This is a genomic window from Ruegeria sp. BHSB172, assembly GCF_059613165.1.
This window is the reverse complement of sequence record NZ_JBXWRZ010000001.1, coordinates 1-212,979: the sequence shown is the minus strand read 5'-3', so window position 1 is coordinate 212,979 and position 212,979 is coordinate 1. Positions and strand designations below refer to the sequence as shown.

Genomic DNA, 212,979 nt, shown 5'->3' with positions numbered 1-212,979 from the left:
ATCGCTTCTATCGCGATCAAAAGGCCAAACCCGTCATTCTGGTGATCGTATCCATGGGCGTCATGTTCATCATGAACGGCTTGGTGCGGTTCATCATCGGCCCCGATGACCAGCGGTTTTCCGATGGCGCGCGATTCCTTATCTCCGCGCGGGATTTCAAGGCTCTGACCGGATTGAACGAGGGGCTTGCTATCAAAACCTCGCAAGGCCTTACCGTAATCGTGGCCGTTGTGGCCGTGGCACTGCTGTTCTGGTTCCTGAACAAGACCCGCACGGGCAAGTCGATGCGCGCCTATTCCGACAACGAGGATCTGGCCCTGCTGTCCGGCATCAACCCCGAACGCGTGGTGATGATCACCTGGATCATCGTCGCCGCGCTGGCAACCACGGCGGGCGTGTTGTACGGGCTGGACAAAAGCTTCAAGCCGTTCGTCTATTTCCAACTGCTGCTGCCGATCTTTGCCTCGGCCATCGTCGGCGGGCTGGGAAATCCGATCGGCGCCATCGCCGGTGGATTCATCATCGCCTTTTCCGAGGTGACCATCACCTATGCCTGGAAAAAGGTCCTGACCTATCTTCTGCCCGAAAACCTTGAGCCGTCGGGTTTGGTGCAGCTCTTGTCAACTGATTACAAATTCGCGGTCAGCTTCGTCATTCTGCTGATCGTGCTGCTGTTCAAGCCCACGGGCCTGTTCAAGGGGAAAGCGGTATGAGCGAAACGGTCAAGAACACCCTGCTGTTTGCACTGGTCGGCGGGCTGATCCTGCTGACCGGCTTCATGCAAAGCTGGAATACGGCGATCCTGATCGTGAACATGGGCCTGATTTCTGCGATCATGGCGATTGGGGTGAACCTGCAATGGGGCTTTGCCGGCCTGTTCAACGTCGGCGTCATGGGCTTTGTCGCTTTGGGCGGGCTGGCGGTGGTTCTGGTCTCGACCCCGCCGACGCCAGGAGCCTGGTCCGCCGGCGGGTACGGGATCGTGCTTGCGCTTCTGCTGGGGGCGGCCACCGTGGTTGCGGCGGTCATGGCGGCCAGAAAACTGCCCAAGGGACGCACTCAAACGCTTGCGATCATTGCGATCCTCGTCGTCGGGTTCTTCGTGTATCGCGCCGTGTTCGACCCCAGCGTCGCAGCCGTCGAGGCGATCGACCCCGCAGTGGCCGGCAATATCGGCGGTTTGAACCTTCCGGTGCTTCTGGCCTGGCCCGCCGGTGGCCTTCTGGCCGCCGGAGCCGCATGGCTGATCGGCAAGACGGCCCTTGGGCTGCGGTCGGATTACCTGGCCATTGCCACGCTGGGCATCGCTGAAATCATCATTGCCATTATGAAGAACGAGGACTGGCTGGCGCGCGGCGTCAAGAACGTTTATGGCATCCCGCGCCCCACCCCGTTCGTGGGCTATGAGATCGACCTGCAAAGCGATCCGTCCTTTGTCGAACGTGCCGCGGGTCTGGGCCTGGACCCGGTCACCGCATCGACGCTGTGGGTCAAGACCGGCTATGCCTTCCTGTTCCTCGTCGTGCTGCTGGTCCTGCTGTGGATGGCTCAGATGGCGCTCAAAAGCCCGTGGGGCCGCATGATGCGGGCCATCCGCGACAACGAGGTGGCGGCCGAGGCCATGGGCAAGGATGTCACCCGCCGCCATCTGCAGATTTTCGTGCTGGGCTCGGCCATCTGCGGCATTGCCGGGGCGATGATGACCACGTTGGACGGGCAGTTGACCCCCAGCGCCTATCAGCCGCTGCGGTTCACGTTCCTCGTCTGGGTGATGGTGATCGTCGGTGGATCGGGCAACAATTTCGGCTCGGTCCTTGGGGCGTTTCTGATCTGGTTCCTGTGGGTGCAGGTCGAACCGATCGGTTTGTGGTTGATGGATCTGATAACCGCCGGTATGCCGGACGGCAGCGCGCTCAAGACGCATCTTCTGGACAGTGCGGCCCATATGCGCCTGTTCACGATGGGCCTGATCCTGCTTATTGTTCTCAGATTCAGTCCAAGGGGCCTGATCCCCGAGAAATAGGCGCCAGCGCCTGCAAATTGCACAAGCCGCGCCGGCCTTCTGGCGCGGCTTGTTGATTCCGGGCTTGGAAATGAATAGGAAAATCAGGCGCGTCCGATCGTTCAGCCGCCGCCCGCACCACCAGCGGATACCAACCCAGACCTCTAGAGTATTGGAACACCATGACTTCCACGACCGTCAAATCAACCGTGCTGTTGGCCGGGCTGGCCGTTCTGGCCGGATGCATTCCATCGCCCCGCGACCTCGAAACAACCCCAGTCAAGGTTCAGACACCCAAGGGCGTCGTCACCTGTCAGCTGTACAGGCAGGACCGGGTCGACTGGGATCGTGCGATTGACTTTCCGGCAACCAAGATGAGCGTCCCCGAGGCGGATGCCTATTGCCAGCAGGAAGGCCAGCGCCGTCTGGGGCGCTGACATCACCACCTGGATTCAACGGTTTCGGAACAGGCCGCCCAGAATGCCGCGCACGATGCGGCGGCCTGTGGTTCCCTTCAGCTCCTTGATAACGGCCTCACCCAAGGCACTGGCGAAACTGTCCTGTTTTCGACCCCTTCGCGCGGATGATCGCCCGACACGGCTGCCGCTGTACCGCCGGGCCGAGGCATACTCGCGCTCGGCCGGGCTCTGAGGTTCCACCTCTTCTTCGTCTTCGGCGGCCTCGGCCTCCTTCGCGGCCTGCGCGGCGCGCGCTTTCAGGATCTCGAACGCTGATTTTCGATCCAGCAACGTGTCGTATTTTCCGGCCATGGGCGAGTCCGCCATGACCGCCTGGCGCTCGGCCGGGGTGATCGGCCCCAGCTGCGAACCGGGCGGGCGGATCAGGGTCCGCTGCACCATGCCGGGTACGCCCTTCTTCTCGAGCATCGAGGTCAGCGCCTCGCCCACACCCACTTCGCGGATCGCGGTTTCCGTATCGAACTCCGGGTTCTCGCGGTAGGTTTCCGCGGCCAGCCGCAGGTTCTTGCGATCGCGCGCGGTGAAGGCGCGCAGAGCATGCTGAACCCGGTTGCCCAACTGGCCCAGAATGTCCTCGGGGATGTCGGCGGGGTTCTGGGTGATGAAATACACCCCCACGCCCTTGGACCGGATCAGGCGCGCAACCTGCTCGACCTTGTCGATCAACACTTTGGGCGCGTCGTCGAACAGCAGATGCGCCTCGTCAAAGAAGAAGACCAGCTTGGGTTTCTCGGGGTCGCCGACCTCGGGCAGTTCTTCGAACAGTTCGCTCAGCAGCCACAGCAGAAAGGTCGCATACAGGCGTGGCGACCCCATCAGCTTGTCCGAGGCCAGGATGTTGACCATGCCCTGCCCGGTCGCATCGGTCCGCATCAAATCGGCCAGTTCCAGCGCCGGCTCGCCGAACAGGTTCGTGCCGCCCTGGTTCTCCAGCACCAACAACCGGCGCTGGATGGCGCCGATCGAGGCGGTAGACACGTTGCCGTACTGCAAAGACAGCTGCGCGCGGTTTTCCCCGATCCAGACCAGCAGAGCCTGCAGGTCTTTCAGGTCAAGCAGGGGCATCCCCTCTTCGTCGGCGACGCGAAAGGCGATGTTCAGGATGCCCTCCTGCGCCTCGCTCAGTTCCATCAGGCGCGACAGCAGAAGCGGCCCCATCTCGGAAACGGTGGTGCGCACCGGATGGCCCTGTTCGCCGAACAGGTCCCAGAACGTCACAGGACAGCGCTCATAGGCATAGTCCGAGAACCCGATCCGCGCCGCGCGATCCATGAAGGCCTGATGCAGCTTGTGATCGGGGCTTCCAGCCTTGGCTAGGCCAGACAGATCGCCCTTGACGTCGGACAAGAACACCGGGACCCCGGCCTTGGAAAAGCCTTCCGCCAGGATCTGAAGGGTCACGGTCTTGCCCGTCCCCGTCGCACCCGCGATCAAGCCGTGCCGGTTGGCATATTTCAGGCGCAGGCCTTGCGTCTGCGTATAGTCCTTGCCGCCACCGCCGATGAAAATTTCGTCCGTCATACGTTTCCAAACCCCTGAAACCTACCGATCTGAGGCCACCATACTAACTTAACCTTTGACTGCCATAGTTGATTTGGCATCCCGGATGGGATGCAAACTTCCTCCCTGTCGACTGGCTGTGCCTTCGGGCACAGCCTTTTTTTGTCCGGTGGAGTTTTCTGTCTGATACCACATTAAAAATCTACGATAGCAGTTGACCGCTGAGGCTGCCTCTCGTAACGTTCCCGCATAACTAAGTCGGCCAGTCCGACGGGGAGATACATCGATCGAAGGGAGCCGGACGAACGGCTCCCTTTTCCTTTGATGACCATACCTGTACCAATCGGCGGAAATCCGTTTGGCGTGCGCCGCTGGGCGAGTTTTCCGCCTGACACCGCCCGTGTTGGATGCTAGACGAAGGCAAACGCTGTTTGAGCACCATGAGGCAGACATGATCAAGAAACTTCTTCCACTGACCCTGTTGGCGGGTGTCGCCCTGACCGGTTCGGCGCTGGCACAGGAAGCATCGAGCGGGTCGGAAACCCCGGCCCCCACCGGCTCGGACCTGGATTTGGGCGAAACCGGTCCGCGGGTGGGCGAACAGTACATCAGGGAAAAGTCCGGCGATTGGGAGGTGTCCTGCATCAAGACGCAGGAAGGCAATGACCCCTGTGCCATGGTCCAGATCCTGAACGGCCCTCAGGGCGAACCGATTGCCGAGATCACCATCGGCAAGCTGCCCGAAGGCGGTGCCGCAGTCGCCTGGGCGAATGTCATCGTTCCTCTGGAAACCCTTCTGCAGGCGCAATTGGCGATTTCGGTCGATGGCGCGCCGCGCAAACTGTATAATTATCACCACTGCGTTCCGGTCGGCTGCGTGGCGCAGCTGGGGCTGACGCAAGGCGACATCGACGCGATGAAGGCCGGGTCGAAGGCCGTTTTGTCACTGGTTCCGGCCCGCGCGCCGGATCAGATCATCAACATGGACATGTCGCTGTCGGGTTTCACCTCGGGCTTCGACGGCCTGCCGATCAACCAGAACTGATCCGGACACGCTTGGATCGGCAAAGCCGCCTTTGGGGCGGCTTTTTCATATCCGTTTGAGGGCCAGCACCGCGTTCAGCCCGCCGAAGGCAAAGGCGTTGCTCAGAACGACATCGACATTGGCCTCGCGCGCCTCGTTCGGCACCACGTCCAGGGCACATTCGGGGTCGGGTTCTTCATAGCCGATCGTAGGCGCGATGATGCCATCTCGCAGCGCCATGATGCAGGCCAGAAGCTCCACCGCCCCGGTGCCGCCGATCAGGTGCCCGTGCATGGATTTGGTCGACGAGATCATAAGCTCATCTGCATGCGGGCCGAACACATCTGCCACTGCGGCGCATTCGGTCTTGTCATTGGCGGCGGTTCCGGTGCCGTGGGCGTTGATGTAACCGACATCGCTGGCGTTCAGCCCGGCATCCTTCAAGGCACCCGCCATGGCGCGCGCGGCGCCCTGCTTGCTAGGCATCACGATGTCCGAGGCATCCGACGTCATGGCAAAACCCGCGACCTCGCACAGGATTTCGGCGCCACGGGCGCGAGCGTGTTCGTATTCCTCGAACACGAAAACTCCGGCACCTTCGCCCTGAACCATGCCGTTGCGGTTGGCGCTGAACGGGCGGCAGGCGTCCTTGGACATCACCCGCAGCCCTTCCCAGGCCTTGACGCCGCCAAAACACAACATGGATTCCGAGCCGCCGGTAATCATCACCGGCGCCGCGCCGCTGCGCACCATCTGGAAGGCCAGTGCCATCGCGTGGTTCGACGACGCACAGGCTGTGGAAACGGTAAAGCTGGGGCCCTTCAGGTTATGTTCCATCGAAACATGGCTTGCGGCCGCGTTGTTCATCAGCTTGGGCACCACGAAGGGATGCACCCGGTTTTTGCCGTCCTCGTAGACCGAGCGATAGTTGTCATCCCAGGTCGAGACGCCGCCTCCGGCCGTTCCCAGCACAACGCCCGACCGCGCCGCCAGGTCGCCATGAAACGTGAGGCCCGCCTGATCGATCGCCTCCTTCGCGGCGGTCAAGGTGAACTGGGTAAAACGATCGTACAGCGACATCTGTTGCCGGTTGAAACGGCCCTCGGCCTCGAACCCGCGCACCTGCCCGCCGATCTTGATCGCCAGGCGTTCGACATCGCGAAATTCAAGCTCGGAAATCCCGCAGCGACCTTCGCGCATGGCCTCGAACGTGTCGGGCACCGAATGGCCCAACGCGTTGATCGTGCCCGCGCCGGTGATGACAACCCGTTTCATGGCCTCGTGTCAGACCTTTTCCGCCACGAGCTTTTCGATGCCAGCAATGATCGCCGCCACGTTCGAGATGTCGAAATCGCTGGCCTCGGGTTCATTGGCGTTGAACGGGATGGAAATGTCGAACTCTTCCTCGATCGCGAAGATGCTTTCAACCAGGCCCAGACTGTCGATCCCCAGATCCTCGAGCGTACTTTCGGGCGTCACGTCCGATGGCTCCAGCACGGCCTGCTCGGCAATGATTGCGATGACGCGGTCGCTGATGCTCATGTCATTCCCCTGATTGTCGCGTTGGCGTTGATTTAGTCGCTCGGCGGCTGTTTGAAAACCGCCTTTTTCAACGCCTCAACGTCACGCGCGATGCGCGGCAGGCGGCGCTGTGCCTTGTAGATCTCGGTATGGGTGGACATTTTCACGCCCGGATAGCCCATGATCACACGCCCGGCCGGCACGTTCGACAGGATCTTGGTTCCGCCGCCCGCGATCACCCCGTCTCCGATGAAGATATTGTCGACGACGCCTGTCTGCCCGCCCAGAACCACGTTGTTGCCGATCTCGACCGAGCCGGACACGCCGGTCTGGCCGCACAGCAGGCAGTCGCGCCCGACCCGGGTGTTGTGGCCCACATGCACGAGGTTGTCGAGTTTCGACCCGCTTCCGATCACGGTGTTGCGGATTGTGCCGTTGTCGACGGTGCAGTTGGCGCCGACCTCGACATCGTCGCCGATCTCGACCGCGCCCAACGAATGGATACGCAGCCAGCTTTGGGCCTTGGCGTCGCCGGCATCTCCCATCGTCTTACGCACGTTTTCAACGCCCGAGACCTCGGGCGTGACGAAACTGAACCCGTCGCCGCCGATCCGGGCGCCGGGTTGGGCGATGAAGCGGTCTCCGATCACCGCGCGCGCGCCGATGCTGACCATCTCGCGCAGCAGGCAGTTTTCGCCCAGAACCGCATCCATACCCACATGGCATTGCGCACCGATCACGGAGCCCGCGCCGATCCGCGCGCGCGGGCCGATGACGCACAGCGGGCCGATCGAGACGTCCTCGCCGAGCTCGGCGGTCGGGTCCACGACGGCCGAGGGATGCACGCCGGGCTCGACACCCTGCCCCCGGTCCAGCATCGTGGTGATGCCCGCCATCGCCATGCGCGGGCGGGTCACGAAGATTGCGCCCTCAAGGCCCATGGCCTTCCAGTCGGCGCCTTCCCAGACCACGGCACAACGCGCCGCACCCTTTGCCAGAGCCTCGGCATATTTCGGTGCCATCGCCATGGCCAGATCGGTAGGACCGGCGTCGGCCGGTTCGGCCGCCCGCAGGATCGTCAGGCTGGTGTTTCCTTCGGCCGGCGCCCCCAGGGCGTTGGCGATTTGCTGCAAGGTAAACTGCATCGCGGGCTTCCTCGTGACAGGATCTGCCCCGTGATTACCCCTGAACGTCGGGCAGGACCACCCCCGCTTTTTGCAGCGCGTCCCAGATCTTGGCATCCCGGCCATAGACGTCGCGACGATACTGCACATCGCCCTTCGGCGCGATATAAGCAGTGCGGTAGATCAGATGCACCGGAACGGGCTGGTCCAGATCCACCTTTGTTTCCTTGCCGGTATTCAGGATCCGGTGGAAAAACGCCTTGGGGTCCTCTTCCTGCCGCGCCAGCAGCGTATAGGCGAACTCGAACGGTTGAGCCAGACGGATGCATCCGTGGGAAAAGGCCCGGACCTCGCGCGCGAACAGGCTTTTTTGCGGCGTGTCATGCAGGTAGATGTTGTATTTGTTCGGGAACATGAACTTGACCAATCCAAGGGCGTTGCTTTGCCCCGGCGGCTGGCGCATGGCAAAGGGAAAGCTTCTGGCCGAGAACTGGTTGAAATCTACGGCCCCGCGGTCCACCTGTCGCCCCCGCCGGTCGGTGATTTCCAGATGGCGTACGGCATTGGGGTTGGCCCGCAGTTTCGGCAGATACTCCTTGGTGATGATCGACCGTGGCACGTGCCAGCTGGGATTAATCACCATGTGTTCCATCTGATCCGAAAACTCGGGACTGCGGCGATCATGGGTGTTTTTGCCGATTACGGCGCGGGTTTCAAAGGTGACGCGCCCTTCGTCAACGATCTTGGCCGAGAAATCCGCCTGGTTGACCAGAATATGCCGCTCACCGCGATCAGCCGGCAGCCAACGCTCGCGCTCGAGCGCGACGATGACCGATTTCAGGCGGTCGGCGGGGGACCTGTTGATCTCGGCCACCGTGCCCTGCCCGGCGACTCCGTCGGGTTCCAGCCCATGCGCGCGCTGAAAGGCCTGCACTGCCGAAACCATCGCGTCATCGTAGACGGGGCTGGCCGTCGGCTTCATGAAGCCCATCGAAACCAGCCTGTTACGCAGTTTCAAAACCCCGGCCCCGCTTGCGCCGCGTTCGTATTTCCCGTTGGGTACGGTCGGCCCCCAACCTCCATGGCGGATCAACTTCTGCAGAGCCAGCTTCTGCTTCATAAGAGCGCGATATTGGTTGGATCGCGGGGCAAGTTGCGATACGTAAGCTCCTTCGTCATCAGCCAGCATGGCCGACAGGTGCTCGGATGCCGGTCGCACGGCCACGGGACGCACCAAGCCGTCGTCGATCTCGGACGGGCGCAGAACGCCCGATTGCACGTCGCGTGCGTACCGGACAAATGCGAGGCTGAGCGCCGCTTCGACCGCACCAAGTTCGCGAGGCGTCCGCGCGTTTTCCATCCGCGCCAGCAGGCCTTCGACGTCATAGGTTCCGGTTGGCAGGCCGTGTAGATGCGCCGAGGACAGGGCCTTGATAAGCGCCGTACGCCGCGCGACATACTCGGGCCCGTCACCGACCCAGATCGAAGAAAACCCATTAGACCGATAAAACGCGGCGATTTCGTCCTGGCGAAGCGTGCTTTCCGCAACTGCCATCCGAAATGCGGTCTGTACCGCGTCCTGTGCCGTGGCCGGGGTGTGCCCAACCGCAAGCACGAGACCGGCAACCATCAGCAACCGACGTGTTTTCTCATGGATGAAATTCATTCCGTACCTCAATTCAATCAACAACTTGCGCAGCCATTTCCCGAGCCGTCCAAGTATTGGTCAGCGGGTGGCGGATTGTCCATTCACAAAGCCCGGATCGGGCGGATCGGCTTCGGCGTGATGCGCGCTTGCATCTTTGAGGCATCGAAACACGCAAGCGGGTGAATTTTGCATCACGTGCGCAAAAATTTGCCGAAAATTACCCGTGGCGTACATGCGACCCAAAGACTTCTTGGCCACCGAATCCCGGTGTGGCATACATTTCGGCATCTGGGATGGAATTAAATTAAGAAAGCGCGCGTAACATCGTGTGCAGGCAGGAACAGTACGGGACGAACACGAAATGACCAAGAGCAGTGCATCGGGAATCACCCGGCGTGCCCTTCTGGGCGCATTTGCGGCAACGGCCGTAACCGCAGCACCGACCTACGCGAATGCAGCAGGATTTCTCCGCGGTGGCGGTGACATCCGTCGCATCCGCATGTATTCCGGGCGCACCGGCGAACGCATCGACATGATCTATTGGGTCGATGGGAAATACATCAAAGACGCCGTAAAAGAGATCAATCATTTTATGCGCGATTGGCGCACAGATCAGTCTACCAACATCGACCTGCGCACCATCGACATCATGGCCGCCGCACACAACCTGTTGGACGTAAATGAGCCTTACATGCTTCTTTCGGGCTATCGGTCGCCGCAGACAAATGCGATGCTGCGCCGCCGCTCGCGTGGTGTCGCGCGCAATTCACTGCATATGAAAGGCCAAGCTGCGGATCTGCGACTGGCATCGCGCTCTGTGTCGCAGATGGCCAAAGCGGCCATGTCCTGCCGTGCCGGCGGTGTTGGTCAGTACTACCGCTCGAATTTCGTGCACATGGATTGTGGTGACGTCCGCACTTGGCGCGGCTGAAGCCACAGCCCAGTGTTCCACCTGCCACCCCGGAGCCCCCGCGCCCGGGGCTTTTTGTTTTGCCCCCCCCGCCCAATCGCCATAGGAGACGACAGGGGCACCCGTTCTGTTTCCGGATTTGCTATCATGGTTCTCGGAAGTGGCGCACCTGAGAGGATTCGAACCTCTGGCCTCTGCCTTCGGAGGGCAGCGCTCTATCCAGCTGAGCTACAGGTGCGTTGGCCGTTAGCTAACCTCGTTCCGATCCGGGTGCAACCGGATTTTGCACGGACCGGAATGCAATTTCCGGCCGGATCAGGCGAAAAGATCATGCGCCAGTTCCAGCGCCTCGACCAGAGTGTCGACCTCGTCCTTTGTGTTATATAGGCCAAAGCTGGCGCGGCAGGTTGCGGTGACGCCCAGGTGATCCATCAACGGTCCGGCGCAATGGTGGCCGGCGCGGACGGCGACGCCTTTCTTGTCCAGAATTGTCGACACGTCATGCGCATGACCTGCGCCATCCAGCGTAAAGCTGAAGATCGCCGCCTTGTCCGGCACGGTTCCCTGCACCTGCAGCCAGTTGAGCCCACCCAGCCGCTGCATGGCATAGTCACGCAGGCCCGCCTCGTGCGCGGCTATGTTTTCCATGCCCAGATCCATCATGTAGTCCAGCGCGACACCCAAACCGATGGTCTGCACGATACCCGGCGTTCCGGCTTCGAACTTCATCGGCGGATCATTGTAGATCACTGCCTCCTTCGAGACCTCCTTGATCATGTCGCCGCCGCCAATGAAGGGGCGCATTTCCGCCATCCGCTCGGACTTGATGAAAATGGCACCGGATCCAGAAGGCCCATACAGTTTGTGCCCGGTGATGGCGTAGAAATCGCAGCCGATGTCCTGCACGTTCACCGGCATGTGCACCGCGCCCTGGCTGCCGTCGACCAGCACGGGCACGCCTTTGGCATGGGCGCCTTCGGTGATCGCCTTGACGTCGACCACCGTGCCCAAAACGTTCGAGCAATGCGTAACTGCCACCAGTTTGGTCCTGGGCCCGATGGCGTCGATCACGGCCTGCGGGTCCAGCGCGCCGTTGGCATCCACATCCACCCATTTCAGAACGACACCCTGGCGTTCGCGCAGGAAGTGCCAGGGTACGATGTTGGCATGATGCTCCATGACGCTCAGAACGATCTCGTCGCCGGCCTGCATCCGCGGCATGGCCCAGCCATAGGCAACCAGATTGATGCCCTCGGTCGTCCCCGAGTTCAGCACGATCTCGTTCTCGTCGGCCACCCCAAGAAACCGCGCGACGGTGCCGCGCACGGCTTCGTATTTCTCGGTGGCCAGGTTCGACAGATAGTGCAATCCGCGATGCACGTTCGAATACTCGTGCGCATAGGCGTTGGTGACCGCATCGATCACCACCTGGGGTTTCTGCGCCGACGCCCCATTGTCGAGATAGGTCAGGGGTTTCCCGTTCACCTGCCGCGAAAGAATCGGGAAATCAGCGCGGATTTTCTGGACATCATACATGGACAAGATTCCCTAGACCGGCCCGCTGGGGGTCATCATCAGAACGAACGGAATAGCCAGCAGCCCCGAGATCAGAATCACCACGAAGGATTTGCCCAACGAATGAAACTGATGCGCCTGATTCACGAAATGCAGGCTGATGTACAGGCTGTACAGGCTCATGGCGAGGACCAGCATCAGAAACATCGCGGGCATCACCAGAACCACCACGAAGATGATCAGCTGACCCAAAATCTGTAGAAATTGCAGCCAGATCATCAGAACCATGATCCCATCCAGACTGGCGGTTCCGCCCAACATCCGCCCGACAAATAAGAAGGCGAAAATGCTCAGCGCCAATGCCCCGGCCGAAGTCGCCAACGACTGCACGACCGGTTCAAAAGTCATGCTTAGCGACGGATCCAGCGCCGGGAAGACCAGCGTCGATGCTGACTGCGCCAAGGCGTTCAGAACCACGACCAGCGCCAGTGCGATCCACAGCACTTCGCGTGGAGGAATGGACGCCAGCAGCCGACGCGCGGCCTCGGCCGGATTGGCGAGGGTCAGAATGGCGAGGTTGCCCAGAAAGGCGCTGTTCATGTTGCAGTCCTCGATGCCTGTGCCAGACCCGAAAACCAGAACCACACGAAAACCGCAACCCAAAGCAGGCCGGCCCCCGTCAGTACCGGACCGGGGCCGATGAAGCCGGCAATCAAGCCATTCAGCAGAACCAGTGGCGACGACGCCAGAAGCGCCCAGAACAACGCAACCCGCGCCCTGTAAGATGTGATCGGCGCGCCCAGCAGCCGGGCGATTCCGCCGGATGCCCACGCAAGAGCGTAGAACATTAGCGGCAGCATAAATACCGAGCCCAGCAAGGCCCCGCCCATCAGCATGTTCAGATCCAGCCCCTCAAGATGGGCCCGACGCGCCAACCCCGGCAACTGGGCGACAAAGCCGATCACGCAGAAGGCCATGACGAAGACCAACGCACGGTCTTCGCGCGGACCCATCTCCAGAAGACGGCGCACCACGCGGCCGGGGCCGCGATAGGTGGCAACGATATCGGTGGTCACCGGCATCAGCTGTGCCGCGCCAACCAGCCTTCCAGCCGCGAGACGATGTCCTCGGCCAGCGCTTCGTCTTCGATCTCTTCCACGGCTTCGGCCAAAAAGGCCAGCGTCAACATATTCGTTGCGTCCTTGGCCGGAACCCCGCGCGAGCGCAGGTAGAACAGTGCGGTCTCGTCGATCGCGCCCGAGGTCGACCCGTGCGAACAGGCCACGTCGTCGGCATAGATCTCAAGCTCGGGCTTGGCGAGAAACTGACTGTCATCATCCAGCAGCAAAGACTGGCTGATCTGGTAGCCGTCGGTCTTCTGGGCGCCTTCCTTGACGAGGATCTTGCCTTGGAACACGCCGGTCGCGCCGTTGCGCAGAACCTTTTTGAACACCTGGCGGCTTTCGCAGTGCACCGCGTCATGGGTGATGAACACCGTGTCGTCATGGTGGAAGTCGCCATCGCCCACACAGGCGCCGGCCACATGAGCCACCGCATCGTCGCCAGTCAGCTCAACCACCTGTTCATTGCGCGTCAGCACGCCATTCACGGTCAGGGTGAAAGATTTATAGACGGACTCCTTGCCCAGCCGGGTGAACATATGCGTAGCGGCGCGGCGCTGATGATCCCTGCCCTGCGCCCGCACATGGTGTAGTGTGCCGCCGTCGGCAATGTCGATCTCGATGCACTTGTTGAACCGCGAGGCAGCAGGACCATTCTCAAGGATTGTCACCTCGGCGCCGCTTTCCACGCGGATCACGTGGTGCAGGATCGCATCCGAGCTTTCGGATTCGTGGCGATAGATCAGGCTGATAGGCTTGGACGGCTTGCCGGTCACGTGGATCGCCACGCCGTCCTGCGCAAAGGCGGTGTTCAGAGCCGCCAGCGGGCGCTGAACCGGGGTCTGGCCCCGCTCTTCGAGCACGCCATACAGCTGCTTGGCCCAATGGATGTCCTTGCAGCATATATCCTCAAGCCGGTCGATGCTCACGCCTTCCAGCGTCAGGTCATCGCTGTCCTCGGGGCTGAACACACCATCGACGAAGACGATCTTCAGGCGGTCGAACCCGTCAAAGACCATCGGCTCGTCGGTGTGGAACACCTCGGCCGCCGGGGCCTCGGGCGAGTTCAGCGTATCGGGACGCGTATATTTCCAATACTCGTCGCGCCGCCCGGGAAGACCCATGGCACGCAGTCGGGCCAAGGCCGCCTCGCGTGCCTCGCGGGTGCAGCCGGCTTCGGGCATGCGCAGCGTGGCCAGCCGCGCCTCGGTCGCGGTTTGTTTCACGTCGGGCAAAGCCATCAGTTCACCTCGGCAAGAATGTCGGCGTAACCGTTGTTTTCAACTTCCAGCGCCAGCTCGGGCCCGCCGGTCTTAACGATCCGGCCATCGGCCATGATGTGCACCACGTCGGGTTTGATGTGGTCCAGCAGGCGCTGATAGTGCGTGATCACCAGGAACCCGCGGCCTTCGTCGCGCAGCGCGTTCACGCCCTCGGCCACCAGCTTCATCGCATCCACGTCAAGGCCCGAGTCGGTCTCGTCCAAGATGCACATCTTGGGCTCCAGCATCGCCATCTGCAGGATTTCGTTGCGCTTCTTCTCACCACCCGAGAAACCAACGTTCACGGGGCGCTTCAGCATGTCGGCGTCGATTTTCAGCGACTTGGCCTTTTCGCGCACCAACTTGAGGAAATCCGCAGCAGAGAGTTCTTCCTCGCCGCGCGCCTTGCGCTGGGCGTTCACGGCGGTGCGCAGGAAGGTCATGTTGCCCACGCCCGGGATCTCGACCGGGTACTGGAACGCCAGAAACAGACCCGCCGCGGCGCGCTCTTCCGGCTCCATCTCCAGCAGGTCTGCGCCATCCAGCGTGGCCGCACCCTCGGTCACCTCGTACCCGTCACGGCCCGACAGCACATAGCTAAGCGTCGACTTGCCTGAGCCATTCGGCCCCATAATTGCATGTACCTTACCGGCCTCGACCGTCAGATCCACGCCCTTGAGGATCTGTTTTTCCTCTTCCTCAAGCTTGACGTGCAGGTTCTTGATTTCCAGCATTTTTTGTCCTTTTGCGTATCGTAGGGACGCACCGGCCCCAATCTGTTCCTATCCCGGCACTCTGCGCAGCAACCGCGCCGCGATCCATCCCAGGACCGCCCCGCCGCCGATCGCCCAGACCGGGTTGATGAAATCGGTGTAGTTGACGTTGACACAGGTCGCGCCCAGCAAGCCGCCCAGAACCGGCAGCGCATAAGACGCTGCGGTCAGGACATCACACCTGCGGTTGCGCAGCGAGCGGGCCATCAGCCGACCGAGCCTTCCAGCGAGATCGCGACAAGCTGCTGGGCCTCCATGGCAAACTCCATCGGCAGCGCCTGCAGCACGTCCTTGCAGAACCCGTTGACCACCAGCGCCACGGCCTCTTCCTCATCCATGCCGCGCTGACGGCAATAGAACAGCTGATCCTCATCGACCTTCGAGGTGGTGGCCTCGTGCTCGACCCGGCTGCTGTTGTTCTTGACCTCGATATACGGAACGGTGTGCGCCCCGCATTTATCGCCGATCAGCAGGCTGTCGCACTGCGTATAGTTCCGGCTGTTCTTGGCCTTGGGGTGCATCGACACCAGCCCGCGATAGGTGTTCTGGGCCTTGCCCGCGCTGATGCCCTTGGACACGATGCGCGACTTGGTGTTCTTGCCCAGATGGATCATCTTGGTGCCGGTATCGGCCTGCTGATAATTGTTGGTAATGGCGATCGAGTAGAATTCACCCTGGCTGTCATCGCCGCGCAGGATGCAGGACGGGTATTTCCAGGTCACGGCACTGCCGGTCTCGACCTGGGTCCACATCACCTTGGACCGGTCGCCCCGACAATCGGCGCGCTTGGTCACGAAGTTGTAGATGCCACCTTTGCCGTTCTCATCGCCCGGGAACCAGTTCTGGACCGTCGAATATTTCACCTCGGCGTCTTCTTCTACGATGATCTCGACCACCGCGGCGTGCAGCTGCGCGGTATCACGCTGCGGCGCGGTGCAGCCTTCCAGATAGGACACGTACGAGCCCTTGTCGGCGATGATCAGCGTCCGCTCGAACTGGCCGGTGTTTTCGGCGTTGATGCGGAAATAGGTGCTCAGCTCCATCGGGCAGCGCACGCCGGGCGGCACATAGACGAACGACCCATCCGAGAACACGGCCGAGTTCAGCGTGGCGTAGAAATTGTCCGACACCGGAACCACCGAGCCCAGGTATTTTTTGACCAGTTCGGGGTGTTCTTTGATCGCCTCAGAGATCGAGCAGAAAATGACGCCGGCCTTCTTTAGCTCGGCCTGGAACGTCGTGCCAACCGAAACCGAGTCGAACACCGCATCCACGGCGACCTTGCGGCCCTCGGCCGGGGCATCTTCGGCTCCTTCGACGCCTGCCAGAATCATCTGCTCTTTCAGAGGGATACCTAGCTTTTCGTAAGTAGCCAGCAGCTTGGGATCGACCTCGTCCAGCGACTTGGGCTTGGTCTCCATCGACTTGGGCCGCGCATAGTAATACTGGTCCTGGAAGTCGATTTCAGGATAATGGACCATGGCCCATTTGGGCTCTTCCATCTGGGTCCAGCGCTCGAAGGCCTTCAGACGCCATTCGGTCATCCACTCGGGCTCTTCGTTCTTTTCCGAGATCAGTTTGACGATATCGGGGTTCACGCCCTTGGGCGCATACTCCATCTCGATATCCGTATCCCACCCATATTTATAGGTTCCGACCTCGCGCACCGCGTCAACGGTTTCCTGATCGACACCTTCTTTTACTTGGGTCTGGTCCAAAGCGGCCATGTTCCACCCTCCGTCAGATCACGCGGCCCGCGCGCGATGCTTTTTCTCTTTTTCCAGCCACGTTTCGGCGAAACGTAGCACGTCTTCTTCACTCGTCTCGGGGCCCAGCGAAACGCGCACCGCGCTGGCCGCCGTGGCCTCGTCATACCCCATAGCGGTCAGCACCGCGCTAGCCCTCACCTTGCCGCTGGAGCAGGCCGACCCGGCGCTGATCGCAAAGCCCGACAGATCCATCTGCATCACCTGCGTTTCGCCCTTCCAGCCGGGCGTCGCAAAGCACAGGGTGTTGGGCAACCGATCCTGATCTTTCCCGACAAAAATAGTAGATTTAGAACCAGCCTCAAGAGCCTTTTCTAGAATATTTCTAAGTTCTGCAACCTTTTCCCAAACTCCGTTTGCCAGATCCCGCGCCGCCGCTTCAGCCGCAGCGCCGAACCCCGCGATTCCAAGGACATTTTCCGTCCCGGACCGGCGCCCCATTTCCTGGCCACCGCCCTTGATCCGGGCCTCCAAATCGGTGCCGCGTTTCATGACCACGGCACCAACGCCCTTTGGTCCGCCCAGTTTGTGCGCCGAGACCAACGCCATCTGCACATCCAGCCAGTTGAAGGCGATGGGCAGTTTCCCAAACGCCTGCGTTGCATCGGTGACGGCCAGACCCTTGGGCAAGGCCTGAATGATACCGGTTTCGGAATTCGCGAGTTGCAAGGTGGAACGGGCCGGGTCGGCCACGTTGACGGCGCCTTTACTCGACACCGGCAAATCTTCGACGATCCAGGCCCTTACGGCATCATGTTCGATCGCCGCGCCATGCAGGTCGCGGCCTTCCAAGGCCAGCGCCGCCCCCTCGGTCGACCCAGATGTGAACACGATATCGGCCCCATCAGCCCCAATCGCCGCCGCCACCTGCGCACGCGCCTTTTCGATGATCGCCTTGGCCGCACGCCCCTCGGCATGGACCGAGGACGGGTTCCCGCAGACATCCATCGCCGCGATCATCGCGTCGCGCGACTCGGGGCGCAGCGGGGTCGTGGCATTGTGATCCAGGTAAACACGTTTCATGGAGTCACCTTTTCCGGCAGGCGTTCAGGTTGCATCGCCTGTCTCATCCGATCAAACATCCACAACAGAAAACAGGCTAGGCACGGCCGGACAAGGCGCCAGTTCGTTCTCGATGACATCCGACAGCCGGGTCTGGTGCAGAAAAACGTAGACATGGGCGCTCAGGCTTTCCCACAGGCGGTTGGTCAACGACTGCGCCCGGCTGCCGGAAGACGCCCCAGACGCCCCAGCGCCCTTGTGCATGGCGTCCACGGTCTCATCGACGGCCGACAGAATCTCGACTACTCGAATTTCAGATGCTGGCCGCGCCAGACGATAGCCGCCGCCCGGCCCGCGCACCGATGCGACCAGATCGGCGCGGCGCAATTTGACGAACAACTGTTCCAGATAAGGAAGCGAGATGTCCTGACGCTCGGAAATCTCACCCAGCGTCACCAGGGTGTCGGCGGGCTGAAGCGCGATGTCGGCCAGCGCAACCATCGCATAACGACCTTTGGTGGACAGCTTCATTTCCTCGATCCTTCCGGCGTGAACCGCGTGAAAACATTGACGTCGCCGCAGTCAATGCGTATCTCCGTCGGACAGCGTGTTCACGCTGCGATACTCAATTAGAACCGTTCTAAGGTGCCTGACGATAACCGTCAAGTATATCGCGGCGCCCGCGAGAAAAAGACAGGACAACCGCACACATGCCCGAGGTGATTTTTCCCGGACCTGAAGGCCGCCTGGAAGGCCGCTACCACCCGCAGAAGGAAAAAGACGCACCGATCGCCATCGTGCTGCACCCGCATCCCCAGTTCGGCGGGACCATGAACAACAAGGTCGTCTACAACCTGCATTACGCGTTTTACAACATGGGCTTCACGGTCCTGCGCTTCAATTTCCGGGGCGTCGGCCGCAGCCAGGGCGAGTATGATCAGGGCGTGGGCGAGCTCAGCGATGCCGCGGCGGCGCTGGACTATCTGCAGTCGATGAACAACAATTCGAAACACTGCTGGGTCGCAGGCTTTTCGTTTGGGGCCTGGATCGGCATGCAACTGCTGATGCGCCGGCCCGAGATCACCGGCTTCATCAGCGTCTCACCGCCGGCCAACATGTATGATTTTTCTTTCCTCGCGCCCTGTCCCTCGTCGGGCCTGATTATCAACGGCACCGCTGATCGTGTGGCGCCGCCTGCGGACACCACCGCGCTGGTCAACAAGCTGCACGAGCAGAAAGGCATCACCATCACCCATACCGAGGTGGAAGGCGCCGACCATTTCTTCCAGGGCGAACACATGGATACGTTGATCACCAACGTCACCGACTATGTGAAACGTCGCCTGACCGAGAACACGCGCTGATGTCGGATACCATCACCACCTTGGCCGCCAAACTGGCCGAGGACACCATGAAGGTCATGGACGAGACAGGCCACGACCGTTTCTATGTCGAGGTCGGCGAAGTGCTGGGCGCGGCCTCGCAATCACTGGAAGAGGCCTTCCTGACCGAGATCCGCGTGCGCCTGGCCGAGCGCAAGGCCCGTCAGTTCGTCATCCGCAAGCTGTCGGAACATCGCGCCAAATTGAAGGCCATCGAAAAGAAATAAGCCGCAAAAAAAGGAGCCCTCGGGCTCCTTTTTCATGGTCGCATCGCGATCAAATCTCAGTTTTGCTTGACCTCTCAGCCAAATAGGCTGCGTCGGTTTCGACGGACCCCCCGTCAGCAAGCCACCCAGTCGCCGCAATGAGTGCCGAAGCACAAAGGACGAACTTGACAAAAGTCGTCATCTGAAAAACTCGTAACAAAAACACCAATAACTATCACTACGATACATCAACTCACCGTTTGTCATAGTCTGGATTACCTGACCTCTGCGTCAACCCACGTCCCGGCCCTTGCCAGATCCGTTCCGGTTGTGGTCAACCTTCGCAAACTTCGAAACAAGGTGCCGCCTCATGCCCAAAGCCTATCTGATCCTTCTGCTGGCCGTCGTCGCTGAAACCATCGGAACCACGGCCCTACAGGCCAGCCAGCAATTCACGCGGTTTTGGCCCTCGGTTCTGGTCGTGGTCGGCTATGGTGTCGCCTTCTACCTGATGGCTCTGACCTTAAAGGTGATGCCCGTTGGCATCGTTTATGCCATCTGGTCCGGGCTGGGCATCACGTTAATCGCCCTGATCGGGTTCCTCGTTTTCGGACAGCGGCTGGATTGGCCTGCGGTGCTGGGGCTGGCGATGATTCTGGGCGGAATCCTCGTCATTCATCTGTTTTCGCACACGGCAGTGCATTGATCTCGCGTTAGGGCTGGTAACTTGCGGCGTCCCGCGTTATTCGCGCGGCAACTTCCCGTTCAAAGGCTGACTTCATGGACCTGCGCAACATCGCAATCATCGCCCACGTGGACCACGGCAAAACGACCCTGGTGGACGAACTTCTCAAACAATCCGGCGCGTTCCGAGAGAACCAGGCCGTGGCCGAACGCGCCATGGACAGCAATGATCTTGAACGCGAACGCGGCATCACCATTCTAGCCAAGGCCACCAGCGTCGAATGGAAGGGCACGCGCATCAACATCGTCGACACCCCCGGCCACGCCGATTTCGGCGGGGAGGTCGAACGCATTCTCAGCATGGTCGATGGCGTCGTGCTGCTGGTCGATGCCGCCGAAGGACCAATGCCCCAAACCAAGTTCGTGACCTCGAAGGCGCTGGCGCTGGGGCTGCGCCCGATCGTGGTGCTGAACAAGGTCGACAAGCCCGATGCCGAGCCCGACCGCGCGCTGGACGAGTGCTTTGACCTGTTCGCCAACCTCGGCGCCGACGATGACCAACTGGATTTCCCGGCCATGTACGCCTCGGGGCGGTCGGGCTGGGCCGACATGGAACTGGACGGACCGCGCAAGGATCTGTCGGCGCTGTTCGACCTGATCGTCGATCACGTTCCCGCCCCCAAGCAGATCGCGCGCAAGGATGAACCCTTCCGCATGCTGGCAACGACCTTGGGCAGCGACCCGTTCATCGGCCGCATCCTGACGGGCCGTGTCGAAAGCGGCACGCTCAAGGCGGGCGATGCGCTCAAAGCGCTCAGCCGCGACGGCACCCTGATCGAGAATTTCCGCGCCACCAAGATCCTGGCCTTCCGCGGTCTCAGCCAGCAACCGATCGACGTGGCCGAAGCGGGCGACATCGTGACCATCGCGGGCATGAGCAAGGCCACCGTGGCGGATTCGCTGGTGGCGCCCCAGGTTGACGAGGCCCTGCCCGCCCAGCCGATCGATCCGCCCACCATCACCGTCACCTTCGGCATCAACGACTCGCCGCTGGCGGGGCGTGACGGCAAGAAGGTCCAGTCGCGTGTCATCCGCGACCGCCTGATGAAAGAGGCCGAATCCAACGTGGCCATCCGCGTTACCGACACTCCGGGCGGCGAAGCCTTCGAGGTCGCGGGCCGTGGCGAATTGCAGATGGGCGTTCTTATCGAGAACATGCGCCGTGAAGGCTTCGAACTCAGCATATCGCGCCCACAGGTTCTGTTCCGCGAGGAAAATGGCCAGCGGCTGGAGCCGATCGAGGAAGTCACCATCGACGTGGATGACGAATATTCGGGCGCCGTGATCGAAAAGATCACCGGCGCGCGCAAGGGCGAACTGGTCGAGATGCGCCCCGCCGGTGCCGGCAAGACCCGCATCATCGCGCATGTCCCGTCGCGTGGGCTGATCGGCTATCACGGCGAGTTTCTGACCGACACCCGCGGCACCGGTGTTTTGAACCGCGTGTTCCACGGCTGGGCGCCGCACAAGGGCCCGATCCCCGGCCGCCGGGCCGGCGTTCTGATCTCGATGGAGAATGGCCAAGCCGTCGCCTATGCGCTGTGGAACCTCGAGGAGCGCGGCCGCATGTTCATCGGCCCGCAGGCTGATGTGTATCAAGGTATGATCATCGGTGAGCATTCGCGGGACAACGACCTCGAAGTGAACCCGCTCAAGGGCAAGAAGCTGACGAACGTGCGCGCCAGTGGCTCGGATGACGCGGTGCGCCTGACCCCGCATGTCCAGTTCTCGCTGGAGGAGGCCATCGCTTATATCGATGACGATGAACTGGTCGAAGTGACCCCGAACGCGATCCGCCTTCGCAAACGATTCCTCGACCCGCACGAGCGGAAGCGGATGGCCAAATCCGCCTGATCCGAACGGCAAACCGACCTGACTCGGAAGCAATGACGTCAGCTTGACGTCATTGTTTCCGCTCTGATTTCGTTGGGAAAAACGAAAAAGACACGCTTTCTCCAACGGCCATTTGTTTCAACTGTACTTTTTCGGGAACACGGTCTGAATACTCTCCCGTCACCCTGGCCTGAACCTTGCGATTGTGGCGCATCGGGGGTGTAATCGTGGCGTGAATGTGGCGCCGATTCTGTATGCTCTGCCAAGCCGTGGCATCGCAGTTGGCGTGTTTTTTGAGTAACCAGTGCCGAGGAGCTTGGTCATGGTAGTATTTTCCCGCGTTTTCATTGTTTTTTCACTTTTTTTCACGTCCGGGATTTCGGCCGGAACTGAGGCAAGCGCGGCGTGTACCGTGAAAACAGCTCGTCAATCAGGGGCGTCCGCTCAAGTACTGTGTGAATGCGATCAAGTCACAAGAAGTATGCTGAGATACATCCAGCGCCGCGCGGACTTTGAACAAATTCTGACGAGGCTAGGAGCCGAATGTCCGCAACTTGCCGTGCTTTTAACCGATATACCGACAGCCTCGATCGGCTTTCAACAACAGAAAAGTGGCGACGGACCGTCCGAACCTGAAACTGGCAGCTCTGGCGCGCAGGGGGCAAGCACGACCGTTGGCAATGGTGGCATCACCGGCGGTGACGATGGGGGCAATACCGACGGCGGCGATGGGGGCAATACCGACGGCCGCGATGGGGGTAATACCGGCGGCGGCGATGGGGGCAATACCGACGGCGACGGTGGGGGCAATACCGGCGGCGGCGATGGGGGCAATACCGACGGCGACGGTGGGGGCAATACCGACGGCGACGGTGGGAGCAATACCGGCGGCGGCGATGGGGGCAATACCGACGGCGGCGATGGGGGCAATACCGGCGGTGACGATGGAGGTTGCACCTGTTCAGGGCCCCCGGACGCCGACGACGACAAGCCTGATCGCGACGGAAAAGGCAAGAAAAGCGGAAAAGGTACAAAGGGCGACAAGGGTGGAAATGGAAAAAATAGTGGAAACAAGTCCGGCGGTGGTCGCAAGGGAAGCACGGGCAACAATGGTGGTGGCAATGGGCCCGAGGGAAGCAGCCCAGGCCAAGGCCATAATGCTAATAACGACGAGAGCTGACGGGGCTTGAACTCGGAAGCAGGGCTTCAATTTGAGGCCCTGCATTCAACCATTTCGTCAATCGATTCGCGCCAGACGCAAATTCAGCTGCGCCGAAAAACCCCGACCCAACGATGGGGTTGATTGGGATCTTGCATGCGCAGGAATAGGTACCTGGTCGATGCCCACGGCTTGATCTGGTTGGTTTGATTGTCCAGAATCATATCGCCGCGCGGCGACCGATAGACCAAAACCGCATGGCCCCGGCGTCTCGTGTCCAGTACGGTCGCGATAAGAAGCCGCTTGGGATCAACGCCAGCTTCGATCAGGTTTCTCTTTTTCAGCAGAACGAAGTCTTCGCAGTCCCCACCCAACTTTGTCGGCAGCGCCCATTTTTCCTGCAGCCGGTATTGTGACTGGTCAGAAACCTCCCTGGTCGAGGCGTTCACGTGGCGATTGATCTGCTTCACGACCAATAACTCTCGGTGACCATCAATCGTTCGGCTGGATCCTTCCGAGCATGCCCAACTGTATCGTTGGCAGAGTTGAGACGCGCCCGATGGCGGCTGAGCAGGGGTCGCCCCGGTAATGAAAGCGCTGTCAGCCAAGGCTGCGGAACTGAACGCCGCCATGGCAACAGCCGCCAAAATACCCAATGCGCGACACCGACCAGCCGCCACTACAGGTCCGGATCGCAATTTCAGTGCAGAAGATTGGGTCGCCTTCTTCATCTCAACCTCCGGATCCTGACAGCACACTGGTCACCGGATGAAAATCTAGGTGTCTGCAATCAACTAAGTGTCATGCAAATACCCAAACACGGCAACCTTCCGCCAAATTCGGGTCGAAAAACGGCGAAAATCCGTCTGTCAATCAGGCAATTTGGGATCAAGATGATGGCAGAAATGGGCATCAAGAGGCCGGCAGGCCGTTTATCGCTAGGCGCGAAACGCCGGCATTTGCGGGTGGCGCAAAATCCTACTCAGCCCCACAAACCAAGTCAGTTAGCGTCGCAAGACACAAGGTTTGCGTTGTCTGGACGTTTGAAAAGGGCGGCCCGTGCCTCGGGCCACCGGGTCATTCGGTCGTTTCGACCACGATCAACTCGCGTTCACTTGCCCCGCGCGCATGATCCAGCGCCTGCTGGTATTCCGGCGAGTTGTAGCAGGCCACCGCGTCTTCAACAGACGGGAACTTGGCCACGACATTGCGCGGCCGTTCCTTGCCCTCAAGCTGAACGTACCGCCCTGCCCGGGCGATGAAATGCCCGCCATGCTTGGCAATCGCAGGGCCTGCCAGTTCGGCATATTTTCCATATGCTTCGGCATCGGTCACCGTGACATGAGCAATCCAGAGTGCTGGCATTCTAACCTCCCAATACCAGTTCCGCCGCCTTGATGGCCGCGGCTGCATTCGACGGATCGCGTCCGCCGCCCTGAGCCATGTCGGGGCGTCCACCGCCGCCCTTGCCGCCCAGTTCCTGCACGGCCGCCCGAACCAGATCGACCGCCGAGATCTTCTGCGTCAGGTCGTTGGTCACGCCGGCCGCAACCGCGGCTTTTCCACCGCTGTCGGCAATCAACAGAACCGCGCCCGAGCCGAGTCGACTTTTATGTTCGTCGATCAAGGCCGGCAGGTCCTTGCCCGAGACCCCGCTTAGGGCCTGGGCCAGGAACTTTATGCCGTTGACGTCCTTGGCCACGGCACCGTTTGCCTGCCCCGCGCCTCCGGCCATGGCCAGTTCGCGGCGCAGCTGTGCAACCTCGTTCTGCAGGGCCTTGCGTTCGTCCAGCAGGGCCTTGACCCGACTCACCACATCCTCGGGCTGCGCCTTGAGTTCGGACGCGACCTGCACAAGACGGCGATCCTGGGTCGAGAGGTATTCGAGGGCGGCATCCCCCGTCAAAGCCTCGATCCGACGCACGCCGGCGCTGCTGGCGCTGTCGCCCAGGATGACAAAGGTGCCGATGTCACCCGTGTGGCGCACATGGGTGCCGCCGCACAGTTCGATCGACCAGGTCTCGCCGTCATGACCTTTGCCCGTGGGCGCCTTGCCCATCGAAACCACGCGCACCTCGTCGCCGTATTTCTCGCCGAACAGCGCCTGCGCGCCCAGCTTACGGGCATCGTCCGGCGTCATGATCCGGGTTTCGACCGGCGAGTTCTGACGGATGAAGGCGTTGACCTCACGCTCGACCGTTTCGATTTCCTCTGGCGTCATCGCCTTCGTGTGGCTGAAATCGAAACGCAGACGGTCTGCGGCGTTCAGAGAACCGCGCTGCGCCACATGCGCCCCCAGCGTTTCGCGCAGGGCCTCGTGCAGCAGGTGCGTGGCCGAGTGGTTGGCCCGGATCGCGCTGCGACGGGCATGGTCGACCTCAAGTTCCACCGCCTCGCCCTTGGCAAATGGGCCACGCTCGATTGTAACCTTGTGCGCGATCACCTTGCCGTCGGCGAACTTCTTGGTGTCTTCGACCAGAGCAACCTCGTCGCGGTCCTCCAGGCGCCGAATGACGCCGGTATCGCCGACCTGACCACCGGCTTCGCCATAGAACGGCGTCTGGTTCGTGACGATCCAACCGCTTTCACCCGGCTCCAGCTTCTCCACCAGCGCCCCGTCGCGGATAACGGCCAAGACCTGGCCCTCGGCTTTCTCGGTCTCGTAGCCCAGGAAATCGGTCGCACCGGCGGCGTCCAGAACGTCGAACCACACGGCCTGATCGGCGGCTTCCCCCGATCCCGCCCAGGCGGCCCGAGCCTTGGCCTTCTGTTCGGCCATCGCAGCATCGAACCCTTCGGTGTCCACGGTCCGGCCCTTCTCACGCAGGGCGTCCTGCGTCAAATCCAGCGGAAAGCCATAGGTGTCATACAGTTTGAACGCAGCCTCGCCGGGCAAGGGCGCACCGTCGGGCAGGCCCGCCACTTCGTCATCCAGCAGCTTGAGGCCGCGGTCCAGCGTCTGCTTGAACCGGGTTTCCTCCAACAGCAGCGTTTCCTCGATCAGCGCCTGCGCCCGGCCCAGCTCTGAATATTGCGCGCCCATCAGTTGCACCAGCGTGGGCACCAACCGGTGCATGACCGGATCCTTGGCGCCTAGCAGATGCGCGTGACGCATGGCCCGGCGCATGATCCGGCGCAGCACATAGCCGCGCCCGTCATTCGACGGCATCACACCATCCGCAATCAGGAACGAGGTCGACCGCAGGTGGTCGGCGATCACCCGGTGATGCACGTTCTGATCGCCGTAGGGGTCGACATTGGTCACATCCGCCGACGCCTCGATCAGAGTTTTGAACAGATCCGTATCATAGTTGTCGTGGCTGCCCTGCAGCAGCGCACCGATCCGTTCCAAACCCATGCCGGTATCGATCGACTGCATGTCCAGTTCACGCATCGAGCCGTCCTCGAACTGCTCGTTCTGCATGAAGACGATGTTCCAGATCTCGATGAATCGATCGCCGTCCTCTTCGGCCGATCCCGGAGGACCACCCCAGATGTGATCGCCGTGATCATAGAAGATCTCGGTGCAGGGGCCGCAGGGGCCGGTGGGGCCCATCTGCCAGAAGTTGTCGCTGGTGGCGATGCGGATGATCCTGTCCTCGGGAACGCCGACCTTCTTCCAGATTTCGAACGCTTCGTCGTCGGTATGATAGACCGTCGTCAGCAGCCGGTTCTTGTCGATCCCGAACTCCTTGGTGATCAACTCCCAGGCGAAGGGAATCGCCGCTTCCTTGAAGTAATCCCCAAACGAGAAGTTGCCCAGCATCTCGAAGAAAGTATGGTGGCGGGCCGTGTAACCGACATTGTCCAGATCGTTGTGCTTGCCGCCGGCACGCACGCATTTCTGCGCGGTGGTAGCGCGTTTGTAGTCGCGGGTCTCGAGGCCGGTGAACAGGTTCTTGAACTGCACCATGCCCGAGTTGACGAACATCAGGGTCGGGTCGTTGCGCGGCACCAGCGGGCTCGACGCAACCACTTCGTGCCCTTGTTTGGCAAAGTAGTTCAGAAAGGTTGAGCGGATATCGTTCAGCGTGGGCATTGGGCTCTCTCAGCGCGCAGTCATGATCTGTCGCGACGGTTTAGCCCCCCGCCCGCCGATAGTCCACAGGATTGCTGCACCGCAAACGAAACAGGGCGGCCCAAAGGACCACCCTGCCTGTCTTTGACCCGGTCGATCACGCTTCGAGGATGTCGTCCTCGTCCGCCCCGGGCGGCATGTCGAACTCCAGCCCGTGCGCGGCACGGATCTTGTCTTCGATCTCCAGCGCAATCCGGCTGTTCTCGCGCAAGTACTGCTTGGCGTTTTCCCGCCCCTGCCCGATCCGTTCGTCGCCATAGCTGAACCACGAGCCCGATTTCTCGACCACGCCGGCCTTGACGCCCAGGTCCAGCAATTCGCCCATCTTGCTGATGCCTTCGCCATACATGATGTCGAATTCCACCTGCTTGAACGGCGGCGCCACCTTGTTCTTGACCACTTTCACGCGGGTCTGGTTGCCGACCACCTCGTCGCGGTCCTTGATCGCGCCGATGCGGCGGATATCCAGGCGGACCGAGCTGTAGAATTTGAGGGCGTTGCCCCCGGTCGTCGTTTCCGGGCTGCCGAACATGACGCCGATCTTCATGCGGATCTGGTTGATGAAGATCACCATGCAGTTGCTGCGGGCGATCGAGCCGGTCAGCTTGCGCATTGCCTGGCTCATCAACCGGGCCTGCACGCCCACATTGCTGTCGCCCATGTCGCCTTCCAACTCGGATTTCGGCGTCAGCGCCGCCACCGAGTCCACCACGACCATGTTGACCGCCCCGGAACGCACCAGCGTATCGGTGATTTCCAGCGCCTGTTCACCCGTATCGGGCTGCGAGATCAGAAGCTCGTCCAGATCCACCCCCAGCTTGCGGGCGTATTGCGGGTCCAGCGCATGTTCCGCATCGACGAACGCACACACACCACCGCGTTTCTGCTGTTCTGCGATGCAATGCAGGGTCAGGGTCGTCTTGCCCGAGCTTTCCGGGCCGTAAATTTCGACGATCCGACCCATCGGCAAGCCGCCGATGCCCAGGGCGATGTCCAACCCCAGAGAGCCGGTCGAACTGGCCTCGATCTCCTGTCGGGCGCCGTCGCCCAGTTTCATGATCGACCCCTTGCCGAACTGCCGCTCGATCTGGGCCAGCGCGCTGTCGAGCGCCTTTTGCTTGTCCGCGTTTTTCTTGTCGCTCATCGTCAGAAGATCCGCCATTGTCCTGTCGCCTTCCCTTTTGTCACACCCGAAACCGGGCGGCAATCGCTGCTTTGTTCGCCTCTTGTTCCTTATGAGATCAAAAAGTGAACATTTCAACCAAAACTTTCAGGATTTACTTTCAACAAAAGATGTTAACGAGACGTTTACTTGAGGCTTGGGTCGCGTCATGATCGCGCAAAGCGCTGATAAATAGCGCTTTTTTCTGCAATTCGCGCTGCGAATCCGGCCGCATCATTGACCTTGCAGACAAGCCCGGCCAAACATTGTCCCATAAACAGGTTTAGCGTCGGGCAGTAGTTTCATGCTGATATTCTTCAAAGAACGACTGGCTTTGCTGTCCGTCCCCAAGACCGGCAGCACCGCGTATTTCAAATCGCTGCGTGATCGGGCCGATATTGTTGTGTCCGGCCCTCCCGATCTTAAACACGCGCCGGTGCGCCGGTTCGACCGGTTCTTTCAGAACATTTTCTTGAAGATGTACGATACCGAACTCGAAGTCATGGCCGTTGTCCGCGAGCCCCTGGATTGGCTGGGCAGTTGGTACAGGTACCGATCGCGGCCTGAATTGCAGGGTCACGAAAAGGCGACACATGACCTCAGCTTCGACGCCTTCGTTCAAGGCTACTTGCGCACACCGCGCCCAGCCTTTGCCGACGTGGGCAGCCAATCCGAATTTTTCAGAACGCGCAGCAATGGCCGCGGTGCGACCCATATTTTTCGCTATGACAACCAGCAAGCAATCCTCGAATTCCTGCAGGACCGTTTGAAAACCGAAATCAACCTGACCCAGGAAAACGTGTCGCCAAAACGCCAGATGGACATCGCGCCGGAGACCGAGCGACGGTTTCGCAAGATCCACGCGGCCGAGTTCGACCTGTACGCTCGGGCCAGATGACTCAGCTCAGATGCTGCTGCACCGATTCGGCCAGTTGCGTCAGCGAAAACGGCTTGGGCAGGAAACTTGCGTCGGGCATTTCCGGACCGGACTCGCCAAAGGCGCCCTCGGTGTATCCCGACATGAACACCACCCGCACGTCCGGCCTGTCGATGCGCGCCTTGGAGACCCAGGTCGGGCCGTCCATACCCGGCATGACCACATCGGTCACAAAGACATCGACATGCAGATCCGGGTCTTCGAGGAGTTTCAGCGCTTCCTCGGCGGAACCGGCTTCGAGCACAGTATAGCCCTTCAGACGCAAGGCGCGGGTCGCAAAGGCCCTGACCGGCGCCTCGTCTTCGACCAGCAGAACCACGCCCTCGCCGGTATGGTTGGCGCCCTGTTCCTCGGCCTTGTGTTCCGGCGGCTTTTCGGTTTCGGCCGTACTGCACACCGGCAGCAGTACGTTGAATTCAGAGCCGCGGCCTTCGACGCTGTCCACGAAGATGAACCCGCCGGTCTGCTTGACGATCCCGTAAACCGTTGACAACCCCAGCCCGGTGCCTTCGCCGGTGCGCTTCGTGGTGAAGAACGGCTCGAACACCTTGTCCAGCTTGTCCCCCGGTATACCGATTCCGCTGTCGATGACCTTGACCGAAACATATTCGCCGGGCGCGACGGTTGCCCGGTCACGTCTGAATTCTTCGGTCAACACGACGACTTCGGTCTCGATGCGGATATCGCCCCCCTCTGGCATGGCGTCACGCGCGTTGACTACGAGGTTCATCAACACCTGTTCCAACTGACGCTTGTCCGCCCGCACGGGCTTCAACACCGGGTCGTGGCTGAGGACCAGCCGGATCTTCTCGCCCACCAGTCGGTTCAGAAGGTGGATCAGGTCGGAAATGGTGTCGCGCAGGTCCAGGACTTCGGGCCGCAACGTCTGTTTGCGGGAAAACGCCAGCAACTGCCCCACAAGGGCGGCCGCGCGGTTGGCGTTCTGGTTGATTTGCACCAAGTCCGCATAGTCAGGATCACTCGCCTCGTGCCGCAGCAGCAGCAGATCGCAGTGACCTGAAATCGCGGTCAGCAGGTTGTTGAAGTCATGCGCGACGCCGCCGGCCAACTGCCCGACGGCCTGCATCTTCTGGCCCTGAACGAACTGTGCTTCCAGCGTCTTCAATTCCGTCGCATCATGCAGTACGGCCAGCAGACCGACCTCACCATCATTAACGACCCGGGACAGGGTGACCTGAACATAGATGTCCTTGTCCTTCCGACTCAGCCGCAGAAACTCGGAACATGGGGGGGCCTCGCGCTGAGCCACATCCGTCAACAATGCGGATACCGGGCGGTTCAATCCCTGCATGATCTCACCGATGTTGGTCTGGCCGACAGGAAAGTCACCCAACAGTTTCGCAGCAAGGTGATTGGCCTCGATGACATCTCCGGTCAGCGACAACCGCAACAGCGGCACAGGCAAGTCGTCCACCGCCGGCGCCCATTGGGTCGGTTTGGTGTCGTCGATCTCGATCAACGCCAGGTCTCGGCCCGAGTTCGTCCTCTTCAGTTCGGTGACACAGATGCGGCGCACTGCATCGTTTCCTTCGATGCGAACCATGCTAGCGCCCTTCGAAGTCCTGGCTGAAAGGATCTGTTGCAGCGCATCGGGGGCCCGGCTCAGCAGTTCTTGCGCAGGCGGATTTGCCGCAAGCACACTGTCCTTGTGCCCCAAAGTGACCACCGGAACCGACACATGCGACCACAGCTGGCGTCCCGATGCCTTGATTCGCCACAAGAACAGGCCGTCGCCGAGATCGACGGTCAGGACCGGAATGCTGGCGCCCCTGCTCACGATGTCTTCGGCCGCCCGGCCATGGGCCACGGCCCGAGAATGCATGCGCAGCAAAATGGGCGACGGGTTGGCGAAGACGGACCGCAGACACCGATCCAGCCGGACGCCAGGACCGGCGTTGAACCGGCTTCGGGCCGCTGAATTGGCGATGACAATGGTCCCGTCGGAATCGGAGATAAAGCCAGGCGCGGGTTCCTTTTCCAGAAAGGCAGCCAGTATCGCCCTGACCTTGCTGTTCGCGCGTTCCTCAAGCAAGCCACGAAGCGACACGAAGAAAAATACCGCCAGAAAAGACCCGCCGACCGCCAGAATGCCGGGCGTCCATTCATCAGGGACTGCCGACAGCATCGGCAGCATGCACACGCCCATGGCCGCCCCCAGCAAAGACAGCATCCGCGACCAACTGGGCAATGATCTGTCGTTCAGCCTGGGTACCGCCCCATCCGTCTGCGTCATAAAATAGCCTGTTTCAATTCGCCCCGCATGCAGTCGGGCACACGGATGGTAAATATGACGTTAACGCAAGCCTCGGCGCTAACTTCTACCTTGAGTTGTTTCCAGCCCGTGGCTATCTCGTCAAGTGAGCAGTGAAGAACCCATCGGTTCCGTGTGCAACTTGCCACAATTTTCGGAACCCGCACGTCCAGTCTGGGTGTTCCGCCAGAAACCGGTCGACGCGCCGGTCATTCTCGACATCCAGCAGCGAACAGGTGGCATAGGCCAGCACACCCTGTCCGGTGACCAACGGCGCCACCTGGTCAAGAATGCTGTCCTGAATGCCGGACAGCTCGGTCAGCCGGTCCGGTGTCAAGGCCCATTTGCCGGCGGGCGCGCGGCGCCAGGATCCGCTGCCCGAACAGGGCGCATCCACCAGCACCAGGTCGAAAGGGCCGTGTCGGGCGACCTCATGCGGCGCCAGCAGCGTCACGCTTACCCCGGCCCTGCCCGCCCGCACCGGCAAATCCCGCATCCGGGCCGGGTTTGCGTCATGGGCAAAGACCTTTACATCCGTGTGGGCAGCCATCGCCAGGGCCTTGCCGCCGCCGCCTGCACAGAAATCCAGAACCCGCATGCCGGGCTTTGGGTCCAACTCGGCAACCACCGCCTGGCTGGCCGCGTCCTGAAGTTCGACTAGCCCGCGCGCATAGGCCTGGCCGTTCGATACACGACGCGCACCCGAGACGACTTCGAGCGCGGTTGCGCAGGCTGGATGCGGGACCACCTCGACACCATCGGACAGCAGCGTCGAGACGGCGGTTTCCACATCTGCCCGGGCAAGATTCACCCTCAGATGGACCGGCGCCCGCCGCTGCAAGGCGACGGCGGTGGGGCGCGCCAGATCACCGAGGGACCGCTCGAAGATCGGCCACAGCCATTCGGGGATATCATGTTCCTCGGCCACGGTGGCAAAGGCGCGTCCGACCTCGTTGTCCTGCACCGGCGCCGGTGCGTGCCGATCCCCAGAGAAAAAATCGTCCGGCTCTTCGCCCGCGGCGCGCAGCGCACCCAGCATCAACCCACGCCCGGTCATCGCTCCGCCGCGCGCCGCGTAGGACCGCATGCACCGGACTGCATCGAACACGTGGTCGCGGATGGCCGCGCGATCCTTGGACCCGGCGAAGCGCCTGCGCCGCGCCCAGCCGGTCAAAGCCTTTTCGACGGGCGCACCCGATAGGATGTCGTCAAGGATTTCGATGGCGGCCTGAACCCGCGCGGCTGGTGTCATCTGCTGATCCGTTCGGGCAACCCGTTGGCGCCTTTACATGATGCGGTAGTTGGGGCTTTCGCGGGTGATCTGCACGTCATGCACATGGCTTTCCTTCAGGCCCGCGCCGGTGATCTTGACGAACTGACAGTTGCGCCGCATCTCTTCGATCGTGGCACATCCGGTATAGCCCATGGCCGCACGCAGGCCGCCGACCAACTGGTGCACGACGGCGCTGGCCGAGCCTTTGTAGGGCACCTGCCCCTCGATCCCTTCGGGCACCAGCTTGTCATTCGCGGCGTCTTTTTGGAAATAGCGATCAGCCGAGCCGCGCGCCATCGCGCCCAGGCTGCCCATGCCGCGATAGGACTTGAACGAACGGCCCTGATACAGGATCACCTCGCCCGGGCTTTCGTCGGTGCCCGCGATCATCGAGCCAACCATGGCGCAGGACGCCCCCGCCGCGATGGCCTTGGCGAAATCGCCCGAGAACTTGATACCACCATCGGCGATGACCGGAACGTCTCCGGCGGCCGCTGCGCAATCCATGATCGCGGTCAGTTGCGGCACGCCGACACCGGCGACCATGCGCGTGGTGCAGATCGAGCCTGGCCCGATCCCGACCTTTACCGCATCGGCACCGGCGTCGATCAGCGCCTTGGTCGCGTCTGCGGTGGCGACGTTGCCTGCGATGATCTGCACTTCGTTCGACAGGGCCTTGATCCGCTTCACCGCGTCCAGCACCCCTTGGGAATGGCCGTGCGCAGTATCGACCACGATGATGTCGACACCCGCATCCACCAACCGCTCGGACCGTTCGAAACCGGCATCGCCAACCGATGTGGCCGCCGCGACGCGCAGCCGGCCCAGATCGTCTTTGCAGGCCGTTGGATTCAGCACCGCTTGCTCGGTATCCTTCAGCGTCAGCAGTCCGGTCAGCTTGCCGTTGGCGTCCACAACCAGCAGCTTTTCGATCCGGCGGGCCTTCATCAGGCTGATGGCTTCTTCCCGGTCGGCCGGTTCTTGCAGCATGGCCAGGTTGTCCGAGGTCATCATCGCTCGGATTGGCTGGTCGTCCGAGGTGGCAAAGCGCATGTCGCGATTGGTTACGATGCCGACGACGCGGCCTTCGTCATCCACCACCGGGAACCCGGTGAAGTTGTAGCGCTCGACCAAGGCCTTGGCATCGGCCAGCGTCTGATTGGCGCGCAGGGTGACGGGATTGTAGACAATGCCGGATTCGAAACGCTTGACCCGGCGCACCTCACGGGCCTGTTCTTCGACCGTCAAGTTTTTGTGGATCACCCCGATGCCGCCGGCCTGTGCCATCGCGATGGCCATGCGCGCCTCGGTCACAGTGTCCATGGCCGAGCTGAGCAGCGGTATGTTCATGGTGATCGCGCGCGTCACGCGCGTGGACGTGTCTGCCGTTGCCGGCAGCACCGACGAGGCCGCCGGAACCAAAAGAACGTCATCAAAGGTGAGTGCCTCACGAATCTGCATCTGCTAACCCCATGCAAAACCCCGTTTGGCGGTGACCCTATTGCATGGTTTCGACAAAAGGAAAAGCCCCTGCCCCAACTTGTTCGCCCACAAACCGCCGCGATGGCGCGGAAAACGACGCAAGCCGTGCAAAACCTGCCGCGGATTGGCCTTTCCCTTTGCCTCGAAACCCATATCTTGCCGCCATACGCGCGAATATCGAAAAGGCAGGCCATCCATGACCACCGATCCCCTTGTCGTCTTTACCCCTTCGGGCAAACGCGGACATTTTCCCGTTGGCACTCCGATCCTGACGGCGGCCCGGCAGCTAGGGGTCGATCTGGATTCGGTCTGCGGCGGGCGCGGGATCTGCTCGAAATGCCAGATCACGCCCAGCTATGGCGAGTTTCCAAAACATGGCGTCACGGTCCGCGAAGACGCGCTGAGCGAATGGAACGCGGTCGAGCAGCGCTATGACGACAAGCGCGGTCTGAAACCGGGCCGGCGTTTGGGCTGTCAGGCCACCGTTCAGGGTGACGTGGTGATCGACGTTCCACCCGAAAGCCAGGTTCACCGCCAGGTGGTGCGCAAGGCCGCCGCCGCGCGGGCCATTACCATGGACCCGGCCACGCGCCTTTATTTCGTGGTGGTCGAGGAACCGGACATGCACTCGCCCACCGGCGATCTGGAACGGCTGGAGCGTGCCCTGCGCGAGCAGTGGCAGATCGACGCCGTCACCGCCGACCTATCGCTTCTGTCCAAACTTCAGCCGACCCTGCGCAAGGGCAAGTGGGAGGTCACGGTCGCCCTGCATAAAGGCCACAAGGACAGCGTGGCGCGCATTGTCGAAATCTGGCCCGGCCTGCACGAAAACGGGCTGTACGGGCTGGCCATCGACCTCGGCTCGACCACCATCGCCGCGCATCTGACCGATCTGGAAACCGGCGAGGTCAAGGCCTCCTCCGGCCTGATGAACCCGCAAATCCGGTTCGGCGAGGACCTCATGAGCCGCGTCTCTTATGCCATGATGAACCTTGGCGGTGATCAGGAAATGACTCGGGCCGTGCGCGAGGCGATCAACGAGCTGGTCACCTCGATCGCCGACGAGGCCGGGATCGACCCGGCCCTGATCGTGGAAACGGTATTCGTCTGCAACCCGGTCATGCACCACCTGCTGCTGGGTCTGGACCCAGTCGAGCTGGGCCAGGCGCCCTTCGCGCTGGCCACATCCGAAAGTGTCTCGCTGCCCGCGCGCGAGATGGATCTGACCACGATGAACCCGCGCGCGCAGGTCTACATCCTGCCCTGCATCGCGGGCCATGTGGGGGCCGACTGCGCCGCCGTAGCGCTGAGCGAAGAGCCGGGCAAGTCGCAGGACCTGGTGTTGATCGTGGACGTCGGCACCAATGCCGAGATCCTGCTGGGCAACACGACCCGCGTGCTGGCATGTTCCTCGCCCACCGGACCGGCGTTCGAGGGCGCGCAGATCAGTTCGGGCCAGCGCGCCGCGCCCGGCGCGATCGAGCGCATTCAGATCGACCCGGTGACCAAGGAACCCCGGTTCCGCGTGATCGGCTCGGACAAGTGGTCGGACGAAGACGGGTTCGAGACGGACATCGCCACCACCGGCATCACCGGCATCTGCGGGTCGGGCATCATCGAGGCGGTGGCCGAAATGCGCTTGGCCGGCCTGCTGGACGAGAGCGGCCTGATCGGCTCGGCCGAACAGACCGGCTCCAGCCGCTGCATCCCCGAGGGCCGCACTCATTCCTACCTGATCCATGATGCCAGCGCCGAAGGTGGCCCACGCATCACCGTGACCCAGGGCGACATTCGGGCGATCCAGTTGGCGAAATCCGCGCTCTATGCCGGGGCGCGGCTGCTGATGGACGAGATGGGCGTGGACAAGGTGGATCGCGTGGTGCTGGCCGGGGCGTTCGGCGCCCATATCTCGACCAAACATGCGATGGTTCTAGGCATGATCCCCGACGCGCCGCTGGACAAGGTCTCGAGCGCGGGCAACGCCGCCGGTACCGGCGCGCGCATCGCGCTGTGCAACATCGCCGCCCGTGCCGAGATCGAGCGCGTGGTGCGCGAGATCACCAAGGTCGAAACCGCGATCGAGCCGAAATTCCAAGAGCATTTCGTCGCCGCCAACGCGATCCCGCACAAGACCGACCCGTTCCCAGAACTGGCGAGGGTCGTCAGCCTGCCCGCCCCGTCCTTCAACACCGGGGGCGATGCGGAAAAAACTGGCCGCCGTCGCCGCAGAAAGGCATAGTCGAGCGAAACGCGGAGGGCGTCCTTGCAACTGGCGAATGAAGAACAAGCTGAATACTGGGGAAACTCGGCGTCAGGCACCAAGTGGTTGACCTTCGAGGACAAACTGGACCATATGCTGGCCCCGGTTCTGGACCTGGTTCTGGAGCGCGCCGAACTGACGTCCGGCCTGCGGGTGCTGGACATAGGCTGTGGCACCGGTGCCAGCACGGTCGCTGCGGCGCGCGCAGTCGGACCCGAGGGGCACGTTCTGGGTGCCGATATCTCGGGCCCGTTTCTTGACCGAGCCGCACTGCGTGCCGACGCGGCCGGCCTGCCCAACACCGCGTTTCAACTGGCCGATGCCCAAGTCGCACCGTTCGAGCCGGAATCCCGCGACGTGGCTATTTCGCGTTTTGGGGTGATGTTCTTCGACGATCCAGTCGCCGCTTTTGCCAATATCGCAAGGGCACTGGTTCCGGGCGGACGGATGATCTTTGCCGCCTGGGGGCCGCTGTCCGACAACCCGTGGTTTCGGGTGCCGCATGTGGCCGCCACGGCGCATCTGGGCCACCCACCCAAATACGGACGCCACGCGCCCGGCCCGCTGGCCTTTCAGGACATCGACCGCGTCACCCGCCTGATGACCCAGGCCGGGCTGCGCGATGTTTCCGGCGAACCTGTGACCCTGCGCCTGCCCGGCCTGAACAGCGTCGAGGAAACGGCCAGCCTGTGTACCCGCGTGGGGCCTGCCGCGCGAGTCATCGCGCATTTCGACGGGTCCGAGGACGACGCCCGCATCATCCAGCGCGCAGTTAAAAGCGAATTTGAACGCTTCGTCGTCGATGGTAATCCCGGGCTGCCCGCGGTCATCAACCTGTTTCAGGCCCGCCGCGCCGCCTAAGGCGGCCCCTGGCCGTTGCACCCATTGCGGCCAATGCCGCATCCTGGGCGACCTTTTCCGACCAAGGTCCGTGGCAAAGGGCGATCGGCCGGGCAATAGTGGGGGCAGCATGAAACTACCAAAGCCCGATCTCAGTTCAGGAAATTGGTCCCTGTCCCGCGCCTATCTTGCGGCCAGCGTCGTGGTTATGGGGACCGGCGCTGTCGTAATCGGCGGCTGGGTCACGGGCCGGATCGAAGATGCGGTCGTACAGAACTCTGCCAATTCCGCAGCCCTCTACATGGAAAGCATCCTGTCGCCGCTCAGCCAGGAACTAGCCCACGGCGACAGCCTTTCGGACCCGGCAGCGCGGGCCGTGTCCGAACTGTTCGATCAGCAATCGATGCAAGAGCGGATCGTCTCGTACAAGATATGGAAAAAGGACGGGCTGATCGCCCATGCGTCAGACCCCGACATCATCGGACGCACGTTTCCCCCCACCGACGATCTGAAACGCGCCTGGTCGGGGCAGATCTCGGGTTCGTTCGAGAAACTAGACCGCGCCGAGAACCAGGCCGAGGCCGCGATGGGCATTCCGCTGCTGGAAGTCTACAGCCCCATACGCGAGATCTGGTCCGGCGAGATCATCGCCGTCGGCGAGTTCTATCAGCGCGCGGATCAGTTGCAGACCGACCTGATGCAGGCCAGACGCACCAGTTGGCTGGTGGTGGCCACGACCTTCGGGCTGAGCACGCTGATCCTATACCTGATCGTGGCGGTCGGCGACCGGACGATCCGCACCCAGTCCGACCTGTTGAAGACCCGTCTGGCCGACAGCCTGAAAATGTCGCAACAAAACGCCGACCTGCGCGCGCGGGTGATCGAGGCATCGGACCGGTCAACCGCCCAAACCGACCGCTTTCTGCGCAAACTCGGCGCCGAGCTGCATGACGGCCCGGCCCAGTATCTGGCGTTGGCAGCGCTGCGGTTGGATTCGGCCTTTCCCCAAGACGGGTCCGGCAACAAGGTCGCCCACGAGGTTCACCAATCGATTCAACGCGCGCTGACCGAGATCCGCGCCCTGTCCCGCGGGCTGGCGGCCCCCGACATAGAGACGCTGGACCTTGAGGACGTGATCGTGCGCGCCGCCAGCGACCGGTCGGTTCCCGACGCGCCCGCCCCCGAGTTGTCGATCAGCGGCGACGTGATGCCCGCGTTGTCCTACGCCGAAAAGCTGTGCGTTTTCCGGTTCGTGCAGGAGGCCCTGTCGAATGCCGCCCGTCACGCACAAGGGGCGAAATGCACCGTTACCTGCGCTTCAAGCCCCGACGAGCTGTCGGTGGCGGTCGCTGATGATGGTCCGGGGTTCGATCCGTCAGACGCCATCAAGCTGGGCACCGAGGGCGGTCAGGGCCTGATGGGGCTGCGCGACCGGGTGGAAAGCATCGGAGGGCGTTTCGAGCTCAAAACCGCCCCCGGTGCGGGAACAACGATCAAAATGACTCTGTTTCACAGGCAAGCGAGGCCGAGATGACCACGACAATCGTATTGGCGGACGATCACCCGATTTTTCGGGACGGATTGCGCCGGACATTGGAAGATTCGGGTGAATTCAAGGTGCTGGCGGCCGGCGAGAGCGCCAATGAGGCCGTGCAACTGACCCGAGACCACAAACCCGACCTCGTCATCCTGGACCTGTCCATGCCGGGCGGCGGAATCGCCGCCACGCGGCAGATCGCGGCCATGGAGGATCCACCGCGCATTGCCATTCTGACCGTCTCCGAGGACAGCAACGACGTCGCCGACGCGCTGGAGGCCGGGGCGACGGGTTACATCCTAAAGGGCGTCACGGCCAGCGCCTTGACCGGATCGCTGCGCAGCATCGCCGCCGGCGAAGGGGTCGTGTCCCCCGGGCTGGCCGCGCGGGTCCTGTTCTCGATCGGAAAGAGCAAGACCAAGGCGGCCGAACCTGACGGGCTGAGCGACCTGACGCATCGCGAAGAGGAAATCTTGCGTCGCGTGGCCCAAGGGCTGAGCAATCGCGAAATCGCCGAAGAGCTGACGCTCCAGGAAAAGACCGTAAAGCATTATATGACAAGCATTCTGTCCAAGCTGCATGCCCGAAACCGGGTCGAGGCGGCGCTGATCGCCCACGACGCCTGGAAAACCTGACGCCCAACTGAAAACGGCCCCCGGAAATTCCGGAGGCCGTACTTGGTTTGCTCGACGGCTTGCTCAGTTCGTGATCGCGTTCAACCGCTGCATATCGGCCGAGGTTGCCGGGCGTTCGACCACTGTCCGGTTGTATGGATCCTTCAACTCGTACCGGCCGGCCTCGATTTCCTCTTTCCAGCCATTGGTATAGCGCACCTCGATATTGCTGCCCTGGCGTTCAACCTTGGCTGGCCGGCCACCGGCACTGTTGCCACCAGACGGCACGCTGTTGATGGTCACGCTGTCGGCCAGCGAACGCAGTCGGGTCAAGTCAGAGCCGGTCGCCGGTCGCTCCTCAACCGTACGGTTCTGCGCGTTCTTGCGTTCATAGCGCCCGTTCTCGATTTCTTCCTTGGTGCCGTCTGAATAGCGAATCTCGACGCCGCTGGCGCTGGTTTCAATCTTGGTCACGCGCACCGGGCCATTGCCCGATCCCGACGCGGCAGCGGATCCGCCGCGCTTGCTTTTGCCGCTGCGGGACTTGTCGTCGTCGTCATCATCGTCGTCGTCCCGGTCATCATCGCGGTCATCATCCCGATCGTCGTCTCGGTCATCGTCGCGGTCATCATCCCGATCGTCGTCTCGGTCATCGTCGCGGTCATCATCCCGATCGTCGTCCCGGTCATCGTCGCGGTCGTCGTCACCATCCTTGCCTTTGCCGCTTTTTGCAAAAGCATAGGAGGGATCCACATGGAAACCGGAGTCAAAGTCAAAACTCAGCGAATAGGGGCTGGCGGCGAAGGCTGACGCCAGGGCTGCGGTGCTCAACAACCTTGCGATTTTCGCTTTCACGCTCATCTCGATATCCTTTCCTGTCAAAACGCCCTTCCTGACGCTATTGGGAAAAGGCTAACAGGCTGGGGACACGGCAACATCGGCCCATGGTCGGGCGAATTTTCGGCCCTTGGGACCCTGCCCCACAGGTCTTTCATCCGATCAGGATGCACACGTACCGGCTTGACGCCGAGACAACGCGATTTCGATGTCAATCAATCGCGCGATTGGGGGATGGCCTTGAGATAGCTGGCAATGGCCAGACGATCTGCGTCGCTCAGCTTCGCGGTATTCAGCACCACCTCGGCCATCTCGCCCCCGGCGCTGTCATAGTCCGGCGTGAACCCGGACCTCAGATACTCGGCAATATCCGCTTCGGACCAGTCCAGCTGATCGGGGTCCAGCCCCGGGATGCGCCCCTTTCCGCTGGGATTCGGGGCGCCCTGCAGCCATTTCGACAGGATCAACCCGCCCAGGGCATTGCGCGGGGTATGACATTCTCCGCAATGGCCCAGAGCCTCGACAAGGTAGCGGCCGCGCTGCTGCTGGCCGGACAGATCTCCGTCCATGATCCAGCCAGACCGCAGAAACAGCAGCTTCCACCCTCCCAAGGCCAGCCGCAGATTGAACGGAAAACCTACCTCGTGGGGTGCATTGGGCGTGGCGTCGGCTGGAAGGCTCATCAGGAAGGCATGCAACGAGACGACATCCTGCGGCGCCATCCTGACGTAGGACGCATAGGGGAAGGCTGGGTAATAATGCTGTCGGTCCGGGCTGCTGCCATGCCATAGCGCGCTTGCCAGATCGACGGGCGTCCAATCGCCGATCCCGTGAACCGGATCACTGGATATGTTGGGCGCGACGAAGGTACCGAACGGCGTCGAAAACCTGCGCCCACCGGACAAAACCAGGCGGGTATCGCCCTCGGCCCCGGGTGCCGAATGGCAGGCCGCGCAGCCGGCGGCATGAAACGCCTGTTCACCCTGCGCAATGTCGGGAGCCAGACCGCTCAACCTCGCCGGATCAGCCAAACGCGGGCGGGTCACGAAAAGTCCCGCGCCCACGATCACGGCCGCGCAGGCGGCGGCCGTGAATCCCCATTTTCGCATTCCACCGTTACTCCTTGGGGGCGCGATAGGCCTTGTGGCACGCCGAACACGCCCCGCCCAGAGGCCCCATCGCGGCCTTCAGGGCATCAAGATCCTGCCCGGCGGCCGACTGCATGGCAACAGCGGCTTCGGCCAGGGCCTGCCCCTTGGCGCTGACATCAGGGAAATTCTGCCAGATCGCCGGCAAAGCACGCGAAGACGGATCGCCCGCATTGTCGGTTCCGGCCGGCCACATCGCCGACTGATCGACTTGGGTCAGCGTGGCCAGATTGTTCGCCGCCGCCGCCGCGACCTTGGCATCGTATTCCGCCTCACCCTTGGCCATGGCGCCCAACTGACCGATGTTGAACGCATAAAGCGACATCAGAGACTGCCGCGCCTTAACTGCGGGGTTCTTCGCCTCTTGCGCCATGCTGGTACCTACGATCGCAACCGACAGAAGACCGGCCGCCGCAAAAGAAAGATATTTGGTCATAATTCTGCTCCCTTGTTGAACACACAAAGACTAGCTTGAATAATTTTTCTTGTAATTGTTTGATATTTTGCTGAGCCTGTTCATTTATGAACAAGACAAACTGGGATGACATCCGCTTCGTGCTGGCCGTCCGTCGCCATGGTTCATTGAACGCTGCCGCGACGGCCCTGAACGTTACGCATGCCACGGTCCTGCGCCGGGTCGCTGCGTTCGAGCAGCGCCACGGTTGCCATCTGTTCGGCAAAGCCACGTCCGGCTATGTACCCCGCCCCGAGGCACAGCAGATCTTCGCCGCAATGGAGGATGTCGAAAACGCGGTTCTGGCGCTGGATCGTACGATTGCAGGGGCCGACCGGTCCCCGGTCGGAAAAGTGCGGATCGCTTCGACGGACAGCCTGTGCCAGATCGTGCTGCCATGTATCTTGCGCCGAATCTCGGAACGGTTTCCGGGGCTTGAATTCACTTTGCTCAGCAACAATACGCATCACGACCTGACCCGCCTGACGGCGGATATCGTGGTGCGCCCGTCCCCGGGATTGGATGGCGGCCTGACCGGCCAGATGGCCGGCACACTGCGCTTTGCCGTCTATTACGATGGCACGCCCGGCCAGAAATGGCTGGCCCTGCAAGGCGCGCTGGGCAAGTCGATGCCCGCGCAGTGGATGGCGGACAACATCGCGCCCGCGGCCATCATCAGCGGTGCCGACAGCTTCCTGGTCCTGCGGCAGATGGCTGCCGAAGGAGCGGGCAGGACGTTCCTGCCGACCTTCGTCGGAGACGCCGACCCCAGACTAAAGCGCGACCCCGAAACACCCCCCGGAATGGCCGTGCCCCTTTGGGTCGCCATGCTGGAAGAGATTGCCCACACTCCCCGGTTCGCGCTGGTGCGTGACCAACTGCTGGCACGGCTTAGACCGCTGTTTGCAGCAGAGCACGCCTGACGCTAAAACGAGCGCAACACATTGCAATGTGAGAGAAATCTGGAGCGGGTAGCGGGAATCGAACCCGCGCGTTCAGCTTGGGAAGCTGACAGGCTACCATTACATCATACCCGCCGCAGGAGCTGAAATAGCACCGGATGCGCACCGGGATCAAGCGGCGATCTGCTGGAAAGACGCGTTATTGCCACAGAAAAAGGCCGGGCTGAACACCCGGCCCCGGAACAGCGTCAAACCCACATCAGGCCCGGCGGCGGCGGCCGCCTCCCCGACGGCCACGCGCGCCCTCGCTTTCGGCGCCTGCGGCATCGGCCGGCTTGTTGAACTTGATCCATTCGCCGCCATGCGGGTCGTTGTTGGTCAGCAGGTTGGCGGCGCGGATGGCCTCCATTTCCTTGCCGGCGCGCGGCTTGGTCGAGCCCAGACCGAACATCTGAACGAAGGTTTCGTCGTCCATGCCCTCGGGCAGGATGATGCCCGCCGCCGCAACCTCGGCCCTTTTCTCAGCAATCTTCTTCTGCGCCACCGGCAGCGCCACCGGGTTCATGATGGCCGAGGTCATGCCCGCGCCCATCGCCATCGGCAGGAAGGCGTTGTTGATGCCGTGACGGTTCGGCAGACCGAACGAGATGTTGGACGCACCGCAGGTGGTGTTCACGCCCAGCTCTTCGCGCAGGCGGCGCACCAGGGCAAAGACCTGAAGCCCCGCAGTTGCCATCGCACCGATCGGCATCACCAGCGGGTCCACAACGATGTCGTGGGCCGGAATGCCATAGTCGGCGGCGCGCTGGACGATCTTCTTGGCAACCTCAAAGCGCACGTCGGGATCTTCGGAAATGCCCGTATCGTCGTTCGAGATCGCAACGACCGGCACGTTGTATTTCTTGACCAGCGGCAGCACCAGTTCCAGGCGATCCTCCTCGCCGGTGACCGAGTTCAGCAACGGGCGGCCTTCGGCAGCCTCGAGCCCGGCCTCCAACGCGCCCGGAACCGAACTGTCGATGCACAGCGGCACATCGACCAGACCCTGCACCAGTTCGACGATCTGTTTCATCAGCGGCGGTTCGGTCTCGTTCGGGTTGGGGTTCGAGTTGTAAACCACGCCCGCGTTGATATCGAGCACGGTCGCCCCGGCCGCCACCTGCGCCAGCGCGTCCTGCTCAACGGTCGAGAAATCGCCCGCTTCCAGCTCGGCTGCCAGCTTCTTGCGGCCGGTGGGGTTGATCCGCTCGCCGATCACGCAGAACGGCTGATCGAAGCCGATGATCGCGGTTTTGGTCTTTGATTCTACGACTGTACGGGTCATGTCCGGTCCTTAAGCGTTTGCAGGCTTCGTCGAGGCGCCGCCGTTTTCGATGGCCCAGTTGGCATTGGTCTTGATGCCGCCAAGCGGGAAGAAGTGTACGTTGGTGATGTTGAAGTCGGGGTTGGCCGCCTTGTGCTGGGCCAATTCGGTAATCACGTCGGTCGGCTCGTAGGGCAGCAGCAGCTTGGACACGTCCGTGGCGCGCTTCTGCAGCACCTTCAGCGACGGGCCCACGCCGCAGGCGATCGCGAATTTGATCAGCGTCTGCAGCTTGGCCGGACCGGCGATGCCGATGTGGATCGGCAGGTCGATCCCGGCCGCCTTCAGGCCTTCGGCCCATGCGATGATCGGCTTGGCGTCAAAGGCAAACTGGGTGGCCAGCGCCATTTCGGCGTCGGTGGTTTCGCTGAATTTCTGCTTCCAGCGCAACGCCTCGTCCACGTTTTTGGTCGAGCCGTCCGGGTCGATATCCTTGTTGCCCTCGGGGTGACCTGCGACGTGCAGACGCTTGAAGCCCGCCTTGTCGAACAGTCCCGTCTCAAGCAACTGCATCGAGCTGTCGAACTCGCCATGCGGCTTGTCCACGCCCCCGGCCAGCAGCAGCGCCTGATCGACGCCGGCCTCGCCCTGATACATGGCGATCCAGTTCTCCAGCGTCGCCCCGTCCTTGATGATGCGGGCCGGGAAATGCGGCATGACCGGGTAGCCCTCGGCCGAGATCCGCTTGGCGGTCTTGACCATGTCCTCGATCGGCGTGCCCTCGATATGGGCGATGTAGACGCGCGTGCCTTCGGGCAGCAGATCGCGAAAATCTTCGACCTTCTCGGCGGTGCGCGGCATCACCTCGATCGAATACCCTTTCAGAAAGGCTTCGACGGCAGGGTTCACCGGGGCCTTTTCGGCCGCATCACGTTTCTTGAAGTTCAGCAAAGCCATCGCGGCCTCCCATAAAGATCTGGGGCTCATGCCCAACCGTCATTTCCGATCAGGGCCTTGAGGCGATCCTGATCGTATTCCGTTTCCAGGCGCAGCGCCTGGGCCTCGGCGATCTCGGCCGGGTCGCCCTCAACCTCGAACGGCTCGGCCTTGCGCCACTCGGCCAGGTAGGCGTCGCTGTCCTTGGCGTTCACCTTCATGGCGGCGCGGTCGATGGCCTGTTCGAACCGTTCCGACAATTGCCGCTTGGCCCCGCGCCGGCCCTTGCCGACGATGACCTGAGCGGGAATGTCGCGCCAGTATACGATGGTGACGTCAGGCATTGATCGTGATTCCTCCTAACCAGATGGTCCGGTTCTAAACGGCAATGTGGGGCCGGGTCGGTCGGATTTCGACACCCGGCGCTGTTCCAGCGACCTTTTCGCCCCCTTGGGATACAGCGCCTCGGGTCGTCTCTCCAGTGCCGAGGGGCATCAAAATCCTCATGACCTTAATGAGCATCTTGCACGTCGGACGCCCGCAACCTAATGTCGGGGTAACTCGTAAATCGGAGGGCGTGACGATGGCGCCCAAGCGTCCCAAAGGTGCGGGCGCGTTCCCGAAAGTGGTCGAAAGCCCCGCGCCGGCAAGACCCGATCCAGATGCGCTGTATGCGGCGCTGGATCTGGGAACAAATAGCTGCCGCATGTTGATCGCCCAGCCCAAGGGCAGCGGGTTCCATGTGGTGGACAGCTTCTCGAAGTCCGTGCAACTGGGCTCGGGGCTTGAACGGACCGGACGTCTGTCGCGGTCCTCTATGGCGCGCACCATTCAAGCCTTGCGCATCTGCCAGCAGAAGCTGAAGCGAAACAAGGTCAAGCGCATGCGGCTGGTGGCGACCGAAGCCTGCCGTCGCGCCCGGAACGCGCGCGACTTCATCCGGCAGGTGAAACGCGAAACCGGCCTGACCTTGGAGATCATCCAACCCGAGGAAGAGGCGCGCCTGGCCGTGATTTCATGCGCGCCGCTGGTCAGCACCAAGACCGAGCAGCTGCTGGTGGTCGATATCGGCGGCGGCTCGACCGAGCTGGTCTGGATCGACCTGTCCTCGGTGCCGCGGCGCGACCGGCCATCGGCGATCATGCGGTTGCACAACGGGTTCCACACCGCCGACAGCCCCTTTCCTGCGGCCAAGGTGGTGGACTGGATCAGCGTGCCGCTGGGCGTGGCCACCCTGCGCGACCAATTCCACGATGTCGAGGACGACGCCGCCCGGTTCGCGCTGATGAGCTGGTTCTTCGAAGAAAACCTGGCCGATTTCGCCCCCTACAAGGATGAACAGGCCCGCGAGGGGTTCCAGATCGTCGGCACCAGCGGCACAGTCACGACGGTCGCGGCCTCGCATCTGGGGTTGAAGCGTTATGACCGCACCAAGGTGGACGGGCTGCGCATGACCAGTGATCAGATTGACAAGGTGATACGCGGCTATCTAGAACTCGGCCCTCAGGGTCGGCGCCGCGATCCGCGCATCGGCGAGGACCGGCAGGCCCTGATCATGTCCGGCTCGGCCATTTTGCAGGCGCTGCTGCGCTGCTGGCCCACCGACCGCCTTTCGGTTGCGGATCGGGGGCTGCGCGAGGGTCTGCTCTATGCCCAGATGAGCGCGGACGGGGTATTGGAAGACGGACCGTTCTGATGGCGAAGACACCAACCGGCAAAAACACCTCGGGGCGCGGGCAGCGTGACCTGAAGGTCAAGGTCAAGACCGCACGCGGGCGCAAGCTCAGCTCGACCCGTTGGTTGCAGCGGCAGCTGAACGACCCCTATGTGAAACGGGCGCAGGCCGAGGGGTATCGCGGGCGCGCGGCCTACAAGATCATGGAGTTGGACGACAAATACCGGTTCCTGGTGCCGGGCGCGCGGGTCGTCGATCTGGGCTGTGCGCCGGGGGGCTGGTGCCAGGTCGCGGTCAAACGCGTGAACGCGCTGGGCGAGAAATCGGGCAAGCGGATCGGCACCGTTCTGGGCATCGACCTGCAAGAGGTCGAACCCATCGCCGGTGCCGAGATCCATCAGTTGGACTTCATGGAAGACGACGCCGACGAGAAGGTCAAAGCCTGGCTGGGCGGCAAGGCCGACGTGGTCATGTCGGACATGGCCGCCGCGTCGTCGGGGCACAAGCAAACCGACCACCTGCGCATTATCGCCCTGTGTGAAACCGCCGCCTATTTCGCCTTCGACGTTCTGGAACAGGGCGGCACCTTTGTCGCCAAGGTTCTGGCAGGCGGGGCCGAGGGCGACCTGCAGAAACTGCTGAAACAGAAGTTCGAGAAGGTCGCGAACGTCAAGCCGCCGGCGTCTCGGTCGGACAGTTCCGAGAAATTCGTGGTTGCCACCGGGTTCCGGGGCTGAGCTTAAATGTCTTCCGCGGTTTTTGCGCCCGCGAACTGCTGTTCCCGCAGGGATGCGGTAGCCAACCCCAGCAGCATCAACGCGTCGCCATGCCCGAGATAGACGACGGGACGGCTGCGCAGGGATTCGATCCGTTGAACCAGCGCCGGGTCGCGTGGCATCGCGGCTTTCTCGGACCTCGTGGGCGGGAATGTCGAATGCAGCATGGTACACCCATCACCAAACGGGCCTTTTGCCCTCGGCGAAGGGATAGGTCGGAAATCTGCCGTCAAGATGGCAGGATCGGGGAAGTTCGGTGCCGGGTCAGCGGCCCAGTTGATCGGCCAGCGCCCCAAGCGCCGCGCTGTCGGGCAGAACCTTCAGCCCCTCGCGCAGAACGGCGCGCGCGGCCTCGACGCCGCGATTGATCTGCGCCAGTTGGACCAGCATCGGCCAGGCCTCTTCGCGCTGGGGATCCAGGGTCACCACCTGACGAAAGGCCTGTTCGGCCGCCGACGCGTTGCGCAGCGTCAGCGCCATGCCACCCAAAACCAGATGCGTTTCGGGGAAGTCCAGCCGGTTCGACAAAGTGCGCTGCCAATCAGCCATGGCTTCGCGCGCGTTGGTGCGCTGCAACGGGGTCAGCGCCTGCCCGGGTACGGTCAGGAATTCCTTGGCGGCCGACAGCCGGACGGACCGGACCGAGTCGGACAGCAACGGGGACAGCCGGTCGATCCGGTCTGGCAGGTCGGCGGACCGTTGCAGCGGAACCGCATTGGCCCGCACCAGCGGGTCGGCATCCGCCAGCAGACCGGCAGTGGTCGCCGCCAGATCCGCAGACCCATGCTGTTGCAGCAGATAGGCCGCGGTGGCCCGCACGATGCCCGGCTGATCCACGTCCAGTGCGATCGCCATCAGAGCTTTGGGGTCGGCGCCCTGACCGGAAAAGGCCGGCGCGAAGACCGTGCCGAAATGCGGCCGGCGGTGGGCCGGGTCCGGGTACCACGCGTCGATCGTGGCAGCAGCCCATGGCTGATCCCGATCGCTGTGGCAATCGGTACAGGCGTCCGCGCCGAGGCCCAGATCGGGGCGCGGCACACGGAAACTGTGGTCGCGCCTGCCATCGACACCCATGTAGACCCGCTCGATCATGTGGCAGCTTTTGCATTGCGCCCCCTCGCCCCCAGGCGTGTGGCGATGGTGCGCGGGATCGTCGTACAGCGCCTTGCGCAGGGTCGGAAAATCGGGATTGCCCGCCGGGGAATGGCACTGCGTGCAGACGGCGTTGCCCTCGGCCTTCAAGGTTGCGCCGTGCGCCTCGTGGCAATTCAGACAGCCAACGCCCTTCGCGTACATCTTTGATTGCAGAAACGAGCCGTAGACATAGACCTCGTCCATGATCTGGCCATCGGGCTGGTAAAGACCGGGACGCAGAAGGGCCAGATTGTAGGCATCGTGGAACGGTATGCCCGGCAGCGGATTTCCATCCGCGAACGCCTCGCGGCGGGAATGGCAGGAGGCGCATTGCTGAATCTCGGCCTCGGTGTCCCCCCTGCCCCAGCGCATAGAAAACCCGAACGCGTCCAGCCCAGCAGGCATGGTCTGGCCACGGGCCCACTCCAGATGGGCCGAGCCCGGACCGTGGCAGGCCTCGCACCCCACGCCGATCTCGGACTGAGTCGAGGCATAGCTCTGCGTCTGCACGTCAAAGTTCTTCTTGAACTCGGTCGCGTGACATTCAGCGCAGCGGGCGTTCCAGGTCTTGTAGGAGCCCGTCCAGTGCAACCCGTCGTCCGGGGGCAGATCCTGATCCGGGTAGAGGTGGTACCAGCGTTTTTCCACCGTGTCCCAGACCACGTCGAAGCTCTGCAATCGGCCGGGTTCGGTTTCGAACAGATATTGCTGCAACGGCTCGATGCCCACGACGGAGTGGACCCTGTATGTCCGCGTTTGGCCGTCCTGCTCGGTCACGTCTGCGATGTAGACGCCATCTTCCTGTCGGAACTCGACCGCCATGCCGTTGTCCGCGAATGTCGTGCCGTCGAAATCGGCCACCACGTTTTCAGGAGTGGGCGCGGTCCAGGCCTTGGCGTGATGGGACCCGATCCACGCTTGCACTTGTTCGTCATGGCAATCGCGGCAGGCTTCCGAGCCGACATAGTCCTGCGCCACCGTTGGCCCGGCAAGCAGGATGCAGGCCAAGGAGATTGCGGATGCCCATGCGGCGTGCGGCCAAATCGTCATACGTTTCCGACCTCGTCCTGATTGTCGATATCCATCAGCGCACCGTTGAATTCGGCGCCAAAGATCATGATGGCCGCGCTCAGATACAGAAAGATCAATGCGGCCATGGCGCCGGCCAGCCCCGCATAGGTGGCGCTGTAGCTTGCGAACTGACCGACATAGAGCGAGAACGCCAGCCCGCCGGCCAGCCACAAACCCAGCGTCAACAGCACGCCAGGAAGGATCTGGCGCAGCGAATGCCGGCCGACCGGCAGAACCAGATGGGCCAGCAGCACCGTCAGTGCCGGGACCGCCACGGCGAAGGTCCACCGCAGGCGTTCGACCGACAACCAGTCAGCGACATTCACTGACGTCTTCTCGGACATCAGGCGGGAATAGATCGGCAACAGCAGTTCAACCGCCGCAACGATCAAAATCGCGGCGCCACCCAGAATGACCAGCCCCAGACAGAACAGGCGCGTTTTCCAGAACGGCCAGCTGTCGGTGTCGTGATAGGCCTGATTGATGGCCGCCCGAACGGCTACTACTCCGTTCGACGCGAAATAGACGGCAAGCACTGCACCCAAGGTGATCGTTCCCGACCCTGCCCCGTTCAAAACCGCGCGAAGTTCGGCCACGATCGGCTCGGCCACGTCCTTGGGCCAGACGCCGAAAATCAGGCCGATCATCTCGTCGGTGACATAGTCCTGCGACAGCAGGCCGGCCAGAGACACAGTGAACAGGGCAAAGGGAAACAGCGCCAGCATCAGAGACATGGCGACATGGCTGCTCATGACGAACCCGTTCTTGTCGTCGAAGCGCCGGACGGCCAGCCAAAGCGCCCGAACGAAACGGCCCAAAACGGGAATCAGGACTTGTGTCATGTGGAAACCCTAGCCTGCAACTCACGACGAAAGAACCGGCCAATGCGTCAATTGCACGAGAATTTTCCGAATAACTGTTTGGCCCGATTGCACAAAGCCTGCCGTCCGTGCAGGATCGCCATTGGACAATACCGTTGCAACCAGCTCGCGCTGGAACAGCCGAGGCCCGAATGACGAAATCCGCTCCGCCGACCCGCACACCGCTGAGGTTGAGTGTCGTTCGCGACGTCACCATCGTGCTGACCCTAGTGGTGCTGGGGCTTTACGCAGGTGCAAGTTTTCTGGTTCCGCTGACCATGGCGCTGTTGATCAACGTGCTGATCATAGCGCTCAGCGACCGTGTGATCGCTCTGACCCGCGCGCCGGTGTGGCTGGCAAATCTGGCTGCCGTCACGGTGGTTCTGGCCGGCCTGTTCATGATCACCTACATCCTGGGCAGTCAGGCCACGCAGTTCGCACGGACCGCGGGCGACTACGAAAACCAGCTCGACGGCGTTATCAACCGCGTGACCGGCCTGGTCGGGAACGATGTGACCGCCTTTGTGCGCGACAATCTGATCAGCATGGACATGGCCTCGGTCGCGCGGGTTCTGCTGGGCAGCGCCACCTCGATGCTGAACCAGTTTTTCCTGATCAGCCTGTATGTCGCCTTCCTGATGGCCGAGCGGCTGGCCTTCCGCAAAAAGCTGAAGATCGCGGCCGGAAATCCCGTCACCGGGGGCGACCTTTCCACGGTTCTGGATGCGATAACCTTCAGTCTGCAGCGCTATGTCGGGGTCAAGACCTTCATCAGCCTTGTCACGGCCGGGATCAGCTATACCATCTTTCGGGCTCTGGGGCTGGAATACGCGGAAACTTGGGCCGTTCTGACCTTTGCGCTGAACTTCATCCCGTCGATCGGCTCGATCATCGCGGTTGTCTTTCCGGCGATGATCGCCCTTGTTCAGTTCGAAACGCTCGGCCCCTTCCTGGTGATCGTGTTCGGGTGCGGCACGATCCAATTCCTGATCGGCAACTTCCTGGATCCGGCCCTGCTGGGCCGTTCGCTGAACATGTCAACCTTTCTGGTGATTCTGGCGCTGACCTTCTGGACCACGGTCTGGGGTCTGATCGGCGCGTTTCTCAGCGTTCCGTTGACTGTGTGCATTCTGATCATCTTCAGCCACATACCGGCCCTGCGCCCCGTCGCCGTTTTGATGTCGTTGGACGGGCGCCTGGCCGAGGACGTCAAGTCGCCGCGTGCCTGACTTCGGTTGAACACCCTGAAATCAGGGGTGGATCGGCCATGAATGCGCTGCTAGCCTCCAAATATTGCAATGGCTTGGCCGAATGATCCACCGGGTCTGGCGCGAAGTGTTTGGATGACCGTTTGTGATGATTGGACCGCCATGACACCGCTTGACCAAATCAACGATCTGAAAGCCCGGATGGCCCGATCGATCATCGGACAGACAGAGGTCATCGACCGCCTTCTGATCGGCCTGCTGGCCAACGGGAACCTGCTGATCGAAGGTTTGCCCGGCCTCGCTAAAACTCGTGCAGTAAAGGCGATGGCCCGCAATCTTGATGCCGAATTCAGCCGCATCCAGTTCACGCCCGACCTGCTGCCGTCCGACGTCACAGGGACCGAGGTCTATACCCAGACCGAAGCAGGCGGCACCTTCCGGTTCGAGCCCGGCCCGATCTTCGCCAATATCGTCCTGGCGGACGAGATCAACCGCGCGCCGGCCAAGGTTCAGGCCGCGCTGCTTGAGGCGATGGAGGAACGGCAGGTCACCGTGTCCGGCACCACCCACAAGATGGAGCCGCTGTTCATCGTGATGGCCACCCAGAACCCGATCGAACAGGAAGGAACCTATCCGCTGCCCGAGGCGCAGATGGACCGGTTCCTGATGCATGTAAAGATCACCTACCCCCCGGTCGAGGACGAGGTGCTGGTGATCCGTCTGGTCCGCGGCGAGGACACCGCCGCCAATTCCGGGACCACTGCCGAGAAACCGTCACCAATCCCGCAGGATGCCGTTTTTGCCGCCCGGCAGCAGATCGGGCAAATGCATGTCTCGGATGCGATGGATCGGTACATGGCCGATCTTGTTCAGGCGACCCGGACGCCGTCCGCGCTCAGCGATGACCTCGCCGCGTGGATCGAGATCGGCGCCAGTCCGCGGGCATCGCTGGCGCTGGACAAGTGCGGCCGGGCCCATGCCTGGATGAACGGGCGCGATTATGTCGACCCGGCCGACATCCGTGCCATTGCCCATGACGTGTTCCGCCACCGTATCACGCTGAGTTTCGAAGCGCAGGGCGACGCCAAGACCGCCGATGACGTGATCGACGAGATCCTGAAGCTCGTCGCCCTGCCCTGATCGTAACAAAGGAGAGCCGCGTGTCCCCGACCGCAGCGACATCCCGCGACCCACGCATCCACGTCGATGCCCGCCACCTGCTGAGCCTCGGCGGGCGCACCGGCGCGCTCAGCCTTCTGCCCCGGCAGCCGGCCCGTTCGGTGCTGAACGGCCGCCATGCCTCACGCCTGCGCGGGCGCGGCCTGAATTTCGAGGAACTGCGCACCTATCTGCCCGGAGACGACATCCGCACGATCGACTGGAAAGTGACGGCCCGAACGGGCGAGCCACATGTGCGCGTCTACACCGAAGAGCGTGACCGCCCGGCGCTGCTGCTAGTGGATCAGCGGGTTTCGATGTTCTTCGGCACAAAAGTCTACATGAAATCGGTAGTGGCGGCCGAGGCCGCGGCCATCGCCGCCCATCGGGTTTTGGCACAGGGCGACCGCGTCGGCGGTATCGTGTTCGGCGATACCGACGTGGCCGAGCATCGACCACAGCGCCGCCCGGCGGCTTTGCGGCGGTTTCTGTCCTCGCTCGGCGCACTCAATTGCAGCCTGAATGCCAGGCTGCGCCCACAGACCACGGTCTCGCTGAACCAGGTGCTGCAACAGGCTGCGCGCATCGCACATACCAATGCCTTGGTCTGTGTGTTCTCGGACTTTGACGGCCTGACCGACGGGTCCGAACGGCTACTGCGCCGCCTGGCCCATTCCAATGACCTGATCCTGTTCGACATTTCCGACCCGATCTCGCGCCACATGCCGCCCGAGCTGCGGCTGACGGTCTCGGACGGCGACCAGCAGATCGAACTGGACGCGTCTGACCGCCAAATGTCGGACCGCGTGACCCAAGCGATGGAGCAGAGGTTGGCGCAGCTACAATCCTGGTCGCGCCGATACGGGTTTCCGATCGTCCCGCTGACCACGGCCGAGCCCGCATTGGCCCAGATACTCCGGCTGTTCGGCCACCAAGGGGGACGGTCATGACCCCGGACACCGAAGGCAAATCGCTGGTCGAACTGCTGGACATGCTGAAACCGGCGCCCGAGCCGGCTCCGATTTCCATGGTACCGCAGACCTGGGGCTGGGTTGTTCTGGCGGTGGCGCTGTTGCTCGTGGTTGGTCTGATCCTCGTGACGATCTGGCGGCACCGGCGGGCAAATGCCTATCGGCGGCTTGCGCTGAAGGAATTGGACCGGTGTCAGAATGACCCGGCCAAAGCCGCCGAGATCGTTCGCCGTGCCGCCCTTGCCGCCTTTCCCCGGTCTCAGGTGGCCGGTTTGACCGGTGAAAACTGGTCGAATTTTTTGGGCCAAACCGCTGACCTGTCAGGGTTTTCCGCCTCTGCCCTCGGCAACCTGGCAGCCGCCCCCTACCGCAAGGGGATCTCAGACCCGAATGCCGCTGAACTGGCGCGGTACTGGATCAAGTCGCATCGGTCCAAGGGGGCGGCGTGATGTTCAGTTTCGCCGCGCCTTGGGTTTTTCTTCTGCTGCCACTGCCGGCAGTGGTCTATTTCCTTGCTCCGCCGCACCGGCAACGGGTCGATGCCATTCGCATCCCGTTCTTTCGCCACGTCGCCCAGGCTGCCGGGGCCGAGCCGCAGTCTGGCTCGGTAACACTGAGACGCACGCGGATGCAATCCGGGCTGGTGATCCTGATATGGGTGCTGCTGGTTCTGGCAATGGCCCGGCCCGAAAGGTTGGGCGACCCGATCGTCGTCGAAAAATCCGCCCGCGACGTGGTGCTGGCTGTGGACATCTCGGGTTCGATGGACCAGCGCGATTTCAAGGCAGAAGGCGGCACGCCCAAGCAGCGGCTGGAGGCCGTAAAGGACGTTCTGCGTGCCTTCATCGCCGGGCGCAACGGCGACCGGATGGCGCTGATCATCTTCGGCACCCGCGCTTTCGTTCAGGCTCCGTTCACCGAGGATTTGCAAAGCCTCAACGGTTTTCTGGACCAGACCGCTGTCGGCATGGCGGGTCCGAACACGGCGCTGGGCGATGCGATCGGGCTGGGCATCCGCACCTTCGAGTCGAGCGAGGTGGACCAACGCCTGATGATCGTATTGTCGGACGGTGCCGACACCTCAAGCCGCATGACGCCGGTCAATGCCTCGTCGATTGCGGCGGACAAGGGTGTCGTGATCTATACGATCGGCGTCGGCGACCCGGCTGCCACGGGCGAAGACCGGGTCGATCTGGACGCGCTGAAGGACATCGCCAACAAAACCCAAGGCCAGTATTTCTTTGCCGATGATGAGGCCGCCCTGACAGAGGTCTACCAGCAGATCGACGCCCAGAACCCCCGCGTGGTGGAAACCCAACGCTACCGCCCAAGGGTCAGCCTTGCACACTATCCGCTGGCGGCGGCGCTCCTCCTCATCCTCTCCAGCACCCTGGGCTTTCGCCTTTCACAGGGTCGGAGGCGCGCGGCATGATCGACGCTCTGGCCCAGTTTCATTTCCTGCGCCCCTACTGGTTGCTGCTGTTGCTGCCGATTGCTGCCTTCTGGTGGCTGACCCGGCCACGCAGATCCGGCAGCTCGGAACTGCCTGCGGGCATCGCGCCCCACCTGGCGAAGGCACTAAGTCTGGGGGCCGAGGATCAACGTCGGGTCGGTCCGCTGGACTTCGCAATGCTCGCCGCCAGTCTTCTGACCCTTGCCGTAGCAGGGCCGACATGGTCACGGGCGCCGAACCCTCTGATTGCGGACACCGCGCCGCTGGTGATCGCGCTCAAAGTCACCGACAGCATGGAGTCGGCCGACCTCGCGCCGTCAAGGCTGGACCGTGCCAAGTTGAAGATTACCGATCTGATCAACACCCGCGCAGGTGCGCCCACCGCCCTGATCGCCTATGCCGGATCCGCACACCGGGTCGCGCCGCTGACCGAAGACGCCAACATCCTGCGCCCCTTGCTCGAAGGGTTAACCCCGGCGGTCATGCCGGTCGCGGGCGATGCCGCCGGTGACGCGCTGACGCTGGCGCAGGACATTCTGGGCGATCAGATGGGCACAAGTGCGGTTCTCTTTGTACTAGACGATGTCGATCCGCAGCAGGTTTCCGCATTGGGACAATCTGATATCCCATTGTTTTTCCTGACGATGCTTCCGAATGGTCGCCAGATTCCGCAACTGGACGGCCTGCCCAATGCCTCGATTGTTCCGTTCTCGGGCGATGACCGCGACATCATCCGACTGAACCGCGGTATCACCAGCAGTTTTTCCGCGGCCCTGGGCGAGGACGATCGCGTTGACTGGCAGGACCGCGCTTGGATTTTGGCCTGGCCCGTCGCCCTGATCGCACTGCTGTGGTTCAGACGTGGCTGGGTCATTCGCTGGGGATTTGTGGCATTGCTGTTTCTGCCGCCGACCGGCGCGCGCGCAGACGCTTGGCGGGACTGGTTCCTGACCCCGGACCAGCAAGGCCAGATCGCCATGAACCGGAAGGACTACGCCGCGGCCAGCACGCTGTTTCAGGATCCGTATCACCGAGGCTACGCCCAGTTGAAAGCCGGGCAATATGCGGAAGCGTCTGAGACCTTTACCCAGCTTTCCACGCCCGAAGCGGCGTTTGCCGAAGGCATGGCCCGCATCCGAAATCGACAGTATCGTCCGGCCATCGCGGCCTTTGAAACCGCGCTGGAGCGCCGCCCGGATTGGCCAGAGGCCGCGTACAACCTGGCCGTCGCCAAAGCCATTCTGGCCGAGGTCGAATCCACCCGTGAGCAATCCGACACCGGCGAAGCGTCGGGCATCGGGGCTGACGACATAGTGTTCGACAACGAAGCCGGTCTGGGCGCGGACACCACGCAACCGGCCGAGACCGGGGACGCCGCGACCCTGTCGGCCGATCAGTGGATCAGTGCCATCGACACCGACATGCAGGACTTCCTGCGCAGCCGGTTTATTCTAGAAAATCAGGAGCGTTCCCAATGAAGTACCTCGCGTTCTTGATGCTTCTTCTGTGCCCCGCCCAGGCTTTGGCGCAAGCAACAGACATCCAGCCCCGCGTCACGATCGAAGTGCCTCCGGATCCGACAATCGTCGGCCAACCCGCCATCGTTCGCCTGAAGGTGCTGGTGCCGACCTACATGCCAAATCCACCGGTCTTTCCATCGCTTGAACAGGAAAATCTTCTGGTGCGCTTGCCCGATCGCGCTTCGGGGCCGGTCAGCGAGAGCGTTGAGGGCGAGACATGGTCTGGGGTTCAGCGCAGCTATCGGCTGTATCCGTTGGTCTCCGGTACGTATGAATTTGCAGCGGCCGCGGTTCAGGTGACCTATGCCGATCCCGAAACCAACGATCCCGTTCAGGTCTCGGTTCCCCTGCCCGCCGTTCGCCTGACAGTCGAGGTTCCTGACGCAGCCCGAGGACTGGATCCCCTGATAATCGCTGACGGGTTCGAACTGTCTCAGGAGATTGAGGGCGATACCAGCCTTCAAACCGGAGACGCACTGACCCGCACCATCACGGCCAAAATCACCGGAACGACCCCGATCATGATCCCGCCTTTGTTACCCGAGATCGAGGACCCGTTGTTGCGAGCCTATCCCAATGAACCCCGATTGTCGGAAACCGAAGACCGGGGCGTCCTGTCCGGCCAACGTACCGACCGCGTGACGTATGTGGCCCAGGACGGCGGACAGACCCAATTGCCTGCTGTCGAGATCGATTGGTTCAACCTCAAGACCAACAAGATCGAAACTGCGCGCGCCGATCCCTTCGACCTCGTTCTTGCGCCGCCGCCGTGGCAACCTCCGGACCGGGAAACGGTGATACGTCTGGTCGGCTATTTCACCATTGGGGCCGCAATATTATGGCTTGTTTTCCGCAAACTATATTCGGTTTTCAATGTACATTTGGAAGCCGCCAGACAAAGCAGGCTGGCCTCGGCCGCGCATGCATTTTCGGAACTCAAAAAAGCTGTGCGCCAACAAGACATCGCCCGCGTTTATCAGACGTTGGAAGACTGGAAACGGCGGCTGGCCGACCCACCAGACACTGCTGAATTCGAGGCTTCTCTGGCCGAAATCGGAGCGTCCAGATATGGAAGAGATAATCTCCAACCGGAAAACTGGCGCAAGGTCCGCGATTGTCTTGACCGTATCGCCCGCCCGCGGCGTCACTCTCAATCCGGCTTGCCTCAGCTCAATCCCTGACGCGGTTGCCACCCACTTACCCTACTCAACCCAATCGGAGCCACACCCCAAGGGCGCCATCTTCTAACATAAGTATTTTTGGATTGGTCTTTGTGATAGTTTTCAATTGCCTAGAGGGGCTTGTCTTGATTCCCCTTTTTGCCGAACCGCCTGAACTGGAAAGGGCGTGTTGAATGATTGACGGATCGGGGGGCGTATTTTCCCCCTTTTGACTTTCCTGCAAGGCCGTTTTTGCCTGACCACATAAGGAGAAAAAGATGTCATCACAGGGAAATTTAACGCATTTATGGCGCAAAGGGTTACGGCGACTGGCCGTGGCCACGGTGTCCCTCGCGCTGGCCGCACCGGCTTGGGCACAGGATCAGAAACCGAACATTCTGGTCATCTGGGGCGACGACATCGGTCAGTCGAACATCTCGGCCTATACCATGGGTATGATGGGGTATCGCACGCCGAATATTGACCGGGTTGCGAATGAAGGCATGATCTTCACTGATTATTATGGCGAGCAATCCTGTACCGCAGGCCGGTCGTCCTACATCATGGGTCAGTCAGTGTTCCGCACAGGGCTGTCGAAGGTCGGCCTGCCGGGTGCGGATCTTGGTATGCAGGTCGAAGATCCGACCATTGCTGGTCTGTTGAAGGACCACGGCTATGCCACCGGTCAATTCGGCAAGAACCACTTGGGCGACAAAGATGAACATCTTCCGACAAACCACGGATTTGACGAATTTTTCGGCAACCTGTACCACCTGAACGCGGAAGAGGAACCCGAGAACGAGGACTATCCGGGCGATGCGGTTCTACCCGATGGCCGGACCTTCCGCGAAGCCTTTGGCCCGCGTGGCGTCATAAAGTCCAAGGCCGACGGAACCATCGAAGATACCGGACCGCTGACCAAGAAGCGGATGGAAACCGTGGATGACGAAACCGTGGCTGCGGCGATCGACTTCATCAAGCGTGCCCACGAACAGGGCCAGCCCTTCTATGTCTGGTGGAACGGAACGCGCATGCACTTCCGCACTCACGTCAAAGACGAGATGCGCCAGCAGGCCAATGACATGACCGGTCGTGTGATGGACGAATACTCGGCCGGCATGATCGAACATGACATTCATGTGGGCCAGCTGCTCGACCTGCTTGACGAGTTGGGCATCGCAGACAACACGATCGTCCACTACTCGACGGACAACGGACCGCACTACAACACCTGGCCTGATGCCGCGTCCACGCCCTTCTGGGGTGAAAAAAACACCAACTGGGAAGGCGGCTGGCGCGTACCCTCGATGGTGCGTTGGCCCGGCAAGATCGAACCCGGCTCGGTCACCAACGAGATCGTGCATCACATGGACTGGCTGCCCACCTACCTGGCGGCGGCCGGAGATCCCGAGATCAAGGAAAAACTGAAGCAGGGCTACAGTTCGCCGGCCATGGGTCGCGACTATAAGGTACATCTGGACGGCTACAACATCCTGCCGCTGTTGACCGGTGAAACCACCGAAAGCCCGCGCAAGGAAATCTTCTATTTCTCGGATGACGGCGACCTGACCGCCCTGCGCTACGGCGACTGGAAGTTGATCTTTCTGGAGCAGAAGGCCTGGGCCACCCTGCGCGCCTGGATGGAACCCTGGACCGAACTGCGGGTGCCGATCATCGTGAACCTGCGGCGCGATCCCTATGAGCGCGGATACCGGACCTCGAACACCTATTACGACTGGATGATCGACCGCGTGTATCTGCTGGTGCCGGCTCAGCAATATGTGGCGAATTTCCTGGCGACCTTCCGGGAGTTCCCGCCGCGGCAGGAAGCAGCTAGCTTCAGCTTGGACCAAGTGATCGAGACGATGCTGACGCCGACCAACAACTGATAAAGGTCGGTTCTACTCTCGAGGGTCGCCGGCCTGAGCGGCGACCCCCATTATTTTGCAATAAAAGGATATTTCGTGTTTCGACAGCTTGTTTCAGTCGCCCTTCTTGCGCTGCCGGCAGGACTTGCGGCCGGCCCCTTGCTCAGTTGGACCGATAGCCCCAGCAAAGAGCGGATCATCGCCTTCGTCGATACGGTGACTACGCCGGGCACCAAGTAATACGTCATCCCCGGCGACCGTGTGGCCGTATTCGACAATGACGGTACGCTGTGGGCGGAACAACCCGTCTATTTCCAGTTCATCTATGTCATGGATAAACTGGCTGAGAAGGCGCACGACGACCCGTCGATCCTGAGCACGCCGACGTTGGAAGCCGCCGCCAGGGGCGACGCCGAGACCGCATTGAAGGGCGGAGAGGAAGCCCTGATCGAAGTCGTCAGCGCCACGCATTCGGGTCTGAGCGTCGAGGCGTTCCAGCCAGCCGTCGCCGAATGTTTCCAGACCGGGCGCCATCCCCAAACGGGGCTGGCTTATGACCAGATCACCTATCAGCCCATGGTCGAGCTGCTCGGATACCTGCGCGACGAAGGGTTCACGACCTATATCGTCTGGGTTGGCGGGGTGCATTTCATGCGCGTCTTTACTCGGGATGCCTATGGGATACCCCCCAATCAGGTTCTGGGAACTTATGCCGAAAGCATTTATGAACTGGTGGATGGCGCGCCCACGATCATGAAGGCGCCCGCGCTGGCCTTCATCGACGACAACGAGGGCAAGCCCATCAACACCGAGCGCACGATTGGCAAACGCCCCATCATGGCTGTCGGAAACTCGGATGGTGATTTCGCAATGCTCGAATGGACCACCGCCGGCGACGGGCCGCGGATGGGGGTTCTGATCCACCACACCGACGCCGAACGGGAATGGGCATATGACCGCGACAGCCACATCGGGCGCCTTGTCGACGGTCTGGACAAAGGCCCGGAAATGGGCTGAGTTATCGTGGACATGGCCAAGGACTGGTCCCGGGTTTTCACCGGATCGAACTGAAGCGCGGAAGGGTTGCCCCCAATGTGGACATTCATCGCCTCGCTATCGGTCTTTGCCGTCTATTGCGTCGCGGTGTTTTTCTCGGTGCGGGCGGCGCAGACGGCGCGCACGCCGCAAGGGGCCGTCGGGTGGGCGGTGTTTCTGCTTTCGGCGCCCTTTCTGGCGGTTCCGCTGTACCTGTTTCTCGGCCATCACCGGTTTCGCGGTTATCACATCGCACGCAAGGAAAGCGAACGCGTGGTCGAAGGCATTCGCGCCTTTTCCGACGCCGCCAAACCCGACCCCACCGGCCTTTCGATCAACCCCAGGCCGTTCGAGGCCCTAGCCCACCTGCCCGTCTGCCGTGGCAACAGCATGGACCTGCTGGTAGATGGCCAGGCGACCTTTGAGGCGATCTTCGCCGCGATCGATCGGGCGCAAAAATACGTTCTGATCCAGTTCTATATCGTGCGCGACGATGCGCTTGGGATCGAACTTCAGGAAAAGCTGATCGACGCGGCCAGCCGTGGCGTGCATGTACGCTTCATGACCGACGCGGTCGGCAGCTATGGCCTGCCATCGGCCTATCTGGAAGAGCTGCGCCGGGCCGGTGTGGACGTAGCCGACCCACGGGACCAGCGCGGACCGAATTTCAGGTTCCAGCTGAATTACCGCAACCACCGCAAGACCGTGATCGTCGATGGCGAGATCGGATTCATCGGCGGCCACAATGTCGGCATCGAATACCTTGGCCAGGATCCCGAATTCGGCCGCTGGCGCGACACCCACATCCGGATGACTGGCCATATCGTGCGCCAGTTGCAGTTGATCTTCACCGAGGACTGGCACTGGGCCCGCGGCGAAGACCTGATCGATCTGCTGGACTGGGCCGGCAGCGAATCCGACCGGAACATGAACGCGCTGCTGGTGGCGACCGGTCCCGGCGACGACACGGAAACCGGGGCGATGATGTTCTTCGCCGCGATTGCCGCGGCGACCGACCGCGTCTGGATTGCCTCGCCCTATTTCGTGCCCGACATCGACATCATGTCCGCGCTGAAGAATGCCGCCCTGCGGGGCGTGGACGTGCGCATCCTGGTGCCCGACGCGATCGACCATCGTCTGCCCTGGCTGGCGGCCTTCGCCTATTTCGACGAGATTCGCGACTGCGGCGTGCGCGTCCTGCGCTATACCGACGGGTTCATGCATCAAAAGGCGTTCGTGGTCGATGACACGCTGGCGGCCGTCGGTACCACAAATCTCGACAACCGCTCGTTCCGGCTGAACTTCGAGGCGATGGCCCTGTTCTTCGACAAACGCGCGGCCGAGGCCGTGGCCGACATGCTCCGCACCGATTTCGAGAACAGCTATGAGTTGACGCGCCGGCTGATCCAGCAGCCGCCGCATATCCGCCATGGGGCGCCGCTGGCCCGCCTGTTCGCCCCCATCCTCTAGGGGTTCACGTGTTCTTCGAACATCCGGGTCATCAACGCGACCAGAAAGGCCGTGGACAGGCCAAAGGCCAGCAGCCCGGTCACGGATGCAAAAGCGCCGAAGATGCGTAACCCTTCCCCCAGAACGATGTCGCCGTAGCCCAGCGTGGTGAAGGTCACCAACGAAAAATACAGCGCCGAGTTCCAGTCGGGCAACACGTCACCCAGAACCCAGACCACCGCCCAGATCCAGACCTGAACCGTGTGCGCCGCGACGATCACACCGAGGGAAAAGGCGATGGGTCCGGCGGTACGCAGGATGCGGCTGCGGCTCTGCCAGTTCTGGTCCAGCCGGCGCAGCACCAAAACGCACCAGGTCAGCAACCCGATCTCGATCAGGAAACACAGCCCCAGATAGAAGCTGCCCCAAAGGATCTGTTGCAGCAATGTCATGTCTCACTCCGGCAATTGTCCAACCCCGAACTCGAAGAATGACGGCATCAAGCGCCCGGCACAAGGGACGTCCACGTGCGGCGAAATGAACGCGTGGAGTTCGGGCACTGGACACCGGCGCCGCGTGCCGCACATTCTGGGGTGGAGTATGACAGGCCCTGACATGTTGCTGGAATTTCACGATATCCACAAAACCTATCCCGGCGGGCGCCCGGTTCTGAACGGTGTTTCGCTGTCTCTGGATCAGGGGCAGACCCTCGCCCTGACCGGCGAAAGCGGCAGCGGCAAGAGCACGCTGCTGAACCTCGCGGCCACCCTAGACCGGTTCGACAGCGGAGAGATTCTTCTGGATGGCACCGCTCTGTCGCGGCTCGGCGACGCCGACCGCGCGGCGCTGCGCCGGACGCATGTGGCGCTGGTGTTCCAGCAGTTCAACCTGATCCCGTCGCTGACCGTCTCGCAGAACCTGTCGTTCCATGCGCGGCTGGCAGCCCGGCACGACCCCGAGTGGGAGGCGCATCTGATCCGGCGGTTGGGGCTGTCCGATCTGACCGAGCGTTATCCTGAAGGCCTCTCGGGCGGACAGCAGCAACGGGTGGCCATCGGGCGCGCCCTGGCGGTTCGGCCTCGGCTGCTGCTGGCTGATGAGCCCACCGGCAACCTGGACGAAACCGCCAGCGCCGCGGTGCTGGATCTGATGCTGGCGCTGGTTGCGGAAACCGGCGCCGCGTTGCTGCTCGTCACGCATTCCCCGGCCATCGCGGCTCGCTTGGACAGGCAGGCCCATCTGACCAACGGCCGTATCGCATGATCGGCACCGCCCTACAGGCGCTGTGGTCGCATTGGCGCTGGCACCGGGTGCAATTGGCCACCCTGCTGACCGGTATCGCCCTGGCGACCGGGTTGTGGTCGGCCGTTCAGGCCATCAATGCCGAGGCGCGCGCCAGCTATGACCGGGCCAATACGCAACTGGGGCTGGGGCAACTGGACGAGTTGATCCATCCCTCGGGGCGCATCCCGTTGGAAACCTACGTCGGGCTGCGCCGTTCGGGCTGGCAGGTCGCCGCGGTTCTGGACGACCGGATCGACGCAGGCGGACGATCCGTGCGCCTGATGGGGGTCGACATGGTCACCTACCCGGCCCTGCCGGCGCTGACTGATCCGCAGGGGAACCCACCCGCCCCCGAAACCGTATTGACCGCACCCGGTCGGTTGTTTGCCACACCCGATCTGGCTGCGCAGCTTTCTGAGCGGCCGGATCTGCCTCCGATCCTGACCAGCACGGCGCTGCCGCCGGATCTGGTCCTGACGGATATCGGCACCGCCGAAACCCTTCTGGGTCGGTCGGGCATTCTGACGCGCCTGGTGGTGCTGCCCGACCAGCCCCGTGCGCGACCGCCGCTGGATCAGGTTGCGCCCGACCTGCGCCGCCGGGGCCCGGACAGCCGAGTCGACACGGCGCGCCTGACCGACAGTTTTCACCTGAACCTCTCGGCCTTCGGGCTGTTGTCCTTTGCGGTGGGGCTGTTCATCGTTCATGGCACGGTCGGGCTGGCCTTCGCGCAGCGGCGCGGTATGGTTCGGACCCTGCGCGCGCTTGGAGTGCCGCTGGCTACACTGTCGCGGCTGATGTTGGCCGAACTGGTCGTAATTGCCCTGATCGGCGGAACGCTGGGTCTGGTTCTGGGGCATCTGCTGGCTGGCGCGTTGTTGCCCGACGTGGCCGCCACCCTGCGCGGTCTGTACGGCGCACCGGTCCAGGGGCAGTTGCACCTGCGGCCGGAATGGGCCGCCGCCGGGCTGGCGATGGCCGTGGGCGGCACGATTCTGGCCAGCGGACAGGCGTTGTGGCGGCTGGCCAAGCTGCCTCTGCTGGCCGCGCCCGGCGTACAGGCGTGGCGCGGCGGAACCGGCCACCGCGCCAGCGCCTTGACCGGGCTGATTGTCTGTGTGGCAGGAATTGCCGCGTATTCCCTGTTCGACGGGCTGGTGGCGGGCTTTGTCCTGTTGGGCGGCATCCTGACCGGCAGCGCGCTGCTGCTGCCGATACTTGTGTCGACCGCCCTGCGCGTCTTTGGCCGGCGCGCAAGAAAGCCGGTGGCGCAATGGGTCTGGGCGGACATGCAGACGCAGTTGCCGGGGCTGTCTCTGGCGTTGATGGCGTTGCTGCTGGCGCTGGCGGCGAATATCGGCGTGGGCACGATGGTATCCAGCTTTCGGCTGACCTTCCTTGGCTGGCTCGATCAGCGGTTGGTGTCGGAACTGTACGTGACGGCCGAGGACACGGATCAAGGCCGGCAGATCCAGGCCTGGCTTGAGCCGCGCGCCGAGGCGGTTCTGCCGATCCGCAACGTCGAGCTGTCCCATGAAACTGGGCCGTTGTTCCTGTATGGCATCGTCGATCACCCGACCTATCGCGAACACTGGCCGCTGGTCGCCGGCGACCCCGATGTCTGGGACACGCTGTTTCAAGGCGGGGGTATTCTGATCAACGAACAACTGGCCCGCCGCGCCGATCTGTGGCCCGGCAACCGCTTGCCCCTTGCGCCCGGTAAGACATTGACGATTACGGGGGTCTATTCCGACTATGGCAATCCGACTGGGCAGGCCATCGTGGCCATGGACCTGTTCGATCAGATCGCGCCCGAGGCCGAGAACCGCCGGTTCGGCGTACGGATCGACCCGACTCAGGCTGCCCCTCTGGCCGATGCCTTGCGCGCGCGGTTCGACCTGGGCCCGGGTGCCGTGGTGCCGCAAGCAACCGTCAAGGCGCAGTCGCGTGCGATCTTCGAAAAGACGTTCGTCGTGACCTCGGCGTTGAACGTGCTGACGCTGGGCGTCGCCGGATTCGCCATATTCACCAGCCTGCTGACACTGTGGACACAGCGTTTGCCGCAGATCGCTCCGGTCTGGGCGCTTGGGCTGACCCGGCCTCGGCTGGCTGCATTGGAACTGTTGCGCAGCGTGCTGCTGGCCGCCCTGACCGCCTGCCTTGCCTTGCCCTTGGGGCTGGTGCTTGCCTGGATCCTGCTGTCGGTCATCAACGTTCAGGCGTTTGGCTGGCGTCTGCCCATGTTCCTGTTTCCCTGGGCCTGGGTGCAGCTTTTCGTACTGACGGCCATCGCCGCCCTGCTGGCCGCCGCCCTGCCCGCGTGGCGATTGCGCCGCGTTCCACCCGCCGACCTGCTGAGGGTTTTTGCCAATGAACGTTAAGGCGCTTGTCTTTCTGCTGCTGGCCCCTTTTGCGGCATCTGCCCAAGGCTTTGCCGGTCTGGGCAGCAGCGCCGAAGGCTTTGAAATCCCGCAGCCGGGCTATCGCTTCGACTTCCCGGCCGATCACGGCCCGCACCCGACCTTCCGCATCGAATGGTGGTACCTGACCGCCAACCTGACCGGCGCGGACGGGCAGGAGTATGGCATCCAGTGGACCCTGTTCCGCTCGGCGCTGTGGCCATTCGAGGAGAGCGGCTGGCAGAGTCCACAGCTGTGGATGGGTCATGCCGGCCTGACGACACCGGACACCCACTTCTTTGCCGAACGCCTGGCGCGTGGCGGCATCGGGCAGGCCGGGGTCACAGCCAACCCGTTCGAGGCCTGGATCGACGAATGGCACATGCGCGGCGACACCATCGACGCGCTGACACTGCGCGCCAACGGGGCCGATTTCGGCTATGACCTGACCCTAGCGGCGGAAGGCCCCCTGGTGTTCCATGGCGACGGTGGGTATTCGGTCAAATCCGGTGAGGGGCAAGCCAGCTATTACTATTCGCAACCCAGATACGCGGTTTCAGGGATACTGCACCTGCCCGACCGCGATGTGCAAGTCACCGGCGAAGGCTGGCTGGATCGCGAGTGGTCCTCGCAACCGCTGGCTGCTGATCAGTCCGGGTGGGACTGGTTCTCGCTGACATTCGACACGGGCGACAAGATGATGGCCTTTCGGCTGCGCGGCGGTCGGGGCGATTTCACGGCCGCGACCTGGATCGATGCCGAAGGCTCCAGCCAGTCCCTGCCCGATGGTCAGATCCGATTCACGCCCGTGCAGACCAGTTTGGTGGACGGGCGCGACATCCCGACCGAATGGGCGATAGCGCTGCCGGCCAAGGGGGTCGATATTCGCGTCAATGCCCTGAACTCCGGCGCCTGGATGGGCACCCGATTTGCCTATTGGGAGGGGCCGGTCAACGTGTCAGGCAGCCACGTCGGGCGCGGCTACCTTGAAATGACGGGGTATGGATCGCCGCCCTAGCGTACGACGTAGACCGAAACATCCGAATGCCGCACGACCCGCGCGGCGTTCGGCCCCAGCAGGTAGTCCTTGAAATCCGGCTTGTGCGCACCGATCACGATCAGATCGCTGCCGGCGCTTTCGGCGGTTTTCAGAATCTCTTGATAGGCCGTGCCGGTGGCCACCACATGCCGGATCGAGGCATTGCGCTCGGCGCCCAGCACATCCTCGCACAGGGCGACCAACTGGTCATGGGCCTCTTGCGTGGCTTTTTCGTGGAAATCCGGCTTGAAGAATCCTGACACCCAGCTTTCACCGAAATCCGGTAATACGGTCACCACGTCCAGTTGCGCTCCGTCCAGATCGGCAAGTTTGACCGCTTCTTTCAGGACCGGGGCGTCGATCTTGCCGTTGCTGATGTCTACGGCGCACAGAACCGATTTGCTCATGCGGGTACCTCTTGTCTGGCGGCACGGCCGCGTTGCAGGAAGGCGATCAACCCCAGCAGCAACATGGCCGGGATGTAGATCAGCTGTTTCGGCGGCTGGCTGACCGGCAGATCGGCGGATGCGATGCGCACCGGCTCGTCGCCGTAATAGTCGAAATTGGCCAGACTGTCGGCGATGGGCGCGCCGAACATCGGTTCGTCCATCTTAACCAGTCCGTCCTCTTCGATCAGCAGAAAGCCCATGGCCTCGACCCGCGCCGCGCCATCGGCTTCGGACCCGACGGTGACGACGACCGTGGTCTCGGTCATGTTGCCGGTGTCGAAATCCGGCCCGCTGACCACCACCCGCACCTCCGTGCCGGGCTCCGCCTCGCCCACGGCCTGCACGAACCCGGCCGGCTCGACCTCGAGATGCGAGGGCGAGATTCGATCCATGAAGAAATCCGGGCGGAACAGCGCGAAGGCGATCGCGATCAGGGCGACGCTTTCATAAATGCGATTGTGGGTCAGGAAATATCCCATCGTGCCAGCTGTGAACACGAGGATGGCAATCGTGGCGAATACGGCCACTATGATCCCTTCGACCCAGGTGACGTCGATCAGCAGCAGGTCGGTGTTGAAGATGAACACGAAAGGCAGCGCAACGGTGCGCAGGCTGTAAAAGAAGGCGATGAACCCGGTCCTGATGGCGTCGCCCCCCGAAACGGCTGCCGCGGCAAAGCTGGCCAAGCCCACGGGCGGCGTTACGTCGGCCATGATACCGAAGTAGAACACGAACAGATGCACGGCGATCAACGGCACGATTAGGCCGCTTTGCGCGCCCAGTTCCACCACAACGCCCGCCATCAGCGAGCTGACGACGATATAGTTCGCGGTGGTCGGCAGCCCCATGCCCAAGATCAGGCTCAGCAGCCCGACCATGACCAACATCAGGATCAGGTTGCCGCCGGACAGGAACTCGACCAAATCGGCCATCACCTGCCCCACGCCAGTCAGGGTCACGGTGCCGACGATCACGCCCGCGGTGGCCGTGGCCAGCGCGATGCCGATCATGTTGCGCGCACCGTCGATCAGGCCTTGCCACAGATCGGCGACCCCATCGACAAAGGCATTCGCCAGATCGCTTTGCCCGCGGAAAATCGCCTTGAGCGGTTTCTGTGTCAGCAGGATCACGAACAGCAGCGCCGTCGCCCAGAAGGCCGACAGACCCGGCGATTTCTGTTCGATCATCAGGAAATACACCAGAACGACGATCGGCAGGAGGTAATGCAGGCCGGCCTTGTAGATCTCGGAGATCACCGGCAGCTTCACTTCGGTCGCGTTCGGGTCATCGGGCTCAAGGTCAGGCACCTGCGCGGCCAGATAGACCAAGGCCACATAGATCGCGCATACGATCAGGCTGAGGATCAGCCCCGCGCTGGACGGCGCCCAAGCGGTGACCGCTTCGACCGGGTATTGCGAGCCATAACACAGCCCCGCAAACACCAGGAAGAACATCAGCATCCCCACGACCGTGCGCGCCAGATGTACGTCGCGGTCGCCCAGGGTGGGCATGTTTCGCTTCACGGCCTCGAGATGCACGATATAGACCAGCGCGATGTAAGAAATCGCCGCCGGCAGGAAGGCGTGAGTGATCACCTCGACATACGAGATGCCCACGTATTCCACCATCAGAAAGGCGGCCGCCCCCATGACGGGCGGCATAATCTGGCCGTTGACCGAACTGGCAACCTCGACCGAGCCGGCCTGTTCGCTGGAAAAGCCCACGCGTTTCATCAGCGGGATGGTAAAAGTGCCAGTGGTGACGACGTTGGCGATGGACGAGCCTGAAATCAGGCCGGTTGCAGCCGAGCCGACGACGGCGGCTTTGGCCGGCCCTCCGCGCAGGTGGCCCAACGCGCCAAACGCCATCTTGATGAAGTAGTTCCCCGCCCCGGCTTTGTCCAGCAGCGCGCCGAACAGAACGAACAGGAACACGAATTTGGTCGAAACACCCAAGGCGATGCCGAACACGCCTTCGGACGTGATCCACATGTGGCTCATGGCTTTTTTCAGGCTGGCACCTTTCCAGCGGATCACTTCGGGAACCCATTCGGACGAGCCGAAGAACACATAGGCCAAGAATATCGTCGCGATGATCGCCATTGCCGGGCCGAGCGCACGTCGCGCGGCCTCGAACAGCAGCAGCAGACCACCCAGGGCGACCCATTTGTCCACGTCGTCAGCCAAGCCGCCGGCATTCACGATCTTGTCGTAGAAGAAATATCCATAAAGCGCCACGCCAGCGCCCAGAACGCCCATAATCCAGTCCTGGATCGGAATGTAGTTGCGCGGGCTGGATTTCAGCGCCGGATAGGCCGCAAAGGCCAGAAACAACGCGAAAGCCAGGTGGAACTGACGCGCGTTATTGACGATGCTGCCGGGCAGGATGACGTTCGACAGTGGCGAGGCCAGAATGACCTGGAAAATCGACCAGATCGCCGCGACTATGGCCAAGAACAGCCCGACGTTGCCCGCTGGATCACGCGCACCCGCATCCGAGGATGCGACCAGTTCCTGCAGTTCTTCTTCGGATAGCGGACGATTGCCCTGAGGGTCAGCGCTCATTAAAAATCTCCCGTCCCGCGGCCGGTTCTTGGCCTGCTTTGTTTTTTGTCCGGCCTCCCGCCGGCGGAAACGAGGCGCCGTTGGGCGCCTCGCGGTCTTGGGTCAAAGCCGGATTACTGGATCCAGCCCTTTTCGCGATAGTATTTCTCGGCACCCGGGTGCAGCGGAGCGGACAGGCCGTCCTTGATCATTTCCTCAGGCTTGAGGTTGGCGAAGGCCGGGTGCAGCTTTTTGAAGTCTTCGAAGTTCTCGAAGACCGAGCTGACGACGGCATAGACCGCATCTTCCGACACATCGGCCGAGGTCACGAAGGTCGCGCCCACGCCAAAGGTCTGCACGTCCTCGTCGGTGCCGCGATACATGCCGCCGGGGATGGAGGCCTTGCGGTAGAACGAGTTGTCCTCGACCAGCTTGTCGACCGCCGGGCCGGTCACGTTGACCAGAACGGAGTCACATGCGGTGGTCGCTTCCTGGATCGAACCCGAGGGGTGGCCGACGGTATAGACCATCGCGTCGATCTGGTTGTCGCACAGGGCGGCCGACTGTTCGGCGGCTTTCAGCTCGGTGGCCAGTTCGAAATCATCCGTCGTCCAGCCCACCGCTTCCATCAGCACTTCCATGGTGCCGCGCTGACCGGAACCGGGGTTGCCGATGTTGACGCGCTTACCCTTCAGGTCTTCGAAGTTCTTGATGCCGGAATCGGCGCGGGCCACTACTGTGAACGGTTCAGGGTGCACCGAGAACACGGCGCGCAGGCCCTCGAACGGGCCGGCTTCTTCGAATTTCGAAGTGCCGTTATAGGCATGGTACTGCCAGTCCGACTGGGCCACACCGAACTCCAGCTCGCCTTCGCGGATCGTGTTGATGTTGTAGACCGACCCACCCGTCGATTCGACCGAGCAGCGCACGCCATGTTCCTTGCGGCCCTTGTTCACCAGACGGCAGATCGCGCCACCTGTCGGGTAGTACACGCCGGTCACGCCGCCGGTGCCGATGGTGATGAATTCTTCGGCATAGGCCGCGGGGGCCATCAGCGCGGCAGTGACGACCGCACCCAGGCTCAGCTTGCTTTTCTTGATCATTTGAGGACTCCCAAGATTTTTTGCTTTCTGACGGAAGACGGGTCAAGAACCCGGTCCGGGGATCGAGCGGATAGGGCAATCCGACGCGTCATGCAACGGATGCAACCATCTGTATTCCCAATTTCTCCCAACAGGTTCGAGGTTTGTGTCACCTTGACGCTTTGTCAAGCCTTCTGACCTTGGGGCACCCTACCCGCCGCAGATGTGACGATGGGCCGGAATAATTCCCCCCTGCCACACGACTCGGCACGCCGGCCTTTCGCGGCAAGTGGGCGCAGCAACCGCCTGTTGACCCTGCCGACCCGGCGCACCGCTATGTCACGGCCGTTCGTACCATGCCCGTCGCCACAACTGTCGTTGCAAGGAACGGCGGGCCGAACGCCGCTCTGGGCAACGCATTTTCGTGTTTTCGTGAAAATTCAGCGTGGTGCCCAAGGTGAGACTCGAACTCACACGGTATTGCTACCGGGGGATTTTGAATCCCCTGCGTCTACCATTCCGCCACTTGGGCCACGCGCATTGAATTACCGCCCAAGCGTGCGAAGGTCCAGAGGCAAAAATCACCAAAGACAGGGCAGCGCGATAGCGCAAGAGGTTGACGCTGGGGCGTGCACATGATTTGCCTCGTCAGACTTGAACAGTGGAATTTGGTGCAAATGCTGCGATCGCTGTATGACTGGACCATCCGTCTGGCCGATCACCCGCATGCCCTGTGGGCGCTGGCCGTCGTGGCATTCATCGAAAGCTCGTTCTTTCCGATCCCGCCCGATGTTCTGATGATCCCGATGATTCTTGCGCGCCCGTCGCGCGCCTGGCTGATCGCCACCGTGGCCCTGGTTGCCTCGGTGCTGGGTGGGATGCTCGGCTACGCCATCGGGGCCTTCTTCTACGAAAGCGTGGGCCAGCCTATCCTCGAGACCATGGGCAAGGCCCACGCCATGGAAGAATTCAACCAGCGGTTCAACGATTTCGGTTTCTGGGCGGTTCTGACCGCCGGCGTCACGCCCTTCCCCTACAAGGTCATCACGATCATGTCCGGCTGGACGGGCATGCCGCTGGGCACCTTCATCGCGACATCCATTCTGGCGCGTGCGCTGCGGTTCTTCATGGTTGCCGGGCTGCTTTGGGGCTTTGGGGAACCGATCCGCGATTTCATCGAAAAACGTCTGGGTTTAATGTTCACCCTTTTCATCTTTCTGCTGATCGGCGGATTTTTGGTGGTGAAATACGTATGACGCGCAAAAGCACACTCATTCTTCTGGCCGCCACCGGATCCATGGGATTGCTGCTGGGGGCCTGGGCCTTTCAATACATCGGCGGAATGGCACCTTGCAAAATGTGCTTCTGGCAACGCTATCCACATGGCGCGGCGATCGCGATCGGCGCCTTGGCCTTCGCCCTGCCGGGCGTACGCCTCCTGCCGCTTCTCGGCGCGGCGGCCGCCGCTACCACCTCAGGCATCGGCATCTATCACGCCGGGGTCGAGCGCGGGCTATGGGAAGGCCCGTCCAGCTGCACCTCGGGCAGCATCAGCGGCCTGTCGACGGAAGAATTGATGGAACAGATCATGGCCGCCCCACTGGTGCGCTGCGACGAAATCCCGTGGGAGATGTTCGGCCTGTCCATGGCCGGATGGAATGCACTGCTGTCCGCAGGTTTGGTTCTAGTCTGGCTGGCCGCCTGGCGCGCCCGCTGACCCTACTGGGCGTCCAGTTCCGCATCCCAATACAGAAAGTCGATCCAGCTTTCGTGCAGGTGGTTGGGCGGAAACTTCCGCCCGATGTTCTGCAGCATCTCGGCATCGGGCTGGCGCGGCGGCTTGCGCAGGCTCATCCCGGCTTGGCGCAACGATTTCGACCCCTTGCGCAGATTGCACGGGCTGCAGGCGGCGACCACGTTCTGCCAACTGGTGACGCCTCCGGCCGCGCGCGGCACCACATGGTCAAAAGTCAACTCGCCCCGGCTGCCGCAATACTGACAGCGGAACTCATCCCTCAGAAACAAATTAAAGCGCGTGAAGGCCACGCGCTTTCTGGGTTTCACGTAGTCTTTCAGGACAACCACCGACGGTATTCGGATCACCGTGCTGGGGCTGCGGACCACCTCGTCATATTCGGCGATGATATCGACCCGATCCAGCCAGGCGGCTTTTATCGCCTCTTGCCAGGGCCACAGCGACAGCGGATAGTAGGACAACGGGCGGTAATCGGCGTTCAAAACCAAGGCCGGATGGTGCTTCAGCGCACCCGGCTCCCTGACAAATTCGGTCCTGAAATCTCCGTCCATCGCAGAATCGCTCCTCGCTCTCGGCTGCCTGTATGGGACACCAGAGCGGGGAGCACCCGCCCCGGTCTTGAGTCAACTATATATCGTGGCAAAGCTCTGGCAAGCCCTGAGTTTCCACAATATCTCGAGAGCATGATAGGCAGCGGCCGTAACAAGCGCGTGACAGTTATCCACAGCTTGCGCTGGCGATGAACCGCGGGTATGCGAGACCCATGTCCTGGTTCATCCGTTTCAACAAGCCGTTCGACGTGCTGCCGCAATTCACCGACCGGCAAAACGCCGACTCGCCGCGCCGCACCCTGTCAGATTTCATCGACTTGCCGGGTGTCTATCCGGCCGGGCGGCTGGACCGCGACAGCGAGGGGCTGATGCTGCTGACCGACAACGGGCGGCTGCAATCCCATATCTCGGACCCCAAGCACAAGATTCCCAAAACCTATTGGGTCCAGGTCGAGGGCATCCCGGATGCGGCGGCCATTCGGGCCCTGCGCGACGGGGTGGAGTTGAATGACGGCATGACCCGCCCAGCCAAGGCGCGGCTGATCGACGAACCCCAAGGCCTGTGGCCGCGCACCCCACCGATCCGCGACCGCAAGACGGTGCCGGATTGCTGGCTGGAACTGACCCTGCGCGAAGGGCGCAACCGTCAGGTGCGCCGCATGACGGCCGCCGTGGGCCACCCCACCCTGCGCCTGATCCGCGCCAAGATCGGGGACTGGACCCTGGACGACCTCGCCCCCGGCAGCTGGGACAGTCTGCCGATGCCCGTTCTGGAAACCGCCCCCCAACGCAAGCGGGACAGGCGTCCGCGGCGGTGACTTTTTCGGCGATGTCCGATATCATGTCGCCATGAAAGTAGCAGCCGGAATCCCGTCGCCTTCGGGCATTCTCGAGGCCGCGCTGTATGTCGATGATCTGGATGCCGCCGAACGGTTCTATGGCGAGGTTCTGGGCTTGGAACGCATTCAGCGCGTGGAGGGCCGGCACGTGTTCTTCCGGGTCGGCGCCTCGGTGTTGCTTTTGTTCAACCCTGACCAGACAGAACAGCCTCCGACCAACCCGGACCTGCCGGTGCCGCAGCATGGCGCTCGCGGTTCGGGGCATGTGTGCCTGATCCTGACGCGCGATCAGATCGCGTCGATGCGCAAGCATTTGTTGGACTGGAACGTCCCTGTCGAGGCCGAATTCGACTGGCCCAACGGGGCCCGGTCGCTCTATGTGCGCGACCCGGCCGGAAATTCGGTGGAATTTGCCGAGGGTCACCTGTGGGGGTGACTCTACCCAGTCACAGGCTCAGCTTGTCGCGCATGAAGGCCAGCGCGACGCCCAGCCCGTCGGGTGCGATTCCATGGCCGGTGCCCTTCATGATGTGGGCATAGACCTCCTTGAAGCCCGCGCGCTGCAGGGCCTCGGCGGCCTCGGGCAGCGATTGCGGCGGCACCATGTCATCGGCATCGCCATGCACCAGCAGCACGGGCATCCGGCTGACCACCTCGTCGGCCAGCAGGTCAGGCTCCAACAGGCGGCCGGAAAACGCGATCACGCCAGCCACCGGGTCTTCGCGGCGCGGGGCCACGTGCAGGCTCATCATCGTGCCTTGGGAAAAGCCGAACAGCACCACCTGCTCGGGCAGCACGTCCTCGTCCACCATCAGGGCGTCGAGAAAGGCGTTGAAATCCTCGACCGCCATTTCCATGCCGCGCCGGGCCTCCTCCTCGGACGAACCGTCGATCCACGGGATCGGAAACCACTGGAAGCCGCTGGGCATGCCGGGGATCTGCTCGGGTGCGTCGGGGGCCACGAACAGCGTGTCGGGCAGGTGTTCGCCCAGAACATCCGCAAGCCCCAGCAGATCGGCCCCGTTGGCGCCATAGCCATGCACGAACACCACGACCGAGCGCGTGTCGCCCGAAACCGGCTCTTTGCGGAGCGCGTTCAAAACCCTTGTCATCTGATCCCTTCCCTATCCTTGGCCACGCGGTAATAGGCCCACAGAACCCGGGCTGCAACCGACCGCCACGGCGACCACGCCTCGGCCATCTGCCGCAGCGCCTTGTCGGTCGGCCGATCTGGCAGGCTGTACAGCATCCGCGCGGCCTCCTGCAGGGCCAGATCGCCCGACGCGATCACATCCGCCCGCCCCAGCGAGAACATGGCATAAATCTCGGCCGTCCAGACCCCGATGCCCGGCACTTGGGTCAGCTTCGCAATGACCACGTCATCGGGTACCTCGCGCAGGGCTTTGTAGTCGATCCGCGCCTCGGCCAGCGCACGGGCATAGCGGATCTTCTGACGGCTCAGCCCGACTGCGCGCAGGTCATCATCGGTGGCCCACTTGATCTTGCGCGGCCCGGTCAGGCCGGCCTGCTGCATCCGCCCCCAAATCGCGTTGGCCGAGGCCACGCTGACCTGCTGGCTGACGATGGCGCTGAGCAGTTGCGCGAAACCGTCGGGCCGGCGGCGCAGGGGCAACGGGCGGGTCAGTTCGATCGCGTGCGCCATGCGCGGACAGGTGTCAGACAGCCACTCGGCCCCTTCCGCAACGCATTCTGGTGTCTCGATAATTCGACCAACGGTCATGGCGGCTCCGGGTGGCGGTTCAGGGCGCAGGTTAGGCTGCTTTGTCGCATATGCAACCCGCTTGTATGTCCGCCGGTTCGCCGATACCCATTTGCGCATGTCGATGACCAGCACAGCCCCCGACGATACCCGCGCCAAGCGCAACGTTGCCGTTCTGGTGGCGGCGCAGGCGATTCTGGGCGCACAGATGCCGATGATCTTCATCGTTGGCGGATTGGCGGGCCAGTCGCTTGCCAGCAACGCCTGCCTGGCCACGCTGCCGATTTCGCTGATCGTTTTGGGCTCGATGCTGGCGGCAACGCCGGTCTCGGCCATCATGCAGCGCTGGGGCCGCCGCGCCGGATTTCTGGTCGGTGCCACCGCCGGAGCGGTGGGCGGCGGCGTAGGAGCCTATGGCCTGTACCTGGGGTCGTTCCCTGTCTTTCTTGTCGGCAGCCTGCTGACCGGCATCTACATGAGCGCACATGGCTTCTATCGCTTTGCCGCCGCTGATACTGCTTCAGACGCATTCCGGCCCAAGGCGATCTCTTATGTCATGGCCGGCGGTCTGGCTGCCGCCATCATCGGGCCGCAGATCGTCAAGCTGACCTCGCAGGCCTATGTCGTTCCGTTCCTGGGCACCTATTTCGCAGTGATCGCAGTGAACGTCATAGGGTCGGTCCTATTCCTGTTTCTGGACATTCCGACCCCAGACCGTCCGTCACAGGATGCACCCAAAGGCCGGTCGCGGCTCGAGCTGCTGAAAACCCCACGTATTGCCGTGGCCATCATCTGTGCCATGGTCTCGTACGCGCTGATGAACCTTGTGATGACCTCAACGCCGCTGGCCGTCGTCGGCTGTGGCTTCTCCGAAGGTGATGCGGCGGATGTGGTCACCAGCCACGTTCTGGCGATGTATGTTCCCAGTTTCTTCACCGGCCACCTGATCGCCCGGTTCGGGGCCGAGAAAATGGTCGCGATCGGTTTGGCGATTTTGGGCGGCGCGGGCGTTGTGGCCCTACAAGGCGTTGAGATCGGGAACTTCTTTCTGGCCCTCGTTCTGCTTGGCATTGGCTGGAACTTCGGTTTCATCGGCGCCACCAGCATGTTGGCGGCCCAGCACGATGTGCATGAACGCGGCCGAGTGCAGGGACTGAATGACCTGCTGGTGTTTGGAGGCGTGACGATTGCGTCGCTGGCCTCGGGCGGATTGATGAACTGTTCGGGCGGCTCCCCGGTCGAGGGATGGACGGCCGTCAACCTGGCGATGGTACCATTGCTGACCTTGGCGGGCGGCGCGCTGCTGTGGCTGGTGCTCAAACCCGATGCCGCGGATACGGCCTGATCACCACCGACCTGTGGTCGCGGTCCAGATCAGGGATGCCCGCCGACGAAACTCGCTTTGTTTCAAAGCGCCCGTGCTGACCGCTGTCGGGTCAGCGACCACGCGGCGCAACACCCATTCGGCCTGCCAACCGGCCACAAGCGCCGGGCGCGCCTGATCCGAAACATCGACGCGCCGTGCTCGGGCCGCGGCCATCCGGTCCAGCGCCCGCTCGGCCAATTGACGCACCCCGTCCGGCGTTCCGTCCAACAGGGGAATGCGCCCGCGGGCTTCAAGCTCGGGGATGGCGCGGAACCAGTTCGCCACACCGACCGCATAGCCAAAATCGCGCAGGACCGTTTCGTCGGCGGCACCTAGGGCTTGCGCCGCGGCGACCATCAGCGACCCTGCGCTGTGGGTCAGGTAGGCCTCGAAGTGTTCCTCATCCTCGAACGGATCGCGGTAGATATCCCAACGCCTTACGGCCACGAATTCATCCAGCATCGCCGCCAGATGCGGGGAAAGGACGCGCGACAGGGGCGTGACCACCTCGTGCCGCCGCACAGAGGGCCCTTCGGCGATCTCCTGCAGCGCGTCGCGCCACCATTGCAGGCGCATCTCGGCAATCATCGGCTCTTGGGTGACCCACGGCGCGCGGGCGACCTCGATATTCATCGCATAGATCGGAAACAGCACGGCCCGCGCCTGGACCGGCGCCGCCATCGCGGCCATGAACCGATCGGGGTCGGCCCGGTGGACCAGCGCCGCGCAGGCCTTGACGTCGTCGTCGAAGGGCACGCTCACTCGGCCACCACCGATTGCGGGCTGCAATCGCGCACCAGCTTCCACTGGATCGCCTCCAGCAGCGCCTCGAACGAGGCGTCGACGATGTTCGCGCTGACCCCCACCGTGGACCAGCGCCGCCCCTGCCCGTCTTCGCTGTCGATGATGACGCGGGTCACCGCCTCGGTCCCGCCCTGGGTGATGCGCACCTTGAAGTCCACCAGGTGCATATCGTCCAGGATGGGCGAGTACTGCCCCAGATCCTTGGCCAAAGCTTTGGCCAGCGCGTTCACCGGGCCACGGTCGCTGCCGTTTTCGTCCATCGACTCGCTGACCGAAAGCTTCTTCTCACCATCCACCTTCACCACGACGACCGCTTCGGACAGGCTGACCATCTGGTTGTACTTGTTCTTGCGCCGCTCGACCGTGACCTTGTAGCGCTTGACCTCGAAGAACTGCGGCAGCTGGCCCAGTTCATCGCGGGCCAGCAGCTCGAAACTAGCCTGCGCGGTGTCATAGGAATACCCTTCGGCTTCGCGTGCCTTGATCCGTTCCAGGATGCGCCCCAGCGCCGGGTCGCCCGGCTCGACCTGCAATCCGGCTTCGGTCAGGCGTTTGCGCAGGTTAGACTGGCCCGCCTGGTTCGACATCGGAATGATCCGCGCATTGCCCACGGTCGCCGGATCGACATGTTCATAGGTCGAAGGGTCCTTGAGAATCGCGCTGGCATGCAGCCCTGCCTTGTGCGCAAAGGCCGAGGCGCCAACATAGGCCGCCTGTTTGCTGGGCACCCGGTTCAGGATGTCGTCCAGCATGCGGCTGATGCGGGTCAGACCGGTCAGCGCGTCGCGACTGACGCCGATCTCGAAGGCCGAGGCATAGGGCTCCTTCAACAGCAGCGTCGGGATCAGGGCGGTCAGGTTGGCGTTGCCGCAGCGCTCGCCCAGCCCGTTCAACGTTCCCTGGATCTGGCGCGCGCCGGCATCCACAGCGGCCAAGGAACAGGCCACGGCATTTTCGGTGTCGTTGTGGGTGTGAATGCCCAGCCGGTCGCCGGGGAAGCCCGCGGCGACCAGGGCGGACACGATCCGCCCCACTTCAGCCGGCAGCGCGCCGCCATTGGTGTCGCACAACACCACCCAGCGGGCACCGGCCTCCAGCGCCGCTTGGCAGACCTGTATGGCATAAGCGGGGTTGTCCTTGTAGCCGTCAAAGAAATGCTCGGCATCAAACAGCGCCTCGCGCCCCTGCGCCACGATATGCGCGACCGAGGCGCGGACGTTCTCGACATTTTCCTCCAGCGAGATCCCCAGCGCGTCGGTCACGTGATAGTCATGCGACTTGCCCACCAGACAGACCGCCCGCGTGCCCGCGTTCATGACGGCGGCCAACACGTCGTCATTCTCGGCCGAGCGCCCGGCCCGTTTGGTCATGCCAAAGGCGGTCAGGCAGGCGCGCGTCTTGGGCGCGGCGTCGAAAAATGCGCTGTCGGTGGGGTTCGCACCGGGCCAGCCGCCTTCGATATAGTCCACCCCCAAAGCATCCAGCGCCTGCGCGATCTGGACCTTTTCGGCGGTCGAGAATTGAACGCCCTGCGTCTGCTGCCCGTCGCGCAGCGTGGTGTCATAGAGGTACAGGCGCTCCTTGGTCATTCCACGCCCTCCAGCCTGCTGGCATCAAAGCCCGCGCCTGGCACCAGTTCGACCCCGTCCTTGCTCATCCGCACTTCCAGACCAGCCGACAGATAGGCGGCCTTCAACCGATCCACTTCCGAGAAATCCTTGGTCTGCATCGCCTCGGCCCGAACACGGGCCAGCCGGTCGGCATGGGCCGTGAGATCGACCTGTGGCACCTGAGCCCAAGACGGAATATCGTCACCCAACAAACCGAGGAACTGCAAAGAATATCGCAGCGACACAACGTCGTCGGCGATAGATAACTGGTGAAGTTCAGCGATGGCACCGGCTGTGTTCAGGTCGTCGGCTAAAAAGTTGACGATTTGAGGATGTGGTTCGCCAGAACCAACACTCTGCGCCGCCTGAGCGTAGAACTTGCGCAAAGTTCGCTCGGCCTCGCGCGCCTTCTTCTCGGTCCAGTCCATCGGCTTGCGATAGTGGGTCTGCAGGAAGACGAACCGGATCACCTCACCCGGCACGCCCTGATCCAGCAGGTCATGCACGGTGAAGAAATTGCCCAGCGATTTGGACATCTTCTTTCCCTCGACCTGCAGCATCTCGTTGTGCAGCCAGTACCGCGCGAATTCGCCATGGGGGTGGGCGCATTTGCTCTGGGCGATCTCGTTTTCGTGGTGCGGAAACATCAGGTCATTTCCGCCGCCATGGATGTCAAAACTTTCGCCCAGCAACTCATAGCTCATGGCCGAGCATTCGATATGCCAGCCCGGACGCCCCCGGCCCCAGGGCGACTCCCAACCGGGCAGTTCATCGTCCGAGGGCTTCCACAGCACGAAATCCATCGGGTTCTTCTTGTAGGGCGCCACCTCGACCCGAGCGCCTGCGATCATGTCATCGACCGACCGGCCCGACAGCTTGCCATACTCGTCGCGCCAGCTGTCCACCGCGAACAGAACATGCCCCTCGGCCTCATAGGCGTGACCCTTGGCGATCAGGTCCTCGATCATCGCGATCATCTGGTCGATATACCGCGTGGCCCGCGGCATCTGGTCGGGCTCCAGCGCCCCCAGCGCGCCCATGTCGTGCAGGTACCAGCCGATCGTCTCGTCCGACCGCTCCTGCACCAACTGCTCAAGCGTTCCTTCGGCCCCGGCCTGCTTGCGCGCCAGGGCCGTCGCGTTGATCTTGTCATCGACGTCGGTGAAGTTGCGTACATAGGTCACATGCTCGTGCCCGTAAACGTGACGCAGCAGGCGGTATAGCACGTCAAACACTACCACGGGCCGCGCGTTGCCCAGATGCGCCCGGTCATACACGGTGGGTCCGCAGACATACATCCGCACGTTGTCGGGATCGATCGGAACGAAATCTTCCTTCGTCCGGGTCCGCGTGTTGTGCAGTTTGATCGTCGTCATGCGTCTGGCTCCTGGATACAGCAATAGCGTCCGCGTTGACGCGGGCTTAGCAACTTGTCTCAGGGAAGAAAACGAAAGAAACCGGCCCGCGTGAAAGTTCAGCAGGGAATGCAGCAGATAATGATGCAGGCCTTCCGGTTCATGGCCCATCGCATAGCACGCCCGGTCCCGCGCGCCAAGACTTCTGTTGCCGGCGGGGGAAGCTGATTGACAAATCACCTCGGCTCTGACCCATTCGGCGGACTTGCCGCAACGGAGGCGCGCCATGAAACTTTCGCACCGCATCACGCATCTGACCGGAGGCGGTTCGGACGGGTGGGACGTGTTCTATCGCGCGCGCCGCATGATCGCCGAAGGCGAGGCCGTGACCGAGCTGACCATCGGCGAACATGACATCCGCACCCACCCCTCGATCCTGGCCGAGATGGACCGGTCGGCGCGCGCGGGCCATACCGGATACGCAATGGTGCCGGGCACGGATCTGCTGCGCGATACCGTGGCCGCGCGGGTGCAGACCCGCACGGGCGTTCCGACCACGCGCCACAACGTGCTGATCACCCCGGGCGGACAGGCCGCGCTGTTCGCCGCGCATATGGCAGCGTGCGACCCGGGCGATGTGGGCCTCTATCTGGACCCGTTCTACGCCACCTACCCCGGTACGATCCGCGGGGCTGGCGCGATCGCGCGCGCGGTTCAGACCCGGGCCGAGGACGCCTTTCAGCCCGACGCAACCCTGATCGCGGAACAGGCCGAGGGTGCCGCATCATTGCTGATCAACACGCCGAACAACCCGACCGGGGTCGTCTATTCCCGCGAGACCCTGACCGAGATCGCCGATCTGTGCCGCGAACGCGACATCTGGCTGATCTCGGACGAGGTCTATGACACGCAAGTCTGGGAAGGCGCGCACCTGTCGCCCCGCGCCCTGCCCGGTATGGCCGACCGCACACTGGTCGTGGGCTCGATGTCGAAGTCCCACGCCATGACCGGGTCGCGCTGCGGTTGGATCGTTGGCCCCGAAGAGGCCATCGAACATCTGATCAACCTTGCCACGCACACCACATACGGGGTTCCGGGTTTCATCCAGGACGCCGCCAGCTATGCGCTGACCGCGGGGGACGAACTTGAAGAAGAGGTTGCGGCCCCTTTCCGCCGCCGCCGCGCCCTGGCGATGCAGGTTCTGGCCCGACAGAACACGGTGGGCCTGATCCCCGCACAAGGCGCAATGTACCTGATGCTGGACATCCGCGCGACAGGGCAAAGCGGCGAAGCCTTCGCCAATGCACTGCTGGACACCCACGCCATCGCGGTCATGCCCGGAGAAAGCTTCGGCCAAGCCGCCGCAGGGCATGTGCGCGTGGCCATGACCATCGATGATGACCGGTTCGCCGCTGCCCTTCAGACCCTATGCGAATTCGCAGCCCGGCTTGCGGGTCAGACAGCGGCCGAGTGACCGAGACGGGTTTCGTTCAGAACCGGAACGTCGTGCGCAGGTTAAAGGTGTTGGTATCCAGATCGCCCCGCGACCGTGTGACATCGTTAAAATTCTGCCGCAACGCTTCGCCACTGATGATCAGCCGTTCGCCCAGAGGATAGGCTACGCCGATTCCGTAGACCGCTGCTGTGTCGCTGTCGCCCGAAGTATTCGCCCGCGCGGCACCTACCACGACGTAGCCCAAAGCGGGCCCGAACTCATATCCGCCGCGCAGTTTCACGCGGGACACGCTGTCCAAACTGCCCTCCGAGGCGCCCAGGTCGAGATTCAGCCGGTCATATTCCAGTTCACCCCCGACGACGAAGCTGCCAAGATCCAGATCGTATCCGATATTTGCGCCGATGCTGCCCGAATTGCTTCCACTGCCGCCGGGTCCGTCCGCGTCGGTATAACCGAAGGTGAACCCGGCGTAAGCGCCCGTCCAATCCTCGGCCAACGCCACCTGCGCCGCTGGAACCAGCAGGGCCGACAGCAAGGCGCGGATCAGTTTCATGCAAGCCTCCGGTTTTCGTTCAGCACCCGTTGCAATTGAAACAGATGCGGTGATGTGCACCTCTACTAAACATGTGCTTTGGTGCAGTCAGATCAATTCAAGTCACGCAAATCTTAACAATAAGTAATGGAAGCATAACATATTTCGCCATCTGCGTGAGGATTTCCTGCCGCGTTCATCAACGTTCCGAGTTTTTGAGGCCAAAAGCGACATCGGTCGCAAACGGGACAGATTACTTGCTCGGACCCTGACACCATTCGTCGCAGGAGTTGAGGGCCACATGCCAAACGATATCTGGAAGATTTGCCTGATTAGCCGCACCATTGGTGCCGATCGGGGGCGTGCGGCACGAGGACGGCCGTGACGGGTTGAAGCTTCCCCCCTTTGACCTGACTTTCAATTTGGAGTCCTCACCATGAACGACCAGTCCCGCTCAACGTCCCGCAGTGGCGGCCGCGCCGCCCGTCGCGCCGCCCGTGCCGCAGCCCTGCCCGAACATCTTCGCCCCGTTCGTCCGGGGCTTGAGGGCGGCACGTACAAACCGCTCAGCCAGCAGGACATGGAGCGTATTCACGCCGCCGCGCTGGACGCGCTGGAAACTATCGGTTTGGCCGACGCGCCGCCCAGCGGCATCGATTACCTTGTCAATGCCGGCTGTACGCTTGGCGATGACGGGCGTATCCGCTTTCCCCGCGCGCTGGTCGAGGACACGATCGCCCGTGCCAACCGCTCGGTGACGCTCTACAGCCGCGACGGCAAGACCGATCTCGAACTTTCGGGCAACCGCGTGCACTACGGCACCGCCGGGGCGGCGGTCAGCATGGTCGATGCCCAGGGCCGCAACTATCGCGATTCGACCGTGCAGGACCTGCACGACGCGGCCCGGATCTGCGAGCAGTTGGACAATATTCATTTCGTGCAGCGCCCCATGGTCTGCCGCGACATCGCCGACAACCGCGAAATGGACCTGAACACGATCTATGCCTGCTGTTCCGGCACCTACAAACATATCGGCACCTCGTTCACCGACCCAAGCTATGTGGCGCCGGCGATGGAGATGCTGCACATGATCGCCGGCGGCGAGGACAAATGGCGCGAGCGGCCCTTCGTGTCGAATTCGAACTGTTTCGTCGTGCCGCCGATGAAATTCGCCACCGAAAGCTGCCAAGTGATGGAGGAATGCATCAAGGCAGGTATGCCGGTGCTGCTGCTGTCAGCGGGCATGGCAGGCGCGACGGCGCCTTCGACCATCGCGGGCGCGATCGTCCAGGCCACCGCCGAATGCCTGGCCGGGTTGGTTTATGTCAATGCCGTAAGCCCCGGTGCTCCGGCGGTTTTTGGCACCTGGCCCTTTGGGCTGGACCTGCGCACCGGCGCGATGTCGGTCGGTTCGGGCGAGCAGGCGCTGCTGAGCGCGGGCTGCGCCCAGATGCACAAGTTCTACGACCTGCCGGGCGGCGCCGCGGCCGGTGCTTCGGATGCGAAACTGCCCGACATGCAGGCCGGGTGGGAGCAGATGTGCTCGAACGTCATGGCCGGGCTTTCGGGATTGAACATGGTCTACGAAGCCGCGGGAATGCACGCCTCGTTGCTGGGCTTCTGCTTCGAGAGCCTGATTCTGGGCGATGACTTGATCGGGCAGGCCCTGCGTTGCGTCCGCGGGATCGAGGTGAATGAAGACACCCTGGCCGTCGACCAGATTGCCGAGGTCTGTCTGGGCGGGCCGGGCCATTATTTGGGCACCGATGCCACGCTCAGCCGGATGCAGGCCGATTATGTATATCCCATCTTGGGGGATCGGACCTCGCCCAAGGAATGGGCCGAGCTGGGCAAGCCCGACCTGATTGCCAAGGCCACCGCCCGGAAGGAAGAGATTCTAGGCCAGCCGTCACCAGCCCGGTTCGATCCGGTGCTGGACGCTGAGATCCGAAGCAAGTTCAACATTCACTTACCCGCATAACCTATTGTAAAGCGGCCCGGGTTTCCCCGGGGCCGCGCTCCGCCGACAGGTGTCAGCCGTTGCTTGGGGGAAGCAACCCTGCCTCCTGCGCGACGGCGATTTCGGCCTGATCCAGCGCGCCGTCACCATTTGCATCCATCGCCGAGAACGTGTCTGCATCCATGTCCGGCAGAACGGCCTGCACTTCTTCGATGGTCAGAACGCCGTCGCCGTTGGCATCGGCGCTGCATTGGGCCAGAACAACTGCCGGAACGCCCAGGGCCACGGTGGCCAGAAGAGCGAGATTGCGAGGTTTCATCGTCAAATCTCCAAATAAGGGGTGTGTGGTAGTTTGTCCGGACACCGGCACCAACCACCCCTGCTCGGCCCATGTCACCCCCGCCGAGTCGCACAGCCCGATTCGTGCCGATCCCCGCCCCTTTTGCGCACCTGGCGGCGCGATCTTTTGCCGTGCAAAATTCCGCCGGGACGTTGCGCCATGACTCCCCTCATGCGGGCGGCCCGAACCGGCAGAACGCCGCCCAAAAAGAAAGGGGGCCGAAGCCCCCTGTCAGTTTTGCCGTCCAGGCTCATTCTCATTGACCGCCCGGTGTTTTTTGCCTGCGGCCTGGACTGCACATGGGACGAGCGCACCCGCCCCGTGAAAGAGTGGGAAGGAGCAAATATTCCGCCCCACCCTGTTCGTGGCCGACACGGGCATGTCGGCCGGGCGGAGAAAGGCCAGATGGTAAGTCTTGCGACCTGTCTCCGTATTCGTCGGGACCGGCACCGTATTGGCAGCGTCCAACCCCTGCGCCCCGGGTTGCCGGGGCGTTTAGCTCAGCTACACCCGCTGGTTGCGCCGCAGGTGTTGCATTTCATGCAGGTCCCGTTGCGCACCAGCGTGTAGTTCCCGCATTCCCCGCAGGGATCGCCCTCGTAGCCCTGCATCTTGGCCTTGGTTCGGGCATCCATCCCGGTGGCTGTCTCGGCAACGACGGTGGTCTCGCTTTTGGTCTCGAAGGTGACGGACGCCTCGGACATGCCGGTCGCGGCCGCCTGCCCTCCGTTGAACACCACCAGATCCTGCGGAAGACGCTTGCGCAGATAGCCGGTCGAGCTGATCTGTTTCAGCACCTCCAGCGATTTCGACGCCGCGCTGTCGCTGACCTCCGAGACGTTCGACACGCCCTCTTCCTCGCCGCGGCCCAGATCGTCGAAGGTTGCGCCTTGCGGCTTCACATGCGCCAGGTCGGTACGATCCAGATACGACACCGCAAGCTCGCGGAAGATGTAGTCGAGGATCGACGTGGCGTTCTTGATCGAGTCGTTGCCCTGCACCATCCCGGCCGGTTCGAACTTGGTGAAGGTGAAGGCGTCGACGAACTCTTCCAGCGGCACGCCATATTGCAGGCCGACAGAGACAGCGATGGCGAAGTTGTTCATCATCGCACGGAAGCCGGCGCCTTCCTTGTGCATGTCGATGAAGATCTCGCCCAGCTTGCCGTCCTCGAACTCGCCGGTACGCAGGTAGACCTTGTGCCCGCCCACGATCGCCTTCTGGGTATAGCCCTTGCGGCGATGCGGCAGCTTTTCGCGGTGGCTGCGGATGACCTCCTTGACCACGACCTTCTCGATGACCTTTTCGGCCAGAGTCACGGCCTTTTCCCGCGCCGATCCGCTTTCGAGGATTTCCGCCGCCTCATCGTCATCCTCGACCAGCGCCGCCGCCAGCGGCTGGCTGAGCTTGGACCCGTCGCGATACAGCGCGTTTGCCTTGACGCCCAGGCTCCAGGACAGCTCGTAGGCCTTCTGGCAATCCTCGATGGTGGCATCATTGGGCATGTTGATCGTCTTGCTAATCGCGCCCGAAATGAAGCTTTGCGCCGCCGCCATCATCTTGATGTGGCTGTCGACACCCAGGAACCGCTTGCCCTTCTTGCCGCACGGGTTGGCGCAGTCGAAGATCGCGTAATGCTCAGGCTTCAGATGCGGGGCCCCTTCCAGGGTCATGGTGCCGCAGACATGGTCGTTGGCCGCGTCGATATCCGCCTTGCTGAAGCCCAGATGGCGCAGCATGTCAAAGGTCGGATCGTTCAGCTTGCTGGCCGGGATGCCCAGAACACCGGTGCAGAAATCTTCGCCCAGCGTCCACTGGTTGAAGACGAACCGGATGTCGAACGCACTTTCCAGCGCGGCGTCGATCTTGGCCAGCTCGTTCGGGCCGAACCCGTGACCGGTCAGCGAGGTGTGGTTGATCCCCGGCGCGTTGCCCAAGGTGCCGTGACCCACCGCGTAGGACACAATCTCTTCGATCTGGGCCGAAGAATAGCCCAGCTTCTCGAGCGCCGCGGGGACCGAGCGGTTGATGATCTTGAAGTAGCCGCCCCCGGCCAGTTTCTTGAACTTGACCAATGCAAAGTCAGGCTCGATCCCGGTGGTGTCGCAGTCCATCACCAGACCGATCGTGCCGGTCGGTGCGATCACGGTGGCCTGCGCGTTGCGGTAGCCGTTCTTCTCACCCAGGCTCAGCGCCTCGTCCCAGGCGCTCATGGCCAGATCGATCAGGCGCTTGTCCGGACAATTGGCGTGATCCAGCGGCACCGGCTTGACCGATAGCTTCTCGTAGCCCTCGGTCACACCCTGCGCAGCGCGACGGTGGTTGCGGATGACCCGCAGCATATGCTCGGCGTTGCGCTTGTAGCCGGCGAACGGCCCCAGCTCGCCGGCGATCTCGGCCGAGGTGGCATAGGCCACACCTGTCATGATCGCAGTCAGTGCGCCACAGATCGCCCGACCCTCGTCCGAGTCGTAGCCATAGCCCATATTCATCAGCAGGCCGCCGATGTTGGCATAGCCCAGACCCAGCGTACGGAAGTCATAAGACAACTGCGCGATCTCTTTCGACGGGAACTGCGCCATCGTCACCGAGATCTCGAGCGTCAGCGTCCAGAGACGGGCCGCGTGCATATAGTCGGCCGCCTGAAACTCGCCATCGTTCAGGAAGGTCAGCAGGTTCATCGACGCCAGGTTGCAGGCCGTGTCATCAAGGAACATGTATTCCGAGCACGGGTTCGAGCCGCGGATCTCGCCGTCTTCGGGGCAGGTGTGCCATTCGTTGACCGTGTCGTGGAATTGAATGCCCGGATCGGCGCAGGCCCAGGCCGCATGGCCGACCTTTTCCCACAGGTCGCGCGCCTTGACCACCTTGGCCACCTTGCCGTCGGTGCGGTTGATCAGTTCCCAGTCGGCATCCTTTTCAACCGCCTTGAGGAAGGCGTTGGTCACGCGGATCGAGTTGTTGGAGTTCTGACCCGAGACCGAATTGTAGGCTTCCGAATCCCAGTCGGTGTCGTAGGTCGGAAACTCGATGCTGTCGTGGCCCTGCTTGGCGTAATCCAGCACGCGCTTGATGTAAGTCTCAGGGATCGCGACCTTTTTCGCCTCGCGGATCGCCGATTTCAGCGCGTCGTTCTTCTTGGGATCATAAGCGTCGTCCTGTGCGCCGTCCCACGTGCGGATGGCCTCGAAAATGCCGTTCAACATCTTCTCGTGCATCTTCGATCCGGCAACGATCGAGGCCACCTTCTGCTCTTCGATCACCTTCCATTCGATGAATTGCTCGATGTCAGGGTGATCTGCATCGACGATCACCATCTTTGCTGCTCGACGGGTTGTCCCGCCTGATTTGATCGCGCCAGCGGCGCGGTCGCCGATCTTGAGAAAGCCCATCAGGCCCGAGGACTTGCCGCCACCCGACAGCGCTTCGCCTTCTGCACGCAGATGGCTGAAGTTGGTCCCGGTACCCGAGCCGTATTTGAACAGGCGCGCCTCGCGCACCCAAAGATCCATGATCCCGCCTTCGTTCACCAGGTCGTCGTCGACGGACTGGATGAAGCACGCATGCGGCTGCGGGTGTTCATAGGCCGATTTCGACTTGGTCAGCTTGCCGGTTTTGTAGTCGACATAGTAGTGACCCTGCGCCGGGCCATCGATCCCGTAGGCCCAGTGCAGACCGGTGTTGAACCATTGCGGGCTGTTTGGTGCGGCGCGCTGGGTCGCCAGCATATAGCGCATCTCGTCGAAATAGGCGCGCGCGTCCTCCTCGGTCGAGAAATAGCCGCCCTTCCAGCCCCAATAGGCCCAGGCACCGGCCAGACGGTCGAACACCTGTTTGGAAGAAGTTTCACCACCAAACTCGGCGTCCTCTGCCGGAACCGAGCGCCAGAGGAATTCGGGCACGTCTTTTTCGCGGACCTTCTTGAGCTTGTTGGGAACGCCGGCCTTGCGGAAATATTTCTGTGCGATCACGTCGCTGGCGACCTGACTCCAGGTCGAGGGCACCTCGATGCCTTCCAGCCGGAACACGATGGTGCCGTCGGGGTTGCGGATTTCCGAGGTGACGGACACGAAGTCCAGATCGGCATAAGCGTCCTGCCCAGGTTTCGTAAACTTTCTTTCAATCTTCATGTCCGCAGCCCCAGATCATCAAACAGTGCTATTCATGTCCTCGGCACCCAATTCACATTCGGCGGGGTGCCGCCCGCCGTGCCTGCAAGAAACCTCTGGACGTACTGGCCCGGCGCCGCCAAAGCGGCGTGAACCCGACTGAGCGGTACACGTCAGTTTGAGTTTGCTTCCGACCCTCGCCCGTTGCCCTCTGACTGGCTTTTTATACCAGATTTAGTGGCTATTGCTCCGGCCCATACAATCTGGCGTATCTACCCATAGTTGGTCAACGGCATTTTTTGCTCGAAACGCAGAACTTTTCAGTTGACCCCACCGCGTCCAGAAGGCGCCCGCGCACCGAAACCGATTCATCCACAGGGCGATCGATTTTTATCTGGCCCGATGCCCATTCGGTTTTTCCGCCTTTTTTCAGACCGGTTGCAGCATAATGGTCAAGCAAGCGCTTCTGCCCCATACTGAATCGGGAATCACGGATCCGGGCCCGATCGGGTTCACGAATCTCGCGCCCATGAGTTGACAGGAATCGTTGTGAAAAAAGCACTCATCGCTTTCGCCCTCGCACCGCCCTTTCTGTGGGGGTGTGCGTCGTCGCCCCCGGAACCGACCTCGCGCAGCGCCCAGTTCAGCGACTATCCTGGGCAATTGCTCGAAACATTCGAGATCAGCTGTGACGGCCCCGGCGAGCAATTCCGCAAAACAAAGTCGACACAGTTCGAATGCCTTTCGGCCCTACCACCCGACACCACCGCCTTTTTGATTCTGAATTATGACGGGTCGACCAAGGACTTGCCCAGGGGAATCCGGCGGATGTCCACCCAACGCAACCCGGCAGGCTATCGCGTAGATGCCGAATTGTTCTTCCTTGTCCCTCAGAAAGACGGCGCACCGGTCAAGGTCCCCATAGAAAGCGCGACCCTGGATCAGGAACTCACGACTCTGTACCGGTATTTCGGTGGAATGCCGCTGTGAGTGAAAAGTGGTCGGGGCGGCGAGATTCGAACTCACGACCCCCTGTACCCAAAACAGGTGCGCTACCAGACTGCGCCACGCCCCGGACCGTGCGTCTTCCTAACCGCGACTTATTGATTTGAAAACCCCTAACAGGGCCAGATCGCAGGGCCGTCCGCAAAAATTTCGTGACGCAGTTGTGTGCCAGGGCCAATCCCGTATCGAGCCGCCAGCCCTGCATTGATTTCAAGAACCGCAAAGACCGCATCACCCCCGTCGATCGGGGTCAGATCACCCGGTATGGCACCGCGATGCACACGGTTTACGACGCCCTTGCGGTCGACAAAGATCATGTCGAGCGGGATCAGGGTGTTCTTCATCCAGAACGCCACAGGCTGCGGGGGGTCGAAAACGAACAGCATCCCGGACTGACGCGGCAGCGACTCTCGGAACATCAACCCACGCGCGCGGTCCTGCGGCGTGACGGCCAGTTCGACATCGAACCGCACCTGCGCCACCGCATTGCGCAGAAAGACATGATCGGGGCGACAGCTGGCCATGGCAGCCTGCGCCCAGAAAAAGGTCAAAGCTGCCAGAACCAGAGCTCGTATCATTCCCTCATCAATTCTTCAGTGCGGATTCCCAGGCCAGGACCTGCACTGCCATCCGGCCGCGCTTGCCGTCAATGACCCGCATGGCCAGCGCCTCGCCGGGTTGCAGATCCGCAAACCCCGACCGGCGCAATACCTCGATGTGCAGGAAGACGTCCTCGTCCCGGCCAAACACATTGGCAAAGCCGAACCCCTTGGCCTTGTCGAACCATTTCACGCGCGCGGCTTCCATCGGCATCTGGGCGATCTGCGCGGGATCCATCTCGGCAAAATCGGCCAGCATCGTCGAGTCGCCCCGCTCGGGCGGGTCGATGCCAAGCACCTCGACCGCCTGAACGCCACGGTCGGTACGGTGGGTCATGATCTCGATCCCGGCCCCGTCCGCGATCGAACTCTGACCGAAATTCCGCAACACGTTCACATGCAGCAAGATATCGGGACCACCCTCGTCGGACACGACGAAGCCGTACCCCTTGGCGGGGTCGAACCATTTTACGTGACCGCGAACGCGGTACATTGTGTTCTGGTCGTCTGACACGGTGCTTCCATCACGAATTATTGCTGCTTGTCCGAGGCTCGTAGATCCCGCAAATCGTTAACTAGTTCAAGGTTAAAAACCGCTGTCTTTTCCGAGTGTTGTATTTCACGTCGCACGAATATCACGGATTCAACCTCTGGATTGTCCAATTCTGACCGGGACTCTCACGCCGCCACTGAAACCTGTCATGCAGCCGGAACGCTCCATCAGCCCAGAATTCGATTTCCACCGGGGTCAGCCGATACCCGCCCCAGAACTCGGGGCGCGGCGGATTGGACCCCAGCCTTGCTGTGACCTTGGCAACTTCGGCCATCAAGGCCGCGCGGCTGCTCAGCGGTTCCGACTGCCGCGAGGCCCAAGCGCCCAAACGGCTTTTCAGTGACCGTGACGCATAATATTCGTCGGCCTTCGCCCCATCTTCCTTGGTGATTGTACCACGAACCCGGATCTGACGCCGCAGTGATTTCCAGTGCATCACAAAGGCGGCTTTGCCTGCCGAGTCCAGCTCTTGGGCCTTGGCGCTGTGATAGTTGGTATAGAAAACGAAGGAGTCGGCCTCGATATCTTTCAGCAACACCATCCGCGCGTTCGGCATACCATCTGGGTCCACGGTCGCCAGGGCAATCGCGTTCGGATCGTTCGGTTCCGTCTTTTCGGCCTCGGCCAACCAACGGGCCGCGATCACGAACGGATCTTCACCGGCAAAGATGCCGTTTCGCTCACTCATGTCCATCCCCTGGAACAAATTGAACATGAGCCTAGGGCGAGAACCCGCCGCGGGCAAGGACAGATAGCCTTGATGCAGCGCAATCAATGGCCTAAACCAACGCAACGCAACGCGACGACAGGCGGAGAACCGAACATGTCAAATCAGTTGATGGCCGGCAAGCGCGGCCTCATCATGGGACTGGCCAATGACAAATCAATCGCATGGGGAATCGCCCGCGCCTTGTCCGAAGCCGGAGCCGAACTGGCTTTCTCTTACCAGGGGGATGCACTGAAAAAACGGGTCTACCCGTTGGCGGCCCAATTGGGTAGCGAGATTGTCCTGCCCTGTGACGTCAGCAACGAAGAATCGATTGACGAGCTGTTCGCGGCGCTGAAAGACAAATGGGGCAAGCTGGATTTCGTCGTCCACGCCATTGGTTTCTCGGACAAGAACGAACTTCGCGGCCGCTACGTCGACACGTCGCGCGCAAATTTCAAGCTGACGATGGACGTGTCGGTCTACTCCTTTACGGCGGTGATGCAACGCGCCGAAAAGCTGATGACGGACGGCGGCAGCGCCATCACTCTGACTTATTATGGTGCTGAGCAGGTCATGCCGCATTACAATGTCATGGGTGTGGCCAAGGCCGCGCTCGAGGCGTCGGTGAAATACCTGGCCGAGGACCTGGGCAAGGACAACATCCGCATCAACGCGATCTCGGCCGGGCCGATCAAGACCCTGGCCGCCAGCGGCATCGGCGACTTCCGCTACATCATGAAGTGGAACGAGTACAATTCGCCCCTGCGTCGCAACGTGACCATCGACGACGTGGGCAAATCGGCGCTGTATCTGCTGTCGGATCTCAGCAGCGGCGTGACCGGTGAAAACCTGCACGTGGATTCAGGTTATCACATCGTCGGCATGAAAGCCGTCGACGCGCCGGACGTGGAAAAGGGATAAGACCATGAGCGCAAAGGACCGCCTGCCCCACGAGAAAGGCTTTCACATCAGCTGGGACCAGATCCACCGCGACTCGCGCGCGCTGGCCTGGCGGCTGGACGGTCAGGGCCCCAATGACGGTGCCTGGCGCGCCGTCGTCGCGATCACGCGCGGCGGCATGGCACCGGCGATGATCGTCAGCCGCGAGCTGGACATCCGCACCGTCGATACGATCAGCGTCAAATCCTATCACCATCAGGAACGCGGCGAGGCCGAGGTGCTCAAGGCCCCCGATGCCGATTTGATGGGGGATGGTGAAGGCGTGCTGATCATCGACGACCTGGTCGACAGCGGCAAGACGCTGGAACTGGTGCGCAAGATGTACCCCAAGGCCCATTTCGCCACGGTTTATGCCAAGCCCAAGGGCCGCCCGATGGTTGACACGTATATCACCGAGGTCAGCCAGGACACCTGGATCTTCTTCCCCTGGGATATGGCCCTGCAATATGTCGAGCCCTACCGCGGCACCGACTGATCCCACTTTTCCACCACAAATCAGCAAGACCGGACACCCGATGACATTGACCCGCACCGCCGCCACCTTCGCCCCTCCGGTGATGGAGGCGCGGCGCTGGCTCGAGGGGGTCACGTTCTCGGAAGATCGCCCACTGATCAATGTCAGCCAGGCGGCGCCGGTCGATCCACCGCCGCTGGCTCTGCGGCAGGCGATGGCCGATTTTGCGGTCAATCAAGACGCGGCGCATCTCTACGGCCCGGTTCTAGGTAACCTCGATCTGCGCGCAGAACTCGCGCGTGAGATTGGTGACCACTACGGCGCCGAGGTTCAGCCGGAACAGACAGCCATCACCTCGGGCTGCAATCAGGCCTTCGCCTCAGTCATCTCGGCGATCACCGACCAAGGGGATGAGGTCATCCTGCCAACACCATGGTATTTCAACCACAAAATGTGGCTGGACATGGCCGGTGTTCGGGCGGTTGATCTGCCGACCGGGGCGGACCTGCTGCCCGATCCCGAACAGGCGCGCGCGCTGATCACCGACCGCACGCGCGCCATCGCGCTGGTGACGCCCAACAATCCGGGTGGGGTCGAATACCCGGCAGATTTGGTCAGTGCTTTCTATGACCTGGCGCAACAGCATGGCTTGCGCCTGCTGGTCGATGAAACCTATCGTGATTTCGACAGCCGCAGCGGCCCGCCGCACGCTTTGTTCCAGCAGCCCGACTGGGATCGGACGCTGGTGCATCTCTATTCCTTCTCGAAAGCCTACCGCCTGACCGGGCACCGCGTGGGCGCGATCGCCACCGGTGCGCCGCTGCTGGCCGAGGTCGAAAAATTCCTCGATACCGTCGCCATCTGCCCCGGCCAGATGGGTCAGTTCGCGGCGCTGTGGGGGATGCAGAACCTGTCTCAATGGCTGGCCGGGGAACGCGCCGAGATTCTGGATCGCCGCGCTGCAATCACCGAGAACATGCCCCGCCTGACCGACAAAGGCTGGCGACTGTTGGGTCTGGGCGCCTATTTCGCCTATCTCGAACATCCGTTCGAGATGCCGTCGGACGAACTGGCGCGCAGATTGGTCTCCGAGGCCGGTATTCTGCTGCTGCCGGGTACGATGTTCATGCCCGATCACGACCCCGCCGGGAAACGCCAGGTGCGCATTGCTTTTGCCAATCTGGACCGTGCTGGAATCGGGCAATTGTTCGACCGCTTGCAGGCTCTGTCCTTCTGAGCTTGCCCCCCGGCACCCCGCGTCGTATTCAGGGCCGCAACACAGACGGCAGAACCCTGCCGCAAGATCCAAGAGGGCACTATGGCCGCAGGCATGAAGAACCTTTCCAAAACCTTTGTTTGGATCCTGATGGGTCTGTTGATGTTGGGGCTTGCCGGGTTCGGCGCCGTCAACCTCAGTGGCACCGTGCGCACGGTCGCGCAGGTCGGGGACGAGGTCATCACCGTCGACGCCTATGCCCGCGAGCTTCAGCGCGAAATCCGCGCGGTCGAGGCGCAGACGGGCCAGCCGTTGCAGATGTCTCAGGCCCGCGACCTGGGACTGGACCAGCGCGCCCTGTCGCGGCTGGTCGCGCTGGCCGCGCTGGACAACGAGGTGGCGCAGCTGGGCATCTCGGTCGGCGATGAAAACCTGCAAAAGGAGATCCTGCGCATTCAGGCCTTCCAAGGCGCCGACGGATCGTTCGACCGCGAGGCCTATAGGTTCCAGTTGGAACAGATCGGCATGACCGAAGCGGAATTTGAGGAAGACCTGCGCAAGGAAACCGCCCGCACCCTGGTGCAAGGCGCCATCATGAACGGCATCGAAATGCCCGCAGTTCTGACCGACACGCTGGCCGATTATGTGCTGGCGCGCCGCAGCTTTACCGTGGCCACCCTGTCGGAAGACGCGCTGGACGCACCGGCGCCCGAGCCGACCGACGCGGACATCCAGGCCTTCTATGACGCCAACACAGACCGCTTTACCCTGCCCCGCACGAAAAAGATCACCTATGCCGTTCTGTCGCCCGCGATGCTGCAGGACACGGTCGAGGTGGACGAGGACGCCCTGCGCCGCCTCTACGAGCAGCGCAAGGACCAGTATCAGCAGCCTGAGCGGCGTCTGGTCGAACGGCTGGTCTACCCGTCAGAAGCCGAGGCGACCGAAGCCAAGGCGCAGCTTGAAGTTGACGGGGTGGATTTCGAACAGTTGGTGCGCGCGCGCGAACTGGAGCTCAGCGATGTCGATCTGGGCGATGTCACCCGCGACGATCTGGGCGAAGCGGCGGATGCCGTCTTTGCCGCCGAGGTCGGCGATGTGATCGGCCCGCTGCCGTCGGCCTTCGGCCCGGCGCTGTTCCGCGTGAACGGCACGCTGGCCGAACACAATGTCAGCTTTGACGAGGCCGAACCCGAACTGCGCGAGGAACTGGCCGCCGAACGCGCCCGCCGCGTGATCGAGTCGCAGGCCGAAGAGTTCAACGACATGCTGGCCGGCGGCGCGACGCTCGAGGAACTGGTCGCCGAGACCGAGATGGAACTGGGCCAGATCGACTGGACGACCCAGAGCGACGAGGCCCTTGCCGCCTATGACGCGTTCCGCAGCGCGGCCCAAGCCGTCGGCGAGGGCGACTTCCCCGAGATCGGCTTTCTCGAGGATGGCTCGGTCTTTGCCCTGCGTCTGGACGAGGAATTGCCGCCGCGCCCCGAGCCGCTGGCACTTGCGCGCGAGCGTGTGATCGAGGCATGGAAACAGGAAGAAATCGGCAAGGCTCTGCTGGAAAAGGCCAATACGGTCGTGACTGGTCTGGCCGTTGACGGGGATTTCACCGCCACGGGCCTGCCGTTCCGGGTGGAAAACGCCCTGACCCGCACCGCTTTCCTGGATGACGTTCCCGCCGATTTCATGAACCAGGTGTTCGAGATGGAGCCCGGCGAATTGCGGGTCATTCCCGGTCAGGGCGCGGTTTTCATCGTGCGTCTCGACGAGGTTCTTCCCCCGGCGGAAACCGACGAGCAACGCCAGATGAAAGACGCGGTTGCGGCGCAGCTGAACCAGGCGCTGGCGCAGAACATCTTTGACGCCTATGTGCGCGACGCGCAGACCCGCGCCCGGCCTACGTTGGACCAACGCGCGCTGAACGCCGTTCAGGCCAATTTCTGACCGGATCGACAAATGGCTCTGACACCCGATTTCGACAGCTTCGCCCGCGCCTATGACGTGGGTGAAAACCAAGTGGTCTATACCCGCCTGGCTGCAGATCTGGATACGCCGGTGTCGCTGATGCTCAAGCTGACCGGCGCGCAGAAAAACGCCTTTGTGCTGGAATCCGTGACCGGTGGCGAGGTGCGCGGGCGTTATTCGATCATCGGTATGAAGCCCGACCTGATCTGGCGCTGCCGGGGCGAGACATCCGAACTGAACCGCTCGGCCAGGTTCGACGAGGATGATTTTGCCGCTCAGGGCGGCAACCCTATGGACAATCTGCGCGCGCTGCTGGCCGAGAGTCGCATCGCGCTGCCCGACGACTTGCCGCAGGCGGCGGCGGGGCTGTTCGGCTATCTGGGCTATGACATGGTGCGGCTGGTGGAATACCTGCCCGACGTCAACCCCGACCCGCTGGGCCTGCCTGACGCTATCCTGCTGCGGCCCTCGGTCGTGGCGGTTCTGGACGGTGTCAAGGGCGAGGTCACCATCGTCTCGCCCGCCTGGGTCACCGAGGGGCAATCGGCCAAGGCGGCCTATGCTCAGGCGGCGGAGCGGGTGATGGACGCGGTGCGCGATCTGGAACGCGCCATGCCCGCCGAGACCCGCGATCTGGGCGAGGCGCACGAGGTCGCGCCGCCGGTGTCGAATTTCACCAAGTCGGGCTATATGGAGGCGGTCGAAAAGGCCAAGGAATACATCCGTGCCGGCGACATCTTTCAGGTGGTGCCCGCTCAGCGCTGGACGCAGGATTTTCCGCTGCCGCCTTTTGCCCTGTACCGGTCGCTGCGGCGCACGAATCCGTCGCCATTCATGTTCTATTTCAATTTCGGCGGGTTTCAGGTGGTGGGCGCCAGCCCGGAAATCCTGGTACGGGTCTTCGGCAACCAGGTGACGATCCGCCCGATCGCCGGCACCCGGCCACGCGGCGCCACCCCCGAGGAGGACAAGGCCAACGAGGCGGAGCTGCTGGCCGACCAGAAGGAACTGGCCGAGCATCTTATGCTACTGGATCTGGGCCGCAACGATGCGGGGCGTGTGTCCAAAATTGGAACCGTGCGCCCGACCGAGGAATTCATCATCGAGCGCTACAGCCACGTGATGCACATCGTGTCGAACGTGGTCGGTGAACTGGCCGAGGACAAGGACGCGCTTGACGCCTTCTTTGCCGGGATGCCCGCGGGTACGGTTTCAGGCGCGCCCAAGGTGCGTGCAATGGAGATCATCGACGAGTTGGAGCCCGAAAAGCGCGGCATCTATGGCGGCGGGGTCGGCTATTTCAGCGCCGGCGGTGACATGGACATGTGCATCGCGCTGCGCACGGCCATCGTGAAGGACAAGAAACTGTACATCCAGGCCGGCGGCGGCGTCGTCTATGACAGTGACCCCGAGGCCGAGTACATGGAGACGGTTCACAAATCCAACGCGATCAGGCGGGCTGCAGCGGATGCGGCTCGGTTCACCGGCTCGGGTAACGGCTGAACGGAAAGCGGGTGGCCCCACGACCACCCATTTTTTCATTCCGAAAGCGCCAGCCTACTGGATCTGGCTTTTCATGACCGCCGAGATCGGTGCCAGCGCGACCCTGCTGCTGCGATCTTCGAGCCCCCACAACAGCAGGGCCGAGATCGTCTCGGGCCGCAGACGTCCCAGCATCACCACCGCTCCTTCCTGACCGGCGCGGAACGCGGCCTGGTCCAAGAACCTGCGCATCACGTCGGAGTCCTGCCGCGCCCCATCGATGTCGCGAAACACCACGCTAGAAGGAACCCCGTTGCGCGCGGCCAGTTTGAACGCCGTGTTCAACCCGTTGTCCTGCAACACCAGCCCGCGCCCGGTCCCGTCCGCAATCGCGGCCACTTGATCGGCCAGTTTGCGGTTGCCCTGGATGCCGGTCTGAACGCCTTCGAGGATCCCGACCGTTTCGGGCAACGCGTCCAGCCAGACCGACAGCGAAACCTCGGCATCCTGCGCGCTGGCCGCGGTGGGCAGGTCGGCGATGGCCAGAACCTCGAACCCCGCTTCACGATACCGCTTCATCTTGTCAGCGGCCTCGGGGTCGGACGGGCTGACCGCGAATGTCAGCGGGTAGGGAAAATCCTGCAAGGCCTCTGCGCCGAATGCTCCTGCGTCGTCGATCAGGATGATCGACATCAACGGCTTGCCTTCCGGGTTTTCGAACGGCGCGGCATAGGCGTCGATGGGATCGGCGGGTGCCTTTTCAGCGACTTGAACCACGTCTTCCGCCGGGTCGTCGCGTTCGGTCAGGGGGATCACCCGCCGCCCGATGGTCGGAGAAGCCGAGGCAATCTGTTGTCCGCCGATCTGAGGCAAGGTGGCGATCCGCGCGCGCTTGCGCGGCTGGGTGTTCTCTTCGCCCTCGACGGCGATCGGGTTCGGAGCGGCAGCCTCGGGTTCAGTGACCGCGGCCTGCTGTTCCGGCAGGTCTGCGTCCGGCTCGGCGGCATCAGCCTCGGCCTCCGGGGATGCCGCGGCCTGGTCAGAGTCCGCACGCGGCGACGGCTGCGGCTCGGCAAGCGCGGTGGCTTCGGGCGGCTGAGGCGCGGCTGGCGGTGTCGGATCTACCGAAACCGGCTCGGCGCCTTGATCCTGCGTCACCGGAGCGGTCAACGGTGCAGGAGGTGCGGCCGGTGCAACGCGCGCAATCTCTACCGTCGCCGCAGCACCGGTGGTCGGCTTTTCGACCTGTCCGATCTGCCGTTTGACATCGGGGCGGGCATCGGGCTCGGCCGCGATGCCGATTGGGGCCTCCGCCTGACCTGTCGCGTCGTCCAGAGCATTCAACCCCCGCGGCGCCAATTCGACCAGATCGGCATCAGGTCCGGGCTCGGACAGATCCGTTGCCACGGCCTGCGGTGCGACGCCCTTGGCCTCGGGGGCGGTGGTCAGTAGTTCGGGCTTGCTGCCCAAGGGTGTGTTCAGAGAAAACACGGCCCCCAAAACCACGACGACAACCGCGCCGGTCACGACCCCGCCGAAAAATCCGCCCATCTCTCTTGCCTCTCGCCCTGCAATCTGCCTCGGTGAAACCGGCGCCATCTGTGCGGCGCTTGCCCGCGACCCGTCATCGGCAGCTTGTCCCCTTGACGCTGCCCTGCAAGCCTGAGCATGTATGTGCCAACACTATACCTTGGCACGCGGCTGGATCGCCAGTCCGAATTGCCCAAACACAAGACACGTGCAAAATGCTGCTGCTGATCGACAACTATGACTCGTTTACCTACAACCTCGTTCACTATCTGGGCGAGCTTGGCGCCGAAATGGTGGTGCGCCGCAACGACGCGCTGAACGTGCAGGAGGCCATGGCGATGAACCCCGCCGGCATCCTGCTCAGCCCCGGCCCCTGCGACCCGGACCAAGCCGGCATCTGCCTTGCGCTGACCCAGGCCGCGGCCGAGACCGGAACGCCGCTGATGGGCGTCTGCTTGGGCCACCAGACCATCGGGCAGGCCTTTGGCGGCAAGGTCGTGTGCTGCCACGAGATCGTGCACGGCAAGATGGGCACGATGCACCACACCGGCAAAGGGGTGTTCGCGGGCCTGCCTTCGCCTTTCGAGGCGACGCGCTATCACTCGCTGGTGGTTGACCGGGACAGTCTGCCCGATTGCCTTGAAATCACGGCCGAGCTTGAGGATGGAACGATCATGGGCCTGCAGCACAGGACGCTGCCCATCCACGGTGTGCAATTCCACCCGGAATCGATCGCATCCGAGCATGGTCATGCCCTGCTCAAGAATTTCCTGAACGAGATGAAAGTCCCCGCATGAGCGACGCACTGAAACCGCTGATCGGGGCCGCAGCCGATCGCGCCCTGACCCGCGACGAGGCCGAACAAGCCTTTGAGATCCTGTTCGAGGGCGAAGCGACACCCAGCCAGATCGGCGGTCTGCTGATGGCCATGCGTACCCGCGGCGAAACGGTCGAGGAATACGCCGCGGCGGCGGCGGTGATGCGCACAAAATGCAATGCGGTCAAGGCCCCGGAAGGCGCCATGGATATCGTCGGCACTGGCGGCGACGGCAAGGGCACACTGAACATTTCCACCGCCACCGCCTTCGTCGTGGCAGGGGCCGGTGTGACCGTGGCCAAGCACGGCAACCGCAATCTGAGTTCAAAATCGGGTGCGGCGGATGCACTGGGGCAAATGGGCATCAACGTGATGGTTGGCCCGCAAGTGGTTGAAAAGGCTTTGCAACAGGTCGGAATTGGGTTCATGATGGCACCCATGCATCACCCAGCCATCGCCCATGTCATGCCCACACGCCAGGAACTGGGCACCCGCACCATCTTCAACATCCTCGGGCCGCTGACCAACCCGGCCGGGGTGAAACGCCAACTGACCGGCGCCTTCAGTCGCGACCTGATCCGCCCGATGGCCGAAACGCTTGGCCTGCTGGGATCGGATCGCGCCTGGCTGGTGCATGGCTCGGACGGCACCGACGAACTGACGATCACCGGCATCAGCTGGGTCGCCGCGCTGGAAGACGGGCGCGTCAAAGAGGTCGAACTGCACCCTGAAGATGCCGGGCTGCCCGTGCATCCGTTCGAAGAGATCGTTGGCGGCACGCCTGAAGACAATGCCGCGGCCTTCCGCGCCCTGCTCGAGGGCGCACCGTCGGCCTATCGCGACGCCGTGTTGCTGAACGCGGCCGCCGCGCTGGTCGTGGCGGACGCTGCGGATGACCTGCGGGACGGCGTCGCCATGGCCGCCGAAAGCATCGACAGCGGCAAGGCCAAGGAAAAAATCGCCGCTCTGGCACGACTGACACAGGAAGCTGCATGACCGAAACCGTTCTCGACAGGATCAAGGCCTACAAGCTAGAGGAAATCGCCGCCGACAAGGCGCGCAAGCCGCTGGAGGCCGTCGAACAAGACGCCCGCGAGGCGCCTGAAATCCGCGGTTTCGCCGAGGCGCTGCAACGGGCCAGCCGCCAAGGATACGGGCTCATCGCAGAAATCAAGAAGGCAAGCCCCTCCAAGGGCCTGATCCGCGCGGACTTCGACCCGCCCGCATTGGCGCAAGCCTATGAAGAAGGCGGCGCGGCCTGCCTGTCGGTGCTGACCGACACACCCAGCTTTCAGGGCGCGAAGGAATACCTGACCGCCGCGCGCGCCGCCTGCAGCCTGCCAGCTCTGCGCAAGGATTTCATGTACGACCCCTATCAGGTGGTCGAGGCCCGGGCATTGGGGGCGGACTGCATCCTGATCATCATGGCCTCGGTCGAAGACGCGCAGGCGGCCGAACTGGAACAGACGGCCTTTGACTGGGGCATGGATGTTTTGATCGAGGTGCATGACGAGGCCGAACTGGAACGCGCGACCACGTTGAAAAGCCCGCTGATCGGCATAAACAATCGCAATCTCAAGACCTTCGAGACCTCGCTTGATACGACGCGCCGGCTGTCCAAACTGGTTCCGGCCGACCGTACGATCGTGTGCGAAAGCGGTCTGAACACCCCCGAGGACCTGGCCGATATCGCCCGCTATGGGGCGCGGTGTTTCCTGATCGGCGAAAGCCTGATGCGCCAGCAGGACGTGGCCGCCGCAACCCGCGGCCTGTTGGCGAGCCCGCTGGTGCCGGGGGTGATGTGATGCCGCTGACCCATTTCGACAGCGACGGCCAGGCGCATATGGTCGATGTCTCGGGCAAGCGCGTGACCAATCGCATCGCGGTGGCAGGCGGGTACGTCAAGATGGCCCGTGAAACCTTTGATATCATTTCGGAAGGTCGCGCCAAAAAGGGCGATGTGCTGGGGGTGGCCCGGCTGGCCGGGATCATGGGCGCCAAGAAAACCGCAGACCTGATCCCGTTGTGCCATCCGCTGCCGATCACCAAGGTCTCGGTTGACCTGTCCTTGGACCCAAAGCTGCCCGGTGTTCGGATCGAGGCCACCGTCAAGACGACCGGCCAGACCGGTGTCGAAATGGAGGCGCTGACCGCGGTATCGACCGCGGCGTTGACCGTCTATGACATGGCCAAGGCCGTGGACAAGGCAATGGAGATCGGCGGAATCCGCGTAACCTTGAAAGATGGCGGAAAATCGGGACGTTACGAAGCGTCATGATCACGGTGGACGAGGCGCGCGCTCTGGTTCTGGACCTGGCGCCGGACATGGAGACCGAACAGGTTCCGCTGGCCGAGGCGGCGGGGCGCGTCCTGGCCGCCGATGTCACTGCGAATCGTGACCAACCTCCCTTTGCGGCGTCCTCGATGGATGGCTACGCGGTCAAGGCGACCGAGGTCGAACTGCACGCGATGTTCAAAATCATCGGCGAAGCGACCGCAGGCCAGCGTTTTGACGGAACCGTCGGCCCCGGACAGGCGGTTCGGATCTTCACTGGCGCCCCGGTACCGGATGGCGCCGATTTCATCGTCATTCAGGAAGATACGAAGCGACGTGGCGACCTTCTGACAATCACGAATGATCCGGGACCCAAAAGCAATATCCGCCCGGCGGGCGTGGATTTCCGGGTTGGGTCCGCGCTCAGCGCACCCCGGAGGCTGAACGCCAAGGATCTGGCCCTGCTGGCCGCGATGAACGCTCCTGCGGTCCCGGTGGCCCGCAAGCCCCAGATCGCACTGATCGCCACGGGGAACGAACTGGTGATGCCCGGCGAAACCCCGGGACCGGACCAGATCATCGCGTCGAACTCCTTTGGCCTCAAGGCTTTGCTGGAAGACGCGGGCGCGCATGTGCGGATGCTGCCGATCGCGCGCGACACGATCAAGTCACTCGAGACCGCGCTGAATCTGGCGCAAGGTGCGGACGTCATCGTGACGATCGGCGGCGCCTCGGTCGGCGACTATGATCTGGTCGGCGAAGCCTCGGACAAGTTGGGCCTGCGGCAATCGTTCTACAAGGTCCGCATGCGCCCCGGGAAACCGCTGATGGCCGGGCGGCTGGGAGACGCCGCGATGGTGGGGTTGCCGGGAAACCCGGTCAGCGCCATGGTCTGCGGATATGTCTTCCTAGTGCCGATGGTGCGCCGGATGCTGGGCCTGACCCCGGCCGAACCTGAGATGAAGCAGGCGCGACTGGCTAAGCCCCTGCGCGCCAACGGCCCGCGCGAGCACTACATGCGTGCCTGGCTGGGCGATGAGGGGCTGAGCGCCTTCGACGATCAGGACAGTTCTCTGCTCAGCGTTCTGGCGCGATCCAACGCCTTGATCGTGCGCCCGCCCCACGACCCGGAACGCGCCAGCGGAGAATTCGTGCAATATCTGCCCATCTGACGTCAGCCACCGCCACCGTTGACACAAAAGGTGAACATGCGTAGAACAAAAGAAAACGCATGAGCGGCGAGGTTTGAGCGATGCTGACCAAGAAGCAGTTGGATTTGCTGGAATTCATCCACAAGCGGGTGCAGGCGGATGGTGTTCCGCCCAGCTTCGACGAAATGAAGACTGCGCTGGACCTGCGATCCAAATCGGGCATTCACCGCCTGATCACCGCGCTCGAGGAACGGGGCTTCATCCGTCGCCTTGCCCACCGTGCCCGCGCGATCGAAATCGTCAAACTGCCGGAAAGCCTGGGTGGCGAACCCACCGTCGGCTTCAAGCCCAAGGTGATTGAAGGCGACAGGCCAGACGGCCCCCGCCCTGCCAATTTCGAGCCCGTTTCCGTGGACGCGACCGAGCTTCCCGTCATGGGGCGGATCGCGGCCGGCGTGCCAATCGAAGCCATCAGCCATGTCTCGCATCATGTGGCCGTGCCCGGAACCATGGTGTCCGGTCGCGGTGAGCACTACGCGCTCGAGGTGCGCGGGGATTCGATGATTGATGCCGGGATCAACGACGGGGATGTCGTGGTGATCCGCGAAACCTCAACCGCCGACAATGGCGATATCGTCGTCGCCCTGGTCGAGGATCAGGAAGCCACTCTGAAGCGATTCTTTCGCAAGGGCAACGCCATCGCGCTGGAAGCGGCCAACCCGGCCTATGAAACCCGCGTGCTGCCCGAGGACAAGGTCAAGGTCCAGGGGCGTCTTGTCGGCCTGATCCGCACCTACTGAATTTTATCATCGCGCGGCACAACCGGAGACCACAGCCGGTTTCCGCCGATTTCGGCGCTGCTGACTAGCTGCCCGCCCTTCAGCGCAAGGCTGCCGCTGCGCCTCAGTTCCTTGGGTCCGAAAACCGCGCATCCACCGGTCAGTTGCAGCGGTACCGGGCTGACGACGATCTGGCCCTCGCTACAGCCGGTCAACGTTTTCGCCGCGCGTTTGCCGGTGACATGCACCAATTCGGTTTCTCCGACAACAATCCGGCGCACCAGCCCGCCATCGTCGGGCCAACGCCGGGCAGCCTGTTCCTGGGCCGCGCCGTCCCCGTCATTCTCCAGCCAGACCGAGGCGATGAATCCGCCGCCCTTGTCCTTGCTGAGCGCCCGCCCCTGATCGGTCATCACGCCGACCAGACCTCCGGTATCGGCAATCAGAACTTCGGGTCGGCTGGCCTGGTTCCACACAAGGAACACCCACAAGGCCGGCACGGCACCCAGCCATCGCGCCGCGCCGCGCCACAACACGACCCACAGCGCCCCCAGGGCAAAGACCGGCAGCACATAGCCCGGAGGGCTGGGCACGAAACCGCGTGCCCCGTCCAACCCCGCCACCCAATCCGAAACTGTCAGGATCCAACCGAGCCCCAGACCCATCACCTGAATCCCCACGGCCTCGAACCCCAGTGGCGCAAGGATCGCTGCCGCCACCGCAGCCGGCACGACGACCGTGCCCATGACGGGGACCGACAGGACATTCGCCAACAAGCCATAATGCGAGACGCCGTTGAAATGCGCAGCCCCGATCGGTGCGGTGGCAAGACCCGCCACGGCGGACGACGCCACGAGTCCGCCGACCGCCTTCACCCATCGGGGCGCCTCTGTCAGGCGGAGCTCTCGAAAGGCTCCGAACACGGCGACCAGCGCTGTCGTTGCCGCGAAGGACATCTGAAAACCGGGGCTGAGCAGCGTTTCGGGCCGCAGCACCAATACGATCAGCGCGGCAACCGCCACTGCCCGCAGCGATATGGCGCGGCGGTCGATCAGCACAGCGCAGAACATCACGCCGACCATGACAAAAGCGCGCTCGGTCGCGACGTTGCCACCGGACATCAACAGATAGAATGTGGCGGCCGCCAGCGCGCACACCGCCGCGACTTTGCGCACCGGAAGCCGCAGCGCAACCGGCGGGATCGCGGACAGTGCGATCCGGCAGGCCAGAAAGACGAACCCCGTCAGCAACCCCATGTGCAACCCGGAAATCGCCAGCAGATGCGCCAGGTTCGACGCCCGCAACCCTTCGAGCGTGGCACGCGACATGCCGCTTCGGTCGCCGGTCGTGACGGCGGCGGCAAAACCTCCGACATCGCCGGGCAGGATCGACTGGACATGCCGCGATATGGCCATACGCCAACCGGCGATGCGCACGCCCTCGGCACGCGGCGGCGCAACCGTCAGAACCGGCACGCGCGAATAGCCGACCGCCCCGAGCCGCTTGAACCAGACATGGCGGCGAAAGTCGAACCCGCCAGGTTCGACCGCGCCTTGCGGCGGGCTCAGATGCGCGGTGGTCATGATCCGCTGGCCCGGAACCGGCGGCACATGATCCCCGTGCAGTGAAAGCCGGACGCGCCGCGGTGTCTGGTCCGGCGGTACGTCCCCGATCCGCACCTGGTCCAATGTCACCCGCAGCGCGCCCGACGCAGACCGGTCCAGCGCCACGACCCTCCCCTCGACCGGGCCATAGAAACGCCATTGCAGAACCGGATCTGCGACCATGTGGGCGCGCGCACCGGCCAGGAGGAACCCGGCGGCGATCAACGCCCCCCCAATTGCCAACGGCGCCCAGGCTTCGCGCATCCGCCATCCCGCCCACATGGCGAGCAGAGACAGGGCGGACAGACCGAGATACAGGCTCGGACCGGGTTCGAACCGCAGTCCGAAATACAGGCCGATGCCGATTGCCAGACAGACCGGAGACCACGCAAAAAGATGCCCACGCTGGTTCAGCAGCGCGTCTTCGACCCGTGCCAGAACACGCATGGTTGCCCCCGTCCTTGAGGCTCGTTAGACAGGCGCCAGATTACGCCCACCACGGTTACCAAAAGGTTAATCACGCCCATGTCCGAACAGGTCGTCACACGTTTCGCCCCCTCGCCCACCGGTTTCTTGCATATCGGCGGCGCCCGCACCGCGCTGTTCAACTGGCTGTATGCGCGCGGCCGAGGCGGCAAGTTCCTGCTGCGGATCGAAGACACCGACCGTGAACGCTCGACCCCCGAGGCGACCGAGGCCATCCTGAAGGGTATGGCTTGGCTGGGGCTGGACCATGACGGCGAGGTCATCAGCCAGTTCGCCCGCGCCGACCGGCACGCCGAGGTTGCGAACCAGTTGCTGGCCGAGGGCAAGGCGTACAAGTGTTTCTCGACCCAAGAAGAAATCGCGGCATTCCGCGAACAGGCCCGGGCCGAGGGGAAATCGACCCTGTTCCGCAGCCCCTGGCGCGAGGCCGATCCCAGCACCCTTCCCGACCGGCCGTTCGTGGTGCGCATCAAGGCGCCGCAAGACGGCGTTACGGTGATCCGCGACAAGGTGCAGGGGGACGTAACCATCCGCAACGACCAGTTGGACGACATGGTGCTGCTGCGCTCGGACGGGACACCGGTCTACATGCTGGCGGTGGTGGTCGATGACCATGACATGGGCGTCACCCATGTGATCCGCGGCGATGACCACCTGAACAACGCCGCGCGCCAGATGATGATCTATCAGGCTATGGACTGGGACGTTCCTGTCTGGGCCCATATCCCGCTGATTCACGGCCCCGACGGCAAGAAGCTCAGCAAGCGCCACGGCGCTTTGGGGGCGCAGGAATATCAGGCGATGGGCTATCCCGCCGCCGGCATGCGCAACTATCTGGCGCGGCTGGGCTGGAGCCACGGGAACGACGAATTCTTTACCGATGAGCAGGCCCGCGCATGGTTCGATCTGGATGGAATCGGCAAAAGCCCGGCGCGTTTCGACCTGAAAAAGCTGGAAAACTTGTGCGGACAACACATTGCGATTTCGGACGATGCTGCATTGCGGCAAGAAATTCAGGCCTATCTGGAGGCTGCGAAATTGCCGCAGCTGACGGAAGCACAGGTGGCTGACTTGGGGCGCGCGATGTATTGTCTCAAGGACCGTGCGCGCACTTTTCCGGAACTACTTGAAAAAGCTCAGTTTGTTCTGGCCTCACGCCCGATCAACATGGATGAGAAGGCGCAAAAGGCGCTTGCTTCTGTATCCGATGGTATACTGGAGCAATTGACGCCGCACCTGCAAAGTGCTAGCTGGTCGCGTGATACGCTGGAGGAGGTTCTCAATTCGTTCGCCGAGGCGAACGGGCTGAAGTTCGGAAAGCTGGCCGGTCCGCTGCGTGCGGCCCTGGCAGGACGGGCGGTGACCCCTTCGGTTTTTGACATGATGCTCGTGCTGGGGCGAGAAGAGACCTTGGCGCGGATATCCGACGCAGCGAACCGATCCTGACTTCACGTTCGGGTAACGCTGCTCGGCTAGGACCAACGACGCAAGGGTTGTGCGCACCATCGGTGCGGGCTCCGCCATACGCATGATTGAGGAAGGGATACCATGACAGAGAGCAACAAAACCGCCACGCTGACCGTCCACGGCGACACTTACGAACTGCCGGTGCTCTCGCCGACCGCCGGGCCGGACGTCATCGACATTCGCAAACTGTACAGCCATGCGGGCGTGTTCACCTATGACCCCGGCTTTACCTCGACCGCCAGCTGCGACAGCACCATCACCTATATCGACGGTGAAAAGGGTGAACTGTTGCACCGCGGCTATCCGATCGACCAACTGGCCGAGAAATCGCACTTCCTCGAGGTGTGCTTCCTGCTGCTGTATGGATATCTGCCCAAGGCCGACGAACTGGAACAGTTCGAAACGACCATCACCCACCACACGATGCTGCACGAGCAGATGCAGTATTTCTATCGCGGGTTCCGCCGCGACGCGCACCCGATGGCGATCATGGTGGGTGTCGTGGGCGCGATGTCGGCCTTCTATCATGACTCGACCGACATCTCGGATCCGCGCCAGCGCGAGATCGCGTCGCACCGCCTGATCGCCAAGATGCCCACCATCGCGGCCTGGGCCTACAAGTACCATATCGGTCAGCCCTTCGTCTATCCGCGGAACGATCTGGACTATGCGTCGAACTTCCTGCGCATGTGCTTTGCCGTTCCGGCCGAGGACTACGAGGTCAACCCGATCCTCAGCCGCGCCATGGACCGCATCTTTACCCTGCACGCAGATCACGAGCAGAACGCCTCGACCTCGACCGTGCGTCTGGCGTCGTCCTCGGGCGCTAACCCGTTCGCCTGCATCGCGGCCGGCATTGCCTGTTTGTGGGGCCCGGCCCATGGCGGCGCCAACCAGGCTTGCCTGGAGATGCTGGAAGAGATCGGCAGCGTCGACCGCATCCCCGAATACATCGCCCGCGCCAAGGACAAGAATGACCCGTTCCGCCTGATGGGCTTTGGCCACCGCGTATACAAGAATTTCGACCCGCGGGCCAAGGTGATGAAGCAATCGGCCGACGAGGTTCTGGACCTGCTGGGCATTGAGAACAACCCGAAACTGCAGGTCGCCAAAGCGCTTGAGAAACAGGCGCTGGAAGATCCGTATTTCGCCGAGAAGAAGCTGTTCCCGAACGTCGATTTCTACTCGGGCATCATCCTCGAGGCGATGGGCTTCCCGACCTCGATGTTCACCCCGATCTTTGCCCTGTCGCGGACCGTCGGCTGGGTCAGCCAGTGGAAAGAGATGATCGCCGATCCGCAGAATAAGATCGGCCGTCCGCGCCAGCTGTACCTGGGCGAGACCATGCGCGACTATGTCGACATCGAAAACCGCTGAAGAACCCGACCCCGCCACAGAGCGGGGTCTTTTCCTATTGGAACAGTGACAGCTGGTCGCCGGGCAGCGGCGGCCGCGCGAACAGGTCGCAACGCAGATCGGGCGTTCGCACTGCTAGTCCCAACCGGGTCACGGCTGCGTTGAACCGATTGGCGATCAGCTCGGCAAAGACGCCCTCGCCCCGCATCCGATGCCCCCAGCGCGGGTCATAGTCCTTGCCGCCATGCATCTCGCGCAGCCGCGCCATCACCTTTTCGGCGCGGCCCGGTTCGTGATCCGCCAGCCATTCCCGCCACAGGTCTGAAACCTCGCGCGGCAGGCGCAGCATGATCCAGCTGGCCGCATCCGCCCCCGCATCTCGGCCTGCCTCCAGCAGGGCCTCAAGCTCGTGGTCGGTCAGGCCGGGAATGACGGGCGAGGTCATCACCCGCACCGGGATCCCGGCCTCGGTCAGCGCCCGAATGGTCTGCAACCGCCGTTGCGGCGACGGCGCGCGCGGCTCCATCCGCCGCGACAGGCTGCCATCCAGCGTGGTCAGCGAAATGCCGACCCGCACCAGCCCTTTGGCCGCCATGGGGGAAAGCAAGTCCAAGTCCCGTTCGACCATCGTTCCCTTTGTCACGATGGCCACCGGGTGGTTGAAGTCATGCAATACCGCGAGACAACGTCTTGTTATCTCATGCGTCTTTTCGATCGGCTGGTACGGGTCTGTGTTGGTGCCCATTGCGATCGGCGCCACTTTGTAGCGGCGCGCCGAAAGCTCGGCCCGCAGGATCTCGGGCGCGTTCGGCCGGGCGATCAGGCGGGTTTCGAAATCCAGCCCCGGCGACAGGCCCAAATAGGCGTGGGTCGGCCGGGCAAAACAATAGACACACCCATGTTCACACCCCCGATACGGGTTGATCGACCGGTCGAACGGCAGGTCCGGCGACCTGTTGTAGGTGATGAGTGACCGCGCGGTTTCGTACCGGACATCCGTGCGTAAGGGCGGCAGAACCTCGGGGATATCCCAGCCATCATCGAAGTCTTCATACGCAAACTGCTCGTACCGGCCGGCTTGGTTGGACCGGGCGCCCCGCGCACGTTTTTCCTGCTGAACACGCATGTTTGTTCACCTATTGTTCTAACTACACAGTGATAACGACGGGACGATCTCGGCGCAAGCCGAACCGCGTTCTTGCATACCTCGGTTAAACTCTGAGGATGGAATCCACGTGAAATTTCTACAGAATGATCATGTGAAATTTTCGTTCGTTGGACGTAAGATTTTCGCCTATACGTCGGTCCCGGAACCGCCGAGGTCGCAATCGTCACAGTCCGACTGCGACGTTTTGGCCAAAACGGAAAAAACAGCCACCACGGGCCCATGGCCCCAACAGCTCAGGGATTTGCCCCATGTCCGATGAAGAAGACATCGTCCTGTCGGAACTGAATGACGACGAACTCGTCGAACAGATGTTTGATGACCTGTATGACGGCCTGAAGGAAGAGATCGAGGAAGGCGTCAACATTCTGCTGGAACGCGGCTGGGCCCCGTACGACATTCTGACCAAGGCTCTGGTCGGCGGCATGACCATCGTGGGGCATGACTTCCGCGACGGCATCCTGTTCGTACCCGAGGTTCTGCTAGCGGCCAACGCGATGAAGGGCGGCATGGCGATTCTCAAGCCTCTGCTGGCCGAAACCGGTGCGCCGCGGGTCGGTAAGATGGTGATTGGAACCGTCAAGGGCGACATCCACGACATCGGCAAGAACCTCGTATCCATGATGATGGAAGGCGCCGGGTTTGAGGTGGTGGACATCGGCATCAACAACCCCGTCGAGAACTATCTGGAAGCACTGGAGACCGAACAGCCGGACATTCTGGGCATGTCGGCCCTGCTGACCACGACCATGCCCTATATGAAGGTCGTCATCGACACGCTGGTCGAACAGGGCAAGCGCGACGACTATATCGTGCTGGTGGGCGGCGCCCCCCTGAACGAAGAATTCGGCAAGGCAATCGGTGCCGATGCCTATTGTCGCGACGCCGCGGTGGCAGTTGAAACGGCCAAGGAATTCGTGTCGCGCAAGCACAATCAGCTGGCCGGCTGAACGCAACGCCCGACCCGATCAACAAACCGCCTCTCTGGGGGCGGTTTTTTTATTTCTTGACAACAGGTTGAGTGTTTTGATTTCCGGCTTAACTTTCCGGAAATCTTTGGCTAGTAGAACACCGTTAACGAGCATACGAGGTTCCTGTGCCAACGACGTTCACGGCCATCTATCTCGGCAATCTAGCCGACATCGACACCTTCGAAGGAAACAACCGCGCCGAAAACGCACAAGCCCTTGTGGGGTCTCAATTCGGCGGACCGGGCAATGCTCTTCTCAACAACTCCGTCACTTGGAACCCCGCAGGCAATCCCGGCCAAGTGTACGAGATGAACAACGCCAACGGCGATCAGTTCTCGATCGACGGCGGCCCGCCCCAGATTTTCGATGGCACGTCGATCTACAACGCGACGATCACTTATATCGATGGGACGACGGCCAATATCACCGCAGTCGTCGCGCAGGATATCGACGGCAACACCTATCTTATGCCCGAGTTCGCTCCAAACCCCGATCAGACGGCCCTGTCGGCTGGGCCGATCCAGTCCATCCGTCTGGACAGTCTGGCGGGGCGCGACTTTCGCGGCCTGACTGCGGATCGTCAAACCTGGGACTTGGTCACCTGTTTCACGCAGGGCACCCGAATCCGTACCGAAAGCGGTGATCGCCCTGTCGAAACTCTGAAACCCGGCGACATGGTGGCCACGGTCGATCACGGCCTGCAGCCGCTGCGCTGGATCGGGCGTTGCACGGTACCCGCGCATGCCGCTTTCGCTCCGGTCCTGTTTCGGCGCGGGGCCATCGGCAACGATCGAGACCTTTTGGTCTCGCAGCAGCATCGCATGTTGGTGCGCAACTGGCGGGTCGAGTTGAACACCGGTCACCCCGAAGCGCTGGCCCCCGCAAAACATCTGGTGAACGGCCACTCGATCGTGCTGCGCCCCGGCGGCAATGTCACCTATCTGCATTTGCTGTTCGACCGCCACGAACTTGTCTGGTCCGAGGGATGCATCAGCGAAAGCTTCCACCCCGGCGCCCTGGGGTGGACCAGTTTGGACGAGGCCTCCCGCACAGAAGTTCTGAGCCTCTTCCCCGAGCTTGCGCACCGCGGGCTGCAGGCCTTTGGCCCAACGGCACGCCCTGCCCTGCGCGCGTACGAGACCCAGGCGTCGGTCGCCTGACCGACCATGTCGGAACCGAGCTTGCATCCCCGGCCCGGACGGTATCTGCTGGGTATGGCACCAAGGGAAACCCGCACATGCACAGCAACGATCTTCCGGATGACGAAAGCCTGACGATCCGCGGATATGCGGACGCGGGCGCGCTGCAGAACGTTCTTCTGATCGCTTGCGGCGCGTTGGCGCGCGAAATCCTCGATCTGAAACGGCGCAACGGATGGGACCATCTGGCCCTGACCTGCCTGCCGGCGATCCTGCATGTTCACCCTGAACGAATCACCCAGGCGGTCGAGGACGCCGTGGCCAGACGCCGCAACGACTTCGACCGCATCTTCGTGGTCTATGCCGACTGCGGCACCGGTGGCCTCTTGGAGCAGGCCTGCGAACGGCTGGGCGTCGAGATGGTGAAGGGACCACACTGCTATTCGTTTTTCGAGGGCAACGACCGGTTTGCCCAACATGGCGACGAAGAGGCTACGGCCTTCTATCTGACCGATTTCCTGGCGCGTCAGTTCGATGCCTTCGTCTGGAAACCTCTGGGGCTCGACCGTCATCCGCAGCTGCGCGACATGTATTTCGGGAACTACACCAAGCTGGTCTATCAGGCACAGACCGACGACCCTGAGTTGACAAAGCGAGCCAAGGAATGCGCCGACCGTATGGGCTTGGCTTTCGAACGCCGCTTCACCGGGTATGGCGATCTGGAGCGAACTCTGTCGGACTGGGCCAGCCGCGCGCCCAGCAAGTGACGCCCCGGATCAGGCGTGTTCGCTGGCGACGCTTCGAATGCGCTGCACCATCGCCCGCACCCCGTTGGACCGCTGCGAAGACAGATGCTCGTTCAGCCCCAGCCGCGCCAGTTCGGCTGCCGCATCCACCTTGGGCACCTCGGAGACCGGCAGGCCGTTGTACAACGCCCGCAACACCGCAATCAGTCCGCGCACGATCAGGGCGTCGCTGTCTCCGTCGAACCGGAAAACTCCGTTTTCGACAACCGGGTGCAGCCAGACCTGGCTGGCGCAGCCGTCTACCTTGGTGGCCGGAACCTTCAGCGCGTCGTCCAGGGGCGGCATGGCCTTGCCCTGCTCAATCACATAGCGATAGCGATCTTCCCAGTCCTCCAGGAATTCGAAATCCTCTACGATGTCTTCGAACGTGGGGGTTGCCATGGGCACAGATCCTCTGGTTTCCATCTAAGGCCTGACCTAAGCCGCCAAACCGGGCCTGTCCACCCCAAGCGCGCCTTTTCAAACCACTGGAATTAGGCTAATCGGTATCGAGTAACTTTGTGCAAAGCGTTGGGTCCATGCAAAAAACTCTGTCCGTTCTCATGATCGCGTCCTTGACCCTTTCGGCTTGCAGTGGTTGGCGGGATTCGCGGGTGAATCCGTCGAATTGGTTCGGCCGCAGCACTCCCGCCGCCCCGGTCGAAACGCCCGCAGATGACGCCAACGCTTTGGTCCCCGATCAGGGTTCCGGACGAGGATTCTTCGCCCGGCCCGAAGCCGAGGACATCAGCGTTCTGGTCACCACGATCGACGAGTTGCGGATCGACCGCAAGCCCTCGGGCGCGATCGTTCTGGCAAGCGGTACGGCCTTTCGTCAGGGGGCCTATGACGCCCAACTGCGTCCGGTTGAGTCGGAGGAAAACCGCAAGAACGGCGTGCTTGAACTCGAATTCCGCGTGAACTATCCGCCCTATGCCACTCCGCAGGGACCCGAACGGACGCGCGAAGTAACCGACGCGATCGACATCAGCCAGGATGACCTGGACGGCATCCGCCTGATCCGCGTCAGGGGCCAACAGAATGCGCTGGAATCGCGGCGGCGCTGAGCTGCCCTACAGCGGCACGACTTTGACGTTCTGCCCCTTGGCGGCCAGTGCGATCTTTCCCTCGCACAGTTTCAGAGCGTCCTCGCCGAACACCTCGTAGCGCCAGCCCGACATGGCCGGCACGTCGCGCTGACCCGCCGCGATCTGGTCCAGCTCCGAGCTGTTGGCGATCAGCTTTGCGGCCACGCCGGCGCTTTCGGTCTTGGATTTGAGCAGCACCCGCAGCAGATCGGCCAGGGCCGGGTTGACCTTCAGCTTGTCACGGCTGTTGTCAACCTTGGGCATGTCCTCGGGCGGGCAGTTGACGCCCCGTTTGACTGCTTCGAGGATACCATCTGCGATCGCACCCTTGCGGGCCTCGCGCAGCAACAGGCGCGACCCGCCCAGATCCGCATGGGTGCGGGGCTTGGTCGAGGCCAGTTCGATCAGCGCGTCATCCTTAAACACCCGGTTTCTGGGAATGTTGTTCTCTTGCGCATAGGTTTCTCGGAACTTGGCCAATTCACGCACCACGGCCAGAAACTTGCCAGAATTTGTGCGGGTCTTGACCCGTCGCCAGGCCTCTTCGGGTCGGATGTCATAGGTGTCGGGATTGGTCAGAACCTGCAGTTCTTCCGCAACCCAGCGGCTGCGGCCGGTCTTTTCAAGTTCGGCGGCGAGGTGTTCGTAGATCTGGCGCAAATGGGTCACATCGGCCAGCGCATAGGTCTTTTGCGCTTCGCTCAGCGGACGGCGCGACCAGTCGGTAAAGCGCGAGGTCTTGTCCAGACCCTGCTTGCAGATCTTGCGCACCAGCGTTTCATAGCCCACCTGCTCGCCAAAGCCGCAGACCATTGCGGCGACCTGGGTATCGAACAGCGGCTTGGGAAAGACCCCGGCTTCGACCCAGAAGATCTCAAGATCCTGCCGCGCGGCGTGGAAAACCTTGACGACATTTTCGTCCCGGAAAAGGTCATACAGCGGGTCGAGCGAGATCCCCTCGGACAGAGGATCGACCAGAACCGCACTGTCATCGTCGTCCGACGGCACAGCGAGCTGCACGAGGCAGAGTTTCGAGTAATAGGTCCGTTCGCGCAGAAACTCGGTATCGACGGTCACATAGGGAAACTTGGCCGCAGCCGTGCAGAAGTCGGCCAGGTCTTGCGTGGTCTTCAGGGTCTTCATGCGCGCGCTGTTCTTGCTCTTTCTGTGGTCAATGCCCGTTGGTCTTTCACCGCCACGAGCGCTTCGGCAGACCATAAGCCGATTGCGCGCCGCATGTAAATCTCCGGCGGGATATCAAGGCAACATGACCGGTGCCTTGTCGCCACGGGCAAATCGCTCCAAAACCGCCGGGTACAGTTTGTGTTCCCACGCCAGAACCTTCCGCGCCAAGGTCTCGGGCGTGTCATCCGGCGCGATCTTGACCCGAGCCTGACCCAGGATCGGGCCGTCATCCAACGCCGCTGTGACCTCGTGCACGGTGCAGCCATGTTCGGCATCTCCGGCGGCGATAGCCCGGGCGTGGGTGTTGAGCCCCTTGTATTTAGGCAGCAGCGAAGGGTGAATATTCAACATCCGCCCCTGAAACCGGGACACGAAATCGCCCGTTAGCACGCGCATGAACCCGGCCAGGCAGATGATGTCGGGCTTGGCCTCGAGCAACGGCTTGCATAGCTCGGCCTCAAACGCGGCACGGTCGCCGCCGAACGGCCGGTGATCGACCACGGCGGTGGCGATCCCGCGATCCGCCGCCTTGGCCAGTCCGCCCGCATCTGCATTGTTCGACAGAACCAGACAGGGGCGCGCCGGGTGGTCGCCGGTCATGCTGTCGACCAGCGACACCATGTTCGACCCGCCCCCGGAAATCAGGATGGCGACGCGCTTGTGGCTCACAGCAGCTTGCCTGCGTAGGAAACGCCCGCCCCTTCGGTGACCGATCCGATGCGCGCGACGGTCTCGCCGGCATCCGACAGCAGGACGGCCAGGTCATCGGCGCGGTCGGCGGCGCAGACGACGATCATGCCGATCCCGCAGTTGAAGGTCTTGAGCATCTCCGCCTCGGCGATGCCTCCGGTTTCCGCCATCCAGCGGAACACCGGCGGCAGATCCCAAGCGTTCAGGTCGATCTGAGCCCCCAGATCGTCGGGCAGCACGCGCGGCAGGTTCTCGGTCAACCCACCGCCAGTGATGTGCGCCAGCGCATGTACACCACCCGCCCGGATCGCGGCGAGGGCGGGTTTGACGTAAAGCCGCGTGGGCGTCAGCAGCGCTTCTCCCAAAGGCCCGTCACAGAACGGCGAATCCGCATCCCATCCCAGCCCCGAGATCTCGACCAGCTTGCGTACCAGCGAATAGCCGTTGGAATGCACCCCGTCCGAGGCTAGCCCCAGCAGAACATCCCCGGCCTGCACACCGGCGGGCAGATCGCTGCCGCGCTCCATCGCGCCGACGGCAAACCCGGCCAGGTCGAAATCGCCATCGGGGTACATCCCCGGCATCTCGGCGGTCTCACCCCCGATCAAGGCACAGCCTGAGCGGACACACCCCTCGGCGATACCCTCGATGATTCGCGCGGCGGTGCTGGTGTCCAGCTTGCCCGTGGCGAAATAGTCCAGGAAGAACAGCGGTTCGGCGCCTTGGCAAATCAGATCGTTCACGCACATGGCCACCAGGTCGATGCCCACGCCGTCGACCACGCCCGTGTCGATCGCGATCCGTAGCTTGGTACCCACGCCGTCGGTTGCGCCCACCAGGATCGGGTCGGAATACCCCGCCCCTTTCAGATCGAACAACGCGCCAAACCCGCCAAGGCCGCTCATGACGCCGGGGCGGTTCGTCCGCTTGGCGGCGGGCTTGATCCGGTCGACCAGCGCGTTGCCCGCATCGATATCCACGCCCGCATCTGCATAGGTGATGCCGTTCTTGCCCGCTGTCATGGCCGTTCCCTCATGAATGCTTTCAGCGCGGGTTAGTCGATTGTGCGCCGCGTTGCAACGGTCAGGCTTGACGCGGCCGTTCTGCGTGATACCCAAGCGGTCGGGCGGGCCTGTAGCTCAATTGGTTAGAGCAGAGCGCTCATAACGCTTTGGTTGGGGGTTCGAGTCCCTCCGGGCCTACCATTTCCCTGTTCATCGTCCGATGATGATATCGGCACACAATCCGCCCAGGCTTTCGCTTTTGCCCAGGCGCAGCAAGCCGCCATGGGCGCGGGCCACATCGGCCACGATCGCCAGCCCGAGCCCGACGCCGCTGCCCCGATTCTGGTTGCGCGCCGGATCAAGACGGCTGAACGGGCGCACCGCCTCGGTGCGCTGGTCCGGCGGAATGCCCGGCCCGTCATCTTCGACCCGAATCCGCAGCGACTTACCGGTCAGGGTGACGCTGACCACGGCCCGCGTCCCATAGCGGACGGCATTGCCGATCAGGTTCTCGACCGCGCGCCGGATGGCAACCGGGCGCAGCTTGACCGCGCCTTCGCCCTCGATGGTCCCAAGGGCGGCATTCTGGCCGGCCCTCTGGGCATCGTCGACGATCTGCCGCACCAGCGCGGCCGGATCGACATCGACGGGGTCGCCCTCGGACACACCCTGCGAGAACTGAAGGAACGCATCCACTAACGACTGCATCTCGGCCACGTCCTGCAAAAGAGGCGCGGCGTCTTCCTCGGGTAGCAGCGACAGGCCCAGCCTGAGCCGCGTCAAAGGCGTGCGCAGGTCATGGCTGACACCCGACAGGATCAAGGTCCGCTGTTCGATCTGCCGTTCGATGCGAGCGCGCATGTCCAAAAACGCATTGCCCGCGGCGCGCACTTCGACCGCGCCGCCCGGCGAGAACGGCACGACACGACCCCGCCCGAAGGCCTGCGCCGCCTCGGCCAGCCGGGTAATCGGCCGCAGCTGGTTGCGCATGTACAGAAACGACACCGACGTCATCAGCACCGCGAAGAACACCATCGTCACGATCAACTGATGCGGCGCCACAGTCGAAAGACGCCGCCGGTCGAAGCGCAATTCGAGCAATCCCAGATCGGTCTGCAGATATAGGGTGGCGGTCTGGCTGTTCGGCAATGAAACCGCCGATAGCTCAGGCAGTTCAACGCGCAGATCCGATTCGACCTGCGGCGCGATAAAATCATACCAGCGGCGCGCCTCGATCGTCGGAGACTCGCTTGGCCCCAGAAACCGGGCCTGCATAGCCAGCCCCTTCAGAAGCGGACGTACCTTGGCCAGGCCTTCGTTCTGTGTTTCCGAGCCCGCCATCGTGTCGAGGACCAGTTGCACCTCGCGCGACGCGGCATGGGTCATCTGTTGCGTCACGTCCTTGAGATGCTCGCGTACGAAGGCGATGGACACGACCAGCAGGACGACCACCACCGGCACCACCAGAATCAGCGCCGCGCGCGCGTACAAGCTGCGCGGCATATAAGGTTTGAGCCAGCGTGCGTTCATGCGCTAAACCTAGCGGGCCGTTCAGACATGCGAAAGAGGCGACGACGGATGACGGACCACGAATTCGACCCGCAGCCCGGACTTCCCGTCCAGCTGCAACCAGGCTTAAGGCGCATCCTGGCCCCGAATCCGTCGCCCATGACCCATCGCGGCACGAACACCTACCTTCTCGGCACCCGCGACGTCGCCGTGATCGACCCCGGCCCACTCGACGAGTCCCATCTTCTGGCCATTCTGGCCGCTTTGTCCCCGGTTCAGCGCATCAGCCACATCATCGTGACGCACAGCCATCTGGACCACTCCCCGCTTGCCGCGCCTCTGGCCAAGCGGACCGGCGCGCCCATTCTGGCCTTCGGAGGCCCCGAGGCCGGGCGCAGCGCGGTCATGGCCCGACTGGCAGCGCAGGGGATGGCCGGCGGCGGCGAAGGCATCGACGCCACGTTCCGCCCCGACATCGAACTGGCCGACCAAGACCGGGTCGAAGGGGACGGCTGGTCGCTGGAGGTGATCCACACGCCGGGCCATCTGGGCAATCACGTCGCGCTGGGATGGGGTGATGTCTGCTTCACCGCCGATCATGTGATGGGATGGGCCAGTTCGCTGGTGTCTCCACCCGACGGAGACCTGACCGACTTCATGGCCTCCTGCCACAAGTTACGAGCCCGGACCTGGTCGGTGTTCCATGCCGGTCACGGTGCGCCGATCACCGATCCCGCAGGCCGGCTGGATTGGCTGATCGGGCACCGGCAATCGCGCGAGGCACAGATACTTGACGCCCTGTCTCAGGCACCGGGAACAGCGCGGGAGCTGGCGCGACGAATTTATTCCGACACGCCCCCTGCCCTGCTGCCCGCGGCCGAGCGCAACGTTTTCGCCCATCTGGTCGACCTGACCGGGAAACGGCGCGTTGCCCCGAACGGCGCGCTTGGCATTCAGGCTGAATTCGCCCCGGTCGCCTGACGTCGAAAAAATTCGCATCGACGGCTTTTCCCCTCTGGACCTCGAAAATTCGGGTTGCTATATCCGCCTCAGTTCCGGCGTAGCTCAGCGGTAGAGCAGTTGACTGTTAATCAATTGGTCGTAGGTTCGATCCCTACCGCCGGAGCCAAAATCTCCCCGAAAACGCTTCTAAAATCCGCGTCGTGGCGCGCTTTTGTCGGCGTTCGCGCAACCTGAAAATCGATCAAAAAAAACTTGCTTCGACCTCTGGACGCCGCCGGACCGGGTTGCTATACGGCGCGCACCGTTCCGGCGTAGCTCAGCGGTAGAGCAGTTGACTGTTAATCAATTGGTCGTAGGTTCGATCCCTACCGCCGGAGCCATTTCTCAAAGACCCGCACAAGTCACCCCTTCAGGGCGTCCTTGAACTCGTCCCGCAGTTTGCGTTTCAAAACCTTGCCAGTCGCATTCAGTGGCAGCGCATCGACGAAGACCACTTTGTCCGGCACCTGCCACTTGGCGATCTTGCCGTCGAAAAACTCCAGCAGCTCGGCCTCGGACGGGTCCTCGCCCTCAGCCTTGACGGCCACCAGCAGCGGGCGTTCGTCCCATTTGGGATGCGGCACGCCAATCACCGCCGCGGTGGCCAGTTTCGGGTGCGCTACGGCGATGTTTTCCAGCTCGACCGAGCTGATCCATTCACCGCCCGACTTGATAATGTCCTTGGATCGGTCGCGGATGGTCATGTAGCCATCTGGGTCCAGCGTCGCCACATCGCCCGTAGCGAACCAGCCATCCTGCAGAAGCTCTTGGTCCTGCAGCTGGAAATAGCTGTCCAGCACCCAATGTCCGCGCACCATCAGGTCGCCCTGCGTGACCCCGTCATGCGGCAGGTCGTTGCCATCGTCATCGACGATCTTCAGCTCGACCCCAAAGGGCGGACGACCCTGATTCTCGCGCAGTTTGTGCTGTTCCTCAATCGGCAGCTTGCGATGCTTGGCCAGCGGAATGTTGGCGGTGCCCAGCGGGCTCATCTCGCTCATCCCCCAGGCGTGCACGGTGTCGACGCCGTATTTTTCCCGGAAGGTCTTGATCATCGAGGGCGGGCACGCCGCGCCGCCGATTACCGTTCGTTCGAGGCTTTCCAGCTTGGTGCCGCATTTGGCGGCATGCGCCAGCAGGCCCTGCCAGATCGTGGGAACTCCCATCGCCAGCGTCACGCCATAGGTGTCGATCAGGTTTACCAGCGCCTCGCCATGCAGGTCCGGCCCGGGCAGCACCATCTGCGAACCGGACATGGCGCAGCCATAGGGTGAGCCCCAGGCGTTGACATGGAACATCGGCACCACCGGCATCACCACGTCCATCGCCGAATACCCAATCACGTCGCGGGTGTTCGACGCAAAGCTGTGCAGAACGGTCGAACGGTGCGAATACAGAACGCCCTTGGGGTGGCCGGTCGTGCCCGAGGTGTAGCACAGGCTCGAGGCTGTGTTTTCATCGAAGACGGGCCATTCGAAATCGGCGTCGCCGGTCTCGATCAACTCTTCATAGAATTCCAGGCCGGGGATCTGCTGCAGAGCATCCTGGTTGCGCGGCCCCATCAGGACGAAATGCTTCACCTCGGTCAGTTGATCGCGGATCGCGGCAACCAGCGGGAGAAAGGTGGCGTCGAAGAACAGCACCCTGTCTTGCGCGTGGTTGATGATGTAAACTAGCTGTTCGGGGAACAGGCGCGGGTTGATCGTGTGGCAGACGAATCCTGCGCCCGAGGCCGCATAATAGATCTCAAGATGCCGGCGGTTGTTCCAGGCCAGGGTGCCGATCCGATCCTGCGACTGCAGGCCCAGCTTGGTCAGCGCCGACCCCATGCGCCGGGCATTGGCAGCGATCTCACCCCAGTTCGTCCGGGTGACGGTTCCATCGGTTTCGACCGACACGATCTCGGTCTGACCATGATAGCGCGCAGCATGATCGATCAGTGACGAAATCAACAGCGGCTGCGTCATCATCTGTCCCAGCATGGACATCCTCCCATTCATCGCGCCGGCTTGATGCGGCGTCTGTTGCGGCCCGGCGGCACGGCGGCGTGGCGGGCCCCGGGGCCTCTCCTCGGGGCCGATCCTGCCAATCATTCAATTGTCTGACAATAAGGAAATGCGACCTGCCGCTGCGGCAGGTCGTCAGATTTGCTGGGCTTCAGCCCCGGTGCCGCAGCGCATAGGCCACAAGTGCGGCGGTCGAGCCGTCCTTGCCCTCGGTGCCCGCATCGCCATCGACGATCGGCCCCAGCGAGGTGGCCAGTTCCTTGCCCAGCTCTACCCCCCACTGGTCGAACGAGTTGATGCCCAACAGCACGCCTTCGACGAACACCCGGTGCTCATAGAGCGCAATGATCTGGCCCAGAACGAAGGGCGTCAGCTGCGGATAGATCAGCGTGGTCGAGGGCCGGTTGCCCGGAAACACGCGATGCCGGGCCTGACGCTCCAACTCGTCACCCTGCAGTCCCTTCTCGGCCATGCGCGCCCGCGCTTCCTCCAGCGACCGGCCGCGCATCAACGCCTCGGACTGGGCCAGGCAATTGGCCAGCAGCAGACGGTGATGATGGGCCAGCTCGGGCTCGTGCCCTTCGGCGGCCACCATGAATTCGCAAGGGATCACGTCGGTGCCCTGGTGGATCAACTGATAAAACGCGTGCTGCCCATTGGTGCCGGGCTCACCCCAGACCACCGGCCCCGAAGGCACGCTCAGCGCCGAGCCGTCCATGGCCACCGATTTGCCGTTCGATTCCATCTCGAGCTGCTGGAAATAGGCCGGCAACCGCAGCAGCCGTTGGTCGTAGGGCAGCACCGCGCGGCTGGCATGGCCCAGCACCTGACGGTGCCAGATGCCCACCAGCGCCAGCATCACCGGCATGTTCTCGACCCAGTCCGCGGCGCGGAAATGCACGTCCATCGCCTGTCCGCCGCGCAGGAACGCGTCAAAGGCGTTCGAGCCCACCGCGATCATCACCGGCAGCCCAACCGGCCCCCAGACCGAATAGCGCCCGCCGACCCAATCTGCAAAGCCGAACACGCGGTCAGACGGGATGCCGAAATCCGCTGTCTTGTCCACGGCGCTGGACACGGCCGCAAACTGCCGCGCCGGGTCGCCCCCGCCGTCCAGCATCCAGGCCCGCGCCGTCCGCGCGTTGGTCATGGTTTCGATGGTTGTAAAGGTCTTGGACGCCACGATCACCAGCGTCCGCGTCGGGTCCAGTTCTCGCAGAGTGTCGGCGATGTGCGCGCCATCCACGTTCGAGACGTAGTGCAGGCGCGGCCCATCGTGATAGGGCGCCAGCGCCAGCGTCGCCATCACCGGCCCAAGGTCCGAGCCACCGATGCCGATATTCACCACGTCGGTAAAGCTCCCCCCTGCCCCCTGGGCCGTTCCGCCCCGGACCTCTTCGGCGAACACGCGCATGCGCTGCAGGGTGTCCAGAACTTCGGGCATGACGTCCTGGCCATCAACCTCGACCGGGCCGCCATCCAGATTGCGCAGCGCCGTATGCAGCACCGCGCGGCCCTCGGTTTCGTTGATCTTGTCGCCCTGGAACATCGCGTCGCGCCGTTCGGCAAGACCGGCCTGATCGCACAGGTCGATCAGCGCCGCGCGGATATCCGCGTCGATCAGGGTTTTCGAATAGTCGAACAGCAAATCGCCGGTCGAGGCCGAGAATCTCTGCGCCCGGTCGGGATCCTGCGCGAACAGATCGAGGATTCGGGTGTCTTCCGCCTGCGCGGCAAGGGTTCTGAGTTTGTCGAGCTGCATGTCCTACTCCGCCCAATGTACCGTAATGCCGTCCAGCACCGCCGCAATCGGAGCTTCGTCGGGCGGCAGAGACATGGCCCGCTCCAACGCGTCGCGCTTTTTCGATCCGAAAATGACAAGATGCTTGGACAACGCCCCGTTCAGCACAGGCGCAGTCAGCGTGATGCGCGCCTCGGGCTGCGATTGCGGCCGGGCGACCGCCAGCGGGGGCGCATCCCCGTCCAACGCCGCGTCCAGCCCGGCCATCCCCGGGAACAGCGAGGCCGTGTGCATGTCGTCGCCCATGCCCAGCACCAGAACCGACAGCGGCAGAACCGGGACAATCAGCGCCTCGATCTCGGGCAGGATGTCTTCGGGTGCCTTGCCGGGAATGAACAGCGGCACGAACTCGGCCGCAGCGGCGCGGTTGGTCAGCAGACGCTCGCGGATCAGCCGTTCGTTCGACCGGTCGCTGTCGGCCGGAACGCAGCGTTCGTCGGTGGGCAGAACCCGCACGCGGTCCCAGTCCAGGTCGGCCGCACACAGGTTGTCGAAGATCGGCCCGGGCGTGGTACCGCCGGGCACGGCAAAGGCCACGACGTCATTGTGCAGCAGTGCGGCCTCTAGCTCTCCGGCCAACGCATTGGCCACGTCGATGGCCAGCATGTCGCGGTCAGCGTATTCCTGAATGTTCATGGCTTGATCCCCTGCCATTGGCGACCGTCGCGTTTCATCAGCAGCTCGGCGTCGCCGGGGCCGGTGCTGCCGCTGTCATAAGGTTTGGGAACGTCGCCGCGCGCCCGCCATCCGGCGATGATCGGGTCGGTCCAAGCCCAGGCGGCCTCGACCTCGTCGCCGCGCATGAACAGGGTCTGGTTGCCGCGGATCACGTCCATCACCAGGCGCTCATAGGCGTCGGGGGCCTGATGGTTCTCAGGCCCCAGTGCCTCGGCAAAGCTCATGTCCAATGGGACGTCGATCAGGCGCATGCCACCCTGTCCCGGCTCTTTGATCGTGACCTTCAGCGTGATGCCTTCGTTCGGTTGCAGGCGGATCGACAGCGTGTTGGCATGCCGCCCGGCCGCAGCCCCGAAGATTGAGTGCGGGGCGTCCTTGAAGATCACGTTGATCACCGAGGACCGCGCCACCAGCCGCTTGCCGGTGCGCAAATAGAACGGTGTGCCCGCCCACCGCCAATTGCTGACATGCGCCCGCAGCGCCACATAGCTTTCGGTCGTCGAACGCGGATTGCCCACCGCCTCGCGATAGCCCGGCCCGTCGGGGCCACCGATATACTGCCCGCGAACGATGTGATGCGGCTGCACCGGGTCCAGCGCGCGGATCACCTTGAGCTTTTCGTCCCGCACAGCGTCCGAATCGAACTTGGCGGGCGGCTCCATCGCGATCAGGCACAGAAGCTGCATCAGGTGGTTCTGCACCATGTCGCGCATGGCGCCGGCACGCTCATAGTACTCCTCGCGCCCGTCCACGCCCACGGTTTCGGCGACGGTGATCTGGATGTGGTCGACATACTGGCTGTTCCACAGCGGTTCAAACAGCATGTTTCCGAACCGGACGGCCATCAGGTTCTGGACCGTCTCCTTTCCCAGGTAATGGTCGATCCGATAGATCTGATTCTCGTTGAAATAGGCAGCCAGCGTGGCGTTCAGCGCGCGTGCGCTGTCCAGATCGTGACCGAACGGCTTTTCCACCACGATGCGCGTCTGCGGGGTGGCCAGCCCATGCTGCCGGATCCGCTCGGCCAGCGGTCCGAACAGGCTGGGCCCGACCGAGAAATAAAAAGCCCGAATCCGATCGTCGGTCAGCTTGCGCGCCAGAACGTCCCAGCCGGAATCGGCCCCGGCGTCCAGTTGCACATAGTCCAGGCGTTGCAGGAACCCGCTGCGCAGGTCGACCTGCCCTGCGTGTTCTGGCACGAATTCGGCCAGTGACCGCGCGACGATCGCACGAAAAGCGTCGGAATCATAATCCGACCGCGCCGCCGCGATAATGCGGACGCTTTCATGCCATTGCCCGGCACAGTAGCGGCGGAACAAGGCCGGCAGGATCTTGCGCTGTGCAAGGTCGCCGGTGCCGCCGAAGATGACCAGATCGAACGGATCGACAGGTATGACGCGTGAAACCATGAAGCGTCCTTAACCCGCCCACACGCACATGTCCAATGTTAGCGCAATCATTTCCCCGACCGTTCTGAAACGTCCGGATGAAAATCCGTGTTCAATCAAACTTCTGTCGGAATCGCAGTGTTGCAGAGGCGCGTGAAGCCAAAAAACGCTGAAATTGCAGGTTCCGCCAGAATTGAAATCGCCTTTTCCGAGCAGGCCAAGGAAAACAATCAATACCGCTACAAGCCGTCGAAACGTCAGGCAAGTCCCGGTCAGCCCCGTTTTATCAGGGGCCAGCCCCCAAGAGCGCCAAGGCACAGGCTCTTGCAGCTACCGCGCCTAGTTCAGCCGGTATTCACCTACGACATTCTGCCACTCGCCGGGGGCAATCATCTTGCGGTGGGTGAAGCGGACCGAATGCAGCGGCCCCTCGATCTCGCGCTGCCAGAATTCGATGAACTTGAACAGCTTGGGATGATCCGGCGCCAGGTCGTAGTCCTGCCAGATGAACGTGTTCAGGACATGGATATAGTCGGGCATGCGATAGAAGAATTCCGCCGTCGTCAGGCCGTACCCTTTCAGCATCAGTTCGGTTTCGGTTTGCTTCATTCAGACCTCCAATTTCTCAAAAGGTCTCTTCAGCCTAGCATGATTCTCATTCAAATTTCATTAAAACAACATGTTAAGAGATCCGAGCCCGAGATTCGCGTGGCATCTGCGCTGCTTGCTTGCACCTTATGTGCCGGGTCTGATAAGATGCATCCACAAGATATAGACCCAGCACAAAAAACGGGCAGTTTACGTGAGCGATACGCCAGAAATCCCCGAAAACATGGATGAAACCCCGCCCGAGCGCCCGGTTTACGACGGCCCGACGGTATCCATCGAATCCGAGATGCGTACGTCCTATCTGGACTATGCGATGTCGGTCATCGTGTCCCGTGCGATCCCCGATCTGCGCGACGGTTTGAAACCGGTGCATCGGCGCATCCTCTACGCGATGCACGAGACCGGGAACACCCATGACAAACCCTATCGCAAGTCGGCTCGTCCAGTGGGCGATGTGATGGGTAAGTACCACCCCCACGGTGACAGCGCGATCTATGACGCGTTGGTGCGGATGGCGCAGGATTTCTCAATGTCGCTGCCGCTGCTGGACGGCCAAGGCAACTTCGGCTCGATGGACGGCGACAACCCGGCGGCCATGCGCTACACCGAGGTCCGCATGGACAAGCCCGCCGCCGCCCTGCTGGCGGATATCGAGAAAGAGACGGTCGATTTCCAGGACAACTACGACGGCAAGGACAAGGAACCCACCGTCCTGCCCGCGCGGTTCCCGAACATGCTGGTCAACGGCGCCGGCGGCATCGCGGTGGGGATGGCGACGAACATCCCGCCGCACAACCTGGGCGAAGTGGTCGACGCGACGCTGGCGCTGATCGAAGACCCGGACCTGACCAGCGAACAGCTGATCGAGTACATCCCCGGCCCCGACTTCCCCACCGGCGGCGTGATGCTGGGCCGGTCCGGCGCGCGCAAGGCGTATCTGGAGGGCCGCGGCAGCGTCATCATCCGCGCCAAGACCCGCGTCGAGGAGTTGCGCAAGGATCGCTATGCCATCATCGTGGACGAGATCCCCTATCAGGTGAACAAGGCCTCGATGATCGAGAAAATCGCCGAAGCCGTGCGCGAAAAGCGCATCGAAGGTGTCAGCCATGTTCAGGACGAATCCGACCGCAACGGCGTGCGGGTGGTGGTCGAGCTGAAACGCGACGCAACGCCCGAGGTGGTGCTGAATCAGCTGTACCGGTTCACGCCGATGCAGACCTCGTTCGGCTGCAACATGCTGGCGCTGAACGGCGGCCGCCCCGAGCAGCTGACCCTGCGCCGTTTCCTGACCAGCTTCATCGACTTCCGCGAAGATGTCGTTGCCCGCCGCACCGCCTATGACCTGCGCAAGGCGCGGGAACGCAGTCATATCCTGTGTGGTCTGGCCGTGGCGGTCTCGAACGTGGACGAGGTCGTTGCCACGATCCGGTCCTCGGCCGATGCGGCCGAGGCGCGCGAAAAGCTGATGACCCGCCGCTGGCCCGCAGCCGAGATCGAGAGCTATCTGCGGCTGATCGACGATCCGCTGTCCAAGATGAACGACGACGGCACCTACAACCTGACCGAAGTTCAGGCCCGCGCCATCCTTGATCTACGCCTGCAACGCCTGACCCAGATCGGCGTCAAAGAGGTGACGGACGAGCTGGAAGACCTGGCCGCCAAGATCAAGGAATACCTGGATATCCTGTCCTCGCGCGAACGCATCATGGGCATCATCGCCGACGAATTGCGCGAAGTGAAAGAGAACTTTGCCGTTCCGCGCCGCACCGAGATCGTCGACTGGTCGGGCGACATGGAGGACGAAGACCTGATCGAACGCGAAGACATGGTCGTAACCGTGACTTCGGGTGGCTATATCAAGCGCACCCCGCTGGCCGATTTCCGCGCGCAAAAGCGCGGCGGCAAGGGGCTGTCGGGCATGCAGACCAAGGAAGAGGACGTGGTCACCACCCTCTTCGTGGCCAACACGCATACCCAGCTGTTGTTCTTCACTACCGACGGGATGGTCTACAAACTCAAGACCTGGCGCCTGCCCCAGTCGGGGCGCACCGGCAAGGGTAAGGCGATCGTCAACATCCTGCCGATTCCCACTGGCGTTTCGATTGCGGCGATCATGCCGGTCGACGTGCCGGATGAAGAATGGGAAAACCTCCAGATCGTCTTCGCCACCAGCGCCGGCGACGTGCGCCGCAACGCGCTGAGCGACTTCACCAACGTCAAGCGCAACGGCAAGATCGCGATGGACCTGCCCGAAGGCGTGGAACTGGTCAACGCGCGCATCTGCTCGGACGAGGACGATGTGATGCTGGTCACCAATTCCGGCCGGGCGATCCGTTTCCCCACGACCGACGTGCGGGTGTTCAAGGGGCGAAAATCGACCGGCGTGCGCGGCATCCGGCTGAACCCGGGCGACCGCGTGGTCTCAATGTCGGTGATCCGCCATTTCGAGGCCACCCCGGACGAGCGCGCCGCCTATCTGAAGATGCGTCGCCTGATGGCCGGCGTGACCGACGATACTGAGACCGACGAGGATGGCGGCAATGCTGACAGCATCCTGCCGCAGGAACGCTATGCCGAGATGTCGGCGGCCGAGAACCTGATCCTGACCATCACGGCCAAGGGATCGGGCAAGCTCAGCTCGTCGCATGACTATCCGGTGCGCGGCCGTGGCGGCATGGGCGTGATGGCGATGGACAAGGCGATGCGGGGCGGCCCGCTGGTGGCCTCGTTCCCGGTCGAAATCGACGACCAGATCATGCTGGCCACCTCCAAGGGGCAGTCGATCCGGGTCCCGGTCGACGGCATCTCGTTCCGGTCCCGCAGCGCCGGAGGGGTCAAGGTGTTCAACACCGGCAAGGGTGAAGAGGTCGTCAGTGTCGCCCGGATCGCCGATCAGGGTGATGACGAAGGCTCCGCAGAATGAACAACAAAGACCCGGCTCCAATCGGAGCCGGGTTTTTTGTCAACTAAGGTAGTTTTCAAAAAACACCAACGTCCGCTTCCAGGCGAGGGTCGCAGCCGCGTCGTCGTAGCGCGGCGTCGTGTCGTTGTGGAAGCCGTGGTTCACGTTCGGATAGAAATGGACGCTGAACTTTTTCTGATTGGCTTTCAAGGCCTCGGAATAGGCGGGCCAGCCTGCGTTGATCCTGTCATCCAAACCGGCGTAGTGGATCATCAGCGGTGCTTGAATCGCCGGAACATCCTCGGCCGGTGGTTGGCGACCATAGAAGGGAACCGACGCCGCCAAATCGGGATACGCAACAGCCAAAGCGTTGCACACGCCTCCGCCATAGCAGAACCCAACCGCCCCGACCTTTCCGGTTGATCCCGGGTGATCCCGCAAAAATTCGAACGCCGCAAAAAAATCCGACATCAGCTTTCCCGCATCCATCGACTTTTGCATCTCCCGCCCTTGTTCATCCGTACCGGGATAACCGCCCAAAGGCCTCAGCCCGTCGGGTGCGAAGGCAAGGAACCCGGATTTCCCAAGGCGGCGCGCAACATCTTCGATATAAGGATTGAGCCCGCGGTTTTCATGCACGACCAGCACCGCTGGCAATGGACCTTCCGCGGCGGAGGGGCGCACCATGAGCCCGCCTGTTCCCTCATGTCCGTCAGGGCTTTCGAATTCGACAATTGCGGTTTCGATATCGGGATCGTCCGGCGCAACCTGCTGCGCCCAGGCATAGTTGGGCTGCAACTGCTCCAGGATCATCGCTCCCGTGACCCCGGCGGCCGTGTACCGCCCGGCTTTCGCGATGAATTCCCGTTTTGTCATCTTGCCGTGAACATAACCGTCGAAGATCTCTAGGATTCGAGGGTCAAAATCACTGGCTTTCTTTCGGGCAGTTCCTGTCATTGGCTGGTCCTCCGCGATGGCAACGCCAATACCAGCTTAACCGTTCACCCCGGATCAAGAAACTTACAAGTCGTAGAGTTCGCCGAATTTCTCTTCGAGATAGTCCAGCAGTGGCTCGGGGCTCGGCTCCTGACCGCTGGCCCGCTGGATCACCTCGCGGGGTGCGTACAGACCGCCATGCTGCTGAACATGCTCGCGCAGCCAGCCGGTCGCAGCAGTGGTATCGCCCTGCGCCAGTTGATCATCCAGACCTGGAACTGCCGCCCGCAGGGATTGGTACAGACAGCCTGCGTACACATTGCCCAGCGAATAGGTCGGGAAGTAGCCAAACAGGCCGACCGACCAATGCACGTCCTGCAAGCACCCGTTCGACGGCTTGTCGACCGCATAGCCGAAATCAGCATGGAAGCGGTCGTTCCACGCGGCTTCGAGGTCCTGAACCTGCAGATCGCCCGACATCAAGGCGCGTTCCAGATCGAACCGCAGCATGACGTGCAAATTGTACTGAACTTCGTCCGCTTCAGTGCGGATGTATCCGTTGTGCACCCGGTTTACGGCGGCATAGAACGCATCTTCATCCGCGATGCCGAAATCACCGAAGGTGTCCGTCATCTGCCGGAACAACCAGCCAGTGAAGGCGCGCGAGCGGCCCAGCTGATTTTCATAGATGCGGCTCTGGCTTTCATGAACGCCCATCGACACGCCCTGGCCGAGCGGTGTCAGAGCGTAAGCCGGGTCGATGCCCTGCTCATAGCAGGCGTGCCCGACCTCGTGAATGGTCGAGTAGAAGCAGTTGAAAGGGTCGGTTTCGCTGGTACGGGTGGTGACGCGCACGTCGTCGCCGCTGCCCGAACAGAACGGGTGTACGGCCTTGTCCACCCGCCCCCGTTTCAGGTCGTACCCGAAAGTGACCGCCAGCTTTTGCGTCAGCTTCATCTGGGCCGCTTCGTCGAACGTTCCGGTCACGCCCGCAGGGGACGGCCGGTCCAGCACAGCCGCGCGCAACGCAACGAGACGCGGGCGCATGGCGTCGAAGATGTCGGCGATCTGGGCGGCTGTCGTGTACGGCTCATAGTCCTCGACCAGCGCATCATAAACATCGCCGCCCTGGGCCAGAGCCGCGCCTTCTTCGCGTTTCAGCGCCACGACCTCCTCGAGAACCGGCAGAAACGCGGGCACGTCCTCGTCGGCGCGGGCCTGTGCCCACTTGCCCTGCGCGGCCGAGGTCACGCGGGCGATGGCCGTGGCCAGATCAGCAGGCACTTTGATCGTGCGCTCGTAAGTGCGGCGGATTTCGCGCAGCTGCGCCTGGCCGACCTCGGTGTCGGCATGGGCGTTCTCCAGCCACTCGGCCACACGCGGATCCGAACGGCGCGCGTGCAGGACGGCTTCGATCGCAGCCATTTCCTCGGCACGCTGGTTGACGGCGCCACGCGGCATGACAGTCTCCTGATCCCAGCCCAGGCGGCCTGAAATCTGCGCCAGCGCCTCGGTCTCGCGCTGAAAGGCCATCAGGTCATTGAATGCACTCATTGGGTCAAGCTCCGCGCAGCGAGGTTGCGATGGGATAAGCGGTCAGGAACCGGGCGCGCAGGATCAGGGTCCAGACGATCACGGCCATGAACTGGTGGAAGATGGCGATCTGCCAGGGCGCGCCGTAGACCACGGTGAGGATGCCCACGACCACCTGCAGCGAAAGCGCCGCGAACATGGCGTTGAAGGCGAACCGAGTCTGCGGGTGGGCGCTGCTGCTGCCGCGCCGCCAGACGAAAATGGCGAAGGCGAACAGCGCATAGCCTACGCAGCGGTGGATGAACTGCACCAGTCCCGGACTTTCGAAGAAATTGCGCCACAGCGGTTCGAGCGCGGTGGCGTCCGGCGGCAGCAGTTGCCCGCCGATCAGCGGCCAGTCGGTATAGGACCGGCCGGCGTCGATGCCAGCCACCAATGCGCCGATCAGGATCTGCAGAAAGGCAAAGTGCAGCAGCGCGGTCGACAGGGAGGACAGCCGCGCCTCTTTCGCGCGGCGGGCTTGCATCAGGTCGCGTTCCTCGCGCCCCAGCATGAAGATGTACCAGGCCAGAAAGCCCAGGATCACGAACGCAAGGCCAAGATGGGTGGCCAGACGATAACTGGCAACCGCGGTCATCCCCTCGCCCTGCGTCACACCCGAGGCCACCATCCACCAACCGACAGCGCCTTGAACGCCGCCCAGCAGTCCCGGGATCACAAGGCGCCCGGTCCAGCCTGCGGGGATCTTGCGCAGCACCAGAAAGCCAAAGAAGCCAAGCGCCCAGACAAGACCGATCACCCGGCCCAGCTGCCGGTGGCCCCATTCCCACCAGTAGATGGTCTTGAAGTCATCCAGCTCCATCCACTGGTTCATGATCCGCCACTGGTCGATCTGTTTGTACTTGTCGAACTCGGCCTGCCAGTCCGCCTCGGACATCGGCGGGATCGCCCCAGTGACTGGGCGCCATTCGGTGATCGACAGGCCGCTGTCGGTCAGGCGGGTCAACCCGCCCACTGCGATCATCACGACGACAAGTGCGAACAGGATCATAAGCCAAGTACGGATGGCCTTGCGCGCGCCACCCCGGCCGCGGTCGATCATGCCGGGCTGGACCGTTTCCTGCTTTTGTTCACCCGAGACTTCTTCGAAGATGCTGCGCTTGCCGCTCATGCCGTCCTCATGTCCTTGATTTTCCCGCAAGCTAGGGCCAGTGCCCGGGAAGGTCCAGCCTCAGCCCTTGTCCTTCCAGCGGACCATCTGACGCATGATCCCGTGCAGCATCTGCACATCGGCCCGCGTCATGCGCATGCGCGACCACAGGTTGCGCAGGTTCACCTTCATCCCTTCGGCTTTTTCCGGCGGGTAGAAGAACCCGGCCTCCTCCAGCCGCTGCTCGTAATGCTCGGCCAGTTTCTCGACCTCGATGCCGGTGGCCCAGTCGCCTTTGCCCAGATCGGTGGCCTCGTGCACCACGTCGCCGGTCTGGCGCATCCACTCATAGGCGGTCAGCAACACGCACTGCCCCAGGTTCAGCGAGGCATATTCGGGGTTCACAGGCACCGAGATGATCGCATTGGCCTTGGCGATGTCTTCATTCTCCAAACCGGCCCGCTCAGGCCCGAACAGCACGGCCACCTTTTCGCCCGCCGCCACCTTCTGGGCCGCGATCTGCATGGCGCGCTCGGGGCTGTAGACGGGCTTGGTCAGGCCGCGCTGACGGGCGGTGGTGGCAAACACAAATGTGCGGTCGCCCAAAGCGCCGGCCAGATCGTCGAACAGCTGCGCCTCGTCCAGCAGCCGCCCGGCACCGCTCGACATGGCCACGGCTTTGGGGTTGGGCCAGCCGTCGCGCGGGGCAACGATGCGCATCCGGTCCAGGCCGAAATTCCACATCGCCCGGGCCGCGGCGCCGATGTTTTCGCCCATCTGCGGGCGCACAAGCACGAATGAGGGCTGGGGTCTGTCGCTAGGCATCCTGATCTCCGAAAGTTGCGCCTGCCATACTGCCGCCTTTGCCACAGGGCAAGCCCGGCCGCCCTGCCCGATTGCAAATCGGCCGGTCTGCGGGCAATAAAGTTTGCTTCCCCGCCGCAATCGGCTAAACCGCGCCAAAGACCAACCGCGAAGGATCCGCCAATGGACACCCCCGAGCAGCCTCAGATCTATCTGATCACCCCGCCGACCATCGACCCGGCCACCTTCCCCGACCGGCTGGCCCGCGTTCTGGACGGGACCGAGATCGCCTGCATCCGGCTGGCGCTGGCCGGCAGCGACGAGGACGCCATCGCCCGCGCGGCCGACGCCTGCCGCGAGGTGGCCCATGCGCGCGACGTGGCGCTGGTGATCTCGAACCATGTCCTGCTGGCGCAACGGCTGGGGCTGGACGGGGTGCATCTGGACGATGCGGCCCGCTCGGTCCGGGCCGCGCGCAAGGAGTTGGGGGCGGATGCCATCGTAGGCAGCTTCTGCGGAACCTCGCGCCATGACGGGATGACCGCGGGCGAAGCCGGGGCCGACTATGTGGCCTTCGGACCCGTGGGAGATATGTCTCTGGGCAAAGGAGCCCGCGCGGAACGCGACCTGTTCCAATGGTGGTCCGAGATGATCGAGGTTCCGGTGGTCGCCGAAGGCGGCTTGGCGCCCGAATTGGTGGCTGACCTCGCGCCCTGCACCGATTTTTTCGGGGTCGGTGACGAGATCTGGGGCGACGACGACCCGCTGCGCGCGCTCGACACCCTGCTGGCGCCGATGCGCTAAAGCGGCAGGACCGGCAGCGCGACCCAGTAGAGACCCAGACCCGCCAGCATCAGCGATGCGACGGTCGAAATGCGTCCCCGCAACCGGGGTACATCGGGCAGCAACACGGTCACTGCGGCATATGCAAGTCCGGCGACACCCGCGATTCCCAGCAAGACCCCGCCCGAATAGCCCAGCAGGGCCGGCACGACGTGAAGGGGTGGAACCCCCAACCGGATCAGTTCGTGCGACAGGCCCAAGCCAAGTATCGCGCCGGTCAGGAAAACCGCCCCCAACCGCAACGCACCGGCCCGCGACCCGATCAGATTCCATGTCGCCAGAATGACGATGGCCCCGGCGACCGCCAGCCAATACGCCTCGTCCCCGAACCGAAGCAGGCGGGACAATCCCAGCGGCTGCGCCAGCAGAACACCCAGCGCCAGGGCGGCGAATTGCGCCAGAAGGGGGCGCACCCGCAGGTTTAGAAAAACCAGCACCAAGGCCAATGCCAGAAGCTGCCCCTTATCTTGCCAAATCCGTGCCACGCCTTGCCGAAAGAAGGTCTCGGCAGTCTGTCGTGGCCCCATCCCTGCTCCGCCGCGCAAGGGAATGGCGGGGCTGGTCTCGCCCCCCTCCAGCAACCCGGTATAGGGTGCGTCGACGCCCGTCTGCCTGAGAACTACCGGGCCGAACCCGGCAGGCCAGGTCAGGCGCACCTCGGTCGCCCCGGGCGGCAATGTACCGACCAGCAACACCCGAGACAGCCTGGGTTTGTCGGAATCGCCCACCACAGGAATACGCGCACCCTCGTAGGACAGTTCGACCGGGCCGTTCGCATCGATCGTCAGAGCGTTTTTCCACACCGCCACACGCGCGTGCAGCAAAGGTTCCAATTCCGAGGAAGGCAAGCGGCGTAACCGTGCATAGTCGGCGCTGCCGCCCCCCTGCGCCACGGTCTGCGGGTCAAGCCCGGCCAGCAACGCCTCGGCATTCAGGATGATTTCCACAAGCACCCGGTCGCCTTTGACCTGAAACTCCACGACGGACCGGCCTGCGCCTTGCGCCGCAACCGGCCCGGCCAGAACAAGAAAAGCACAAAGGTAACGGATAGGCCGAAAATGGTGCCAAAGAACCGCCAGCAAGCGAATGATCAAAACCATCCCGAAGGATCCAGAAATAAATCTAAGCACTGGCCCCGAGTGTTTCCGGGATACAGGCGTTTGACAAGCCCGATTGGTCAGGGCGGCCCGTTTCCGCACCCTTCCGGCTTGCGCCCATGGCGACCCTGCGGCATGACGAGGACATGACTCGGAATTCTGACATCCTGTGTATCGGGTCCGTCCTGTGGGACGTGATCGGACGATCCGCCAGCCACATGCGGCAGGGTTCGGATGTGCCCGGCCGCATCACGCGCCTGCCCGGTGGCGTGGCGATGAACATCGCCATGACGCTTGTGCGCTTCGGCATGACACCGACCCTTTTGACCGCCATCGGCAGCGACCCCGAGGGCGACGAGCTGGTTCACGCCTGCAAGCGGCTGGGCATGGACACGACCCATGTCTACCGCTCGCAAGACCTGCCCACCGACCGTTACATGGCGGTCGAAGGCGCAAACGGCCTGATCGCCGCTATCGCCGACGCCCATTCTCTCGAGGCTGCCGGTGCCAAGATCCTGCGCCCGCTGATCCATGGCCCGCTGGGGTATGAAAACACCCCGTTCGAGGGCCAGATCGCGCTGGACGGCAACCTGACGCTGGACCTTCTGGAAGAAATCGCCGTCAGCCCGGCCTTCGCCCGTGCCGACCTGCGCGTGGCCCCGGCGTCGCCCGGCAAGGCCGAGCGGCTGCTGCCTTTCCTCAAGCACGGCCGGGCCACGCTGTATGTGAACCTCGAGGAAGCCGGGCTGCTGTGCCAGCGCGAGTTCGACGATTCCGAAACCGCCGCCCGCGCGCTGCTGGACAGGGGCGCGCTGCGTGCGCTGGTGACCGACGGGGGCAACTCGGCCACCGTGGCCAGTGCCGAAGCGGTGATCACCCAGAAACCCCCGTCGGTTCTGGTCACGCGCGTGACCGGCGCAGGCGACACGTTCATGGCGGCCCATATCGCCGCCGAAGCCAATGGCGCGAGGATCGACGAGGCGCTGACCCGCGCCTTGCATGCCGCCGCAACCTATGTATCCGGAGAGACCCCCCTGTGATCGACATCCAGTATTCCGCCGAAGTGCGCGCGGCCAAGGACGACGAAACCCCCATCGTTGCCCTGGAAAGCACCATCATCACCCACGGCATGCCCTACCCGCAGAACATCGAGGTGGCGGCCCAGGTCGAGCAGGACATCCGCGACGCGGGTGCCGTTCCTGCCACGATCGCAGTGATTGACGGCCGGCTGCATGTGGGGCTGGAACCCGATCAGCTGAAGGATCTGGGACAGGCGCAGGGTGTGGCCAAGATCTCGCGCGCGGACATGGCGGCCTGCATCGCTTCGGGCGGCACCGGGGCCACCACCGTGGCCGCCACGATGATCGCCGCCCATTTTGCGGGGATCGAGGTCTTTGCCACCGGCGGCATCGGCGGGGTGCACCGTGGTGCGGAAACCAGCTTTGACATCTCGGCCGACCTGCACGAACTGGCGCAGACCCCGGTCACGGTCGTGGCCGCCGGGGCCAAGGCGATCCTTGATCTGGCTAAAACGCTCGAGGTACTGGAAACGCTGGGCGTGCCGGTCATCGCCCATGGGCAGGATGAATTCCCGGCTTTTTGGTCGGCCAAGTCGCCCTTTGCCGCGCCCCTGCGGATGGATACGGCCGAGCAGATCGCCAAGGCCCATGCGACGCGCCGCGCGCTGGGTCTGCCCGGCGGGCAACTGGTGGCTAACCCGATCCCGCAGGCCGATCAGATCCCATCCGAGGAACTGGACCCGATTATCGCCTCGGCGCAGCAGGACGCTGAAGCACACCGCATCACCGGCAAAGCCGTCACGCCCTATCTGCTGCAGCGCATCTACGAGCGGACCGAGGGCCGATCCCTGATCGCCAACATCGCCCTGGTGCGCAACAATGCGCGCCTTGCGGCTGGCATCGCCAAGGCTTTGAAGGTTCAGGCGGACTGAACGCCAATCGGACCTATTGTACCAAGGCGCCGGACTGATTAACTAATCCGGCAAACCGCTCGGAACCGCGATGAACACACCGTTTGATGAAGAACCCCACCGCCGCCCCGGCCTGCTGTCGCGGCTACGCGCGTCGTTTCTGACGGGTATCGTCGTCATCGCACCAGTCTGGCTGACGCTGTGGTTGATCCTGTCGGTGGTCGGCTGGATCGACAGCGCGGTTCTGCCCCTGATCCCGCACCAGTTCCGCCCTGAACAATATGTAGGCATCAACCTGCGCGGTGTAGGCGTACTGTTCTTCCTGATCTTCACGGTTCTGGTCGGCTGGATCGCCAAAGGTATTTTGGGTCGGTCACTGATCCATTTTGCCGAAAGCCTGGTCAACCGGATGCCCGTCGTCCGGTCGATCTATTCCGGGATCAAGCAGATCTCGGAAACCGTCTTTGCCCAGACCGAGCGGTCATTCGAGAAGGCCTGCCTGGTGCAGTATCCCCGCCGGGGCATCTGGGCCATCGGCTTCGTCTCGACCGAGGCCAAGGGCGAGATCAACAAACGCGCCGAAACCGGCGGCGGCCTGCTGAGCGTGTTCATCCCGACCACGCCGAACCCGACTTCGGGTTTTCTGCTGTTCTTCCCCGAGGAAGACGTGATCCTGCTGGACATGACGATCGAGGATGCCGCCAAGCTGGTGATCTCGGCCGGGTTGGTCTATCCGAACCAGAAAGACCCCACACAGCCGCCCGAGTGATCAGCCGAACATCGCGGGCAGATCGACGGTGCTGCGTGCACCCAGATCGGGTTCGTGATCAGCCAGAAACCGGTCGGCCGCGGCCCGTCCCGCCTGTTTCAGGCTGTGCAGAACCACCGGGTTTGGCACCGTCTTTGTCGCAACCGACAGGCTGTTCATCAGGGCGTCATCGGCAATCATGTGCACGAAGACACGGCTCATCTCGCCCGCTTTCAACTTGCCCTCGGCCAGCAGGCGCTGCACGAAGTTGATCGCCCGCAATTCGCGCAGAAGGGACGAGTTGAAGCTGATCTCGTTGATCCGGTTCTGGATCTGCTGCGGGGTCTTCGGAACCTCGTCGCGCTCCAGCGGGTTGATGTTCACGATCACCACATCCTTGGGCAGACCCGCGTTGAACAGAGGGAACAGCGCCGGGTTGCCGGTATAGCCGCCATCCCAATAGGCTTCGGTCCGGCCGCTTTCGGGGTCGTAAATTTCAACGGCCTGGAAAAGGTTCGGCAGGCAGGCCGAGGCGAGGATCGCTTCGGTCGTCACCTCATCGCCCGTGAACACCCGGATCTTGCCGCTGCGCACGCAGGTGGCGCAGACGAACAGACGCGGCCCCTGATCGGCGCAGACCTCGCCAAAATCAAAGGCCTCGACCACTGGGGCCAGCGGATTGCGGTAGAACGGCCCATAGGCATAGGGCGACACCATCCGCGACCAGGTATCGGCCACCGCGAACGGCACGGAATACTCCATCGCCTGCGCGATCTGGGCGGGCTCCATCCCGGCCAGCCAGTTGGCGATGCGCATGTCGCCCACCGCGCCCATCCGCTCCCATAGGGCGTTCAGGGTCTCGCGCGCGCCATCGCGACCGGCATGAACAATGCCGGCCTTGAACGCAGCCCCGTTCAGCGCCCCGGCCGAGGTTCCGGTGATCGCCGCAACCTCGATGTCTTCGTCGTCCAGCAGACGGTCCAGCACGCCCCAAGTAAAGGCGCCATGCGCGCCGCCACCCTGCAGGGCGAGGTTGATGCGCTTTACCATTTCCGCCGGCCCCAGCGCGCGCCGCGGATCACAGCGCGGTCCAGCCGCCGTCGACCGAGATCGTGGTGCCGGTGATTTGGGCCGCCGCGTCCGAGCACAGGAACACGGTGGTTCCACCAAGTTGTTCGACGGTCGCGAACTCTTTCGAGGGTTGCCGTTCGAGCATGACGTTCTTGATTACGTCCTCGCGGCTCATGTTGTATTCCTTCATCGTGTCGGGGATCTGCGCCTCGACCAGCGGCGTCAGCACATAGCCCGGACAGATGGCGTTGCAGGTGATCGGCTCCTGCGCGGTTTCAAGCGCAACGGTCTTGGTCATGCCCACGACCCCATGCTTGGCCGCCACATAAGCCGCCTTGTAGGGCGACGCCGTCAGCCCATGCGCCGAGGCGATGTTGACGATCCGCCCCCACCCGGCCTTGCGCATCATCGGCAGCGCCGCCGCCGTCGTGTGAAAGGCCGAGTTCATGTTGATGGCGATGATCGCGTCCCATTTCTCGACCGGAAACTGGTCGATCGGTGCCACGTGCTGAATGCCTGCGTTGTTGACCAGTATATCGCAGGCTCCGGCCTGTTCGACCAACGCCCGGCATTCCTCGCCCTTGGACATGTCGGCCTTAATGTAGCGCGCCGTGGTTCCGGTTTCCTTGCTGATCTCGGCGGCCAGTGCGTGATCTTCATCGCGGTCGGTGAACGAGTTCAGAACCACGTCGGCCCCCGCCTTGGCCAATTCGCGCGCGATGCCCAACCCGATGCCCGAATTCGATCCGGTAATGATTGCAGTTTTTCCCGACAGGTTCATTTGGGGTCTCCCACAGATTCATGATTTGGAGACACAGTGCCATGCTGCACCTGCAAAATAAACGGGGAAAGACCCGTTTGCGGATACGGTCGATCTATGGGCGGGAAACTCGGAGCTCGAGGCAGAAAAAAACGCCCGCACGAAGCGGGCGTTAAGTTATTGAGGCAGGTTTCATACAGGCAAGAAACCTATCGAGCAGTGCAACCTTTATAAGCAATTCCGCGCCGTCATCCAAGCTAAAAGTTTGAAAATAAGAAAAATCATCGGTACGGTGAATCCCAACAAAATAAGGCCAGAGCAGGATTGTTTCCAAAATGAGCCCCGATTTTCTTCGCCCGCTTCGCCCTGTGATCGCGGGAATCACCGCCGCGCTTTCCGTGACGTCAGCGCTCGCAGATTCGGCCCATGGCATAGCTATGTATGGCGACCCTGCCCTACCACCGGATTTTGTGTCTCTGCCCTATGCCAACCCGGATGCGCCCAAGGGCGGCAAGGTCGTGTTCGGCAACACCGGCGGCTTTAACAGTTTGAACCCGTTCGTGCAAAAAGGCACCGCCCCCTGGCAGCTGAGATTTTGGACGCACGAGGGGTTGATGGGCCGGTCCTGGGACGAACCATTCACACTTTACGGGCTTCTGGCCGAATCAATCGACACCGCGCCCGACCGATCTTGGGTCGAATTCACCCTGCGCGAGAATGCCCGATTCTCGGACGGATCCCCGGTCACGGTCGAGGACGTGATCTGGTCCTACGAGACGCTCGGCACCCAGGGGCACCTGCGCTATCGCGGTCTTTGGTCCAAGATCGACAGCATCGACCAGACCGGGCCGCGCTCGGTGCGGATCACCTTCAACGAGCCCGACCGCGAGTTGGCCCTGATCGCGGGCCTGCGTCCGATCCTGAAAAAGGCCCAGTGGGAGGGCAAGGATTTCGCCGAGGCACCCCTGCAGGACATTCCCATCGGCACCGGCCCTTACGTGATCGACGACTACGAAGCCGGGCGTTTCGTGAATTTCAAGCGCAACCCCGACTATTGGGGCAAGGATGTCCCTTTCCGGCGCGGCACGATGAATTTCGACGAGATGCGGATCGAATTCTACGGCGATCAGACCGTTCTGTTCGAGGCTTTCAAGGCCGGCAAGTTGTCGGCCATCCGCGAATTCAACGCCGACAAATGGACCACGCAGTACGATTTCCCTGCCGTCCAGCGGGGCGACATCGTCACAACCGAGATCCCGCACAAGAAACCGTCGGGGATGACCGGGCTGGTCATGAATACCCGACGCGCGCCGTTCGACGACTGGCGCGTGCGCGAGGCGCTGATCCTCGCCTTCAACTTCGAATACATCAACGGCACCTTCACCGGCGGGGCACAGCCGCGGATCACCTCGTATTTCTCGGGGTCCGACCTGGCCATGCAGCCCGGGCCGGCCAAAGGGCGCGTGGCCGAGTTGTTGCAGCCCTATGCCGATGATCTGCCCCCCGGTGCGCTGGAAGGGTATGATCTGCCCAAGGGCGACGCCTCGGTCCGCAACCGAAGTGACATCCGCAAGGCGGCCGACCTGCTGGAACAGGCCGGCTGGACCATCCAGGACGGGGTGCTCCGCAACGCCGAAGGCCAGCCGTTCAAGGTGAACCTGATCATCAGCCAAGGCGGCCTGAACGTGGTGCAGAACGTCGACGCCATCGCCGAGATCTATGCCCGAGCGCTGGAACGGCTGGGGATCGAGCTGACCGTCGACAAGGTGGATGACGCCCAATACACCCAACGCATTTCCGAGTTGGATTTCGACATGACCCCGTTTCGCCGCGCGCTGTCGCTGTCGCCGGGCAATGAACAGCGCCTGTACTGGGGCAGCGAAGGCGCCGACACGCCGGGCACACGCAACCTGATGGGCGTAGCCTCGCCCGCCGTCGACGGGCTAATTGACGCGATGCTGGCCTCGGAGAGCCGCGAGGATTTCGTGGCCGCCACCCGCGCGCTGGACCGGGTTCTGACGGCGGGCCGCTACGTCATTCCGATCTGGAGCTTTGACGTGGGCCGTATCGCCCATGTCAGGCAGATGCGGCACCCTGAAATTCTGCCGATCTATGGCGACGGCCCGCAATTCATGCCCGACGTCTGGTGGTACGAGGACTGACTCACGGCCCGCAGGGGCGGTTGACCCTGCGGGCGGATTCAGACTTGAGTGCGCCAGCGGAAGATCGGCGAAAAACGGCACATCGCCCAACCACAAGATAATGACCCGGCCCGGGCACGTCCGACCGCATACCGGGTTGGACGGCAGATCAAGCGGCTGCGATCGAACGCACCCCCAAATATTGGAACAGCTTGCACGAAAGCCCGGTTAGTTATCGCAGCTTCTTTTAGGAAAATGCACGACATGAAAAGAGTTTGCAGGCGCGGGCCGACGATTGAGGCCGATCGTTTCAGACGGGGTCGATGCCGTGCCCAAGCTCCGTTGTCCTGCTCACGCCCGGCTGTACACAGCGCGAGACGAACTGCGACATTTTGTCATGTCTTACATAGCATCACCTCCTCCTTACGCTGATCTGGGGAAGAGCAGTCCTGAAACCCGAACCGCGGGAGGCTCACAGATGTTGAACTGGACTGATTTGACACAAGACTGGAGCGCGACCTATGCCCGCGCCAAGCGCCGTTTTCCGAACCTGCGCGACCAGGATATGGCGCGCGTCAGGGCCGACAGAAAACGGTTCGAGGCCTATCTGGCCGAACGTCATCACCTGACGATGACCGAGGCCCATGAAGAAGTCGAAGACTTCCTGTTCACCGAAGGACTGAACCGCGAGCTGGCCCGCAGCTAGGCCAGCGACGTGACCCACAGGATGGTCGCGTCTTCCTCGCTGACCGAGATCACGTTGTGACCCATGCTGCCGTCGTAATAGGCGCTGTCGCCCCGGCGCATTTCGACTGGCTCGTAGAACTCGGTATACAGGCGGATTACGCCGGTGAGCACATACAGGAACTCTTCGCCGTCGTGACGCACCCAGCCATCGAACTCGTCCATCGACCGCGCCCGCACGCGCGCACGATAGGGCAGCATCTGCTTTTTCGTCAGCGTCTCGGCCAGCAGCTCGTGTTCATAGGTCGTGGTGGCATGGGCGGTGCCCTGCCCGTTTCGCGTCACCGCCATGCGGCCGATGACCTGATCGCGCTCGGGCGGGGTGAACAGCTGCGGCACCGAAATCTCAAGTCCTGTCGCCAGCTTTTTCAGCGCATCATAGGTGGGCGACATCTGGCCGTTTTCGATCTTGGACAGGGTCGAGCGCGCCAGCCCGGCCTGATTGGCCGCCTGTTCCAGCGTCCAGTTGCGCGCCTTGCGCAGCTCGCGCACGCGTGCGCCCAGATCGACCGGCTCGGGCTCGGACTGGGTGCCGTTGTCGCGGGCGATGCGTACGATGGATTTGTGGTCTTTGCTCGTCATGCGTCATTCTATAGGGCCAGCGCCGCGCGCTTGCAACGCGTGACAAAGGGCAATAGCCAAGGCGCATGTTGTCAATCTTTGATCAAGGGCCACCGCCGCCCTGTCCTACGCCATTCAACCTGGCCGCCCACGTGTTGCGGCGCGCCGATGCCACGCCGGACAAGGTAGCTCTGTCCGTGCTGCGCGCCGACGGTTCGGACGATTGGTCCTATGCGCTGCTGAAATCCGCAGTTCTGGGCACCGGAACCGGGCTGCTGCGCGCGGGCCTTGTGCCCGGAGACATCGTGCTGATGCGCCTGGGCAATACGGTCGATTTTCCCATCGCCTATCTGGGGGCAATCGCAGTCGGTCTGATCCCGGTGCCGACATCCTCGCAACTGACCGAGCCAGAAACGGAACGGATGATCCGGGAACTGTCCCCAGCCGCCATTCTGCGCGATCCGTCCGTGGCCTGTGCCGCGCATCCCCAGCAGATCGGCCTGACCGACCTTGCCGCCATGCGCGACCTGCCGCCCGCGTCGTTCGACATGGGCGACCCGGAACGCATGGCCTATATCGTCTACACCTCAGGCACCTCGGGCAAGCCACGCGCCGTGGCCCATGCGCATCGCGCGATCTGGGCGCGGCAGATGATGGTCGATGGCTGGTACGGTCTGCGCGAGGCCGACCGCCTGTGCCACGCGGGCGCGTTCAACTGGACCTACACGCTGGGCACCGGTCTGATGGACCCGTGGACCATCGGCGCCACTGCGCTGATCCCCGAACCCGGAACCGACCCGGCAGCCCTGCCCGGGTTGCTGCGCCGCCACCGCGCCTCGATCTTTGCGGCCGCCCCCGGCGTGTACCGCAAGATGCTGAACGCGGCAGACACGCTGCCTCTGCCCGATCTGCGCCACGGCCTGAGCGCCGGCGAGAAACTGTCGCGCGCCCTCCACGAACGCTGGGTTCAGGCCACCGGGACAGAGCTGTACGAGGCTTACGGCATGTCGGAATGCTCGACCTTCATCTCATCGAGCCCATCCCACCCTGCGCGCGGAGACTCTCTGGGCCAGCCGCAACCGGGGCGCCGCGTGGCGATCCTGGGGCCTGACGGACCGGTTCCGCAGGGACAGGAAGGCACCATCGCCATTCACCGCTCGGACCCGGGGCTGATGCTGACATACCTCAACGCCCCGGACGAGGCCCGCGCGCGCATGCAGGGCGACTGGTTCCTGACCGGCGATCAAGGGGCGATGGCCGTGGATGGGCAGATCACCTATCTGGGGCGCGACGACGACATGATGAACGCCGGCGGCTACCGGGTATCTCCGGTCGAGGTCGAATCCGTCCTGTCACGCTTTCCCGGAATCTCGCAGGTCGGCGCGTCGGCGGTCGAGGTCAAACCGGACACCTTCGTGATCGCTGCCTTTTATTCCGGGCCGGAAAAACTGGACGAAACCGCCCTGCGCGCTTATGTCGAGGCCAACCTGGCGCGCTACAAGCAACCCCGCGCCTTCATCCATCTTCCCGAACTGCCCACCGGGGGCAACGGAAAACTCCTGCGCCGCGCACTGCCGGCCTATTTCAAGGCACCCTCCGAATGACCCAGACCGTCAAGCTTGATATCCTGTCCGACCCGATCTGCCCGTGGTGCTATATCGGCAAGACCAACCTGGACAAGGCACTGGCCTCGGTCCCGGACCATCCGTTCGTGATTGAATGGCATCCGTTCCAGCTGAACCCCGACATGCCCGAAGGCGGCATGGACCGGCGCGAATACCTGGAACGCAAGTTCGGTGGCAAGGAAGGTGCGGTCAAAGCTTATGCGCCGGTGGTGGAGCATGCCGAAAAGGCCGGCCTGAACATCAATTTCGAGGCCATGAAGCGCACCCCGAACACGCTGGACGCCCATCGCCTGATCCACTGGGCCGGGATCGAAGGCAAGCAGAACGAGGTGGTGGATGCGCTGTTCGACGCCTATTTCGTGCAGGGCCGCGACATCGGCGACCACGAGGTGATGGCCGACATCGCCGACAGCGTGGGCATGGACGCCGCTGTGGTTCTGAAACTGTTGAAATCCGACGCCGACCGGGACGACATCCGCAAACGCGACGCCCATTCACGCGAGATGGGGGTGAACTCGGTGCCGACCTTTATCGTCGCCAACCAGCACGCAGTACCTGGCGCCCAGCCGCCCGAGCTTTGGGCGCAGGTCATCGATGAAATCATGTCTCAGTTTGAGCCCTCCTCTGCAGAATAGCACAGAGTTCTGTGCGCGGTTGCACCTAGCCCACCTTGCCCTGTCGTGTTAGCGCGTTGGGGCAAGGAGTCCCCGCATGGCTGACCGTATTTCCAGGGCCGAATTCATCGCGCTGATCGCGATGATGTTTGCCACCATCGCATTTTCGATTGATTCAATGCTGCCTGCCCTGCCCGAGATCGGCGCGCAGCTCAGCCCTGATGACGTGAACCGGGCGCAGCTGATCCTGACCAGCTTTGTTCTGGGCATGGGGATCGGCACGTTCTTCACCGGTCCGATCTCGGATGCGGTCGGACGCCGGCCGGTGATCTTTGCCGGAGCGGCACTCTATATTCTGGCATCGGCCGTGGCCTGGGCCAGTTCATCGCTGGAGCTGGTTTTGGCCGCCCGGGTGGCTCAGGGGCTGGGGGCCGCCGGTCCGCGTGTCGTGGCCATGGCCATCATCCGTGATCTGTTCTCGGGCCGGGAAATGGCGCGGATCGTGTCGATCGCGATGATGATCTTTACACTGGTACCCGCCATTGCACCCATGGCCGGTGCCGCCGTGATCGCCTTCGCCGGTTGGCGCGGTGTGTTCATGTCGTTCATCCTGTTCGCGCTGGTGATCATTGTCTGGATGGGGTTCCGACTGCCGGAGTCCCTCGCCCCGGAAAACCGCCGCCCGTTCCGCCTGCCGCTGATGGTCGGTGCGGTGAAAGAGATGTTCGCCCACCCCACCGTGCGCTTGTCGATCTTTGTTCAGACCCTTTGCATGGGCATGTTGTTCACGATGCTGACCATGGTGCAGCCGGTCTATGACGTGATCCACCACCGCGCCGACAGCTTCCCCTTCTGGTTCGGGTTCGTGGCGCTGATGTCCGGCTCGGCCAGCCTGCTGAACGCGGCCGTCGTGGTGCGCGTGGGGATGCGCCGCATGGTGACCTGGGCACTGGCTGGACAGATCCTGATCACCTCGCTGGTGATTGCCCTCAATATGTCGAACCTGTCGCCGCAGGCCTCGTTTGCGCTGTTCGTGTTCTGGCAGACCACGGTCTTTTTCATGGCCGGCGTCACGATGGGCAACCTAAATGCCATCGCGATGGAGCCGATGGGCCATATCGCCGGCATGGCGGCCTCGGTCATCGGGTCGATCTCGACCGTGCTGGCCGCCGCGATCGCCGCACCGGTTGGGCTGCTGTTCGACGGCACGCTGGGGCCGTTGACCATCGGCATCCTGACCATGTGCGTGCTGGCCTTCGGGCTGATGGTCCACATGGGCCGGATTGAAGACCGCGTTCCCGCCTGACCTGTGCAGCGCACCTGAACTGCGCTAGGCTCGCCCCATTCAGGGGGGAATCCGGAATGAGCGACTATTACGATCTGGGCACGCATAGCTGCCCCGTCACCACGTCCTCGGATCAGGCGCAGCTGTGGTTCGACCGGGGCCTTGTCTGGACCTACGGCTACAATCACGAAGAGGCGGTCGTGTGTTTCCAACGCGCGCTGGAGCATGACCCGGACTGCGCCATGGCCCATTGGGGCGTGGCCTATGCCGCCGGGCCGAACTACAACCTGCCCTGGGAGCTGCTGGACGATGCGGGCAAAGCCAAGGCGCTGGCCTGCGCCTATGACGCGACCCAGTGCGCACTGGCCCTGCTGGACCGCTGCACGCCTGTCGAACGCGAACTGATCCGCGCCCTGCCCGCCCGCTATCCCCAGCGTGACCCGGCGCCCGACATGCACCGCTGGGACCACGACTTCGCCGACGCCATGCGCGCCGCCTTCGCGGCCCGACCCGATCATCTGGACTTGCGCACCATCTATGTGGAGTCATTGCTGAACCTGACCCCCTGGCAGATGTGGGACCTGAGGACAGGCCAGCCCGCCGAGGGCGCCGCCACGGTTGAAGCGCAGGAGGCGTTGGAATGGGCCATGGCCCATGATCCGGCGGCGATGTCGCATCCGGGCCTGCTGCACCTCTACGTACACCTGATGGAGATGTCGCCCACGCCGGAAAAGGCACTGAAGGCCGGTGACGTGCTGCGCACGCTGGTGCCGGATGCCGGGCATCTGGTGCACATGCCAAGCCATATCGACGTGCTGTGCGGCCACTACCAGAACGTCGTCCACTGGAACGAACAGGCCGTCATCGCCGATCTGAAATATTACCAGCGCGAAGGCGCTTTCAACATCTATACCGGCTATCGCCAGCACAATTACCACTTCGTCATCTATGGCGCGTTGTTCCTGGGTCAGATGGAGCCCGCCCTACGCGCCAACAAGGGCCTGTGGGACACCACGCCCGAGGAAATGCTGCGCATCGAAAGCCCGCCCATGGCGGATTACTTCGAAAGCTACATGGCCATGGGACCGCATATCCTGATCCGTTTCGGCCGGTGGGAGGAAGCCAAGGCTCTGCCCCTGCCCCCCGATCCCGACCTGTACCTGACGGTGACGGCCACCACGCATTATGCCCGCGCAGTCGCCCATGCCGCCACGGGCGACGTGGCCGAGGCCGAAGCCGAAGAACGGCTGTTCCTGGTCGCCAAGGACCGGGTGCCCGAAACCCGCCTGTTGCACAACAACCGCGTGATCGACCTGCTGGAGATCGCGCGCGAGATGCTGCGGGGCGAGATCGAGTACCGCAAAGGCAACTTCGACACGGCCTTCGCCCATCTGCGCCGCTCGGTCGAGTTGGACGACAACCTGCCCTATGACGAGCCTTGGGGCTGGATGCAGCCCACCCGCCACGCGCTGGGGGCGCTGCTGTTCGAACAGGGCCATGTGGCTGAGGCCGAAGCCGTCTATCGCGAGGATCTAGGGCTGGGCGGCACCCTCGGCCGGGCCTCGATCCATCCCGACAATGTCTGGAGCCTCAAGGGCTTGCACGATTGCCTCAAGGCGCGCGGCGCGCGAGAGGAATTGCAGCTCATCCGACAACGACTTGACCTGGCCCTGGCGCGGGCCGACCACAGCGTCGGCGCCTCATGCTTCTGCGCCCAGGCCGCGATGAGAGCCGCTGAATGAAACTGTTGAACGCTGCGCTGGTCGCACTGTTCTGCGGGCCCGCCTGGGCCGACCGTCAGACCTTTCCGCCTGTGGACGAGGCCAGCAACGACCCGGCGCTTGAAGCCTTCCGTGCGGAGCTGCGCGCCAAGGTCGCCGACCGCGACCTGGAGGGCGTTATGGCCGCCACCTGCCCCGAGATCTATACCAGCCACGGCGACCCGGACGGCCCCGAGACGTTCCGCGCCAACCTGACGGTCGATCCCGAGACCCTGCCCGAATCCGACCGCCGCCACGCCGCCACGATCCGCGAGGACTACTGGCGCGACCTCGAGACCACGCTGGCCCAGCCCGGCTATTTCGACGAGGATGGCGAGTTCTGGATGCCGCACCAGTGGCGCATCACCCTGCCGGCGGCGCTGGACCCGTTCACCGCCTATTTCGTGACCGGCCAGGATGTCACCCTGCGCCAGGCTCCCAACCGTGGCGCGCCCATTCTTGACCTGATCAGCCACGAGGTGGTGATCGTGCCGGAATATCTGGAAGAGGCCGAATATCAGGGCGTCATCCTGACCGACGGAACCCGCGGCTATATCTATTCCGATTTCCTGTGGTCGATGGTCGGCTATCGCGCTGCCTTCGTGAAATCGGACAGCGGTGCCTGGCAGCTGTGCACATTCGTGGCCGGGGACTAGGCCGCGCCCTCAGGCGTTGGCCTTCTTCTTTTTCTCAGCCGCCACCTTCTCGGCCAGATCGCGGGCAATGGCAAAGGCGCCCTTGATCTTGTCGCTGTCCTTCTTCCAGTCGCGCCGCACCACGATCTTGTTGTCCTTGACCTTGGCCAGCCCGCGCTGGTTCTGGATGAACTCGACCAAACCTTGCGGTGAGGCGAACTTGTCGTTGTGGAACTGGATCGTGGCCCCTTTGGGTCCGCCGTCCAGCTTGGCAATGCCCGCGCGTTTGCACATCGCCTTGATCCGCACCACCAACAGCAGCGTGTTCACCTCTTTCGGCAGCGGGCCAAACCGGTCGATCAACTCGGCGGCAAAGCCCTCCAGCTCGACCTTGGTCGACAGCGACGACAGACGGCGATAGAGGCCCAGCCGCACGTCCAGATCGGGCACATAGTCTTCGGGGATCAGCACCGGAACGCCCAGGTTGATCTGCGGCGCCCACTGGTCGTCGGCTTCGCTCAGCCCCTCCATCTCGCCGGCCTTGATCTTGGCAATCGCCTCTTCCAGCATCGATTGGTAGAGTTCATACCCCACGTCGCGCATCTGGCCCGACTGTTCCTCGCCCAGCAGGTTGCCCGCGCCGCGAATGTCCAGGTCCTGGCTGGCCAGCGTGAACCCGGCCCCCAGCGTATCGAGCGAGCCCAGAACCCGCAGGCGCTTTTCGGCGGCCGGGGTCAGACGTGCGCGCGGCTTGGTGGTCAGATAGGCGTAGGCGCGGGTCTTGGACCGCCCCACCCGGCCCCGGATCTGATAGAGCTGCGCCAGCCCGAACATGTCGGCCCGGTGCACCACCATCGTGTTTGCGGTGGGAATGTCCAGCCCGCTTTCCACGATCGTGGTGGCCAGCAGAATGTCATACTTGCCGTCGTAAAAGGCATTCATCCTGTCGTCCAGCTCACCCGCCGCCATCTGGCCATGGGCCACCACATAGGTCAGCTCCGGCAGCTGTTCTTTCAGAAACTCCTCGATCTCGGGCAGGTCCGAGATGCGCGGCACCACATAGAAACTCTGCCCGCCGCGATAGTGCTCGCGCAGCAGCGCCTCGCGGATGGTGACGGCATCGAACTCGCTGACATAGGTGCGGATCGCCAGGCGATCGACGGGCGGTGTGCCGATGATCGACAGGTCGCGCACCCCGGTCAGGCTCAGTTGCAGGGTGCGCGGGATCGGCGTCGCGGTCAGCGTCAGCACATGCACGTCCGAGCGCAGTTGCTTGAGCCTTTCCTTGTGGGCCACGCCGAAATGCTGCTCTTCGTCGATGATCAACAGCCCGAGGTTCTGGAACCGGATGCCCTTGGCCAGCAGCGCATGGGTGCCGATCACGATATCGACCGTCCCCTTGGCCAACCCTTCGCGGGTCTGTTGCGCCTCTTTGGCCGAGACGAAACGTGACAATTGCCGGACTTCCAGCGGGAAGCCCCGGAACCGTTCCTTGAAGCTGGCGGCGTGCTGACGCGCCAGCAATGTTGTGGGCGCGATCACCGCCACCTGCAGCCCGGACATAGCCGCAACAAAGGCCGCGCGCATGGCGACCTCGGTCTTGCCAAAGCCCACGTCGCCGCAGATCAGGCGATCCATCGGCGTGCCCGAGTGCAGGTCCTCCATCACGTCGGCGATGGCGCGCAGTTGATCCTCGGTCTCTTGATAAGGGAAGCGGGCACTGAACTCCTCCCAGGCGTGGGGAGGCGGGTCCATGATCGGGGCCTTGCGCAGGGCGCGTTCGGCCGCGATGCGGATCAGCCGGTCGGCCATCTCGCGGATGCGTTCCTTGAGCTTGGCCTTCTTGGCCTGCCACGCACCACCGCCCAGCTTGTCGAGCAAGCCTTCCTCGTGCCCGTATTTCGACAGCAGCTCGATGTTTTCGACCGGAAGGTACAGCTTGGCGCCTTCAGCATATTCCAGCAGCAGGCATTCATGCGCGGCGCCCAGGGCGGTCACGACCTCCATGCCCATGTACCGGCCGATGCCGTGATCGACATGCACGACCAGATCGCCGGGGCTGAGTGACTGGGTCTCGGTCAGGAAATTCTCGGCCTTGCGGCGTTTCTTGGGTTGGCGGATCAGCCGGTCGCCCAGCACGTCCTGTTCCGAAATCACCGTCATGTCGGGCGTCTCGAAGCCATGCTCCAGCGCCCAGACTGCCAGGTGCAGGCCGCGTTTGCCGATGCGCGAGCCGTCGGTCACAGGAATTGCCTCGGCCAAGCCCTCATCCTCGATCAACCCGGTTAGGCGTTCGCGCGCGCCCTCGGAATACGAGGCGACCAGCACCGGCCCCTTCTCCAGCTTGTTCTTGATGTGGCTGGCCAGCGCGCCGAACAGGCTGATGCTTTCCTGCTGCCGCTCGGGGGCAAAGTTGCGCCCGATCCGACCGCCCGCGTCGATCACCCCGGGGCCGCTGGCCTGCGGCAGGGGGCTGAACTGCAGCACCCGCCGCTGCGCCACCGCCTGGGTCCAGGCGGCGTCGTCCAGATACAGACGACCCGGCGGCGTGGGTTTATAGACCGAATCCATGCGCGAGCGGTTCTCGAGCGCCAGGCGCCGGGTTTCGTATTGATCGGCGATGCTGTCCCACCGGGCCAGACGCGCGGGCGTGACCTGATCGTCCAGCGTGATCGTCGCGCCCGGAAGGTAGTCGAACAACGTTTCCAGCTTTTCGTGGAACAGGGGCAGCCAGTGCTCCATGCCCTGATGCTTGCGTCCGGCGCTGACCGCTTCGTACAGCGGATCATCCGTACCGGCCGCACCGAATTCGATGCGATAGTTCTGACGGAACCGGGTGATGGCGGCTTCGTCCAGTATCACCTCGGAGACCGGGGCCAATTCGACCAGATCGAGCTTTTCTGTGGTGCGCTGGGTGGCCGGATCGAACCGGCGCGCGCCGTCCAGCACGTCACCGAACAGGTCCAGCCGCACTGGCCCTGCCTCGCCCGGCGGGAAGATGTCGATGATCCCGCCGCGCACGGCATAGTCGCCGGGTTCCATCACCGTGGGGCTTTGGCTGAACCCCATCCGCACCAGAAAGTCACGCAACGCGGCCTCGTCGATGCGTTGTCCGACCCGTGCGGTAAACGCCGCCTGCCGCAGCACGTCGCGCGCTGGCACGCGCTGGGTGGCAGCGTTCAGCGTGGTCAGCAGAACAAAGCGTTCGGGCATCTGATGCACCAGCGCCGCCAGGGTCGCCACCCGCGCTGCCGCAATGTCGGGGTTGGGCGATACCCGGTCATAGGGCAGGCAATCCCAGCCGGGAAACAGGATCACGGGCATGTCGGGCGCAAAGAATCGCAGCGCCGCGCGCATCGCCTCGGCACGTTTGTCGTCGCGCGCCACATGCAGAACCGGCCCGCCCGAGCGGGCGACCTCGTTCAGCACCAACTGCGCGTCGAACCCCTCGGGGGCGCCGCCGACTGTCACGTGGTTCGGAGCCTTCATCGCCTCGCCTTTCCGAATTTTCTATCCCAGAACGCCGATCGAAAAGTTCTGATACATGCCCCACATCGAAGTGACCAGTATCGCCAGCATACCGATGATCTGGGTTGCCAGCCGGCACCGGTGCAATGCCTTGGATACACCTTCAACCGTTAAGTCCTGCCGCCGCAGGTTCCGGGCCACCCGCAGGCTGTTTGCGCCGACAAGAACCATCGGGAACAACAGCAGAAACACGGCCTGTGCGAACTCGACCTGATAGTAGAACCCTAGCGTGGCCAGCCCGGCGAACAGGAAGCAGCACAATGTCAGAAGAATGACGCCCGAAACTTCGGCCACATAGAGAATTCGATTGGTGTTGATCCGCACGATGTCCAGCAGGTCAACCTCGGCTTGGCCTCCGACGCGGCGGGCACGCACGACCAGATCATAGGGAACCCCCAGCACCCAATGGCTGGCCGTCGACCACAGGACCGCAAGCGCAATCCAGTACCACAGATTCGAAAAGCTGCGCATGTCGATGAGCTCGAAGATCGTGGAGTACCAGTCCAAACTCGGTCCTTTTTTCAAAATTCTCAGGCGGTTCTATCGCAACGGCGCGGCCATTGGTACCCTTGAGACCTGCGCGAATTCATGCCACCCAATGCGCGACTGTTCAAGGAGAACGCGCCATGAAACCGACAATCGCTCCCTACCCCCACGGCCGCTTTCGCCGCGCCCGCCAGTCCGAGGCGATCAGGGGCCTGGTGCGCGAAAACACCCTGTTCGTTGATGACCTGATCTGGCCGGTCTTCGTGCGCGACGGCGAGGGCATTGAAGAACCCGTGCCCTCGATGCCCGGCGTGGTACGCCGTTCGGTCGACTTGATCGCCGGGGCCGCTGCCGAGGCACAAGCGATGGGCATCCCGGCGATCTGCCTGTTTCCCTACACCGATCCCAGCCTCAAGACGCAGGATTGCGCCGAGGCGTGGAACCCCGACAACCTGTCGAACCGCGCCATCCGCGCGATCAAGCAGGCCGCGCCCGAAATCGCCGTGATGACCGACGTGGCGCTGGACCCTTACAACATCAACGGCCACGACGGATACGTAGTGGACGACAAGATCGTGAATGACGAAACCGTCGAGGCGCTGGTCAAGATGACGCTGGCCCAGGCCGAGGCCGGAGCCGACATCATCGGCCCGTCTGACATGATGGACGGCCGGGTTGGCGCGATGCGTCAGGCGCTCGAGGCCGCCGGCCATCACGACGTCATGATCCTCAGCTATGCCGCGAAATATGCCAGCGCCTTCTACGGACCTTTCCGTGATGCGGTGGGGGCTTCGGGCGCGCTCACCGGCGACAAGAAGACGTATCAGATGGACCCGGCCAACTCGAACGAGGCGCTGCGCCTGATCCAGCGCGACCTGACTGAGGGCGCCGACATGGTGATGATCAAGCCAGGGATGCCCTATCTGGACATCTGCCGGAGGGTCAAGGACACGTTCGGCGCACCCACCTATGCCTATCAGGTGTCGGGTGAATACGCGATGATCCAGGCCGCAGCGCAGAACGGTTGGATCGACGGCGACAAGGTGATGCTGGAAAGCCTGCTGGCCTTCAAACGCGCGGGTTGCGACGGCATCCTGACCTATTTCGCGCCGCAGGTCGCCAAGCTGCTGCAAGGCTAATCCCACGGGACTCCGCGATTTTTCGCCGATCAGCCGGCCTTGGTCTGCCGGTTTTCCCGTGACACCCCACGCCGTTCGGCGTATTCTTGCACACAAGACCGGGACCACCCGGCTTTTCAGGCACATCGACAGAGAAAAAGAAACATGAGCAGTTCCAACACACCACGACTGAGCCGTCGCGGCTTTGCCTTCGGCATGGCCGGACTGACCCTGACCGCCGCTTGCGGCAACGGCGTCGGCAATTCGAACGCGGCCACGATCGACGCCCGCGTCGATGCCACGCTGAACGAGATGTTCGCCCGGTATCCCAACACGGTCGAAATCGCCAACAAAGCCAACGGTATGCTGGTCATGCCGCTGATCACCGAGGCCGGATTCGTCTTTGGCGGCGGCTATGGTCGCGGCGCGCTGCGCATCAACGGTGCCACGGTCGATTACTACTCGTCCGTCAAGGGAACGGCGGGGCTGCAGATCGGCGCCCAGCAATATGCGCATGTTCTGTTCTTCATGACCCAGGACGCACTGAACGAGTTCCGCCGCTCGAGCGGTTGGACCGCGGGCGCCGATATCGGCTATGTGATCAGCGACGAGGGCGACCAGCTGTCGGCCGATCTGACCACCCTGCGCAAACCGGTTCTCGCTGCCGTCTTCGGTCAGGCCGGGCTGCAGATCGGCGCCACCGTAGAAGGCGTCAAATACACGCGCATCATCCCGTGATCATCCGAACAGGACCGGGCCCCAACCCTGCCCTCCGCGCGGCGTGACGGCAGGGTTTTTCATTTCCAGCCGGTATTTTCCGGGGGCGGGCTCTTTTGGTCGGCGGCGGCATGATTTAACCTCCGCCGCGATTGGATGGGTTGATTTGGGGCGCTGCTGATGGGTCTAGTCTTTCGCTGGTTGTTGCGGATCGCCTCGGGGCTGGTTGTTCTGGCGGTGGCCGCGATCGGGCTTGTCTATTACCTAGCCAGCCAATCCCTTCCCGACTATGACCAGACGCTGGAGGTCAAGGGCCTGTCGGCACCGGTCGAGATCGTGCGCGACAACGCCAACGTGCCGCACATCCTGGGCCAGTCCGACCCCGACGTCTTTTTCGGTCTTGGCTACGCCCACGCGCAGGACCGGCTGTGGCAGATGACCGTCATGCGCCGCACCGTCCAGGGACGCCTGTCCGAACTGTTCGGCCCGCGCACCGTCCAGATCGACAAGCTGATGCGGCGGCTGGACCTGTACACGCTGGCGCATCGGTCCTTGGAGGTTCAGGACGACTATACCAAGGCTGCCCTGCGCGCCTATGCGGCCGGGGTGAACGCGCGCCTCAACGAGATCAACGACCGCGCCTTGGGTCGTGGCGCGCCCGAAATGTTCCTGTTCGACGCTCCCGTGGCCCCCTGGCAACCCGGCGACAGCATTGCCCTGATCAAGCTCATGGCGGTGCAATTGTCCGGCCACCTAGCCGACGAGGTGCTTCGCGCGCGCGTATCGCTGATGTTGAACGATCCCGCGCGTCTGGCCGATATCCTGCCCGACGTGCCCGGTGACGGTATCGCCGCGCTGCCGGAATATTCCGCGCTTTTTCCCGGCATGCCACGCTATGCCCAAGGGACAGACATGCCGGATTCACCACTGTCACCCTTTCCCGAACGCGGTTTGGCGGGGGCGTCGAATGCCTGGTCTGCTGCGCCGTCTCGCTCGGCCAGCGGCGGCACCCTGTTGGCCAACGATCCGCATCTGGGCCTGACCGCGCCGGGGATCTGGTATCTGGCGCGGCTGGAACTGGCCAAAGGCGGCGTCATCGGCGCAACCATCCCCGGCATTCCGGCGGTTATGTCCGGACGCAGCGACCGGTTGGGATGGGGGCTGACCTCGTCCTACCTCGACGATCAGGACGTGCATATCGAAAAGATCAACCCCGACAACCCCGAGGAATACCTGACGCCCGACGGCTACAAACGCTTCAAGACGCGCCCCTCGATCATCGAAATCAAGGGCGCGCCGCCGATCACCCTGACTCTGCGCTGGACCGAGAACGGCCCCGTCTTGCCCGGCACGCATTACAACCTGGAAACCATCACGCCGCCGGGCCATGTGGCTTCGCTGTCCTGGACGGCGCTCAGCCCGCGCGACACCTCGATTAGCGCCTCGATGGCCCTAATGAACGCGGACAACGTTGGCGAAGCCATCGATGCGGCCGAGAAGTACATCGCGCCGTCCCAGAACCTGTCGGTGGTCGACAAGATGACCGTCGGCATGAAACTCATCGGCGCAATGCCAAGCCGCGACCTTAACAACCAGAGCCTCGGGCGCATCCCGACCCCGGGCTGGATCGCGGCAAACCGCTGGCAGGGCCGTCTGCCCTATTCCGACAACCCCGAATTTGTGGCTCCGGCCGGCGGCGTTCTGGGCAACACCAACAACAAGATCATCGACCGGCCCTTCCCCCTGCATGTGTCCTATGAATGGGGCGATACGCAGCGAGTCCACCGCTGGGAATACCTGATGCAATCGCGCGAGGTGCACACCCGCGACAGCTTCATCGAGGCGCAACTGGACACGGTCAGCTTTACCGCGCGGTCACTGCTGCCGTTGATCGGTGCCGACCTGTGGTTTACCGGCAAGGCCGCGCCTGAAGGCACCCCCGAACGCCAGCGCCAGATTGCCTTGACCCTGCTAGCCGAATGGAACGGTGAAATGAACGAGCACCTGCCCGAGCCGCTGATCTATGCGGCCTGGGTCCGCGCGCTGCAAAACCGCCTAATCGCCGATGACCTCGGGCCACTGGCCAAGGAATTCAAGCATGTCGAGCCCTTGTTCATCGAACGCGTCTTCCGCGACATCGACGGGGCCTCGGCCTGGTGCGACGTCCGGCAGAGCGCACCGGTGGAAACCTGCACCGACATGGCCCGGCTGGCTTTGGACGACGCGCTGGTCTGGATTTCAGAGCGCTATGGCAGCCAACTGGAATCCCTGCGCTGGGGCGATGCCCACCAAGCCACCCATGACCACCCGGTGCTGGGCGAGGTTCCAGTGCTGCGCTATTTCGTTAACATCCGCCAATCGACCAGCGGCGGCGACAACACCTTGCTGCGCGGGCGCACCTCGGGCGAAGGGCCGGATCCGTTTCAGAACGTGCACGGTGCGGGCTATCGCGGAGTCTATGACTTTGCCGACCCCGACAACTCGGTCTTCATCACGGCCACAGGGCAATCGGGCCACTTCCTGTCGCGCTACTATGACGATCAAGCGCAACTGTGGCGCCGGGGTGAGTACATTCCGATGTCGCTGGACCTGGATCTCGCCCGCGCCGCCGCCGTCGGGACCACCCACCTGATGCCGCAATAGGCGAGGTTTCGGCGGACCCCCGCCCCTTTTTTGCCGCCCCGTGGACGTGGCCCCGTGGCTTGGCCTACCATTCCGGAGCGCCCAGACCGTAGCGCGAGGGGGAAAATAATGGCCAGTTTGCGCGATACCCTGAACAATCTTGCCCGCGACTATGCCATCGCCTGGAGCTCGGGTGACGCCGATGCCGTAGCCGAATTCTTTACGTCGGATGGGCAGATCACGATCAATCGCGGCGACCCCATCGTCGGGCGCGCGGCCATAGCGGACATGGCGCGCGGTTTTCATACCGACTTTCCCGATCTTGAGGTGCGCTGCGATATGCTGCGATGGGCCGGTCCCCACGCCATTTTCGTCTGGACCCTTGAAGGGCATCATGCCCGGACCGGCAATGCAGTCATCACACGCGGCTGGGAAGAATGGGAGCTGGATGCAGATTACAAAATCCAGTCGTCGTCGGGCTGGTTCGATGCCGACGACCATCAGCGCCAGATCAACGGGGCCTGAGCGTCAGAGGCCCGCGAACTGATTGGCCTGCTTGTCGGTCCACAGAACGGTGATCTCGAACCCGTTCTCAGTCTGTTTTTCCCCGCGCACCACGTCCTGCCGGAACAGCCAGGCGCGTTTGTTGCCGTCGGCAAACCCCAGTTTCAGAACCTCTTCCCGGCGCACGCCCTGCAGGATCGTGGCAATCTCGGTCAGCAGCGGATCGATCCCCTCGCCGGTCACGGCCGAGATCGGGAACACCGCCGGATCGCGCCCGGCCCGCGCCTGCACGGCTTGCCGGTCTTCATCGGACAGCAGGTCGATCTTATTCCAGACTTCAAGCTGAGGGCGGGTATCGTCCACACCCAGCGAGGCCATGATCGTGCGCACATCCTCGGCCTGCTCCTCGGTCTCGGCATGACTGATGTCGCGCACATGCACGATCAGGTCGGCGGCCAGAACCTCCTCGAGCGTGGCGCGGAAGGCCGCGACCAGTTCGGTCGGCAGGTTCGAGATGAATCCCACCGTGTCCGACAAGATCACCTCGGGCCCGTCGGGCAGTTCGATCCGGCGCATGGTCGGGTCCAGCGTGGCAAACAGCATGTCCTTGGCCATGACTTCGGCCCCGGTCAGGCGGTTGAACAGCGTGGATTTGCCCGCGTTGGTGTAGCCGACCAGCGCCACGATCGGATAGGGAACCTTGGCCCGCGCGGCCCGGTGGAGCGTCCGTGTCTTCACGACCTTCTGCAACTGACGGCGCAAGCGCACCAATTGATCGTCGATCGCACGACGGTCGGCCTCGATCTGGGTTTCCCCCGGTCCACCGACAAAGCCCAGCCCACCGCGCTGACGTTCCAGGTGGGTCCAAGCCCGCACCAGTCGCGTGCGCTGATAGCTGAGCGCGGCCATCTCGACCTGCAACACGCCCTCACGCGTGCGGGCGCGGTCCGAGAAGATCTCAAGGATCAACCCCGTTCGGTCGAGAATCTTGACCTTCCAAGCCTTCTCCAGATTGCGCTGCTGAACCGGCGTGACCGGCCCGTCGATCAGGACCAGCTCGATTTCGTTTTCAGCAAAACGCGCGCCCAGTTCCTCGATCTTGCCGCTGCCGAACAGCAGGCCGGGCTGCGCCCGCGGCAGGCGCACGATCTCGGACCCGATCACATCCAGATTGGGCAAAGCGGCAGCCAGTGCCACCGCCTCTTCCAGCGCCGGACCGGGATCACGGCGCTGGTCATCTGACTTGATATCGGGATGCAGCACCCAAGCCCGGGTGCGCCTCCGGTCATGTTCCATCAAGAGGCGTCTTCGCCCTCATACAGGTTGATCGGCTGTGAGGGCATGATGGTCGAGATCGCGTGCTTGTAGACAAGCTGCGACTGTCCGTCGCGGCGCAGCAGCACGCAGAAATTGTCGAACCAGGTGATGACACCCTGCAATTTCACGCCGTTGATCAGGAAAATCGTAACGGGAACCTTTGCTTTCCGTACATTGTTCAGGAAGGCATCCTGAAGATTCTGTCTGTCCGAAGCCATATTTTGTTATCTCGCCGTTGTTCTTGCTTACGCGCTGCGGACCAACGCGCTCCCTCCGCGCGAGTATGGAGTGACACGAACAGATATTCCAGATGAAAAATCAGGCAGTAACCCGAAGCGCTTCAATCGCGCCACAGGCTGGGCGTGATCAGCGCGATGATCGCCAGCGTTTCCAGCCGCCCGATCACCATCGCGGCACACAGTGACAGTTTGGCCCCCGCCGACAGATCGATCAGCCGCAACGGCACGTCCGTTGCCAGTTCGATCAGCGGGCCCGTCGTGCTCAGCGCGGCGACACTCAGAACCATGGCCTGCTCGAAGCCCACCCCTTCGGCGGCCAGCAGAACGTCGAAGACCGCCAGCGCCAAGGCAAAGATCATCAGGAAGATCCACGCGATGTAAGCGCCCTGGCTTTGGATGCGGCGATTGCCCGCCCCCGCGCCGCTGACCGAAGACGGATGGATCAGGCGGTCCAACTCGCGCGCGCCGTTCAGATACAGCGCATAGACCCGCAACAGCTTGACCCCGCCCGCAGTCGTGGCCACGCCGCCACCGATCAGCGCCAGCCCCATAAGAACCAGCCCCGGCGTCCCCAGGCCCGACAACTGCTGTGCATCGTTCCAATAGGAACTTTCGAACCCGGCGGTCGTCAGGAAGGACAGCACCGTGAACAGCATGCCCCAGATCACGTTCAAAACCTGCAACCCGGTGGCCTGGCCTCCTATCTCGGCCATGCCGGCCAAGGCCCGGAACACCAGCAAGGCCGCGACCGCAACCACGATCAGCAGGCCAATGCGGAACTCGGGGTCCTTGTCGAGACGGCTATGACCGGAAACCGCCGTATCGGTCGAAAAGGTCAACCGCGACAGAGCGAACAACAGAAACAGGAACAGGATGGCCTCGCCCGTGATCCCCGCGGTTGATCCTTCCAGGCCACCAACGGGTGAAATCCCCGACGTCGCCATGATTGACATCGCATGGCAAATCGCCGTCAGACCCTGTTCGTCCGCGATCAGCAGCAGGATCCAAATCACGGCCGTCAGCCCCGCATAAACGGGTGTCAGGGTCCGAGCCACGCGAAACAGCCGGCCGCGGGGATCGGTCAGTTCGCTCTGCGCCACGCCCGAGACCGGCCGCCCCGGTTCACCGCGTGCGGTGATCTCGAACCCGCCCAGAGACAGAGGTGCAAGGATGGCCGCCGCAGAGACCCACATCAGCAGCCCGCCCATCCAGCCGACCAGCGCACGCCACAGATGCACCGGGGCCGACAGGCGGCCGGGATCACTGAAAAGATCGGCTCCGGTGGTCGTCACGGCACTGACCATGTCGAAATAGGCATTCAGAAAGCGCGTGTTCCCCAGCGCGTCATGCATCGGCACCGCCAGAAAGACCGGCAGCACGGTCAGCGTGGCCAACAGCACCGCCAGTTGGCCCAACGTGCCCCTGCGCGGCCGCCGATTGGACAGGGCCAATCCGATGATCGACACCAGAAACACCCCGATCAGGCCGGAATAGAAAAAGGACTGCGACGTATGATGGTCGTTCAGTGCCAACGCATAGATCGCCGGAATCCACATCGCCAGCGACGCGACCCCCCAGATCAGCAGGAACAGGGGCAAGCGTTGAAAAACGCCGATCCGTCCGGTGCGCGCGACGGCCATCAGAAGAAATCGATCGACACCTGCAACAGGCGTTCGACCTCGGGTACGTCACTGGCCATGGCAAAAATCGCAAGCACATCCTTTTCCTCGATCCGCAGAGCGCCGGACGGCCGCAGCACCTCGTCGCCGCGGCGCAATGCGCCGACCAGCACACCTTCGGGGAAAGCGATGTCGCGCAGTTTCTGCCCGGCAAGCGGCGAGGTCGACAGGACCTCGGCCTCAATCACCTCGGCCTCGGCGTCGCCGATCGAATAGACCTGCCGCACGCGGCCATGCCGGATGTGGCGCAGGATCGAACTGACCGTGGTTGCGCGCGGGTTGATATAGGCGTCGATCCCCAACGGGCCGGTCAAGGCCGCCATGCTGGGATCGTTGATCAGCGCAATCGCCAGCGGACAACCCTCGGCCTTGGCTCGCACCGCCGACAACATGTTGGTCCGGTCGTCATCGGTGACGGCCAGCATGGCGTCGGCCCGCTCGATCCCGGCCTCGCGCAGCAACGCGGCATCCAGACCGTCGCCATTCAGAACGATCGTGCGCTCCAACGCCTCGGCGGCCTTCTCGGCGCAGCGCCGATCGCGCTCGATCACCTTGGCCCGGATCCGACCCTCGCGCTCTTCCAGCGTGCGCGCAACCTCGAGCCCGACATTGCCGCCACCGACGATGACCACGCGGTCCTGCTTTTTCTGCGTTTTGCCGAAGACCTCCATCGTGCGGTCGACGTCCTTGACGTGGGTAAAGACGTAGCATTCGTCGCCCACGAACAGCTGATCTTCGGATTCCGGCGCAAACAGCGTGCCGTCGCGCCGCACCCCCACCACAATCGCGCTGAGAGTCGAGAACAGATCGGTCAACTGACGCAAAGGGGTGTTCACGATGGGGCAGTCTTCATCCAGCCGGATGCCCAGCAGTTGCGCCATGCCGTCCATGAACAGCTCGGTGTCGAAGGCTGCCGGCGCCGACAGGCGCCGCATGGCCGCGGCGGCCACTTCGCGCTCGGGGCTGATCACCACGTCGATGGGCAGATGGTCGCGCCGGTACAGATCGCGGTGAATCGCTTCGAGATAGGATTTCGCACGCAGCCGAGCAATCTTGCGCTGGATCGAGAACACCGAATGCGCCATCTGGCAGGTGACCATGTTCACCTCGTCCGAATGGGTGGCGGCGATGATCATGTCGGCGTCCCGCGCCCCGGCCTGCTCGAGTATGTCGGGATAGCTGGCGAAGCCCGAGACACCCTGCACGTCCAGCGTCTCGATCGCCCGGCGCACCAAATCCGGGTTGTTGTCCACGACGGTTACGTCGTTCAATTCGCCCGACAGGTGCCGCGCGATCTGCCAGCCGACCTGGCCGGCGCCGCAAATGATGACCTTCATTCCCTTGGCCCTTCTGCCTGAGCGTTTTGAATGACAGATGCCCCGAATACGGTCAATTGAATTGTCATGACCTTATCCGTGATGCAAGATCCAGGCATGAAGACCGTCTTGCTCAGCTGTCTGATCCTGCTTGCCGTGGCCGCCTGCGGTCCCCTGTCGATGTATTATCGCGAAGGCGCGAGCGTGACGCGTATGCAGGCCGATACCACCGAATGCCAGGTCGCGGCGCTGAACAAGGTGCCCGTGGCCAACCAGGTGCGTCAATCTCCGCCGGTCTACTGGCCGGGCCAGACCTATTGTGATGGCCGCGGACGTTGCTATCGCTCGGCCGGCTGGTGGGAGCCGGGGCGGGTCTACACCGTGGATGCAAACAAGGGCCTACGCGACACGGTCGAGGCGCAATGCATGGCGCGCAACGGATACCGGCCGGTCAGCCTGCCGCCCTGCAAGCAGAGCCAGAAACGCGGAGTTGCACCCCAGCGGACTACCACCCTGCCACCGCTGACCGGCAGCGCCTGCTATGTCAAATTCGACGACGGATCCTTCCAGATCATCACGCCCTGACAGGGACGACCCCGGTTCGCGCATGCGCCGCAGGGGCATTCACCCCCGCAGGCAAGCCGCCCGTCACTCGGCCGGTTCGGGTTCATCCACCCGTGCCACCCGGGCGCCGGATTTGCTTGAGGTGACCACACCCAGCGACTTCAGCTTGCGGTGCAGCGCGCTGCGCTCCATCCCCACAAAGCTGGCCGTGCGGCTGATATTGCCCCCGAACCGGTTGATCTGGGTCAGCAGGTATTCACGTTCGAAGGCCTCGCGCGCCTCGCGCAGGGGCAAGGTTGCCAGCGCGCCCGACAGCACCACGCGGCCCGGCTCTTCGCTCTTGTCTTCGTCGCTGGGCAGTTCGCGCGCCTCGATGGGACCGCTGCCATCACCTAGGATCAACACTCGCTCGACCAGGTTTTTCAGCTGTCGCACGTTTCCGGGCCAGCTCATGGTCTGCAGCAGCGCCACCGCCTCGTCCGACAACTCGCGAACGGGCAGGCCCTGGGTCTCGTTGCAGATCTGGATGAAATGACGGGCCAGAACCGGGATATCCTCGCGCCGATCTTCCAGCGACGGCACCGCGATCGGAACCACGTTCAGACGGTGGTACAGCTCTTCGCGGAACCGCTCGGCCGCGATCTCGGCCTCGAGGTCGCGGTTGGTCGACGAGATCACCCGAAGATCGACCCGCACCTTGTCGCTGCCGCCGACGCGCTGGAACTGCTGATCCACCAGCACCCGCAGAATCTTGGACTGCGTGCCCAAAGGCATGTCGGCGACTTCGTCGAAATAGATCACACCGCCATGCGCCTGTTCGAGAAGACCGGATTCGATGCCGCGTTCCGGCGACTCGCGGCCGAACAGAACCTCTTCCACGCGCTCGGGTTCGATCCCGGCACAATTCACGGTCACGAAGGGGGCGTTGGCGCGATTGGAATGAGCGTGGATGTAGCGCGCGGCGATCTCCTTGCCCGACCCGGCCGGGCCGCGCAGCATCACCCGACCGTTCGACTTGGTCACCTTGTCCAACTGGGCCACCATGGCGCGGAACGCGGCCGAACTGCCGATCATCTCGGAACTGCTGACCTCATTGCGCTTGAGCGAGGCGTTCTCGCGGCGCAGGCGCGAGGTCTCCATGGCACGGCGGATAACCACCATCAACTGGTCGATGTTGAAGGGCTTTTCGATGAAGTCATAAGCGCCCTGCTTGATCGCGGCGACGGCGATTTCGATGTTGCCGTGCCCCGAGATGATAACCACCGGAATGTCGGGATTGTCGCGCCTGACCGCCTTCAGGATGTCGATGCCGTCCATCCGGCTGTCCTTGAGCCAGATATCCAGGATCAACAACCCCGGCGGCTCGGCGTTGATTGCGTTCATGCATTCGTCCGAGTTTGCGGCCAGCCGGGTGGTGTATCCTTCGTCCTCCAGAATGTCGGACACAAGTTCGCGAATATCGCGTTCGTCATCTACGATCAGAATGTCGCTCATCTTTGGCCTGCTTTCAGTGAGTTGGTTATTATTGCCTGTTTCTGCGGCGCTGCGCCTGGGACCGCGTCGGTCAACGGCAAGCGGATCACGGCCATCGCGCCAAAATGGTCCTGTCCGGCGAACACGGGGGCATCCTCGAGGGTCAGCGAACCGCCGTGTTCTTCAATGATCTTTTTGACGATGGGCAGGCCCAGACCCGTCCCCTCGTCGCGGGTGGTCACATAGGGTTCGAAAAGCTTGGCCCGATCCTCGGGCAGACCGATCCCGTTGTCCGCGATGGTGATCTGAACCCCGTCATCAACCGTTAGCACCACGACTCGGATCTGCGGCACCAAGTTCTCGGGGGCCCCTTTTTCTTTAAGTGTTTCAATCGCTTCGCCGGCATTCTTGATCAAATTCGTCAAGGCCTGGCTCAGCATGGTCGCATCGACGTCGGCCAGCACCGGCTGATCCGGCAGATCGGCCGTGATCTCGACATCCGGCTGCCCGGCCTGTTGCAGCAAGACCGCCTCGCTGACCAGGTTGACGACATCCTCCTGGCGCCGGTCCGGTTCGGGCATCCGCGCGAATTTCGAGAACTCGTCCACGATCCGGCGCAGGTCGTTGGTCTGACGCACGATCACGTCGGTCATGGATTCCAGCGTGGCGCTGTCCTCGGGCTCCAGCTTGCGGGCAAACTTGCGTTTGATGCGCTCGGCACTCAGCTGAATTGGGGTCAGCGGGTTCTTGATCTCATGCGCGATCCGACGGGCCACGTCGCCCCAGGCCGCCATCCGCTGAGCGCTGACCAGGTCAGTCACGTCGTCGAACGCAACCACATACCCTTCAAGGCGGCCATCCTCGCCCCGGCGCGTGGCCATGCGCACCAACAGGTTCTCCAACCGCCCCTTGCGGATCACTTTGACCTCGCCCTGAACGGCCTCCTGCGCGCCTTCCTTCAATTTCTCGAACAATGGCAGAAATTCAGGCACGGCAATGCCGATCGGCGGATGCTGGTCGCTGCCGGACCAGTCCAGCAGCCGCTCGGCCGACCGGTTCACGAATGTAACCCGCCCGTCGGAATCGACTCCGACGACACCCGACGTGACCGAGCTGAGTACCGAATCGAACAACCGCCGTCGGCTTTCGATCTGGCGGGTGTTTTCCAGCAACGTGTCACGCTGCGCCTTCAACTGCCGGGTCATTTGGTTGAAATAGCGGCCCAGCATGGAAATCTCGTCATCGCTGGACTCTTCGATGACCTGCACGTCCAGATCACCGGCCCCGACCCGTTGCGCGGCGGTGGTCAGCCGCCCGACAGGCCGCGACAGACGTTCGGCAAACCACATGCCCAGCGACACCGCCGCCAGGATCAGGATCAGCGCAAAGCCCAGATACAGCAAGCCAAACTCGAACAGAACCCGGCCCCGCTCGCGTTCGAGCTGTTGGTAGAACTGGGCGGTTTCCTTGGTGTCGTCCAGCAGCGTCAACAACCGTCCGTCCACCGCGCGGCTAACATACAGGTACCGGTCGGGGAAGGCCTCCAACGGGACCAGCGCGCGGAACTCGTTGTTGGGCCAGTCGGCGATGACCAGATGGCCCTGCGCGCGCGCCTGGTCGAACTGCTGCGGAGTCGGTCGTTCATAATTGAACAGATAGGACCGGTCGCCCCGAGCTCGGATCTCGCCGCTGCCGTCGATGACATAAGCTTCGCGTAGGCCGCGTTGGATCTGGGCCTGCCCCTGCGCCAATACCTCGCGCAGTTCGCCATCCGAGATGAAGAAATCCAGCGACCGCGCATTGTCCAGAAACCGGGCCAGCACAAGCGCATCCTGCGTCAGGCCCTGTCGGTGCTCCTGCTCATAGGCTTCGGCCGCCGCCAGCGACGAGCCCACCACCTGCCGCACCCGGTCCGAGAACCAGCCCTCGAGCCCGATATTCACCGTCAAGCCGGCAAAGATCGCCACGATCACCGTAGGCACGAGCGCAAGCAGCGTGAAGGCGCCGATCAGCCGCAGGTGCAGGCGGGACCCCGCCGATTTCGCACGCCGAGCGGCGACCAAGCGGCCCAACTGGCTGAGCACCAGGGCCGCCACGACAAGAACGTACACCAGATCTGCCAGAAGGATCAGCCGCAGCGACGGAGCGGTCGCGCCCAGGTCGAACGGCCCGATCACCAGATAGGTCGCCAAGGCCAGGGCCGGCCCCAGAACCACCAAGCCCAACGTGCCGAAATTGCGCAACTTTCGGGACTTCCGCCACCGATCTAGGACAATCATCGGCCGGTTCTGTGCCCGGGTTGCCACCATCTGCCCTCATCCTGATGTGCCGCTTGCGCGACTTACCGCCATATGTCGTGGTCCTTGCCGGGCGCATGCCCGGATGCCACGGTTTGTGTGGCGATATTACATCAGTTTACGGCGACGTGTCACCTGAATATCGAGATCGGTGATTTTTTTGCGCAGCGTATTCCGGTTGATCCCCAAAAGATCGGCGCATTTCGCCTGGTTTCCGCCCGTTGCCTCCAGCGCGATTTCGATCAGCGGCGCCTCGACCTCGCGCAGGATGCGCTGGTACAGGCCCGGCGGCGGAAGCATGTTCCCGTGCAGGTCGAAATACCGCCGCAGATGGCGCGCGACCGACGACGACAGCTTTTCGCGCTCTCCCCCGCCCAACAGAGGCTCGGCCTCGGGCTGGCTGCCCAGAACCGCCTCAACCTCGGCCTTGGTGATCTCGTCAGACCGGCTGGTCAGGCTCAGCCGTCGGATGGCGTTTTCCAGCTGTCGCACGTTGCCCGGCCAGGAATAGCGGCGCACCAGTTCAAGCGCCTCGGGCCCAAGCCAGCGTTTCACACCAGTGTCTCGCTCGTCCCGAGCCAGAAAATGCTCTGCCAGCAGCGGGATGTCGTCGACGCGCTCGCGCAGGGCGGGCACTTGGATCGTGGCCCCGCACAGGCGGTAATACAAGTCCTGCCGGATCTGGCCGCGTTCCATCGCCTCAGTCAGGTCGGTCTGGCTGGTGGCCATGAAACGCGGAACGTGATCGCCGGGCGTATCCATCATCCGCACGATACGGGCTTGGATCTCGTCGTCCAGATCGCCGATCTCGTCGAACAGAAGGGTCCCGCCGCGTACCCGCGCCATGACGCGCGCGGGGCCTTCAAGGTCGCTCAGATCCGCGGCGGCAGCCGTTACAAAGGGCAGCGTGCGCCGGTCCGAGAAATCGTGAATAGCCCGCGCGATCAACGATTTGCCGGTGCCGCTCTCGCCCGAGATCAGCACCGACAGATCCGTATTCATCACCCGCGCGACCAGACGGTACAGTGCCTGCATCGCCGGGGTACGACCGACCAGCGGCAAATCGTCGGGGCGCTCTTCGCTCGGCGTATCCGGCTCGGACCGTGCGCGCTGCTTGCGCTCGAGCGCGCGGGCGGTGCGCTTCATCAGGTCCGGCAGGTCGAACGGCTTGGGCAGATAGTCATAGGCATCCGCCTCGGCCGCCTGGATCGCCGTCATGATCGTGTTCTGAGCCGAGATCACGATCACCGGCAGGCCCGGCCGGTCCTGCGCGATCTTGGGCAGCATTTCCAGCCCGTTGCCATCAGGCATGACCACATCCGAGATCACCACGTCGCCCTTGCCCTCGCCGACCCAACGCATCAGCGTTGTCAGGGACGAGGTCGCATGCACCTTGCAGCCCGCCCGCGTCAGGGCCTGGGTCAGAACCGTCCGGATCGTTCTGTCATCATCTGCAACCAGTACCGTGCCATCCATCTGGTGTTCTCCTTGATTATTCTTTGTCCTGCCCTGCCTCGCGCGGCGCGCGGCGCAGCGACAGCCGGAAGACCGTCCGCCCCGGCACCGACTCGGCCGTGATCCAACCGTCGTGGTCGGACACGATCTTGCTGACCAGCGCCAAACCCAGCCCGGTCCCGTTTTCCTTGCCGGATACGAACGGGTCGAAAATGTCGCTGCGGATGTCCTCGGGCAGGCCCGGGCCATTATCGATGATCTCGATCTGCAGCGGCAGCGAGTGGCCCGACCCATCACTGCGCCGCAGACGGAAGGAATGTTCGAAATAAGTATGCAGGCGGATCGTCCCGCCCTCGGGACCGGCCGCCTCGGACGCGTTCTTGAGCAGGTTCAGAACCACCTGCAGCAACTGATCCGGGTCACCATAAGCCAGTGGCAACGAGGGGTCGTAATCCTCGATGATGGTCATGTCGGCTCCAAAGCCCAGCAGCGCCGAGCGGCGCGCGCGGTCCAGAACATCGTGGATGTTGACCGGCTTGAAGTCGGGGCGCGATAGGTTTCCGAACTGCTCAACCTGTTCGAGCAGCTTCACGATCCGGCGGCTTTCGGCCACGATAAGATCTGTAAGTTCAAGGTCTTGTGGGCCGATATTCATGCTCAACAACTGCGCAGCACCGGTGATCCCGGCCAGCGGGTTCTTGATTTCGTGGGCCAGCATCTCGGCCATGCCGATCGCCGACTGTGCCGCCGATTTGACCGTGTTGCCGCGGGTCATGCGGCTGGCCAGTTCGCGCGGCGAGACGATCATGATCATGGACCCCGGATGCCCCAGCAACGGCGCGATCTGCAACGCGCATTGCAGCGGCGCGCGATTGCCCGAACCCACATCCACATCATTCACGAACAGCGGCGTGCCCTGCTGGCGAGCGCGCGTGAAAGCCTCTTCCAACGGCGCGTCCACGGCGATCTGGTCCCAGACTGGATGCCCGACCACCGATTTGCGTGAGGCGTTCAGAAACCCCTCACCCGAGGAATTGATATCGGCGATGCGATCCTCGGGGTCGATGATGAAGGCCGGAACCGGCAGAGAAGCCCAGATGACCTGATCCGAAATCATGCTGCCACCTCGGCGTTTTCCGTCAACGCGTCGCCGATCAGCCGCAGAACCTCGGCAGGATCGCGCGAGGTCAGGACCGCGCGGCGCAGCGACGCCGGCGTTCTGGCCTCGTCCATGTACCAGCCCAGATGCTTGCGCGCGACGCGCAGCCCCAGATCGGCGCCATAGAACCCCAGCATCGCCTCGTAATGCGCCCGCACCATGTCGGCCAGATCGTCACCTTCGGGAACCTCTGGCGCCGGTGTCCCCCACAGCTCGTGCGCGATCTGCGCAAGCAGCCACGGTTTGCCCTGCGCTCCACGGCCGACCATGACGCCATCCGCACCCGACCGCTCCAGCGCTGTCTGCGCACGTCCGGGGCTGGTGATGTCGCCATTGGCCACAACCGGAATGCTGACAGACTCTTTGACCGCGCGGATCGCGGCCCAATCCGCCTCGCCCTTGTAGAACTGACAGCGCGTGCGCCCGTGGATCGTCACCATCTGAACGCCGGCCTCCTGCGCCCGCCGCGCCACGTCCGGCGCGTTCAGCAGCGTGTCGTCCCACCCCAGCCGAGTCTTGAGAGTCACCGGAACGTCCACCGCGCCCACGACCGCCTCGATAAGGGTCAGGGCGTGGTCGGGCGTCTTCAGCAGGGCCGAGCCGGAATAGCCGTTCGTCACCTTCTTTGCCGGGCAGCCCATGTTGATGTCGATCACCCGCGCGCCCCGATCGGCGACCTGCCGCGCGGCCTCGGCCATCCAATAGGCGTCGCGCCCGGCCAGCTGTACGGCAGTGTTTTCCACATCAGCCGACAGCTCGGCCCGTTCGCGCACGCCCGGCTTGGCCTGCACCATCTCCTGGCTGGCGACCATCTCGCTGACCACCATCCCGGCGCCGAACCGCATGACGAGGTCGCGAAAGGGCCGGTCGGTGATTCCGGCCATCGGCGCCAGCAGAACCGGCGGGGTCACAATTTTCTCGGCAATGCGCAGCGTCAACGTGCCTGATCCTTAAGCATTTGCGGTTTTCATATCGAATCCGGCCCGTATGAACAACAAAACCACGGCCCGCAAGCCCGCAAAATCATCATGTGCCCAATTATTAATCAGATTACCGCGAGTGATTGCCTCTGCTTTCACCGCCGCCTAAACACGGAAGCCAAACGAAGGTCGGAAATTCAAACATGACAACCGCCGCCATCATCGTCGCCGCCGGGCGCGGCCTGCGCGCCGGAGGGGGCCAGCCCAAACAGTGGCGCCCTTTGGCCGGGCGGCGTGTGGCCGACTGGACGATCGAACGGATCAAGGCGCAGGTGCCGCTGGTCGTGCTGGTCCTGTCTCCCGACGACCCCGCGGCCTGGACGGAATTCGCCGACAGCGGCCTGATCCTTGCGCCCGGCGGCGCCGACCGGGCCGAATCCGTGCGCAACGGCTTGCAAGCACTGGCTGATCGCAGCGTCAGCAAGGTTCTCATCCATGACGTGGCCCGACCCTGTGTCAGCGCGCGGGTCATTGTTGACGTGCTGGCGGCCCTCGACACCCACGCCGCCGCGGCACCTGGGCTGCCGGTGACCGATGCGCTGTGGACCGGGGCCGACGACCAAGTAACGGGTACCCGAGATCGCGCGGGCCTGTTTGCCGCGCAGACACCGCAGGGGTTCCGCTATGACGCAATCGTGGCCGCGCATGCGGCGCACTCCGGCGGGGCCGCTGATGATGTCGAGGTTGCCCGGGCCGCCGGGATCAACGTGGCCATCGTGCCGGGCGACGCGGACAATCTGAAAATCACACGGCCCGAGGATTTTGCCCGGGTTGAACGGATATTGAGGTCAGACATGGATGTAAGGCTGGGCAACGGATATGACGTGCACCGGTTCGGGCCGGGCGATCACGTTATCCTGTGCGGCGTCGAGGTCCCGCATGATCGGGGGCTGCAGGGCCATTCCGACGCGGATGTTGGCATGCACGCCGTCACCGACGCGATCTATGGCGCGCTGGCGCAGGGCGATATCGGCCAGCACTTCCCCCCGTCCGACCCGCAGTGGAAAGGCGCCGCCAGCGAGATCTTTCTGCGCCATGCGGTGGATCTGGCCACGCGCATGGGCTTTCGTATCTCGAACATCGACTGCACGCTGGTCTGCGAATACCCCAAGATCGGCCCGCACGCTGCGGCGATGCGGCAGAAAATGAGCGAAATCATGGGGTTGGAGTCCGATCGCGTGTCGATCAAGGCCACCACGTCCGAGCGGCTGGGCTTTACCGGCCGCAAGGAAGGCATCGCTGCTATCGCAACCGCCTGTCTGGTGAAACCATGACCTTGGCGCGCCTGATCGGAACCGTCGGCGGGGTCGGATATCTGCGCCCTGCCCCCGGCACCTGGGGCTCGCTGGCCGCACTGCCTTTGGCCTTGGCGCTGCACCTGCTGGGTGGCTTCCCGTTACTGGCCGTCGCAACCGTCGCCGTCTTTCTGGCCGGCACCTGGGCCACCGGCGTCATGACCGCCGGGCAGGACGATCACGACCCCTCGGAGATCGTCGCCGACGAGGTCGCGGGCCAATTCATCGCCATCTGGGCCGTGTCCTATCCAGCCTGGGCGCATGACATCGCGGTCACCGCCCTGTGGCCGGGCTGGATCGCCGCGTTTTTACTGTTCCGCCTGTTCGACATCACCAAACCCGGCCCCATCGGCTGGGCCGACCGGCGCGGCGACCCCTTGGGCGTGATGCTGGACGACGTGATCGCGGGCGCGTTCGCGGCCGTGGGCGTTCTGATCCTGGCCGGGATCGCACACGGAGTACTGGGCCTATGACCGTCGCCGAACTGCTCGACCGCGCCAAGGCGCTGAACGTCATGATCGCCACCGCCGAAAGCTGCACGGGCGGTATGGTCGCCGCCGCGCTGACCGACATTCCCGGAAGTTCGGCCGTGGTTGACCGAGGCTTCGTCACCTATACCAACGCCGCCAAACAGGACATGCTGGGCGTGCGCGCCGAGACCTTGGCGGCCCATGGTGCCGTCTCTGAAGACGTCGCCCGCGAAATGGCAGAGGGTGCGCTGGCGCATTCTCAGGCGCAGCTTGCGGTCTCGATCACCGGCATCGCGGGACCCGGCGGGTCCGAGTTCAAGCCCGAAGGCCGGGTCTGTTTCGGCCTTGCCCTCACAGGCCGCCCTACCCTGACCGAAACCGTAGAGTTCGGCGCCGCAGGCCGCGCCAATGTCCGACGCGCGGCGCGGGATCATGCGCTGAAACTGCTGGAAAACGGGCTTTCCGAACTCGCCTAATTTTTCGACACTTGTCCAAAAAAGGCGCACTCTTTGTCACCACTTGGAAAAAGGGCGCCAAAACAGGCATCTTTTTTGCACCCTGCCTCTTTTTTCCTCGGCGTCCGTTCGGTTGAACCCACGGCACGTCACTCACACCGCGCCCCTTGGCGCAGCTTCAGGAAAGAGGAGAACGGCCCAATGAACGGAGCCGATACCGCCTGGATCATCGTCGCGACGGCGCTGGTCCTGTTCATGACCTTGCCGGGCCTGGCCCTGTTCTATGGCGGGCTGGTGCGCGCCCGCAACGTGCTGAGCGTTTTCATGCACTGCTTCGCGATCGCCTGCCTGATGAGCATCCTGTGGCTGGTCGCGGGTTACTCGATCGCCTTCGGCGACGGCGGTTCGGGCCTGTGGGGCGGGCTGGGCAAGGCGTTTTTGAACGGCGTCGATGCCGACAGCCTGTCGGGCACCCTGCCCGAGGTGCTGTTCTTTGCCTTCCAGATGACCTTTGCCATCATAACCCCGGCCCTGATCGTCGGCGCCTATGTGGAGCGCGTGGGCTTTGGCTTCGTGCTAGTCTTCTCGGGCCTGTGGATGCTGCTGTGCTATGCGCCGGTGGTTCATTGGATCTGGGGCGGAGGAATCCTGACCGATGGCGGCATTCTAGGTGAAATCGGCGTACGCGATTTCGCCGGTGGAATCGTGGTGCACGAAACCGCCGGTCTGGCCGCTCTGATCATCGCTTGGGTCCTGGGGCCGCGTAAGAACCGCACAACCCCGCCGCACAACCCCGGATTCGTCATGATCGGGGCCGCGATGCTGTGGGTCGGCTGGTTCGGCTTCAACGGCGGCTCGCAACTGGCCGCGGATGGCGGCGCGGCCATGGCGCTGACGGTCACCCATATCTCGGCCGCCACCGCATCGCTCAGCTGGGCGCTGTGGGAGCGGATCAAGTATGGCAAGGCCTCGCTGGTCGGTCTGGTCACCGGGACCATCGCGGGTCTGGCCTCGATCACTCCGGCCTCGGGTTATGTCGATCCGGTTCAGGCGCTGATCATCGGCGCGGTCGCCGGCATCCTGTGCCAAGAGGCGGTGAACGTGGTCCGCAACGTGCTGAACATCGACGATACGCTGGACGTGTTCGCCGTGCATGGCGTGGGCGGCATTTTCGGCACCATCATGATCGCCGTCTTCGGCCTGGGCGCTTGGACAGCACAGCTGGGCGGGCTGGTGATCGTGGGTGCCTTTACGTCAGTTGTCACATTTGTGCTGATCAAGGTGGTTGCGCTTGTCACCCCGCTTCGCGTAGACGCCGAGACCGAGACGAACGGGCTCGACCTGTCGGTCCACGGCGAACGGGCCTATGACATGAGCAGCTAAGCCCACCTTGGCTGCCTCAACTGCCCATCCGGGCATCAAGCGGACCTCTTGCGAGGTCCGCTTTTCTTTTGCCCCAACCCCTCTCGACATCGGGCCGGTCGGCAGGCTATCAGCCCGCAACGTCATTTCAGCACCGAGGTCCCGCCATGATCCCCAGTTCCTTTCCCGACAGCACGGAAATCGCCCGCCTGACCGCGCGGATGCTGCTGGAGATCAAGGCGGTGCATTTCAACGCGCGTGAGCCGTTCACGCTGGCCAGTGGCCTGCCCAGCCCCACCTATATCGATTGCCGCAAGCTGATCTCGTACCCGCGCATCCGGTCGACCCTGATGGATTTCCTGACGGTCACAGTCATGCGGAATGCCGGGTTCGAAGCCTTCGACAACATCGCCGGCGGTGAAACCGCGGGCATCCCCTTCGCCGCGATGGTGGCCGAACGCATGGCTCTGCCGATGACCTATGTGCGCAAGAAGCCCAAGGGCTATGGCCGCAACGCCCGGATCGAAGGGGCCATGACCGAAGGCCAGCGCGTGCTGCTGGTCGAGGACCTGACCACGGATGGCGGCTCGAAACTGTCCTTCGTGGACGCGATCCGCGAAACCGGCGCCACCTGCGCACATACGGCGGTGATCTTCTATTATGGCATCTTTCCCGAAACCGAAAAGACGCTGGGCGATCACGGCGTGCAGTTGCACCACCTGTGCACCTGGTGGGACGTTCTGGCCGAGGCCAAGGCGCAGCAAGCCTTTGATGCCGAAACACTTGACGGGGTCGAAGCCTTCCTGAACGACCCGCGCGGCTGGCAGGAGGCCAACAAACAGTCTTAGGTCAGATGTGGATGAGATGGGGATAACTGTGAGGGAATCAGCCCAGTCACCGCGATATCTGGTGACTTTTTCACCGTTTCCTACATAATAGGCGACAATCAAGAAAACATCCAAACGGTCTGGAAAGTTATCCCATGGCTTTACCCGCAGTTAGCCACAGGTATTTCCAGATAGCTTGAACAGCGGGTCTGCGTGTAGAACCTCGGGACAGGCAGCGGGGACGAAATGAACGAAATCAGCAGTATCGAGCAGGCAGCGGCGCAGATTCAGAACGCCGAGACCATGCCGCATTCCATCGAAGCCGAACAGCAGCTTCTTGGCGCGATCCTGACCAACAACGACCTGTATGACAGGGTCGCCTCGATCATCGGGCCCGAGCATTTCTATGACCCGGTCCATGCCCGTATTTATGAAGTCGCCGCCGCGCGCATCGCCAAGAACGCACTGGCCTCGCCGGTGACGCTGAAATCCTTTTTGGCCGAGGACGAAGGCCTTAAGGAACTGGGCGGTCCGGCCTATCTGGTCAAGCTGGCCGGCGCCTCGATCAGCGCCTTTGCCGTGCATGACTATGCCCAGATGATCTATGACCTGGCGATCCGGCGCGAGCTGATCCGGCTGGGTCGCGACATCTCGGACAAGGCGGCGCGGGTCGATGTGGCCAGCGAACCCAAGGAACAGATCGTCGAAGCCGAGCAGAAGCTGTACCAGCTGTCCGAACAGGGCCAGACCGAACAGGGATTCAAGTCCTTCCTCAAGGCCGTGACGGAGGCGGTGAACGTCACCAACGAAGCCTATCAGCGCGGCGGCGGCATGGCCGGGATCTCGACCGGGCTGATCGATCTGGACAAGCAGCTGGGCGGGTTGCATCCGTCCGACCTGATCATCCTTGCGGGGCGGCCGTCGATGGGAAAAACCTCGCTGGCGACCAACATCGCCTTCAACGTGGCCAAGGCCTACAAGCGCGGAATCCGTGCCGATGGCACCGAAGGGGCGGTCGATGGCGGCGTCGTCGGCTTCTTCTCGCTGGAAATGAGCGCCGAGCAGCTGGCGGGGCGGATTCTGGCCGAAGCGTCCGAGATTTCCAGCCACAAGATCCGCCAGGGCGACATGACCGAGGATGAGTTCCGTCGTTTCGTCGACGCCGCCAAGGCGCTGGAGGCCTGCCCGCTGTTCATCGACGACACGCCGGCTCTGCCGATCAGCCAGCTGGCGGCGCGCGCGCGTCGGCTCAAGCGGACGCATGGGCTGGACCTGCTGGTGATCGACTATCTGCAGCTGTGCCGCGGCATGTCCGACAATCGCGTGAACGAGATCGCCGAGATCTCGATGGGCATGAAGGCCATCGCCAAGGAACTGAACATCCCCGTCATCGCCCTGTCGCAGTTGTCGCGTCAGGTGGAAAACCGTGACGACAAGCGCCCGCAGTTGTCCGACCTGCGCGAATCCGGCTCGATCGAGCAGGACGCCGACGTGGTGATGTTCGTGTTCCGCGAAGAGTACTACAAAGAGCGCGAAAAGCCCGGCGATCACGAGCTGGAAAAGATGGAAGAATGGAAGCAGGCGATGGAGCGCCTGCACGGCAAGGCCGAGGTCATCGTCGGCAAACAGCGCCACGGCCCCATCGGCACGGTCGAGCTGTCCTTCGAGGCGCAGTTCACCCGGTTCGGCAACCTTGTCAAACCCTGGCAGCAGGGTGCCCAGATCGAGGGTTACTGACCCCCTCTCCTAAGTCGACCATGTGAACGATCGGGGTCATTCGCTGGCTTTGACCCTGGTGGGGGAACAATGCGGGTGGACGTCGAACGCGCCCCCTTTGGGCGCGGCCCGGCCACATGCTGCCCAAGTCGCGGAGATTCCGCTCAGTTGTGGCGCATTCCCCCTTGACCTCGTGCGGCGCGATGTCATGAACGGGTCATGAGTACCGCACGTTTGACGATCAACCTTCACGCGCTGGCCGGAAACTGGCGAGCGCTGGACGCCAAAACCGATGCCGAGACCGGCGCCGTGGTCAAGGCCGACGCCTACGGTCTGGGTGCCGGCCCCGTTGCCAGCACGCTGGCCGAGGAAGGCGTCCGCAAGTTTTTTGTTGCCGTGGCCGAGGAAGGCGCCGCCGTGCGCCGGGCGATCGGTCCCGGGCCTCTGATCTTCGTTTTTTCCGGCCACATGGAAGGCGATGCGGATCTGCTGCGCGATCACGACCTGGTGCCGCTGCTCAACTCGCCCGAACAATTCCAGCGCCACATCCAGGCGCTACCGGTGCATCCGTTCGGCCTGCAACTGGACACGGGCATGAACCGCCTGGGGCTGGAACCCGCCGACTGGTCCGCCCTGCGCAACCGGGCCGAGGCACTGAACCCGGTGCTGGTCATGTCGCACCTGGCCTGCGCAGACGAACCCGACCACCCGATGAACCGCCAGCAGCTCGAGGCATTCCGGGGCATGACCGAGGGCGTCTCGGCCCCCCGGTCGCTGGCCGCCACCGGTGGCATGCTGCTGGGCTCTGAATACCATTTCGACCTGTGCCGCCCGGGCATCGGCCTGTATGGCGGCCTGCCCTTCGCTGCGGCCAGGCCGGTCGTCACCGTCGATCTTCCGGTAATCCAGGTGCGCGATCTGGCCGTCGGAGAAACCGTCGGCTATGGCAATACCTGGAAGGCCCGCCGCCCGTCGCGCATCGCCACGGTGGCCGCGGGCTATGCCGACGGGCTCCACCGCGCCATCGGCGGCGGCATCGACACCTTCGCCGGTGACCTGCCCTGCCCGGTCGTGGGACGCATCTCGATGGATCTGATCACCGTTGACGTGACCGACCTGCCGCACACGCCCGAACGTCTGCGCATTCTCAACGGCCACCAGACGGTGGACGACCTGGCCGAGGCCGCGGGCACCATCGGGTACGAGATCCTGACCTCACTCGGCAGCCGCTATTCGCGGGGCTACGTCGAATGAACCCGATCGCATGGCTTGGCGAACTGGGCCGCGCGGTCCTGAACCTGCTGGCCGCCTTCGGCCGCGTGGCGCTGTTTGCTCTGGATGCGGTGTCGCACATCTTTCGCCCGCCCTTCTACCCGCGTGAATTCGGCGTGGCCCTGCTGAACATCGGCTGGCTGTCCTTGCCGGTCGTTGGGCTGACCACCATCTTCACCGGCGGGGCACTGGCGCTGCAGATCTATGCCGGCGGCGCGCGTTTCAATGCCGAGGCCGTGGTGCCCCAGATCGTCGCGATCGGCATGGTGCGCGAGCTGGGTCCTGTCATGGTCGGCCTGATGATCGCCGCCCGCGTCACCTCGTCAATCGCGGCCGAAATCGCAACCATGAAAGTGACCGAGCAGATCGACGCGCTGGTCACCCTGTCGACCCACCCGATGAAATACCTGACCGCCCCGCGCGTTCTGGCCGCGCTGATCACCCTGCCCGTGCTGGTGGCGGTGGGTGACATCATCGGCATCGCGGGCGGCTATGCCGTGGCCACGCAGAACCTGGGCTTCAACCCGGCGGCCTATCTGAAGAATACGGTCGATTTTCTGGAACCGCTCGACATTCTGTCGTCGCTGGTCAAAGGGGCGGCCTTCGGGGTAATCGCCGCCATCATGGGCTGCTACTACGGCATGCACTCAGGCCGTGGCGCCCAGGGCGTGGGCCGCGCGACCAAAAGCTCGGTCGAGGCCGCGGCCGTGCTGATCCTGGCCGCCAACTTCGTTCTGACAGGGGTGTTCTTCTCGCTATGATCCGGTTGGAGAACGTACACAAGGCCTTTGGCGACAACCATGTTCTGCGGGGCGTGAACCTGGAAATTCCCACGGGTACCTCAATGGTCATCATCGGGGGGTCGGGCACCGGAAAATCGGTGGCGCTGAAATGCATCCTCGGCCTGATCAAGCCTGACAGCGGCAAGATCTATGTCGATGGTCAGGATGCCGAAACCGGCGACCGCGATGCCTTTCTGGCCCGGTTCGGCATGCTGTTCCAGGGCGGCGCTCTGTTCGATTCCCTGCCCGTCTGGCAGAACGTGGCCTTTCGTCTGCTGCGCGGCTCGCTCAAGCGCCCGGCACACGAGGCCCGCGAGATCGCCATCGACAAGCTGCGCCGCGTTGGCCTGCGCGCCAATGTGGCCGATCTGTACCCCTCCGAGCTGTCGGGCGGCATGCAGAAACGCGTGGGCCTGGCCCGCGCCATCGCCGCCGAGCCCGAGATCATCTTTTTCGACGAGCCCACCACGGGGCTGGACCCGATCATGTCGGGCGTCATTAACGATCTGATCCGCGAAATCGTGACCGAGATGGGCGCCACCGCAATGACCATCACCCACGACATGAGTTCCGTCCGCGCGATCGCCGACAACGTGGCGATGCTGCATGACGGGGTGATCCAGTGGACCGGTCCGGTCAGCCAGATGGATTCCTCGGGTGATCCTTTTGTCGAGCAGTTCATCAGTGGGAGTGCGGAAGGGCCGATTGAGGCGGTGCGGTAGGTCTATTCTACATCCATCCATAGTTTCGCGTTTTCTGAAACATCACCGGGCAACACCTCAGCCCGGCGTGTTGCCAAGTTCAGCAAAACACATTTAAACACAGCGGTGAACGCCGTTTCACCGTCCGCTACTTTTCTAAGCGTGTGGCGGAAAGTCATGGATTTCTTTCCAATTTCCAGAATTTCGCTCTCCATTTGGATCGCTTCACCTGCACCAAGTTCCAGCCGGAAATCGCTTTTGATATTCACCACTGCGAAGGAAAGCCGCCTACCGCTCCGCATATCGTCTGCCGTCAAGCCCATTTCGGCCTGCATCGCGAAAACGGAATCTGAACATGCTGCAAAATACCTGGATACATTCATGTGCCCAAGGAAATCGCAATCGGAAGGATCCACCACCGACTTGAACGCCAAATAGGCGGGCATTGAAATTATCTCCTTGTCGAATGACGTTACATTACTTCACTTGTACAAGTTATCACATCATTCAGACGAAGAAAGCGTCGTCTATGGACCTTAAGATTCAAGCATAATGACCCTCCGCCTCGCCACCCTCTCGCTGCTGATCCTCTACCCCATCGCGTGGTTCGCCCCGCTGATGCGCGCGGGCCTGCTGCCGATCTTCGGCCTCAGCGAGATCAGCGTCATCACCGGCCTTCAATCCCTCTGGAAATCAGACATCTTCCTCGCGCTGGTCGTTACCGTCTTTGCCCTGTTCGCCCCGTACATCAAAACTATCGGCACCGCGCTGGTCCAATGGGACCTGCTGGACCCACGTGTCCAACCCGCGCTGAACATCATGGGCAAGCTGGCCATGGCCGATATCTTCCTCATCGCGCTCTACATCACCTTGGCCAAGGGCATTTCCTACGCAACGATCGAAACAGCGTGGGGTCTGTACCTATTCACCGGCTGCATCCTTGCCTCAATCGCGCTGGGCTACGTTACCGAAGTGAAACGTGGTTCACGAAATCCCCGGACCTGATTGATTGAAAACGCATTTCTGGCTATGATGGCCAGTATTCGAGCAGCCAAGTCGTTTTTTGTTTCAGGGTCCGACGCGGACCGTCTTGCACGTTTGATGGATACTCCGCCCGGGCCCGGTTTTGCCGGTTTCAAAAGGAGTAGGACTGCCATGGCCGCCCTCCATTCGATTTCAATTCATTTCCAAAACGTATTCCTTCGACTGACTTTTTTCCTGATCTGCGCCGCCGCCCTGTTTGCCGTATCCGCCACCATGCTCGCCGCCGTGAATGTCTGGCCTTGGCTGACGATGCAGGCTGGATTGGGCGGACAGGACATCCCGAACGCAGGCGCCTACATCCAGATCGGCCTGACCGCTCTGGTTCTGATGCTCGCCTTCTATCTGCCCTCCAGCGCGCGCATGATGGCGTTGGAAAATGCGCATCGGAAGTTCTCGCTGCAGATGCAGGACGTGGTCGATGCCTACCAGATCGCCCACGCGGCCGACCGCAGCGGCGTGTTTGCGCTGGCCTCGGAATTCGACGCGGTCAAGGAACGCATGGCTTTCCTGCGCGACCACCCCGACCTGCAAACGCTCGAGCCCGAAGTCCTGGAACTGGCTGCACAGATGAGCCAGGTCAGCCACGAACTGGCCGAGACCTATAGCGCGGCCAAGGTCGCGCGGGCGCGGGCGTTCCTGCAACAGCGGCAGGAAGAGGTCGCGCTGTTCCAGCAGCGGATCGAAGAGGCCCAGACGATCCAGCACGAGCTGCGCCAGTGGACGCGCGACATCGAGATCGAGGAATCGATAGCCAAGTCCCAGTTGACCCGCCTGCGAGACGAATTGTTCGAGCTCCTGCCCGAGCTGTCCGCCCAATTGCAGACCCCACCCGACGACAGCGATCCGACTGCCACGAGTGTCATCGCCATGCCCCCGCGGGCTGCTGAATAGCACGCCCCCCAAGTGCACCAGCACCCGCCGTGAAGGATGGCCCGCCGGGCCTGACGCCGCGGCTCGCCCGTTCGGCTTTCGGGCCACGGGGGCTTGAAGAACCTTCCATCCTCGGGCACCAAAGGTTCCATGGCAAAGATGACGACGTTTACCTGCTCGGCCTGTGGCGCCTCGCATACCCGCTGGTCCGGGCGCTGCGACGGCTGTGGCGAGTGGAACACCATTGTCCAGGAAACCCCGCTGTCGGCTGGCCCAGCCAAAAAATCTCTGGGCGGCAAGCGCGGCCAAGCTGTAACCCTGACTGACCTCTCTACCGAGGAGGCCCCGCCCCCCCGCACAGTCTGCGGTGTCGAGGAACTGGACCGTGTCTTGGGCGGCGGGCTGGTCCCGGCCTCGGCACTGCTGGTGGGCGGCGATCCGGGCATCGGCAAATCCACCCTGCTGCTGCAGGCCGCCGCGCGCTTTGCCCGGTCGGGGCTGAAAACCATTTATGTCTCGGGCGAGGAAGCCAGTGCGCAGGTCCGCATGCGCGCGCGCCGTCTGGGGCTTGAAGACGCGCCGGTGCAACTGGCCGCCGAGACCAACCTGCGCAACATCCTGACCACGCTTGAGGCCGAGAAACCCGGCCTTGCCATCATCGACTCGATCCAGACCATGTGGGCGGACAATGTCGACAGCGCGCCTGGATCGGTCAGCCAGGTCCGCGCCGCCGCGCATGAACTGACCAGCTTTGCCAAGCGCCACGGCGTATCCATCATCATGGTCGGCCACGTCACCAAGGAAGGCCAGATCGCCGGCCCCCGCGTGGTCGAACACATGGTCGATACCGTCCTCTATTTCGAGGGCGAGCGCGGCCACCAGTTCCGTATCCTGCGCGCGGTCAAGAACCGATTTGGCCCCGCTGACGAGATCGGCGTATTCGAGATGACTGGGAAAGGTCTGGCGCAGGTCACCAACCCTTCGGCCCTTTTCCTGTCGGAACGCGGCACGCCCAGCCCCGGCTCGGCCGTTTTCGCAGGCATCGAGGGCACCCGGCCGGTTCTGGTCGAACTGCAGGCGCTGGTCGCGCCCTCGCCCCACTCACAGCCCCGCCGCACCGTCGTCGGCTGGGATAGCGGACGGCTTGCGATGATCCTCGCCGTGCTCGAAGCGCGCTGCGGCATCCCCTTTGCGGGGCTCGACGTCTATCTGAACGTGGCCGGGGGCCTGAAGATCAGCGAGCCCGCAGCCGACCTCGCAGTGGCAGCCGCTCTGCTGAGCGCGCGCGAGGACACCGCCCTGCCCGCCGACACTGTGGTTTTCGGAGAAATCTCTCTATCCGGGGCACTTAGACCCGCACCGCAAACCGAAAACAGGTTGAAAGAAGCGCAAAAACTTGGTTTCACATCGGCAATTGCTCCGGCAGGTGGCAAAACCGGCACTGTGGCAGGTCTGACACTCACCCGACCCTCTGATCTGGCCGGGTTTGTTGGCGAAACCTTCGGAGCAGGTTAAGCTCGCGCCACGAGGGGCAGAAAAACGAACAGGCGAGGGCCATGGAAGGTTTTACAATCATTGACGGGGTCGTTGCCCTGATCGTCGTGCTGTCGGGCATCCTGGCCTATTCACGCGGGTTCATGCGCGAGGTGATGGCCATCGCCGGATGGGTTGCCGCGGCCGTACTGGCCTTCATCTTTGCGCCGCAGGCGGTGCCGCTGGTCAAGGAAATCCCGGTGGTTGGGGATTTCCTGCGCGACAGCTGCGAGTTGTCGGTCATCACCGGTTTCGCCGCCGTGTTCGCCGTGGCCCTGATCGTGGTCAGTATCTTTACCCCACTGTTTTCGTCGCTGGTGCAGCGGTCGGCGCTGGGAGGGCTGGATCAGGCGCTGGGGTTCTTCTTCGGCATCGCGCGCGGTATCCTGCTGGTAGCCATTGCCTTTTTTGTCTATGACACCGTCATGACCGGTCAGTCCTACACGATCGTGGACGAAAGCCGCTCGGCCAAGGTGTTCGAACAGTTCAGCGACAAGATCGAAGAGCAGAACCCCGAGGCCGCTCTGGGCTGGGTCACCACGCAATACGAACAACTGGTGGCAACGTGCACCGCGGATTCGCAGGGTCAATAACGGCTACCCGGAATTGCAGACCAAGCCCGGCCCTGGCCGGGCTTTTTCTTTTTGCCGGTCAGACGAACCCTTCGCCACCACAAACCGAACAGCGCGATGTCTTCAGGCCGAAACAGCCATCGCAACGATTGAATTGCGGCCGACCGAGGTGATCGCGGCCTTTCAGAACCTCACCTTTGCCCATGCAGATCTGACAAGGCGCGCGTCCCATTCCGCGGCACCGATGACACCTTCGCTTGACGCGTTCTTCCTTCTTGGGTCCGGGTCGGCCTTGCCACATGCCCACCTCCATCTTGGCTTGGGACCGCAGGCCAGCACTCCTCGGAACACCTGCGGTGGCGATATTTCCGCCCATCATTGAACCCCAAAACCGCGCTGCGGCAAAACGATTTGTGATCCTTTGATGACATGCGCGGGTTTAGGCATTATGTGAGGGCCAAACCGCAACGGAATCGGAGCTGCCCGTCTTGCCAAGCCCGCAGATGCCCCCCGCCCACCCGTTCGATGACGACAAACTCCGCGAGGAATGCGGGATCTTCGGTGTCGTCGGCGTCCAGGATGCCGCAAGTTTCATCGCTTTGGGGCTGCACGCCCTGCAGCATCGCGGGCAAGAGGCCGGCGGGATCGTCACCCACGACCCGCAGCTTGGCTTCAACTCGGCCCGCCGGTTCGGCTATGTGCGCGACAATTTCACCTCGTCCGACATCATCGAAAGCCTGCCCGGTCCGATCGGCATCGGGCATGTGCGCTATTCCACGGCCGGGTCCAAGGGCCAGACCGCAATCCGCGACGTTCAACCGTTTTTCGGCGAGTTCGCCATGGGCGGCGCTGCGATTGCGCACAATGGCAACATCACCAACGCCAACGCCCTGCGGCGCGAGTTGATCGAGCGCGGCTCGATCTTCCAGAGCTCGTCCGACAGCGAATGCATCATCCACCTGATGGCGCGGTCGTTGCAGCGCAACATCCCAGAACGGATGGAGGACGCGCTGCGCCGGGTCGAGGGCGCCTTCTCGGTCGTGGCCATGACCCGCACCAAGCTGATCGGGGTACGCGACCCCCTGGGTGTACGCCCGCTGGTTTTGGGCAAAATCGGCGACGGCTGGTGCCTGGCCTCGGAAACCTGCGCGCTGGACATCATCGGCGCCGAATTCCTACGTGAGATCGAGCCCGGCGAAATGGTGGTGATCAATGCCCAGAACGGCGTTGAAAGCCACTTCCCGTTCCGCCGACAACCCAGCAAGTTCTGTATCTTCGAGCATGTCTACTTCTCGCGCCCAGACTCGATTCTGGGTGGACGCTCGGTCTATGAGACCCGCGAGGCCATCGGACGCGAGCTGGCCAAGGAAAGCCCGGTCGAGGCGGATCTGGTCTGCCCCGTGCCCGACAGCGGCACACCAGCGGCCATTGGGTACTCGCTGGAGTCCGGCATCCCCTATGCAATGGGTATCATCCGCAATCAGTACATGGGCCGCACCTTCATCGAACCCACCGAGCAAATCCGAAACATGGGAGTGCGGCTCAAGCTGAACGTGAACCGCGCCCTGATCGAGGGCAAGCGGGTGATTCTAGTCGACGACTCGGTGGTGCGCGGCACAACCAGCCGCAAGATCAAGGAAATGATCCTGGATGCCGGTGCGAAAGAGGTGCATTTCCGCATCGCCTCGCCTCCCACGGCCTGGCCCTGTTTCTACGGTGTGGACACGCCACAGCGCGAAAAGCTGTTGGCCGCCACGATGACCGAGGAAGAGATGACCAAGCATTTGGCGGTCGACAGCCTCCGGTTCATCTCGCTGGACGGGTTGTACCGGGCGGTCGGCGAATCGCAGGGTCGCAGCAAAGAATGCCCACAATACTGCGATGCATGCTTCTCGGGCGAGTATCCCGTCACTCCGGCGGATATGGTTGAACAAGGGTTCAAGATGCAACCGGCGGCCGAATAAGGCCGGAATTCAGAGACTTCTCCAAGGGGCCGCAGGGCCCCTTTTTTCATGGCCCCGGTCCGCGTGGCAAAAGATGGCCGAAAGCTGCTGCACCGGCTTTTCCTTCCCCTTTGGCTCTGCTAGCCAGCCGGCTGCTCACTCACGCAACCACACGGAGGCCGGGCCACCGGGCCGGCCAGTTCACATGGCAAATCCCCGAGTTGACAGCGCGGCCACGCAGAAGGGCGCGCTCAGCAAGAATGGTACGACCGTCCTGGGCGTCTTTGGCCCGCAGAACGACATGCGCGCCCTGATGCGCTCATCGTCGGGACGGGTTAAAGAGGTCAAGACAGGCAGCCGCTTTGGTTCGGGCACGATCGTGGCCATCGACAAGGACGGCATCATACTGCGACAAAGCGGCCGGACCCAGCGCATCGCCATCCCCGGAAGCTGATCCAGGCTTGACGGGCTGCGCGCTTGGGTTCAAACCCCGCGCATGACCGATCAGACCAAAATTGCCCTTGTTACCGGCGCGTCGCGTGGGCTGGGAGCTGCCCTGGCCGAGGCGCTGGCACCCGAATACCACATCGTCGCCGTTGCCCGCACCACAGGCGGGCTGGAAGATCTGGATGACCGCATCAAGTCCCAAGGAGGCGCGGCCACCCTGGCGCCGATGGATATCGCCGACCCCAATGCCATGGCCACACTGTGCCGCGGCATCCATGACCGCTGGGGCAAGCTGGACCTGTGGCTGCACACGGCCATCCACACCGCACCGCTGACGCCTGCGAATTTCATCGACCCCAAGGATTGGCAGAAATCCGTGGACGTGAACGCCTCCGCGACTTCGGTTCTGATTCCCTATGTCGCGCCCCTGCTGGGTGAGGCTGGACAGGCGGTGTTCTTTGACGACCCGCGTGCCGGCGAGAAGTTCTGCGCCACCTATGGCGCAACCAAGGCTGCGCAGATTGCCATGGCGCGCAGCTGGGCCGCCGAAACCGTGCGCACCGGGCCAAAGGTTCATGTTCTGCAGCCCAGGCCTATGGCCACAGCCCTGCGCGCGCGTTTCTTCCCGGGTGAGGATCGGTCGAAGCTGGCCAGCCCCTCGGACGAGGCCGCGCGCCTGCTATCCATGCTGGGCTGAGACCATTCGGCCAGATCCCTTGCAAGTTGCAGCGGCGCCCCCATGACGGGCGCCGTTTTCATTCGATATGGACGCCTTGCCGGCCCGCCAGATCGACAAAGAACTGCCACGCCACCCGGCCCGAACGCGCGCCGCGCGTCGCTTGCCATTCGATCGCCTCGGCCCGCAGAGCGTCGGCATCGACGCTGACGCCATAAGCCGCGCAATAACGGTCGATCATCGCAAGGTATTCGTCCTGATCGCAGGGGTGAAACCCCAGCCACAAGCCGAACCGGTCGGACAGCGAAACCTTTTCCTCGACCGCCTCGGACGGGTTGATCGCGCTCGAGCGTTCGTTCTCGATCATGTCGCGCGGCATCAGGTGGCGGCGGTTCGACGTGGCATAGAACACCACGTTTTCGGGCCGACCCTCGATCCCGCCATCCAGTACGGCCTTCAGCGACTTGTAGTGCTGATCGTCATGGCTGAACGACAAGTCGTCGCAGAACAGGATGAACCGGAAAGGTGCAGCGCGCAGGTGGTTCAGCAACCGCGCGACCGAGCCCATGTCCTCGCGCTGAAGCTCAACCAGCTTCAGGTCGGGAAACTCGGGCTGAAGGGTGCCGTGCACCGCCTTGACAAGGCTGGACTTGCCCATACCGCGGGCACCCCACAACAGCGCGTTGTTTGCCTTGTACCCGGCCGCGAAGCGGCGCGTGTTGTCCAACAGCGTATCGCGCGACCGGTTGATGCCCACCAGCAGGTCAAGATCAACGCGGTTGACATGGTGCACCGGCTCCAGCCGGTCGGGCGCAATGTGCCAGACAAAAGCGGGGGCGGCCGAGAAATAAGGCGCAGCCAGCGGCGCCGGGGCCATGCGTTCCAATGCGTCGGCAATGCGGTTCAGGGCTTGGTCGTCCATGGGTCCTCCGAAGTCTTGCGGCCGATTTCAACCACGTTCATGGGCCGCCAACAAGACCCGGATGAAGAAAGGGCGCACCCGTCAAGGCGCGCCCTTCCCCATTCACTGCTCGGGTTTACTTGTCGTCTTCGGCCTCAAACTCTGCCATCAGCTCGTCATCGGCTGCTTCTTCATCGTCATAATAGCCGTCGGCCCGCAGCTGTTCTTCGCGCTTTTTCTCGACCCGGGCCACCAGGAAGATCGAAATCTCGTACAGGCCGTAGACCACAACGAACAGAATGATCTGGGTGATCACGTCCGGCGGGGTCACGATGGCGGCCAGAACCAGAATGCCCACCACGGCATATTTGCGCACCGCGCCCAAACCTTCGGAGCTGACCAGCCCGGCCTTGCCCATCAGGGTCAACAAAACCGGAAGCTGGAAGCACAGACCGAAGGCCACGATGAACTTGATCGTCAGGTTCAGATATTCCTGCGCCGAACCTTGGAACACCACGCTCAGCGGCGCGGATGCGCCTTCGGCGACAGCCTCACCCTCGGCCCCGAATTGCTGGAATCCAAGGAAGAAGTCATAGGCCAGCGGGGTGACCACGTAAAAGGCAAAGCTCGCGCCCAGCAGGAACATGAAGGGCGAGGCCAGCAGGAATGGCAGGAAGGCGTTCTTCTCGGACCGGTAGAGCCCCGGCGCCACGAACCGCCACATCTGCATGCCGATATACGGAAAGGCCAGAATGAACCCACCCAAGAGCGAGACCTTGATCGCCACGAAGAAGCCCTCCTGCGGCGAAATGAAGATCAGGTCGCAGTCCTGTCCGCGCTCGGACAGAACATCGCACAGGGGCTGGGTCAGAAAGTTGAAGATCGGCGTGGCAACCGTGAAACAGATGATCATACCGATCAAAAACGCCACGACGCTGTGGATCAGACGCGTGCGCAGCTCGGCCAGATGCTCGATCAGGGGGGCCGAGGTATCCTCGATCTCGTCGGTCTTGCTCATGTCTTGCCTTCGGTTTTCAGCGCGGCTTCGGCCTCTTCGGCCTTGGCCATGGCCTCGGCGGCTTCTTTCGCCTTGCGCTCGGCGGCGGCACGGGCGGTGGCAGCCTGGATCTTCTTGGCCTGCTCGGCGCGCTCAGCGGCCAGTTTGCCGGTTTCGCTGTCGGGGTCGAACTTGGTCGGATCCATGCTCTTGGCCATGTCCTGGGCCGCCTGCTTGACGCCGTCCATCGCACTGCCCACCGGGTTGGTGGCCGCGTCCAGACCTTTCTTGATATCGTTCACGCCCGCCTGGTCGGCCGCCTCGTTCATGGCGCTTGAAAATTCGCGCGCCATGCCACGGGCCTTGCCGATGAACCGTCCGACATTGCGGAACAGAACCGGCAGGTCCTTGGGCCCCACGACGATCAGGGCAACGATGCCGATGACCAGCAGCTCGGTCCAGCCCAGATCAAACATGGGCGATCAGACCTTGTCTTTGTCGGTCTCGGGCGTGACGTCCTTGGCCAGCTCAGACGCGTCCTGTTCGATCTCCTCGCCGCCTTCCTTTACGCCTTTCTTGAATGCGGTGATGCCTTTGCCCACCTCACCCATCAACGAGCTGATCTTGCCGCGACCAAACAGCACCAGCACCACGACGGCGATCAGCAGAAGGCCGGGAAGGCCGATATTGTTGAGCATGTCTCTTCTCCTTCTACGTCGGCGCAACGCGCCGGGAATGTGATCTGACTTCGTGTCTACGCCCACCGGGCCATCGAAAAAAGTGACGCAAGTCAAATCCGCGTTCAAATCCGGGCCGCTCATGTGGTTTTTGCGGGCTGGCAATTTTCAACTGACAGGTTTATGTCAGTTGCAGACGACTAGGAACAGGGCATCGAAACCTGGTCAACGGAGACTCACATGACCCATGTTGCTGAAATCGTCACCTTCACCCTCGCTGATGGCACCACGCCGGAAGAGTTCGTCAGGCTCAGCCAGACGACCGAGGCCTTCGTGCGCGCGGCTCGCGGCTTTGCCCACCGACAGTTGAGCCAGGGCGAGGATGGCCGCTGGACCGATTATGTCATCTGGACCGACATGAAGGCCGCACAGGACGCCGCAGCGCAGTTCCCACGGCAGGATTTTGCCGCCGGTCTGATGGCGGCGATCGACCCCGCCAGCATCCAGATGCGCCATGAGAAAGTGCTATGGAACATGACCGCCTGATCGCGGTCCGGACGGCGTGTCATGCGCCGCACTGACCGCCTGTTCGACATCATCCAGATCCTGCGCGACGGCAAACTGCACCGCGCGCAGGACATCGCGGACCGGCTCGAGGTTTCGGCCCGCACCATCTATCGCGATATGGACACACTGGTGGCTTCGGGCGTTCCCGTCCAGGGCGAACGCGGTGTGGGTTACATGGTGCGCGAGCAGATCACCCTGCCCCCGCTGAACCTCAGCCCGGCCGAGCTTGAGGCCCTGAACCTCGGCATGGCGATCGTGGCCGAGGCCGCCGACCCCGACCTGAAGGCCGCAGCGGAGTCGCTAGCCGCCAAGATCGACGCAGTACTGCCCACCCAGGTGGTGGCCGAGGCGGATGCGTGGAAATTCGCCGTCTATCCCTTTGCCGATGCCGCGCGCGGGCTGGCGCATATGGCGCCGATCCGAGCGGCCATCAAATCGCGCCAGAAACTGCGGCTGACCTACCGGCGCATCGACGGAACCCTGACCGAACGCACAATCCGCCCCTTGCACATGGAATACTGGGGCAGGGTCTGGACCCTGACCGCCTGGTGCGAGCTGCGCGACGCCTTCCGCGTGTTCCGCATTGACCTAATCGAAAGCGTCACGCCCTTGCCTGAGATCTTTGCCGATGAGCCCGGAAAGCGGCTGGCCGATTACGACCCGACCGCCTGATGCCCGTCAGCCCCGAAAGATCGCGCCGAATTTTCAGCGCAGATAGGTTTCCGGATCCACCGACTCAAAGCCTTCGCGCACCTCGAAATGCACATAGGCGTTTTCGCCGCCGCGCAGCTTGGCAATGCTCTGGCCGCGGCTGACCCGGTCGCCTTTCTTAACCGAGATCCCCTCGACATTCGCATAGACCGTCAGCAGATCGTTGCTGTGCTTGACCACGATGATCGGGATCTGGTCTGCATCGGCCGTGATCGCGGCCACGGTGCCGGCCTCGGCGGCCTTGACCGGTGTGCCGGGGCTGCCGGCAATGTCGATCCCCTCGTTCTTGCCCTTGGCATAGGGCCGGATGATCTTGCCGGTGACCGGCATCGCCAGGGCCGAAGCGCTGGTCTGGGTCGGCGCCTCGGCGGTCACGTCCGGCGCGGGGGCCGGCGGTGCGATCTTTTCATCCGGCAGGGGCTGGGTGGCACTGGGCGGCGTGGGTGTCGGAGACCCCTGCCCCGGCTCGGTCACCGCCGTTGCCGCGGGCACGGCCGCTTGTCGCGGCGCGGCCTGGTCCTTGACTGGAATCAGCAGGTATTGCCCCTCGCGCACGGTGAAATCGGGGCCCAGGCCGTTCCATTCGGCCAGCGCATCCACCGGCACCTGGTACAGGCGGGAAATGGTATAGGCCGTCTCGCCGCGCTTGACCTTGTGGCGGATCGGCTCGTCCGTCGAGGTGACCGGCGCAGGTTTGACCGGTTCCAGCGTCGAGACACGCACGCCGCCCGTATCCGGCGCCTGATCGATGGCCGTCGTTGCGATCGAGGCGATATCGACATTGCCCGCCCCGGCCCCGACCGACCGGGGCAAGGCCAGAACCTCGCCCTCGCGCAGTTGGTCGCTGGGCAGCAATCCGTTGAACCGGGCCAGTTCGGCCTCGGGCAGGCCGACCCGCGCCGCGACCGTGCCGACCGTATCGCCCCGCCGGGCCACCGCCACCTGGTAGGTGGGATAGGTGATCACCCCGCGCGCATCGGGCGCCGGGCGGTCTGCTGTGGCCGACAAGGCGGCCGGGGTGGTCGAAAACCCGCCGACCTGACCCCGCAAATCGTAATCCAGCGGCCCCTCGCACCCGGCAAGCACCGCGACCGTGGCCAGCGCCGACGCGCCACGACCCAAGACTGACCTGGAAACTGCTCTCATGTCTCTGTCCTCAACACCTGCCCCTGTTTGCCGGGGTTCTGGCGCCCTTTTTGCTACGGCTTCTACGCTTCGTCCCTGCCAAGCCCCTCCAACAAGGGCACGAATCGGACGGGCAACAATTCGTCATAGTCGAAGCCGGACTCGGTTCTGGTGACCCGGATCAGGGTCTGCACCGCATCCGACTGCCCCACGGGCAACACCATGATACCGCCGATTTTCAACTGCGCCAAGAGCGGCCCGGGCGGGTCCTCGGCGGCGGCGGTCACGATGATCCGGTCAAAGGGGGCCTGTTCGGGCAATCCAAAGGATCCGTCCGAATGCATCGCGGTAATGTTGGTCAGCCCCAACTCGCGAAACAGCTCTCCGGTTTCGCGCACCAGGCGCTTGTGGCGCTCGACCGTGTAGACCCGGCGTGCCAGCTTGGCCAAAACCGCCGCCTGATAGCCCGACCCGGTGCCCACCTCGAGCACCTTGTCGCGCGGCGTGACCTGCAGAGCCTGCGTCATTAGCCCAACGACCGAGGGCTGGCTGATCGTCTGACCGCAGGCAATCGGCAGCGGCGTGTCCTCATAGGCCCGTTCCGCGAACAGGCCGCGGACGAACCTGCCACGGTCGATCTGCTCCATCGCGTCCAGAACGCGCGCATCCGTCACCCCGCGCGAGCGCAGGGCAAACAGGAACTGCATCTTGGTTTCCGGGTCCGGTCCAGTCATTCGATCGTCTTCAAAGCGTCAAGCGCGTCATGCGCCGTCAGATCGGCCCGCATCGGCGTGACCGAGATGTAACCTTCCAGATTGGCCGCCGCGTCGGTGCCGGGCGCGGTGGGGTTGTGCTGATAGCCGCCCTTGATCCACAGGAACCGCCGCCCCGAAGGCGAGGTGTGCGGCTCGACCGAGAAATGCGTGTCGCGCCGAAAGCCCTGGCGCACGACGCGGGTGCCCAGCACCTCGTCGGCGGGAACGGGCGGGAAATTCACGTTGTAGAACAGCCGGTAGTCTTCCTGCTCGGGCGGCGTGGCCGCAAGGATGCGCCGCACCAGGTCGGCGCCGTGACGCGCGGCGGCCTGGAACGGATCCTCGAGCCCTAGATTGCGCGGCCCGAAATACTGCGACAGGGCAATCGCGGGTATGCCCTGCAAGGCGGCCTCCATCGCGCCGCCGATGGTGCCGGAATACAACGTGTTCTCGGCCGAATTGTTGCCCCGGTTCACCCCGGACAGGACCAGATCGGGCCGGGCGTCCTTCATCACCTCGTGCAGCCCGGCCAGAACACAGTCGGCGGGCGAGCCCTCGGCGGCGAACCGACGCTCGCCCAGCTTGGCGATCATCATCGGGTGGGTATAGCTGATGCAATGGCCCACCCCCGACTGCTCGAAAGCAGGCGCCACGACCCAGACCTCGCCCCCGGGTCCGGCCAGATCTGCAGCGATCGCCTCCAGCGTCATCAGACCCGGCGCGTTGATCCCGTCATCGTTCGTCAGAAGTATGCGCATCTGCCTGCTGTGCCCCCGCGTTTGGCCCTTGATAGACGCAGCCACCGAACGCGGCAAGCGACGCCCCGGCCCTTTCTGCGGCATTCGCGCACCACTTGCGGGGAAATCGACGGCGAAGGGCGGTCAGGCCGGAAAAACGAAACACTTGTCGCGGCGGATGGTCAGCCACATCACCCGACCCGGATTGGGCACGAACACGTTGGGCACGGTGACCTTCAGGATCGAGCCGTCATAGTCCATGCGAAACTCGATCAGGCTTTCGTTGCCCAGGAACCGCGCCCGCTCGACCACGCCGCGGGCCGGAACGCCGTCGGTGGCGGTGGGCAGCGGCCCCTTGCCGTTGCGGTCGAAATCCAGCCGCACATGCTGCGGGCGGAACACGATCTCGACATTGGTGCCGTCGGGGATGCCCGGCGCCAGGAACTGTCCGAATGGCGTTTCCGCCAGCGCCCCATTCACCTGTGACCGCAACACGTTGACATCGCTGAAGAACGCCACCGCCGCCTTGTCGACCGGCCGGGTATACACGTTGTAGGGCGCGCCCTGCTGCACGATCCTGCCGCGCCGCATCAAAGCAATCTCGTCCGCCATGCGCATGGCCTCTTCGGGCTCGTGCGTGACCAGCAGCACGGCGGCGTCCTCTTCCTTGAGGATGGCCAGCGTCTCGTCGCGGATGCCATCGCGCAGACGGTTGTCGAGGCCCGAGAACGGCTCGTCCATCAGCATGATCCGGGGACGCGGCGCCAGCGCACGGGCCAGCGCGACCCGCTGTTGCTCGCCCCCCGACAACTGATGAGGAAACCCGTCGACATAGCGCAGCAGGTCCACCTTGCCCAACAACTCCTCGACGCGGGCGCGTTTCTCGTCCTTGCCGCCCTTCAGGCCGAAGGCCACGTTGTCGGCCACGCTCAGGTGCGGGAACAGGGCGAAGTCCTGGAACATCAGCCCGATCTCGCGCCGTTCGGGCGGCACGCGGAACACGGTGTCGCAGATCAGCTTGCCGTCGACATAGATCTCGCCGGACTCCTGCATCTCGACCCCGGCGATCGCCCGCAACGTGGTGGATTTGCCGCAGCCCGACGGGCCCAGCAGACAGGTCACCTGCCCCGCCTGAACGGTCAGCGAGACATCATCCACCACCGTGCGCCCGCCGAACCGGCAGACCAGATTGCGGATTTCCAATCGCGGAGGAGCTGTATTGATTGCCACCGACGGACCCCAATTGCCTTTTCCCGATCAAATTCATCGGGCTTGCGTCGGGATAACAACCCGGCCCATCGGGCGCAAGAGAGGCCTATGCCAGCAGCTCGAACGACACGCCCGCGCGGACACGGCCGTTGACTTGAACCTCAAGCCTGTGCGGCCCCGGGACCAGCCGAAACGTGGTGGCGTCGCCCTTGAGCTTGTGCCGCTTGCTCAGCTGCAGGCGGCCATCTGACAGATTGGCTTGCTTGAGCTTGTGAACCTTGGGTGAGATTTTTCCCCCAGATCGCTGAAAATGAACGATATAGTCGATCAATACCGGTTGATCATCGGGGCCTGAAACCGAGACGGTGAACTCCAGAACGCCGCCGATACGGGCGTCGCCATTCACCGCAACATCCACCTCCAGCGGCGCGTCGGGATCATAGCCCAGCAGCGCCATCGCCCCGCCATGGCCGGACTTGACCAGCCCGCGCAGCGCATGTGCGGTGATCCACCGCATCTCGTCAGTGTCTTGCGCGCCCGAGGCATGCCACGCCTTCAGGCGGTTCAGCGCCAGGTCAGGGTCTTTCTTGGTGATGTCGTTGAGATGGTTCGCTACCGACCGCGTGACATAGCGCGTCGGGTCCGAATGCAACCGATCCAGCAGCGGCAGCGGGTCGGTCAGGTCCAGCCCGACCGCCTGCCCCCAAGGCAGCCGCGGGCGCGTGCCTTCGGAGACCAGCCGCCGGACGTGATAGCTGGAATGCCTACACCAGTCCTGCATCCGGTCCAGCACCAGATCGGGATGGCTGTTCAGAAAGGGCCGGATCGCCCATTCCATCGAAAACCGCTGGGTCAGCTCCGCAAGGACATCCAGTGCCAGGTCGGGATGGTCCGCGCCGACCTGCGCCACCCAGTCACCCAGCGGGGCGAAGATGAAGTCACCGAAATCGTCATCGCTAAGGGACGGATCCAGAGGCGGCGGCAAGGCGCGCAGGATCACCGGGGCTACGTCGGGCAGCGCGCCGGGAAAGGCCGCATGCAAACAATCGGCAATCCACGCGATCCGCTGCTTCAGCTCCAGCTCCGGCAGGCGCGACATGACCCGCGCGTGGAACGCGTCGCCGTCAAAACCGGCGTCGGCCTGCGTGAACAAGCCGGCCAGGTAACGGGTCTTTTCCGCGTTGAACAGTTGATCCTTCAGCGAAAACCCCTGCGCCACGGTCACATCGTCAGGTTGGTCGCCCCGCCATCCAGCAGGATGTTCTGCCCGACGACGAACCCGGCATGCTGCGAGCAGAGAAAGGCGCAGGCCGCGCCGAATTCCTGCCGCGTCCCGTAACGCCGCGCCGGGATCGTGGCCGCGCGTTCGGCCCGTGCCTCGTCCAGCGAGATTCCCTTTTGCTGCGCGACGCCACTATCCAGCGAATCCGCACGGTCGGTGGCGTGGATGCCCGGCAGCAGGTTGTTGATCGTCACGCCATAGGGCGCCACCTGCCGCGCGGTTCCGGCCACATAGCCGGTCAGCCCGGTGCGCGCCGCGTTCGACAGACCCAGCACCGCGATCGGCGCCCGCACGGATTGCGAGGTGATGTTGACCACGCGGCCCCAACCCTTGTCCATCATCGACGGCAAAAGCGCCTTCATGAAGGCGATCGGCGTCAGCATGTTGGCATCCAGCGCCTTGATGAAATCCTCGCGGTCCCAGTCCGACCACAGACCAGGCGGCGGGCCACCGGCGTTTGTCACAAGGATATCAACGCCCTGCGCGGCCTCGATCACCTGCGCCTGACCGTCGGGCGTGGTCACATCGCAGGCCACGGTCTGCACCTCGACGCCATGTTCGGCGCGCAACCGGTCGGCCTGGGCCTCCAGCGCGTCAGGCCCGCGCGCATTCATCACCAGATCGACGCCCTCGGCCGCCAGCGCCTCGGCGCAGCCCAGCCCCAAGCCCTTGCTGCTGGCACAGACCAGCGCGCGTTTTCCTTTGATTCCCAGATCCATCTGATCCCCCCTGTTTGTTGTTGCCCGCATGTCTAGCACCGGCTAGGCAAGGAAGACCAGATTGGCAGCGGCAAATCAGTAGAAGAACTCTTCGCGTACGATCTTTCCATCTGCCACGTGATAGACGCCGACCTCTTTCATATCAAAGACTTCACCGGTTTCCTTCACCTTGCCCTGAACCTCGAAGATCACGGCGAAGCGGTCTTCGCCGTGCAGGAACGGCTCGCTGACCGACGCGCCCGACACCTCGTGCGCGCCTTCCCACCAGTCGTGCTTGCCTCGGATGCCTTCAATGCCGTGGGTCTCGCGGCCCATGCCCTGCATGTCCATCGCTTCGACCGAAACGGCATCGGGCGCATACAGTTTTTCCAGATTTTCCTTGGCGCGGTCCTCGCGGCAGCCGGCCACCAGCTCCTGAGCGATTTCTTTCAAATTCATTGGTCCACTCCATTATTTGTTCACTATATGTTCTTCGTCGCACATCCGCCCGATTCGAACCACCCCCTTTGTCTTGCCTCGGCAGGATTCCCCGCCTATACGCGCGGTCATGCTTGATACCGCCTCGAACCAACCCACCCTGCCGCCCGAGATCGCCCGGCGCCGAACCTTTGCCATCATCTCGCACCCGGATGCGGGCAAGACGACCCTGACCGAAAAGTTTCTTCTGTATGGCGGCGCCATCCAGATGGCCGGACAGGTGCGCGCCAAGGGTGAGGCGCGGCGCACGCGGTCGGACTTCATGCAGATGGAAAAGGACCGGGGCATTTCGGTCTCGGCCTCGGCCATGTCGTTTGACTATGGCCCCTACCGGTTCAACCTCGTCGATACGCCCGGCCACTCGGACTTCTCCGAAGACACCTATCGCACCCTGACCGCCGTTGACGCCGCGGTCATGGTGATCGACGGGGCCAAGGGCGTGGAAAGCCAGACGCAGAAGCTGTTCGAAGTCTGCCGCCTGCGCGACTTGCCCATCCTGACCTTCTGCAACAAGATGGACCGCGAAAGCCGCGATACGTACGAGATCATCGACGAGATCCAGGAGATGCTGGCCATCGACGTGACCCCGGCCAGCTGGCCCATCGGCATGGGGCGCGATTTCATCGGCTGCTATGACATGCTGCGCGACCGGCTGGAGCTGATGGACCGCGCCGACCGCAACAGGGTGGCCGAAAGCATTGAGATCAACGGGCTGGAAGACCCCAAGCTGGCCGAGCACGTACCCGCGCATCTGCTGGAGAAGCTGCTGGAAGAGGTCGAGATGGCGCGCGAACTGCTGCCCGCGCTGGACCCGCAGGCGGTTCTGGAAGGGCATATGACCCCGATCTGGTTCGGATCGGCCATCAACTCTTTCGGCGTCAAGGAACTGATGGAGGGTATCGGCCAATATGGCCCGCAGCCGCAGGTGCAATCGGCCGAACCGCGCCAGATTTCGCCGGACGAAAAGAAGGTGGCGGGCTTTGTCTTCAAGGTGCAGGCCAACATGGACCCCAAGCACCGCGACCGGGTGGCCTTTGTCCGCATGGCCAGCGGCCATTTCAAGCGCGGCATGAAGCTGACCCATGTGCGCACCAAGAAGCCCATGGCGGTGTCGAACCCGGTGCTGTTCCTCGCATCCGACCGGGAACTGGCCGAAGAGGCTTGGGCCGGCGACATCATCGGCATCCCCAACCACGGACAGTTGCGCATCGGCGACACTCTGACCGAGGGCGAGGCGATCCGCGTGACCGGCATCCCGTCCTTCGCGCCCGAACTGCTGCAGGGCGTGCGCGCCGGTGACCCGATGAAGGCCAAGCATCTGGAAAAGGCACTGATGCAGTTTGCCGAGGAAGGCGCGGCCAAGGTTTTCAAGCCGTCGATCGGCTCGGGCTTCATCGTCGGCGTGGTGGGGGCGTTGCAATTCGAAGTGCTGGCCAGCCGGATCGAGCTGGAATACGGCCTGCCCGTCCGGTTCGAGGCCTCGCAATTCACCAGTGCGCGCTGGGTGTCGGGCGACAAGGCCGAGATCGAGAGGTTCGTCAATGCCAACAAGCAGCACATCGCCCATGACCACGATGGCGACATCGTCTATCTGACCCGGCTTCAGTGGGACATCGACCGCGTGGTGCGCGACTATCCCAAACTGTCCTTGACCGCGACCAAGGAGATGATGACGTAATATCAACGGGTTTGTGATCCGGCCCGGACCGGATTGGGCGGTATACTGCCGTCGGACACAGCGCGGAGGATGCGGCATGAACAGGCTTCTGGGCACGGTTGGACGCGCACTGTCGCGGTTCATCGAAAAGCCGCTCAAAGGGTATCAGAGCTTTTCGACCACCACGCCCGAACGCCTGCGCCGCACCCTGCGGCCCTGCGACGTGCTGCTGGTCGAGGGCAACAGCCGGGTCGCCTCGGCGATCAAGTATCTCACCAACTCGACCTGGTCGCATGTGGCCTTCTACGCCGGGGGCGACGACCCCGACACCCAGATGATCGAGGCCGACCTGCAAGAGGGCGTGCGCGCGGTTCCGGTTTCACATTTCGCCCATCTCAATACTCGTATCTGCCGCCCCATCGGCCTGACCCCGGAAGACGAGGCGCAGATCATCGCCTTCATGCGCGGCAGTATCGGCAAGACCTATGACCTAAAGAACATCTTCGACCTGCTGCGGTATCTGCTTCCGAACCCGCCGGTTCCGGCCCGTTTTCGCCGCAAGATGCTGGAACTGGGCTCGGGTGACCCGACCCGCGCCATCTGCTCGACCCTGATCGCCGAGGCGTTCCAGAGCGTACGCTATCCGATCCTGCCGGTCCTGACCGAAGACTGCGACGCCGGCCAGGCCCGCGAGATCCTTAGCATCCGGCACCATTCGCTGTTCGCCCCGCGCGACTTTGACCTGTCGCCCTATTTCCGCATCGTGAAACCGACGATCGAATACGGGTTCGACTATCGCACCCTGACCTGGTCGGACCGCCCGCCCGGGCTCGATGCTCTGCCATCCGAACCCAACCGCAGCGCCGTGACATGACGACTGCGCCCGACCGGGCCTCGCCGCCTCGGGGGATGCCGTCGATGGTCGCCGGTCCACTTCCGACATCCTCGTCCGTGTCGCCCCTCATCTGAATGCGGGGCGTGCCACATCCACCTCGATGAGCACGCCCGTAAGACCTTTCGCACTCTGCGCAGCTTTTTCGACGAACCCGGCCGTGCCGACCCGAAGGTGTGCGGGGCATGATCCTGCACAGGCCGCTGGAACTCTAGGCGAAACCACTGAAAAACTTCCCCGGAAGTTGCTGAATTGTCGCGCCAAAAGCCCAATCACAGATGACGGCCACACATGAAGGCGACTTCATTTGACCCTGCCACACCTTTTTGTTATGTCCGCATCCAAGCCGAAACGCGCATGGTGCGCATGGCCATCCGGGCCCGGCATTTTTCATACGCGCGGGCCAGGTCAGTGTCCGCATGAACCGGACATACATGACGAAATTCACCGATCTGAACCTGAACCCGAAGGTCCTCAAAGCTATTGAGGAAGCCGGCTACGAAACCCCGACCCCGATCCAGGAAGGCGCCATTCCACCGGCGCTGGAAGGGCGAGACGTTCTGGGTATCGCCCAAACCGGCACAGGCAAGACCGCCAGCTTCACCCTGCCGATGATCACCCTGCTGGCGCGCGGCCGCGCCCGGGCGCGGATGCCGCGTTCGCTGGTGCTGTGCCCGACGCGGGAACTGGCGGCGCAGGTGGCGGAAAACTTCGACACCTACACCAAGCACCTGAAGCTGACCAAAGCGCTGCTGATCGGCGGCGTCAGCTTCAAAGAACAAGAGGCCCTGATCGACCGCGGCGTCGACGTGCTGATCGCCACGCCCGGCCGTCTGCTGGACCATTTCGAACGCGGCAAGCTGCTGCTGACCGGCGTGCAGATCATGGTCGTGGACGAGGCTGACCGGATGCTGGACATGGGGTTCATTCCCGATATCGAACGCATCTTCTCGCTGACGCCCTTTACCCGTCAGACGCTGTTCTTCTCGGCCACCATGGCGCCCGAGATCGAGCGGATCACCGACACTTTCCTGTCGGCCCCGGCCCGGATCGAAGTGGCTCGTCAGGCCACCGCGTCCGAGACCATCGAACAGGGTGTCGTGATGGTCAAAGGCGGCCGCCGTGACCGCGAGGGCAGCACCAAGCGCAAGGTCCTACGCGCACTGATCGATGCCGAAGGTGACAAATGCACCAACGCCATCATCTTCTGCAACCGCAAGACCGATGTGGATATCACCGCGAAATCGCTCAAGAAATATGGTTACAACGCCGCGCCGATCCACGGCGATCTGGACCAGTCGCAGCGGATGAAAACGCTGGACGGGTTCCGAGAGGGCTCAGTACGTTTGCTGGTGGCGTCTGACGTGGCCGCGCGCGGGCTCGACATTCCGTCGGTCAGCCATGTGTTCAACTTCGACGTGCCCAGCCACCCCGAGGATTATGTGCACCGCATCGGCCGCACCGGCCGCGCCGGGCGCGAGGGCAAGGCGATCACCATCTGCTCGGCCCGCGATGAAAAGGCGCTGGATGCGATCGAGAAGCTGATCCAGAAAGAAATCCCGCGTCTGGACAACCCGGTTCAGGCCGAACCGGCCGAGGCCGAGGACAAAAAGCCCGAAAAGAAATCGCGCGCCTCGACCCGCAAGGATGAGGGCAAGAAAGACAAGCCCGCCAAGGACGCCGCCCCGAACGACAAACCTGCCAAGGAAAAACGTGGCAAGGGACGTGGGCGCCGCGACGATGGCGGAACGGCCGTCGTGGGCATGGGCGATCATCTGCCCAGCTTCATCGCTCTCAGCTTTGACGAACGCCGCGCGGGCTGACCGGCCTGCATGGCAAAAAGATCAGAAGGCGCACGGACCTCCGTGCGCCTTTTTACATCTCAGATCGCTGCGACCAGGATCAGGATCGAGAGGCCCAGCAGGACCATCCCCGCAATCTCGCGCCGTGTCACCGTCTCGCGGAAGACCAGGACTGAGGCCATGAGGCTGAAAATCAGCTCCACCTGCCCCAGCGCCTTGACGTAGGCCGCGTTCTGCAGGCTGAAAGCCCAGAACCAGCAGAACGACCCGCCCAGGCTGGTCAGCCCGACGAAGATGCCGGTGCGCCGCGTGTCCCACACCGCGCGCAGCTCGGCCCGGTCGCGCCAAACCAGCCACAGCGCCATCGACAGGAACTGGATCGAGACCACGACCGCCAGCGTCACCAGCGCCCGGAACCAAGCCTCGCCATCGCCCAGTTGCAGCGACGCGCCGCGATAGCTGACCGCAGAAAAGGCGAACAAGACGCCCGACCCCAACCCCAGTTGCGAGGCGCGGTTGGTCAGGTGACGCCACCACGCCCCACTGCCGCCCGGCGTTTTCGACAACAGCAGAACCGCCAGCAACCCCAGCAGGATGGCCCCGAACGCACCGGCCGAGACCCGGTCTCCCAGCACGATGAAACCGACGATGGCGGTCTGGATCACCTCGGTTTTCTTGAAGGTGATGCCGACGGCAAAGTTGCGCTGCTTGAACAGCGCCACGACGCAGATCGTAGCGAGGATCTGAGACACCCCACCGATGGCGGCATAGAGCCAGAACAGAGGCGGCAGCGCCGGCAGCGGCAGACCGCTGAGCCGCATCGCCCCCGCCAACCCCAGCAGCACCAGAGGCATCGAATAGGCAAAGCGCGCAAAGGTCGCGCCGGTCGCCGACAGCTTCACGCTGCTCAGCGATTTCTGCAGCATGAAGCGCACCGTCTGAAAGGTGGCGGCGGCCAAGGTCACTGGAATCCACAAACTCATGGCTTCCCTTCTGTCGTCAAATCAGGGTTTTGGCCAGAGCGGATGCGCCACCGGATCCTTGGCGCGCCAGAAATACTGGCGGAAGACCTGCCCGTACGAGCGATAGACATAGGCCTCGTTGCAGGCCAGATAGCGCTCTTTCCCTCGGCGATAGAGCGCGGGCAGTCTATACCATGGCGCCGCCGGGTTCATGTGATGAACGACATGCAAGTTGTTGTTCAGAAACAGAAAGGCAAGCGGTCCGCGGTCTTCGACGATAACCGTGCGGGCACGTGATTTCTCGTGCGCTCGATGTTCCAGAAAGGTGCGGATCTTGACCAGCGCCAGCCCCAGATAGGCCGCCAGAACAAAGGCCCAGACAGGCATCGCTGATTGCGCCACGATCCACAGAACCGCCGCCGCGCCCGGCAGATGCAGGGCCCAGGCCAGCCAGATGTCGCGGTCCCCGCGTACCGCGCCGCGCCAGTCGTCGCGCATAAAGGCCAACTGGCCGATGATCGGACCCAGCACCATGCGCCCCAACAGCGTGTTGTTCGCCTGATAGACCCACCGCTGCCAGCGCGGCAGCCTGATCCAGACCGCCGGGTCCAGATAGTTGGATTCCGGATCGTCGTAAGGGTCGGTCAGGTTGGCATCCTGATGGTGCGCCAGATGCAGATCGCGGAAGCGGTTGTAGGGGATGAACAGGGTCAGCGGCAGCGCCATCAGCGCCTCGTTCAGCCACTTTGCGCGGAACGGATGGCCGTGCAACGCCTCATGCGTAAGGGATGAGTGCAGCGCCGCGACACCACCCATCATCGGCACCGCCAGCCAGAGCGACCACGCCGCCACACCGAAAATCGCGATCAGCCAAAGGGCATAGCAGGCAACGATCAGCGCAAAGGTCGGCCATTCGGGGGACTTGGGAGTGGTCGCCTCAGCCATGCCGTCCCCAGGAGATTCCGGCCCAGATGCGTTCGTAAATCACGTAGAGCGTCAGGCCGATGGCCGTGTTCACCACCGCCAATGCGCCGCCGACAGCGGCCGAGCCGGTGGCGATCAGCCCCACCACGGTCATGACCGCAAGGCCCATCGCATTCCAAATGATTGCTTTCACGACAGATCTTCGCCGCGTTTCCATTCCGGTCCCCAGTCTTTTTTGCTTTTCACCAAAGCGTTACCTGCCAGTGGCGCTGTCGAGAATTCCGAATATGATTAACAAATCTCAGCGTCCGTGATATTTATCATCAAATGCAGGAAAATTTCGACAAACGAGACCGCGCCGCGCAGTTCCGTCTGCGCCTGGCCCGAGCGATGGCGCAGCGGAACATTAGCCAAAGCGCGCTGGCGCGCACCATCGGGGTCGATCGCTCGACCGTTTCCCAGTTGCTGACCGATACGGGCGCACGCCTGCCCAACGCCCATGTTGTGGGCAGCTGCGCCTCGGCTCTGGGGGTGTCGGCGGATTGGTTGCTCAGCCTCTCGGACCGTCCTGAAAGCGCGGCCGAGCTGCTGGCCAGCTCGCTCACCATGACCGAGGCACCCCGCGCGCTGGTCGATGAGCGCATCTTTGAATGGCACCAGCAGGCCGCGGGTTACAAGATCCGCTATGTTCCGGCCACTCTGCCCGACATGCTGAAAACCCGCGCCGTGCTGGAATGGGAATACGCGCCGCATCTGGGCCGAACCGCCGACCAGGCCATCGGCGCCTCCGAGGACCGCCTGACCTGGATGCGCGGTGCCCAGTCCGATTATGAAATCGCTATGCCGCTGTATGAGATTCAAAGCTTTGCCCATGGCACCGGCTATTATGATGGACTGCCCCTGCAGGCGCGGCTGGACCAGATCGATCACATGCTCGAGCTGTGCGAGCAGCTGTATCCGCGTATGCGCATCTACCTGTTCGATGCCAAGCGGCTCTATTCCGCGCCGGTTACCATCTTTGGTCCGCTGCTATGCGTGTTCTATGTCGGCAGCCATTACATGGCCTTTCGCGACCGGGACCGGATCGAGGTTTTTACGCGGCATTTCGATACCTTGGTCCGCGAAGCCGATCTGACCGCCCGGCATTTCCCGACCCATCTGCGCCAACTGCGCGCCGCCATTTCGGCGGGGTGACACCAGTCCACAGGTGCAATTTCCCACCCGATCCCCTATAGTGAGGTGCGCGAAAATCCGAACGATCCGACCCAAAGGAGGATATCAGGAATGGACGCTCTCAAAACCGCTCAATACGCGCGCGCCCTCTACTCGGCGCATGGCGACAAGGCCGAGGCCGAAGCCGCCCAGAAAGCCCGCGAATTCGAAGCCGCCGGAAACGTGGAAGAGGCACAGAACTGGCAGGCCGTTCGCGCCTCGATCCGCCAGATGCGCGGCCCCAACCAGGGCTAGAGCTTGGGGTCGGGGTTCACGGTATGCCCATCGACGGCAATGACCTGGCCCGACACCAACCGTGCCGCATCCGAGGCCAGGAACACCGCCATGGCGGCAATGTCATGGGCTTCGACGAAGCGGCCCATCGAAGTGCCCGCCGCATAGCCCTGATAGACCTGATCGCGGGTCATGCCCTTGGCGGCCGCTTCGCGCTGCAGCACGCCCTCCATCCGCGGGCCTTCCACCGCGCCGGGGCAGATCACGTTGCACCGTACGCCGTGCGGCCCCAGTTCCATCGCCAGGGTCTTGCCCAGTCCGATCACCGCCCATTTCGCCGCCGCATAGGGCGCACGGTTGGGATAGCCGTACTGCCCGGCGGTCGAGGATGTGATCAGCACCACGCCGCGCCCCTGCCGTTTGAGCATCCGCGCCGCGTATTTCGCGCACAGAAACGCCCCATCCAGATTGACGGAAATACATTTTTGCCAATCGCTTAGCGCAACATCCTCGACCAATGCGGTCGGCCCCGCGATACCCGCATTCGCGCACAGAACGTCCATACCGCCCCACTGCGCCGCGATCTCGCCGAACAGCGCTGCGACGGCGGCCTCATCCGACACATTGACCTGCGACCGCCCCCAGTGATCCGGGCAGGCCTGAAGCGCCTCGGCGTCCACATCCGCCACCCAGACCTGAGCGCCGGCGGCGTCGAACGCCTCAGCCATCGCGCGCCCCACGCCCGAGGCGCCGGCGGTGATCACAACCCGCCCGGTCATACCGGTTTGCGGATCGCCGCCCCTGCGCCCTCGGGATAGGGCAACCCGGCCTGCGCTTCGGCGATGCGGGCCATCGCGGCTTCGATCTGCGGAGACGGCGCACAGGGCCGACGGGTTTCCAGGCTGACATGCAGCAGAAAGCTCTCGCCCGTGGCCAGCAATTTGTCGCCCTCGTACATGCTGTGGAACAGGTGCAGCTTCTTGCCCTCGCCCAACAACATCTGCGTGCGCACCTCGATTTTCGCCCCGGCATGGGCCTCGTCCAGATACCGGATGTGATTTTCAGCGGTGAAATAGCTGCCGCCCGAGGCGATGTAGTCGGCATCGCAGCCGATGATTTCCATGAAGCGGTCGGTCGCGGCAGCAAAGGCCTCGAGATATCGCGCCTCGTTCATGTGACCGTTGTAGTCGGTCCAGTCCAGCGGCACCGCGCGGGCCAGCGTCAGGATCGGCTGGCTCAGGTCTGCCTGATCCAGCGTCGGCAGGGCACCCGGCTTCAGCAGCGCGTCATACTGGTTCAGTACTGCCCCCGCGCCCCAGTCGCGCGCCTTCAACGCCCGCATCATGCCCACCAGATTGTTGTCACGAATCCGCTCCAGCTCGCGGATCGAGTGCATCCCCGATTGCGCGTCCGACTGGTCGGCGATCATGTCGACCAACGCGTCGGTGAACTCGGGCACGTCCATCAGCTTGGTCCAGGGCCATTTCAGCGCTGGCCCGAACTGGGCCATGAAATGCCGCATCCCGGCCTCGCCCCCAGCCACACGATAGGTTTCGAACAGGCCCATCTGCGCCCAACGGATGCCAAAGCCCATGCGGATCGCCTCGTCCACCTCCTCGGTCGTGGCCACGCCGTCCTTGACCAGCCACAGCGCCTCGCGCCAGACGGCCTCGAGGAACCGGTCGGCGATATGCGCGTCGATCTCCTTGCGGACCTGCAGCGGGAAGAATCCGACCGAGCGCAACACGTCCTTGGCCTGCGCGACCAGTTCGGGCGAGTTGGCGGCCGAGGGCACCAGCTCGACCAGCGGCAGCAGATAGACCGGGTTGAACGGGTGCGTCACCACAATCTGTTCGGGCCGCAACGCGCCTTCCTGCAGCTCGGACGGCTTGAACCCGCTGGTCGAGGACCCGATGATCGCCCCCGGATCGCAGGCCTCCTGCAGCCCCTTGTAAACCTTCAGCTTCAGGTCCAGCCGCTCGGGCACGCTCTCCTGTATCCAAGTGGCCCCCTGCACCGCGTCGGCCATGTCGCCGTGAAAGCTCAGCGCGCCCATGGGCGGCAGCGGTACATCGCTCAGCCCGGGCAACGACCGCCGCGCGTTGTCTAGGACCTCGCCGATCTTGCGCTCGGCTTCGGGGTCCGGGTCAAACACCCGCGCGTTCCAGCCATTCAGCAGAAACCGCGCGGCCCATCCGCCGCCGATCACGCCACCACCGATGATCGCTGCCGTCTTCATCTTCTCTCCTTCGCCCCAAGCGTCCACACGGCATCTGGGGCCATCGTTGTTTGACAGAATTTCCGAGGGTCGCCCCGCTCGTCAGGTTGCCACAGGCGCCCGTTTGACCAATCCCAACTTCTTGCGCACTTCAGCCGGGCCGATCACCCGCGCGCCCATGTTCGCGATGATTGTTCCGGCGCGTTCGACCAGTTGCCAGTTTTCAGCCAGCACCCCCTTGTCCAGCCACAGGTTATCCTCGAGCCCCACGCGCACGTTGCCGCCCGCCAAAACCGAGGCCGCCACGTAGGCCATCTGATGCCGCCCCAGCGAGAACGCGCTGAAGGTCCAGTCGTCGGGCACGTTGTTCACCATCGCCATGAAGGTGTTCAGGTCATCCGGCGCGCCCCACGGGACGCCCATGCACAGCTGCACCAGCGCATTCGGGGCCAGAACGCCCTCTTTCACCAGTTGCTTGGCAAACCACAGATGCCCAGTGTCAAAGGCCTCGATCTCGGGCTTCACGCCCAGATCGGTCATCATCTGCCCCATCGCCCGCAACGCGCCAGGCGTGTTGGTCATCACGTAGTCGGCCTCGGCAAAGTTCATCGTGCCGCAATCCAGGGTGCAGATTTCGGGCAGACACTCGGCCACATGCGCCACCCGTTCCGAGGCACCGATCATGTCGGTCCCCTCGGCCACGGGAAACGGGGCTTCGACCCCGCCGAACACGATGTCGCCACCCATGCCGGCGGTCAGGTTCAGAACCACGTCCACTTCGGCATCGCGGATGCGGTCGGTCACCTCGCGATACAGGTCCAGACGGCGGCTGGGCGCGCCGGTTTCGGGGTCGCGCACATGGCAATGCACCACCGCCGCCCCGGCCTTGGCGGCCGCGATGGCGCTGTCGGCGATCTGCTTGGGTGAACGCGGCACATGCGGGCTGCGATCCTGCGTCCCGCCCGAGCCGGTCACGGCGCAGGTGATGAAAACTTCGCGGTTCATTTCCAAAGGCATGGTGTTATCCCCAGTTTATACCGGGCTTCGCCATGGGTTTTCCCCAGGCTTCTCCCCGGATTCCGATTTGCGTCTGGCCCCGACTCTGGCGCAGCCTTGAGCAGACAACTTGCCAGAATGCGAATCAGACTTGATGAAATCCGCAAAAAACATCCTCCAGCCCGAGCACCGCGCGCTGAAAACCGCCGTTCTGGTGCTGGACGAGTGCAACACGCTCAGCTTTGCCTCGGCGGTGGACCCGATGCGCGCCGCCAACCGGCTGGCCGACCGCCCAGCCTTCGACTGGGACTACGTGACCGCAACGCCCGAGCCGGCGATGCTGACCAGCGCATTGCAAGTGCCGGGCATCCCGCTCGCGCGTCTCGACCACTGCGACCTGATGATCGTGATCGCGGGATTCAATCTGGTGCGCCACGCCACGCCCAGCCTTCTGGCCGGGCTGCGTCGCATCGCCAATACCGGTGCCACGATGGCGGGCATTGACGGAGGCCCATGGCTGCTGGCCGAAGCAGGGCTGCTTGACGGTCACGCCGCCACCACCCATTGGGAGGATCTCGAGACCTTCGCCACCCGTTTCCCCGAAGTCGACGTGCGCCCCGATCGGTTCACCGTGTCCGGCAACCGCCTGACCTCGGGCGGCGCGATCCCCGCGGTCGAGATGATGCTGCATGTCATCGCCGCCCGCCATGGCGCCGGCTTCGCGGCCCGGGTCTCGGGCCTGTTTCTTTACGAAGGTGCCCCCGAACCCGGCAGACCGCAGAGCCGCACTGGCGCACCGCACCGCCACAGCGCCCTGACCGCCCGCGCCAACGCGATCATGCAGGCCTCGCTAGATGACCCGCTGCCCCTGGCCGACATCGCAAAGGCCCTGGGAACCAGCCCGCGCACCCTGCAGCAACAGTTCCGCCTGCGGCTGAATACCACGCCGCAGGACCACTACCTGCAACTGCGCCTTGCCGAGGCCCGCCGTCTGGTCACCGACACCGACATGCCGCTGATGGACGTGGCGCAAGCCACGGGGTTCACGTCACAATCCAGCTTTGCGCGCGCGTTCCGCACCGCGCACGGGCAGTCCGCCCGTGACCTCAGACAAGACCGCACCCAGCCCACTCATCACTGACGCGCGCAAGCTTCATCTGGCAAAAAAATATCCCTGGGGAGTCGCCAAGGGCGACGGGGGCAGCGCCCCCATCGCCTAATACGGCATCGGATGCGCGCGATGGGCCGCGTTGATCTCGGCCAAAATCTCATCCGACAGCACGACATCCCGCCCCTCCAGGATCCGCTCCAGCTGCACCTGCGTGGTCGCGCCGAAGATGACCGAGGTCATGAACGGCCGCGCCTGGCACCAGGCCAGCGCCATGTGCACCGGGTCCAGCCCGTGTTTCGCGGCAATCGCCAGATAGGCCTCGACCGCGTCGAACACCCGGTCACCCTTGCGCCCGCCCATCTGCGGCACGATTGACATGCGCGATCCCTCGGGCACCGCCCCGCCCTGATACTTGCCGGTCAGAAATCCGGCGGCCAGAGGCGAGAAGGCCAGCAGACCAACATCCTCATAGGCACTCAGCTCGGCCATGTCGGTGTCATACAGGCGGCACAGCAGGGAATACTCGTTCTGGACCGACGCCACCCGTGGTGCCCCCAACTCGTCGGACAGGCGCAGCCACTGGGCGGTGCCCCAGGCGCTTTCATTCGACAGGCCGAAGGCGCGGATATTGCCCTTGTCCACCTGCGACTGCAGCGCCTCGAGGCATTCGCGCATGTTGTCCAGAACCGCCTGCCGATCACCGCCTGACGGGTCGTAGTCCCAATTCTGTCGGAACATGTAGCTGCCGCGGTTGGGCCAGTGGAACTGATAGAGGTCGATGTAATCGGTCCGCAGACGCCGCAGAGACCCCTCGATGGCGCCCGGGATGGTCGCAGCCGAGATCGGCGCACCATCCCGCACGGCGGCCAGGCCCTCCCCCGAATGCTTGGTCGCCAGAACATACTCGGCCCTCCGCGCCGGATGGGCGGCGTTCCAATTGCCCAGAATCTCCTCAGTGCGGCCGATCGTGTCCTTCGACACCGGGTTCACCGGGTACATTTCGGCGGTATCGACGAAATTGATCCCCGCCGCCAGTGCCGTGTCCATCTGCCGATGCGCGTCGGCCTCGGCGGTTTGTGTGCCGAAAGTCATCGTGCCTAGGCACAGGTCCGACACCTCGATCCCCGTGCGGCCCAAAGGCTTCAACTTCATTGCAATCTCTCCTGTCCTCGCGGGCGGTCGCACCGCCCGTGGCCGCATCACCCGGATTCGGCCTTTTTCTCCCAACGGCCCGACTCCTCGGACCAGTACTGGGCGGCGCAGCCCGCCCCGGTCAACGTCTTCCACTGCCCCCGCGCATGATCCAGCGCCTGCGGATCGTTCCCGTCGAACAGGATGCAGACCCGCTCCAACGCAGTCACCTCGTCGGCGGTCACATCGGCCCCGTCCACCGCCATCAGACAGGCCGGGTGGTTGGCGGCCTCGGGTCCGGTGGTCAGCAGGATGGGCTGCATCGCGTCATGCGGCCCGCCCGCGCGACCATGCGGCAGAAACGATTCCTCGGGGCCCAGCCACAGCCTTTCGTCCAGCCAGTCCATCCGCGCGGGGTCTGTGCCCCGCACGGCAATCCGCCACCCGGCCTGCCGCGCCTTGTCCAGCAGCACCGGCAAGGTGTGCTCCAGCGGGTGACGGGTCAGGTGGTAGAAATAGACGGCGCCCATCGGCCTACTCGAAATTGTCCTGCACGAAGCGGTTCAGCGCCCGCACGCCCCATCCGGTCGCGCCTTTGGGCGCATAGTCGGTTTCCTTCGCCACCGAGGCCACACCGGCGATGTCCAGATGGATCCAGGGCGTGTCTTCTTTGACGAAACGCTGCAGGAACTGCGCCGCGGTGATCGACCCGGCGGGCCGGCCGCCCACGTTCTTGATGTCGGCGATGCGGGACTCCAGCTGCTTGTCATAGGCCTCGCCCAGCGGCATCCGCCACGCGCCTTCGTCCTCGGCCCGGGCCGCCTTCAGGAACGCGCCGCAGAAGGTGTCGTTGTTGGAAAACACGCCTGCGTTTTCATGCCCCAGCCCGATGATGATGGCGCCGGTCAGGGTTGCCAGATCTATCATGCCCACCGGTTTGAACCGCTCCTGTGCGTACCACATTACGTCGCACAGCACCAATCGGCCCTCGGCGTCGGTGTTGATGATCTCGACCGTGTCGCCCTTCATCGACTTGACCACGTCGCCCGGGCGAATGGCATTGCCCGAGGGCATGTTCTCGACCAGCCCGACCAGACCCACGACATTGGCCTTGGCGTTGCGCTTGGCCAGCGCGCGCATGGTGCCGGCCACGACCCCGGCTCCGCCCATATCCATGGTCATGTCTTCCATCCCAGCCGCGGGCTTCAGGGAAATCCCGCCGGTGTCGAACACGACCCCCTTGCCCACCAGCGCCAGCGGCGCGTCATCGGCGTCGCCGCCGTTCCACTGCATCACCACCACCTTGGATGGGCTGTGCGACCCCTGTCCGACGCTCAGCAAGGTGCGCATGCCCAGCTTGGTCAGATCGTCCTCGTCCAGCACCTCGACCTTAAGGCCCAGATCTTCCATCTCTTTCAGACGGTCGGCGAATTCGGTGGTGGTCAGCACATTGGCCGGTTCATTGGTCAGGTCACGGGTCATGCGCACGCCATCGGCCACCGCATACAAGGGCGCGAACGCGGCCTCGGCATCGTCGGCCTTGACATGGCAGATGGTCACGGTGCCCTGCGCGTCATCCGCGTCGGCCTTGGTTTTGTGCGCATCGAACGCATAGCTGCGCAAAGCGATGCCCATGGCCAGATCCTCGACCCGCGCTTGGTTGCCCGCCATCACCAGCAGATCCTTGCCCGCGGCCAACTTGGCCAGCGCGGCGCCGCCTTTGCGCGCCTCGTCCGCGTCGGCGCGGCGCGGCAGGACCAGCACGTCCAGCGCCTCGGCCGCCATGCCGCAGGGCCACGCCAACGAGATCACCTCCCCCGTCTTGGCCTTGCCGAACCGCGCACTTTCAATCAGCCGGGCAATGGCCCCGCGTGTCAGCCGGTTGGCCCGGCGGGCGACGGGGTTCAACTTGCCATCGGCGGGGATGATGATGGCCACACGCCCCTCGGCCTGCGCCATCAGGTCCAGATCTTGGGATTGGAAGCGGATCGGTACCAGACTGCTCATTTCTTGCTCCTGAAAGACTCTGCCCCCAGACCTAGCCCGCAGGCGCGGCATTGACCAGATAGCAGTTTTCCCCGCCAACCAATTGCATTAAGGTCGCCCGAAAATGAACGGCAGGTCCGGGGGGACAATTTGGCACCAAACGGCAGGCACAG

199 protein-coding genes and 7 tRNA genes are annotated in these 212,979 nt (G+C 63.1%); 102 read left to right on the top strand and 104 right to left on the bottom strand.

What is annotated here, in order from left to right; all coding sequences use genetic code 11:
• From AC2FM3_RS01030 to AC2FM3_RS01020, 3 genes are all read left to right on the top strand, one after another.
• Positions 1–713: branched-chain amino acid ABC transporter permease (locus AC2FM3_RS01030; protein WP_496678353.1), on the top strand; the 713-nt coding region annotated here is incomplete at its 5' end.
• Entirely contained in the window at positions 710–2,023 is a 1,314-nt protein-coding gene (locus tag AC2FM3_RS01025; RefSeq protein WP_496678351.1) for a branched-chain amino acid ABC transporter permease, read from the top strand. The genes AC2FM3_RS01030 and AC2FM3_RS01025, both read left to right, overlap by 4 nt.
• A gap of 161 nt (positions 2,024–2,184) precedes the next feature.
• Positions 2,185–2,439, top strand: coding sequence for a hypothetical protein (locus tag AC2FM3_RS01020; RefSeq protein ID WP_149774341.1), 255 nt, complete (start codon positions 2,185–2,187; stop codon positions 2,437–2,439).
• A gap of 15 nt (positions 2,440–2,454) precedes the next feature.
• Here the strand turns inward: AC2FM3_RS01020 and AC2FM3_RS01015 are convergent, their stop codons facing one another.
• Entirely contained in the window at positions 2,455–4,002 is a 1,548-nt protein-coding gene (locus AC2FM3_RS01015; RefSeq protein WP_496678349.1) for a helicase HerA-like domain-containing protein, read from the bottom strand.
• 430 nt (positions 4,003–4,432) lie between these two features.
• Between AC2FM3_RS01015 and AC2FM3_RS01010 the strand changes: the two genes are divergently transcribed.
• Complete coding sequence (locus AC2FM3_RS01010; protein WP_496678347.1) at positions 4,433–5,026, top strand: invasion associated locus B family protein; 594 nt, start codon at positions 4,433–4,435, stop codon at positions 5,024–5,026.
• A 45-nt stretch (positions 5,027–5,071) separates the two neighbouring features.
• Here AC2FM3_RS01010 and AC2FM3_RS01005 read toward each other — a convergent pair whose 3' ends face one another.
• Genes AC2FM3_RS01005 through AC2FM3_RS00990 form a run of 4 tightly spaced genes read right to left on the bottom strand, consistent with a single transcriptional unit; the run spans position 5,072 to position 9,316 of the window.
• A complete protein-coding gene (locus AC2FM3_RS01005; RefSeq protein ID WP_496678345.1) occupies positions 5,072–6,280 on the bottom strand; it encodes a beta-ketoacyl-[acyl-carrier-protein] synthase family protein in 1,209 nt (402 codons plus the stop codon).
• A gap of 9 nt (positions 6,281–6,289) precedes the next feature.
• Positions 6,290–6,547, bottom strand: coding sequence for an acyl carrier protein (locus AC2FM3_RS01000; RefSeq protein WP_149774345.1), 258 nt, complete (start codon positions 6,545–6,547; stop codon positions 6,290–6,292).
• Positions 6,548–6,579: 32 nt separating this feature from the next.
• Positions 6,580–7,671, bottom strand: a complete 1,092-nt coding sequence (lpxD, locus tag AC2FM3_RS00995) for a UDP-3-O-(3-hydroxymyristoyl)glucosamine N-acyltransferase (RefSeq protein WP_496678343.1) — start codon at positions 7,669–7,671, stop codon at positions 6,580–6,582.
• 34 nt (positions 7,672–7,705) lie between these two features.
• Positions 7,706–9,316, bottom strand: coding sequence for a L,D-transpeptidase family protein (locus AC2FM3_RS00990; protein ID WP_496678341.1), 1,611 nt, complete (start codon positions 9,314–9,316; stop codon positions 7,706–7,708).
• A 343-nt stretch (positions 9,317–9,659) separates the two neighbouring features.
• On the opposite strand from AC2FM3_RS00990, the gene mepK reads away from it, so the two are divergent.
• Entirely contained in the window at positions 9,660–10,229 is a 570-nt protein-coding gene (mepK, locus tag AC2FM3_RS00985; RefSeq protein ID WP_496678339.1) for a peptidoglycan L,D-endopeptidase MepK, read from the top strand.
• Between the two features lie 140 nt (positions 10,230–10,369).
• Here the strand turns inward: mepK and AC2FM3_RS00980 are convergent.
• The 10 genes from AC2FM3_RS00980 to iscR all read right to left on the bottom strand — a co-directional run bounded on the left by AC2FM3_RS00980 (position 10,370) and on the right by iscR (position 18,178).
• A tRNA-Arg gene (locus tag AC2FM3_RS00980) sits at positions 10,370–10,446 on the bottom strand.
• 77 nt (positions 10,447–10,523) lie between these two features.
• Positions 10,524–11,744 (bottom strand): cysteine desulfurase, encoded by a 1,221-nt coding sequence (locus AC2FM3_RS00975; protein WP_496678338.1) that lies wholly within the window; start codon positions 11,742–11,744, stop codon positions 10,524–10,526.
• A gap of 12 nt (positions 11,745–11,756) precedes the next feature.
• Positions 11,757–12,323, bottom strand: coding sequence for a Yip1 family protein (locus AC2FM3_RS00970; RefSeq protein WP_496678336.1), 567 nt, complete (start codon positions 12,321–12,323; stop codon positions 11,757–11,759).
• On the bottom strand, positions 12,320–12,805 hold the full coding sequence (locus AC2FM3_RS00965; RefSeq protein ID WP_496678335.1) for a YIP1 family protein: 486 nt from the start codon (positions 12,803–12,805) through the stop codon (positions 12,320–12,322). The genes AC2FM3_RS00970 and AC2FM3_RS00965 overlap by 4 nt, the downstream gene beginning before the upstream one ends.
• The gene (sufD, locus tag AC2FM3_RS00960; protein WP_496678333.1) at positions 12,805–14,085 is read right to left on the bottom strand and encodes a Fe-S cluster assembly protein SufD; all 1,281 of its coding nucleotides are present in this window, start codon (positions 14,083–14,085) and stop codon (positions 12,805–12,807) included. The genes AC2FM3_RS00965 and sufD overlap by 1 nt, the downstream gene beginning before the upstream one ends.
• Complete coding sequence (gene sufC / locus AC2FM3_RS00955) at positions 14,085–14,840, bottom strand: Fe-S cluster assembly ATPase SufC (RefSeq protein WP_496678332.1); 756 nt, start codon at positions 14,838–14,840, stop codon at positions 14,085–14,087. The genes sufD and sufC overlap by 1 nt, the downstream gene beginning before the upstream one ends.
• Before the next feature lie 48 nt (positions 14,841–14,888).
• Positions 14,889–15,086, bottom strand: coding sequence for a hypothetical protein (locus tag AC2FM3_RS00950; RefSeq protein WP_496678330.1), 198 nt, complete (start codon positions 15,084–15,086; stop codon positions 14,889–14,891).
• Positions 15,086–16,606 (bottom strand): Fe-S cluster assembly protein SufB, encoded by a 1,521-nt coding sequence (sufB, locus tag AC2FM3_RS00945; RefSeq protein ID WP_496678328.1) that lies wholly within the window; start codon positions 16,604–16,606, stop codon positions 15,086–15,088. Before sufB ends, AC2FM3_RS00950 begins: the two co-directional genes overlap by 1 nt.
• 18 nt (positions 16,607–16,624) lie before the next feature.
• Positions 16,625–17,668 (bottom strand): cysteine desulfurase family protein, encoded by a 1,044-nt coding sequence (locus AC2FM3_RS00940; protein ID WP_496678327.1) that lies wholly within the window; start codon positions 17,666–17,668, stop codon positions 16,625–16,627.
• A 51-nt stretch (positions 17,669–17,719) separates the two neighbouring features.
• Entirely contained in the window at positions 17,720–18,178 is a 459-nt protein-coding gene (gene iscR, locus AC2FM3_RS00935; RefSeq protein ID WP_496678326.1) for a Fe-S cluster assembly transcriptional regulator IscR, read from the bottom strand.
• 179 nt (positions 18,179–18,357) lie between these two features.
• Here iscR and AC2FM3_RS00930 point away from each other — a divergent pair, with 179 nt between their 5' ends.
• The 5 genes from AC2FM3_RS00930 to AC2FM3_RS00910 all read left to right on the top strand — a co-directional run bounded on the left by AC2FM3_RS00930 (position 18,358) and on the right by AC2FM3_RS00910 (position 22,992).
• A complete protein-coding gene (locus AC2FM3_RS00930) occupies positions 18,358–19,011 on the top strand; it encodes an alpha/beta hydrolase (RefSeq protein WP_490360388.1) in 654 nt (217 codons plus the stop codon).
• Positions 19,011–19,256 carry a hypothetical protein gene (locus AC2FM3_RS00925; protein ID WP_490360389.1) on the top strand — a complete coding sequence of 82 codons (246 nt, stop codon included), beginning with the start codon at positions 19,011–19,013 and terminating at the stop codon, positions 19,254–19,256. Before AC2FM3_RS00930 ends, AC2FM3_RS00925 begins: the two co-directional genes overlap by 1 nt.
• Positions 19,257–19,605: 349 nt before the next feature.
• Positions 19,606–19,941: a DMT family transporter gene (locus tag AC2FM3_RS00920; protein WP_496678323.1), complete on the top strand. Its 336-nt coding sequence runs from the start codon at positions 19,606–19,608 to the stop codon at positions 19,939–19,941.
• 74 nt (positions 19,942–20,015) lie between these two features.
• Complete coding sequence (typA, locus tag AC2FM3_RS00915) at positions 20,016–21,833, top strand: translational GTPase TypA (protein WP_496678321.1); 1,818 nt, start codon at positions 20,016–20,018, stop codon at positions 21,831–21,833.
• 301 nt (positions 21,834–22,134) lie between these two features.
• A complete protein-coding gene (locus AC2FM3_RS00910; RefSeq protein WP_496678320.1) occupies positions 22,135–22,992 on the top strand; it encodes a hypothetical protein in 858 nt (285 codons plus the stop codon).
• Between the two features lie 83 nt (positions 22,993–23,075).
• Here the strand turns inward: AC2FM3_RS00910 and AC2FM3_RS00905 are convergent, their stop codons facing one another.
• The 4 genes from AC2FM3_RS00905 to recA all read right to left on the bottom strand — a co-directional run bounded on the left by AC2FM3_RS00905 (position 23,076) and on the right by recA (position 28,211).
• Positions 23,076–23,702 carry a transglutaminase-like cysteine peptidase gene (locus tag AC2FM3_RS00905; RefSeq protein ID WP_496678317.1) on the bottom strand — a complete coding sequence of 209 codons (627 nt, stop codon included), beginning with the start codon at positions 23,700–23,702 and terminating at the stop codon, positions 23,076–23,078.
• Positions 23,703–24,048: 346 nt separating this feature from the next.
• Positions 24,049–24,336 carry a DUF1330 domain-containing protein gene (locus tag AC2FM3_RS00900; RefSeq protein ID WP_490360396.1) on the bottom strand — a complete coding sequence of 96 codons (288 nt, stop codon included), beginning with the start codon at positions 24,334–24,336 and terminating at the stop codon, positions 24,049–24,051.
• A gap of 1 nt (position 24,337) precedes the next feature.
• Positions 24,338–27,010: an alanine--tRNA ligase gene (gene alaS / locus AC2FM3_RS00895; RefSeq protein ID WP_496678315.1), complete on the bottom strand. Its 2,673-nt coding sequence runs from the start codon at positions 27,008–27,010 to the stop codon at positions 24,338–24,340.
• Positions 27,011–27,146: 136 nt separating this feature from the next.
• Positions 27,147–28,211: a recombinase RecA gene (recA, locus tag AC2FM3_RS00890; RefSeq protein WP_496678314.1), complete on the bottom strand. Its 1,065-nt coding sequence runs from the start codon at positions 28,209–28,211 to the stop codon at positions 27,147–27,149.
• Between the two features lie 304 nt (positions 28,212–28,515).
• Between recA and AC2FM3_RS00885 the strand changes: the two genes are divergently transcribed.
• Positions 28,516–29,109, top strand: coding sequence for a gamma-glutamyl kinase (locus AC2FM3_RS00885; protein ID WP_496678312.1), 594 nt, complete (start codon positions 28,516–28,518; stop codon positions 29,107–29,109).
• A gap of 1 nt (position 29,110) precedes the next feature.
• On the opposite strand, the gene AC2FM3_RS00880 is transcribed toward AC2FM3_RS00885, so the two are convergent.
• The 3 genes from AC2FM3_RS00880 to guaB all read right to left on the bottom strand — a co-directional run bounded on the left by AC2FM3_RS00880 (position 29,111) and on the right by guaB (position 34,154).
• The gene (locus AC2FM3_RS00880; RefSeq protein ID WP_496678311.1) at positions 29,111–31,402 is read right to left on the bottom strand and encodes a hybrid sensor histidine kinase/response regulator; all 2,292 of its coding nucleotides are present in this window, start codon (positions 31,400–31,402) and stop codon (positions 29,111–29,113) included.
• A 112-nt stretch (positions 31,403–31,514) separates the two neighbouring features.
• Positions 31,515–32,672 (bottom strand): RsmB/NOP family class I SAM-dependent RNA methyltransferase, encoded by a 1,158-nt coding sequence (locus AC2FM3_RS00875; protein WP_496678309.1) that lies wholly within the window; start codon positions 32,670–32,672, stop codon positions 31,515–31,517.
• Positions 32,673–32,705: 33 nt separating this feature from the next.
• On the bottom strand, positions 32,706–34,154 hold the full coding sequence (gene guaB / locus AC2FM3_RS00870) for an IMP dehydrogenase (protein WP_496678306.1): 1,449 nt from the start codon (positions 34,152–34,154) through the stop codon (positions 32,706–32,708).
• Between the two features lie 217 nt (positions 34,155–34,371).
• Between guaB and AC2FM3_RS00865 the strand changes: the two genes are divergently transcribed.
• The 4 genes from AC2FM3_RS00865 (at position 34,372) to AC2FM3_RS00850 (ending at position 39,447) form a co-directional block, all read left to right on the top strand.
• Positions 34,372–36,414: an ASKHA domain-containing protein gene (locus AC2FM3_RS00865; RefSeq protein WP_496678304.1), complete on the top strand. Its 2,043-nt coding sequence runs from the start codon at positions 34,372–34,374 to the stop codon at positions 36,412–36,414.
• A gap of 24 nt (positions 36,415–36,438) precedes the next feature.
• Positions 36,439–37,296 (top strand): class I SAM-dependent methyltransferase, encoded by an 858-nt coding sequence (locus AC2FM3_RS00860; protein ID WP_496678302.1) that lies wholly within the window; start codon positions 36,439–36,441, stop codon positions 37,294–37,296.
• A gap of 109 nt (positions 37,297–37,405) precedes the next feature.
• Positions 37,406–38,809, top strand: coding sequence for a sensor histidine kinase (locus AC2FM3_RS00855; protein ID WP_496678299.1), 1,404 nt, complete (start codon positions 37,406–37,408; stop codon positions 38,807–38,809).
• The gene (locus AC2FM3_RS00850) at positions 38,806–39,447 is read left to right on the top strand and encodes a response regulator (protein WP_496678297.1); all 642 of its coding nucleotides are present in this window, start codon (positions 38,806–38,808) and stop codon (positions 39,445–39,447) included. Before AC2FM3_RS00855 ends, AC2FM3_RS00850 begins: the two co-directional genes overlap by 4 nt.
• Positions 39,448–39,510: 63 nt before the next feature.
• On the opposite strand, the gene AC2FM3_RS00845 is transcribed toward AC2FM3_RS00850, so the two are convergent.
• The 3 genes from AC2FM3_RS00845 to AC2FM3_RS00835 form a co-directional block, all read right to left on the bottom strand.
• The gene (locus AC2FM3_RS00845) at positions 39,511–40,287 is read right to left on the bottom strand and encodes a hypothetical protein (protein WP_496678296.1); all 777 of its coding nucleotides are present in this window, start codon (positions 40,285–40,287) and stop codon (positions 39,511–39,513) included.
• Between the two features lie 191 nt (positions 40,288–40,478).
• On the bottom strand, positions 40,479–41,372 hold the full coding sequence (locus tag AC2FM3_RS00840) for a c-type cytochrome (RefSeq protein ID WP_496678294.1): 894 nt from the start codon (positions 41,370–41,372) through the stop codon (positions 40,479–40,481).
• Between the two features lie 7 nt (positions 41,373–41,379).
• Positions 41,380–41,847 (bottom strand): c-type cytochrome, encoded by a 468-nt coding sequence (locus tag AC2FM3_RS00835; RefSeq protein WP_496678291.1) that lies wholly within the window; start codon positions 41,845–41,847, stop codon positions 41,380–41,382.
• 86 nt (positions 41,848–41,933) lie between these two features.
• Between AC2FM3_RS00835 and AC2FM3_RS00830 the strand changes: the two genes are divergently transcribed.
• On the top strand, positions 41,934–42,788 hold the full coding sequence (locus AC2FM3_RS00830) for a LysR family transcriptional regulator (RefSeq protein ID WP_496678288.1): 855 nt from the start codon (positions 41,934–41,936) through the stop codon (positions 42,786–42,788).
• Positions 42,789–42,828: 40 nt separating this feature from the next.
• On the opposite strand, the gene AC2FM3_RS00825 is transcribed toward AC2FM3_RS00830, so the two are convergent.
• The 4 genes from AC2FM3_RS00825 to AC2FM3_RS00810 form a co-directional block, all read right to left on the bottom strand.
• Positions 42,829–42,902, bottom strand: a tRNA-Gly gene (locus AC2FM3_RS00825).
• A 124-nt stretch (positions 42,903–43,026) separates the two neighbouring features.
• Complete coding sequence (locus AC2FM3_RS00820) at positions 43,027–44,091, bottom strand: methyltetrahydrofolate cobalamin methyltransferase (RefSeq protein ID WP_496678286.1); 1,065 nt, start codon at positions 44,089–44,091, stop codon at positions 43,027–43,029.
• 9 nt (positions 44,092–44,100) lie between these two features.
• Positions 44,101–45,027 (bottom strand): methylenetetrahydrofolate reductase, encoded by a 927-nt coding sequence (locus tag AC2FM3_RS00815; RefSeq protein WP_496678362.1) that lies wholly within the window; start codon positions 45,025–45,027, stop codon positions 44,101–44,103.
• Positions 45,028–45,053: 26 nt separating this feature from the next.
• Entirely contained in the window at positions 45,054–45,350 is a 297-nt protein-coding gene (locus AC2FM3_RS00810; protein WP_490360414.1) for a virulence factor, read from the bottom strand.
• A gap of 239 nt (positions 45,351–45,589) precedes the next feature.
• On the opposite strand from AC2FM3_RS00810, the gene AC2FM3_RS00805 reads away from it, so the two are divergent.
• On the top strand, positions 45,590–46,702 hold the full coding sequence (locus AC2FM3_RS00805; RefSeq protein ID WP_149774380.1) for a Ppx/GppA phosphatase family protein: 1,113 nt from the start codon (positions 45,590–45,592) through the stop codon (positions 46,700–46,702).
• A complete protein-coding gene (locus AC2FM3_RS00800) occupies positions 46,702–47,418 on the top strand; it encodes an RlmE family RNA methyltransferase (RefSeq protein ID WP_149774381.1) in 717 nt (238 codons plus the stop codon). Before AC2FM3_RS00805 ends, AC2FM3_RS00800 begins: the two co-directional genes overlap by 1 nt.
• A gap of 2 nt (positions 47,419–47,420) precedes the next feature.
• Here AC2FM3_RS00800 and AC2FM3_RS00795 read toward each other — a convergent pair whose 3' ends face one another.
• The 3 genes from AC2FM3_RS00795 to AC2FM3_RS00785 form a co-directional block, all read right to left on the bottom strand.
• The gene (locus tag AC2FM3_RS00795) at positions 47,421–47,624 is read right to left on the bottom strand and encodes a hypothetical protein (protein ID WP_496678283.1); all 204 of its coding nucleotides are present in this window, start codon (positions 47,622–47,624) and stop codon (positions 47,421–47,423) included.
• 97 nt (positions 47,625–47,721) lie between these two features.
• The gene (locus tag AC2FM3_RS00790) at positions 47,722–49,641 is read right to left on the bottom strand and encodes a multiheme c-type cytochrome (protein ID WP_496678281.1); all 1,920 of its coding nucleotides are present in this window, start codon (positions 49,639–49,641) and stop codon (positions 47,722–47,724) included.
• Positions 49,638–50,504 (bottom strand): YihY/virulence factor BrkB family protein, encoded by an 867-nt coding sequence (locus AC2FM3_RS00785; RefSeq protein WP_496678279.1) that lies wholly within the window; start codon positions 50,502–50,504, stop codon positions 49,638–49,640. The genes AC2FM3_RS00790 and AC2FM3_RS00785 overlap by 4 nt, the downstream gene beginning before the upstream one ends.
• Before the next feature lie 170 nt (positions 50,505–50,674).
• On the opposite strand from AC2FM3_RS00785, the gene AC2FM3_RS00780 reads away from it, so the two are divergent.
• The 11 genes from AC2FM3_RS00780 (at position 50,675) to cls (ending at position 62,365) form a co-directional block, all read left to right on the top strand.
• Positions 50,675–51,751 (top strand): AI-2E family transporter, encoded by a 1,077-nt coding sequence (locus tag AC2FM3_RS00780; protein ID WP_496678277.1) that lies wholly within the window; start codon positions 50,675–50,677, stop codon positions 51,749–51,751.
• 141 nt (positions 51,752–51,892) lie between these two features.
• The gene (locus tag AC2FM3_RS00775; protein WP_496678275.1) at positions 51,893–52,870 is read left to right on the top strand and encodes an AAA family ATPase; all 978 of its coding nucleotides are present in this window, start codon (positions 51,893–51,895) and stop codon (positions 52,868–52,870) included.
• A 20-nt stretch (positions 52,871–52,890) separates the two neighbouring features.
• Entirely contained in the window at positions 52,891–53,838 is a 948-nt protein-coding gene (locus AC2FM3_RS00770) for a DUF58 domain-containing protein (RefSeq protein ID WP_496678273.1), read from the top strand.
• Entirely contained in the window at positions 53,835–54,308 is a 474-nt protein-coding gene (locus AC2FM3_RS00765) for a DUF4381 domain-containing protein (RefSeq protein ID WP_496678271.1), read from the top strand. The genes AC2FM3_RS00770 and AC2FM3_RS00765 overlap by 4 nt, the downstream gene beginning before the upstream one ends.
• Positions 54,308–55,291, top strand: coding sequence for a vWA domain-containing protein (locus AC2FM3_RS00760; RefSeq protein ID WP_496678269.1), 984 nt, complete (start codon positions 54,308–54,310; stop codon positions 55,289–55,291). Before AC2FM3_RS00765 ends, AC2FM3_RS00760 begins: the two co-directional genes overlap by 1 nt.
• Entirely contained in the window at positions 55,288–56,790 is a 1,503-nt protein-coding gene (locus AC2FM3_RS00755; RefSeq protein WP_496678267.1) for a VWA domain-containing protein, read from the top strand. Before AC2FM3_RS00760 ends, AC2FM3_RS00755 begins: the two co-directional genes overlap by 4 nt.
• A gap of 137 nt (positions 56,791–56,927) precedes the next feature.
• Positions 56,928–58,013 (top strand): hypothetical protein, encoded by a 1,086-nt coding sequence (locus tag AC2FM3_RS00750; protein WP_496678264.1) that lies wholly within the window; start codon positions 56,928–56,930, stop codon positions 58,011–58,013.
• A 257-nt stretch (positions 58,014–58,270) separates the two neighbouring features.
• Positions 58,271–59,881, top strand: coding sequence for an arylsulfatase (locus AC2FM3_RS00745; RefSeq protein ID WP_496678263.1), 1,611 nt, complete (start codon positions 58,271–58,273; stop codon positions 59,879–59,881).
• Between the two features lie 75 nt (positions 59,882–59,956).
• Positions 59,957–60,100, top strand: coding sequence for a hypothetical protein (locus AC2FM3_RS00740; RefSeq protein ID WP_496678261.1), 144 nt, complete (start codon positions 59,957–59,959; stop codon positions 60,098–60,100).
• A 21-nt stretch (positions 60,101–60,121) separates the two neighbouring features.
• A complete protein-coding gene (locus AC2FM3_RS00735) occupies positions 60,122–60,877 on the top strand; it encodes an HAD family hydrolase (RefSeq protein ID WP_496678260.1) in 756 nt (251 codons plus the stop codon).
• A gap of 75 nt (positions 60,878–60,952) precedes the next feature.
• Complete coding sequence (cls, locus tag AC2FM3_RS00730) at positions 60,953–62,365, top strand: cardiolipin synthase (RefSeq protein ID WP_496678259.1); 1,413 nt, start codon at positions 60,953–60,955, stop codon at positions 62,363–62,365.
• On the opposite strand, the gene AC2FM3_RS00725 is transcribed toward cls, so the two are convergent.
• Positions 62,362–62,796 carry a potassium channel family protein gene (locus AC2FM3_RS00725; RefSeq protein ID WP_496678258.1) on the bottom strand — a complete coding sequence of 145 codons (435 nt, stop codon included), beginning with the start codon at positions 62,794–62,796 and terminating at the stop codon, positions 62,362–62,364. The genes cls and AC2FM3_RS00725 overlap by 4 nt on opposite strands.
• 163 nt (positions 62,797–62,959) lie before the next feature.
• Between AC2FM3_RS00725 and AC2FM3_RS00720 the strand changes: the two genes are divergently transcribed.
• From AC2FM3_RS00720 to AC2FM3_RS00710, 3 genes are read left to right on the top strand one after another with little or no spacing between them, the layout of a single operon-like run.
• Complete coding sequence (locus tag AC2FM3_RS00720; protein ID WP_496678361.1) at positions 62,960–63,607, top strand: ABC transporter ATP-binding protein; 648 nt, start codon at positions 62,960–62,962, stop codon at positions 63,605–63,607.
• Entirely contained in the window at positions 63,604–66,009 is a 2,406-nt protein-coding gene (locus AC2FM3_RS00715) for an ABC transporter permease (protein WP_496678256.1), read from the top strand. Before AC2FM3_RS00720 ends, AC2FM3_RS00715 begins: the two co-directional genes overlap by 4 nt.
• Positions 65,999–67,045 carry a lipocalin-like domain-containing protein gene (locus AC2FM3_RS00710; RefSeq protein ID WP_496678253.1) on the top strand — a complete coding sequence of 349 codons (1,047 nt, stop codon included), beginning with the start codon at positions 65,999–66,001 and terminating at the stop codon, positions 67,043–67,045. The genes AC2FM3_RS00715 and AC2FM3_RS00710 overlap by 11 nt, the downstream gene beginning before the upstream one ends.
• On the opposite strand, the gene AC2FM3_RS00705 is transcribed toward AC2FM3_RS00710, so the two are convergent.
• The 4 genes from AC2FM3_RS00705 to AC2FM3_RS00690 form a co-directional block, all read right to left on the bottom strand.
• On the bottom strand, positions 67,042–67,473 hold the full coding sequence (locus AC2FM3_RS00705) for a universal stress protein (protein ID WP_496678252.1): 432 nt from the start codon (positions 67,471–67,473) through the stop codon (positions 67,042–67,044). The genes AC2FM3_RS00710 and AC2FM3_RS00705 overlap by 4 nt on opposite strands.
• A complete protein-coding gene (locus tag AC2FM3_RS00700; RefSeq protein WP_496678250.1) occupies positions 67,470–70,079 on the bottom strand; it encodes a TRAP transporter permease in 2,610 nt (869 codons plus the stop codon). Before AC2FM3_RS00700 ends, AC2FM3_RS00705 begins: the two co-directional genes overlap by 4 nt.
• A 113-nt stretch (positions 70,080–70,192) precedes the next feature.
• Positions 70,193–71,161, bottom strand: a complete 969-nt coding sequence (locus AC2FM3_RS00695) for a TAXI family TRAP transporter solute-binding subunit (RefSeq protein WP_496678249.1) — start codon at positions 71,159–71,161, stop codon at positions 70,193–70,195.
• Positions 71,162–71,586: 425 nt separating this feature from the next.
• A tRNA-Leu gene (locus AC2FM3_RS00690) sits at positions 71,587–71,672 on the bottom strand.
• 145 nt (positions 71,673–71,817) lie between these two features.
• Here AC2FM3_RS00690 and AC2FM3_RS00685 point away from each other — a divergent pair.
• Complete coding sequence (locus AC2FM3_RS00685) at positions 71,818–72,396, top strand: YqaA family protein (protein ID WP_496678246.1); 579 nt, start codon at positions 71,818–71,820, stop codon at positions 72,394–72,396.
• Positions 72,393–72,857: a disulfide bond formation protein B gene (locus tag AC2FM3_RS00680; RefSeq protein WP_496678244.1), complete on the top strand. Its 465-nt coding sequence runs from the start codon at positions 72,393–72,395 to the stop codon at positions 72,855–72,857. Before AC2FM3_RS00685 ends, AC2FM3_RS00680 begins: the two co-directional genes overlap by 4 nt.
• Before the next feature lie 2 nt (positions 72,858–72,859).
• On the opposite strand, the gene AC2FM3_RS00675 is transcribed toward AC2FM3_RS00680, so the two are convergent.
• On the bottom strand, positions 72,860–73,447 hold the full coding sequence (locus tag AC2FM3_RS00675; protein WP_496678242.1) for an HNH endonuclease: 588 nt from the start codon (positions 73,445–73,447) through the stop codon (positions 72,860–72,862).
• Positions 73,448–73,659: 212 nt separating this feature from the next.
• On the opposite strand from AC2FM3_RS00675, the gene AC2FM3_RS00670 reads away from it, so the two are divergent.
• Both AC2FM3_RS00670 and AC2FM3_RS00665 read left to right on the top strand, forming a co-directional pair.
• Complete coding sequence (locus AC2FM3_RS00670; protein ID WP_496678239.1) at positions 73,660–74,265, top strand: pseudouridine synthase; 606 nt, start codon at positions 73,660–73,662, stop codon at positions 74,263–74,265.
• A gap of 31 nt (positions 74,266–74,296) precedes the next feature.
• A complete protein-coding gene (locus tag AC2FM3_RS00665) occupies positions 74,297–74,722 on the top strand; it encodes a VOC family protein (protein WP_496678238.1) in 426 nt (141 codons plus the stop codon).
• 10 nt (positions 74,723–74,732) lie between these two features.
• Here AC2FM3_RS00665 and AC2FM3_RS00660 read toward each other — a convergent pair whose 3' ends face one another.
• Together AC2FM3_RS00660 and AC2FM3_RS00655 are read right to left on the bottom strand one after the other, a co-directional pair.
• Positions 74,733–75,398: an alpha/beta hydrolase gene (locus tag AC2FM3_RS00660; protein WP_496678235.1), complete on the bottom strand. Its 666-nt coding sequence runs from the start codon at positions 75,396–75,398 to the stop codon at positions 74,733–74,735.
• Positions 75,395–76,027: a DNA-3-methyladenine glycosylase family protein gene (locus AC2FM3_RS00655; RefSeq protein ID WP_496678232.1), complete on the bottom strand. Its 633-nt coding sequence runs from the start codon at positions 76,025–76,027 to the stop codon at positions 75,395–75,397. The genes AC2FM3_RS00660 and AC2FM3_RS00655 overlap by 4 nt, the downstream gene beginning before the upstream one ends.
• 97 nt (positions 76,028–76,124) lie before the next feature.
• On the opposite strand from AC2FM3_RS00655, the gene AC2FM3_RS00650 reads away from it, so the two are divergent.
• Positions 76,125–77,351 carry an MFS transporter gene (locus tag AC2FM3_RS00650; protein ID WP_496678230.1) on the top strand — a complete coding sequence of 409 codons (1,227 nt, stop codon included), beginning with the start codon at positions 76,125–76,127 and terminating at the stop codon, positions 77,349–77,351.
• On the opposite strand, the gene AC2FM3_RS00645 is transcribed toward AC2FM3_RS00650, so the two are convergent.
• From AC2FM3_RS00645 to cysS, 3 genes are read right to left on the bottom strand one after another with little or no spacing between them, the layout of a single operon-like run.
• Positions 77,352–78,128 (bottom strand): squalene/phytoene synthase family protein, encoded by a 777-nt coding sequence (locus AC2FM3_RS00645; RefSeq protein WP_496678360.1) that lies wholly within the window; start codon positions 78,126–78,128, stop codon positions 77,352–77,354.
• A 2-nt stretch (positions 78,129–78,130) separates the two neighbouring features.
• The gene (gene cimA, locus AC2FM3_RS00640) at positions 78,131–79,765 is read right to left on the bottom strand and encodes a citramalate synthase (RefSeq protein WP_496678228.1); all 1,635 of its coding nucleotides are present in this window, start codon (positions 79,763–79,765) and stop codon (positions 78,131–78,133) included.
• Positions 79,762–81,162: a cysteine--tRNA ligase gene (cysS, locus tag AC2FM3_RS00635; RefSeq protein ID WP_496678227.1), complete on the bottom strand. Its 1,401-nt coding sequence runs from the start codon at positions 81,160–81,162 to the stop codon at positions 79,762–79,764. The genes cimA and cysS overlap by 4 nt, the downstream gene beginning before the upstream one ends.
• Before the next feature lie 265 nt (positions 81,163–81,427).
• Between cysS and AC2FM3_RS00630 the strand changes: the two genes are divergently transcribed.
• Positions 81,428–82,615 carry a pyridoxal phosphate-dependent aminotransferase gene (locus tag AC2FM3_RS00630; protein WP_496678224.1) on the top strand — a complete coding sequence of 396 codons (1,188 nt, stop codon included), beginning with the start codon at positions 81,428–81,430 and terminating at the stop codon, positions 82,613–82,615.
• A 16-nt stretch (positions 82,616–82,631) separates the two neighbouring features.
• Here AC2FM3_RS00630 and AC2FM3_RS00625 read toward each other — a convergent pair whose 3' ends face one another.
• Positions 82,632–83,150, bottom strand: coding sequence for an outer membrane protein (locus AC2FM3_RS00625; protein WP_496678222.1), 519 nt, complete (start codon positions 83,148–83,150; stop codon positions 82,632–82,634).
• A 415-nt stretch (positions 83,151–83,565) separates the two neighbouring features.
• On the opposite strand from AC2FM3_RS00625, the gene AC2FM3_RS00620 reads away from it, so the two are divergent.
• On the top strand, positions 83,566–85,110 hold the full coding sequence (locus tag AC2FM3_RS00620) for a trimethylamine methyltransferase family protein (protein ID WP_496678220.1): 1,545 nt from the start codon (positions 83,566–83,568) through the stop codon (positions 85,108–85,110).
• Between the two features lie 52 nt (positions 85,111–85,162).
• On the opposite strand, the gene AC2FM3_RS00615 is transcribed toward AC2FM3_RS00620, so the two are convergent.
• The 3 genes from AC2FM3_RS00615 to AC2FM3_RS00605 all read right to left on the bottom strand — a co-directional run bounded on the left by AC2FM3_RS00615 (position 85,163) and on the right by AC2FM3_RS00605 (position 90,013).
• Positions 85,163–85,408, bottom strand: coding sequence for an EF-hand domain-containing protein (locus AC2FM3_RS00615; protein WP_496678218.1), 246 nt, complete (start codon positions 85,406–85,408; stop codon positions 85,163–85,165).
• A gap of 521 nt (positions 85,409–85,929) precedes the next feature.
• The gene (locus AC2FM3_RS00610) at positions 85,930–89,559 is read right to left on the bottom strand and encodes a vitamin B12-dependent ribonucleotide reductase (RefSeq protein ID WP_496678216.1); all 3,630 of its coding nucleotides are present in this window, start codon (positions 89,557–89,559) and stop codon (positions 85,930–85,932) included.
• 265 nt (positions 89,560–89,824) lie between these two features.
• The gene (locus AC2FM3_RS00605; RefSeq protein ID WP_496678214.1) at positions 89,825–90,013 is read right to left on the bottom strand and encodes a hypothetical protein; all 189 of its coding nucleotides are present in this window, start codon (positions 90,011–90,013) and stop codon (positions 89,825–89,827) included.
• Positions 90,014–90,087: 74 nt separating this feature from the next.
• On the opposite strand from AC2FM3_RS00605, the gene AC2FM3_RS00600 reads away from it, so the two are divergent.
• Positions 90,088–90,528: a hypothetical protein gene (locus tag AC2FM3_RS00600; protein ID WP_496678211.1), complete on the top strand. Its 441-nt coding sequence runs from the start codon at positions 90,088–90,090 to the stop codon at positions 90,526–90,528.
• Positions 90,529–90,536: 8 nt separating this feature from the next.
• On the opposite strand, the gene AC2FM3_RS00595 is transcribed toward AC2FM3_RS00600, so the two are convergent.
• From AC2FM3_RS00595 to pdxH, 4 genes are all read right to left on the bottom strand, one after another.
• A tRNA-Pro gene (locus AC2FM3_RS00595) sits at positions 90,537–90,613 on the bottom strand.
• A 43-nt stretch (positions 90,614–90,656) separates the two neighbouring features.
• On the bottom strand, positions 90,657–91,121 hold the full coding sequence (locus AC2FM3_RS00590; protein ID WP_496678208.1) for a DUF192 domain-containing protein: 465 nt from the start codon (positions 91,119–91,121) through the stop codon (positions 90,657–90,659).
• Positions 91,122–91,128: 7 nt separating this feature from the next.
• Entirely contained in the window at positions 91,129–91,635 is a 507-nt protein-coding gene (locus tag AC2FM3_RS00585; RefSeq protein WP_496678206.1) for a cold-shock protein, read from the bottom strand.
• Between the two features lie 142 nt (positions 91,636–91,777).
• The gene (pdxH, locus tag AC2FM3_RS00580; RefSeq protein ID WP_496678204.1) at positions 91,778–92,383 is read right to left on the bottom strand and encodes a pyridoxamine 5'-phosphate oxidase; all 606 of its coding nucleotides are present in this window, start codon (positions 92,381–92,383) and stop codon (positions 91,778–91,780) included.
• 135 nt (positions 92,384–92,518) lie between these two features.
• Between pdxH and fabI the strand changes: the two genes are divergently transcribed.
• The 5 genes from fabI to trpE all read left to right on the top strand — a co-directional run bounded on the left by fabI (position 92,519) and on the right by trpE (position 98,502).
• Positions 92,519–93,325 (top strand): enoyl-ACP reductase FabI, encoded by an 807-nt coding sequence (fabI, locus tag AC2FM3_RS00575; RefSeq protein WP_496678202.1) that lies wholly within the window; start codon positions 92,519–92,521, stop codon positions 93,323–93,325.
• Between the two features lie 4 nt (positions 93,326–93,329).
• Complete coding sequence (gpt, locus tag AC2FM3_RS00570) at positions 93,330–93,839, top strand: xanthine phosphoribosyltransferase (RefSeq protein WP_496678201.1); 510 nt, start codon at positions 93,330–93,332, stop codon at positions 93,837–93,839.
• Between the two features lie 40 nt (positions 93,840–93,879).
• A complete protein-coding gene (locus AC2FM3_RS00565; RefSeq protein WP_496678200.1) occupies positions 93,880–95,055 on the top strand; it encodes an aminotransferase in 1,176 nt (391 codons plus the stop codon).
• A gap of 81 nt (positions 95,056–95,136) precedes the next feature.
• Positions 95,137–96,978 carry a peptidyl-prolyl cis-trans isomerase gene (locus AC2FM3_RS00560; RefSeq protein ID WP_496678198.1) on the top strand — a complete coding sequence of 614 codons (1,842 nt, stop codon included), beginning with the start codon at positions 95,137–95,139 and terminating at the stop codon, positions 96,976–96,978.
• A gap of 12 nt (positions 96,979–96,990) precedes the next feature.
• Positions 96,991–98,502 (top strand): anthranilate synthase component I, encoded by a 1,512-nt coding sequence (gene trpE / locus AC2FM3_RS00555; protein ID WP_496678197.1) that lies wholly within the window; start codon positions 96,991–96,993, stop codon positions 98,500–98,502.
• 54 nt (positions 98,503–98,556) lie between these two features.
• Here trpE and AC2FM3_RS00550 read toward each other — a convergent pair whose 3' ends face one another.
• Positions 98,557–100,032, bottom strand: coding sequence for a divergent polysaccharide deacetylase family protein (locus AC2FM3_RS00550; RefSeq protein WP_496678196.1), 1,476 nt, complete (start codon positions 100,030–100,032; stop codon positions 98,557–98,559).
• Between the two features lie 194 nt (positions 100,033–100,226).
• Here AC2FM3_RS00550 and AC2FM3_RS00545 point away from each other — a divergent pair, with 194 nt between their 5' ends.
• The 6 genes from AC2FM3_RS00545 to lexA all read left to right on the top strand — a co-directional run bounded on the left by AC2FM3_RS00545 (position 100,227) and on the right by lexA (position 105,054).
• Positions 100,227–100,808, top strand: coding sequence for an anthranilate synthase component II (locus AC2FM3_RS00545; protein ID WP_496678193.1), 582 nt, complete (start codon positions 100,227–100,229; stop codon positions 100,806–100,808).
• Positions 100,805–101,824: an anthranilate phosphoribosyltransferase gene (gene trpD, locus AC2FM3_RS00540; protein WP_496678191.1), complete on the top strand. Its 1,020-nt coding sequence runs from the start codon at positions 100,805–100,807 to the stop codon at positions 101,822–101,824. Before AC2FM3_RS00545 ends, trpD begins: the two co-directional genes overlap by 4 nt.
• The gene (gene trpC / locus AC2FM3_RS00535) at positions 101,821–102,633 is read left to right on the top strand and encodes an indole-3-glycerol phosphate synthase TrpC (protein WP_496678189.1); all 813 of its coding nucleotides are present in this window, start codon (positions 101,821–101,823) and stop codon (positions 102,631–102,633) included. The genes trpD and trpC overlap by 4 nt, the downstream gene beginning before the upstream one ends.
• A complete protein-coding gene (gene moaC / locus AC2FM3_RS00530) occupies positions 102,633–103,106 on the top strand; it encodes a cyclic pyranopterin monophosphate synthase MoaC (protein ID WP_496678187.1) in 474 nt (157 codons plus the stop codon). The genes trpC and moaC overlap by 1 nt, the downstream gene beginning before the upstream one ends.
• Entirely contained in the window at positions 103,103–104,275 is a 1,173-nt protein-coding gene (locus AC2FM3_RS00525; protein ID WP_496678185.1) for a molybdopterin molybdotransferase MoeA, read from the top strand. The genes moaC and AC2FM3_RS00525 overlap by 4 nt, the downstream gene beginning before the upstream one ends.
• A gap of 80 nt (positions 104,276–104,355) precedes the next feature.
• On the top strand, positions 104,356–105,054 hold the full coding sequence (gene lexA / locus AC2FM3_RS00520; RefSeq protein ID WP_490361103.1) for a transcriptional repressor LexA: 699 nt from the start codon (positions 104,356–104,358) through the stop codon (positions 105,052–105,054).
• Here the strand turns inward: lexA and AC2FM3_RS00515 are convergent.
• Entirely contained in the window at positions 105,048–107,084 is a 2,037-nt protein-coding gene (locus AC2FM3_RS00515) for a ComEC/Rec2 family competence protein (protein WP_496678182.1), read from the bottom strand. The two genes, lexA and AC2FM3_RS00515, sit on opposite strands and share 7 nt — an antisense overlap.
• 78 nt (positions 107,085–107,162) lie before the next feature.
• Here AC2FM3_RS00515 and gltX point away from each other — a divergent pair, with 78 nt between their 5' ends.
• Positions 107,163–108,569, top strand: coding sequence for a glutamate--tRNA ligase (gltX, locus tag AC2FM3_RS00510; protein WP_496678181.1), 1,407 nt, complete (start codon positions 107,163–107,165; stop codon positions 108,567–108,569).
• 102 nt (positions 108,570–108,671) lie between these two features.
• Complete coding sequence (gene gltA, locus AC2FM3_RS00505; RefSeq protein WP_496678179.1) at positions 108,672–109,967, top strand: citrate synthase; 1,296 nt, start codon at positions 108,672–108,674, stop codon at positions 109,965–109,967.
• A gap of 34 nt (positions 109,968–110,001) precedes the next feature.
• Here gltA and AC2FM3_RS00500 read toward each other — a convergent pair whose 3' ends face one another.
• Complete coding sequence (locus AC2FM3_RS00500) at positions 110,002–111,072, bottom strand: PA0069 family radical SAM protein (protein ID WP_496678177.1); 1,071 nt, start codon at positions 111,070–111,072, stop codon at positions 110,002–110,004.
• A 290-nt stretch (positions 111,073–111,362) separates the two neighbouring features.
• Between AC2FM3_RS00500 and AC2FM3_RS00495 the strand changes: the two genes are divergently transcribed.
• The 3 genes from AC2FM3_RS00495 (at position 111,363) to AC2FM3_RS00485 (ending at position 113,988) form a co-directional block, all read left to right on the top strand.
• Positions 111,363–112,061: a corrinoid protein gene (locus AC2FM3_RS00495; RefSeq protein ID WP_149774433.1), complete on the top strand. Its 699-nt coding sequence runs from the start codon at positions 111,363–111,365 to the stop codon at positions 112,059–112,061.
• A gap of 146 nt (positions 112,062–112,207) precedes the next feature.
• Positions 112,208–113,242 (top strand): Hint domain-containing protein, encoded by a 1,035-nt coding sequence (locus tag AC2FM3_RS00490; protein ID WP_496678176.1) that lies wholly within the window; start codon positions 112,208–112,210, stop codon positions 113,240–113,242.
• Between the two features lie 77 nt (positions 113,243–113,319).
• The gene (locus tag AC2FM3_RS00485) at positions 113,320–113,988 is read left to right on the top strand and encodes a DUF1638 domain-containing protein (RefSeq protein WP_496678174.1); all 669 of its coding nucleotides are present in this window, start codon (positions 113,320–113,322) and stop codon (positions 113,986–113,988) included.
• Between the two features lie 9 nt (positions 113,989–113,997).
• Here AC2FM3_RS00485 and AC2FM3_RS00480 read toward each other — a convergent pair whose 3' ends face one another.
• Positions 113,998–114,408, bottom strand: coding sequence for a SufE family protein (locus tag AC2FM3_RS00480; RefSeq protein WP_496678173.1), 411 nt, complete (start codon positions 114,406–114,408; stop codon positions 113,998–114,000).
• A gap of 212 nt (positions 114,409–114,620) precedes the next feature.
• On the opposite strand from AC2FM3_RS00480, the gene AC2FM3_RS00475 reads away from it, so the two are divergent.
• Positions 114,621–115,073 carry a hypothetical protein gene (locus AC2FM3_RS00475; protein ID WP_496678171.1) on the top strand — a complete coding sequence of 151 codons (453 nt, stop codon included), beginning with the start codon at positions 114,621–114,623 and terminating at the stop codon, positions 115,071–115,073.
• A 6-nt stretch (positions 115,074–115,079) separates the two neighbouring features.
• On the opposite strand, the gene rnd is transcribed toward AC2FM3_RS00475, so the two are convergent.
• The 3 genes from rnd to purM form a co-directional block, all read right to left on the bottom strand.
• Positions 115,080–116,237, bottom strand: coding sequence for a ribonuclease D (gene rnd, locus AC2FM3_RS00470; protein ID WP_496678169.1), 1,158 nt, complete (start codon positions 116,235–116,237; stop codon positions 115,080–115,082).
• A gap of 114 nt (positions 116,238–116,351) precedes the next feature.
• Positions 116,352–116,948 (bottom strand): phosphoribosylglycinamide formyltransferase, encoded by a 597-nt coding sequence (gene purN, locus AC2FM3_RS00465; RefSeq protein WP_496678167.1) that lies wholly within the window; start codon positions 116,946–116,948, stop codon positions 116,352–116,354.
• On the bottom strand, positions 116,945–117,991 hold the full coding sequence (gene purM / locus AC2FM3_RS00460) for a phosphoribosylformylglycinamidine cyclo-ligase (protein ID WP_496678165.1): 1,047 nt from the start codon (positions 117,989–117,991) through the stop codon (positions 116,945–116,947). The genes purN and purM overlap by 4 nt, the downstream gene beginning before the upstream one ends.
• A gap of 106 nt (positions 117,992–118,097) precedes the next feature.
• On the opposite strand from purM, the gene AC2FM3_RS00455 reads away from it, so the two are divergent.
• Positions 118,098–118,174 (top strand) — tRNA-Ile (locus AC2FM3_RS00455).
• Positions 118,175–118,183: 9 nt separating this feature from the next.
• Here the strand turns inward: AC2FM3_RS00455 and AC2FM3_RS00450 are convergent.
• Positions 118,184–119,503 carry an ATP-binding protein gene (locus AC2FM3_RS00450; RefSeq protein WP_496678163.1) on the bottom strand — a complete coding sequence of 440 codons (1,320 nt, stop codon included), beginning with the start codon at positions 119,501–119,503 and terminating at the stop codon, positions 118,184–118,186.
• A gap of 48 nt (positions 119,504–119,551) precedes the next feature.
• On the opposite strand from AC2FM3_RS00450, the gene AC2FM3_RS00445 reads away from it, so the two are divergent.
• The 3 genes from AC2FM3_RS00445 (at position 119,552) to AC2FM3_RS00435 (ending at position 120,825) form a co-directional block, all read left to right on the top strand.
• Positions 119,552–120,463, top strand: coding sequence for an MBL fold metallo-hydrolase (locus AC2FM3_RS00445; RefSeq protein ID WP_496678161.1), 912 nt, complete (start codon positions 119,552–119,554; stop codon positions 120,461–120,463).
• A 73-nt stretch (positions 120,464–120,536) separates the two neighbouring features.
• Positions 120,537–120,611, top strand: a tRNA-Asn gene (locus AC2FM3_RS00440).
• A 139-nt stretch (positions 120,612–120,750) separates the two neighbouring features.
• Positions 120,751–120,825, top strand: a tRNA-Asn gene (locus AC2FM3_RS00435).
• A gap of 21 nt (positions 120,826–120,846) precedes the next feature.
• Here AC2FM3_RS00435 and AC2FM3_RS00430 read toward each other — a convergent pair.
• From AC2FM3_RS00430 to AC2FM3_RS00410, 5 genes are all read right to left on the bottom strand, one after another.
• The gene (locus tag AC2FM3_RS00430) at positions 120,847–122,466 is read right to left on the bottom strand and encodes a long-chain-fatty-acid--CoA ligase (RefSeq protein ID WP_496678160.1); all 1,620 of its coding nucleotides are present in this window, start codon (positions 122,464–122,466) and stop codon (positions 120,847–120,849) included.
• A gap of 175 nt (positions 122,467–122,641) precedes the next feature.
• Positions 122,642–124,252: a glucose-6-phosphate isomerase gene (pgi, locus tag AC2FM3_RS00425; protein WP_496678157.1), complete on the bottom strand. Its 1,611-nt coding sequence runs from the start codon at positions 124,250–124,252 to the stop codon at positions 122,642–122,644.
• A gap of 3 nt (positions 124,253–124,255) precedes the next feature.
• Positions 124,256–124,927 carry a 6-phosphogluconolactonase gene (gene pgl, locus AC2FM3_RS00420; RefSeq protein WP_496678155.1) on the bottom strand — a complete coding sequence of 224 codons (672 nt, stop codon included), beginning with the start codon at positions 124,925–124,927 and terminating at the stop codon, positions 124,256–124,258.
• Positions 124,924–126,378 (bottom strand): glucose-6-phosphate dehydrogenase, encoded by a 1,455-nt coding sequence (gene zwf, locus AC2FM3_RS00415; protein ID WP_496678153.1) that lies wholly within the window; start codon positions 126,376–126,378, stop codon positions 124,924–124,926. The genes pgl and zwf overlap by 4 nt, the downstream gene beginning before the upstream one ends.
• A gap of 318 nt (positions 126,379–126,696) precedes the next feature.
• The gene (locus AC2FM3_RS00410) at positions 126,697–126,966 is read right to left on the bottom strand and encodes an usg protein (protein ID WP_149774447.1); all 270 of its coding nucleotides are present in this window, start codon (positions 126,964–126,966) and stop codon (positions 126,697–126,699) included.
• 223 nt (positions 126,967–127,189) lie between these two features.
• On the opposite strand from AC2FM3_RS00410, the gene gyrA reads away from it, so the two are divergent.
• Positions 127,190–129,889: a DNA gyrase subunit A gene (gene gyrA, locus AC2FM3_RS00405; protein WP_496678358.1), complete on the top strand. Its 2,700-nt coding sequence runs from the start codon at positions 127,190–127,192 to the stop codon at positions 129,887–129,889.
• 39 nt (positions 129,890–129,928) lie between these two features.
• Here gyrA and yghX read toward each other — a convergent pair whose 3' ends face one another.
• The 4 genes from yghX to AC2FM3_RS00385 form a co-directional block, all read right to left on the bottom strand.
• Positions 129,929–130,825, bottom strand: coding sequence for a YghX family hydrolase (yghX, locus tag AC2FM3_RS00400; protein ID WP_496678152.1), 897 nt, complete (start codon positions 130,823–130,825; stop codon positions 129,929–129,931).
• A gap of 63 nt (positions 130,826–130,888) precedes the next feature.
• A complete protein-coding gene (locus AC2FM3_RS00395) occupies positions 130,889–132,358 on the bottom strand; it encodes a carboxypeptidase M32 (RefSeq protein WP_496678150.1) in 1,470 nt (489 codons plus the stop codon).
• 4 nt (positions 132,359–132,362) lie between these two features.
• The gene (ctaA, locus tag AC2FM3_RS00390; RefSeq protein ID WP_496678148.1) at positions 132,363–133,508 is read right to left on the bottom strand and encodes a heme A synthase; all 1,146 of its coding nucleotides are present in this window, start codon (positions 133,506–133,508) and stop codon (positions 132,363–132,365) included.
• A gap of 60 nt (positions 133,509–133,568) precedes the next feature.
• The gene (locus AC2FM3_RS00385; protein WP_496678147.1) at positions 133,569–134,312 is read right to left on the bottom strand and encodes an RNA methyltransferase; all 744 of its coding nucleotides are present in this window, start codon (positions 134,310–134,312) and stop codon (positions 133,569–133,571) included.
• A 162-nt stretch (positions 134,313–134,474) separates the two neighbouring features.
• Between AC2FM3_RS00385 and AC2FM3_RS00380 the strand changes: the two genes are divergently transcribed.
• Positions 134,475–135,095 (top strand): thiamine phosphate synthase, encoded by a 621-nt coding sequence (locus AC2FM3_RS00380; RefSeq protein WP_496678145.1) that lies wholly within the window; start codon positions 134,475–134,477, stop codon positions 135,093–135,095.
• Here the strand turns inward: AC2FM3_RS00380 and AC2FM3_RS00375 are convergent.
• Entirely contained in the window at positions 135,092–136,234 is a 1,143-nt protein-coding gene (locus tag AC2FM3_RS00375) for a HupE/UreJ family protein (protein ID WP_496678144.1), read from the bottom strand. The genes AC2FM3_RS00380 and AC2FM3_RS00375 overlap by 4 nt on opposite strands.
• A 143-nt stretch (positions 136,235–136,377) precedes the next feature.
• On the opposite strand from AC2FM3_RS00375, the gene AC2FM3_RS00370 reads away from it, so the two are divergent.
• The 3 genes from AC2FM3_RS00370 (at position 136,378) to AC2FM3_RS00360 (ending at position 138,930) form a co-directional block, all read left to right on the top strand.
• The gene (locus tag AC2FM3_RS00370; RefSeq protein WP_496678357.1) at positions 136,378–137,271 is read left to right on the top strand and encodes a PfkB family carbohydrate kinase; all 894 of its coding nucleotides are present in this window, start codon (positions 136,378–136,380) and stop codon (positions 137,269–137,271) included.
• Complete coding sequence (locus AC2FM3_RS00365; protein ID WP_496678142.1) at positions 137,268–138,182, top strand: pseudouridine-5'-phosphate glycosidase; 915 nt, start codon at positions 137,268–137,270, stop codon at positions 138,180–138,182. The genes AC2FM3_RS00370 and AC2FM3_RS00365 overlap by 4 nt, the downstream gene beginning before the upstream one ends.
• Positions 138,183–138,252: 70 nt before the next feature.
• Entirely contained in the window at positions 138,253–138,930 is a 678-nt protein-coding gene (locus AC2FM3_RS00360; RefSeq protein ID WP_149774457.1) for a DUF502 domain-containing protein, read from the top strand.
• Here the strand turns inward: AC2FM3_RS00360 and AC2FM3_RS00355 are convergent, their stop codons facing one another.
• A complete protein-coding gene (locus tag AC2FM3_RS00355; protein ID WP_496678139.1) occupies positions 138,931–139,959 on the bottom strand; it encodes a patatin-like phospholipase family protein in 1,029 nt (342 codons plus the stop codon). It abuts the gene before it with no gap.
• Positions 139,960–139,987: 28 nt separating this feature from the next.
• Complete coding sequence (locus AC2FM3_RS00350) at positions 139,988–140,761, bottom strand: 3-hydroxybutyrate dehydrogenase (RefSeq protein WP_496678138.1); 774 nt, start codon at positions 140,759–140,761, stop codon at positions 139,988–139,990.
• A 314-nt stretch (positions 140,762–141,075) separates the two neighbouring features.
• On the opposite strand from AC2FM3_RS00350, the gene AC2FM3_RS00345 reads away from it, so the two are divergent.
• Entirely contained in the window at positions 141,076–142,902 is a 1,827-nt protein-coding gene (locus tag AC2FM3_RS00345) for an extracellular solute-binding protein (protein WP_496678135.1), read from the top strand.
• Between the two features lie 457 nt (positions 142,903–143,359).
• A complete protein-coding gene (locus AC2FM3_RS00340; protein WP_496678133.1) occupies positions 143,360–143,587 on the top strand; it encodes a hypothetical protein in 228 nt (75 codons plus the stop codon).
• Here the strand turns inward: AC2FM3_RS00340 and AC2FM3_RS00335 are convergent.
• Positions 143,584–144,207 (bottom strand): helix-turn-helix domain-containing protein, encoded by a 624-nt coding sequence (locus tag AC2FM3_RS00335; protein WP_496678132.1) that lies wholly within the window; start codon positions 144,205–144,207, stop codon positions 143,584–143,586. The two genes, AC2FM3_RS00340 and AC2FM3_RS00335, sit on opposite strands and share 4 nt — an antisense overlap.
• A gap of 65 nt (positions 144,208–144,272) precedes the next feature.
• Here AC2FM3_RS00335 and AC2FM3_RS00330 point away from each other — a divergent pair, with 65 nt between their 5' ends.
• The 5 genes from AC2FM3_RS00330 (at position 144,273) to AC2FM3_RS00310 (ending at position 150,126) form a co-directional block, all read left to right on the top strand.
• Positions 144,273–145,790 carry a class I adenylate-forming enzyme family protein gene (locus AC2FM3_RS00330; protein ID WP_496678130.1) on the top strand — a complete coding sequence of 506 codons (1,518 nt, stop codon included), beginning with the start codon at positions 144,273–144,275 and terminating at the stop codon, positions 145,788–145,790.
• The gene (locus AC2FM3_RS00325) at positions 145,787–146,446 is read left to right on the top strand and encodes a DsbA family oxidoreductase (RefSeq protein WP_496678128.1); all 660 of its coding nucleotides are present in this window, start codon (positions 145,787–145,789) and stop codon (positions 146,444–146,446) included. Before AC2FM3_RS00330 ends, AC2FM3_RS00325 begins: the two co-directional genes overlap by 4 nt.
• Positions 146,447–146,522: 76 nt before the next feature.
• Entirely contained in the window at positions 146,523–147,731 is a 1,209-nt protein-coding gene (locus AC2FM3_RS00320; protein WP_496678126.1) for a multidrug effflux MFS transporter, read from the top strand.
• 56 nt (positions 147,732–147,787) lie between these two features.
• The gene (locus AC2FM3_RS00315) at positions 147,788–149,452 is read left to right on the top strand and encodes a tetratricopeptide repeat protein (protein ID WP_496678123.1); all 1,665 of its coding nucleotides are present in this window, start codon (positions 147,788–147,790) and stop codon (positions 149,450–149,452) included.
• Positions 149,449–150,126, top strand: a complete 678-nt coding sequence (locus tag AC2FM3_RS00310) for an SH3 domain-containing protein (RefSeq protein ID WP_496678121.1) — start codon at positions 149,449–149,451, stop codon at positions 150,124–150,126. Before AC2FM3_RS00315 ends, AC2FM3_RS00310 begins: the two co-directional genes overlap by 4 nt.
• 9 nt (positions 150,127–150,135) lie before the next feature.
• Here AC2FM3_RS00310 and mfd read toward each other — a convergent pair whose 3' ends face one another.
• Both mfd and AC2FM3_RS00300 read right to left on the bottom strand, forming a co-directional pair.
• Positions 150,136–153,594 carry a transcription-repair coupling factor gene (gene mfd, locus AC2FM3_RS00305; protein WP_496678119.1) on the bottom strand — a complete coding sequence of 1,153 codons (3,459 nt, stop codon included), beginning with the start codon at positions 153,592–153,594 and terminating at the stop codon, positions 150,136–150,138.
• 21 nt (positions 153,595–153,615) lie between these two features.
• Complete coding sequence (locus tag AC2FM3_RS00300) at positions 153,616–154,140, bottom strand: component of SufBCD complex (protein WP_496678116.1); 525 nt, start codon at positions 154,138–154,140, stop codon at positions 153,616–153,618.
• A 119-nt stretch (positions 154,141–154,259) separates the two neighbouring features.
• On the opposite strand from AC2FM3_RS00300, the gene hemB reads away from it, so the two are divergent.
• The 4 genes from hemB (at position 154,260) to AC2FM3_RS00280 (ending at position 159,101) form a co-directional block, all read left to right on the top strand.
• Positions 154,260–155,258, top strand: a complete 999-nt coding sequence (gene hemB / locus AC2FM3_RS00295) for a porphobilinogen synthase (RefSeq protein WP_496678113.1) — start codon at positions 154,260–154,262, stop codon at positions 155,256–155,258.
• A gap of 144 nt (positions 155,259–155,402) precedes the next feature.
• Positions 155,403–155,975, top strand: coding sequence for a lipid-binding SYLF domain-containing protein (locus AC2FM3_RS00290; RefSeq protein ID WP_496678111.1), 573 nt, complete (start codon positions 155,403–155,405; stop codon positions 155,973–155,975).
• A 159-nt stretch (positions 155,976–156,134) separates the two neighbouring features.
• Positions 156,135–158,597: a penicillin acylase family protein gene (locus AC2FM3_RS00285; RefSeq protein WP_496678110.1), complete on the top strand. Its 2,463-nt coding sequence runs from the start codon at positions 156,135–156,137 to the stop codon at positions 158,595–158,597.
• Between the two features lie 108 nt (positions 158,598–158,705).
• Positions 158,706–159,101, top strand: coding sequence for an SgcJ/EcaC family oxidoreductase (locus tag AC2FM3_RS00280; protein WP_496678108.1), 396 nt, complete (start codon positions 158,706–158,708; stop codon positions 159,099–159,101).
• 3 nt (positions 159,102–159,104) lie between these two features.
• Here AC2FM3_RS00280 and hflX read toward each other — a convergent pair whose 3' ends face one another.
• From hflX to trkA, 4 genes are all read right to left on the bottom strand, one after another.
• A complete protein-coding gene (gene hflX / locus AC2FM3_RS00275) occupies positions 159,105–160,376 on the bottom strand; it encodes a GTPase HflX (RefSeq protein WP_496678106.1) in 1,272 nt (423 codons plus the stop codon).
• On the bottom strand, positions 160,376–160,615 hold the full coding sequence (gene hfq / locus AC2FM3_RS00270; RefSeq protein ID WP_005982826.1) for an RNA chaperone Hfq: 240 nt from the start codon (positions 160,613–160,615) through the stop codon (positions 160,376–160,378). The genes hflX and hfq overlap by 1 nt, the downstream gene beginning before the upstream one ends.
• 122 nt (positions 160,616–160,737) lie before the next feature.
• Positions 160,738–162,276, bottom strand: coding sequence for a TrkH family potassium uptake protein (locus AC2FM3_RS00265; protein ID WP_496678103.1), 1,539 nt, complete (start codon positions 162,274–162,276; stop codon positions 160,738–160,740).
• Entirely contained in the window at positions 162,276–163,652 is a 1,377-nt protein-coding gene (gene trkA / locus AC2FM3_RS00260; protein WP_496678102.1) for a Trk system potassium transporter TrkA, read from the bottom strand. The genes AC2FM3_RS00265 and trkA overlap by 1 nt, the downstream gene beginning before the upstream one ends.
• A 96-nt stretch (positions 163,653–163,748) precedes the next feature.
• Between trkA and AC2FM3_RS00255 the strand changes: the two genes are divergently transcribed.
• Positions 163,749–164,216: a hypothetical protein gene (locus AC2FM3_RS00255; RefSeq protein ID WP_496678100.1), complete on the top strand. Its 468-nt coding sequence runs from the start codon at positions 163,749–163,751 to the stop codon at positions 164,214–164,216.
• Between the two features lie 63 nt (positions 164,217–164,279).
• Here AC2FM3_RS00255 and ntrX read toward each other — a convergent pair whose 3' ends face one another.
• The 5 genes from ntrX to dusB all read right to left on the bottom strand — a co-directional run bounded on the left by ntrX (position 164,280) and on the right by dusB (position 171,517).
• Positions 164,280–165,689 (bottom strand): nitrogen assimilation response regulator NtrX, encoded by a 1,410-nt coding sequence (ntrX, locus tag AC2FM3_RS00250; protein ID WP_496678099.1) that lies wholly within the window; start codon positions 165,687–165,689, stop codon positions 164,280–164,282.
• A complete protein-coding gene (locus AC2FM3_RS00245) occupies positions 165,686–167,977 on the bottom strand; it encodes a sensor histidine kinase NtrY-like (RefSeq protein WP_496678098.1) in 2,292 nt (763 codons plus the stop codon). Before AC2FM3_RS00245 ends, ntrX begins: the two co-directional genes overlap by 4 nt.
• Positions 167,978–168,073: 96 nt before the next feature.
• Positions 168,074–169,441, bottom strand: coding sequence for a response regulator (locus AC2FM3_RS00240; protein WP_496678096.1), 1,368 nt, complete (start codon positions 169,439–169,441; stop codon positions 168,074–168,076).
• A 16-nt stretch (positions 169,442–169,457) separates the two neighbouring features.
• Positions 169,458–170,537 carry a two-component system sensor histidine kinase NtrB gene (locus AC2FM3_RS00235; protein WP_496678094.1) on the bottom strand — a complete coding sequence of 360 codons (1,080 nt, stop codon included), beginning with the start codon at positions 170,535–170,537 and terminating at the stop codon, positions 169,458–169,460.
• The gene (dusB, locus tag AC2FM3_RS00230; RefSeq protein WP_496678093.1) at positions 170,534–171,517 is read right to left on the bottom strand and encodes a tRNA dihydrouridine synthase DusB; all 984 of its coding nucleotides are present in this window, start codon (positions 171,515–171,517) and stop codon (positions 170,534–170,536) included. Before dusB ends, AC2FM3_RS00235 begins: the two co-directional genes overlap by 4 nt.
• Before the next feature lie 185 nt (positions 171,518–171,702).
• On the opposite strand from dusB, the gene AC2FM3_RS00225 reads away from it, so the two are divergent.
• The 9 genes from AC2FM3_RS00225 (at position 171,703) to AC2FM3_RS00185 (ending at position 180,460) form a co-directional block, all read left to right on the top strand.
• Complete coding sequence (locus AC2FM3_RS00225; RefSeq protein WP_496678091.1) at positions 171,703–172,833, top strand: bifunctional 2-C-methyl-D-erythritol 4-phosphate cytidylyltransferase/2-C-methyl-D-erythritol 2,4-cyclodiphosphate synthase; 1,131 nt, start codon at positions 171,703–171,705, stop codon at positions 172,831–172,833.
• Positions 172,830–173,327, top strand: a complete 498-nt coding sequence (locus tag AC2FM3_RS00220) for a phosphatidylglycerophosphatase A family protein (protein WP_496678089.1) — start codon at positions 172,830–172,832, stop codon at positions 173,325–173,327. Before AC2FM3_RS00225 ends, AC2FM3_RS00220 begins: the two co-directional genes overlap by 4 nt.
• Positions 173,324–173,800 carry a CinA family protein gene (locus AC2FM3_RS00215; RefSeq protein ID WP_496678086.1) on the top strand — a complete coding sequence of 159 codons (477 nt, stop codon included), beginning with the start codon at positions 173,324–173,326 and terminating at the stop codon, positions 173,798–173,800. Before AC2FM3_RS00220 ends, AC2FM3_RS00215 begins: the two co-directional genes overlap by 4 nt.
• A gap of 180 nt (positions 173,801–173,980) precedes the next feature.
• Positions 173,981–175,162 (top strand): ammonium transporter, encoded by a 1,182-nt coding sequence (locus AC2FM3_RS00210; RefSeq protein WP_496678084.1) that lies wholly within the window; start codon positions 173,981–173,983, stop codon positions 175,160–175,162.
• 146 nt (positions 175,163–175,308) lie between these two features.
• The gene (locus AC2FM3_RS00205; RefSeq protein ID WP_496678083.1) at positions 175,309–175,989 is read left to right on the top strand and encodes an orotate phosphoribosyltransferase; all 681 of its coding nucleotides are present in this window, start codon (positions 175,309–175,311) and stop codon (positions 175,987–175,989) included.
• 225 nt (positions 175,990–176,214) lie between these two features.
• Positions 176,215–177,705, top strand: coding sequence for a replicative DNA helicase (locus AC2FM3_RS00200; RefSeq protein ID WP_496678081.1), 1,491 nt, complete (start codon positions 176,215–176,217; stop codon positions 177,703–177,705).
• Positions 177,706–177,903: 198 nt separating this feature from the next.
• Positions 177,904–178,938: an alanine racemase gene (alr, locus tag AC2FM3_RS00195; protein WP_496678079.1), complete on the top strand. Its 1,035-nt coding sequence runs from the start codon at positions 177,904–177,906 to the stop codon at positions 178,936–178,938.
• Positions 178,935–179,717, top strand: a complete 783-nt coding sequence (locus AC2FM3_RS00190; protein WP_149774500.1) for an MlaE family ABC transporter permease — start codon at positions 178,935–178,937, stop codon at positions 179,715–179,717. The genes alr and AC2FM3_RS00190 overlap by 4 nt, the downstream gene beginning before the upstream one ends.
• Positions 179,714–180,460 (top strand): ABC transporter ATP-binding protein, encoded by a 747-nt coding sequence (locus AC2FM3_RS00185; RefSeq protein ID WP_496678076.1) that lies wholly within the window; start codon positions 179,714–179,716, stop codon positions 180,458–180,460. Before AC2FM3_RS00190 ends, AC2FM3_RS00185 begins: the two co-directional genes overlap by 4 nt.
• A 2-nt stretch (positions 180,461–180,462) precedes the next feature.
• Here the strand turns inward: AC2FM3_RS00185 and AC2FM3_RS00180 are convergent, their stop codons facing one another.
• Positions 180,463–180,885 (bottom strand): acyl-CoA thioesterase, encoded by a 423-nt coding sequence (locus AC2FM3_RS00180; protein ID WP_496678074.1) that lies wholly within the window; start codon positions 180,883–180,885, stop codon positions 180,463–180,465.
• Positions 180,886–180,991: 106 nt separating this feature from the next.
• Here AC2FM3_RS00180 and AC2FM3_RS00175 point away from each other — a divergent pair, with 106 nt between their 5' ends.
• From AC2FM3_RS00175 to AC2FM3_RS00145, 7 genes are all read left to right on the top strand, one after another.
• Complete coding sequence (locus tag AC2FM3_RS00175) at positions 180,992–181,444, top strand: paraquat-inducible protein A (protein WP_496678072.1); 453 nt, start codon at positions 180,992–180,994, stop codon at positions 181,442–181,444.
• 150 nt (positions 181,445–181,594) lie between these two features.
• Positions 181,595–182,374 (top strand): kinetochore Spc7 family protein, encoded by a 780-nt coding sequence (locus tag AC2FM3_RS00170; RefSeq protein WP_496678071.1) that lies wholly within the window; start codon positions 181,595–181,597, stop codon positions 182,372–182,374.
• 129 nt (positions 182,375–182,503) lie between these two features.
• The gene (radA, locus tag AC2FM3_RS00165; RefSeq protein ID WP_496678069.1) at positions 182,504–183,868 is read left to right on the top strand and encodes a DNA repair protein RadA; all 1,365 of its coding nucleotides are present in this window, start codon (positions 182,504–182,506) and stop codon (positions 183,866–183,868) included.
• A 41-nt stretch (positions 183,869–183,909) separates the two neighbouring features.
• Positions 183,910–184,479, top strand: a complete 570-nt coding sequence (locus AC2FM3_RS00160; RefSeq protein ID WP_496678068.1) for a CvpA family protein — start codon at positions 183,910–183,912, stop codon at positions 184,477–184,479.
• A gap of 482 nt (positions 184,480–184,961) precedes the next feature.
• Positions 184,962–186,422: an amidophosphoribosyltransferase gene (gene purF, locus AC2FM3_RS00155; protein WP_496678066.1), complete on the top strand. Its 1,461-nt coding sequence runs from the start codon at positions 184,962–184,964 to the stop codon at positions 186,420–186,422.
• A 184-nt stretch (positions 186,423–186,606) separates the two neighbouring features.
• On the top strand, positions 186,607–186,855 hold the full coding sequence (locus AC2FM3_RS00150) for a hypothetical protein (RefSeq protein WP_496678064.1): 249 nt from the start codon (positions 186,607–186,609) through the stop codon (positions 186,853–186,855).
• A gap of 42 nt (positions 186,856–186,897) precedes the next feature.
• A complete protein-coding gene (locus AC2FM3_RS00145; protein WP_496678062.1) occupies positions 186,898–187,545 on the top strand; it encodes an SDR family NAD(P)-dependent oxidoreductase in 648 nt (215 codons plus the stop codon).
• 58 nt (positions 187,546–187,603) lie between these two features.
• On the opposite strand, the gene AC2FM3_RS00140 is transcribed toward AC2FM3_RS00145, so the two are convergent.
• The 4 genes from AC2FM3_RS00140 to AC2FM3_RS00125 form a co-directional block, all read right to left on the bottom strand.
• Positions 187,604–188,446: an ATP-binding protein gene (locus tag AC2FM3_RS00140; RefSeq protein ID WP_496678060.1), complete on the bottom strand. Its 843-nt coding sequence runs from the start codon at positions 188,444–188,446 to the stop codon at positions 187,604–187,606.
• A 115-nt stretch (positions 188,447–188,561) separates the two neighbouring features.
• Positions 188,562–189,443: a twin-arginine translocase subunit TatC gene (gene tatC, locus AC2FM3_RS00135; protein ID WP_496678059.1), complete on the bottom strand. Its 882-nt coding sequence runs from the start codon at positions 189,441–189,443 to the stop codon at positions 188,562–188,564.
• Positions 189,440–189,898 (bottom strand): Sec-independent protein translocase protein TatB, encoded by a 459-nt coding sequence (tatB, locus tag AC2FM3_RS00130; protein WP_496678057.1) that lies wholly within the window; start codon positions 189,896–189,898, stop codon positions 189,440–189,442. The genes tatC and tatB overlap by 4 nt, the downstream gene beginning before the upstream one ends.
• Before the next feature lie 6 nt (positions 189,899–189,904).
• Positions 189,905–190,120 (bottom strand): twin-arginine translocase TatA/TatE family subunit, encoded by a 216-nt coding sequence (locus AC2FM3_RS00125; RefSeq protein WP_496678054.1) that lies wholly within the window; start codon positions 190,118–190,120, stop codon positions 189,905–189,907.
• Positions 190,121–190,339: 219 nt separating this feature from the next.
• On the opposite strand from AC2FM3_RS00125, the gene AC2FM3_RS00120 reads away from it, so the two are divergent.
• Both AC2FM3_RS00120 and AC2FM3_RS00115 read left to right on the top strand, forming a co-directional pair.
• Complete coding sequence (locus AC2FM3_RS00120; protein ID WP_496678051.1) at positions 190,340–190,645, top strand: hypothetical protein; 306 nt, start codon at positions 190,340–190,342, stop codon at positions 190,643–190,645.
• A 21-nt stretch (positions 190,646–190,666) separates the two neighbouring features.
• Positions 190,667–191,338 (top strand): helix-turn-helix transcriptional regulator, encoded by a 672-nt coding sequence (locus tag AC2FM3_RS00115; RefSeq protein ID WP_496678048.1) that lies wholly within the window; start codon positions 190,667–190,669, stop codon positions 191,336–191,338.
• Between the two features lie 33 nt (positions 191,339–191,371).
• Here AC2FM3_RS00115 and AC2FM3_RS00110 read toward each other — a convergent pair whose 3' ends face one another.
• The 7 genes from AC2FM3_RS00110 to AC2FM3_RS00080 all read right to left on the bottom strand — a co-directional run bounded on the left by AC2FM3_RS00110 (position 191,372) and on the right by AC2FM3_RS00080 (position 197,642).
• A complete protein-coding gene (locus AC2FM3_RS00110) occupies positions 191,372–192,523 on the bottom strand; it encodes a peptidoglycan DD-metalloendopeptidase family protein (protein ID WP_496678046.1) in 1,152 nt (383 codons plus the stop codon).
• Between the two features lie 62 nt (positions 192,524–192,585).
• Entirely contained in the window at positions 192,586–193,236 is a 651-nt protein-coding gene (locus AC2FM3_RS00105; protein ID WP_496678044.1) for a protein-L-isoaspartate(D-aspartate) O-methyltransferase, read from the bottom strand.
• Positions 193,233–194,015: a 5'/3'-nucleotidase SurE gene (gene surE / locus AC2FM3_RS00100; protein WP_496678043.1), complete on the bottom strand. Its 783-nt coding sequence runs from the start codon at positions 194,013–194,015 to the stop codon at positions 193,233–193,235. The genes AC2FM3_RS00105 and surE overlap by 4 nt, the downstream gene beginning before the upstream one ends.
• A 123-nt stretch (positions 194,016–194,138) precedes the next feature.
• The gene (locus AC2FM3_RS00095; RefSeq protein WP_496678042.1) at positions 194,139–195,224 is read right to left on the bottom strand and encodes an ABC transporter ATP-binding protein; all 1,086 of its coding nucleotides are present in this window, start codon (positions 195,222–195,224) and stop codon (positions 194,139–194,141) included.
• A gap of 85 nt (positions 195,225–195,309) precedes the next feature.
• A complete protein-coding gene (locus AC2FM3_RS00090; RefSeq protein WP_496678355.1) occupies positions 195,310–196,422 on the bottom strand; it encodes a YhaZ family DNA alkylation repair protein in 1,113 nt (370 codons plus the stop codon).
• 2 nt (positions 196,423–196,424) lie between these two features.
• Entirely contained in the window at positions 196,425–197,204 is a 780-nt protein-coding gene (locus AC2FM3_RS00085) for an SDR family oxidoreductase (protein WP_496678041.1), read from the bottom strand.
• A 75-nt stretch (positions 197,205–197,279) separates the two neighbouring features.
• Positions 197,280–197,642: a nuclear transport factor 2 family protein gene (locus AC2FM3_RS00080; RefSeq protein WP_496678040.1), complete on the bottom strand. Its 363-nt coding sequence runs from the start codon at positions 197,640–197,642 to the stop codon at positions 197,280–197,282.
• A 109-nt stretch (positions 197,643–197,751) separates the two neighbouring features.
• Here AC2FM3_RS00080 and AC2FM3_RS00075 point away from each other — a divergent pair, with 109 nt between their 5' ends.
• The 3 genes from AC2FM3_RS00075 (at position 197,752) to AC2FM3_RS00065 (ending at position 202,053) form a co-directional block, all read left to right on the top strand.
• Positions 197,752–199,359, top strand: a complete 1,608-nt coding sequence (locus AC2FM3_RS00075; protein WP_496678038.1) for a peptide chain release factor 3 — start codon at positions 197,752–197,754, stop codon at positions 199,357–199,359.
• A 76-nt stretch (positions 199,360–199,435) separates the two neighbouring features.
• Positions 199,436–200,212 carry a YiiX/YebB-like N1pC/P60 family cysteine hydrolase gene (locus tag AC2FM3_RS00070; protein WP_496678035.1) on the top strand — a complete coding sequence of 259 codons (777 nt, stop codon included), beginning with the start codon at positions 199,436–199,438 and terminating at the stop codon, positions 200,210–200,212.
• Between the two features lie 452 nt (positions 200,213–200,664).
• The gene (locus AC2FM3_RS00065; protein WP_170459353.1) at positions 200,665–202,053 is read left to right on the top strand and encodes a DEAD/DEAH box helicase; all 1,389 of its coding nucleotides are present in this window, start codon (positions 200,665–200,667) and stop codon (positions 202,051–202,053) included.
• Positions 202,054–202,112: 59 nt separating this feature from the next.
• Here the strand turns inward: AC2FM3_RS00065 and AC2FM3_RS00060 are convergent, their stop codons facing one another.
• From AC2FM3_RS00060 to AC2FM3_RS00050, 3 genes are read right to left on the bottom strand one after another with little or no spacing between them, the layout of a single operon-like run.
• Entirely contained in the window at positions 202,113–203,015 is a 903-nt protein-coding gene (locus AC2FM3_RS00060) for an EamA family transporter (RefSeq protein WP_496678033.1), read from the bottom strand.
• 21 nt (positions 203,016–203,036) lie between these two features.
• Positions 203,037–203,939, bottom strand: a complete 903-nt coding sequence (locus AC2FM3_RS00055; protein ID WP_496678031.1) for a fatty acid desaturase — start codon at positions 203,937–203,939, stop codon at positions 203,037–203,039.
• Positions 203,932–204,135 (bottom strand): DUF2061 domain-containing protein, encoded by a 204-nt coding sequence (locus AC2FM3_RS00050; protein ID WP_170432309.1) that lies wholly within the window; start codon positions 204,133–204,135, stop codon positions 203,932–203,934. The genes AC2FM3_RS00055 and AC2FM3_RS00050 overlap by 8 nt, the downstream gene beginning before the upstream one ends.
• Before the next feature lie 110 nt (positions 204,136–204,245).
• Here AC2FM3_RS00050 and AC2FM3_RS00045 point away from each other — a divergent pair, with 110 nt between their 5' ends.
• Together AC2FM3_RS00045 and AC2FM3_RS00040 are read left to right on the top strand one after the other, a co-directional pair.
• Positions 204,246–205,112: a helix-turn-helix domain-containing protein gene (locus AC2FM3_RS00045; RefSeq protein WP_496678029.1), complete on the top strand. Its 867-nt coding sequence runs from the start codon at positions 204,246–204,248 to the stop codon at positions 205,110–205,112.
• Between the two features lie 90 nt (positions 205,113–205,202).
• Complete coding sequence (locus AC2FM3_RS00040; RefSeq protein ID WP_093962276.1) at positions 205,203–205,385, top strand: hypothetical protein; 183 nt, start codon at positions 205,203–205,205, stop codon at positions 205,383–205,385.
• Here the strand turns inward: AC2FM3_RS00040 and AC2FM3_RS00035 are convergent.
• From AC2FM3_RS00035 to bcoG, 3 genes are all read right to left on the bottom strand, one after another.
• The gene (locus tag AC2FM3_RS00035; RefSeq protein ID WP_496678027.1) at positions 205,382–206,143 is read right to left on the bottom strand and encodes an SDR family oxidoreductase; all 762 of its coding nucleotides are present in this window, start codon (positions 206,141–206,143) and stop codon (positions 205,382–205,384) included. The two genes, AC2FM3_RS00040 and AC2FM3_RS00035, sit on opposite strands and share 4 nt — an antisense overlap.
• Positions 206,140–207,603: a carnitine 3-dehydrogenase gene (locus AC2FM3_RS00030; RefSeq protein ID WP_496678025.1), complete on the bottom strand. Its 1,464-nt coding sequence runs from the start codon at positions 207,601–207,603 to the stop codon at positions 206,140–206,142. The genes AC2FM3_RS00035 and AC2FM3_RS00030 overlap by 4 nt, the downstream gene beginning before the upstream one ends.
• Before the next feature lie 81 nt (positions 207,604–207,684).
• Positions 207,685–208,599, bottom strand: a complete 915-nt coding sequence (bcoG, locus tag AC2FM3_RS00025) for a 3-dehydrocarnitine:acetyl-CoA trimethylamine transferase BcoG (RefSeq protein WP_496678022.1) — start codon at positions 208,597–208,599, stop codon at positions 207,685–207,687.
• Between the two features lie 133 nt (positions 208,600–208,732).
• Between bcoG and AC2FM3_RS00020 the strand changes: the two genes are divergently transcribed.
• Positions 208,733–209,719 carry a GlxA family transcriptional regulator gene (locus AC2FM3_RS00020; RefSeq protein WP_496678020.1) on the top strand — a complete coding sequence of 329 codons (987 nt, stop codon included), beginning with the start codon at positions 208,733–208,735 and terminating at the stop codon, positions 209,717–209,719.
• A gap of 75 nt (positions 209,720–209,794) precedes the next feature.
• Here the strand turns inward: AC2FM3_RS00020 and AC2FM3_RS00015 are convergent, their stop codons facing one another.
• Genes AC2FM3_RS00015 through AC2FM3_RS00005 form a run of 3 tightly spaced genes read right to left on the bottom strand, consistent with a single transcriptional unit; the run spans position 209,795 to position 212,827 of the window.
• The gene (locus tag AC2FM3_RS00015; protein ID WP_496678019.1) at positions 209,795–210,841 is read right to left on the bottom strand and encodes an aldo/keto reductase; all 1,047 of its coding nucleotides are present in this window, start codon (positions 210,839–210,841) and stop codon (positions 209,795–209,797) included.
• 47 nt (positions 210,842–210,888) lie between these two features.
• Positions 210,889–211,350 carry a DNA polymerase III subunit chi gene (locus AC2FM3_RS00010; RefSeq protein ID WP_496678018.1) on the bottom strand — a complete coding sequence of 154 codons (462 nt, stop codon included), beginning with the start codon at positions 211,348–211,350 and terminating at the stop codon, positions 210,889–210,891.
• Positions 211,351–211,354: 4 nt separating this feature from the next.
• Positions 211,355–212,827: a leucyl aminopeptidase gene (locus tag AC2FM3_RS00005; protein WP_496678017.1), complete on the bottom strand. Its 1,473-nt coding sequence runs from the start codon at positions 212,825–212,827 to the stop codon at positions 211,355–211,357.
• Positions 212,828–212,979: the final 152 nt, after the last annotated feature.

Excerpts from the sequence above, each read along its gene's own strand:
- AC2FM3_RS01025 (WP_496678351.1), top strand. The coding sequence starts at position 710 with ATGAGCGAAACGGTCAAGAACACCCTGCTGTTTGCACTGGTCGGCGGG.
- AC2FM3_RS01020 (WP_149774341.1), top strand. The coding sequence starts at position 2,185 with ATGACTTCCACGACCGTCAAATCAACCGTGCTGTTGGCCGGGCTGGCC.
- AC2FM3_RS01015 (WP_496678349.1), bottom strand. The coding sequence starts at position 4,002 with ATGACGGACGAAATTTTCATCGGCGGTGGCGGCAAGGACTATACGCAG.
- AC2FM3_RS01010 (WP_496678347.1), top strand. The coding sequence starts at position 4,433 with ATGATCAAGAAACTTCTTCCACTGACCCTGTTGGCGGGTGTCGCCCTG.
- AC2FM3_RS01005 (WP_496678345.1), bottom strand. The coding sequence starts at position 6,280 with ATGAAACGGGTTGTCATCACCGGCGCGGGCACGATCAACGCGTTGGGC.
- AC2FM3_RS01000 (WP_149774345.1), bottom strand. The coding sequence starts at position 6,547 with ATGAGCATCAGCGACCGCGTCATCGCAATCATTGCCGAGCAGGCCGTG.
- lpxD (WP_496678343.1), bottom strand. The coding sequence starts at position 7,671 with ATGCAGTTTACCTTGCAGCAAATCGCCAACGCCCTGGGGGCGCCGGCC.
- AC2FM3_RS00990 (WP_496678341.1), bottom strand. The coding sequence starts at position 9,316 with ATGAATTTCATCCATGAGAAAACACGTCGGTTGCTGATGGTTGCCGGT.
- mepK (WP_496678339.1), top strand. The coding sequence starts at position 9,660 with ATGACCAAGAGCAGTGCATCGGGAATCACCCGGCGTGCCCTTCTGGGC.
- AC2FM3_RS00975 (WP_496678338.1), bottom strand. The coding sequence starts at position 11,744 with ATGTATGATGTCCAGAAAATCCGCGCTGATTTCCCGATTCTTTCGCGG.
- AC2FM3_RS00970 (WP_496678336.1), bottom strand. The coding sequence starts at position 12,323 with ATGAACAGCGCCTTTCTGGGCAACCTCGCCATTCTGACCCTCGCCAAT.
- AC2FM3_RS00965 (WP_496678335.1), bottom strand. The coding sequence starts at position 12,805 with ATGCCGGTGACCACCGATATCGTTGCCACCTATCGCGGCCCCGGCCGC.
- sufD (WP_496678333.1), bottom strand. The coding sequence starts at position 14,085 with ATGGCTTTGCCCGACGTGAAACAAACCGCGACCGAGGCGCGGCTGGCC.
- sufC (WP_496678332.1), bottom strand. The coding sequence starts at position 14,840 with ATGCTGGAAATCAAGAACCTGCACGTCAAGCTTGAGGAAGAGGAAAAA.
- AC2FM3_RS00950 (WP_496678330.1), bottom strand. The coding sequence starts at position 15,086 with ATGGCCCGCTCGCTGCGCAACCGCAGGTGTGATGTCCTGACCGCAGCG.
- sufB (WP_496678328.1), bottom strand. The coding sequence starts at position 16,606 with ATGGCCGCTTTGGACCAGACCCAAGTAAAAGAAGGTGTCGATCAGGAA.
- AC2FM3_RS00940 (WP_496678327.1), bottom strand. The coding sequence starts at position 17,668 with ATGAAACGTGTTTACCTGGATCACAATGCCACGACCCCGCTGCGCCCC.
- iscR (WP_496678326.1), bottom strand. The coding sequence starts at position 18,178 with ATGAAGCTGTCCACCAAAGGTCGTTATGCGATGGTTGCGCTGGCCGAC.
- AC2FM3_RS00930 (WP_490360388.1), top strand. The coding sequence starts at position 18,358 with ATGCCCGAGGTGATTTTTCCCGGACCTGAAGGCCGCCTGGAAGGCCGC.
- AC2FM3_RS00925 (WP_490360389.1), top strand. The coding sequence starts at position 19,011 with ATGTCGGATACCATCACCACCTTGGCCGCCAAACTGGCCGAGGACACC.
- AC2FM3_RS00920 (WP_496678323.1), top strand. The coding sequence starts at position 19,606 with ATGCCCAAAGCCTATCTGATCCTTCTGCTGGCCGTCGTCGCTGAAACC.
- typA (WP_496678321.1), top strand. The coding sequence starts at position 20,016 with ATGGACCTGCGCAACATCGCAATCATCGCCCACGTGGACCACGGCAAA.
- AC2FM3_RS00910 (WP_496678320.1), top strand. The coding sequence starts at position 22,135 with ATGGTAGTATTTTCCCGCGTTTTCATTGTTTTTTCACTTTTTTTCACG.
- AC2FM3_RS00905 (WP_496678317.1), bottom strand. The coding sequence starts at position 23,702 with ATGAAGAAGGCGACCCAATCTTCTGCACTGAAATTGCGATCCGGACCT.
- AC2FM3_RS00900 (WP_490360396.1), bottom strand. The coding sequence starts at position 24,336 with ATGCCAGCACTCTGGATTGCTCATGTCACGGTGACCGATGCCGAAGCA.
- alaS (WP_496678315.1), bottom strand. The coding sequence starts at position 27,010 with ATGCCCACGCTGAACGATATCCGCTCAACCTTTCTGAACTACTTTGCC.
- recA (WP_496678314.1), bottom strand. The coding sequence starts at position 28,211 with ATGGCGGATCTTCTGACGATGAGCGACAAGAAAAACGCGGACAAGCAA.
- AC2FM3_RS00885 (WP_496678312.1), top strand. The coding sequence starts at position 28,516 with ATGCTGATATTCTTCAAAGAACGACTGGCTTTGCTGTCCGTCCCCAAG.
- AC2FM3_RS00880 (WP_496678311.1), bottom strand. The coding sequence starts at position 31,402 with ATGACGCAGACGGATGGGGCGGTACCCAGGCTGAACGACAGATCATTG.
- AC2FM3_RS00875 (WP_496678309.1), bottom strand. The coding sequence starts at position 32,672 with ATGACACCAGCCGCGCGGGTTCAGGCCGCCATCGAAATCCTTGACGAC.
- guaB (WP_496678306.1), bottom strand. The coding sequence starts at position 34,154 with ATGCAGATTCGTGAGGCACTCACCTTTGATGACGTTCTTTTGGTTCCG.
- AC2FM3_RS00865 (WP_496678304.1), top strand. The coding sequence starts at position 34,372 with ATGACCACCGATCCCCTTGTCGTCTTTACCCCTTCGGGCAAACGCGGA.
- AC2FM3_RS00855 (WP_496678299.1), top strand. The coding sequence starts at position 37,406 with ATGAAACTACCAAAGCCCGATCTCAGTTCAGGAAATTGGTCCCTGTCC.
- AC2FM3_RS00850 (WP_496678297.1), top strand. The coding sequence starts at position 38,806 with ATGACCACGACAATCGTATTGGCGGACGATCACCCGATTTTTCGGGAC.
- AC2FM3_RS00845 (WP_496678296.1), bottom strand. The coding sequence starts at position 40,287 with ATGAGCGTGAAAGCGAAAATCGCAAGGTTGTTGAGCACCGCAGCCCTG.
- AC2FM3_RS00840 (WP_496678294.1), bottom strand. The coding sequence starts at position 41,372 with ATGCGAAAATGGGGATTCACGGCCGCCGCCTGCGCGGCCGTGATCGTG.
- AC2FM3_RS00835 (WP_496678291.1), bottom strand. The coding sequence starts at position 41,847 with ATGACCAAATATCTTTCTTTTGCGGCGGCCGGTCTTCTGTCGGTTGCG.
- AC2FM3_RS00830 (WP_496678288.1), top strand. The coding sequence starts at position 41,934 with ATGAACAAGACAAACTGGGATGACATCCGCTTCGTGCTGGCCGTCCGT.
- AC2FM3_RS00820 (WP_496678286.1), bottom strand. The coding sequence starts at position 44,091 with ATGACCCGTACAGTCGTAGAATCAAAGACCAAAACCGCGATCATCGGC.
- AC2FM3_RS00815 (WP_496678362.1), bottom strand. The coding sequence starts at position 45,027 with ATGGCTTTGCTGAACTTCAAGAAACGTGATGCGGCCGAAAAGGCCCCG.
- AC2FM3_RS00810 (WP_490360414.1), bottom strand. The coding sequence starts at position 45,350 with ATGCCTGACGTCACCATCGTATACTGGCGCGACATTCCCGCTCAGGTC.
- AC2FM3_RS00805 (WP_149774380.1), top strand. The coding sequence starts at position 45,590 with ATGGCGCCCAAGCGTCCCAAAGGTGCGGGCGCGTTCCCGAAAGTGGTC.
- AC2FM3_RS00800 (WP_149774381.1), top strand. The coding sequence starts at position 46,702 with ATGGCGAAGACACCAACCGGCAAAAACACCTCGGGGCGCGGGCAGCGT.
- AC2FM3_RS00795 (WP_496678283.1), bottom strand. The coding sequence starts at position 47,624 with ATGCTGCATTCGACATTCCCGCCCACGAGGTCCGAGAAAGCCGCGATG.
- AC2FM3_RS00790 (WP_496678281.1), bottom strand. The coding sequence starts at position 49,641 with ATGACGATTTGGCCGCACGCCGCATGGGCATCCGCAATCTCCTTGGCC.
- AC2FM3_RS00785 (WP_496678279.1), bottom strand. The coding sequence starts at position 50,504 with ATGACACAAGTCCTGATTCCCGTTTTGGGCCGTTTCGTTCGGGCGCTT.
- AC2FM3_RS00780 (WP_496678277.1), top strand. The coding sequence starts at position 50,675 with ATGACGAAATCCGCTCCGCCGACCCGCACACCGCTGAGGTTGAGTGTC.
- AC2FM3_RS00775 (WP_496678275.1), top strand. The coding sequence starts at position 51,893 with ATGACACCGCTTGACCAAATCAACGATCTGAAAGCCCGGATGGCCCGA.
- AC2FM3_RS00765 (WP_496678271.1), top strand. The coding sequence starts at position 53,835 with ATGACCCCGGACACCGAAGGCAAATCGCTGGTCGAACTGCTGGACATG.
- AC2FM3_RS00760 (WP_496678269.1), top strand. The coding sequence starts at position 54,308 with ATGTTCAGTTTCGCCGCGCCTTGGGTTTTTCTTCTGCTGCCACTGCCG.
- AC2FM3_RS00755 (WP_496678267.1), top strand. The coding sequence starts at position 55,288 with ATGATCGACGCTCTGGCCCAGTTTCATTTCCTGCGCCCCTACTGGTTG.
- AC2FM3_RS00745 (WP_496678263.1), top strand. The coding sequence starts at position 58,271 with ATGTCATCACAGGGAAATTTAACGCATTTATGGCGCAAAGGGTTACGG.
- cls (WP_496678259.1), top strand. The coding sequence starts at position 60,953 with ATGTGGACATTCATCGCCTCGCTATCGGTCTTTGCCGTCTATTGCGTC.
- AC2FM3_RS00725 (WP_496678258.1), bottom strand. The coding sequence starts at position 62,796 with ATGACATTGCTGCAACAGATCCTTTGGGGCAGCTTCTATCTGGGGCTG.
- AC2FM3_RS00720 (WP_496678361.1), top strand. The coding sequence starts at position 62,960 with ATGTTGCTGGAATTTCACGATATCCACAAAACCTATCCCGGCGGGCGC.
- AC2FM3_RS00715 (WP_496678256.1), top strand. The coding sequence starts at position 63,604 with ATGATCGGCACCGCCCTACAGGCGCTGTGGTCGCATTGGCGCTGGCAC.
- AC2FM3_RS00710 (WP_496678253.1), top strand. The coding sequence starts at position 65,999 with ATGAACGTTAAGGCGCTTGTCTTTCTGCTGCTGGCCCCTTTTGCGGCA.
- AC2FM3_RS00705 (WP_496678252.1), bottom strand. The coding sequence starts at position 67,473 with ATGAGCAAATCGGTTCTGTGCGCCGTAGACATCAGCAACGGCAAGATC.
- AC2FM3_RS00700 (WP_496678250.1), bottom strand. The coding sequence starts at position 70,079 with ATGAGCGCTGACCCTCAGGGCAATCGTCCGCTATCCGAAGAAGAACTG.
- AC2FM3_RS00695 (WP_496678249.1), bottom strand. The coding sequence starts at position 71,161 with ATGATCAAGAAAAGCAAGCTGAGCCTGGGTGCGGTCGTCACTGCCGCG.
- AC2FM3_RS00685 (WP_496678246.1), top strand. The coding sequence starts at position 71,818 with ATGCTGCGATCGCTGTATGACTGGACCATCCGTCTGGCCGATCACCCG.
- AC2FM3_RS00680 (WP_496678244.1), top strand. The coding sequence starts at position 72,393 with ATGACGCGCAAAAGCACACTCATTCTTCTGGCCGCCACCGGATCCATG.
- AC2FM3_RS00675 (WP_496678242.1), bottom strand. The coding sequence starts at position 73,447 with ATGGACGGAGATTTCAGGACCGAATTTGTCAGGGAGCCGGGTGCGCTG.
- AC2FM3_RS00670 (WP_496678239.1), top strand. The coding sequence starts at position 73,660 with ATGTCCTGGTTCATCCGTTTCAACAAGCCGTTCGACGTGCTGCCGCAA.
- AC2FM3_RS00665 (WP_496678238.1), top strand. The coding sequence starts at position 74,297 with ATGAAAGTAGCAGCCGGAATCCCGTCGCCTTCGGGCATTCTCGAGGCC.
- AC2FM3_RS00660 (WP_496678235.1), bottom strand. The coding sequence starts at position 75,398 with ATGACAAGGGTTTTGAACGCGCTCCGCAAAGAGCCGGTTTCGGGCGAC.
- AC2FM3_RS00655 (WP_496678232.1), bottom strand. The coding sequence starts at position 76,027 with ATGACCGTTGGTCGAATTATCGAGACACCAGAATGCGTTGCGGAAGGG.
- AC2FM3_RS00650 (WP_496678230.1), top strand. The coding sequence starts at position 76,125 with ATGTCGATGACCAGCACAGCCCCCGACGATACCCGCGCCAAGCGCAAC.
- cimA (WP_496678228.1), bottom strand. The coding sequence starts at position 79,765 with ATGACCAAGGAGCGCCTGTACCTCTATGACACCACGCTGCGCGACGGG.
- cysS (WP_496678227.1), bottom strand. The coding sequence starts at position 81,162 with ATGACGACGATCAAACTGCACAACACGCGGACCCGGACGAAGGAAGAT.
- AC2FM3_RS00630 (WP_496678224.1), top strand. The coding sequence starts at position 81,428 with ATGAAACTTTCGCACCGCATCACGCATCTGACCGGAGGCGGTTCGGAC.
- AC2FM3_RS00625 (WP_496678222.1), bottom strand. The coding sequence starts at position 83,150 with ATGAAACTGATCCGCGCCTTGCTGTCGGCCCTGCTGGTTCCAGCGGCG.
- AC2FM3_RS00620 (WP_496678220.1), top strand. The coding sequence starts at position 83,566 with ATGAACGACCAGTCCCGCTCAACGTCCCGCAGTGGCGGCCGCGCCGCC.
- AC2FM3_RS00615 (WP_496678218.1), bottom strand. The coding sequence starts at position 85,408 with ATGAAACCTCGCAATCTCGCTCTTCTGGCCACCGTGGCCCTGGGCGTT.
- AC2FM3_RS00610 (WP_496678216.1), bottom strand. The coding sequence starts at position 89,559 with ATGAAGATTGAAAGAAAGTTTACGAAACCTGGGCAGGACGCTTATGCC.
- AC2FM3_RS00605 (WP_496678214.1), bottom strand. The coding sequence starts at position 90,013 with ATGGGGCAGAAGCGCTTGCTTGACCATTATGCTGCAACCGGTCTGAAA.
- AC2FM3_RS00590 (WP_496678208.1), bottom strand. The coding sequence starts at position 91,121 with ATGATACGAGCTCTGGTTCTGGCAGCTTTGACCTTTTTCTGGGCGCAG.
- AC2FM3_RS00585 (WP_496678206.1), bottom strand. The coding sequence starts at position 91,635 with ATGTACCGCGTTCGCGGTCACGTAAAATGGTTCGACCCCGCCAAGGGG.
- pdxH (WP_496678204.1), bottom strand. The coding sequence starts at position 92,383 with ATGAGTGAGCGAAACGGCATCTTTGCCGGTGAAGATCCGTTCGTGATC.
- fabI (WP_496678202.1), top strand. The coding sequence starts at position 92,519 with ATGTCAAATCAGTTGATGGCCGGCAAGCGCGGCCTCATCATGGGACTG.
- gpt (WP_496678201.1), top strand. The coding sequence starts at position 93,330 with ATGAGCGCAAAGGACCGCCTGCCCCACGAGAAAGGCTTTCACATCAGC.
- AC2FM3_RS00565 (WP_496678200.1), top strand. The coding sequence starts at position 93,880 with ATGACATTGACCCGCACCGCCGCCACCTTCGCCCCTCCGGTGATGGAG.
- AC2FM3_RS00560 (WP_496678198.1), top strand. The coding sequence starts at position 95,137 with ATGGCCGCAGGCATGAAGAACCTTTCCAAAACCTTTGTTTGGATCCTG.
- trpE (WP_496678197.1), top strand. The coding sequence starts at position 96,991 with ATGGCTCTGACACCCGATTTCGACAGCTTCGCCCGCGCCTATGACGTG.
- AC2FM3_RS00550 (WP_496678196.1), bottom strand. The coding sequence starts at position 100,032 with ATGGGCGGATTTTTCGGCGGGGTCGTGACCGGCGCGGTTGTCGTCGTG.
- AC2FM3_RS00545 (WP_496678193.1), top strand. The coding sequence starts at position 100,227 with ATGCTGCTGCTGATCGACAACTATGACTCGTTTACCTACAACCTCGTT.
- trpD (WP_496678191.1), top strand. The coding sequence starts at position 100,805 with ATGAGCGACGCACTGAAACCGCTGATCGGGGCCGCAGCCGATCGCGCC.
- trpC (WP_496678189.1), top strand. The coding sequence starts at position 101,821 with ATGACCGAAACCGTTCTCGACAGGATCAAGGCCTACAAGCTAGAGGAA.
- moaC (WP_496678187.1), top strand. The coding sequence starts at position 102,633 with ATGCCGCTGACCCATTTCGACAGCGACGGCCAGGCGCATATGGTCGAT.
- AC2FM3_RS00525 (WP_496678185.1), top strand. The coding sequence starts at position 103,103 with ATGATCACGGTGGACGAGGCGCGCGCTCTGGTTCTGGACCTGGCGCCG.
- lexA (WP_490361103.1), top strand. The coding sequence starts at position 104,356 with ATGCTGACCAAGAAGCAGTTGGATTTGCTGGAATTCATCCACAAGCGG.
- AC2FM3_RS00515 (WP_496678182.1), bottom strand. The coding sequence starts at position 107,084 with ATGCGTGTTCTGGCACGGGTCGAAGACGCGCTGCTGAACCAGCGTGGG.
- gltX (WP_496678181.1), top strand. The coding sequence starts at position 107,163 with ATGTCCGAACAGGTCGTCACACGTTTCGCCCCCTCGCCCACCGGTTTC.
- gltA (WP_496678179.1), top strand. The coding sequence starts at position 108,672 with ATGACAGAGAGCAACAAAACCGCCACGCTGACCGTCCACGGCGACACT.
- AC2FM3_RS00500 (WP_496678177.1), bottom strand. The coding sequence starts at position 111,072 with ATGCGTGTTCAGCAGGAAAAACGTGCGCGGGGCGCCCGGTCCAACCAA.
- AC2FM3_RS00495 (WP_149774433.1), top strand. The coding sequence starts at position 111,363 with ATGTCCGATGAAGAAGACATCGTCCTGTCGGAACTGAATGACGACGAA.
- AC2FM3_RS00485 (WP_496678174.1), top strand. The coding sequence starts at position 113,320 with ATGCACAGCAACGATCTTCCGGATGACGAAAGCCTGACGATCCGCGGA.
- AC2FM3_RS00480 (WP_496678173.1), bottom strand. The coding sequence starts at position 114,408 with ATGGCAACCCCCACGTTCGAAGACATCGTAGAGGATTTCGAATTCCTG.
- rnd (WP_496678169.1), bottom strand. The coding sequence starts at position 116,237 with ATGAAGACCCTGAAGACCACGCAAGACCTGGCCGACTTCTGCACGGCT.
- purM (WP_496678165.1), bottom strand. The coding sequence starts at position 117,991 with ATGACAGCGGGCAAGAACGGCATCACCTATGCAGATGCGGGCGTGGAT.
- AC2FM3_RS00450 (WP_496678163.1), bottom strand. The coding sequence starts at position 119,503 with ATGAACGCACGCTGGCTCAAACCTTATATGCCGCGCAGCTTGTACGCG.
- AC2FM3_RS00445 (WP_496678161.1), top strand. The coding sequence starts at position 119,552 with ATGACGGACCACGAATTCGACCCGCAGCCCGGACTTCCCGTCCAGCTG.
- AC2FM3_RS00430 (WP_496678160.1), bottom strand. The coding sequence starts at position 122,466 with ATGCTGGGACAGATGATGACGCAGCCGCTGTTGATTTCGTCACTGATC.
- pgi (WP_496678157.1), bottom strand. The coding sequence starts at position 124,252 with ATGCAGCTCGACAAACTCAGAACCCTTGCCGCGCAGGCGGAAGACACC.
- pgl (WP_496678155.1), bottom strand. The coding sequence starts at position 124,927 with ATGAACATTCAGGAATACGCTGACCGCGACATGCTGGCCATCGACGTG.
- zwf (WP_496678153.1), bottom strand. The coding sequence starts at position 126,378 with ATGGTTTCACGCGTCATACCTGTCGATCCGTTCGATCTGGTCATCTTC.
- AC2FM3_RS00410 (WP_149774447.1), bottom strand. The coding sequence starts at position 126,966 with ATGAAGCAAACCGAAACCGAACTGATGCTGAAAGGGTACGGCCTGACG.
- gyrA (WP_496678358.1), top strand. The coding sequence starts at position 127,190 with ATGGATGAAACCCCGCCCGAGCGCCCGGTTTACGACGGCCCGACGGTA.
- yghX (WP_496678152.1), bottom strand. The coding sequence starts at position 130,825 with ATGACAGGAACTGCCCGAAAGAAAGCCAGTGATTTTGACCCTCGAATC.
- AC2FM3_RS00395 (WP_496678150.1), bottom strand. The coding sequence starts at position 132,358 with ATGAGTGCATTCAATGACCTGATGGCCTTTCAGCGCGAGACCGAGGCG.
- ctaA (WP_496678148.1), bottom strand. The coding sequence starts at position 133,508 with ATGAGCGGCAAGCGCAGCATCTTCGAAGAAGTCTCGGGTGAACAAAAG.
- AC2FM3_RS00385 (WP_496678147.1), bottom strand. The coding sequence starts at position 134,312 with ATGCCTAGCGACAGACCCCAGCCCTCATTCGTGCTTGTGCGCCCGCAG.
- AC2FM3_RS00380 (WP_496678145.1), top strand. The coding sequence starts at position 134,475 with ATGGACACCCCCGAGCAGCCTCAGATCTATCTGATCACCCCGCCGACC.
- AC2FM3_RS00375 (WP_496678144.1), bottom strand. The coding sequence starts at position 136,234 with ATGGTTTTGATCATTCGCTTGCTGGCGGTTCTTTGGCACCATTTTCGG.
- AC2FM3_RS00370 (WP_496678357.1), top strand. The coding sequence starts at position 136,378 with ATGACTCGGAATTCTGACATCCTGTGTATCGGGTCCGTCCTGTGGGAC.
- AC2FM3_RS00360 (WP_149774457.1), top strand. The coding sequence starts at position 138,253 with ATGAACACACCGTTTGATGAAGAACCCCACCGCCGCCCCGGCCTGCTG.
- AC2FM3_RS00355 (WP_496678139.1), bottom strand. The coding sequence starts at position 139,959 with ATGGTAAAGCGCATCAACCTCGCCCTGCAGGGTGGCGGCGCGCATGGC.
- AC2FM3_RS00350 (WP_496678138.1), bottom strand. The coding sequence starts at position 140,761 with ATGAACCTGTCGGGAAAAACTGCAATCATTACCGGATCGAATTCGGGC.
- AC2FM3_RS00345 (WP_496678135.1), top strand. The coding sequence starts at position 141,076 with ATGAGCCCCGATTTTCTTCGCCCGCTTCGCCCTGTGATCGCGGGAATC.
- AC2FM3_RS00340 (WP_496678133.1), top strand. The coding sequence starts at position 143,360 with ATGTTGAACTGGACTGATTTGACACAAGACTGGAGCGCGACCTATGCC.
- AC2FM3_RS00335 (WP_496678132.1), bottom strand. The coding sequence starts at position 144,207 with ATGACGAGCAAAGACCACAAATCCATCGTACGCATCGCCCGCGACAAC.
- AC2FM3_RS00330 (WP_496678130.1), top strand. The coding sequence starts at position 144,273 with ATGTTGTCAATCTTTGATCAAGGGCCACCGCCGCCCTGTCCTACGCCA.
- AC2FM3_RS00325 (WP_496678128.1), top strand. The coding sequence starts at position 145,787 with ATGACCCAGACCGTCAAGCTTGATATCCTGTCCGACCCGATCTGCCCG.
- AC2FM3_RS00320 (WP_496678126.1), top strand. The coding sequence starts at position 146,523 with ATGGCTGACCGTATTTCCAGGGCCGAATTCATCGCGCTGATCGCGATG.
- AC2FM3_RS00315 (WP_496678123.1), top strand. The coding sequence starts at position 147,788 with ATGAGCGACTATTACGATCTGGGCACGCATAGCTGCCCCGTCACCACG.
- AC2FM3_RS00310 (WP_496678121.1), top strand. The coding sequence starts at position 149,449 with ATGAAACTGTTGAACGCTGCGCTGGTCGCACTGTTCTGCGGGCCCGCC.
- mfd (WP_496678119.1), bottom strand. The coding sequence starts at position 153,594 with ATGAAGGCTCCGAACCACGTGACAGTCGGCGGCGCCCCCGAGGGGTTC.
- hemB (WP_496678113.1), top strand. The coding sequence starts at position 154,260 with ATGAAACCGACAATCGCTCCCTACCCCCACGGCCGCTTTCGCCGCGCC.
- AC2FM3_RS00290 (WP_496678111.1), top strand. The coding sequence starts at position 155,403 with ATGAGCAGTTCCAACACACCACGACTGAGCCGTCGCGGCTTTGCCTTC.
- AC2FM3_RS00285 (WP_496678110.1), top strand. The coding sequence starts at position 156,135 with ATGGGTCTAGTCTTTCGCTGGTTGTTGCGGATCGCCTCGGGGCTGGTT.
- AC2FM3_RS00280 (WP_496678108.1), top strand. The coding sequence starts at position 158,706 with ATGGCCAGTTTGCGCGATACCCTGAACAATCTTGCCCGCGACTATGCC.
- hflX (WP_496678106.1), bottom strand. The coding sequence starts at position 160,376 with ATGGAACATGACCGGAGGCGCACCCGGGCTTGGGTGCTGCATCCCGAT.
- hfq (WP_005982826.1), bottom strand. The coding sequence starts at position 160,615 with ATGGCTTCGGACAGACAGAATCTTCAGGATGCCTTCCTGAACAATGTA.
- AC2FM3_RS00265 (WP_496678103.1), bottom strand. The coding sequence starts at position 162,276 with ATGGCCGTCGCGCGCACCGGACGGATCGGCGTTTTTCAACGCTTGCCC.
- trkA (WP_496678102.1), bottom strand. The coding sequence starts at position 163,652 with ATGAAGGTCATCATTTGCGGCGCCGGCCAGGTCGGCTGGCAGATCGCG.
- AC2FM3_RS00255 (WP_496678100.1), top strand. The coding sequence starts at position 163,749 with ATGAAGACCGTCTTGCTCAGCTGTCTGATCCTGCTTGCCGTGGCCGCC.
- ntrX (WP_496678099.1), bottom strand. The coding sequence starts at position 165,689 with ATGAGCGACATTCTGATCGTAGATGACGAACGCGATATTCGCGAACTT.
- AC2FM3_RS00245 (WP_496678098.1), bottom strand. The coding sequence starts at position 167,977 with ATGGTGGCAACCCGGGCACAGAACCGGCCGATGATTGTCCTAGATCGG.
- AC2FM3_RS00240 (WP_496678096.1), bottom strand. The coding sequence starts at position 169,441 with ATGGATGGCACGGTACTGGTTGCAGATGATGACAGAACGATCCGGACG.
- AC2FM3_RS00235 (WP_496678094.1), bottom strand. The coding sequence starts at position 170,537 with ATGATTTCGGATCAGGTCATCTGGGCTTCTCTGCCGGTTCCGGCCTTC.
- AC2FM3_RS00225 (WP_496678091.1), top strand. The coding sequence starts at position 171,703 with ATGACAACCGCCGCCATCATCGTCGCCGCCGGGCGCGGCCTGCGCGCC.
- AC2FM3_RS00220 (WP_496678089.1), top strand. The coding sequence starts at position 172,830 with ATGACCTTGGCGCGCCTGATCGGAACCGTCGGCGGGGTCGGATATCTG.
- AC2FM3_RS00215 (WP_496678086.1), top strand. The coding sequence starts at position 173,324 with ATGACCGTCGCCGAACTGCTCGACCGCGCCAAGGCGCTGAACGTCATG.
- AC2FM3_RS00210 (WP_496678084.1), top strand. The coding sequence starts at position 173,981 with ATGAACGGAGCCGATACCGCCTGGATCATCGTCGCGACGGCGCTGGTC.
- AC2FM3_RS00205 (WP_496678083.1), top strand. The coding sequence starts at position 175,309 with ATGATCCCCAGTTCCTTTCCCGACAGCACGGAAATCGCCCGCCTGACC.
- AC2FM3_RS00200 (WP_496678081.1), top strand. The coding sequence starts at position 176,215 with ATGAACGAAATCAGCAGTATCGAGCAGGCAGCGGCGCAGATTCAGAAC.
- alr (WP_496678079.1), top strand. The coding sequence starts at position 177,904 with ATGAGTACCGCACGTTTGACGATCAACCTTCACGCGCTGGCCGGAAAC.
- AC2FM3_RS00190 (WP_149774500.1), top strand. The coding sequence starts at position 178,935 with ATGAACCCGATCGCATGGCTTGGCGAACTGGGCCGCGCGGTCCTGAAC.
- AC2FM3_RS00185 (WP_496678076.1), top strand. The coding sequence starts at position 179,714 with ATGATCCGGTTGGAGAACGTACACAAGGCCTTTGGCGACAACCATGTT.
- AC2FM3_RS00180 (WP_496678074.1), bottom strand. The coding sequence starts at position 180,885 with ATGCCCGCCTATTTGGCGTTCAAGTCGGTGGTGGATCCTTCCGATTGC.
- AC2FM3_RS00175 (WP_496678072.1), top strand. The coding sequence starts at position 180,992 with ATGACCCTCCGCCTCGCCACCCTCTCGCTGCTGATCCTCTACCCCATC.
- AC2FM3_RS00170 (WP_496678071.1), top strand. The coding sequence starts at position 181,595 with ATGGCCGCCCTCCATTCGATTTCAATTCATTTCCAAAACGTATTCCTT.
- radA (WP_496678069.1), top strand. The coding sequence starts at position 182,504 with ATGGCAAAGATGACGACGTTTACCTGCTCGGCCTGTGGCGCCTCGCAT.
- AC2FM3_RS00160 (WP_496678068.1), top strand. The coding sequence starts at position 183,910 with ATGGAAGGTTTTACAATCATTGACGGGGTCGTTGCCCTGATCGTCGTG.
- purF (WP_496678066.1), top strand. The coding sequence starts at position 184,962 with ATGCCCCCCGCCCACCCGTTCGATGACGACAAACTCCGCGAGGAATGC.
- AC2FM3_RS00150 (WP_496678064.1), top strand. The coding sequence starts at position 186,607 with ATGGCAAATCCCCGAGTTGACAGCGCGGCCACGCAGAAGGGCGCGCTC.
- AC2FM3_RS00145 (WP_496678062.1), top strand. The coding sequence starts at position 186,898 with ATGACCGATCAGACCAAAATTGCCCTTGTTACCGGCGCGTCGCGTGGG.
- AC2FM3_RS00140 (WP_496678060.1), bottom strand. The coding sequence starts at position 188,446 with ATGGACGACCAAGCCCTGAACCGCATTGCCGACGCATTGGAACGCATG.
- tatC (WP_496678059.1), bottom strand. The coding sequence starts at position 189,443 with ATGAGCAAGACCGACGAGATCGAGGATACCTCGGCCCCCCTGATCGAG.
- tatB (WP_496678057.1), bottom strand. The coding sequence starts at position 189,898 with ATGTTTGATCTGGGCTGGACCGAGCTGCTGGTCATCGGCATCGTTGCC.
- AC2FM3_RS00125 (WP_496678054.1), bottom strand. The coding sequence starts at position 190,120 with ATGCTCAACAATATCGGCCTTCCCGGCCTTCTGCTGATCGCCGTCGTG.
- AC2FM3_RS00120 (WP_496678051.1), top strand. The coding sequence starts at position 190,340 with ATGACCCATGTTGCTGAAATCGTCACCTTCACCCTCGCTGATGGCACC.
- AC2FM3_RS00115 (WP_496678048.1), top strand. The coding sequence starts at position 190,667 with ATGCGCCGCACTGACCGCCTGTTCGACATCATCCAGATCCTGCGCGAC.
- AC2FM3_RS00110 (WP_496678046.1), bottom strand. The coding sequence starts at position 192,523 with ATGAGAGCAGTTTCCAGGTCAGTCTTGGGTCGTGGCGCGTCGGCGCTG.
- AC2FM3_RS00105 (WP_496678044.1), bottom strand. The coding sequence starts at position 193,236 with ATGACTGGACCGGACCCGGAAACCAAGATGCAGTTCCTGTTTGCCCTG.
- surE (WP_496678043.1), bottom strand. The coding sequence starts at position 194,015 with ATGCGCATACTTCTGACGAACGATGACGGGATCAACGCGCCGGGTCTG.
- AC2FM3_RS00085 (WP_496678041.1), bottom strand. The coding sequence starts at position 197,204 with ATGGATCTGGGAATCAAAGGAAAACGCGCGCTGGTCTGTGCCAGCAGC.
- AC2FM3_RS00080 (WP_496678040.1), bottom strand. The coding sequence starts at position 197,642 with ATGAATTTGAAAGAAATCGCTCAGGAGCTGGTGGCCGGCTGCCGCGAG.
- AC2FM3_RS00075 (WP_496678038.1), top strand. The coding sequence starts at position 197,752 with ATGCTTGATACCGCCTCGAACCAACCCACCCTGCCGCCCGAGATCGCC.
- AC2FM3_RS00070 (WP_496678035.1), top strand. The coding sequence starts at position 199,436 with ATGAACAGGCTTCTGGGCACGGTTGGACGCGCACTGTCGCGGTTCATC.
- AC2FM3_RS00065 (WP_170459353.1), top strand. The coding sequence starts at position 200,665 with ATGACGAAATTCACCGATCTGAACCTGAACCCGAAGGTCCTCAAAGCT.
- AC2FM3_RS00060 (WP_496678033.1), bottom strand. The coding sequence starts at position 203,015 with ATGAGTTTGTGGATTCCAGTGACCTTGGCCGCCGCCACCTTTCAGACG.
- AC2FM3_RS00055 (WP_496678031.1), bottom strand. The coding sequence starts at position 203,939 with ATGGCTGAGGCGACCACTCCCAAGTCCCCCGAATGGCCGACCTTTGCG.
- AC2FM3_RS00050 (WP_170432309.1), bottom strand. The coding sequence starts at position 204,135 with ATGGAAACGCGGCGAAGATCTGTCGTGAAAGCAATCATTTGGAATGCG.
- AC2FM3_RS00045 (WP_496678029.1), top strand. The coding sequence starts at position 204,246 with ATGCAGGAAAATTTCGACAAACGAGACCGCGCCGCGCAGTTCCGTCTG.
- AC2FM3_RS00040 (WP_093962276.1), top strand. The coding sequence starts at position 205,203 with ATGGACGCTCTCAAAACCGCTCAATACGCGCGCGCCCTCTACTCGGCG.
- AC2FM3_RS00035 (WP_496678027.1), bottom strand. The coding sequence starts at position 206,143 with ATGACCGGGCGGGTTGTGATCACCGCCGGCGCCTCGGGCGTGGGGCGC.
- AC2FM3_RS00030 (WP_496678025.1), bottom strand. The coding sequence starts at position 207,603 with ATGAAGACGGCAGCGATCATCGGTGGTGGCGTGATCGGCGGCGGATGG.
- bcoG (WP_496678022.1), bottom strand. The coding sequence starts at position 208,599 with ATGCCTTTGGAAATGAACCGCGAAGTTTTCATCACCTGCGCCGTGACC.
- AC2FM3_RS00020 (WP_496678020.1), top strand. The coding sequence starts at position 208,733 with ATGAAATCCGCAAAAAACATCCTCCAGCCCGAGCACCGCGCGCTGAAA.
- AC2FM3_RS00015 (WP_496678019.1), bottom strand. The coding sequence starts at position 210,841 with ATGAAGTTGAAGCCTTTGGGCCGCACGGGGATCGAGGTGTCGGACCTG.
- AC2FM3_RS00010 (WP_496678018.1), bottom strand. The coding sequence starts at position 211,350 with ATGGGCGCCGTCTATTTCTACCACCTGACCCGTCACCCGCTGGAGCAC.
- AC2FM3_RS00005 (WP_496678017.1), bottom strand. The coding sequence starts at position 212,827 with ATGAGCAGTCTGGTACCGATCCGCTTCCAATCCCAAGATCTGGACCTG.